At 42.6% G+C, this 226,176-nt stretch carries 211 protein-coding genes, 1 tRNA gene, 3 pseudogenes, 2 riboswitches and 2 other annotated features; of the genes and pseudogenes, 58 read left to right on the top strand and 157 right to left on the bottom strand.

Features of this window, described 5'->3' with window-relative positions; translation table 11 throughout:
* The 16 genes and pseudogenes from AEQ18_RS15950 to AEQ18_RS09870 form a co-directional block, all read right to left on the bottom strand.
* Positions 1-195 (bottom strand): annotated as a pseudogene (locus AEQ18_RS15950) (hypothetical protein); the annotation flags it as partial.
* A 23-nt stretch (positions 196-218) separates the two neighbouring features.
* Positions 219-1,232: an Ldh family oxidoreductase gene (locus AEQ18_RS09940; protein ID WP_054116188.1), complete on the bottom strand. Its 1,014-nt coding sequence runs from the start codon at positions 1,230-1,232 to the stop codon at positions 219-221.
* Positions 1,219-2,028, bottom strand: a complete 810-nt coding sequence (locus tag AEQ18_RS09935; protein WP_054116187.1) for an aldolase/citrate lyase family protein — start codon at positions 2,026-2,028, stop codon at positions 1,219-1,221. The genes AEQ18_RS09940 and AEQ18_RS09935 overlap by 14 nt, the downstream gene beginning before the upstream one ends.
* A gap of 12 nt (positions 2,029-2,040) precedes the next feature.
* Positions 2,041-2,637, bottom strand: a complete 597-nt coding sequence (locus AEQ18_RS09930) for a sugar transferase (protein ID WP_235505525.1) — start codon at positions 2,635-2,637, stop codon at positions 2,041-2,043.
* A gap of 11 nt (positions 2,638-2,648) precedes the next feature.
* Positions 2,649-4,466 carry a polysaccharide biosynthesis protein gene (locus AEQ18_RS09925; RefSeq protein WP_054116185.1) on the bottom strand — a complete coding sequence of 606 codons (1,818 nt, stop codon included), beginning with the start codon at positions 4,464-4,466 and terminating at the stop codon, positions 2,649-2,651.
* A 12-nt stretch (positions 4,467-4,478) separates the two neighbouring features.
* The gene (locus AEQ18_RS09920; RefSeq protein ID WP_054116184.1) at positions 4,479-5,243 is read right to left on the bottom strand and encodes a tyrosine-protein phosphatase; all 765 of its coding nucleotides are present in this window, start codon (positions 5,241-5,243) and stop codon (positions 4,479-4,481) included.
* Positions 5,244-5,262: 19 nt separating this feature from the next.
* Positions 5,263-5,967 carry a CpsD/CapB family tyrosine-protein kinase gene (locus AEQ18_RS09915; RefSeq protein WP_054116183.1) on the bottom strand — a complete coding sequence of 235 codons (705 nt, stop codon included), beginning with the start codon at positions 5,965-5,967 and terminating at the stop codon, positions 5,263-5,265.
* A 13-nt stretch (positions 5,968-5,980) separates the two neighbouring features.
* Complete coding sequence (locus tag AEQ18_RS09910; RefSeq protein ID WP_054116182.1) at positions 5,981-6,760, bottom strand: YveK family protein; 780 nt, start codon at positions 6,758-6,760, stop codon at positions 5,981-5,983.
* Between the two features lie 15 nt (positions 6,761-6,775).
* Entirely contained in the window at positions 6,776-7,708 is a 933-nt protein-coding gene (locus AEQ18_RS09905) for an LCP family glycopolymer transferase (RefSeq protein WP_442855699.1), read from the bottom strand.
* A 27-nt stretch (positions 7,709-7,735) separates the two neighbouring features.
* Entirely contained in the window at positions 7,736-8,590 is an 855-nt protein-coding gene (locus AEQ18_RS09900) for a hypothetical protein (RefSeq protein WP_054116180.1), read from the bottom strand.
* Between the two features lie 798 nt (positions 8,591-9,388).
* Positions 9,389-9,601 carry a hypothetical protein gene (locus AEQ18_RS15945; RefSeq protein ID WP_235505524.1) on the bottom strand — a complete coding sequence of 71 codons (213 nt, stop codon included), beginning with the start codon at positions 9,599-9,601 and terminating at the stop codon, positions 9,389-9,391.
* A 142-nt stretch (positions 9,602-9,743) separates the two neighbouring features.
* The gene (locus AEQ18_RS09890) at positions 9,744-10,928 is read right to left on the bottom strand and encodes a 3D domain-containing protein (protein ID WP_054116178.1); all 1,185 of its coding nucleotides are present in this window, start codon (positions 10,926-10,928) and stop codon (positions 9,744-9,746) included.
* A gap of 206 nt (positions 10,929-11,134) precedes the next feature.
* Complete coding sequence (locus AEQ18_RS09885) at positions 11,135-11,908, bottom strand: putative ABC transporter permease (RefSeq protein ID WP_054116177.1); 774 nt, start codon at positions 11,906-11,908, stop codon at positions 11,135-11,137.
* A gap of 152 nt (positions 11,909-12,060) precedes the next feature.
* Positions 12,061-13,872: a glucosaminidase domain-containing protein gene (locus tag AEQ18_RS09880; RefSeq protein WP_054116176.1), complete on the bottom strand. Its 1,812-nt coding sequence runs from the start codon at positions 13,870-13,872 to the stop codon at positions 12,061-12,063.
* Positions 13,873-13,947: 75 nt separating this feature from the next.
* A complete protein-coding gene (locus AEQ18_RS09875; protein ID WP_054116175.1) occupies positions 13,948-15,300 on the bottom strand; it encodes a C40 family peptidase in 1,353 nt (450 codons plus the stop codon).
* A gap of 321 nt (positions 15,301-15,621) precedes the next feature.
* On the bottom strand, positions 15,622-16,233 hold the full coding sequence (locus AEQ18_RS09870; RefSeq protein ID WP_054116174.1) for a TetR/AcrR family transcriptional regulator: 612 nt from the start codon (positions 16,231-16,233) through the stop codon (positions 15,622-15,624).
* Positions 16,234-16,345: 112 nt separating this feature from the next.
* Between AEQ18_RS09870 and AEQ18_RS09865 the strand changes: the two genes are divergently transcribed.
* The 4 genes from AEQ18_RS09865 to AEQ18_RS15760 all read left to right on the top strand — a co-directional run bounded on the left by AEQ18_RS09865 (position 16,346) and on the right by AEQ18_RS15760 (position 17,945).
* Positions 16,346-16,948: an ECF transporter S component gene (locus tag AEQ18_RS09865; protein WP_054116194.1), complete on the top strand. Its 603-nt coding sequence runs from the start codon at positions 16,346-16,348 to the stop codon at positions 16,946-16,948.
* Positions 16,949-17,171: 223 nt separating this feature from the next.
* On the top strand, positions 17,172-17,459 hold the full coding sequence (locus tag AEQ18_RS09860) for a hypothetical protein (protein ID WP_054116173.1): 288 nt from the start codon (positions 17,172-17,174) through the stop codon (positions 17,457-17,459).
* Between the two features lie 63 nt (positions 17,460-17,522).
* Positions 17,523-17,732: a hypothetical protein gene (locus tag AEQ18_RS09855; RefSeq protein WP_054116172.1), complete on the top strand. Its 210-nt coding sequence runs from the start codon at positions 17,523-17,525 to the stop codon at positions 17,730-17,732.
* Between the two features lie 36 nt (positions 17,733-17,768).
* Positions 17,769-17,945: a hypothetical protein gene (locus AEQ18_RS15760; protein WP_162838226.1), complete on the top strand. Its 177-nt coding sequence runs from the start codon at positions 17,769-17,771 to the stop codon at positions 17,943-17,945.
* A 22-nt stretch (positions 17,946-17,967) separates the two neighbouring features.
* Here the strand turns inward: AEQ18_RS15760 and AEQ18_RS09850 are convergent, their stop codons facing one another.
* From AEQ18_RS09850 to AEQ18_RS09790, 13 genes are all read right to left on the bottom strand, one after another.
* Entirely contained in the window at positions 17,968-18,501 is a 534-nt protein-coding gene (locus tag AEQ18_RS09850; RefSeq protein WP_054116171.1) for a GNAT family N-acetyltransferase, read from the bottom strand.
* 209 nt (positions 18,502-18,710) lie between these two features.
* Complete coding sequence (locus tag AEQ18_RS09845; protein WP_235505523.1) at positions 18,711-18,929, bottom strand: MazG-like protein; 219 nt, start codon at positions 18,927-18,929, stop codon at positions 18,711-18,713.
* 44 nt (positions 18,930-18,973) lie between these two features.
* Entirely contained in the window at positions 18,974-19,333 is a 360-nt protein-coding gene (locus AEQ18_RS09840) for a DUF1304 domain-containing protein (RefSeq protein ID WP_054116170.1), read from the bottom strand.
* Positions 19,334-19,335: 2 nt separating this feature from the next.
* Complete coding sequence (locus AEQ18_RS09835; protein ID WP_054116169.1) at positions 19,336-19,623, bottom strand: putative quinol monooxygenase; 288 nt, start codon at positions 19,621-19,623, stop codon at positions 19,336-19,338.
* A gap of 23 nt (positions 19,624-19,646) precedes the next feature.
* On the bottom strand, positions 19,647-20,282 hold the full coding sequence (locus AEQ18_RS09830) for a nitroreductase family protein (RefSeq protein ID WP_054116168.1): 636 nt from the start codon (positions 20,280-20,282) through the stop codon (positions 19,647-19,649).
* 16 nt (positions 20,283-20,298) lie between these two features.
* Positions 20,299-20,706: a MarR family winged helix-turn-helix transcriptional regulator gene (locus AEQ18_RS09825; RefSeq protein ID WP_054116167.1), complete on the bottom strand. Its 408-nt coding sequence runs from the start codon at positions 20,704-20,706 to the stop codon at positions 20,299-20,301.
* A 155-nt stretch (positions 20,707-20,861) separates the two neighbouring features.
* On the bottom strand, positions 20,862-23,519 hold the full coding sequence (locus AEQ18_RS09820; protein ID WP_054116166.1) for a cation-translocating P-type ATPase: 2,658 nt from the start codon (positions 23,517-23,519) through the stop codon (positions 20,862-20,864).
* Between the two features lie 586 nt (positions 23,520-24,105).
* The gene (locus tag AEQ18_RS09815; RefSeq protein ID WP_054116165.1) at positions 24,106-24,681 is read right to left on the bottom strand and encodes a hypothetical protein; all 576 of its coding nucleotides are present in this window, start codon (positions 24,679-24,681) and stop codon (positions 24,106-24,108) included.
* Between the two features lie 6 nt (positions 24,682-24,687).
* The gene (locus tag AEQ18_RS09810; RefSeq protein ID WP_054116164.1) at positions 24,688-25,662 is read right to left on the bottom strand and encodes a nucleoside hydrolase; all 975 of its coding nucleotides are present in this window, start codon (positions 25,660-25,662) and stop codon (positions 24,688-24,690) included.
* A gap of 25 nt (positions 25,663-25,687) precedes the next feature.
* A riboswitch (PreQ1 riboswitch) is annotated at positions 25,688-25,732 on the bottom strand.
* Between the two features lie 141 nt (positions 25,733-25,873).
* Entirely contained in the window at positions 25,874-26,773 is a 900-nt protein-coding gene (locus AEQ18_RS09805; RefSeq protein ID WP_235505522.1) for a cation diffusion facilitator family transporter, read from the bottom strand.
* A gap of 152 nt (positions 26,774-26,925) precedes the next feature.
* Positions 26,926-28,752 (bottom strand): ABC transporter ATP-binding protein, encoded by a 1,827-nt coding sequence (locus AEQ18_RS09800; protein WP_054116162.1) that lies wholly within the window; start codon positions 28,750-28,752, stop codon positions 26,926-26,928.
* Positions 28,742-30,505: an ABC transporter ATP-binding protein gene (locus AEQ18_RS09795; RefSeq protein ID WP_054116161.1), complete on the bottom strand. Its 1,764-nt coding sequence runs from the start codon at positions 30,503-30,505 to the stop codon at positions 28,742-28,744. Before AEQ18_RS09795 ends, AEQ18_RS09800 begins: the two co-directional genes overlap by 11 nt.
* Positions 30,506-30,579: 74 nt before the next feature.
* Positions 30,580-31,014 (bottom strand): MarR family winged helix-turn-helix transcriptional regulator, encoded by a 435-nt coding sequence (locus tag AEQ18_RS09790; protein WP_054116160.1) that lies wholly within the window; start codon positions 31,012-31,014, stop codon positions 30,580-30,582.
* A gap of 268 nt (positions 31,015-31,282) precedes the next feature.
* Here AEQ18_RS09790 and AEQ18_RS09785 point away from each other — a divergent pair, with 268 nt between their 5' ends.
* Positions 31,283-32,719, top strand: a complete 1,437-nt coding sequence (locus AEQ18_RS09785) for a helix-turn-helix domain-containing protein (protein WP_054116159.1) — start codon at positions 31,283-31,285, stop codon at positions 32,717-32,719.
* Between the two features lie 108 nt (positions 32,720-32,827).
* Here AEQ18_RS09785 and AEQ18_RS09780 read toward each other — a convergent pair whose 3' ends face one another.
* Positions 32,828-33,925, bottom strand: a complete 1,098-nt coding sequence (locus AEQ18_RS09780) for an LCP family protein (RefSeq protein ID WP_054116158.1) — start codon at positions 33,923-33,925, stop codon at positions 32,828-32,830.
* Between the two features lie 342 nt (positions 33,926-34,267).
* Between AEQ18_RS09780 and AEQ18_RS09775 the strand changes: the two genes are divergently transcribed.
* From AEQ18_RS09775 to AEQ18_RS09760, 4 genes are all read left to right on the top strand, one after another.
* Positions 34,268-34,630, top strand: coding sequence for a hypothetical protein (locus AEQ18_RS09775; RefSeq protein WP_054116157.1), 363 nt, complete (start codon positions 34,268-34,270; stop codon positions 34,628-34,630).
* A 141-nt stretch (positions 34,631-34,771) separates the two neighbouring features.
* On the top strand, positions 34,772-35,305 hold the full coding sequence (locus tag AEQ18_RS09770; RefSeq protein ID WP_054116156.1) for a GNAT family N-acetyltransferase: 534 nt from the start codon (positions 34,772-34,774) through the stop codon (positions 35,303-35,305).
* Positions 35,306-35,363: 58 nt separating this feature from the next.
* Positions 35,364-37,094, top strand: a complete 1,731-nt coding sequence (locus AEQ18_RS09765) for an ABC transporter ATP-binding protein (RefSeq protein WP_054116155.1) — start codon at positions 35,364-35,366, stop codon at positions 37,092-37,094.
* Positions 37,091-38,845 carry an ABC transporter ATP-binding protein gene (locus tag AEQ18_RS09760; RefSeq protein ID WP_054116154.1) on the top strand — a complete coding sequence of 585 codons (1,755 nt, stop codon included), beginning with the start codon at positions 37,091-37,093 and terminating at the stop codon, positions 38,843-38,845. Before AEQ18_RS09765 ends, AEQ18_RS09760 begins: the two co-directional genes overlap by 4 nt.
* A 62-nt stretch (positions 38,846-38,907) precedes the next feature.
* On the opposite strand, the gene AEQ18_RS09755 is transcribed toward AEQ18_RS09760, so the two are convergent.
* Entirely contained in the window at positions 38,908-39,276 is a 369-nt protein-coding gene (locus AEQ18_RS09755; RefSeq protein ID WP_054116153.1) for a winged helix-turn-helix transcriptional regulator, read from the bottom strand.
* Between the two features lie 157 nt (positions 39,277-39,433).
* Between AEQ18_RS09755 and AEQ18_RS09750 the strand changes: the two genes are divergently transcribed.
* Together AEQ18_RS09750 and fghA are read left to right on the top strand one after the other, a co-directional pair.
* The gene (locus AEQ18_RS09750) at positions 39,434-40,564 is read left to right on the top strand and encodes an S-(hydroxymethyl)glutathione dehydrogenase/class III alcohol dehydrogenase (protein ID WP_054116152.1); all 1,131 of its coding nucleotides are present in this window, start codon (positions 39,434-39,436) and stop codon (positions 40,562-40,564) included.
* Entirely contained in the window at positions 40,555-41,397 is an 843-nt protein-coding gene (gene fghA / locus AEQ18_RS09745; protein ID WP_054116151.1) for an S-formylglutathione hydrolase, read from the top strand. The genes AEQ18_RS09750 and fghA overlap by 10 nt, the downstream gene beginning before the upstream one ends.
* Positions 41,398-41,455: 58 nt before the next feature.
* Here the strand turns inward: fghA and AEQ18_RS09740 are convergent, their stop codons facing one another.
* Together AEQ18_RS09740 and AEQ18_RS09735 are read right to left on the bottom strand one after the other, a co-directional pair.
* On the bottom strand, positions 41,456-41,728 hold the full coding sequence (locus tag AEQ18_RS09740) for a GNAT family N-acetyltransferase (protein ID WP_054116150.1): 273 nt from the start codon (positions 41,726-41,728) through the stop codon (positions 41,456-41,458).
* Positions 41,728-42,000, bottom strand: a complete 273-nt coding sequence (locus tag AEQ18_RS09735; RefSeq protein WP_054116149.1) for a (4Fe-4S)-binding protein — start codon at positions 41,998-42,000, stop codon at positions 41,728-41,730. Before AEQ18_RS09735 ends, AEQ18_RS09740 begins: the two co-directional genes overlap by 1 nt.
* Before the next feature lie 210 nt (positions 42,001-42,210).
* Between AEQ18_RS09735 and AEQ18_RS09730 the strand changes: the two genes are divergently transcribed.
* Positions 42,211-42,900 carry a type 1 glutamine amidotransferase gene (locus AEQ18_RS09730; protein WP_054116148.1) on the top strand — a complete coding sequence of 230 codons (690 nt, stop codon included), beginning with the start codon at positions 42,211-42,213 and terminating at the stop codon, positions 42,898-42,900.
* A gap of 78 nt (positions 42,901-42,978) precedes the next feature.
* Here the strand turns inward: AEQ18_RS09730 and AEQ18_RS09725 are convergent, their stop codons facing one another.
* The 4 genes and pseudogenes from AEQ18_RS09725 to AEQ18_RS09710 form a co-directional block, all read right to left on the bottom strand.
* Positions 42,979-45,174: an alpha-galactosidase gene (locus AEQ18_RS09725; RefSeq protein WP_054116147.1), complete on the bottom strand. Its 2,196-nt coding sequence runs from the start codon at positions 45,172-45,174 to the stop codon at positions 42,979-42,981.
* Between the two features lie 30 nt (positions 45,175-45,204).
* Positions 45,205-46,011 (bottom strand): annotated as a pseudogene (locus AEQ18_RS09720) (carbohydrate ABC transporter permease); the annotation flags it as partial.
* An 11-nt stretch (positions 46,012-46,022) separates the two neighbouring features.
* Positions 46,023-46,898, bottom strand: coding sequence for a carbohydrate ABC transporter permease (locus AEQ18_RS09715; RefSeq protein ID WP_054116145.1), 876 nt, complete (start codon positions 46,896-46,898; stop codon positions 46,023-46,025).
* 61 nt (positions 46,899-46,959) lie between these two features.
* A complete protein-coding gene (locus AEQ18_RS09710) occupies positions 46,960-48,249 on the bottom strand; it encodes an ABC transporter substrate-binding protein (RefSeq protein ID WP_054116144.1) in 1,290 nt (429 codons plus the stop codon).
* A 172-nt stretch (positions 48,250-48,421) separates the two neighbouring features.
* Here AEQ18_RS09710 and AEQ18_RS09705 point away from each other — a divergent pair, with 172 nt between their 5' ends.
* Both AEQ18_RS09705 and AEQ18_RS09700 read left to right on the top strand, forming a co-directional pair.
* On the top strand, positions 48,422-49,945 hold the full coding sequence (locus AEQ18_RS09705) for a response regulator transcription factor (protein ID WP_054116143.1): 1,524 nt from the start codon (positions 48,422-48,424) through the stop codon (positions 49,943-49,945).
* Positions 49,942-51,672: a sensor histidine kinase gene (locus tag AEQ18_RS09700; protein WP_054116142.1), complete on the top strand. Its 1,731-nt coding sequence runs from the start codon at positions 49,942-49,944 to the stop codon at positions 51,670-51,672. Before AEQ18_RS09705 ends, AEQ18_RS09700 begins: the two co-directional genes overlap by 4 nt.
* Before the next feature lie 59 nt (positions 51,673-51,731).
* Here AEQ18_RS09700 and AEQ18_RS09695 read toward each other — a convergent pair whose 3' ends face one another.
* From AEQ18_RS09695 to AEQ18_RS15590, 5 genes are all read right to left on the bottom strand, one after another.
* Positions 51,732-53,168: a 6-phospho-beta-glucosidase gene (locus AEQ18_RS09695; RefSeq protein WP_054116141.1), complete on the bottom strand. Its 1,437-nt coding sequence runs from the start codon at positions 53,166-53,168 to the stop codon at positions 51,732-51,734.
* Positions 53,169-53,190: 22 nt separating this feature from the next.
* On the bottom strand, positions 53,191-55,056 hold the full coding sequence (locus tag AEQ18_RS09690; RefSeq protein WP_054116140.1) for a beta-glucoside-specific PTS transporter subunit IIABC: 1,866 nt from the start codon (positions 55,054-55,056) through the stop codon (positions 53,191-53,193).
* Positions 55,057-55,167: 111 nt separating this feature from the next.
* Positions 55,168-56,004: a BglG family transcription antiterminator LicT gene (gene licT, locus AEQ18_RS09685; RefSeq protein WP_054116139.1), complete on the bottom strand. Its 837-nt coding sequence runs from the start codon at positions 56,002-56,004 to the stop codon at positions 55,168-55,170.
* Between the two features lie 226 nt (positions 56,005-56,230).
* Positions 56,231-57,277 (bottom strand): hypothetical protein, encoded by a 1,047-nt coding sequence (locus AEQ18_RS09680; RefSeq protein WP_054116138.1) that lies wholly within the window; start codon positions 57,275-57,277, stop codon positions 56,231-56,233.
* 396 nt (positions 57,278-57,673) lie between these two features.
* Positions 57,674-57,853: a hypothetical protein gene (locus tag AEQ18_RS15590; RefSeq protein ID WP_152911906.1), complete on the bottom strand. Its 180-nt coding sequence runs from the start codon at positions 57,851-57,853 to the stop codon at positions 57,674-57,676.
* Between the two features lie 197 nt (positions 57,854-58,050).
* Between AEQ18_RS15590 and AEQ18_RS09675 the strand changes: the two genes are divergently transcribed.
* Positions 58,051-58,944 carry an Rgg/GadR/MutR family transcriptional regulator gene (locus tag AEQ18_RS09675; protein ID WP_054116137.1) on the top strand — a complete coding sequence of 298 codons (894 nt, stop codon included), beginning with the start codon at positions 58,051-58,053 and terminating at the stop codon, positions 58,942-58,944.
* 64 nt (positions 58,945-59,008) lie between these two features.
* Here AEQ18_RS09675 and AEQ18_RS09670 read toward each other — a convergent pair whose 3' ends face one another.
* The 3 genes from AEQ18_RS09670 to AEQ18_RS09660 all read right to left on the bottom strand — a co-directional run bounded on the left by AEQ18_RS09670 (position 59,009) and on the right by AEQ18_RS09660 (position 61,290).
* Positions 59,009-59,539 carry a folate family ECF transporter S component gene (locus AEQ18_RS09670; protein WP_082348642.1) on the bottom strand — a complete coding sequence of 177 codons (531 nt, stop codon included), beginning with the start codon at positions 59,537-59,539 and terminating at the stop codon, positions 59,009-59,011.
* A 26-nt stretch (positions 59,540-59,565) separates the two neighbouring features.
* Positions 59,566-59,663, bottom strand: a riboswitch (THF riboswitch).
* A 192-nt stretch (positions 59,664-59,855) separates the two neighbouring features.
* Positions 59,856-60,038: a hypothetical protein gene (locus tag AEQ18_RS09665; protein WP_054116135.1), complete on the bottom strand. Its 183-nt coding sequence runs from the start codon at positions 60,036-60,038 to the stop codon at positions 59,856-59,858.
* 28 nt (positions 60,039-60,066) lie between these two features.
* The gene (locus AEQ18_RS09660; RefSeq protein ID WP_054116134.1) at positions 60,067-61,290 is read right to left on the bottom strand and encodes an MFS transporter; all 1,224 of its coding nucleotides are present in this window, start codon (positions 61,288-61,290) and stop codon (positions 60,067-60,069) included.
* 257 nt (positions 61,291-61,547) lie between these two features.
* On the opposite strand from AEQ18_RS09660, the gene AEQ18_RS09655 reads away from it, so the two are divergent.
* Complete coding sequence (locus AEQ18_RS09655) at positions 61,548-62,204, top strand: Crp/Fnr family transcriptional regulator (protein ID WP_054116133.1); 657 nt, start codon at positions 61,548-61,550, stop codon at positions 62,202-62,204.
* Here AEQ18_RS09655 and AEQ18_RS09650 read toward each other — a convergent pair.
* From AEQ18_RS09650 to AEQ18_RS09565, 18 genes are all read right to left on the bottom strand, one after another.
* On the bottom strand, positions 62,194-62,970 hold the full coding sequence (locus tag AEQ18_RS09650) for a DUF2325 domain-containing protein (protein ID WP_235505521.1): 777 nt from the start codon (positions 62,968-62,970) through the stop codon (positions 62,194-62,196). The genes AEQ18_RS09655 and AEQ18_RS09650 overlap by 11 nt on opposite strands.
* A gap of 176 nt (positions 62,971-63,146) precedes the next feature.
* A complete protein-coding gene (locus AEQ18_RS09645; protein ID WP_054116131.1) occupies positions 63,147-63,386 on the bottom strand; it encodes a hypothetical protein in 240 nt (79 codons plus the stop codon).
* Between the two features lie 387 nt (positions 63,387-63,773).
* The gene (locus tag AEQ18_RS09640; RefSeq protein ID WP_054116130.1) at positions 63,774-64,175 is read right to left on the bottom strand and encodes an OsmC family protein; all 402 of its coding nucleotides are present in this window, start codon (positions 64,173-64,175) and stop codon (positions 63,774-63,776) included.
* Positions 64,172-65,062: an ATP-binding cassette domain-containing protein gene (locus tag AEQ18_RS09635; RefSeq protein WP_054116129.1), complete on the bottom strand. Its 891-nt coding sequence runs from the start codon at positions 65,060-65,062 to the stop codon at positions 64,172-64,174. Before AEQ18_RS09635 ends, AEQ18_RS09640 begins: the two co-directional genes overlap by 4 nt.
* The gene (locus AEQ18_RS09630; protein ID WP_054116128.1) at positions 65,050-65,937 is read right to left on the bottom strand and encodes an ABC transporter ATP-binding protein; all 888 of its coding nucleotides are present in this window, start codon (positions 65,935-65,937) and stop codon (positions 65,050-65,052) included. Before AEQ18_RS09630 ends, AEQ18_RS09635 begins: the two co-directional genes overlap by 13 nt.
* A gap of 2 nt (positions 65,938-65,939) precedes the next feature.
* On the bottom strand, positions 65,940-66,770 hold the full coding sequence (locus AEQ18_RS09625) for an ABC transporter permease (RefSeq protein WP_054116127.1): 831 nt from the start codon (positions 66,768-66,770) through the stop codon (positions 65,940-65,942).
* Positions 66,770-67,729 (bottom strand): ABC transporter permease, encoded by a 960-nt coding sequence (locus AEQ18_RS09620; RefSeq protein WP_054116126.1) that lies wholly within the window; start codon positions 67,727-67,729, stop codon positions 66,770-66,772. Before AEQ18_RS09620 ends, AEQ18_RS09625 begins: the two co-directional genes overlap by 1 nt.
* Positions 67,730-67,795: 66 nt before the next feature.
* Complete coding sequence (locus tag AEQ18_RS09615) at positions 67,796-69,379, bottom strand: ABC transporter substrate-binding protein (protein ID WP_054116193.1); 1,584 nt, start codon at positions 69,377-69,379, stop codon at positions 67,796-67,798.
* A gap of 14 nt (positions 69,380-69,393) precedes the next feature.
* On the bottom strand, positions 69,394-70,221 hold the full coding sequence (locus AEQ18_RS09610; protein ID WP_054116125.1) for a MetQ/NlpA family ABC transporter substrate-binding protein: 828 nt from the start codon (positions 70,219-70,221) through the stop codon (positions 69,394-69,396).
* Between the two features lie 272 nt (positions 70,222-70,493).
* Positions 70,494-71,588, bottom strand: coding sequence for an aminotransferase class I/II-fold pyridoxal phosphate-dependent enzyme (locus AEQ18_RS09605; RefSeq protein ID WP_054116124.1), 1,095 nt, complete (start codon positions 71,586-71,588; stop codon positions 70,494-70,496).
* Positions 71,578-72,795: a MalY/PatB family protein gene (locus AEQ18_RS09600; RefSeq protein WP_054116123.1), complete on the bottom strand. Its 1,218-nt coding sequence runs from the start codon at positions 72,793-72,795 to the stop codon at positions 71,578-71,580. The genes AEQ18_RS09605 and AEQ18_RS09600 overlap by 11 nt, the downstream gene beginning before the upstream one ends.
* The gene (locus tag AEQ18_RS09595; protein WP_054116122.1) at positions 72,785-73,753 is read right to left on the bottom strand and encodes a homoserine O-succinyltransferase; all 969 of its coding nucleotides are present in this window, start codon (positions 73,751-73,753) and stop codon (positions 72,785-72,787) included. Before AEQ18_RS09595 ends, AEQ18_RS09600 begins: the two co-directional genes overlap by 11 nt.
* 405 nt (positions 73,754-74,158) lie before the next feature.
* Positions 74,159-74,926 (bottom strand): C39 family peptidase, encoded by a 768-nt coding sequence (locus AEQ18_RS09590; RefSeq protein ID WP_054116121.1) that lies wholly within the window; start codon positions 74,924-74,926, stop codon positions 74,159-74,161.
* 80 nt (positions 74,927-75,006) lie between these two features.
* A complete protein-coding gene (locus AEQ18_RS09585; protein WP_054116120.1) occupies positions 75,007-75,537 on the bottom strand; it encodes a GNAT family N-acetyltransferase in 531 nt (176 codons plus the stop codon).
* Positions 75,538-75,734: 197 nt separating this feature from the next.
* Positions 75,735-76,349: a hypothetical protein gene (locus AEQ18_RS09580; RefSeq protein WP_054116119.1), complete on the bottom strand. Its 615-nt coding sequence runs from the start codon at positions 76,347-76,349 to the stop codon at positions 75,735-75,737.
* Positions 76,350-76,528: 179 nt separating this feature from the next.
* Complete coding sequence (gene rsmA / locus AEQ18_RS09575; protein ID WP_054116118.1) at positions 76,529-77,410, bottom strand: 16S rRNA (adenine(1518)-N(6)/adenine(1519)-N(6))-dimethyltransferase RsmA; 882 nt, start codon at positions 77,408-77,410, stop codon at positions 76,529-76,531.
* On the bottom strand, positions 77,407-77,982 hold the full coding sequence (gene rnmV / locus AEQ18_RS09570) for a ribonuclease M5 (RefSeq protein WP_054116117.1): 576 nt from the start codon (positions 77,980-77,982) through the stop codon (positions 77,407-77,409). The genes rsmA and rnmV overlap by 4 nt, the downstream gene beginning before the upstream one ends.
* Positions 77,972-78,745: a TatD family hydrolase gene (locus tag AEQ18_RS09565; protein WP_054116116.1), complete on the bottom strand. Its 774-nt coding sequence runs from the start codon at positions 78,743-78,745 to the stop codon at positions 77,972-77,974. Before AEQ18_RS09565 ends, rnmV begins: the two co-directional genes overlap by 11 nt.
* A gap of 185 nt (positions 78,746-78,930) precedes the next feature.
* On the opposite strand from AEQ18_RS09565, the gene AEQ18_RS09560 reads away from it, so the two are divergent.
* Together AEQ18_RS09560 and AEQ18_RS09555 are read left to right on the top strand one after the other, a co-directional pair.
* Positions 78,931-79,650, top strand: coding sequence for a hypothetical protein (locus tag AEQ18_RS09560; RefSeq protein ID WP_054116115.1), 720 nt, complete (start codon positions 78,931-78,933; stop codon positions 79,648-79,650).
* Between the two features lie 171 nt (positions 79,651-79,821).
* Entirely contained in the window at positions 79,822-80,676 is an 855-nt protein-coding gene (locus AEQ18_RS09555) for a metallophosphoesterase (protein WP_054116114.1), read from the top strand.
* Between the two features lie 88 nt (positions 80,677-80,764).
* Here the strand turns inward: AEQ18_RS09555 and AEQ18_RS16080 are convergent, their stop codons facing one another.
* The 3 genes and pseudogenes from AEQ18_RS16080 to AEQ18_RS09540 form a co-directional block, all read right to left on the bottom strand.
* Entirely contained in the window at positions 80,765-81,664 is a 900-nt protein-coding gene (locus tag AEQ18_RS16080) for a metal ABC transporter substrate-binding protein (RefSeq protein ID WP_054116192.1), read from the bottom strand.
* Between the two features lie 60 nt (positions 81,665-81,724).
* Positions 81,725-82,525: pseudogene (locus AEQ18_RS16075) on the bottom strand (iron chelate uptake ABC transporter family permease subunit); the annotation flags it as partial.
* Between the two features lies 1 nt (position 82,526).
* Complete coding sequence (locus AEQ18_RS09540) at positions 82,527-83,249, bottom strand: metal ABC transporter ATP-binding protein (RefSeq protein ID WP_054116113.1); 723 nt, start codon at positions 83,247-83,249, stop codon at positions 82,527-82,529.
* 228 nt (positions 83,250-83,477) lie between these two features.
* On the opposite strand from AEQ18_RS09540, the gene AEQ18_RS09535 reads away from it, so the two are divergent.
* Positions 83,478-84,983: a flavocytochrome c gene (locus AEQ18_RS09535; RefSeq protein WP_054116112.1), complete on the top strand. Its 1,506-nt coding sequence runs from the start codon at positions 83,478-83,480 to the stop codon at positions 84,981-84,983.
* 126 nt (positions 84,984-85,109) lie between these two features.
* On the opposite strand, the gene AEQ18_RS09530 is transcribed toward AEQ18_RS09535, so the two are convergent.
* The 12 genes from AEQ18_RS09530 to AEQ18_RS09475 form a co-directional block, all read right to left on the bottom strand.
* Positions 85,110-86,072: a D-2-hydroxyacid dehydrogenase gene (locus tag AEQ18_RS09530; RefSeq protein WP_054116111.1), complete on the bottom strand. Its 963-nt coding sequence runs from the start codon at positions 86,070-86,072 to the stop codon at positions 85,110-85,112.
* Entirely contained in the window at positions 86,069-87,388 is a 1,320-nt protein-coding gene (locus AEQ18_RS09525; protein WP_054116110.1) for an APC family permease, read from the bottom strand. Before AEQ18_RS09525 ends, AEQ18_RS09530 begins: the two co-directional genes overlap by 4 nt.
* 121 nt (positions 87,389-87,509) lie before the next feature.
* Entirely contained in the window at positions 87,510-88,724 is a 1,215-nt protein-coding gene (locus tag AEQ18_RS09520; protein ID WP_054116109.1) for an MFS transporter, read from the bottom strand.
* 212 nt (positions 88,725-88,936) lie between these two features.
* Entirely contained in the window at positions 88,937-90,442 is a 1,506-nt protein-coding gene (locus tag AEQ18_RS09515; protein WP_054116108.1) for an aldehyde dehydrogenase family protein, read from the bottom strand.
* Between the two features lie 159 nt (positions 90,443-90,601).
* Positions 90,602-91,204: a YczE/YyaS/YitT family protein gene (locus AEQ18_RS09510; protein WP_054116107.1), complete on the bottom strand. Its 603-nt coding sequence runs from the start codon at positions 91,202-91,204 to the stop codon at positions 90,602-90,604.
* Between the two features lie 1,107 nt (positions 91,205-92,311).
* The gene (locus AEQ18_RS09505; protein ID WP_054116106.1) at positions 92,312-94,459 is read right to left on the bottom strand and encodes a peptidase domain-containing ABC transporter; all 2,148 of its coding nucleotides are present in this window, start codon (positions 94,457-94,459) and stop codon (positions 92,312-92,314) included.
* A 41-nt stretch (positions 94,460-94,500) separates the two neighbouring features.
* Positions 94,501-95,016, bottom strand: a complete 516-nt coding sequence (locus AEQ18_RS09500; protein WP_054116105.1) for a hypothetical protein — start codon at positions 95,014-95,016, stop codon at positions 94,501-94,503.
* A gap of 93 nt (positions 95,017-95,109) precedes the next feature.
* Positions 95,110-95,322: a hypothetical protein gene (locus AEQ18_RS09495; RefSeq protein WP_054116104.1), complete on the bottom strand. Its 213-nt coding sequence runs from the start codon at positions 95,320-95,322 to the stop codon at positions 95,110-95,112.
* A gap of 890 nt (positions 95,323-96,212) precedes the next feature.
* Positions 96,213-97,595, bottom strand: a complete 1,383-nt coding sequence (locus tag AEQ18_RS09490) for a glycoside hydrolase family 1 protein (protein ID WP_054116103.1) — start codon at positions 97,593-97,595, stop codon at positions 96,213-96,215.
* Positions 97,592-98,461 (bottom strand): ROK family protein, encoded by an 870-nt coding sequence (locus tag AEQ18_RS09485; RefSeq protein ID WP_054116102.1) that lies wholly within the window; start codon positions 98,459-98,461, stop codon positions 97,592-97,594. The genes AEQ18_RS09490 and AEQ18_RS09485 overlap by 4 nt, the downstream gene beginning before the upstream one ends.
* A 3-nt stretch (positions 98,462-98,464) precedes the next feature.
* On the bottom strand, positions 98,465-101,146 hold the full coding sequence (locus tag AEQ18_RS09480; protein WP_054116101.1) for an alpha-mannosidase: 2,682 nt from the start codon (positions 101,144-101,146) through the stop codon (positions 98,465-98,467).
* Between the two features lie 30 nt (positions 101,147-101,176).
* Positions 101,177-102,466, bottom strand: coding sequence for a glycoside hydrolase family 125 protein (locus tag AEQ18_RS09475; protein ID WP_054116100.1), 1,290 nt, complete (start codon positions 102,464-102,466; stop codon positions 101,177-101,179).
* Positions 102,467-102,624: 158 nt separating this feature from the next.
* Between AEQ18_RS09475 and AEQ18_RS09470 the strand changes: the two genes are divergently transcribed.
* The 6 genes from AEQ18_RS09470 to AEQ18_RS09445 all read left to right on the top strand — a co-directional run bounded on the left by AEQ18_RS09470 (position 102,625) and on the right by AEQ18_RS09445 (position 112,124).
* The gene (locus AEQ18_RS09470; protein WP_054116099.1) at positions 102,625-103,683 is read left to right on the top strand and encodes a GntR family transcriptional regulator; all 1,059 of its coding nucleotides are present in this window, start codon (positions 102,625-102,627) and stop codon (positions 103,681-103,683) included.
* A 5-nt stretch (positions 103,684-103,688) separates the two neighbouring features.
* Positions 103,689-105,836, top strand: coding sequence for a GH92 family glycosyl hydrolase (locus tag AEQ18_RS09465; RefSeq protein WP_054116098.1), 2,148 nt, complete (start codon positions 103,689-103,691; stop codon positions 105,834-105,836).
* 256 nt (positions 105,837-106,092) lie between these two features.
* Positions 106,093-107,919, top strand: coding sequence for an FAD/NAD(P)-binding protein (locus AEQ18_RS09460; RefSeq protein WP_235505526.1), 1,827 nt, complete (start codon positions 106,093-106,095; stop codon positions 107,917-107,919).
* A gap of 82 nt (positions 107,920-108,001) precedes the next feature.
* Positions 108,002-108,940, top strand: a complete 939-nt coding sequence (locus tag AEQ18_RS09455; protein ID WP_054116096.1) for an AAA family ATPase — start codon at positions 108,002-108,004, stop codon at positions 108,938-108,940.
* A 2-nt stretch (positions 108,941-108,942) separates the two neighbouring features.
* A complete protein-coding gene (locus AEQ18_RS09450; protein ID WP_054116095.1) occupies positions 108,943-109,977 on the top strand; it encodes a DUF58 domain-containing protein in 1,035 nt (344 codons plus the stop codon).
* Complete coding sequence (locus AEQ18_RS09445) at positions 109,974-112,124, top strand: DUF4129 domain-containing transglutaminase family protein (RefSeq protein ID WP_054116094.1); 2,151 nt, start codon at positions 109,974-109,976, stop codon at positions 112,122-112,124. Before AEQ18_RS09450 ends, AEQ18_RS09445 begins: the two co-directional genes overlap by 4 nt.
* A gap of 86 nt (positions 112,125-112,210) precedes the next feature.
* On the opposite strand, the gene AEQ18_RS09440 is transcribed toward AEQ18_RS09445, so the two are convergent.
* Positions 112,211-114,859, bottom strand: coding sequence for a cation-translocating P-type ATPase (locus AEQ18_RS09440; RefSeq protein ID WP_054116191.1), 2,649 nt, complete (start codon positions 114,857-114,859; stop codon positions 112,211-112,213).
* A 368-nt stretch (positions 114,860-115,227) separates the two neighbouring features.
* Between AEQ18_RS09440 and nfsA the strand changes: the two genes are divergently transcribed.
* Positions 115,228-115,971 carry an oxygen-insensitive NADPH nitroreductase gene (nfsA, locus tag AEQ18_RS09435; protein ID WP_054116093.1) on the top strand — a complete coding sequence of 248 codons (744 nt, stop codon included), beginning with the start codon at positions 115,228-115,230 and terminating at the stop codon, positions 115,969-115,971.
* 58 nt (positions 115,972-116,029) lie between these two features.
* Here the strand turns inward: nfsA and AEQ18_RS09430 are convergent, their stop codons facing one another.
* Positions 116,030-116,386 (bottom strand): hypothetical protein, encoded by a 357-nt coding sequence (locus tag AEQ18_RS09430; RefSeq protein ID WP_054116092.1) that lies wholly within the window; start codon positions 116,384-116,386, stop codon positions 116,030-116,032.
* Between the two features lie 198 nt (positions 116,387-116,584).
* Between AEQ18_RS09430 and AEQ18_RS09425 the strand changes: the two genes are divergently transcribed.
* The gene (locus tag AEQ18_RS09425) at positions 116,585-116,893 is read left to right on the top strand and encodes a DUF5960 family protein (protein ID WP_054116091.1); all 309 of its coding nucleotides are present in this window, start codon (positions 116,585-116,587) and stop codon (positions 116,891-116,893) included.
* 16 nt (positions 116,894-116,909) lie between these two features.
* Here AEQ18_RS09425 and AEQ18_RS09420 read toward each other — a convergent pair whose 3' ends face one another.
* From AEQ18_RS09420 to pepV, 3 genes are all read right to left on the bottom strand, one after another.
* Entirely contained in the window at positions 116,910-117,587 is a 678-nt protein-coding gene (locus AEQ18_RS09420; RefSeq protein ID WP_054116090.1) for a hypothetical protein, read from the bottom strand.
* 279 nt (positions 117,588-117,866) lie between these two features.
* The gene (locus AEQ18_RS09415) at positions 117,867-118,307 is read right to left on the bottom strand and encodes a GNAT family N-acetyltransferase (RefSeq protein WP_054116089.1); all 441 of its coding nucleotides are present in this window, start codon (positions 118,305-118,307) and stop codon (positions 117,867-117,869) included.
* A gap of 156 nt (positions 118,308-118,463) precedes the next feature.
* A complete protein-coding gene (gene pepV / locus AEQ18_RS09410; protein WP_054116088.1) occupies positions 118,464-119,888 on the bottom strand; it encodes a dipeptidase PepV in 1,425 nt (474 codons plus the stop codon).
* 157 nt (positions 119,889-120,045) lie between these two features.
* Here pepV and AEQ18_RS09405 point away from each other — a divergent pair, with 157 nt between their 5' ends.
* The gene (locus tag AEQ18_RS09405; protein ID WP_054116087.1) at positions 120,046-120,882 is read left to right on the top strand and encodes an NAD(P)H-hydrate dehydratase; all 837 of its coding nucleotides are present in this window, start codon (positions 120,046-120,048) and stop codon (positions 120,880-120,882) included.
* Positions 120,883-120,910: 28 nt separating this feature from the next.
* Here AEQ18_RS09405 and AEQ18_RS09400 read toward each other — a convergent pair whose 3' ends face one another.
* The 4 genes from AEQ18_RS09400 to AEQ18_RS09385 form a co-directional block, all read right to left on the bottom strand.
* Positions 120,911-121,501: a hypothetical protein gene (locus AEQ18_RS09400; protein ID WP_054116086.1), complete on the bottom strand. Its 591-nt coding sequence runs from the start codon at positions 121,499-121,501 to the stop codon at positions 120,911-120,913.
* Positions 121,498-122,346, bottom strand: a complete 849-nt coding sequence (locus AEQ18_RS09395; protein WP_442855700.1) for a carbohydrate ABC transporter permease — start codon at positions 122,344-122,346, stop codon at positions 121,498-121,500. The genes AEQ18_RS09400 and AEQ18_RS09395 overlap by 4 nt, the downstream gene beginning before the upstream one ends.
* 5 nt (positions 122,347-122,351) lie before the next feature.
* Positions 122,352-123,263, bottom strand: coding sequence for a carbohydrate ABC transporter permease (locus AEQ18_RS09390; RefSeq protein WP_054116084.1), 912 nt, complete (start codon positions 123,261-123,263; stop codon positions 122,352-122,354).
* Between the two features lie 126 nt (positions 123,264-123,389).
* Positions 123,390-124,700: an ABC transporter substrate-binding protein gene (locus tag AEQ18_RS09385; RefSeq protein WP_054116083.1), complete on the bottom strand. Its 1,311-nt coding sequence runs from the start codon at positions 124,698-124,700 to the stop codon at positions 123,390-123,392.
* 214 nt (positions 124,701-124,914) lie between these two features.
* On the opposite strand from AEQ18_RS09385, the gene AEQ18_RS09380 reads away from it, so the two are divergent.
* On the top strand, positions 124,915-125,433 hold the full coding sequence (locus tag AEQ18_RS09380; RefSeq protein WP_054116082.1) for an isochorismatase family cysteine hydrolase: 519 nt from the start codon (positions 124,915-124,917) through the stop codon (positions 125,431-125,433).
* A 30-nt stretch (positions 125,434-125,463) separates the two neighbouring features.
* On the opposite strand, the gene AEQ18_RS09375 is transcribed toward AEQ18_RS09380, so the two are convergent.
* A complete protein-coding gene (locus tag AEQ18_RS09375; protein WP_200908913.1) occupies positions 125,464-125,739 on the bottom strand; it encodes a hypothetical protein in 276 nt (91 codons plus the stop codon).
* 297 nt (positions 125,740-126,036) lie between these two features.
* Here AEQ18_RS09375 and AEQ18_RS09370 point away from each other — a divergent pair, with 297 nt between their 5' ends.
* From AEQ18_RS09370 to AEQ18_RS09355, 4 genes are all read left to right on the top strand, one after another.
* Complete coding sequence (locus AEQ18_RS09370; protein WP_054116080.1) at positions 126,037-127,173, top strand: alcohol dehydrogenase catalytic domain-containing protein; 1,137 nt, start codon at positions 126,037-126,039, stop codon at positions 127,171-127,173.
* A 21-nt stretch (positions 127,174-127,194) separates the two neighbouring features.
* Positions 127,195-127,530, top strand: coding sequence for a YrhK family protein (locus AEQ18_RS09365; RefSeq protein ID WP_054116079.1), 336 nt, complete (start codon positions 127,195-127,197; stop codon positions 127,528-127,530).
* Between the two features lie 39 nt (positions 127,531-127,569).
* On the top strand, positions 127,570-127,785 hold the full coding sequence (locus tag AEQ18_RS09360) for a DUF378 domain-containing protein (RefSeq protein WP_054116078.1): 216 nt from the start codon (positions 127,570-127,572) through the stop codon (positions 127,783-127,785).
* A gap of 142 nt (positions 127,786-127,927) precedes the next feature.
* Entirely contained in the window at positions 127,928-128,773 is an 846-nt protein-coding gene (locus AEQ18_RS09355; protein WP_054116077.1) for a hypothetical protein, read from the top strand.
* A 74-nt stretch (positions 128,774-128,847) separates the two neighbouring features.
* Here the strand turns inward: AEQ18_RS09355 and AEQ18_RS09350 are convergent, their stop codons facing one another.
* From AEQ18_RS09350 to AEQ18_RS09330, 5 genes are all read right to left on the bottom strand, one after another.
* The gene (locus tag AEQ18_RS09350) at positions 128,848-129,624 is read right to left on the bottom strand and encodes a sulfite exporter TauE/SafE family protein (RefSeq protein ID WP_054116076.1); all 777 of its coding nucleotides are present in this window, start codon (positions 129,622-129,624) and stop codon (positions 128,848-128,850) included.
* Positions 129,625-129,738: 114 nt separating this feature from the next.
* A complete protein-coding gene (locus tag AEQ18_RS09345) occupies positions 129,739-131,043 on the bottom strand; it encodes a DUF438 domain-containing protein (protein WP_054116075.1) in 1,305 nt (434 codons plus the stop codon).
* On the bottom strand, positions 131,040-131,273 hold the full coding sequence (locus AEQ18_RS09340; protein ID WP_054116074.1) for a DUF1858 domain-containing protein: 234 nt from the start codon (positions 131,271-131,273) through the stop codon (positions 131,040-131,042). The genes AEQ18_RS09345 and AEQ18_RS09340 overlap by 4 nt, the downstream gene beginning before the upstream one ends.
* A 96-nt stretch (positions 131,274-131,369) precedes the next feature.
* Entirely contained in the window at positions 131,370-132,101 is a 732-nt protein-coding gene (locus AEQ18_RS09335; protein WP_054116073.1) for an ABC transporter permease, read from the bottom strand.
* A complete protein-coding gene (locus AEQ18_RS09330; protein ID WP_054116072.1) occupies positions 132,098-132,811 on the bottom strand; it encodes an ABC transporter ATP-binding protein in 714 nt (237 codons plus the stop codon). Before AEQ18_RS09330 ends, AEQ18_RS09335 begins: the two co-directional genes overlap by 4 nt.
* Before the next feature lie 97 nt (positions 132,812-132,908).
* Here AEQ18_RS09330 and AEQ18_RS09325 point away from each other — a divergent pair, with 97 nt between their 5' ends.
* Both AEQ18_RS09325 and AEQ18_RS09320 read left to right on the top strand, forming a co-directional pair.
* The gene (locus AEQ18_RS09325) at positions 132,909-133,646 is read left to right on the top strand and encodes a polysaccharide deacetylase family protein (RefSeq protein WP_054116071.1); all 738 of its coding nucleotides are present in this window, start codon (positions 132,909-132,911) and stop codon (positions 133,644-133,646) included.
* Positions 133,647-133,659: 13 nt separating this feature from the next.
* On the top strand, positions 133,660-134,637 hold the full coding sequence (locus AEQ18_RS09320; RefSeq protein ID WP_054116070.1) for an ABC transporter substrate-binding protein: 978 nt from the start codon (positions 133,660-133,662) through the stop codon (positions 134,635-134,637).
* A gap of 174 nt (positions 134,638-134,811) precedes the next feature.
* Here AEQ18_RS09320 and AEQ18_RS09315 read toward each other — a convergent pair whose 3' ends face one another.
* Together AEQ18_RS09315 and AEQ18_RS09310 are read right to left on the bottom strand one after the other, a co-directional pair.
* Complete coding sequence (locus AEQ18_RS09315; RefSeq protein ID WP_054116069.1) at positions 134,812-136,062, bottom strand: PTS sugar transporter subunit IIC; 1,251 nt, start codon at positions 136,060-136,062, stop codon at positions 134,812-134,814.
* A gap of 90 nt (positions 136,063-136,152) precedes the next feature.
* Positions 136,153-136,839, bottom strand: a complete 687-nt coding sequence (locus tag AEQ18_RS09310) for a YczE/YyaS/YitT family protein (protein WP_054116068.1) — start codon at positions 136,837-136,839, stop codon at positions 136,153-136,155.
* A gap of 88 nt (positions 136,840-136,927) precedes the next feature.
* Between AEQ18_RS09310 and AEQ18_RS09305 the strand changes: the two genes are divergently transcribed.
* Positions 136,928-137,599 carry a cyclic nucleotide-binding domain-containing protein gene (locus AEQ18_RS09305; RefSeq protein WP_054116067.1) on the top strand — a complete coding sequence of 224 codons (672 nt, stop codon included), beginning with the start codon at positions 136,928-136,930 and terminating at the stop codon, positions 137,597-137,599.
* 35 nt (positions 137,600-137,634) lie between these two features.
* Here the strand turns inward: AEQ18_RS09305 and AEQ18_RS09300 are convergent, their stop codons facing one another.
* From AEQ18_RS09300 to AEQ18_RS09240, 13 genes are all read right to left on the bottom strand, one after another.
* Entirely contained in the window at positions 137,635-139,080 is a 1,446-nt protein-coding gene (locus AEQ18_RS09300; protein WP_054116066.1) for a glycoside hydrolase family 32 protein, read from the bottom strand.
* Positions 139,081-139,107: 27 nt separating this feature from the next.
* Positions 139,108-140,484, bottom strand: coding sequence for a PTS transporter subunit EIIC (locus AEQ18_RS09295; protein WP_054116065.1), 1,377 nt, complete (start codon positions 140,482-140,484; stop codon positions 139,108-139,110).
* Positions 140,485-140,666: 182 nt separating this feature from the next.
* Positions 140,667-141,701 carry a LacI family DNA-binding transcriptional regulator gene (locus AEQ18_RS09290; RefSeq protein WP_268760937.1) on the bottom strand — a complete coding sequence of 345 codons (1,035 nt, stop codon included), beginning with the start codon at positions 141,699-141,701 and terminating at the stop codon, positions 140,667-140,669.
* A 61-nt stretch (positions 141,702-141,762) separates the two neighbouring features.
* On the bottom strand, positions 141,763-143,073 hold the full coding sequence (locus AEQ18_RS09285; RefSeq protein ID WP_054116063.1) for an NCS2 family permease: 1,311 nt from the start codon (positions 143,071-143,073) through the stop codon (positions 141,763-141,765).
* A 156-nt stretch (positions 143,074-143,229) separates the two neighbouring features.
* Entirely contained in the window at positions 143,230-143,829 is a 600-nt protein-coding gene (locus AEQ18_RS09280; protein WP_054116062.1) for an NUDIX hydrolase N-terminal domain-containing protein, read from the bottom strand.
* Between the two features lie 142 nt (positions 143,830-143,971).
* Positions 143,972-144,598, bottom strand: a complete 627-nt coding sequence (locus tag AEQ18_RS09275) for an AAA family ATPase (RefSeq protein ID WP_054116061.1) — start codon at positions 144,596-144,598, stop codon at positions 143,972-143,974.
* A 1-nt stretch (position 144,599) separates the two neighbouring features.
* Complete coding sequence (locus tag AEQ18_RS09270; protein WP_054116060.1) at positions 144,600-145,466, bottom strand: class II fructose-bisphosphate aldolase; 867 nt, start codon at positions 145,464-145,466, stop codon at positions 144,600-144,602.
* Positions 145,467-145,488: 22 nt separating this feature from the next.
* Positions 145,489-145,878, bottom strand: a complete 390-nt coding sequence (locus tag AEQ18_RS09265; RefSeq protein WP_054116059.1) for a hypothetical protein — start codon at positions 145,876-145,878, stop codon at positions 145,489-145,491.
* A 19-nt stretch (positions 145,879-145,897) separates the two neighbouring features.
* Complete coding sequence (locus AEQ18_RS09260) at positions 145,898-147,187, bottom strand: PTS sugar transporter subunit IIC (RefSeq protein ID WP_054116058.1); 1,290 nt, start codon at positions 147,185-147,187, stop codon at positions 145,898-145,900.
* A gap of 30 nt (positions 147,188-147,217) precedes the next feature.
* On the bottom strand, positions 147,218-147,520 hold the full coding sequence (locus AEQ18_RS09255; protein WP_054116057.1) for a PTS sugar transporter subunit IIB: 303 nt from the start codon (positions 147,518-147,520) through the stop codon (positions 147,218-147,220).
* Between the two features lie 20 nt (positions 147,521-147,540).
* Positions 147,541-149,613: a BglG family transcription antiterminator gene (locus tag AEQ18_RS09250; RefSeq protein ID WP_054116056.1), complete on the bottom strand. Its 2,073-nt coding sequence runs from the start codon at positions 149,611-149,613 to the stop codon at positions 147,541-147,543.
* A gap of 305 nt (positions 149,614-149,918) precedes the next feature.
* Positions 149,919-151,307, bottom strand: coding sequence for an MFS transporter (locus AEQ18_RS09245; RefSeq protein WP_054116055.1), 1,389 nt, complete (start codon positions 151,305-151,307; stop codon positions 149,919-149,921).
* A gap of 115 nt (positions 151,308-151,422) precedes the next feature.
* Positions 151,423-152,616, bottom strand: a complete 1,194-nt coding sequence (locus AEQ18_RS09240) for an amidohydrolase (protein ID WP_054116054.1) — start codon at positions 152,614-152,616, stop codon at positions 151,423-151,425.
* A 183-nt stretch (positions 152,617-152,799) separates the two neighbouring features.
* Here AEQ18_RS09240 and AEQ18_RS09235 point away from each other — a divergent pair, with 183 nt between their 5' ends.
* Complete coding sequence (locus AEQ18_RS09235; RefSeq protein WP_054116053.1) at positions 152,800-155,127, top strand: AraC family transcriptional regulator; 2,328 nt, start codon at positions 152,800-152,802, stop codon at positions 155,125-155,127.
* A 32-nt stretch (positions 155,128-155,159) separates the two neighbouring features.
* Here the strand turns inward: AEQ18_RS09235 and AEQ18_RS09230 are convergent, their stop codons facing one another.
* The gene (locus tag AEQ18_RS09230) at positions 155,160-156,200 is read right to left on the bottom strand and encodes an FUSC family protein (RefSeq protein ID WP_054116052.1); all 1,041 of its coding nucleotides are present in this window, start codon (positions 156,198-156,200) and stop codon (positions 155,160-155,162) included.
* A 226-nt stretch (positions 156,201-156,426) separates the two neighbouring features.
* Here AEQ18_RS09230 and AEQ18_RS09225 point away from each other — a divergent pair, with 226 nt between their 5' ends.
* Together AEQ18_RS09225 and AEQ18_RS09220 are read left to right on the top strand one after the other, a co-directional pair.
* A complete protein-coding gene (locus AEQ18_RS09225; RefSeq protein ID WP_054116051.1) occupies positions 156,427-156,873 on the top strand; it encodes a DUF3290 domain-containing protein in 447 nt (148 codons plus the stop codon).
* A gap of 4 nt (positions 156,874-156,877) precedes the next feature.
* Positions 156,878-157,516 (top strand): DUF421 domain-containing protein, encoded by a 639-nt coding sequence (locus AEQ18_RS09220; RefSeq protein ID WP_054116050.1) that lies wholly within the window; start codon positions 156,878-156,880, stop codon positions 157,514-157,516.
* Positions 157,517-157,603: 87 nt separating this feature from the next.
* On the opposite strand, the gene AEQ18_RS09215 is transcribed toward AEQ18_RS09220, so the two are convergent.
* The 6 genes from AEQ18_RS09215 to truA all read right to left on the bottom strand — a co-directional run bounded on the left by AEQ18_RS09215 (position 157,604) and on the right by truA (position 162,033).
* Positions 157,604-158,326 carry a deoxynucleoside kinase gene (locus tag AEQ18_RS09215; RefSeq protein ID WP_054116190.1) on the bottom strand — a complete coding sequence of 241 codons (723 nt, stop codon included), beginning with the start codon at positions 158,324-158,326 and terminating at the stop codon, positions 157,604-157,606.
* Positions 158,327-158,485: 159 nt separating this feature from the next.
* A complete protein-coding gene (locus tag AEQ18_RS09210) occupies positions 158,486-158,950 on the bottom strand; it encodes a GNAT family N-acetyltransferase (RefSeq protein ID WP_054116049.1) in 465 nt (154 codons plus the stop codon).
* Positions 158,951-159,002: 52 nt separating this feature from the next.
* Positions 159,003-159,407 carry a helix-turn-helix domain-containing protein gene (locus tag AEQ18_RS09205; RefSeq protein ID WP_054116048.1) on the bottom strand — a complete coding sequence of 135 codons (405 nt, stop codon included), beginning with the start codon at positions 159,405-159,407 and terminating at the stop codon, positions 159,003-159,005.
* A gap of 110 nt (positions 159,408-159,517) precedes the next feature.
* On the bottom strand, positions 159,518-160,342 hold the full coding sequence (gene msrA, locus AEQ18_RS09200) for a peptide-methionine (S)-S-oxide reductase MsrA (RefSeq protein ID WP_054116047.1): 825 nt from the start codon (positions 160,340-160,342) through the stop codon (positions 159,518-159,520).
* Between the two features lie 142 nt (positions 160,343-160,484).
* Entirely contained in the window at positions 160,485-161,246 is a 762-nt protein-coding gene (gene map, locus AEQ18_RS09195) for a type I methionyl aminopeptidase (RefSeq protein WP_054116046.1), read from the bottom strand.
* 49 nt (positions 161,247-161,295) lie between these two features.
* Positions 161,296-162,033 (bottom strand): tRNA pseudouridine(38-40) synthase TruA, encoded by a 738-nt coding sequence (truA, locus tag AEQ18_RS09190; RefSeq protein WP_054116045.1) that lies wholly within the window; start codon positions 162,031-162,033, stop codon positions 161,296-161,298.
* 192 nt (positions 162,034-162,225) lie between these two features.
* Here truA and AEQ18_RS09185 point away from each other — a divergent pair, with 192 nt between their 5' ends.
* Positions 162,226-162,507 carry a metal-sensitive transcriptional regulator gene (locus AEQ18_RS09185; protein WP_054116044.1) on the top strand — a complete coding sequence of 94 codons (282 nt, stop codon included), beginning with the start codon at positions 162,226-162,228 and terminating at the stop codon, positions 162,505-162,507.
* Positions 162,508-162,519: 12 nt separating this feature from the next.
* Positions 162,520-163,866, top strand: coding sequence for an MATE family efflux transporter (locus AEQ18_RS09180; RefSeq protein WP_054116043.1), 1,347 nt, complete (start codon positions 162,520-162,522; stop codon positions 163,864-163,866).
* A gap of 74 nt (positions 163,867-163,940) precedes the next feature.
* Here AEQ18_RS09180 and AEQ18_RS09175 read toward each other — a convergent pair whose 3' ends face one another.
* Positions 163,941-164,456, bottom strand: a complete 516-nt coding sequence (locus tag AEQ18_RS09175; RefSeq protein ID WP_054116042.1) for a DUF1456 family protein — start codon at positions 164,454-164,456, stop codon at positions 163,941-163,943.
* A 65-nt stretch (positions 164,457-164,521) separates the two neighbouring features.
* Positions 164,522-165,001, bottom strand: coding sequence for a 23S rRNA (pseudouridine(1915)-N(3))-methyltransferase RlmH (rlmH, locus tag AEQ18_RS09170; RefSeq protein ID WP_054116041.1), 480 nt, complete (start codon positions 164,999-165,001; stop codon positions 164,522-164,524).
* A 200-nt stretch (positions 165,002-165,201) separates the two neighbouring features.
* On the opposite strand from rlmH, the gene AEQ18_RS09165 reads away from it, so the two are divergent.
* Positions 165,202-166,506 carry a S1C family serine protease gene (locus AEQ18_RS09165; RefSeq protein ID WP_054116040.1) on the top strand — a complete coding sequence of 435 codons (1,305 nt, stop codon included), beginning with the start codon at positions 165,202-165,204 and terminating at the stop codon, positions 166,504-166,506.
* A 50-nt stretch (positions 166,507-166,556) separates the two neighbouring features.
* Here the strand turns inward: AEQ18_RS09165 and ytpR are convergent, their stop codons facing one another.
* The 4 genes from ytpR to pepA all read right to left on the bottom strand — a co-directional run bounded on the left by ytpR (position 166,557) and on the right by pepA (position 169,316).
* Positions 166,557-167,171 (bottom strand): YtpR family tRNA-binding protein, encoded by a 615-nt coding sequence (gene ytpR / locus AEQ18_RS09160; RefSeq protein WP_054116039.1) that lies wholly within the window; start codon positions 167,169-167,171, stop codon positions 166,557-166,559.
* Positions 167,172-167,324: 153 nt separating this feature from the next.
* Positions 167,325-167,786 carry a universal stress protein gene (locus AEQ18_RS09155; RefSeq protein WP_054116038.1) on the bottom strand — a complete coding sequence of 154 codons (462 nt, stop codon included), beginning with the start codon at positions 167,784-167,786 and terminating at the stop codon, positions 167,325-167,327.
* Between the two features lie 18 nt (positions 167,787-167,804).
* Positions 167,805-168,119 (bottom strand): thioredoxin family protein, encoded by a 315-nt coding sequence (locus AEQ18_RS09150; RefSeq protein WP_054116037.1) that lies wholly within the window; start codon positions 168,117-168,119, stop codon positions 167,805-167,807.
* Between the two features lie 120 nt (positions 168,120-168,239).
* On the bottom strand, positions 168,240-169,316 hold the full coding sequence (pepA, locus tag AEQ18_RS09145; RefSeq protein ID WP_054116036.1) for a glutamyl aminopeptidase: 1,077 nt from the start codon (positions 169,314-169,316) through the stop codon (positions 168,240-168,242).
* Positions 169,317-169,510: 194 nt separating this feature from the next.
* On the opposite strand from pepA, the gene AEQ18_RS09140 reads away from it, so the two are divergent.
* A complete protein-coding gene (locus AEQ18_RS09140; protein ID WP_054116035.1) occupies positions 169,511-169,855 on the top strand; it encodes a hypothetical protein in 345 nt (114 codons plus the stop codon).
* 4 nt (positions 169,856-169,859) lie between these two features.
* Here the strand turns inward: AEQ18_RS09140 and AEQ18_RS09135 are convergent, their stop codons facing one another.
* The 3 genes from AEQ18_RS09135 to AEQ18_RS09125 form a co-directional block, all read right to left on the bottom strand.
* Positions 169,860-170,912, bottom strand: a complete 1,053-nt coding sequence (locus AEQ18_RS09135; protein ID WP_054116034.1) for a hypothetical protein — start codon at positions 170,910-170,912, stop codon at positions 169,860-169,862.
* 69 nt (positions 170,913-170,981) lie between these two features.
* A complete protein-coding gene (locus tag AEQ18_RS09130; RefSeq protein WP_054116033.1) occupies positions 170,982-171,386 on the bottom strand; it encodes an organic hydroperoxide resistance protein in 405 nt (134 codons plus the stop codon).
* 170 nt (positions 171,387-171,556) lie between these two features.
* On the bottom strand, positions 171,557-171,805 hold the full coding sequence (locus tag AEQ18_RS09125) for a GlsB/YeaQ/YmgE family stress response membrane protein (protein ID WP_054116032.1): 249 nt from the start codon (positions 171,803-171,805) through the stop codon (positions 171,557-171,559).
* Between the two features lie 431 nt (positions 171,806-172,236).
* Between AEQ18_RS09125 and AEQ18_RS09120 the strand changes: the two genes are divergently transcribed.
* From AEQ18_RS09120 to AEQ18_RS09110, 3 genes are all read left to right on the top strand, one after another.
* A complete protein-coding gene (locus tag AEQ18_RS09120; RefSeq protein ID WP_082348640.1) occupies positions 172,237-173,496 on the top strand; it encodes an ABC transporter substrate-binding protein in 1,260 nt (419 codons plus the stop codon).
* Between the two features lie 103 nt (positions 173,497-173,599).
* Positions 173,600-174,484 (top strand): carbohydrate ABC transporter permease, encoded by an 885-nt coding sequence (locus AEQ18_RS09115; RefSeq protein WP_235505520.1) that lies wholly within the window; start codon positions 173,600-173,602, stop codon positions 174,482-174,484.
* Positions 174,477-175,328, top strand: a complete 852-nt coding sequence (locus AEQ18_RS09110) for a carbohydrate ABC transporter permease (RefSeq protein WP_054116029.1) — start codon at positions 174,477-174,479, stop codon at positions 175,326-175,328. Before AEQ18_RS09115 ends, AEQ18_RS09110 begins: the two co-directional genes overlap by 8 nt.
* Positions 175,329-175,365: 37 nt before the next feature.
* Here the strand turns inward: AEQ18_RS09110 and AEQ18_RS09105 are convergent, their stop codons facing one another.
* On the bottom strand, positions 175,366-176,307 hold the full coding sequence (locus tag AEQ18_RS09105; RefSeq protein WP_054116028.1) for a magnesium transporter CorA family protein: 942 nt from the start codon (positions 176,305-176,307) through the stop codon (positions 175,366-175,368).
* Positions 176,308-176,510: 203 nt separating this feature from the next.
* Between AEQ18_RS09105 and AEQ18_RS09100 the strand changes: the two genes are divergently transcribed.
* Both AEQ18_RS09100 and ypfJ read left to right on the top strand, forming a co-directional pair.
* Positions 176,511-177,350 (top strand): aldo/keto reductase, encoded by an 840-nt coding sequence (locus tag AEQ18_RS09100; protein WP_054116027.1) that lies wholly within the window; start codon positions 176,511-176,513, stop codon positions 177,348-177,350.
* Between the two features lie 189 nt (positions 177,351-177,539).
* Positions 177,540-178,433 (top strand): KPN_02809 family neutral zinc metallopeptidase, encoded by an 894-nt coding sequence (gene ypfJ, locus AEQ18_RS09095; protein ID WP_054116026.1) that lies wholly within the window; start codon positions 177,540-177,542, stop codon positions 178,431-178,433.
* Between the two features lie 685 nt (positions 178,434-179,118).
* Here the strand turns inward: ypfJ and AEQ18_RS09090 are convergent.
* Genes AEQ18_RS09090 through AEQ18_RS09075 form a run of 4 tightly spaced genes read right to left on the bottom strand, consistent with a single transcriptional unit; the run spans position 179,119 to position 183,068 of the window.
* The gene (locus tag AEQ18_RS09090; RefSeq protein WP_054116025.1) at positions 179,119-179,949 is read right to left on the bottom strand and encodes an energy-coupling factor transporter transmembrane component T family protein; all 831 of its coding nucleotides are present in this window, start codon (positions 179,947-179,949) and stop codon (positions 179,119-179,121) included.
* On the bottom strand, positions 179,942-181,645 hold the full coding sequence (locus tag AEQ18_RS09085) for an ABC transporter ATP-binding protein (protein WP_054116024.1): 1,704 nt from the start codon (positions 181,643-181,645) through the stop codon (positions 179,942-179,944). The genes AEQ18_RS09090 and AEQ18_RS09085 overlap by 8 nt, the downstream gene beginning before the upstream one ends.
* Positions 181,646-181,670: 25 nt before the next feature.
* Complete coding sequence (locus tag AEQ18_RS09080) at positions 181,671-182,225, bottom strand: ECF-type riboflavin transporter substrate-binding protein (protein ID WP_054116023.1); 555 nt, start codon at positions 182,223-182,225, stop codon at positions 181,671-181,673.
* 3 nt (positions 182,226-182,228) lie between these two features.
* A complete protein-coding gene (locus tag AEQ18_RS09075) occupies positions 182,229-183,068 on the bottom strand; it encodes an SAM hydrolase/SAM-dependent halogenase family protein (protein WP_054116022.1) in 840 nt (279 codons plus the stop codon).
* A gap of 93 nt (positions 183,069-183,161) precedes the next feature.
* Positions 183,162-183,404 (bottom strand) — a binding site (T-box leader).
* A 116-nt stretch (positions 183,405-183,520) separates the two neighbouring features.
* On the opposite strand from AEQ18_RS09075, the gene AEQ18_RS09070 reads away from it, so the two are divergent.
* A tRNA-Leu gene (locus tag AEQ18_RS09070) sits at positions 183,521-183,602 on the top strand.
* 78 nt (positions 183,603-183,680) lie between these two features.
* Here AEQ18_RS09070 and AEQ18_RS09065 read toward each other — a convergent pair.
* Complete coding sequence (locus AEQ18_RS09065) at positions 183,681-185,330, bottom strand: peptide ABC transporter substrate-binding protein (RefSeq protein ID WP_054116021.1); 1,650 nt, start codon at positions 185,328-185,330, stop codon at positions 183,681-183,683.
* A gap of 524 nt (positions 185,331-185,854) precedes the next feature.
* Here AEQ18_RS09065 and AEQ18_RS09060 point away from each other — a divergent pair.
* The gene (locus tag AEQ18_RS09060; protein WP_054116020.1) at positions 185,855-186,313 is read left to right on the top strand and encodes a DIP1984 family protein; all 459 of its coding nucleotides are present in this window, start codon (positions 185,855-185,857) and stop codon (positions 186,311-186,313) included.
* Positions 186,314-186,582: 269 nt separating this feature from the next.
* Here AEQ18_RS09060 and AEQ18_RS09055 read toward each other — a convergent pair whose 3' ends face one another.
* From AEQ18_RS09055 to AEQ18_RS09040, 4 genes are all read right to left on the bottom strand, one after another.
* Positions 186,583-187,260 (bottom strand): NADPH-dependent F420 reductase, encoded by a 678-nt coding sequence (locus AEQ18_RS09055; protein WP_054116019.1) that lies wholly within the window; start codon positions 187,258-187,260, stop codon positions 186,583-186,585.
* On the bottom strand, positions 187,253-188,314 hold the full coding sequence (locus AEQ18_RS09050; protein WP_054116018.1) for an LLM class flavin-dependent oxidoreductase: 1,062 nt from the start codon (positions 188,312-188,314) through the stop codon (positions 187,253-187,255). Before AEQ18_RS09050 ends, AEQ18_RS09055 begins: the two co-directional genes overlap by 8 nt.
* A gap of 133 nt (positions 188,315-188,447) precedes the next feature.
* Positions 188,448-188,816 (bottom strand): TIGR02328 family protein, encoded by a 369-nt coding sequence (locus AEQ18_RS09045; protein WP_054116017.1) that lies wholly within the window; start codon positions 188,814-188,816, stop codon positions 188,448-188,450.
* 38 nt (positions 188,817-188,854) lie between these two features.
* Entirely contained in the window at positions 188,855-189,796 is a 942-nt protein-coding gene (locus tag AEQ18_RS09040; RefSeq protein WP_054116016.1) for an NADP-dependent oxidoreductase, read from the bottom strand.
* Between the two features lie 261 nt (positions 189,797-190,057).
* Between AEQ18_RS09040 and AEQ18_RS09035 the strand changes: the two genes are divergently transcribed.
* Positions 190,058-191,137: an ABC transporter substrate-binding protein gene (locus AEQ18_RS09035; protein ID WP_054116015.1), complete on the top strand. Its 1,080-nt coding sequence runs from the start codon at positions 190,058-190,060 to the stop codon at positions 191,135-191,137.
* Positions 191,138-192,739, top strand: coding sequence for an amidohydrolase (locus AEQ18_RS09030; protein ID WP_054116014.1), 1,602 nt, complete (start codon positions 191,138-191,140; stop codon positions 192,737-192,739).
* A 74-nt stretch (positions 192,740-192,813) separates the two neighbouring features.
* Here the strand turns inward: AEQ18_RS09030 and AEQ18_RS09025 are convergent, their stop codons facing one another.
* The 5 genes from AEQ18_RS09025 to AEQ18_RS09010 all read right to left on the bottom strand — a co-directional run bounded on the left by AEQ18_RS09025 (position 192,814) and on the right by AEQ18_RS09010 (position 198,505).
* Complete coding sequence (locus AEQ18_RS09025; RefSeq protein ID WP_054116189.1) at positions 192,814-194,253, bottom strand: glycoside hydrolase family 1 protein; 1,440 nt, start codon at positions 194,251-194,253, stop codon at positions 192,814-192,816.
* Positions 194,254-194,280: 27 nt separating this feature from the next.
* Positions 194,281-196,137 (bottom strand): beta-glucoside-specific PTS transporter subunit IIABC, encoded by a 1,857-nt coding sequence (locus AEQ18_RS09020; protein WP_054116013.1) that lies wholly within the window; start codon positions 196,135-196,137, stop codon positions 194,281-194,283.
* Entirely contained in the window at positions 196,127-196,984 is an 858-nt protein-coding gene (locus AEQ18_RS09015) for a PRD domain-containing protein (protein ID WP_200908912.1), read from the bottom strand. The genes AEQ18_RS09020 and AEQ18_RS09015 overlap by 11 nt, the downstream gene beginning before the upstream one ends.
* Positions 196,985-197,171: 187 nt before the next feature.
* Positions 197,172-197,333 carry a hypothetical protein gene (locus tag AEQ18_RS15820; RefSeq protein ID WP_200908911.1) on the bottom strand — a complete coding sequence of 54 codons (162 nt, stop codon included), beginning with the start codon at positions 197,331-197,333 and terminating at the stop codon, positions 197,172-197,174.
* Entirely contained in the window at positions 197,297-198,505 is a 1,209-nt protein-coding gene (locus AEQ18_RS09010; protein WP_200908910.1) for an amidohydrolase family protein, read from the bottom strand. Before AEQ18_RS09010 ends, AEQ18_RS15820 begins: the two co-directional genes overlap by 37 nt.
* A 450-nt stretch (positions 198,506-198,955) precedes the next feature.
* Between AEQ18_RS09010 and AEQ18_RS15755 the strand changes: the two genes are divergently transcribed.
* On the top strand, positions 198,956-199,102 hold the full coding sequence (locus tag AEQ18_RS15755; RefSeq protein WP_086273707.1) for a hypothetical protein: 147 nt from the start codon (positions 198,956-198,958) through the stop codon (positions 199,100-199,102).
* Between the two features lie 195 nt (positions 199,103-199,297).
* Entirely contained in the window at positions 199,298-199,876 is a 579-nt protein-coding gene (locus AEQ18_RS09005) for an SOS response-associated peptidase (RefSeq protein ID WP_054116011.1), read from the top strand.
* A 95-nt stretch (positions 199,877-199,971) separates the two neighbouring features.
* On the opposite strand, the gene AEQ18_RS09000 is transcribed toward AEQ18_RS09005, so the two are convergent.
* Both AEQ18_RS09000 and AEQ18_RS15930 read right to left on the bottom strand, forming a co-directional pair.
* Positions 199,972-200,577, bottom strand: coding sequence for a short chain dehydrogenase (locus tag AEQ18_RS09000; protein ID WP_054116010.1), 606 nt, complete (start codon positions 200,575-200,577; stop codon positions 199,972-199,974).
* Positions 200,578-200,603: 26 nt separating this feature from the next.
* Complete coding sequence (locus AEQ18_RS15930) at positions 200,604-200,747, bottom strand: hypothetical protein (protein WP_235505519.1); 144 nt, start codon at positions 200,745-200,747, stop codon at positions 200,604-200,606.
* A gap of 58 nt (positions 200,748-200,805) precedes the next feature.
* Positions 200,806-201,036: a binding site (T-box leader), on the top strand.
* A 125-nt stretch (positions 201,037-201,161) separates the two neighbouring features.
* On the opposite strand from AEQ18_RS15930, the gene cysK reads away from it, so the two are divergent.
* Together cysK and AEQ18_RS08990 are read left to right on the top strand one after the other, a co-directional pair.
* The gene (gene cysK / locus AEQ18_RS08995; protein ID WP_054116009.1) at positions 201,162-202,094 is read left to right on the top strand and encodes a cysteine synthase A; all 933 of its coding nucleotides are present in this window, start codon (positions 201,162-201,164) and stop codon (positions 202,092-202,094) included.
* Positions 202,095-202,117: 23 nt separating this feature from the next.
* Positions 202,118-203,023 (top strand): LysR family transcriptional regulator, encoded by a 906-nt coding sequence (locus tag AEQ18_RS08990; protein WP_054116008.1) that lies wholly within the window; start codon positions 202,118-202,120, stop codon positions 203,021-203,023.
* Between the two features lie 120 nt (positions 203,024-203,143).
* On the opposite strand, the gene AEQ18_RS08985 is transcribed toward AEQ18_RS08990, so the two are convergent.
* The 4 genes from AEQ18_RS08985 to AEQ18_RS08970 form a co-directional block, all read right to left on the bottom strand.
* A complete protein-coding gene (locus AEQ18_RS08985; RefSeq protein WP_054116007.1) occupies positions 203,144-204,892 on the bottom strand; it encodes an ABC transporter ATP-binding protein in 1,749 nt (582 codons plus the stop codon).
* On the bottom strand, positions 204,876-206,630 hold the full coding sequence (locus AEQ18_RS08980) for an ABC transporter ATP-binding protein (protein WP_054116006.1): 1,755 nt from the start codon (positions 206,628-206,630) through the stop codon (positions 204,876-204,878). Before AEQ18_RS08980 ends, AEQ18_RS08985 begins: the two co-directional genes overlap by 17 nt.
* 425 nt (positions 206,631-207,055) lie before the next feature.
* Positions 207,056-208,696, bottom strand: a complete 1,641-nt coding sequence (locus AEQ18_RS08975; protein ID WP_054116005.1) for a peptide ABC transporter substrate-binding protein — start codon at positions 208,694-208,696, stop codon at positions 207,056-207,058.
* Positions 208,697-208,713: 17 nt separating this feature from the next.
* A complete protein-coding gene (locus tag AEQ18_RS08970) occupies positions 208,714-209,421 on the bottom strand; it encodes a gamma-glutamyl-gamma-aminobutyrate hydrolase family protein (protein ID WP_054116004.1) in 708 nt (235 codons plus the stop codon).
* A gap of 250 nt (positions 209,422-209,671) precedes the next feature.
* On the opposite strand from AEQ18_RS08970, the gene AEQ18_RS08965 reads away from it, so the two are divergent.
* Positions 209,672-210,091, top strand: coding sequence for a LysM peptidoglycan-binding domain-containing protein (locus AEQ18_RS08965; RefSeq protein WP_054116003.1), 420 nt, complete (start codon positions 209,672-209,674; stop codon positions 210,089-210,091).
* 61 nt (positions 210,092-210,152) lie between these two features.
* On the opposite strand, the gene AEQ18_RS08960 is transcribed toward AEQ18_RS08965, so the two are convergent.
* From AEQ18_RS08960 to AEQ18_RS08940, 5 genes are all read right to left on the bottom strand, one after another.
* The gene (locus tag AEQ18_RS08960) at positions 210,153-210,593 is read right to left on the bottom strand and encodes a single-stranded DNA-binding protein (RefSeq protein ID WP_054116002.1); all 441 of its coding nucleotides are present in this window, start codon (positions 210,591-210,593) and stop codon (positions 210,153-210,155) included.
* Between the two features lie 127 nt (positions 210,594-210,720).
* Entirely contained in the window at positions 210,721-212,082 is a 1,362-nt protein-coding gene (locus AEQ18_RS08955; RefSeq protein ID WP_054116001.1) for a WD40/YVTN/BNR-like repeat-containing protein, read from the bottom strand.
* A 150-nt stretch (positions 212,083-212,232) separates the two neighbouring features.
* Positions 212,233-213,480, bottom strand: coding sequence for a dicarboxylate/amino acid:cation symporter (locus tag AEQ18_RS08950; RefSeq protein ID WP_054116000.1), 1,248 nt, complete (start codon positions 213,478-213,480; stop codon positions 212,233-212,235).
* An 18-nt stretch (positions 213,481-213,498) separates the two neighbouring features.
* Positions 213,499-214,746, bottom strand: coding sequence for an MFS transporter (locus tag AEQ18_RS08945; RefSeq protein ID WP_082348639.1), 1,248 nt, complete (start codon positions 214,744-214,746; stop codon positions 213,499-213,501).
* A 149-nt stretch (positions 214,747-214,895) separates the two neighbouring features.
* A complete protein-coding gene (locus tag AEQ18_RS08940) occupies positions 214,896-216,110 on the bottom strand; it encodes a pyridoxal-phosphate-dependent aminotransferase family protein (protein WP_054115998.1) in 1,215 nt (404 codons plus the stop codon).
* Positions 216,111-216,241: 131 nt separating this feature from the next.
* On the opposite strand from AEQ18_RS08940, the gene AEQ18_RS08935 reads away from it, so the two are divergent.
* Entirely contained in the window at positions 216,242-217,876 is a 1,635-nt protein-coding gene (locus AEQ18_RS08935) for a PucR family transcriptional regulator (protein WP_054115997.1), read from the top strand.
* A 14-nt stretch (positions 217,877-217,890) separates the two neighbouring features.
* Here the strand turns inward: AEQ18_RS08935 and arcC are convergent, their stop codons facing one another.
* Genes arcC through allC form a run of 7 tightly spaced genes read right to left on the bottom strand, consistent with a single transcriptional unit; the run spans position 217,891 to position 225,879 of the window.
* Positions 217,891-218,826: a carbamate kinase gene (gene arcC / locus AEQ18_RS08930; protein WP_054115996.1), complete on the bottom strand. Its 936-nt coding sequence runs from the start codon at positions 218,824-218,826 to the stop codon at positions 217,891-217,893.
* A gap of 16 nt (positions 218,827-218,842) precedes the next feature.
* On the bottom strand, positions 218,843-219,661 hold the full coding sequence (locus AEQ18_RS08925) for a DUF2877 domain-containing protein (RefSeq protein WP_054115995.1): 819 nt from the start codon (positions 219,659-219,661) through the stop codon (positions 218,843-218,845).
* Between the two features lie 43 nt (positions 219,662-219,704).
* Positions 219,705-220,970 carry a DUF1116 domain-containing protein gene (locus AEQ18_RS08920; RefSeq protein ID WP_054115994.1) on the bottom strand — a complete coding sequence of 422 codons (1,266 nt, stop codon included), beginning with the start codon at positions 220,968-220,970 and terminating at the stop codon, positions 219,705-219,707.
* 11 nt (positions 220,971-220,981) lie between these two features.
* Positions 220,982-222,739 (bottom strand): acyl-CoA synthetase FdrA, encoded by a 1,758-nt coding sequence (gene fdrA, locus AEQ18_RS08915; RefSeq protein ID WP_054115993.1) that lies wholly within the window; start codon positions 222,737-222,739, stop codon positions 220,982-220,984.
* 8 nt (positions 222,740-222,747) lie between these two features.
* Positions 222,748-223,824 carry an ureidoglycolate dehydrogenase gene (gene allD / locus AEQ18_RS08910; RefSeq protein WP_054115992.1) on the bottom strand — a complete coding sequence of 359 codons (1,077 nt, stop codon included), beginning with the start codon at positions 223,822-223,824 and terminating at the stop codon, positions 222,748-222,750.
* 16 nt (positions 223,825-223,840) lie between these two features.
* On the bottom strand, positions 223,841-224,626 hold the full coding sequence (gene allE, locus AEQ18_RS08905) for a (S)-ureidoglycine aminohydrolase (protein WP_054115991.1): 786 nt from the start codon (positions 224,624-224,626) through the stop codon (positions 223,841-223,843).
* Between the two features lie 23 nt (positions 224,627-224,649).
* Positions 224,650-225,879: an allantoate deiminase gene (gene allC, locus AEQ18_RS08900; protein WP_054115990.1), complete on the bottom strand. Its 1,230-nt coding sequence runs from the start codon at positions 225,877-225,879 to the stop codon at positions 224,650-224,652.
* Positions 225,880-226,176: the final 297 nt, after the last annotated feature.

Genomic DNA, 226,176 nt, shown 5'->3' with positions numbered 1-226,176 from the left:
TTCAATACTTTTAACAAATAAAAAACCAGAAATAAAAAAGAACATAGACATATGAAAAATATATATCCAATCTTTACTAAAAACATACCATATTGTCTCAAAATAATCGTTTGAAAATCCATTTAATGAATGTCCCAAAATAACAAAAATCGGCCCTATAAATTGTAGAAATACAATTTGATTATTTCGCTTCACAAATAATATTCTCCCTTCTAATATTAGAATAATTCCTCGAATAATTTTTTATTCATTTCAATGCCACTCTCCAAAGAACATTTTAATCTTAAATTCAAATGTTCACCGGGATATCTTATATTAGAATATTTGTTTATTGGTTTTGAAGCTTTAATATTTTCAAGGTATTCGTCCATCTTATTATAAAAATTCTCACCATATATTCTTACTGGATCTATGACTATAAACACCTGTCCTACATTCATTGAACCCTCATCAGATTCTCTATAAAACTTTTTAACTTTACTTTGAAACGCTGCTCCTGAAAGCAGCCCAGCCATAATGTCGATCATCATCGCTATTCCATAACCCTTATGTTCTCCTACTGGAAGCAAAGAACCCTTTATTGCTTCCAGTGGATCTATTGTAGGATTTCCTTGACTATCTATTGCCCAACCTTCTGGAATTTTTTTTCCTTCAATTCTAGCACTATTAATTTTTGACTTGGCAACTATTGAGGATGACATATCAAAGATAAATGGTGCATAATTATTGCTAGGGATACCAATGGAGAAAGGATTTGTTCCTAATAAATTATCTATACCACCCCAAGGAGCCATAGCAGCAGGTGAATTAGAAAATGTAATTCCTATAAGTCCAGATTGAACTGCTAGATTACAATAATAGGAAGCTGCCCCAAAAGTATTGGCATTATTACAATGTACAATATACATTCCATGATTCTTCGCTTCTTGGATGCAAATATTCATTAATTTTGTTGCAGATATCATTCCTATTGAATTATCTGAATCTGCTACTAACACACTGTCCATAACTCTCTTTGTTTGAATAACGGCATTTAAATTATATTGATTATTTTCAATTTTATTAATATGACTTTTTAAAGTTGTATATCCGTGAGTTTTAATTCCCATTGCTTCGACTCTTATAAAATAATCTGCAATAACACTGCTATCAAACTCATTTAATCCTTTTGACTTTAATAGAGAAACTGTCAAATCTCTTAATTCGTTATAAGGTATATTAATGTTTTCCATTTATTATCTCCTTTATAACTAAATCTATTTCACTTAAATTATCATTAGAATTGAAATCAATAGGAATTTCTAAAAAGTTTTCTATTGCACTGAGTTCTTCTTTAAATCCCTCTTCAAAATTAGAACATCCATATTTGTTTATTACTGATTTTTTAAAACTTCTTGAAAGAATTACAGAATTCGATCCAAGCCTAATATGCTCTTTCAATATATTTTCTGCTGGTAACATACCTGTATTTAAAGTTGAAATCCCACCAAATCCAAACGGAATATTATAGGTTTTTAGTTTATTTGATATTTTTTCAACCGTACCATCAGATATAAGTTCAAACATGAAACTCTTTTTTAAACTTAAACTCAAATCATTTAAGCCAATATGAATTCTGTCAATACCTTCAATCTTGCATATCTCATCTAATATTTCTACAGACTGTTTCGTTTCTAGAAGAAGAATAGTTTCTGCTCTCTTTCCTACAATATCTATGAATTTCTTTACTTCTTCAGTTGTTTTAAAATACGGTAACATTATTACATTTGCACCAAAATCTATAGCCTTATTAATTTCACACATTGAGTCAAAATAAATCGGATTAACTCGTACTAAAATCTTGCTTGTAGTAGCAATTTCTTTTATTGCAATTATATCTTCGATTTCGTGAGAAGATTTTACTGTATCCATATTTTTTTGTCTTTCTTCTTTCCCATTAACCTCTAAGTCAATAAAAATATGTGACACACCAGCTTTTTGAGCTATTGAAGCTTCTTGAGAATCATTCGTTATATAAAAAAAATCCATTTTTACTTCATCCTATCTCGTTTTATTTATGTTGAGATTATCTTTCATAAGAATAACATTTTTAATAGTTGTAATTAGAATTATACAATCAAATTTGAAGGATAAGTTTTCTACATAATATACATCAAATTTAAATCTATCCTCCCATAGAACATTTTTTCTACCATTGATTTGTGCCCAACCTGTTACACCAGGTCTCACTAAAAATCTTTTCTTTTCAAAATCTGAATATTCAGTAATTTTCTTTGGATGGTAAGTTAGCGTTGGTCTAGGTCCAATCAATGACATTTCACCTTTAATAATATTAAAGAATTGAGGTAATTCATCAATACTTGTTGCTCTGATTACTTTACCCACCCTTGTAACGCGTGGATCATTTGAATACGAATATTGACCCGATCCTTTAGATTCAGCTCCAACTGTCATAGAACGAAATTTATAAATATTGAATTCTTTTCCATTCTTTCCTAATCTTTTTTGCTTAAAAATTATCGGACCTCTAGAATCAACTAGTATGAATATTGAAACTAAAAGTAACACTGGACAAGTTATTAAAATACCTATTAGGGATATAAAAAAATCTAAACTTCTTTTAACATTATAGTACATAAGCCACCTCATTATTTATTCGAACTATTTGCAAAACCAACTACAAGTTTAGCTAATTCAATATCGTTCTCAGGAAGATTATTTACAAAATTCATAACATCTTCAAAAGTATAACCATTTATATTACCTACAAAAATTTTTTCGAAGATTGCATTATCATTACGCTCCTTATCTAAAAGCAATTCTTCATATAGTTTTTCTCCTGGACGTATACCTGTTTCTACAATCTCAATCTCATCTTCGCTATAACCACTTAACCGAATCATATTTTTTGCCAGATCGACGATCTTGACCGGTTCGCTCATATCCAAAATGAAGATTTCGCCACCCTTAGCCAAGGCCCCAGATTGTATTACCAATCGGCTTGCTTCAGGAATCGTCATGAAGTATCTAGTCATCCGAAAATCTGTCACAGTGATTGGCCCACCTTTGGCAATTTGTTCTCTAAAGACTGGAATCACACTCCCTCTAGAGCCCAATACATTACCGAAACGTACTGCTGAGAACTTGGTAAACCCTTCTTCATTCAAGCCTGTAACAATCATCTCCGCAATTCTCTTGGTTGCCCCCATGACGTTAGGTGGATTATTTGCTTTATCTGTAGACACCATGACAAAATTTTTCACTTGTGCTGATTTGGCTGCTTCAGCCACATTCTTCGACCCATAAATATTATTCTTGACCGCTTCTCTTGGATTATACTCCATCAATGGAACATGTTTGTGTGCAGCCGCATGATATACGATTTCTGGACGATAGCTATGCATGATCTCAAAGATTTTATCCCGATCTTGCACATCTGCAATGATAGGAATAATCTCTGTTTCACTTAATTTATAGTTATTTCTTAATTCTCGATCAATCAAATAGATGGAATTTTCACCATGGCCTACTAAGATTAGTCTCCTTGGATTAAATTCAATCACCTGCCGGCATATTTCCGAACCAATCGATCCGCCAGCTCCAGTAACTAAGATCGTTTTAGCGGTGATTTGGTCTTTAATTGAAGCAATATCTAACTGAACTTCATCTCTCCCCAGTAGATCAACAACATCAATTTTTTTCAACCGCGACATACTGATCTTACCTGAAGCCATTTCTTCCATTGACGGCATGGTATTTACTTTAACATGTAGCGGTTCGATTGCCTCAAAGATTTCTCGCAGTTTTTTCCGTGATAATGAAGGGATTGCAATCGTAATCATTTTGATCTCATATTTGTTGACTAGTTCTGGCAATTGGCTAATATTGCCGAATACTTTCTTGCCTGAAAGATAGGTATTCTTTTTGTTGGGATCATCATCCACAAAACCTATCACATTGATTTCATTCGCTGTTTTTGATCCTAGAAGACTGTTATAAAGGATCCGACCGCCTTCACCGGCACCGACAATCATGGTATTTTTCGTAGCATCAGTTGTTAAATAGCGACTATTCTTCTTTTCAATATATAATCGCCAAAGTAATCGACTGGAAATGATAGAGGACAGTGTGAGAAAGTAGGTGAAAATTGTCATACGTAGACTATAGTTTTCGTCGCCAAAAAAGAAAAAAGCAATACTTAATATTGAACTGAAAGAAAGTGCCAAGAATATAGCAATCATCTCACTCAGATTGGTATAACGATTGATTCTGGAGAACACCCGGAAAACAAATCCAAAAATCAAATAAAATGTGACAGACAGTAATACAGATAGGCGCATAAAATTCATTGGTATCGAGACAAATGGTTTCATAAAATAATATGAAGCTATATTTGCTATAATTAGCAATAAACTATCGATAATGATTAGTATTACCACTTTTTTTCTTCTTGTTAAATCTAACACCCCAAAAACCTCCTAAAATAAACCAAACTTTTTCTTTTTTACTTCTATAAAATCTGGATAATCAATTGCATCTCCATTGATCAAATCTTTTGCCACTTGTTGCATTTTTGTCACTTTGTCTGCCCCAAAATCTTTGCCAATTTGCTGATACGCCTCTTTCATATAAAAAGTACGTTTTTTCACTCCATGGGCATCAGAAGCCATCATTTGTACCAAATTGTGTTCCACCATGATTTTTGCTGTCTTTTGAATATCTTTCCCAAAGGTACCCACATAACTTGGTGCGGTCAATTGTGCCAAACAGCCCATTTCTAAAAATGGGATCAAATGATTGGGATCCTTTCTGAAATACGCATTCCGTTCTGGATGCACAATGACCGGTGTCATCCCTAAACTTTTTAATTCGAAAAAAGTCCTTTCTGCGTAAGTAGGAACCTCCATTGTAGGAAATTCTATCAAAATATACGTATCCTCTAAATCCGTGAAAAGAATCTCGTTTCTTCGTATATCCTCAATCAAACCTCCAGTAATGCGAACTTCCTGTCCTTCCAACAGGGTTAATGGTAGATGGCGTTGATCTAACTCTTCCTGTAAAGAAGACACAAGAGAAATGACACTCGCTTTAGGATTGCTATATTTCCCATTGTTATGATGGGGTGTACATAGAATATGGGTGATTCCTTGACTAATGGCTTTCTCAGCCATGGCAATACTTGCAGTCAAATCTTCGGCACCATCATCGATTCCGGGAAGTATATGGCAATGTAAGTCAATCATTTCTCTTGTCTCCAATCAGTTAGTTTCCATAATAATAGTAATAACTAGAATCTTTGCTATTTTCAGCACCGTTATAGACGACCCCTAATACTCGGGCTTGAACCATATTCAACAATTCTTTCGCCTTACTTAATGATTCTTTGCGTGAAACGTTTTCTCGTACCACAACGATCGTGCCGTCTGCTTTAGATGCCATGATTTGCGCGTCCGTCACCGCTACAACCGGCGGCATATCGAATATCACTACATCATATAAATTTTTGGCCTCTTCCATTACTTGATTCATTCTTGTCGAACCTAGCAATTCAGATGGATTTGGGGGTTTCGGTCCACTCGTTAGCACGGATAAGTTATCGATCACCGTTTTTTGAGCTACTTCTAACACGCTGGTGGAGGTACTTAATACGGTACTCAATCCAGAGGCATTGCTTAGGTTAAAGGTCTTATAGACTGTTGGTTTGCGCATATCCGCATCGACCAATAAGACTCGTTGACCAGACTTTGCGAAGACAACGGCTAAGTTGGCCGATGTCGTTGATTTGCCTTCTCCTGGTCCTGAGGAAGTGATGACGATCGTCTGAATTCGTCGGTCTGCTGAAGATGCAAACTGAATGTTGGTACGGATCGTTCGATATTGTTCTGCGATAGGAGAAGATGGATCAACTAACGTGATCAAACTCACTGCATGTGTTTGGGTTGCTTTTCTTTCTTGCTTTTTAGCCATTCATTCTCTCCTCCTACACTCTCGAACGACTGCGTCGAGATTCTTCTGACTTGTCGTTTGTCGGCTTCTTGATGGTTGGTGTTGCTGATTTTTTTTGAATGGTTGCATTCACTTCTTTTTGTGTCATTTGTGGCACAGTGCCTAAGACTGTGAATCCTAAACTGTCGGTCACGAATTTATCATCTTTCACCGTGCGATCCAACAGTTCCAATAAAAAGGCTAATCCGATTCCTACCATGATTCCTAGTACCAATCCAATGGCCAAATTCAATTGATTATTTGGTGAAACGGGGGAAGAACTTGCTACAGCACTTGATATAATCGAAATTTTGTCGACATTCATCACATCTTTGGCATTTTCTTGAAAGACCAATGAAGTCGTATTGGCGATTTGCTGTGCTCTGATTGCATTTTCATTCGTCGCTTGAATCGAAAACATTTGTGAATTTTGTGATTGATTGATCGTGATGGCATTGCTAATTTGGCTGGCTGTCATTTTGACATTGTTTTCAGTTTCTAATCGATCTTTGACTTCGTTAATGACCAAGTCACTGACGATCATATCTTTATAGGTGTTGATCATTTGGAGATTCGTATTGACATCATTGGCATTTGTAGTTTCCGATTGTGGCAATGTCACGATCAATTGAGCTTGTGAGCTATAGGATGGCGTAATAACAAAGAATGTAAAGATTCCTGCGAATGCCAATCCGGCAAACATGGAAATCAAAATCGTTGTCAGGTGTTTACGTAATATTTCAAATATCTCTTTTAAACTAATCGTCTCTTCCATTTTGTCTCAACTTTCTTATTCATTGTCGATATTTAATTGCGCTTTTAATTCTTTTTGTACTCGAGCTAATTCATCTTCACTGACTCGTTGATAGGAGATGCCGTCTTGCATGAAGCCTTCCCCTTTTAACTGGTCCTGTTTGACAGAATTAAAGGCATCGCGATAATTTAAGGCGATCGTACGCAAATCATCGAAGCTCATATCGGTTTTCATATTGCTCTCAACAGCGGTCAATATATCCTGATATTTACTGACGCCATCTAAGCTTAACACTTTTCTTGCTATTCCTTCAACAATTTTACGTTGACGTTCTTGACGCCCATAGTCGCCATTTGGATCCTCATATCGCATTCTAGAATAAGCCAATGCTTGATCGCCATCGAGGGTGATTTTTCCTATTGTAAAGTCATAGCCATCTTGTGAAAAAGTCAAATCATTATTGACTTCGATTCCACCCACTGCGTCTACTAACTCTTTCAGCCCGGCCATATTGATCGAAATATAATGGTCGATGGGGATATCTAAATAATTCTCCACCGTATTCATAGACATCGCCGGTCCACCAAATGCATAGGCATGGTTGATTTTATCTTGCGTCCCGTGACCGATGATATCCACATAAGTATCTCTGGCAATACTCACGATCGTCGTTTGTTGATCTGAAGGACTGACCGTCGCAACCATCATCGTATCCGAACGTCCCTGGTCGACCCGTCCCAAATCTCCTGTATCGATGCCCATCAGTAAGACTGAAAACGATTCTTCTTGAGACAAATCAACTTTCGTTTCTCGTTTGGTTTCATCTTGATCCCGCTCCACCGACTCATAAGTCTTCTGAATCGATCCCGAAAGATCCATATACAGCTTCGCCCCGACACCCACGATGCCGATGACGATGACTGCGACAATTCCAAAAATAATCAAAAAAATCTTTTTTCCTTTAGACATGCTTTTCCTCCAATTCATCCTAGCCGATCAGTATCCTGAATCCGTGCCGCTTTCTGTGTCGGTATACGTATCTGAATAGGTTTCTGTTGATGATGACGTTGATGCACTGCCATAGTAACCATAGCCCATTTGTGTTGAGATACTGTCTGCGAGTTTTGCATACTTCTCTTTCAACTCTTCATTACGGACTTGACTGATGCTCTCAACCACAGCTAGGTATTTTTCTAAGGTTACTTCACTAGTGACAGCGTCATCCTTCAGCATGCTTTTGAAGCTTTCATCTAGCTTGGCCACACGGTCCAGTTGCGCGTCTGCATAGCCAAGGTACTCTTTGACTAAGTCTTTCCAAGCATCATCCGCGAAGAAGCCTAAGTTCTCTCTGACATTGCCGACATCTGTATCTTTCAAATCGGCTTTGATGATGACATCATTCTCGGCTTTCTGCCAATTGGAGACGCCTTTGGTGAACAAGTCATCTGTGGCAACTTGAAGCTTGATTTTGGCTTCTGCATCTTTCAATTCATCGTCTAATGCACTTTTTTGATCTTGGATCTCTTGAGAATCGCTTGGCAAAGCATCCTCATCGATCCCATAATCATCGGCAGAAACTTTGATCGCTGCTAACTTCGCGACAAGTTTTGACACATCTTCTTGTTCCAAGTCTTTCTTCAAAATCGTTCGGTCATCATTGCTGTATAGTTCACCTATCTCTTCTGCGATCGTTGCCAAACTGGCTTTCTCCGCAGAGATGGCTGTTTTTGCATACGCGACGCGTTGCTCATATTGCTTTTGATTGTTCTGCCTATACCCTAACAAACAGATTGCTAATGCACCGATAGCAACGAACAGAACGGTCAAAGTCTTAAATAACGGCTTTCCCATGAACACACTCCCTAATTCAATTGTGCTGAAACAAAAAATCTGCCTTCACTGTCCTTAAAATAGACAAGGCAATTCTATACTATTATAAGAGAAAACGCCTTATAAGAAAAGGCAATTCGTGATATTTCTATTAAAATCATATGTTATTTGAATGAATGTTCCCTTCATTTGTCAAATATTTTGTTATCATTTCGGTCATAAATGAAGCGCCCTCATCATGTTTTCTAAATATTCACTCAATTGACCAGTGGATCAATGCTTCTAATCACTTTTACTTTTGTGATAAATTATATCCATAAAGACATAAAATATGATGAAAATCAATGTGATTTGGCGGAAATTCAACCTAATCGTTCGGAATTTTATTAATTATTCGATTTGTACAAAAAATATTAGAAGTTATTTTTAAACTATAACATAGTGAATTTTAAAAGTTTCTACCCAAGTTGTCAATGTATTTTATTATTGTGAAATATCACACGAGAAAAAAAGACCTAAATCCCGTTTGCAACAACCAAAAAAACTGCTACATAAAATGAGGTAAGCGATTCTCCCTTCTGATGTAACCGTTCTTCTTTTCGTTTTATTTTTTACAGTCAGTTATAATATGTTTTTTTGCATATCGAAGTTGGTGATCAAACGTTGATTTAACGGCAATTGTCAATGATTCTTTTTTATTTTTGCGTGAAACAAATGTGAACGTGCGTATTATTTTATCTATTTCATGCAACACATGCACAAAGCTTCAACATTTTCTCTGGTTGGTGAAAATGTTGAAGCTTTGTGCATGTTTCTTTGTTATTCGGTGGAAAAGGCCCCGAAGTTAGCAGCATTGGTATCGATCGATCTATGATCTGAATGGCGAGGCACTTTTGCCATACCTACAACCAGCATCCCAAAATCCAGTTGCTGGTTCAGGACTTGATGGATGTTTTTCTGACTGAGACAGAGGAGGCCATCCGTGAACAGATTTTGTTTGAAGCTTTCTTTACAGTCACATATATGAAGCACTTGTGACGTCTTTGATGAATTCTTAATACCCCTGAATTCCATGCTCTCCTACAAGAATCGATCCCTGATGAACGGCGTCGCTGTCAGGCGATTTTTTTGTTTTTGTACAAAAAAAGAAGACCTCGCTAAAGGTCTTCTTTCATTAATCTAAGATCGTTACTTTGACTTGGCGACGTCCCCACTGGAGACAAGCATTTTCGTTGTCAAAATGGACATCAATGATGTTGCCTTTGATTGCCCCACCTGTATCTAAGGCCAATGCAACACCATACCCTTCAACGTTGACCAGCGTGCCTAAAGGAATCACGCTTGGATCAACGGCGACGGCCATTGGATTCTTACGTAAATCAGTCCCTGTGGCTGTGAAATAGCTGGCACCGGCTTCAGCGTATGAATAGGCTGTTGATTCCATCGTCATCGTCTTACCACTGGTTGATCCTGTATTATTGGTGTTGCTCGTGTTACTGGTATTGCTGCTGGATGACTCGTTGGTGCTGCTTGACGTATTGCTTGATGTGCTGCTGCTTGAAGCACTGCTGCTGGATGATCCTGCATTGTCAGAAGAACTGCTGCTGGCAGCTTCTTGGGCTTCGGCAGCAGCTTTAGCAGCTGCCGCTTCATCTTTGGCTTTTTGTTCCGCTTCTTTGGCGGCTTTTTCTTTTGCTGCTTTTTCTGCAGCCAACCGTGATTCTTCAGCTTCTTTGCTAGAAGCGATCTGCGCCAAGGTTGATTCATTGTCTTTCAATTGTGCTTGCAAATTGCTGATTTTGCTATCTAACGCTTTGGCTTGTTCTTCCAAAGATTGTTGATCAGCAGTCAAGCTGGTTTGCGTAGCTTCGGCTTTGTCTTGCAACGATTCTAGTTTTTCTTTCTCGCTGGACAAGGACTCGATTTTTTCTTTTTCTAAGTTTTGGAGCATGGTCATCGCGTAGGCGCGATTGATAAAATCTTGCATATTGGCTGATTCCAGCAAGACTGTCCAGTCACGTGTTGCCCCGCCATTGACTTGGATATCTTTCATTCGTTCCGCAACGACAGCTTCACGCTTCTCAATGGTGTCTTGCGCGGTGGCAATATCTGATTTTGTTTGAGCCAGTGTGTCTTCGTTTTCTGCGATTTGCGCTTTTAGCGATTCTACTTCACTGTACGTTTTATTGACATCAGTTAAAGCGATTTGTACTTCCGCACTGATTGCTTGGCTTTGCTGCATAATGGTACTTTCTTGTTCTTGCAGTGATTCCAATGATTCAGCCTGCGCAAAAATCGGAGCAACGGTCCCTGCTGCCACGATGGCAACGATCATTGTTCTTAGTTTTTTGGCTTTCAAAAAATTCCCTCACTTTTCACTTTGGTTTCCAACGTTTCTATTATACAAATTAAGCAAGGGAGTTTTGTTGCAGAGATTTTACAATTTATTACAAAATCAGCTAGTGATGCGGATAAATGTAAAATTTTTATAAAGACGGTGAATGAAGCTAGGCCTCATAACATCTATTGCTTGAATACCGTTGTAACAAAATTGTAACAAACTGCTTATTTTTTGCGTAATTCTTCGATAAAGCTTTTGAGTTCTTGGAGATTTGTAATATTTTCTACTTTGAGTTGTGGAAAGTTTTTTAGCAGTCTTCTTTGTTGGAAATTGAGTTTTGGCAAGGTTTCCTTCAACTCGCGCCATTCCGCTGGCACTTTTTGCAGCCGTTCTTGCCAATTCTGGCGTTTGTCCGTCACAACTTCGATATAGTGGTCCGCTGACGCTTTTTGACGTTCGAGTTCTTGTTCCATTCGTTTGACAGCCCGTTGGAATCCAGCCATGTTGGCAAGGGTCAGGCCCAAATCAAAGGAAAGCAGCATCAACAAGGCCACCGGCAATAAAAAACCGATCGTCAACGACACATTTGCTGCCAGGTGCAAAAGTACTGGATGCACTACCCGGACGATCAACACGCAGCATGCGCCCCAAAAGATCGATATAGGCAGTGCGACGCGACCATTGATATTGAAAGGTACATCCTTATAATCCCACCAAGAGGCGTGAAAGAACCGTTCCAGCAAGTAACTTGTGACATATTCTAAGACGGTCACCAATAGTGCTGCGGCAAAGAATAAGCCAACGGTTGTACCATGGATGGGTCTCAATAAATAGACCACACCAAGAATGCCAAATCCATAGATTGGCGTGATCGGACCGATCAAAAAGCCGCGATAGACAAAATGTCCGGCTTTCAAGGAACAATAAATCGTTTCCCATAACCAGCCAATAAAGCTGTACATAAAGAACAACAAGACGATCAGATTAAATGTTTGCATGGGTGCCTCCTAAAATACGAAATCATCTGTATTGCAACAGATAGGTATAGGAGTAGTATACCTCTTCTTCGGTGAGATACCTATGTGATTCACTGTTTTCTGTCATAAAAAAGGAATCGCCGCCTTGGTCGATTCCTTTTTTTCTAGTTATGCTATTTTGCCACGACCAAGCGCTGCCCGACCATGATCAATGAACTGCTAAGATTATTCCATGACATCAATTGATTCACAGAAATGCCATTGCTGTTGGCGATTTGCCATAATGTGTCCCCTGATTTGACGGTATATGTTTTGCTGGAATTGTTGTTGCTTGTTACAGACTGCAAGTATGCACCACTGACCCAGCCATTATTGATGCGATACCAGGTAGTATTGCCATTGACACTGGTGCCGGTTTTGCGGGCGGTGGCTTGGATCGTCGCTGCCCGTGCCAGTGACCCGGTGATCCGCGCAGATGTAGAAGCGTCTGCCCGAACATTCAAGACAGCCGTCGTACGGAATTGTTGGCTGATTGCTGTTTCATTGTTGTTGCTGGTATTGTTATTCACTGCTGTTACGTAAGCACCGCTGACCCAGCCGCGTCCATTGATCCGATACCATGTGGTATTACCATTGACACTGGTACCCGTTTTACTCGCTACAGCTTGGAATGTCGCATTGCTGGCCAAAGAACCGGTGATACTGGCACTTGTCGAGGCATCACTACGGATGTTCAAGGTTGCCGTCGTGCGGAATTGTTGATTGATCGTTATTTCTTGATTGTTTTGGTTGTTGTTTTGATTGTTATTGACAGCCGTAACATACGCAGCACTGACCCAGCCGCGTCCATTGATCCGATACCACGTGGTATTGCCATTGACACTGGTACCCGTTTTGCTGGCAACAGCTTGGAACGTTGCATTATTCGCTAATGATCCGGTGATACTGGCACTTGTCGAGGCATCACTGCGGATATTCAAAGCGGCTGTGGTCCGAAATTGCTGGTTGATGGCTGTCTCCTGGTTATTGGTTGATCCATTGCCGCTGCCAGTATTGCCTCCGCCAGAACTGCCGCTGTCATATTGGGTCAAGTTGTAGGTTTCGATCAAGTTGATCAGCTTGCTGGCATAGGTTGTATCTGTAGCATACCGACCTTGGAGCCATTGGGCCGCTTCCCGATAAGAAGAGGTATTCGACCGCCAAGCACCAGAATAGAAAAACACACCTGGTGTAAAGGAGGTTGTCCGCAATACATGGGCGTTGTCTTCAAAAGACTCATGTAAGGAAGGATATTTGCGGAAGCGGGCGACGATTTCATATAAGTTGCCTTTGCCGTCATCTTCCAGTGTCTTCATCTCGACAAATTGGCCATTGTAGCTGCCTTTGATGCCGAACATGTTATTGGCTTGGAGCGTAAGCAGGGATTGGCCCCAACCAGATTCAAGAATCGCTTGCGCAATCATGATAGATGCATAGAGATCATTGGCACTGGCCACTTGCTGTGCCATCGGTCCGACTTGCTGAATAAAGGCTTGCGGATTGGCAGAACGGGCATTGGTCAAATCTTCCGCAGGCAATACTTGCCCCTGATCTGCAGCTGGCTGGTCTTGGACCATCGATTGATCTTCTTCCACTAAAGGAGGGAAATCTTCTGGCATGATCTCTGGATCTGTTGGGGGTGTATCGTCTTCCACCACTGCGGGGGTTTGATCGTCTTCTGACAGATCATCTTCGGTTTCCTCTATCTCAACGTCTTGTTCTGGCTGGCTCGGTGCTGCCTCTTCTGCTTGCAGACTGCTATCATCCGCAGCGTATTCGACCACATTGACACGAGATGCTTGGTCTGTGTCTTCATTGGCAAAAACAGTCAATGGCACCATGGGAATCGTCGTGGTGCAAATGGTTGTCAATGCCACGCTTTTCCTATATAACATGCTGTTTTTCTGTCGTCTGAGTCGTTTTTTGATTGTTTTTCTGCTTTCCATTTTTTACTCCTTTTTGTCTATGTTGATTTTAAAAAAACGACAACAGTGATTGACCGTTATCGTTTCTTATTGGTACTAGTGCACACGTACTGCAAAACTAGGTGCCCAATTGCTGGTTGAACCCACTGATATCGTTTGGCCAGGTCTTGGGGCATGGATATATTGTCCACCGCCAAGCGCAATCGCCACATGATGGGTACTGCCGGCACTGCCCCAAAACAGAAGATCCCCTGCTTGGGCTTCGCCTACCGAGATCACCCTACCAGCTGATTCCTGTGGGACAGTCCAACCGCCAATATCGCGCCCTGTCACTTGCAAGTAAACATAACGGGTAAATCCAGAACAATCGAATGCATCTGGGCCTTTGCCCCCCCAGACATAAGGCTTGCCTATATGCTTATAGGCTTCGGCAACGATTGCGGATCCATTGGCTGCAAGCGCGGGTGCCGGCGTTGGTGCTGCTGGTCTTTGGACGACCGGTTCCGGTGTCGGTGTAGGTGCTGCCGGTGCTGCCGGTGCTCCTTCAGGCGCATCAACTGGCGGTGTGTCGGCTGGTGCCGCAGGCTGCACAGCTTCTGGCGTGTCGGCAGGCCTATCACGATCTGCTCCAGCTGCGTCCCTGTCTTCCTCAACAGTCGGGTCAACTACATCAACCACGGCCAGACTAGTTTCTTGTTCTGCCTGTGCCGCTTCGATTTGGGCTTGCCTTGCGGCCGCTTGAGCGGCTTCTTCCCGGATGCGCGCTTGCTCCGCCTCAAAGACTTCTTTTTCTGCTTTGAGCTGCTGCTTTTCGTCTTCTTTTGACGACTCTTGATAAGCCAGCGTGCTGACTTCAACATTGAGGTCGGCTTGCTTCCCCTCGATTTCCCCTTTTTGCGCTTCTAAACGACTTTGCGTCGCATGGAGCACAGCCACTTTGTCTTTAGACGCGCTTTGTTTACGCGCTAAATCTTCTCGATCCAGCTTTTGCTGGGTGATCAATTGATTGTTCGCCCGAACGATCGTTGTCATGGCATGAAGCCGGCCAACAAAATCACTAATAGAATCCGCATCTAAAACAACATGCAGCAATTGATCACTTTTCCCATTGACTTGCGTTTCCCGTGCTTGTTCTTCAATATTTGCCGCACGCTTATCGATCCTGACCTGTAATTCTGCGATATCTTCTGCTAATTGATCGATCACTGTATACAAAGCTTCTTGTTCTGCCAATAACCCTTGTGCTTCTTGATTGATCGCAGCAATTTCGTTCGTGAGATCCGTGATCCGTTGCTGGACTGTTTGGCGTTGTGTCCGCAATTGATGGATCTCGTTATTTTTTCGTTGGATCATTTGATCAAAATCAGTCGCAGACACGTCTGTTGCCCCTGTAAAAAGTGTCAATGTCAAACCACACAAACAGATAGAAGTGATGATTTTTTTCTTCATTTTTCCTCCTTTAATTCAAAATAAAAGAATTTTTTAAATCATTTTGACATTCACAATTTTAACATATATTCCAAAGAAACCCAATCAGTGCTGATTAACAATTTGATTACATTATAAAATACACGTTATTTAATAAATTAAACGGTTTTTCTTCTAGTCTTTATCCTTTGATCCCTACTTGCAACTTGCTTTGCGTACAAAACGTCCAACAAATAACGTCATCAAACAATAAATAAATCATGTTCTAGATTTCACTAGGATGACAAACCCAACACAAAAAAAGCCCTATCTGTTTCTAACAGATAGCGGCATTTTTTATTTTTATTCGCGATACGGCAAGAGTCGACGCATCATAGCGATTTGGTTATCGATGGTTGTTTGACTCAAATGCCCGGTCAATGCCAGGATCCCTAGCCCTTCGATCACGAACATGTAGTTTTCAGCAATGATTTCTAGGTCTTCGTCTCGTAGAACCTCTTGGGCGACACCGACTTGGAAAATCTCATGGATCGTCCGTTTGGTTTCAGTCAATTGCGCTTCTTGCAGTGAACGCGATGCCATTGTCTTATGGGTATAGTAATATTCATACATCGCCCGCAGCATACTATCGGAGATGCTGTGAAGCAAGCGCTCACGATGATCCGCAAAATATTTGTCCAAAATCGTTTCAAAAGGCACTTGCGCCGTGATCATCTCCCGGACATCATCAAACTTGCGTTGGGAACGCTGCTCGATGACGGCCAAAAAAATTTCATCTACTGAGTTGAAATAAAGATAGATTCCTCCGCGACTAATGCCGCATTCTTCGATGATATCTTTCATAGTGGCATCAATCAGCCCTTTTTTACTGAATACGACTTTCGCGCTTTCAATGATGGCTTCGCGTTTTTGTTGTTTCTTGTCTTTCGCTTTCATCGGTTCAACATGTGTCATGCACATCTTTCTCCTTTCGCAACTTTTTTAATGACACACGTGTCATTCTATTGTATAATCACTTTACCACTAAATGACACGAGTGTCATTTATATCAAAAGGAGTGTTTCCTATAAATACAAAAAGCAAAACGTATCGGTTGGTGATTCGTGCCATTCTGACTGCAATTATTATTTTACAAACAATGGTTCCTTTTCTCGGATATATCCCGATTGGGATCACAAGCTTAACGATCATCCATGTGACGGTCATCGTAGCGGCCGTTGTCCTGGGAACCAAAGACGGCATGTTCATCGGCTTGATCTGGGGCTTATTCACGATTTTCCGTGCGTTTACTTCCCCTACGACGCCTTTGGATATCGCGGTTTTCACCAATCCGATCATTTCGGTGGTGCCACGGGTCTTGGTTGGCTTGGTCGCTGGTCTGCTCTTCACGGTCATTTATAAGAAGACCAAGAAAGTGGTGGCAGCTTCGATCGTGGCAGCGATTTTTGGCACGATCACCAATACGGTATTGGTTCTATCCCTGATGGGTCTTCTATATACCGGTTTGGTGGCCAACACATATGGTGTTGATACGTCCGCGTTGTTTGTGACTTTAGGTGGTATTGCTTTGACCAATGGGGTTTCTGAAGTGATCACTGCTGCGATTTTGACCCCGATTTTGGTCAAGGCCTTGTTCGCAGCCACAAGCTTGCGCCCAGACAACCGTTGATACTGCTATCGTATCATTTTTCTTTGTGAAAAGGTACCTTGATCATCATGATTCTTTTGCGAAACGACCTCTTTATTGGTGGTCGTTTTTTTGTCTTTCCGCTATCATTCTTGTCACATGGAATGATTTTGATTGTTTATTCGGGTTTTTCTGTTATCATTAATTTATAATCTTTAACATAATTTTTTAAACTTAAACACACCAAAGAAACGGAGGCTGTTCCGTGGCTATTACACTAAAACATGTGCGTTATTTGCGTATCACCCATTTGCTGGTTTTGTCCTTTGCGCTGTATTTGATCACTGCTGATGACTTTAGCCAAGGGATTGCGTTGGCAATGATCAGTACTTTGTTCAATTCAATTTATCCACCGGATTATGGTGGGAGCACTTGGTTGAGTGGCAAACCAGTTTATCCGATTTTTCTACAAAACAGCAGTCGTTTGGTTGAATCGTTGTGTGAAATCATAGGGATCATCGTTATGGTTGCGGCACTGTCTTTTCTCCTATGATGCCGCCAATTGTGAACGGTATCATCTATCTTTGAACAGACGTCACACTTTTAGGAGGTCCTCATGAACAATATCCTGCGCAATGTCCTTACTGCCTTGGTTTTCATCATCGTTTACTATGCCATAGACATCCTGTTTGGTACATATACATTAGGTTCATTACCAATCATCCAGATGTTCAATCAATTCTTGATGTTGCTTGCTATTTTCTTTGCGATCGATTTAGTGGTCAAATTTTATCAGCGTCTTCGGCACAAAAACTCAAATAACTAATGTTGCTTGTCTTTGACTGAGAGAGGTGTATGCTTTATGGAAAAAAAACCTTGGTACAAGAAGAAAAAGATCTATCTGCCCATCGCGGTGGTTCTCGGCTTGCTGGGTATCGTGCCTAGCCTGGTTTCCTTGTTCGGTGTATCGGTCGATGATGAATTAAATCCAGATTACTATACAGACCCAGATCAAGATGTATTCCGCAAAAAAAAATAAGCCTAGGGCTTATTTTTTTTGCTTATTTATCATCAAGATAAAACAAAATATCCTTCTTGTCTTCTTGTGCCGTGCCACGATAGACTTCAGTATCCAGGCCGCCAATCCGAAAACCCGCTTTCAGATAGAACAAACAGGCCGACACATTGTTGTCTTGCCCGATCGTATACAATCCCTGTTTGCCATGGGATTTTGCCCATATCGCAGCTTCTTCGATCAGCATCTGGGCAATACCTTGCTTCCGATAGGCTTGATCAACTTTCAGATCATACACGTAATCGTAGTTGAAAAAACCTTTCTGTACCACCGCTAATCCAATACATGCGTCCTGATCATAGGCACCGAAGAAGACGGTGTTAGATTGCATCTGCTGATAGTCATACTGTTCATCGGGAAAGCACATCTCCCTTATTTGGTCAGCTGGTAACCTCTCGATTGAATGGTCCCACGTTTCGTTGATGTACGTCGGGATCATTTTGCCCCAAATCTTGAAAGGCTGGTTTTTGAGACGGATATCTTGCTGGGTTGCTTCTGTGATTTGCTTGATTTGGATCATGGGTCACCTCAGATTCTAATTGGTAGAGAAACGATGATCATCGATAAAATAAACTGTACGTTTAACTTGGTCTCTTCCATTAAACCATCATTTCCTTCATCATTATGTCAAACTGTTTTTCACAATCCCAAATGTGTTTCCCGACTGCTGAGAAACGTCTCCATCGCTGTTGCCAGATCAATGGATTCTGCTTCTGCGATACTCGCCAGCTACCACATGGTCTCGCCGATTTTGTAGGATAAACTTGTGTCGGTTTGGCTGGTTGGCCAACTTGCTTCTTTGTCCATCACAAACCGTCCAACGAGTGCGGCGTCTGTTAGAAAAGCCAAAGCATCTTGTTCTGCAGACCATGACTGGCCATTTTGTTGGATTTCAAGTTGATGATACCGATCACGAATCGCTTTTGAACGGGCAATAACTTCCTTCATGTCCATTTTGGTTCCTCGTTTCTTTAGACTTATATTTTTTTAAACTAGAAAAAAGTCGAGACCAATGCCAAAATCGCTAAGCCGCCCTGCGTCAATATGATTTTCTTGTCACTGGTCAGACTGCCATATCCAGCCACTAGGATAATGCCCACCAAAAGCAATCGAGCGATTTCCAGCGGCGCTTGCGCGAAAGTCAGACTATAAATCAGCCCAATCCCAAGCAGGCCATTATAGACCCCTTGATTTTTGAACAAGGTTTGTACTACAGGCTGTTGGCGATCTGCTGGCTTCAGATGAAAGACTTTGGCGGTCTGCTCTGATGTGGGCATGATAGTTTCTAAATACCAAATATAGAAAAACTCGAATGCAACAAAAAGGATTAAGATGATACTAAGCAAGCTCATGTTCATTCTCCTTGATGGGTGACCGTGATTTCTGTCGGTTTGGCTGCAAATTCAGGCATTTTCTTAAATAAGTGTTGTAATTCTGCTGTTTGGTTATGGGCGTCGATCGCGGCTTGGTCTGCCCATTTTTCCACCATTACAAAGCGATTGGGTTCTTCCGTCGATTCGTAGAGATGATAGCCGTGACAGCCTGCTTCTGCTCTAGCAGAAGCCAATAAAGGTTCAACAGCTGCCATAAATGCTGCCCGTTGGTCTTCTTTGATATAAAATACGGCGTTGATGATTTCCATTGTCTATGCCTCCAATATTGATTTTATAAAAATGTGGTGATTTGTGTTGCGTCTAAACGTACGGACTCATAACCTAGTTCTTTGGCTTTCCCAACTGACAAGATCATCACTGGCACATACCGTTCTTTGTCTAAACCAAATGCTTCTGCCAATTGATCGGCTTCAAAACCACCGATTGGATTGGTTTCATAGCCATGGGCACGAGCCACCAGCATGAATTGCATCGCTGCTAAACTGGCGTCGATTTTTACGACATCATTCATTTGTGCTGTCGTTAGGTTTTGGTAATGCGGGATGATTGCTGCCAATTGCTGGTCTCTGACTTCTGCAGGCATTTTGCCTTCTGCTACAGCTTTGTTGTAGATGTCTTCGCCTAATTCATGACATTGCAGGTCGCCGAATATCAAGACCATGGCCGATGAAGTGTCATTTTGACGTACGTTGAAGCGAATCAATGGTTTTAATTTGGCTTTTTGTTCATCGCTTTCTACCACAACAAAGCGCCATGGCTGCATGTTGACTGAAGATGGGGCGGTCGTTGATTCTTGGATCATGGTCAACATTTCTTCATGGGAGATTTTGTATGTTTCATCGTATACACGAACGGATTTCCGACCGAAGGTGATATCTGCGAAATTATTATTGCTATATTCTGTCATTGCTATTGTCCTTCTTTCATTGGATAAGTTTGGTGAGTAGTCCTTGTAATTGCTGTGCTTCACTTGCTGTCAATCGGATGCCTAAGCTTTCTTGGTCTTGGGCATGCTTGTCGTTGCAAGCAGCGAGATCATCGATGGCTTTCGCCGTCAATGCGACAAAAATTTCACGATTATTGTCTTTGTTGCGGCTTCTGGTGACGAATCCTTTGTCTTCTAATATTTTTAGATGACGGGTGACTGCCGCGCTATCGATCCGCAATGCTGCTTGCAGCTGATTCTGCGTACAACGTGTTTGTGCGTGCAACACATGCAGCAGTTGATAACGGGTCAAACTAAAGCCAGTTTCTTTCTCAAAAGCGGCGGTTAGTTCTTGATTGGCGATTTTCAATTGATAAAGCATGTCGCTGAGCATCGATAAATCCATCTGTCACAGGCTCCTTCCATCATTGACTTGTCAACTGTTGACTCGTCAATGATAAGCTTTTCCAATTGATTTGTAAAGGATATTGTCATTTTTTTGGCAAAAACATCAACAAAGACGCCGCAAATACTCAATCTGCGGCGTCTTTGTTGTGGTGTTTATTTCAGTTGGAAAGCTTTCTTCAAGCCCATGACCACCAAGGTAGAGATGGCGGCGGCAATAAAGATGATTCCCCAAGTTCCTGCTTGGATTGGCATCGTCCCTAAAATTTGATTCATCACTGGCACATAGACAGCCGACAACTGTAAGCCGACAGATAACAGCATTGCACCTACAAGCACTTTGTTCTTCAAGAAAGACTTGTCTAAACCAAAGCCGCTGCTCTTGCGCACATTGAAGATATGCATCAATTGTGCGACTGCCATAAAGGTGAAGGTCGCTGTTTGGGCATACTGCAATTCATGGTTGGTATGCATCAAGTAGCTGAAGAAGCCAAAGGCGACTAGCCCGATCACGACACCACTTAAGATGATCCGTCCTAAGAATCGCTTATTGACCAAACTATCTTCTTTTGAACGTGGCTGCCGTTGCATGATCTCATCTTCTGCTGGCTCAAAAGCTAACGCCATCGCCGGCGCGATATCGATCACCAAGTTCAAGAACAGGATATGCAAAGGCTGGATCGGGATCGGCATCAAGAAAATGACACTCAAGAAAATCGTCACGATCTCGACCATATTACAAGAGAACAGGAAAGACACATATTTCTTGATATTGTCAAAAATGATCCGTCCTTCTTTGATGGCATCAACGATCGTACCAAAACGGTCATCGGTCAAAATCATATCTGACGATTCTTTGGCCACTTCAGTCCCGCGAATCCCCATGGCGATCCCGATATCGGCGCCATTGAGGGCTGGGGCATCATTGACACCGTCACCAGTCATCGATACGATATCGCCTTCTTCTCTTAACGCGTCTACCAATTGCAGTTTGTTCTCAGGTGAAACACGGGCAAAAACTGCCACTTCTTCAATGCGTTCATTGAAGCCTGGTTGACCGACAGCGTCATCGATCTCTTTACCGGTCATGGTTTTGTCATAGTCTTTCAAGCCAATTTCTTTGGCGATCATGGATGCAGTTTGCGGATGGTCCCCAGTGATCATTTTCACACGAATCCCGGCTTCTTGCGCCACTTTGACTGCTTCTTTGACATCTGTCCGGGGCGGATCGACGATGCCTGCAAACCCTTGGATCTCGATATGCTGCAAAGCTTCCCGTAAATCGGCTTCTTCGGTACCGCCTTGGTAATCATCGATTCTTCCGACTGCAATCACCCGCTGACCATGGCTAGCCAACGTACTATTGTAGTCTTCCAATTCCTTCATCTGTTCGTTATCGGCGTGGGCTAACTCGATCAAGACATCTGGCGCGCCTTTGATAATCAAGGTCCGTTGCTCGCCTTCGTAGACCGTCACCATAAATTTGTTGTCTGAATCAAAAGGCATTTCAGCGATTTTTTGCAATCCTTCTGATTCAGCTGTTTGGCGGTCAATGCCTTCTTTTTTGCCTAAGACAACAAAGGCGCCATCGGTTGGATCGCCTAATATTTCGTATTGTCCGTCATTTTCTCGTAATGAAGCTGTGGTACATAATGCACCATTGCGAATCATTTGATGCAGTGCTTGTGTCTCTTTGGCATTGATTTCCTGTTCATCTGCATCATAAAATTTACCTTCTGGCTCATAGCCGTTGCCTGATACGGTATAGGTTGATCCATCGCTTAGAATAATTTCAGCGACAGTCATTTGATTTTCCGTCAACGTGCCTGTTTTGTCACTGGCAATGATACTGGTGGCTCCTAACGTTTCAACAGCAGACAGTGATTTGACTAAGGCTTTGTGTTCTGCCATGATCCGCATGCCTCGAGACAAGGTGATCGTTGAAACAGCAGGCATGGCTTCGGGTATCGCTGCCACTGCGAGAATGATCGAAATATGGATCATTTCCACAAAAGGCTGATCGGTCAATAGCCCAGCGATCAAGACCGCTACTGCAGCAAAGAGTGCGGCAATAATGATGGCTTTGCCCAGTTTGTCCAATTCGATATCTAATGGCGTCCGGCGTTTCTTGTCGCCAGTCAGCATATCACTGATTTTGCCGACTTCTGTTTCCATTGCGGTTTCTGTGACAACGGCATAGGCATTGCCTCGGGTCGCAGCCGTACCGGCATACACCACATTCCGACGATCCCCTAAAGGCATTTCGTCGTCGTAGATTTCTTTTGCATCTTTGTCAACGGCTTCTGACTCACCGGTCAAAGCGGACTCGATCGACGCAAAATTACTGCTTTCAAGAAGACGGGCATCGGCTGCGATCGCGTCACCTTCTTCTAAGACTAAGATATCACCAGGTACGATGTGGGCCGATTCGATCTCGGTCACTTCTCCATCACGAATCACTTTTGCGGTAGTGTAAATCATGTCTTGCAAGGAATCGATTGACTTTTGCGCCCGCAATTCAGTGATGAACCCTGTCATCACAGCAATCACAACGGCGATCAGTACGGCAACTCCTTCAATGGTTTCCCCCATCGCAAAAGAGAGTAACGCGGCTGCGATCAACAAGTAAACAATCAAATTGTTCACATTGTCCCACAGCAATGCCCACACACTATGGGACTCTTGTTGCTGAATCGTGTTTTCTCCATATTTTTCTAATCGTTGGCTGGCAGTCTTCCCGCTTAGCCCTTGTTGTCGGTCACTTTCAAAGTGTTGCAAGGTATCTTCAGTCGTTTGCTGGTAAAATTTTTCCATCAAATTCCTCCTTTTATATTTGGCATGGTTGATCAGAACCGATCGTTGACTGATTTAGGCATAGCAAAAAATGGCTTCAAGTAAAGTGACGGACTTGTGCTTGGAGTCATAAGGGTCCTGCATGGACGCATCAGCTACAAAGAGAACAACAAATACTTTGTTCCTAAAAAAGACACAATCGGTTTGTGAAAAAACCATTTGGCTTACTCTTAACCTATCATGGATCAAGGGAATTGGTAAATAATTTTGCTTCACAAAACAAGTAAAAAAACATGAGTTACCAATCTGATCATTCTCTGACTCGCGAGAAGAAAGCGCACTCATTTCCGTATAGGAACAAAGAAATTGTACGGAACATGGCACCCTATCACTTATTCTCATAGGCATGTTGTGATTCATAAGGTTACATCTTACAGCCAGTGCCATTTTGTAGATAATGCAATCAGGATATCTCAATTATACCAGAAAAAAAACACCAAATAAAAATTGTTTATTTGCTGTTTTTGATGATGATTCACATATATTTGCCTTATTTTCCCAAGAATATGCACAAAAAGACGCATCCATTTACGATGCGTCATTTCTTTTACACGCGCTTGAAGAAGGTACTGCGCTTTGGTAACAACAACACGACAGCCGCAACGACAGCGACCGACAACAAACGATCCAGATAATCCGTACCCGCTTGAACCAAAATCACGCTGAGGGTTTGATTCAACCCAAGTCCGTGCAGCACTTGAACGATCATGCTGGAACCCGAAGAGGTAATTCCCCCGAATAAACGGACCGTGATAAAAGAAGCCGCCACTGTGCCTGGCAGTGACACAAGCAAGGCCAAACCTGGTAATTTCCAAGAGCCTCTTTTGATGATTTTGCCTCTCAATAATAAACCCGCCATCACCCCAGTGACGATTTGAACGGGGGCATAATACAACGAGAAGATATCTGTTGTGACACCACTAAGAACCCCACTGCTTAATCCTGTCAGCAGACCGATGATTGGTCCGCCCAGAGCACCAGCAAAAATCGTGCCGATGCTATCTAGATAGATCGGCAATCTTAACCAAAGGGCAATGGTTCCACCTAAGAAGTTGATTGCGATCGATAGTGCCATCAACGTGAGGATTCTGACGTTGAACAGTGTGTGTTTGTTTTGTTTCATTATTGATCATCCCATCTGTAGTTTTTCTAGATCTGCTTCGATCGTTTCTTTGTGTGCATTTAAGAGAACGGTCAAAAACTTCTTGAAAAACTGACGAGAATCGACGTCAGTCATTATTTTGCTATTGGCAGCTTTTTGCCAAAAATCATAGCGGTCCACCAATGTCTGTCCGCGACTGAGTCCTTTCGTTTCAACAGCTGTATAGCTGTCGAACCCTTGACATAAGGTATCATCGATAAAGTACGCGATCGCCAGCGGATCATTGATCACACAGCCGAGAATGCGTTCTTGCTGCCAATGGAAATCAACATAAAAACGGGTGATATCCCGCATGAAGCCTCCTGTATCAGGATCCATTCGACAGCAATACTCAATCAGCGTAGGCGTAAAAACGATGGCTCTCGTTACGTCAAGTCCGACCATTTCGATACAAGTACCTAACTTGTCAAAAACCAACGCAGCGGCATCGGGATCGCACCAATAATTATACTCAGCGACGGGCGAACAATTGCCATGACTTTTGTACGTGCCCCCCATGGTGACGAAGCGGTCCATATGACGACCCATGTCCGGATTCAATTGCAGGGCGGTCGCAATGTTGGTCAAGGGCCCCAGCGCAATCACTGAAATCGGCACATCTTGGGCAAATGTTTGCGCCAGAAAACTGGCTGCGCCTTGGTCTTCAATGGTTTTTCTGCTATTGATTGGCCTATTCGTTTCCCCTAAGCCGTCCATACCGTGGGTATCTTGAGCGCTGATAAAGGGCTGTTTCAAGGGTTGCTTTGCGCCTTGATAAATTGGGATATCCAAACGATCCAAGCGTTCCAAGCATTTGATCACATTTTTGGTGCCAATGTCTACCGGCGCATTGCCGCAGACAGTCGTGATCGCCACGACCTCGATCTCTGGGGCTTTGATCGCCAACATCAATGCCAGCGTATCATCAATACCAGGATCACAATCGATAATCACTTTTCGCATTTATTTCCAACCTCCAATCTTTGAGAGATACTTAGTTTTTTAACCTGGGAAGTTTTCGAACCAGTCCAAGACGATGTCTTGATTTAAATGCACGGAAATAGTATACCATGGCCACACACGTTTTCTCGACACTATTTCTAGTTTCAATCCATACAAAAACCACAGAACAACGAAAATAGCGTCATGCTGCGGTTTTGTCTGCCTTATTTTTTTATCTTTCCTCTGTTTCGATATAACAATAGATTTTCAGCTCTGGCAAGGCAGCTTTGATCTGCAAGTCGATTTGATCAATCAAATGATGCGGCTCCAACACGGCTTGTTCCCGAATCACGATATCCGCAACAATCAATAATTCATCTGAACTCAAGTGAACGGTCCGTAAATCATTGATCTGTAAAACTTCTGGTCTCTGTAAACAGGTCGTGATCTTTTGCAAGTCTGCTTGCGAGGCACTTTCTCCTATCAGCAAGCTATAAAATTCTTTACCTAAAAACAATGCTGCAGTCAACAGAAGCAACCCGCCCAATATACCGCCAATAGAGTCAAAAATGGCGTTTCCTGTCACTGATGTCAACAGAATGCCTATTAGTGCTACACTCACACTTGCCAATGCAAAAAGATTTTCTGTAAAACCCAAAAGCAAATCGGCATCGCGGCTGTCTTGCAAAAATTCTATCAATGTTTGTGTCTCGCGCTTTTGACCTTTGACTTCTTGCCAGCCGCTTTGAACAGCGACGACCTCAATGTATAAGCTAGCAAATAAAATGGCTGCGACAACCTGAATATGCATGACTTCATGGGTTGGATCAAGCAAATCACGTCCTGCTTCGATCAATGCGAATAACCCACCGCCAAAAAAGACAGTCATCGCTACAACTGTACTAAAAAAATAGACAGCCCGACCTTCTCCGAATTGGTGCAAGTCACTGCGTTCCCGCAGTGCACGTTTCTCCCCTACCACTAGCAATCCTTGATTCACGCAATCAATTAGACTGTGGATGTTTTCATTCATCAAGACTGCACTGCCACTGAAAACAAATCCCAAAAACTTGATCCCAAAGCCGATGAGATGCGTGAAAAGCACAATACTGCGTGCCCGTTGCTGCTCCATCCTATACCCTTCTTTATGGTTTATTTTGCTTAAGAATAGCATGACCAATGAAAAAAAGCCAAAGCAGGGTACTTTGGCTTTTTTTAGGCAAAACAGGCTTAAAGGACGTGTTTAAAATAATACTGCCTTCTAGATAAAGGACATCAGCTTAATCAGGTCAACGCCAATTGATCCTCGTCCATTCCTGTTGCACGTTGTTTTTCAAATTGACTATTATAGAGGTCGGCATAAAATGACTGCTGTGCCATTAAGGCGTCATGCGATCCTTGTTCTATGATTTCGCCTTCCTTCATCACAAGGATCAAGTCAGCATTTTTGATCGTTGACAAACGATGGGCAATGACAAATGAGGTTCGTCCAACCATCAATTTGTCCATGGCTTTCTGGATGACTTCTTCTGTACGCGTATCCACTGAGGAAGTCGCTTCATCTAAGATAAGCATCGGTGCATCTTTCAACAAGGCCCTAGCAATTGTCAGCAATTGTTTTTGGCCTGCAGACAATGTCAAGCTGTCATTCAAGACTGTGTCATACCCTTGCGGCAATGTTGAAATAAAATGATCGATTCCGGCAGCTTTACATGCTGCATGGATTTGGTCGTCCGAAATATCGGTTTGATTGAATCTTAGGTTGTCTTTGATGGTTCCTTCAAACAACCATGTATCTTGTAAAACCATACAAAATTGGTTGTGAACTTGGGCTCTTGAAAGGTCTTGTATAGATACATCATCGATCAATATCTTACCGCTATCTATGTCATAAAATTTCATCAAAAGATTCACGATCGTTGTTTTGCCGGCTCCTGTGGGTCCTACGATAGCGATTTTCTCCCCAGCATGCGCCACTGCACTGAAATCATGGATGATTTCTTTGTCTTTTGTATAACCAAAACTCACGTGGTCAAAAGTCACTTCCCCAACTGTACGGGCTTCAACTTGCAATTTACCTTGCTCATTGCTCATTTCTTCTTCCCTTAAGAAATCAAAGACGCGGGCCATTGCAGCAGCAGCTAGTTGTAAACTGGACATTGATTGCGCCAATTGAGACAACGGTTGAGAAAACAAGCGGACATACACCATGAACGCAACGATCACACCGAATGAAATCTGGTCATTGAGTGCCAAAATCGATCCTACCACACAGACAGTCACATAGCCAAAGTTGCCAATAAATCCCATCAAAGGCTGCATAATACCAGATAGAAATTGAGATTTCCAAATGCTGGTATACAGCTGCTGATTAAAGCCTTGAAATTGACGATGCATCGCTTCTTTCGCGTTGTATGAAATGATCACTTGGTGACCAGAATAGGCTTCTTCTACAAATCCATTGATCTCCGCTAAATGCGCTTGCTGACTTTCAAAGTGTTTTTGAGACTTCATCAAAATCAAAACCATTATCAAAAAGCCCAGAAACACGGACAACACAGCTGTCACGGTCAAAATAATATTTGTCCGGATCATCATGATCAAACAGCCAATAAACAACGTGATGGCGGGCACAAGGGAGCCCAAACTTTGATTCAATGACTGACCTACAGTATCCAAATCATTTGTCACACGACTCAATGTCTCACCTTGGCTATGGGCATCAAAGTAGCGCAAAGGAATCCGATTGATTTTGTCATTGATATTTGAGCGCAATTTCTCAGAAAACCTCTGGGTAATTGTTGCCATGACAAAACCTTGAAAATAAGACATCAACGCACCGATCGCATAAAGCACTGCAAGCGTCAGACTGATTCGGCGGATTTGTGCGACATCTATCGTTGAAAACAATCCGGCTGTGATCAAGTCAGTGATCTCGCTTAGACGATCTGGACCTAAAATGGACGTGATACTGCCTAATGTTGCCAGAATGACGGCGAAGATCAATCCAACATGGTATTCTTTGGTCTGTTCTTTTAATTGCTGATAGAACAAGGGGCCTAGTTTATTCGGTTGGTCTTTGTTCTTTTTTTGCTTCTTGCTATTTTCCATGTGCCAATTCCTCCTTGGAAAGTTGTGAATAGGCAATTTCTTGATAAATATCATTTGTTGCCAATAATGTTTCATGGGTTCCTATGCCCACCATTCGCCCTTCATCCAGCACGATGATCTGATCCGCATGCATAATTGTGCTGATTCTTTGGGCCACGATCAATTTGGTTGTTTGACGCAAATGCGTATCCAATGCATCACGCAACGTTTTGTCTGTGCGATAATCCAGCGCTGAAAAAGAATCATCAAAAATCAAGATCTCTGGTTTTCTTGCGATCACGCGCGCAATCGCCAACCTTTGCTTCTGCCCCCCTGAAAAGTTCGATCCACCTTGCGCGACTGGATCATCCAATTTCTGGGATTTGGCTTCAACAAAATCCCAAGCTTGGGCGATCGTCAACGCTTGTTTCAAATCATCGTCGCTTAATGGTGAACCCTCACTCGTCCCAAAATCTAAATTCGAGCGAATCGTGCCACTGAAGAGAACTGGTTTTTGAGGAATAAAGCCAATTCGATTATTTAACTCATCTTGTGCATAGGCTTGAACATTTTGACCATCGAATTTGACCTCGCCTGAAGTAGCATCATAAAAGCGCGGAATCAAATTGATCAGTGTGCTCTTCCCACTACCAGTTGATCCAATGAAAGCGATAGTTTGGCCTTGTTTCGCTTTAAATGAGATATCTTGGATCACTGGAACCGCGCTTTTGTCATAACCAAAAGATACATGATCAAATTCGATCTCACCTCTTTTTTCAGTCAGTACTGATTGTTCTGGCCAGACCAAAGACAGGTTGGTTTCCAAGACTTCTGTAATCCGTTTTGCCGAGACCAATGCTCTTGGTAAAATCAAAAAAATGATCGTCATTAGCATAAAACCTAGCACGACTTGCATAGCATAAGACGTGAAAACGACCATGTCACTAAAGAGTCCCAATTTTGCATCTAGTTGTGCTGCATCGATCAAATAAGCGCCAATCCAGTAGACTGCTAAAGTCAATCCGCTGGAGATGATCGTCATACCGGGATTCATGATAGCAAGCATACGGTTTGTAAATAGATTGACGGTCGTTAAATTTTCATTCGCCTGTTCAAATTTTTGGCTTTGAATATTTTCAGCATTATACGCCCGTATGACACGAATACCTGATAAATTCTCCCTAGTGATACTGTTTAATTTATCTGTTAAATTTTGTACTTTGGTAAATTTAGGTTGAACAAGCAGCAATAATGTACTTAACATGATCAACAAAAACAAAACTGCAATCGCCGTTGTCAGTGTCCATTGCCAGTTTTTATTGGCAATTTTTGTGATTGCCCAAACAGCGGTAATAGGTCCTTTGATCACGACTTGCAAGCCCATCGCTACAACCAATTGAATTTGTGTTAAATCATTCGTTGTTCTTGTGATCAAACTTGGGATCGAAAATTGTTGAATCTCCGATTGAGAAAAATGCATGATTTTACTATAGATTTGATCTCTTAACCTAGTGGAAAGACTGGCTGCAATTTTGGCTGCAAAAAAGCCTACAACGATGGATGCCAAGAAACTCAATAGTGAAAGACCGATCATCCAGATACCTGGATGGATAATCTCTTGCGTCGTCGTACCTTCTGTTTGCAGCAATGTCGTGATCTCCGACATAAAGTCCGGAATCTTTAGCTCAAGCCACACCTGCACAATGATAAATACCACACTGATTGCAGCTATGCCTCTTTCTTTTTTACTCGTTCTTTTTAGTATATCTATCATTTCTTTGCCTCCAAATAAAGTTAGCCCGCTAACTATATGTTGTTAAAACAGCTCATGATTATGGTTGATGTATCTCATGAGAGGTTTTTTTTGATTTTTTGAATGGTTTGAAAAAATTGCGCCATTTCTTCTGAAGAAAGGCCATTGGTGATTTTGGCCTCAGATGTTTCCATAAAGGAATTGATTTTTTCCATAAACAAAATACCCTTGTCTGTAATACGTAAAGCTTTCAGTCGACCATCTTTTTCTGAAGCAGCGGTGGTGATCACCCCATTCTTTACCATGCGTTTGACTAAATTGCTTGCTGTTGATTTGCGGATCGACATTTCTTTTTCAAGATCTTTTTGATAAATCGTATGGTGTTGATGCTCATATAAATACCCCAATGCCCACGCTTGCGGCCCCCGTAACATTTCCATTTCATCGTCCAAACGGTGGGCTTCCAAGTATCGACCAATCAGCAAGCTTAACTCCCTGATTTCAAAACCCACGGTTCCTTTAGGATTCATTTTATGTCCCTCCTCGCGAATTAGTTCTCCTGCTAACTAAATAGTGTACCATGATTTTATTTTTGGTCAAGAAAAAAATACTGAAGTAGCGATCCAAATAGGAAACAACTATTTTTGTGCATGTTTATGTACAATTTGTTCAAAAAATGATATTGTGAAATACGATTTTTGAACACTGAGAAACCATATATTTTCTCGGCATTTCATGATGCTTTCGATATAATTGGAAATAAAATTGTTGGACTGCTTTTTTATGGAGGTGGTAAATATGTTTGGGCTAAGTATAAATACACGGATAAAAAAAGACTTGCTTCATATTTTAGATAATCAGACAGACTTTGTCCCTACAAAAGATTTGGTTGCGCAGATTGATTATGCCAATCATTATGTGGTTAGAAAATCGCTGAATGAGCTCTTTGAAGAAATCCGTAAACATTATTTACCAGAACAACTCTCTTTAAAAATCAATAAGCATCGTGGTGTACAACTCTTTTCTGAAGACGGAAATCTCCATGATTTGATCCATCATTTTATTTCCGAAGATGTTGTTTATAAAATACTCATGACTGTCCTGGAAGAGCGATGTACACCATCAGAGAAACTGTGTGAGACTTTATTCATCAGTGAATCTTCTCTAAGAAGAAGATTGAAGGAAATCAACGTTGAATTAGCACATTATGATGTCCGTATGACGTTTTCTAAACATATCCGTATTCATGGACCAGAACATATGATTCGGATTATTCACTTTGTTCTACTTTTCTATGTGGCACGTCAATTAGACAATTTGCCTGTGTTAGTCGATAAACCGTTTTACCAAAGAATGGCGAACGAAGTGTGTGACTCACTTTCTTTAACTGCCACTACGCACCAAAAAGAAATACTGGCTTTATTTCTATTGGCCACGAATCATGCTGTACAAAAAAATCAAACATTAAATTATACCCAAGCAGAAACGGCTTTTTTTTCTAAGATCGAGATTCCACCAAAACCTGATTTCTTAACCGGATGGACACTACTAGATTGGCGCTTTTTGGTGATTGCGATTTTTTCTGCTGATTGGGCGGGCTTTGGTTTGACACTTGATTTAACAGAAGTGATGGCTTTTTCTAAGACAGAACCTGCAGATGTATGGTTGGCTTCTTTTGAACATGCATTTGAACCAATCACAATTGAATCTCGTGATTTCATTCGGGAAAAAGTGTACAAACAATTGCTATCTGACAAATTTTTCCGATTGGATAACGCGCTATTAGAAATGTTTCAATTTGTTGATTATTCCAGCATGTTATCCCTGTATCCTTTCTATATGCATCGTTTTGACATTTTTTGGCAAAGATTCATTGCAGAATACCCAGAGTATGATACCTTATTTTCTCGGCAATCTAATTTATTGCTGGCCATTTATCTGGTGCCTGTCATGACTTACTTCCCAGAAATCAAGTTATATAATTATTCCCACTTGACTGTCACCTCCAGCCACTATATCGAACAGCGGGTGACTGCTCATTTTTATAGTCGTTACAAATTGATCTTTACGGAGGATATGGCGGAAGCACAAGTGATCATCGGCACACATACGCCTGACAAAGACCTGTTACGCAGTGACCAAACAGCCATTGTCATTGGCACAAGTCTATCTAATTGCGACCTCAGCAGAATTGAAAAAGCCATTGAAACATCTATCACACAACTGATATCCTAAAAAACCGCAGATGAGAAAATCTATCTCATCTGCGGTTTCTTTATAAACATCATCGCTTGTTCGTCGTATTCAGCTTGAACATTCCCGCGATTGTCTTTTCTGATGTTGTTAATAGTTATAATCTGTTCCAGTGTCTGACGATTCAGTTCCCCACTCTTGATCTGTGCCTTGATCAGTTGTGGTGGTTTCTGTATCCGACAGCTGACCGAGTGCTCTCAACATATCATTGCGCACCTCAGTATAAGAATAATCTTGGATGTAGACAACGGATTGGCCATCATAAGAGGTGCCATCATACCATTCGTAGGTATGTTTTTCAATGTCAAATCCAGATAGCATATTCCCCGCCAATGAAACCAAGTCTTCAAACTTAAAGTTGGTATTGACATCTTCACTCACGGAATCAAGGATTTGTTGGTATTTGGTGACATTGTTGATTTTCAGCGCTTGGCTGATCGCCGCTTCAATCACTTCTTGCTGACGATTGCCGCGGTCTACGTCGGTATCCATTTTACGGATTCTGGCAAAAATCAAGGCTTGTTCCCCATTTAGCAACTGACGGCCTTCAGGAATCAATGTTTCTCCTGTATTGTCAGAGGTGTATTTTTTGTTGATATCATAAGGCACATCAACAGTCACACCGCCAATGGCATCGATGATTTTTTCAAAACTGGTAAAGTTGATATTGACGTAATAATTGATTGGTAATTGTAAATAATTTTGAACGGTTTCAATCGTTGCATCTTCTTCACCGATCGCAAAGGCGCTATTGATCTTGGCAGTACTGACGATCGTGCCATTCCCTGTACCATCATAAATATTGGTCCACACATCTCGAGGGATGCTCACCATATCGATTTTTTTGTTTTCACCATCATAGACCATATAGATCAAGCTATCCGCCCGGGTACTGTCTAAATGTTCCGTCTTCTCACGTTCCGCATCATTATCGACCCCCATCAGTAAGATGCCAAACTTGCCATCGACATCAGAAGCTTGGAGACTATTGTCTTCATTTTCTTTATTGGATGTGATCACTGCAGATTCTTTATACATTTTATCGACAGAGCTTTTGGCCGCATAATACGTATACCCTGCAAATAAAAAGACTCCTGCTAACGCAAAAAGTAGGATACCTATAATGATTCGTCGCTTATCTCGCTTTTTAGTTGCTCGTTTTCGGCTGTATTTCGTCTTTCTATCCATAGTGCCTCCTTCATTTCTCCTGAATTGCTCTCCCCGATTGTACCAGAATTTTTAGTATACGCCTATTTTTTTAAGAAGTTTTATCATTTTAACGGTGTATTTTTGAAGCGATTGTAATAAATAACGCAACCTATTTTTATATTGATCGTCTCACGGCCACAACTATCGCTGCAAATCTCGTTGAGACAGGATTTCTTTGCAGTTTTTTTCATTTGTTGCATTCTGATTTTCTTGCTATTATCAAAGTACGCTTGTTTTTTCAAGTAGATGATTGATTCAGATTCAGTTTTCCCTTTCCGGGTTATCGCTGTTTAACGTATTAAAAGATAAGGAGCGTGTTGCATGTTTTTTCTCACAAAAAAAGGGCTGCATCGCCTTGCGGCACCGTATATCACTGATGGGGAAACAATTGCATATGGCACATGGCAATCTTTCAATGCACCTTCTAGCCGGTGTTTGTGCGTATTGAATGACCAGCAATTACATATATTATCGCTGAATCTTTTTTCGACAAAAGTGCTTTATGCCCAAGTGATTCCTTTGTCAGACATGAAGGAGGTCAAATTACAGCGTCATCTTTCTACTGCCACATGGCACTTTGCCTATGCCAATCAAGGCTATCGCTTCCAATTTCCATTGACGATTTTGACGTTAGGTCAATGGCAGTCGCGGTTTCTCTCACGCTGCGAGCAGCTGTTTGTTTGATTCTTTCCATTATTTTTTAGGCGTACAGACGATACCCCCTAATCATCCAATCAAATCTTTCAATGAAGCGTTTGCTTTTGGCTGTTGTATTTTCCCTAGTCGTCGTCTGTGTTAAGATAGCTATGAAGAATAGGAGGATCCATGGATAAGATTGAAGGAACACGACTATATTTAAGAACGTTTGAGCCTAAAGATGAGGACACGCTTTTTCAACTTTACAGACAGCCTGCTGTGTGCAAGTATCTTTTGCATGAACCATGGACGCCTACCAACAGCGCTGAAGCTTTTCAGAAAAAGTACGCCCAAAAGCGCCTCAGCCATCAGACGGCGCTTTCGTTAGCGGTGGTATACGATCATCGGGTCATTGGCGATCTATCCGTCTGGCGGACAGGACAACCTGATTGTGTAGAGATTGGCTATACCTTTGATCCTGCTTATTCTGGTCAAGGCTTTGCGCAAGAAGCACTCCATCTATTGATCAATTGGCTGTTCCGCACGCAGCAGGTCCATCGTATCCAAGCAACATTAGATGCCCGTAATACCCCTTCTGCCAATTGTTGTCGACGCATTGGCATGCGGGAAGAAGCACATTTTATCCAAGATTGGTGGAGTAAAGGTCAATGGACAGATAGCTTGGTCTTTGGCCTGTTGGCCGCTGAGTGGGCGCAAAAATGAAGAATCAAAAAATAAAAAGCACCTGTGGGTGTAGAAATGAATCGTGTAGGAGGCAATTATGCTAGGTTTATTGCGTTATGCTAAGGATTATCGTAAACAAATCATCCTTGGTCCGTTTTTTAAGTTTTTAGAAGCTGTTTTTGAGCTGGTTTTGCCGTTGCAGATGGCGACATTAGTAGATGAAGGGTTACGTCAGAATAATTGGTCCAAAGTCGTAGAAATGACCTTATGGATGATTGCGATGTCAGTGATTGGGATGATCTGTGCCGTGATTTGTCAATATTATGCATCGGTAGCATCACAAGGATTTGGTACTGAGCTGCGGAATCGCTTGATGGCGAAAATCAATTCGCTGTCACATAATGAACTGAATATTTTTGGCACAGATACGCTGATTACCCGTATGACCAATGATATCAATCAGATGCAAATTGCATTGGCTATGTTGATTCGCTTAGTGGTTCGTGCACCTTTCTTGAGTATTGGCTCGGTGGTGATGGCCTTTGTCATTGACTGGCAAGCAGGTCTGATTTTCTTATTGGTGTTGCCCTTATTTTGTATTGTCTTGTTTTGGATCATTTCAAAAACGGTTCCTTTATATCAAAAAGTCCAAGTGCGACTCGATCAATTGAATGAACTAGTGAGCCAAAACTTAAGCGGTATTCGCGTGATTCGGGCGTTTGCGCGAACAAAAACCGAAACCAAACGTTTTGATGAAGCAACAGATGACCTAGGCAGTATTTATTTACGGGTCACCAATTTATCGGCATTGCTCACGCCGGCCACAACGTTCATTATGAATATTGCCATCATTGGGTTATTTTATATCGGCGGATTCAAAGTCAACGTTGGCCATTTGCAGCAAGGTCAAGTGCTGGCCTTGGTCAATTATATGAACCAAATGCTGTTGGCGTTGATCGTCGTGTCGAATCTAGTCATCATCTTTACCCGTGCCGCAGCTTCTGCTTCTCGGATCAATGAGGTATTGGATGCAGAACCTTCAATTGATGATCAACTCTCTGAAGTCTTTTTAGATCAACCGAAGAACAATGTTGGCGCGATTCGTTTTGAACATGTCGATTTTCGTTTCTCAGCAGATTACGGTCTGGCGCTGCAAAACATCGACTTCCAAGTGACACCTGGATCAACATTGGGTATCACGGGGCCAACAGGGAGCGGTAAGTCTGCTTTGACTCAATTGATTCCCCGCTTTTATGATGTGGCGGCTGGGAAAGTGATCGTGGATGGCCAAGATGTCCGAAAATGGCCATTACAACAATTGCGGCAAAAAATTGCAATGGTGCCGCAAACAGCGGTCCTATTTACTGGCACGATTCGCGAAAACTTGCAATGGGGCAAAACCGATGCCACCGATGAAGAATGTTGGCGGGCGTTAGCTATCGCTCAAAGCCGCGACTTTGTTGAAGCATTGCCTAAGCAATTAGATACCCCAATCTTTGAAGGAGGTAAAAATTTCTCAGGTGGACAAAAACAACGCTTAACGATTGCCCGAGCGTTGATCGCCCAACCAGACATTTTGATCCTTGATGATTCATTGAGTGCCTTAGATTATCAAACAGATCTTGATTTACGGATGGCCTTAAAAGAAAACTTGCGGGGCACCGTGATCATCATCTCCCAGCGGGTCCGTTCGATCCAAGATGCGCAGCAGATACTCGTGCTAGACCAAGGAAAACTTGTTGGCAAAGGAACCCACGATACCTTATTGGCTGAATCGACAGCCTACCAAGAAATCGTCGCATCTCAAGCAGAGGAGGAAGACAAATGAAAAAGAAATCCATTGATTGGTCCGCTTTGGGCCGTTACTTCCCATACTTAGGTGCTTACCATAAAGAAACTTGGACTGCTGTGGTCCTCGGGATCGCTGCCGGTGTCTCTAGTGTCTATATGACCTATTTGATTGGCCAAGGGGTGGATCAGCTGATTGGTGCTGACCAAGTCCATTTCAATGCGCTCTTCCGGATTCTGCTGCTCTTTGGCGGTGTGATGCTGGTGACCGTGATCAGTCAGTGGCTGATCCAACGGTTAGGCAATCGGGTGGCTTATCTTTCTGTCGCCGATTTGCGCAAACAAGGATTCGCCCATTTGAATACATTGCCTTTGCGCTATTACGATCAACAATCACATGGGAATATCGTCAGTCGTTTTACCAATGACATGGACAATATTTCGATTGCTGTCTCAGCTGTCTTCAACCAGCTTTTTTCGGGGATTTCTGTGGTCTTGATTGCCTTGATCGTGATGTGCCAAATGAGTATTCCGTTGACGCTGGTCGTCTTGGTATCCACACCGATCATTTTCTTGGTCAACTGGGTCGTTACAAGAACTTCCCAATCCCATTTCGCCCGGCAGCAAGAGATCGTCGGTGAGATTTCAGGCTTTGTGACTGAAATGATCGGCAACCAAAAAATCGTCAAAGCGTTCGACCGTGAAGCAATCAATCAAGCACAGTTTGAAACGATCAATCAAGACTTGAATGTCCGCGGGCAAAAAGCCCAGTTTTCTTCTTCATTGACCAATCCCCTCTCTCGCTTTGTGGATCATTTGGCTTACTTGTCGGTTGGATTCGTCGGCGGATTGTTGTTCTTTTCTGGTACGGGATCGGTTACGATCGGTGTCATCTCGAGTTTTACGATTTATTCGACACAATTTTCGAAACCCTTCATCGAATTGTCCGGGATCACTACCCAAATCCAAACAGCACTTGCAGGCTTGGCTCGAACCTTTGATTTGTTGGATCAAGAACCAGAATCTGCTGATGACCAAGAATCTCATGCTTTAACATCGATCAAAGGGAAAATCGATTTTGAAGATGTCGCATTTGCCTATGATCCAGACCAAAAATTGATCGAAGGCTTTACCTTTACCGCTCAACCAGGGGAAACCGTCGCCATCGTCGGAAAGACCGGTGCTGGGAAATCCACATTGGTCAATTTGCTGATGCGTTTCTATGATGTGGACAAAGGATCGATCCGAATCGATGGTATCGATATCCGGCAACTGAAACGAGAAGATTTACGCCAAAGTTTCGGGATGGTTTTGCAAGACACGTGGCTCTTTGATGCCTCTTTACGAGAGAATCTGCAATATGGCCGGGCGAATGCCACCGACGAAGAAATCTATGCTGCGCTGAAAAGTGCCTATATGTATGAATATGTCATGCGCTTGCCAGAGAAACTTGATACCCCGATTGGACATCAAGGCATTAAAATCTCTGACGGACAACGACAATTACTGACGATTGCCCGGACAATGATCTCAAATCCGCCGATGCTGATTTTAGATGAAGCCACTAGTTCAGTCGATACCTTGACGGAGAAAAAAATCCAAGATGCTTTCTTACGCATGATGCAAGGCAAAACCAGCTTTGTGATTGCCCATCGCTTGTCCACGATTCGGGCTGCCGATAAGATTCTAGTCATGGATGCTGGCCAAATCGTAGAACAAGGCACCCACGAAGAATTATTGGCGCTGCAAGGGTATTACTATCGCTTGTATCACGCCCAGTTTCAACATTAAAAAAATCACTCTTTGCGCCATGCAAAGAGTGATTTTTTGTACCCGCCGTCCGTATATTTCTCTTATGTTGCTTCATCTGGTAAAGTGGAATCAGAAGCTCCCTCCACCGTTGCCCAGTACTGATCACCCCATTGACAGATTTCTTCGACGATCGGTCTTAAGGACAAGCCAATCTCCGTCAAACGATAGTCGACTTTGGGTGGTACGACTGGATAAACCTGACGGGTGATGATTTGATCTCGTTCAAGTTCTCTTAATTGGCGAATGATCATCCGTTGATTGATTGCTGGCAGCAAACGATGGATCTCACTCAGCCGCAAAACCGGTTGCTGCAGCAACGCCCAAATCAGCGCAATCTTGTATTTGCCACCAATGACATACATGGCGAGGTCTTTGGTATGGACAAATTCTTTGTCATTATAGTGATACATCGTTTTCTCCTATTCTCTACATGTGATGGGTATGTGCCAATGATAGGCACTATACCATCTTTTGTCGATAGTGACAAACTCGTCAGTATTGAATCAACTGACACAACCGTTATACTGAACACAAGCATACTATTATTTGAAAGAAGGTCGATGTGATATGAAAAGCAAAGCAGCCGTAGCATTCGAAGCCGGCAAACCATTAGAAATCGTCGAGATCGACGTGGCCGATCCGAAAGCCACAGAAGTGATGATCAAAATATTATATACCTCTGTCTGCCATACGGATGCCTTTACGCTATCGGGGGATGATCCTGAGGGCGTCTTTCCCGCAGTTCTAGGCCATGAAGGCGCAGGGGTCGTAGTCAAAATAGGTTCTGACGTTACGTCGGTCGCAGTTGGCGATCACGTGATCCCTTTATATACTGCAGAATGCGGCACATGTAAATTCTGTCTATCAGGCAAAACAAATCTTTGTTCCGCGGTGCGAGAAACGCAAGGCAAAGGCTTGATGCCAGATGGAACTACCCGCTTTTCTTACCAAGGTCAACCGATTTATCATTATATGGGCACCAGCACGTTTAGCGAGTATACGGTGGTCAACGAGATCAATGTAGTCAAAATCGATGAACGTGCCCCCTTAGACAAAGTCGCTCTTTTTGGTTGCGGCGTGACCACTGGTTTAGGCGCAGTCAAAAATACTGCCAACGTTGAATCCGGTTCAATCAACGCAGTTTTCGGATTAGGCGCCATCGGTCTAGCTGTGATCCAAGGATTAAAAAAAGCCAATGCTGCACGCATCATCGCTGTTGATACCAATCCAGACAAATGGCCGCTAGCGCAAAAAATGGGTGCCACTGATTTCGTCAATCCTAAAGACGATGATCGTCCCATCCAAGAGGTCTTGGTGGAAATGACTGATGGCGGCGTCGATTACAGCTTTGAATGTATCGGCAATGTCGATGTCATGCGTTCCGCCTTGGAGGCTTGTCACAAAGGCTGGGGCGAGAGCATTATCATTGGTGTCGCTGGTGCCGGCAAAGAGATTGCTACCCGTCCTTTTCAATTGGTGACTGGTCGGGTATGGAAAGGTTCCGCTTTTGGCGGCGTCAAAGGACGTTCACAGTTGCCAGGGATGGTGCAAGATTATATGGCTGGCGACATTGATTTAGACTCTTTCATCACCCATTATCTTGACTTTGATGCGATCAATACCTCTTTTGATTTATTACATGCCGGTGAATCGATCCGTACGATCTTGACCTATGGAGGCGACGATGCATGTGTCTAAAAATGATTGAACAACACAAAAGTCACGGCGGTCTGCAGATCAAGTATCGTCATTATGCTGAAACCTTACAAACTGAAGCTACCTTCAGCTTATATTTACCCGAAGCTACAACAGCAGCTACCCCAACTGCTTTGATCTGGTGGTTGGCAGGATTGACTTGTACCGATGATAACTTCAGCCAAAAAGGCGCGTTCCAGAAATATGCCGCCCAGCAGAACCTCGCTTTTGTGATGCCGGATACCTCTCCTCGGGGCGCAGATGTTGCGGATAGTGAAGATTGGGATCTAGGCCAAGGGGCTGGGTTTTATCTGAATGCCACGGAAACGCCTTGGCAAGAACATTTCCATATGTACGATTATCTGACCAAGGAATTGCCAGCCATCGTCTATGACTTGATTCCTCATTTTTCCGGCCAAGAAAGTATCATGGGTCATTCTATGGGGGGACACGGTGCCTTGATTCTGGGATTAAAAAATCCAGCACGTTTTAAAGCCATCTCCGCTTTTGCCCCAATCAGCCATCCGTCGGTCGTTCCTTGGGGGAAAAAAGCCTTTACTGCCTATCTAGGAGAAGATCAGACCAAGTGGCAAGCATGGGATGCGACGGCATTGGTGGCCAACGTTGATGGAACGCCCCCGCCGATATTGATCACCCAAGGTACAGCGGATGATTTTTATGACACCCAACTAGTTGAGACTGATTTTCTGACAGCTGCCAAAGAAGCTGGCGCATCTGTGCGCTATGAATCAGAAGCAGGGTACGACCATAGTTATTTCACGATTGCCTCTTTTATTGAACGGCATATTGCGTTTCATAAACATTATTTTTCATAAAAAGAAAGAAGTCTTTACCTTGTTGCTGGTAAAGACTTCTTTTGTTTAGCTTCATCGATTATCGATTCCACACATCCCCATACTCGGGTTTTTGTTCAAATTCTTTCTTGGCGAATGGACACAAGGGAATGATTTTCTTGTTTTCTTTACGGGCTTTTTCTACCCCTTTGGCTACAAGTTTTTCCGCTAGTCCTTGTCCGCGATAACTAGGATCAACAAAGGTATGATCAATGATCATGCGCTCGGTTCCGGCATCTGACCAGGTCATTTCACCTATTTCTTTGTCGCCATCTTTTAAAGCAAAACGGTTTTTTTCTTCTACGATTTCCATCATGATTGCTCCTTCGTGATAAATTTTAAGGCGCCGCTTGGACAAGTATGGATCACTTGCGCTACTTGCGGTGCTTCGCCATTATCTGGCATGATCCAGGGTCTGCGTCCAACTTCGAACACAGCGGAATTTCCTCGTACACAGTTGCCACTGTGGATGCAGATTTCCTTATTATAATAGACATCGATCGCTTCGCCATGGTATTTTCGATACCCGCCGGCTAGTAATGTTTCTTCTGTGACTGGTTCACCAGCCAATGTATGACCGTCCACCTGACCGCCTCCTTCATGTTCAACCAACAACAACCATCCTTTGCTTTCATCATACGCCTATTTGGTGAAAAAAGAAAAGATTCTTTCTCCGCTTTTAGCTGTCGCAGCTCTTTTGACTTTGGCTGTATCTCATGCTACACTGCCAACATTAACGGGTACTTGCAGGCGAAACCCGCAGCCAACATTGCCGTAGATGAGAAAGGAACAACTATGCGTATCAACATTTTGCAACATACACCAAACGAAGGGCCTGGCGCGATCATGGATTGGGCAAAAACGTATGGTCATGAGGTCTTCATCTACCATCCTTACCACTTCAACGGTGTCTTGCCCCTTGCCGATGAAACAGATTTCTTAGTGATTTTGGGTGGCCCCATGAGCCCTAACGATCCACTGCCATGGATCAGCGAAGAGCGATCACTGATTTTGGCGTTGATCAAGCAAAATAAACCAATTTTTGGGGCCTGCTATGGCGCACAGCAAATCGTCAAAGCCCTCGGATATGCCGTAACGAAAGCCCCCCATAAAGAAGTAGGCTGGGCGCCAGTCTATCTTGAATCATCGGTGATCCCGCAACTGCCAGATCAAATGACCGTCTTGCATTGGCACGAAGAAATGTTTGAGATACCGAATGATGCACAGCAGCTGTTTCGCAGTGACCTGGTTGCCAATCAGGGCTTTATCCTGAACCAGCGGATCATTGGCTTGCAGTTCCACTTTGAACCATTGGCTGAGAATGTGCGGGAAATGGTCATCAACGATGGGGCTTACGCAGCGGATAGCAAGAATGCTTTGCAGCAAGACCCTGCAGCAATTTTGATGCAAGAAGTGCCTGCAGAAAACAAACGCATCCTCTATCGATTGCTGGACTTCATCACAGACAATCCCTCAGTGATCTGAAAAAAAGAACCAAAAACAAGGGCTGAAAGCTTCCTTTCAGTCCTTGTTTTGGTTATGCATATGTTTGATACTGTCTGCTCACATCTCGGGCTTATCGATCGCTTTGAAATGGTACATCTGAGAAGCATAGTCTCCTGCCAAGTGCGGATCCACGTAGAAGCCGATCTGCATCAACTCATCCCCACCCTGGATCCCCAAGTCGGACGCGTATTGTTTCTCAGCATCTAAGCCTTGCAATTTCAATGTCACCAATGGCGCGGAAGCTTCAGCTAACACACGGAAATAAAAGACCATAGCTTCCGATCGATCCTGACTGATATACATCCAGGCTGTATCGTTGCCTTCAAACGGACTCAGCAAGCGGACAAATCTGCCAAATTGCAGCAAGTGTCGATGTTCCTTATAGACATGGATTTGCTCTTTGATGGCTGTTTTCTCAGCTGTCGTCAATTGGGTCAGATCTAGTTCATACCCCAATAATCCTGACATCGCCACATGTCCTCTAATGGAGAGATCCGTGATGCGATGGGTCTGATGATTCGGCACGGCTGACACATGGGATCCCATGGTTGACGGTGGATAAACCAAGCTGGTGCCATACTGGATCTTCAGCCGAGCAATGGCATCGGTGTTGTCGCTGGTCCAAATCTGCGGCATGTAATATAAGAAACCTGGGTCAAACCGTCCCCCACCACCAGAACAACCTTCAAATAGAATCTGTGGATAGGCCGTTGTCAATTTTTCCAGAAAGTCATACAACCCTAGCATATAGCGATGGGCGACTTCTCCTTGCTGGGCTGGGTCCAGCAGCAAGGAATAGACATCGGACATATTGCGGTTCATATCCCATTTGATGTAGTCGATCGGCACACGATCAAACAGCTTTTGCAACTGTTGATAGATGTGGTCACGGACATCTTGCCGTGAAAAATCTAACACATATTGACTGCGGCTCAATGCTGGTTGGCGCTGCGGAACTTCTAAGCGCCATTCAGGGTGGCTGCGATACAATTCACTATCGCCAGAAACCATTTCTGGTTCTAACCACAACCCAAATTGCAGCCCGCGGTCTTTGACTTTCTTGGCAAATCCTGCAAGCCCTGAGGCCAATTTCCCTTCGTTTTCGAACCAATCACCAAGGGATGTCTGATCATCTTCCCGCTGACCAAACCAGCCATCATCTAACACAAAAAGTTCGATGCCTAGTGCTTTGGCTTCGTCCACTAAGTGGTCCAATTTATCTTCATCAAAATCAAAGTAAGTGGCTTCCCAATTGTTGATCAAGATTGGGCGTTCTTTGTTTTTGAAGTTGCCGCGAATCAAATGCTGGTCATAAAAGTCATGGTATACATGGGATAATTGGTTCAAGCCTTGATCACTGTACGCTAGCACAACTTCAGGCGCTTGGAAGATGTCTCCTTGATTGAGCTGCCAATTGAAATGGTCACGATTGATGCCCATGATCACTCTCGTTTGCTGATAGGGATCTCGTTCAATGACCGTTTCATGACTGCCGCTATAAATCAAGCTAAAACCAAAGCATGTGCCTTGGACTTCGTTGGTTTGCGGATCTGCTAAGATACTGAAGGGATTTTGCTGATGACTGCTGGATCCTCGTTTGCTGTCCAAGCGCTTGGTGCCGATCTGAATCGATTCACGGGTCATTTGACGTTCCCGTGCCCAAGCACCATGAAGATGAATCAAATCTAGCGGACGATTGGGAAAGTCGATCGATTGGCTGGCGAATTGTTCGATCCGCACTTGCTGCTCATGGTGGTTGATCAACTGACTAGAGCGTACGATCGCTGCGGTATCAGAAAAAATCGAGTAAGACAACTTCAGCTCCAGTTTGGCCGTTTCATCTATGAGGGACAGGCACAAAGTCTCGATTGCGTCAGCATCTCCATAGGTTTGAGGCAAGCCTGCCAACACTGGTTTGCCTTGCATGATTTCATGTCCTTGATAGACAAAATGGGTCACATGGCTGCCATTTTGATGCCCAATGTCATAGGCTGCTTCGCGGAAATCGCCAAAGCCATTGCCGGGAAACTCCATCATCAATGTGTCTAATGAAAACAAACGGTCTTTACTTCCTGGCGGATTTGGCGAAAAAGACCGATCGATGCGGGGATAACGATACCCGCCAGAATAATGGGCCAGATACTTGCCATAATAGATATGGGCAAGATTGCCGCCTTCTTCGATCTGCATCACATAACTGATCCGCCCATTGCTTAAGTGAAAAATATGATTCGTTTGATCAAATGTAATCATGGGATATCCTTTCTAGCTGTTTAGTCATGGTTATTTCACAGAACCTAGCATACCTTGTACAAATTGTTTTTGCAGAACAAAGAAAATAATGGCTGTCGGCAAAGTAGCGATCACGATCCCGCACATCATCATGCCGTAATCTGGTGTATACGAGGCACCCATTGCCGATAGAACCAATGGCACTGTCCGTTTGTCCGGTGATTGCAAAGCGACCAATGGCCACAAGTAATTGTTCCAACTATTCATAAATGTAATGATCGCCGCTGCCGCATAGGTATTTTTGGCTGTCGGCATATAGACTCTCAAGAAAATACTCAATTCGTTCAATCCATCGATCCGAGCAGCTTCCACCAATTCTTTCGGAAAAGCTTTGATATTCTGCCGGAAGAAGAAAATCAAGAACGCAGTACATACAGACGGTAAGATCACAACAGCAAAGGTGTTGATCCCGATCGGTGTGCCGCTCAGCTTACTGAACATCCGATACAAGGGAATCATCAATGCCGCAAAAGGCACCATCATCGACAAGAGCAAAATATTGAAAATACGGTCTTTGGTTTTGGTTCGATAAATTTCAAATCCATACCCTGCCATGGATGAAAAGAGCAGCGCAAAGATCGTCGTGATCACAGCGATGAAGGCGGAGTTTCCAAGGGCACGGGTAAAATTAAGATCTGAGGCAAATAAGTTTTGGAAGTTGATGACCAATTGGTCACCAATCATTATTTTCCCTGCAACGATATCAAAGGTTTGATTGGTCATGCCTAAGATCATCCACACAAAAGGGAAAATCGAGATGAAAGCCAGGATACATAAAAAGAGATATTTGAGTGTCAGTGATAAAGTTTTCAATTTTCTTTCCCTCCTATTTTGGTTTGGATGATCGACAAGATCACGATCGCAATCACGATCACAAAGGAAACCGCTGCGGCATAGCCAAAGTTTGGCGTAAACTTGTAACTCAAGTTATAGATATACTGCGACAATGTCGTCGTCGCGTTTGCAGGGCCGCCGCCTGTGATGTTTTGGACTTCGTCAAATAATTGCAAGGTACCGATCGTTGAAGTGATGGTCGTGAAAAGAATAATTGGTCGCAAATTGGGAATCGTAATCTTGAAAAATTGGTCCCATTTTGAGGCACCGTCGATTTCGGCAGCTTCATAGATACTAGGTTCAATATTTTGCATACCAGAAATGAAGAAAATCATGTTGTAACCGGTCCAGCGCCAAGTAATGGCAAAAATGATCAAGACTTTGGCCCAAAATGGATCGGTCAACCATTGGATCGGTGTATCGATCACATTGATCTGCGTCAAGAAATTATTGACCAAGCCATTAGCTGAGAACAAGCTTTTCATGATCAATGAATACGAAACCAACGAGGTGATACAAGGCAAGAACAAGGCTGTTCTGAATAATCCTTTGAACTTTAATTTTTTGTCATTTAGTATGTTCGACACGACCAATGCCAAAAAGAGCATGATAGGTACTTGGATCAATAAGTATAAAAACGTATTGCCAAAGGCTTTTTTAAAGGTAGAATCCGTCAGCATTCGCTGATAATTCCCCAACCCATTGAAGGTCATGGCCGTTGGTGTACCTGATTGAAAAGATGTAAATAACGCTGAGATCATTGGGATAAAGACCAATGCTGAGATCAAAATAACCGGTAATGTGATAAATGCATTGCCATTGGCAAACCAATTTTTTGATTTATTTTTCATGGTGTTTCCTCCTTAACACAGAAACTCGCGATTGCTCACGAGTTTCTGCAAAGTTGTTCGATTAGTTTGCAATCTGTGCTTCTACTTGTGTTTGTGCATCTTCTAATACTTTATCGATATCTTCGCCATTGATGACCCGTTGCAAGCTTTCAGTCAAGACAGACTCGATGGCATAGGTATGGTTGCCGTAGTTTACAGCTGGGATTTCTTGTGACCATTGAGAGAAATCTTGGAAGACTTTTTGACCGCCGTAGAAGTCCAAACCGGATGTATATTCTTCTGTTTCTTCAGCGGCATTCATTGTCGATACTAACCCAATCTCAGTTGCCAACGTACCCATCAATTCTTTGTTCGATGCAAATGTTTTATCTAAGAAGTCTTTGGCATTGTCTTCGCCATCCACACCTTTGATGACATACCAGCCGGCACCGCCGATACTAGATGCATTGACCGAGTTGCTGTTGCCTGCAATAGATGGAATTGGTGCAATCGCCCATTTGCCGCTTTGATCTTCAGCACCTTGGATCGTGCTTGAGTACCACGCGCCTGTTGGTGCAGAAGCGGTATTCCCTGATTGTACCGCGTTGACGCCGCCATCCCAATCAGATACTTGCTCAACCAAACCTTCATTCAATAGTGTCGCCAACACATTCAATCCTGCTTTGAAGGATTCATTGTCTTTGATCGTTACTGTTGTTCCATCTTCACCGGTATACCATTCACCAGCAGACTGCATAATGATCCGTGCCAAGCCTAAGTCACTTGGATCCAGCGACATCATTGGATGGCCAGTTTTTTGTTTGACATCTTTGGCGATTTGGATGAAATCATCCCAGGTAATATCTTCTAAGTCAGCTGCTTCGTACCCAGCATCTGCTAAGTAATCTGTGCGGTAGAATAATCCAGCCACACCACTGTCAAACGGCACGCCATAAATCACATCATCAACTTTATTGACCGCAAATTTATAGCTGGAAAAATCATCTTCATTGACGATGTCCGTCAAGTCACTAAATGCATCTGGATAAGAGGATAGATACCCTTGGATACGGTAATCTTCAATTAAAACGATATTTGGCAAGCCATCCGTATTCCCTGAAGCCAAGCTGGTATTTAGTTTTTGCACGATATCATCTTGTGACATCGTCACGACTTCAACATCGACATCATCATTCTCATATACTTTGATGGCTTCATTTACTGCTTTGATATTAAAGGTTTCATCCCAAGCCCAAACAGTCACTTTATCAGAAGAACCACCCGAATCTCCAGAACTAGATCCACTGCTGCCACAAGCCGCCAAAGTCAAAAGCGCTGCTGCCGTTACAATAGAAGTTATCAATTTTTTCATTTCTATCCCTCTTTCCTTATTTATTACATCCTTACTATACATCGAATCTGTAACCGCATTCAATAACCTTGAAAGAGCTTACTAAAATTGTCCAAAAAAAGAAAAAATTTACCAATAGCTATCTTTTTTGAAAGCGTTTATATTAAAATAGAAGAAATAGGGGGTATTTTTGATGGCTAATTTACATACAGTATTAATCGTCGATGATGAGGCGACGATCCGTGATGGATTGAAACATATGATTCGTTGGGAACAAGAAGGTTTCCGTTTGCTGGGGGATGCGGCAAACGGGGAAGAAGCTTTACATCAGATTCAAACGTTGCAACCTGACATTGTGATCACCGACTTGAAAATGCCGCAAATGGACGGCATTCAGTTGACCACAGTGATACAACAGCAATACCCGGAGGTCCATTTTCTGGTTTTGAGCAGCTATGATGATTTTCAGTATGTGAGTCAAGCATTTAAGAATGGTGCTCTTGATTACTTATTGAAGCCAACCTTGACGCCGGCATCTTTATTGCAGACACTCGGCAAAATTGCCAAAAAAATCAGTCACAGTCAAGGATCGATTTCCGAAGAAACACAATTACAGGAGGCGTTGAACCGTTATTTGGCCGGCTATGAAGAATCACTCCAACCGATAGATGCTTATTTGAACCCAACCCTTACACCGGCAGATTATCAGCTGCTTTATACAAACTTGCGCCATTTCCAATCAAATCAGCAACTGTTTCATGCCCTGAATGAATTCGCGCAATCTGAGCCAAAATTACGGACATTGCCCTTTCGCACAAGCAACAACGATGCTGGGTTATTGATATGTGGGCCACAGCATCTTGACATTGGCACATCTTTAAAACAATGTTTGCTGCAGTTGACCTATACCGAACCAGACGCATTTTTTACTTTAGGCAATGCTTTTCACAAAATTGATCAATTGCGGACATCCTACCTACAATTGAAAGAAAAAAGCCGCGGTCAATATTTTTTTTATAAGCGCCAGCGCTTGGTATTTGAGCATGAATTATTCCCATACCTGACAAGTGAACGATTTGATACAAAGAAATTCTTGCGGGCATTACTAGATAACAATTTCTTGTTGGGTATCGCCCGCATCGAAGAATTTTTTAATGAGATGATCATTTCAAATGTTGAACCCGGTGTCTTAAAACAACAAGCCGGCAGTATTTTTTACACATTGCTTTCTCGCTTGGAAGAAGAATTTCCGAATGAAGCGGCTTTTAGTCAGATCAAGCATCAATTCTTGCGGGAAGTTGCCACAGTTAGGTACTTAGAAGATTTCTCTGATTTATTGCTAAAGACCATCGAAGCGATCCGGGAACAACTGACCCCATTGTCGCCATTAGATGAAGACGATCTATTGGTATCGATCCAAAGATTCATCCATGACAATTATATGAAAAGTTTGTCTTTGTCGGAATTGGCGGACACGTTTCATTTCAGTTACACATATTTGTCTGCGTTCTTGTCTTCGAAATTAACCATGAGTTTTTCAGATTATTTGAAAAACATTCGTCTAGAAAAAGCCAAAGAACTGCTAGTCAAATCTGATTTGAACTTATCAGAAATCAGTCAGGCAATCGGTTATTCTGATATCAGTTATTTCTCTCGTATCTTTAAAAAAGAATTCCAAATGACGCCTTCCAAATACCGTAGGATGAATCAACTATGAAATGGCGCAATTGGATCAAAGAAAATGAGTTGTTTGCCCGAATCTTTCTTTTTGTTGTCGTTGGCGTGATCAGTGTCTGTCTATTAACCGTCGCTGTGATCTACGGTCGTTCCAAAGATGCCTATGTCGCTTCTTACCAAAGTTCCAACGAACTTCTTTTAGAAAAGATCCAAGAAGATTATGAACGTTTGAATGACAATATCAATCGAATCTTTGATATCGTGGACGAAAGCAAAGCCGTAGAAAGCTATTTGAAAGGGGAATTAAATCAAGGACGCACCATTTTGGAATTAAATGATCAACTACAAGACACCCGCTCCCTGTTTCAAGATATTCCCTCCAATTTAGTGCTGATTGGGGTCAATGGCCGAACGTTCTTTCAAAATGATGCGGTACGAAATCAATCAGTCGAAGATTTTTTGTCTAGTAGCTTCGTGGAACAGATCAATACTGATCCCGCGATCAGTCAATACTATTATTTAGAAGCGGGTCTGAGTACCTCGACTGCCGATTATCCTGGGCTCATGTATGTACGGAAGTTGATCAAAAACAACACCATTTTTGGCTATGCCATGATTTTCTTGAAAGAGGTAGATTTCGCGTCGATTTACAGTCAGTTACTCAATATCCAGCTTCATGCCGTCTATATCGTCAACAGTGACAACCAAGTGCTCTCCAGTTCTGAAAAACAATATTTAGGCGAAAGCTTTGATCCTGCTTTGGTGGCTAAAAAAACGGCAACCAGCGTCAATCAATTGCCGCTATATTCTTATCAATTTACGTTTTATGATGTGTTGGATGAAACCCATTTGGTTCGGAATATGAAACTGATCCAACCAGCCGTCATGATTTCTTTTATCAGTATTTTACTTTTTAGCTTATTTGCTTTTTGGATCATCCGCAAAATCACCAAGCCGATTTATCAGCTGATCGATAAGATTCCCGCAGTTACGCAAGGTGATTTTAGCGAAAAAGTGACCTTATCTGGTACTTATGAGACCCGTGCCCTCGGTCGCGCCTATAATCTGATGTTGGAAGACCTCGCTTCTTATGTCGATCACTTAATGGTGACCGAAGCGGATAAACGCAAATTTGAAATTCGTTCGCTGCAAATGCAGATCCAACCGCATTTTGTCTATAATACTTTGACAGCGATCAAATTTTTGATTTGGCAAAATGAACAAGAAAAGGCAACCCAAGCGATCGACAGCTTTGTTCAGTTGCTGCGGCATACGTTTAAACGAGAAGAAATCGTGCCATTGAAAGATGAATTGGCGATTGTGACAGACTATTTTGTACTGATGAATGTGCGTTACGGCGATCGAATCAAGTCTACGGTCTTTACAGATGAAGGCGCGGAGCAAAGTCTGGTACCGAAGATGATCTTACAACCCATCATCGAAAATGCCTATCTCCATGCCTTTCCGGCTGAAGTGATGGGCTATATCCAAATCTTTTCTCGTCTAACCAAAGAAGGATTGCAGATCGAGGTGATCGATAATGGTATTGGTTTTAATGAAGCTGATACACAACAGAAAAATCAAACATTCGACCATTATTCCGGCATCGGATTAGACAATATCGACCAACGAATCAAACTGTTGTATGGCCCGAAATTCGGCTTAACCGTCCACTCTCGTTTAAATGAAGGAACCTCCGTGGTCTTGTTGCTGCCAATCAAGCAGCATATGGCTGATGAACAAGGCAACCATGATCCAGCCCTTTAACAACAAGACTCCCGCTACCTATTCGTAGTGGGAGTCTTGTTGTTCTCTTCATCGAACGATTATTCTTTTTGTGCGAGGTCTTCCCCATTGGTTGCGATAACTTGTTTATACCAATAAAAAGATTTCTTTTTTGAACGCTTAAGTGTACCATGGCCTTCGTTGTCAAGATCGACATAAATATAGCCATATCGTTTTTTCATTTCACCGGTTCCTGCCGACACCAAATCGATACAGCCCCATGAAGTGTACCCTAGTAATGGAACACCATCTTCATCGATGGCATCTTTCATTGCTTTGATGTGGGCACTTAGATAAGCAATTCGGTAATCATCTTCCACAAAACCATTTTCGTCAGGGCTATCCACAGCCCCTAATCCATTCTCAACGATAAACAAGGGTTTTTGGTATCGATCATATAAATCGTTCATTGTGATTCTGAGACCAAGAGGATCAATTTGCCAGCCCCATTCAGATGCTTCTAGATATGGATTTTTGATGGTTGGGAAAAGATTGCCTTCAGTTTTTTGAACATCAGAATCTTCGGAAGCAGCCACTCTCGATGCATAGTAGGAAAATGAAATGAAATCGACTGTATGCGCCTTAAGCAACGCTTTATCTTCTTTCGACTGTTCAATCGTAATGCCTTTTTTGGCAAGCATTTTCAAAGCATACGTAGGGTATGCGCCTCTTGATTGGACATCAATGAAAAAGTAATTGCCGCGATCGCTTTGCTTGCTCTCCCAAACGTCTTTAGGATTGCAGCTATATGAATAATAACTAGCAGCCGCGAGCATGCACCCTACTTGGTTATCGGGATCGATTTCATGTGCAATTTTAGTGGCTAGCGCACTAGCCACCAACTCGTGATGCGCAGCTTGATATTTGATTTGCTCTTCATTTTCACCTGCTTCAAAAGTTAACCCAGCACCTAAAAAAGGTGCATGTAAAATCATATTGATTTCATTAAAAGTCAGCCAATACTTGACTAATCCTTGATAACGTTCAAAAATGACCCGACATAATTTTTCATAAAAATCGATCATTTTTCGGTTGCGCCACCCACCATATTCTTTAATCAAATGGATTGGACAATCAAAATGAGTGATGGTCACAAGTGGTTCAATAGCATATTTTTGACACTCCTGAAACAAATCTTGGTAAAATTGCAGTCCTTCTTCATTCGGTGTCTCTTCATCACCTTTGGGAAAAATTCTCGTCCATGCAATTGAAAGCCGGTAGGTCTTGAAACCCATTTCGGCAAAAAGTGCAATATCTTCCTTAAAATGCGTGTACATATCTATTGCTTCTTTTGCCGGATAAAAATATTCTGTTTCAAAGCTGAGCATATTTCTTTTACCAGTAATCACCGCGCGGCGATCAGGTCCGGTTGGAATGACATCTACATTGGCTAATCCTCGGCCGCCTTTATCATAGCCGCCTTCACATTGATTGGCAGCTGTCGCGCCACCCCATAAAAAATTATCTGGAAATCCCATGGTTCACCCTCCTACTCGACTATCAGCCGATGACCTTAATGATTTGCTGTCCGCTGACGATTGGTCCCTCGTTGGCAGCTAAAACATCTCCGACTTCTGCACTATTGGTAATCACGATTGGTGTAATCACTTGATATCCTTGGGCTTGAATAAACGCGCGATCAAAATTGATCAATGTTTCGCCTACCTGAACTTCTTGTCCTTTCACCACTTGATACTGATACCCTTGGCCATTTAACTTCACAGTGTCGATGCCTACATGGATCAACAATTCTATCCCATCTTTACTCGTCAATCCAATTGCATGCTTTGTATCAAAGATTGCAGTCACAACGCCATCAAATGGTGCCACGACAGTATCTTCTGTTGGTTCGATGGCAACGCCCTGTCCCAAAATCTCTTCGGAAAACATGCCATCATTTACTTCTTTTAAACTTTTTAACGCACCAGTCATAGGTGCTTTGATTTCAGCACTACTAAAGTTGTGTGTTGGTTTTTCATTTGGCACTGTATTCTTTTCTTCGGTTTTTTCTGCTGGATCTTTATATAGCACCAGGGTAACTACGAGGGTAATCACTATACTGATGGCAGCGCCAATCCCCGCATTGATCAAATGTGAAAGTGTGTCATCCCCGATATAACTTGGTAAAGTAAGCAAGCCGGGAGATCCACCTGAAAAGTTTTTTACACGCATGATCCCCATAAACAATCCACCAAAACCGCCACCGATCATTGCTGCATACAAAGGCGTTTTGAATCGAAGATTGACACCATAAAGCGCAGGCTCAGTAATCCCAAATAGTCCTGTTAGACCTGCTGAAAAGGCCAGTTGTTTGATTGTTGAATCTTTAGATTTGATCCCTACACCAATCGCAGCTGCACCTTGACTCACGTTAGAAGCCAGCATGCCCGGATAAATCACCGTATCGTATCCTGTGGTCATACGATTGTTGATGCCGATCGGTACCAAGCCATAATGGGTTCCGGTTGCAACAAATAAAGGTGAAAAGGCGCCAATCAATAAAGGAACGACCCACGGACTTACGTTTTCCAACGCTTGGATCCCGCTAGAAATCGTTTCGCTAATGATATAGCCTAAAGGTCCTAACGCCACAAGTGCCACTGTACCGACTACAAAAATCGTTATCAATGGTTTGCTAAAAAACTTGATTGCTTTTGGAGAAATTCGATCTGCGATTGGTTCAACATAAGACATGAACCACACGCTCAAAATGATCGGAATAACGGAAGAAGAATAGGTTACTGGTGAAATCGGCAAGCCAAATAAGAAGATCCCTTCTCCACTTTCTTTTACAGCAGTGACCATCCCGACGAAATTAGGGTGTAATAAGATTCCCCCGAGCATCATCGCAAGATACATGTTCGTTTTAAATTTCTGCGCAGAAGAAGCCGCTAAAAGGATAGGCAAGAAATAAAATGCAGCATCTGCCATGAAGTTCAAAATTTGATAACTTTGACTTTCAGCAGTTAATACATTGAAAACCACAAGCAATGATAAGACCGCTTTTAACATTCCTGCAGCTGTAATAGCTGGTAGAATCGGTGTAAAGATGCCAGTGATCGTGTCAATGATTTTGGCAACTCTGCCTCGATCATCTTCTTCGTTTGGCTGCTCATTTGTTAGTTGGGTTTGATTGGTGATTTCTTTATAGACGTTTCCAACATCGCTCCCAATGATGATTTGATACTGGCCGCCTTTGTTGACAACCCCCATGATACCAGGTGTACTTTTTAAAATTTCTTCAGAAGGTTTTTGATCATCCTTTAAATTGAACCGTAATCTAGTTGCACAATGGGTCAACCCTTGGATATTGTCTTCTCCACCCACTTGATTGATAATCGTTTGGGCTAAATCTTTGTAATTCATTCTTTTTCCTCCAATTCGTTGTATGTTTCCTGTGTGAAAAACATAAAAAAATACCTAAATAAACTCTTACAAGAGTTTATTTAGGTATAGCCTGGCAAGCCAGTAACAATCCTATTCGCTAGTTATTCGTTTGATATGAATGGTTAAATAAATCAATTCATCTTCTTCTAACGGACGCCCAAATTCTTTTTGGATATACTCGCTGATCTTTAACGCGCATGCATATTCTTTCATGTAGCGATCTTTTAGCATGAAAATGAAACTGCCAGTCCCTGCATCATCTAATTTTGTTCCGCTGAATAATCGTTGGACGAAAAACTTAAGATGTGTGACAAAGCGTTCATAATTCAATGAATACTCATCAAGTTCCATCGAAAAATGATATTTGACGATATTTAAAATATGTTGAATGATTTTTGCCATCTCTGACACTTGACTCACTTGTCCCATATCAAGCTCTGCATTCACGATATGCAAGGCGATGAATCCGGCTTCATCTTCCGGTAAATCAACGAATAAGCGGTTTTTTATGATCGATAACGCTTCTTTTCCAATCAAAAATTCATGGTTATAAAATCGTTTGATTTCCCACAGAAGCGCATTCTTGATCTCCATTCCATTTTGATAGCGCTCAATCGCATAATTGATATGGTCGGTCAGCGTGAGAAACAAATTTTCGCTCAATTTTTTCCCTAAAGAAACTTTGGCAAAGCTAATGATTTCATTCGCAACCTGTATTTGCTCGATCGGTATTGACGAAAGTAACTGCGTTAGTTTTGTGACATTCCATTCTTGTGTACTGAGATACACTTTTTCGATTTTGGCTTCATCGATCAAATCACCCGGTTTTTGCTTAAAACCTAAGCCTTTGCCCATGACAACCAATTCTTGCTGGTCATCGTTCTCAGAGATCACAATGTTGTTATTGATCACTTTTGTTACATTCATACTTACAATCCTATTCTTTTTTAGATTTATTCACACAAAAAATAGGTATAGCCCACATAAAGCGGTAACAATCCTCAGAGCCAGTGTAGCATGAGAGTTCTTACCAGTCAATAAGGCTTTTCTCTCAAGTGAATAAAAAAACATCAATGTAGCGCAAGACCAAACGGTCTGTTACATTGATGTTCCTATCAAGATCTTCCGCTAATAAGACGAACGAAACAAGTGGTTAGATCCGATTCTCATGATCAGCTGTTTTTACCAAGTTGGCACCAATCATTCCACCGAATGAGGTCAAGGCTAACCCTAGAACCATTGCTACAAAGCCCCAGATAGATGCTTGTGCGGTTGTATCACTTGCTTCATCTGCTGCTTGTCTAGCATCTTCGATTGCTTGATCAATCTCTTGTTTGGCTTGTTCAAGATTTTGTTGCGCTGTTTCGATTTGTTGTTGCGCTTCATCTGATGCTGTTTGTAAACCATCGACGATATTTTGTGTCGCTTCATCTGCTTCTTGTTGGCTTAAATCAGTATTTTGCGCGACTGCATTTGAAATGGCGTCTTCATCAACTGCATCGCCAATCGTTGTCGCACGATCTTGTAATTTGGTAGATAGATCATCAATGATTTGGTCTGCATTCTCAGGATTTGTGGCAATTTCTTTGCCTGCTTCCGTGATGTCATCTGTTGCATCTGACAATTGGTTTTGCAAGTAATCAGGTTGCAGCTCCGCCACATCGGTATCTTCTAAAACATCATTGACATTGGCTTGCAATTCATCTGTATTGATGTCTTCCATATTTCCAGTGATCTCATCAAAGGCTTTAGAAGCGACATCTGCAGTTCCACCAGCGACGGTTTCTACTGTACTGCCTACTGCTGAGCCGATATTGCCCAATAATGAGCCAACCAATGAAAACGCACCTACAGTTAAGTAAGACAACATGACCACCATGACGATCATACTCGTTGCCCATGTCAAGAAACCGTGCACCAATCCAATACGTCGTGCAGAAACACCTGACACGAAGCCGGCACCAAATAATGCCAAGACAAACGTCACGATCGTCCAAATGATCAATCCGGTTCCTACCCCATCTAACGGATCATTTGATGTGGGTTCCACCATACCAAAGCCGATTGCTGACCCAATCAGTGACAATGTCATAAATAATGCAATAAACGTCACAACACCTGCAAAAATAGATCCCCAAGACAAATTATAGCCTGCCTCACGCTCATCTGCGCCTAAATAATTTCTAAATCCTCTTTTCATTCTTCCATCCTCCTGTTCTTTATGATAGTTATAGTTTAACAACAGGTTGTTTTTTTATCAATTAATCTGCTTGATACAGTTCGGTTCGAAAAAACAGCAAAACAATATCTACTTAAAATTTTTAGTGCCAAATACCTAATTCATAGGTTTTTATGACCAAACAAACGGCATATATTAGCGCCAATCATCTGCCGTTATTTTTGCTCGTCACTTTGTTCAAGGTATTTGTTGTTTTTTTATAAGTCGTATTGCTTTACATTTATAGATTTTTAGCTTTGACACCAAATGAGTTGATCCGACGATATACATGTCTGCCCCTTCGCTTCCATTCAATGGTCATGCATCATAAAAACATGTTGTGATTGTCCTCTTCTGCCATTCCAGCGACAAGTTTTCTCATATGACCAGATAACCAAAAAAGGCCACATAAGCCATAGACCAATTGGTCGTGTGCTTATGCGCCTGATTTTTGGGCTCAATCATTCCTGTTTGAAAGAAAACCAATGATTGCGCAAGTAAATTATTTGATGAAACCAATGGATCCCCAAACGTTAGATCCATTTCACTATAAGTCAATCAAACCTGATAACGAAAGGCTTCTATCACTGCACCCAATTACGCCTGCTTTTTTCTTGACTTCCCAACCAAGAAAATGAAGGGAATGATCGACAGTTATAGATGATTGACTTACTACTATTTTATAGCGAAAATAAAAGAGAAACATAATTGGACTATTTTTCCGTCCACTTTACTTTTGACGAGGAGGCAATCAGGTGGAAGCAAATCAACTATTGAAACAATTGCGTAAAGAACGCAATCTTTCCCAACGCAAATTGGCCGAAGGCATCTCTGAACGCAGTACGTTAGCAACCTTTGAGCAAAAAGGACATCGTATTGCATTCGATACATTAAAGGCTTACTTAGACCGAATGAATGTCACTTTGGAGGAATTTGATTATCAACTGAACGATCAAGCACTTTCAGATAAAATAAAGTTGTCACGCCGTATGCAGCAAGTCTACTATCAACATGACCATGCAACCTTAACTTCATTGATCGATACTGCCAAACAAGCCTATGCGGCAAGTGATGATTTTATGTATTATATATTATCTAGTCAATATACCTTGATTTTGAACAATGAATTTCAGAAACAAGACACAACTGAAAGATATGAGATTGAACAGAAGGTCAAAGACTATTTGAACCGCATCGATACGTGGGGGAAATTTGAATTATCGACGTTTACAAATCTTTTATTTTTGTTCGATGATACCTTTATTCTCTTTCAAATCGAAAAATTAAGCCAAAAAAAATATTTTCACAATACTTTAAATCAACAATATCAAATTTATACGAAGTTGCTGACAAACGCAGCCTACTTATTTATCGATCGCAAAAATCCCACAGCCTTGTCTACTATTTTGTCTTATCTATCAAGTGACCTCCCGCCGGATAACGATCGTATTCGGGTCATGATCCGTTTCTTTGAGGGGGTGTTGGCCATTTTTCACAACGACAAAGAACATGGGCAGGAAACCATTGATGGGGCATTAGCGGTCTTGCAGTTTATTCGACAAGACCGGTTGGCTGAACAATTAAAGAAAGTAGCGGATACTGTACAGCCTTATCATGCCGAAGCGATCACTAATCCAAAAACAAAATAAGCATAAATAAAGCCAACGAACAGTTCGTTGGCTTTACTGGATGTTGGTTCATTCGTTGTGGCAGTTAGATAAATCGTCGGGTCAATCGTTTATAGGGTACAGCCCGACCGACGAGATAGATCATCGCTGTTTGGATTGGGAACATGATCAGGGCTTTGAGTAAACGCACAGACCAGATTGCCCAGCTTGTTAGTGGAATATTCAGCATCATCGATAGCCAAATGGGTGTCAAGATCAGTGTGATCAACACTGTGTTCAGCAAGACCACCAACGCGGCTCTTTTGAGGGTCACTTCTTTACGGTAGAAAAAGAACCCGTAAATCAACCCACCGACAAAGGCGTTGATCGTAAAACCGAAAAAGTATGCTGATTTTGGAAATAACACCATTCCTGCGATATCCGCCAATGAGGAACCTATGGCTGTCCAAAATGGACCGAATAACATCCCCATGATCATTTGGGGCACGAAGGAAAAAGTGAGTTTGATATAGGCTGTTTCAAAGCCCAAAATTTGCGACAAGACTACCATCAAGGCAATCAAAAGTCCCATGATCGCGATCATGTGTGCATCGACTTTTCTTTTCATAACGAGCATCTCCTTTTAGAGTTGCTACAAGTACATGCAGCGAATGCGAAAATAAAACCGCGGACAACCGTCCTTCGTCCGAAAGGCAACATCCCATCCTTTCAGCACTTAACGCTTTATTTCCTACTCTGATTTTTATTAGGTATTTCTACCCAGACACACTATAGCACACAACGGAAGCTGTCGACAATTTTTCCCACTTATTTTTCTGAATATTTTCATTGATCGTTCGCATTTACAAAAAAACCTTTCTCGCAAAAGAATTGACTGATGAACGCAATCAGATCTTTTACGGGAAAGGTTTATTTTGTCTCAGCTTATCACATCACCCAATCAAATTGTCGTTGATCAAGACTGATTTGATGTCGCGTAATTGGTGATCGATCTCGACTTGCTCGATCGTCATACTCGTGGTGACTTGTTTCATCGCATGCATTTCTTCATTAAGTTCATTGACATTCATCACTAATTTGTTCAAGGCTTCAATAATCAACTGATTGCTATCCATGGTTGGCAACTCCCTTTTCCACTCATTTTTATTTTGATTGTTTGACTTGCTGTTCTAAGATACTTGCATTTTCAACAACATTTTTTGTTTTATAAAACAATTTGTACAAGACGATGACGACGACTGGAATCAATCCGCACACGATATAAATTTGTGCATAGCTCAATAATCCGTGCAAACTACCTAATACATATGGACCGACCCCTAAGCCTAGATCCAAACCAATGAAGTAGGTTGATAAGGCCACCCCAATCCGATGAGGATCCACTTCTTTCAAACACACTGCTTGTCCATTTGACATAAATGTACCGTAGCCTAATCCAACGAAACAACCAGCGATCAATAACATGGCGCTATTGCCTGTGATACTCAACAAAAACAAACCGAGTGTCAAAAAGATGAAACTTGGATACATCACAGCATCTGCCCCGTGACGGTCAAACAATTTCCCAGTTGCTGGCCGTGTGAATGTGACAGACAAAGCATAGACCACAAAGAAGAATGCCCCAGCAGTTTCTAGCCCTAGATCACTGGCGTAGATCGATAAGAAGCTCAGGACACTTGAGTAAGCAAAGCCGATCAAAAAGCCGATCGCCGATATAAAGAGAACTTTGGTTTCCACGAAAGATTTTAATGACCATTTCTTTAATTCTGCGGCGTGTTCCGGCGTCAACGTAATATTCTCAACTGGAAAGGCGAAACAAGCAATCGCTGTGGCAATCGATAAGATCGTTGCCAGCCAGATGATAAATTGAAAGCCTAACGTTGGCAACAATAGCATCCCGATAAATGGACCGACAGCGGCTGCCAAGCTCGTACTCAAGCCATAATAGTTGATCCCTTCTCCATGTTTAGACGCAGGGATATATGCTGTAACGATTGCGTTGGCGGCAGTAGACACTGTACCATAAGCAAATCCATTCAAAAAGCGAACCCCTTCTAAAATAAAGATATTTGATGAGATCAAATACGCAGCTGTCGTGATGACATAAAAAATAATTCCCCAGCGCAAAATCGCTTTGCGTCCTACCAATTCCAAAATTTTCCCAATATACAAACGGGCAATCAATGTCCCAATAATATAAATGCCGGCTGCCAATCCCGCTTGTGCAGTCGTTGCCCCTAATTCCTGCGTGGCGAATTTTGCCGTGATCACGACAAAACAATAATACACAAGAAATACAATAAAATTAATGATGGTAATCGTCACAAATCCCTTGTTAAATAATTTTTCGTTTTGACTTTCTTGCATGTGCTGCTTTCTCCTCCTTCGTTTTTGACCCGTATCCAGTAAAGATTTGATCCCTCCCATTACCCATTTGAATGACTTAAATATACTGAATATGAAATTTTCTGAAAATCGCATTTGTTGCTGTAAAAGCACAATAACAAGAAACATTAACATTTGTTATTGCTTTTTCGTCTGAAATGTCTTTTAATTAAGCGAGAATATTTGAACTTTCAGATTTTTTTCAGAAAAAAGTCAATGATAGATGAGGAGCAGTTTGGGTGGATAAACAAATACTTAGTAGGTATCTTGAGAAAAAATCAATACCAGTTGTCATGCGCAAGAAAAAAAGCTATTTGACTTATGAAGGTATTCCTGACCGTTATGTCTATATCTTGAAAAAAGGCATTATCAAGACGAGTGTCGTGACCCATGAAGGCAGAGAATTCAATTTGCGCTATCTCAATGACTTCGAGATCGTTTCTCTTTTCAAGGATGAGTACTCGCAAGAAGTCGAAGCCCCCTTCAATGTCCGTGTAGAGTCGGAGGAAGCTGCATTATACAAAATCGTTCGCGATCAGTTTTGGACCGATGTCAACCATGATCGGCAGCTGCAAGATTATGTCAAAGAGTATTACCGCAAAAATTTGATGGATACGATGAAGAAAATGCAGCAAATGCTGATGAATGGTAAATATGGGGCTGTTTGTACGCAAATCAATGAACTATACGAAACCTTTGGCGTGAAAACGGCGGATGGGGTTTTGATCGACTTTGAAGTCACCAATGAAGAAATTGCCCGTTTTTGCGGCATTACTTCGGCCAGTAGTGTCAATCGCATGATGCAGCGTTTGCGGGAAGCCGGCGCCTTGCAAAGTGTTGATCGCAAATTACTCGTGAAGAACATTGAGATGATTCGCGAAAACATTATTTACTGATGATAAGCGTCAATTGATTAAACTGTTTCCCTAGAAAAAATGAAGCAGGTCTGGATAATGCGATCATAAAATATGCATTTTTCTGAGGCAGTTTCTTTTTTAAAGAAGAAATTCTTTTCACAAATTGATTCTTCCCGCAATTTTTCGTAAATGTATGAACAATATCATACTTCTTGCATATATCTTTTGTTAGGTACATTGCTTCATGGCTAATAGCCTCTGTATATACAACAACAATATCTGCTGACTTAATTTTAGCCACCATTGTTGGTCGTTTTTCATATCCTCTTAATCTTATAAAATTGCCTGACCGTTTTTCAATTTCTTCTTTGAGATAATCCGTTAAAGATGGATTTCCACCAACGGTCAGAATGTTTAATCCTTCAAAGATTGGCAAGAAAGCTCTCCTTGCCTTCTTCGGAGATATTCGTTTACTCGCTACTTTTTGGCTTTGTTCTTCGATAATAGGAAAGGGATCTACTCTATGTTTCCACAAGACACACCCTAACATCACATCATCAGGATGACACACATAGTCAATTATGTCTCCCTCTTTCAAGTTAAACTGATCAATGTCATTATCTTTTAATAAAATAGTTGTTGGAAAATCTTCTTGTGGTCTCGATAGTTCGATATAAAGTCTTTTAAGATCGTGATGTTTTTTGATGGCAATACCAGTAATTTCTTCTCTTTGTTCGATTGACTGAGTCGGATTTTTTTTTAGCAATCGATAGGTATAATAAGGTTTATTTTTGACAATTTTCAAATACGTTGCTTCTATTAAGTCATCATTATGGAAGTCCATTTGACGACAGATGGATTCCGGTACGTATAATTCTTTTTTTGTGTGAACCGTTCCTCCGCGGAGCATTCTGTGAAAAATACCATGAATAATATTCCCATCATCTAGTATTTTTTCTTGGAATCGCTCTTTGGTCTTTTTTATGACAGATTGTTCTGGTTCAGACTTTTTTGTTTGTTCAATCTTCTTATTAGCGAACGTTTCATCTTTCTCTTCTTTTTTGTAGCGCTTTCAAAAAAGGCACCTTTGCTTACTGCTTTTAAGATATTTATTTGACTTTCAAGAACCTCAGAAACATGTAACAGATTTTTTGAATCCAGATTTTTCAAGACCTCTATCATTTCTTCTTTTATTAATGCTATCATTGTCTCTTTTCTCACGCTTTCTCCTCCAATCAGGCCGTAACTTGTTTATTCAGGTAAACGACTCATTTGTTAAAATCCAAAAAAATGTCATAAAAACAAACATATTTAGACGCAAAGTACTTTATTTTAACTATATTTTACCTAATTTCAATTTTTACGCAAGTAACAAAATACGAAATTATCATAATAGGGCTGATGACATATGTAAAAAAAGACGGCACCAATTTCCATACTTTAGGAATTTGATGTCGCCTTTTACATGTATAAAAACTTCTCATTTAGGACAAAAATGAATCCCATTTAAAATTTAGCAAACAATCAACACTTTTGTTGCTGCTTTTTCGAGTATCGAGCTGCTAAAACGTCTCGTGTCATCAGCCGCTACCCATGCATATTTAAGACTTAAATAAACGCCACAGTTTCCGTCACTGTGATTGTGGGGTCCAACGATTGGATCACCGGGCAATTGGGTGAAATCAATTTCAAGCAGCGAATGGCTTTTTCTTGGTCCGCTTCTGCAACTTTAGCTGTAAACTTGATTTGGATGGCACTGACTGGTTCAGCTTTTTTCTCAGGATCTCGGTCATAGCTGACTTCGATTTTGCTGATTTGCGCCTCAACTTTAGAGTTTTCCAACACAGAGCGGTAGACATAACCGCCACAAGCTGCTACAGCGCTGACCAGCATTTGCACTGGAGAATAGCCTTGTTCTCTGGCTAGGATCCAGTTGCCAGTAGGCGTCTGCATTTCAAATTTGTCGTTTTCATTTCTACCATCATGAATCGTTAATGTTTCGACTGTCATTGTTTTTCTCTCCTAACATAGTGTCCCTCTGCGACTTCGATCCATTCGAAATGCGCAGACAACTGAATACTTTGATTGATTTCTGGTTGAATCATCGCAGCCCGTGCCAACACTGGATCTGCGATTGGTGCTGCCGCTAATAATTTCTTGGTATACGGATGTTGTGGATTTTCAAACAGTTGCGCTGTTGGTGCCAGCTCGACCAATTTTCCTTGATACATGACTGCTGTCCGGTCACTGATATGACGAATCACAGATAAGTCATGGGAAATAAACAGATAGGACAAAGAAAATTCTTTTTGCAGCTGCAGCAATAGCTGAATGATCTGGGCTTGAATCGAAACATCTAACGCAGATGTAGGTTCATCACATAAGACAAATGCCGGTCGATTGACGACTGCTCGTGCAATCCCAATGCGTTGCCGTTGTCCGCCACTAAAACTTCTTGGCAGCTTATGCACATCTTCTCCTGTGATGCCTACGATTGCAAGAATTTCTTTGGCTTTCGCCGTTGCGGCTTCCTTGCTGTCGGTCAACAAAGGCTCCATCACCAACTCCAAAGCTGTCATCCGTGGATTCAAGGATGAATAAGGATCTTGAAAAATGACTTGCATGGCTTGATACGCTGCTTTCTGTTCACTTTTCGACAACGTAGCAAGATCCTTGCCTTCGAAATAGACTTTACCTGATGTGAGCTGTTCCAAATGAAGCATACTGCGCCCCAATGTTGTTTTGCCACTACCAGACTCTCCCACCAAACCTAATGTTTCACCACGATGGATCGTCAATGACACATCCTCTACGGCACGGACTTCTTGAAGGACTCCGCGCCAATTTTTGCTGCGAAAGGTTTTACTGGCATGTTCTACGCGAATCAATTCTTCCATTTTGCTGCCTCCTGACTCAACCACACCCGATGTGTTGCACTCAATTCTTGTTTGATCAAGGTTTCTGGTAAGACCTCATGATAATCAAAGATTTTCAACTCTGCCTGTTTGTCCCCTAAATGCGCAGCCTGCAGCAATTGTTTGGTATAGGGATGGGCAGGTTGATAAAAAATATCTTCAGTCGTGCCTTCTTCCACTACGCGTCCTTGATACATCACTTTGATATAATCACACATCCCAGCAACAACGCCAAAATCATGGGTGACCAAGACTACAGACAATTGATTTTCTTTTTGCAGGTTTTTGATCAGCGCCAAGATTTGGGCTTGGATCGTTACATCTAACGCCGTCGTTGGTTCATCCGCAATCAGCAATTCTGGTTGGGCCAGCAATGCCATCGCGATCATCACCCGCTGCCGCATTCCGCCAGACAATTCATGGGGATATTGTTTCATTCGTTGTGCGGGTGATGGAATCCCCACTTTGGTCAATTCTTGGATTGCTGCAGTTTGGGCCGCTTTCTTACTGATCGATCGATTGCGGCGAATAACTTCTACTAAATGATAGCCAATCGTTCGCAGCGGGTTCAAGGAGGTCATCGGATCTTGAAAAATCATCGCGATCGGCAACTTCCGACGATTGCTGATGGCTTGTCCATCAAATTCATAATGGTCAAACTGATCACTGACATGTTCAGGCAAGAGGTCCATCACACTTTTCATGGTCATACTCTTGCCACTGCCTGATTCTCCCACGATCCCCACCACTTGTCCTTTGGGGATCGACAGGTCAACATCTTTGACCAACTGTTTTTGGCCGTGCTTATTACTGAAGGTGACCGAAAGGCCTTTGATCGATAATAATTCCTTTGTCATGGTCACACCTCTCTTTGAAGGACATGTTTGATCATGTCGCCAATATTATTGAAAGAATAAATGGTAAAAATCACGAATAACCCTGGTAAGATCGCCATATATGGCGCCCGTTGCAAGCTGTTTTGAGCGTTTTGCAACAGACTGCCCCACGAGGCCATAGGCTGCTGAATCCCCAGACCAAGGAAACTTAAGGCAGATTCAGTCATGATGGCACTGGAAATACTGGCAGAAGCCGCCACGATCAGGGTTGGTAAGACTGCCGGGAAAATATGTTTAAATATAATACTGATGGCGGAACGACCGATAAATTTGCCATAGGCAACATACTCTCGCTCTTTGGCCGCCAATGTTTCGCCACGGATCAAGCGGGCGATGCTCATCCATGAAAAACCGCCGATCACAATGATGATCGTGGTCAAACCAGGACGCAAGAAGACACTCAATACGATCACAAGAACCAACCATGGAATTGAGGAAAGAACATCCACGATCCGCATCAATAGACTATCGATCCAGCCACCGAAATACCCTGCTGTGAGTCCTACCAGCGTTCCGATACACGTCGCAGTGATCATCGCCAAAACCCCAACGAATAAGGAGACACGGCCGCCATAGACCACACGGATAAAGTAATCTCTCCCCACTTCATCGGTACCAAATAAGTGAGTCCAACTTGGGGGTTGTGACATATTGCTGACATCCGTAGCATTGGGATCAATGGGAATCAACGGTGCCGCCAAGGATAGGATGATCAGTAATGTCAAAAAGATCACTGAAAAAAGATAGACAGGAGAAGACAGGATCGTTCTTCTCATTGCTTTTAATCGTTGCATTATTTGCTGCCCCCTTTACGGATCCGAGGATCAACCACCGAGTATAATACATCGGCCAGCAAATTCCCCATGATGACCAGGGTAGCAGATAGCAGCATGATGGCCATGATCACAGGATAATCTAAACTTTTGGTCGCACTCATCAAGTATGGCCCAACACCTGGCCAGCCATAAATCGTTTCGGTAATAATCGCACCAGTGACCAGCATCGGCAATGCCAAGCCAATCTGTGTCACGACTGGAATCAAGATATTACGGCTGATATGCCGGCTGAAAATCTGCCATTTACTGGCATGAAAAGCTTGCTGAACCATGACGTAATCTTCTGAAACTTGTTGTGTTGCTGAAGCGCGAATATATCTCGTCAAGTCAGGGAAAAAAGCCACTGTCAATGTGACATAAGGCAAGATAAAGTGCTGAATAAAATCACCAAAATCTCCTTCTTTGCCCACCGTATGCATCCCGATGATCGGAAACATATTTAGCAGATAACCGAACACATAAATCAAAATCATGGCAAACCAAAAAGTTGGTACCGCAATGCCTAGCGAAGCAATGGCATCAATGATCCGATCCCAGATTTTCCCTTTATTGGCTGCTGCCAATAAACCTAAAAGAATGGCTAAGATCAATGCAGTCAAATAAGCCGGCAAGACCAGACGAATCGTGTTCGGGATCCGCGTAGCCAATTCGGAAGAGATACTATTTTGAGAAACCAAGGAAAATCCTAGATTTCCGGTGAAGATATTTTTGATCCATAAAAAATATTGGACCAAGAATGGTTGATCCAACCCATAACGTTGACGCAGCAAGTCGACTTGCTCTTGCGTCATATTGGGCGTCGTGATCGAGTCGATCACGTCATACGGTGCGATATGTATGAGAGAAAACACAATAAACGATATCACGAAAAGCAAGGGGATCGCTTGCAAGATTCGTTTGGCAATATACTGGAACATGACAGACCTACTTTCTTGTTCATCAAAAAAAGGCTGTGATAAACACGCTTTATCACAGCCAATGGATTACTTGATCGTCAATTTAGACATATCTTCGAAAGTGTAGATTGGGATCAAAGATGCATCCTCTACATTTCCGATTCGGTTATTGACCGCTAAAATTTTCTTGTTGTCGACGATTGGATAAATGATGGCTTCATCTGCAATGACTTGTTGTAATTCATCATATAGATCCGCCCGTTTGTCAGCATCTAGCTCTACAGCAGCTTCTGCAAACAACGTATCGATCGATTCAATGTTGGCTTGGAAGTAGTTAGAACCACCACCTGTCGTAAATAGACGCGCATACAAATCAGGATCATTCCCCATGATATAACCGCCAAGGAATAGATTGTATTTGGTTGAGTCCGCTTTTTTCAATTCAGTGAAAATCGCTGTGCCATCGCCACCTTCAAGATTGACGGTGATGCCAGCTTGTTGCAACTGTTGTTGGATCAATGTCGCCTGGATCGTTTGTGCTGGATCTGTCGATGTGAAGGCGATGTTCAGTGTTAAATCTGATACGCCTGCTTCTTGTAACAGTTCTTTGGCTTTATCGACATTGGTGTCATATTTTTCCACATCTTCTGTGACATATGGATTATTTGGCGGTAAGAATGAGTATGGTGTGGCATAATACTCGTCACTCAAATACGCCCCTTGATTCAATTCATCTTTGTTCAAGGCATATAAAACGGCTTGACGGACTTTGACATCTTTCAATTCATCAGTATTGGTGTTCAAGCCTAAGTAACCGATACGGTTTTCGGTGTATGGATAGACAGTGATTTGAGAATCGTCTAAATCTTCAATATCAGAAGGCAAGACAACCGCTGCATCAACTTCGCCTTTTTGCAACGCCACTTTTGCTGTATCGGTACTTTCAATGATTCGCAACGTCACATTTTTGATCGATGGCGCACCTTCAAAGTAGTTTTCATTGGCTTCAAACGTGAAGTACTCGCCGCGTTTGTATTCTTTTAATTTATATGGACCGGTACCTACTGGTGATTCAGGCAATTCTGCCACTGAAAAATCCGTTACATCTTTATAGATATGTTCAGGAATAATGTATGTTTCAGTCGCGATATTGCTGACTGCGGAAGCGCTTGGTGAAGGCAATACAAATTTCACCGTGTAGTCATCGACTTTTTCAATCGAGATCGGCTGATCGTCAACCCATAATGAATCCGCATTGCCGTTCTCTTTTTTGACTTTTTGTTCGTAGGTGAAGACCACATCATCTGCGGTAAAGTCTTCGCCATCAGACCATTTGATGTCTTGTTTCAATTTAACAGTCACAGATAGACCATCATCAGCAGCTTCAACCGAATCTGCCAAAACATTCTTCGTTGTACCATCTGCTTCAACTGCAACTAAAGGTGAATAAATCATGTTCGTTACAGTCAATCCCCAGCGGTCACTGGTATTGATTGGGTTTGTTGATGAAGGATCGCCACTGATTGCATAAGTGAATGTTGAATCATCTGCTGCTGCAGTGGTTGAACTATTTGTCGTTTCATCCGTACTATTTGAAGAACCACAAGCTGCGAGCGCGAATCCCAACCCGATCACAGCGATACTTGCTAAACCTTTTTTCCAATTTTTCATATCCATCCTACTTCCTATTCCCATACAGGTATACTCGATTTTTTTGTTACATCCTCTATAATTGCTTTGACTTCATCCGTCTGATAATACTTGACGACCGTTTGATAGACTTCGTTGTCTTTTTCATCCGCCCGCGCGGCGATCACATTGTAATATGGTTGAGAAGAATCTGCCACTGGTTCCAGATAAATCGCATCTTCTGTCGGGATTAAGCCGGCATCTACTGCCATACCATTGTTGATCAGTGAAATATCGACATCCGTCAATGCCCGAGCGGTTTGATTGGCATCCAACAATTCGAAATTCAGTTGTTTCGGATTATCCGTCACATCGCTGGTTGTAGGCAATAACCCTTTGTCTGCATCTAAAGTGATCAAGCCAGCTGTTTGCAGCAACAAGAGCGCGCGGCTTTCGTTGGATACATCATTGGGCAATGCCACAGTGGCGCCATCCGCTAATGCACTGATATCGCTGATTTTCTCCGAATAAATCCCCAACGGATTCAATGTAGTATAAGCAATAGTCGTATTTGAATAGCCGCTTTCTTCATTGACATTGTCCATGAAAATCTCTGTCAAGGCTGCATGCAAATCGATGGAGCCATCTTCTAGCGCCACGATGGGCTGCCGATAATCGGTAAATTTAACGAGTTGCAAATCAATATGTTCTTTTTCTTTCAATTCTTCTTGAACATGTTCCCACGCTTCATTTTGCTCTCCGACAACACCCAATTTGACCACTGTTGCTTCCTCTGCTGCATTGCTGTTGCCGCAGGCCGCCAGTGCCCCGATCGTCAATAAGCTAACCAAGCCGATCGACAAATGAACCAAATATTTTTTCATTTTCCTTTTATCCCCTTTTGTTCCCTCCTCAGATCAGCCAATTGCCTTGAACGAATGTCGCAATGGCAACTAGACCAATTGCCGACATCCGCATCTATTCGCCTTGCCTTTCTTCAAACAATCGATTGAAGAGCCAAAGTACGTACGCAAAGACATCGGAATGACCATTCATATGTAGTGTAACTTTATCCTATACAACTGAAACTGTCAATAAAATCACTTCATATAAATGGACCTTTTTTTGGCATATACCGAACTGATCTTTGATCGGTTTATTGAAACACGTGCAACGCTTGTTCTAAATCATTGATCAAGTCTTGCGGATTTTCGATCCCGATTGAAATCCGCAACAAATCCGGTGTCAGACCATATGATTCCCGTAATTCTTTCGGGATATCAGCATGGGTCTGGGTCGTTGGATAGGTGATCAGACTTTCTACACCTCCTAAACTTTCAGCAAATGTAAATACCGTTAATGCCCGCAAAAAGGCACTGATTTTCTCCGCATCATGGACACGGATACTGATCATGGCACCAGCTTCTGGATAAAGCACATCTTTGACCAGTGGATGGTCTTTCAAGTAATCGACGATCGCCTTGGCATTGGTTTCTTGTTTTTCAAAACGCAGCGGCAAGGTCTTTAAACTGCGGATGAATAACCACGTATCGAAACTGCTCAATGTAGGTCCTGACGTATTGGCAAGAAAATAGAGTCTTTCCCCTAATGTCTGCGTCTTCGCCACGACGACGCCCGCCAAAATATCATTGTGTCCAGACAAAAACTTGGTGCCGGAATGGATCACGATATCCGCCCCTTCTGTTAAAGGTAGCTGTCGTAAAGGCGTCAAAAAGGTATTATCGACGATCAGAAGTGCCTCATATCGGTGGGCAATCTCCGCCGTTGCTGCAATATCTGTGATCGTCATCAATGGATTGGTCGGTGTTTCCAGAAACACTGCTGTTAAACCAGGCGCGGCTTTTGCAGCCAATTCTTCGATTGAACTGAAGGTATCAAACGTGGCGATTTGGCGTTTCTCCAATTCATCAAAGTAACGAAAGCTCCCTCCGTAAAGATCACGGGAAACCAAGAAGCGACTACCACCAGGAAACAAGTCAAAGATCAAGGCAATCGCGCTCATGCCTGAACTGGTCACCACCGCTTTCGCCCCTTTTTCCAACTTGGCAAGGCCGTCTTCCAAAATATCCCGTGTAGGATTTTTGGTGCGGGTGTAGTCATACCCCGTACTTTGACCAAGTTCTGGATGGGCAAACGTCGTAGATAAATAGATGGGGGCACTGATTGCGCCGGTTTGTTTGTCTGAACGATTGCCTAGCTGTGCAAGAAATGTTGCTGTATCAATTGTCATGGATATCCTCCTCAAATGTCTGCTGTTTGTATGTGTTGATAGATCGAATCAATTGATCTAACGCTGCTGCAATGATCGTCGGTGTTGTCGCAAGATTCAGACGAATAAAACCAGCATATGCTTGTGAGAACCACGCCCCATAATCAACGGCCAATCCTGCCTCGTCTTGCACCAGTTGTTTGAGATTGTCTATGCCTAATCCGCGCATGTCGATCCATAACAAGTATGTTCCTTCAAGTGGCGCTGTCCGCACTTCTGGTACAGCTTGTCGCAAACCATGTGCCACAGTCTCCGCATTTTGTGCCACGACGGCCAAAATATGTTCAAGCCATTCATCTCCATGTTGATAGGCGGCTTTGGCGGCGGTCAACCCAAAGATATTGACTTCTGTCTGTTTGTATTGTTTGGCCCATGCATCGTATCGCTGCTGGAGTGTTTCACTTGGCAACCAGATGTGCGAGAGCAGCAAACCGGCTAAATTAAAAGTTTTTGATGGCGAATTGACCACGATCACGCCTTCAAAATCTAGGGATGCCGCAACGGTCACTGCAGATACAAATCGATGGCCCGGTAGAATCAAATCACCATGGATCTCATCTGCGATCACCAGCACCTGGTATTTTTGGCAGATCGCCAGCAACTGTTTGATCTCATCTGCATACCAGACCCGCCCTGCCGGATTATGGGGCGAACAAAAGATAAATAGTTTCACCGATTCTTCTTTGATTTTGCGTTCAAAGGCGTCAAAATCAATTTGGTATGTATCGCCTTGTGCTAGTAATGGTGCTTCAATGATTCGCCGTTTGGTATCTTTGATACTATCGAAAAACGGATAGTACACAGGCGGCTGGATCAAAATCGCATCTCCCGCTTTTGTGAAACAATGAAGCAAATCATACAATGATTGGACCACTCCTGTGGAAAACCTTAGCCAATCCTCCTGGAACGACGTTTGCCAATGTCGCTCTTGCCAGCCTTGATATGCGGCGACGTAATCCTTGGGCACGATGCTGTATCCAAATACCCCTTGTGCGACACGGCGATGCAATGCCTCGGTCACAGCAGCAGGTACTGCAAAGTCCATATCTGCCACCCACAATGGCAGCAAATCTTTGCCGTCAAATCGTTGGTCCACCAGATCCCATTTCAATGAATCGGTCTGCGTACGTTGACGTGCATAATCTGAAATAAAGCTGTCAGTCGTCATTGATATGTGCTCTCCCCTCCAATTCACTGCCAATCCGATAGCCTTCTTTGGTCGGTTTGATGGTCAGATCGTATGGTGTCCGTTGATAGGTTTCATTGATCCAATTGCTAAAGAACAGTGAGGCGTGTCCACGCCAGCGATTGGTGATCTTACCGCCTAAATGATCGTTCGCAAAATAGTGGCTAGGTAACGCTGTATCTAATCCCCGTTCCATGTCTCGCAAATATTCTTCATTCAACGTGGTGGTATGATATTCAAAATGCCCCAGCAAAAAAACATTTTTATGATTCTCAGAAACAAACATGGTCGGTCCTGTTTCTCGGCCAGCTGCCAATACTTCTAGTGGTAGTTGTGCAAGCTTGGTTTCATCAATTCCCGTATAACGCGAGTGGGGTGTGTAGAAAACATCGTCAAACCCGCGAACCAATGGATGAAAATGGGTGACTTCTTGTTCAAAGACACCAAATAGTTTTTGCGGATACCTGACTTTATCGATGCCATAATGGTAATAAAGTCCAGCTTGTGCACCCCAGCAAATATGCAAGACTGACGTACAGTTGGTTTGGCTCCAGGCCATGATTTCTTGTAATTCTTGCCAATAATCAATGGCTTCAAAAGGCATTTTTTCTACAGGCGCCCCAGTGATGATCAAGCCATCGAAGCGTTGCTGCTGGATCACAGAAAATGCTTCATAGAATTTTTCCATATGGTTCAAGGAGGTATTCTTGCTTTCATGGTCGGCCATTTTTAATAACGTGACCTCTATTTGCAACGGGCTTTGGGAAAGCAGGCGCAACAGTTGGTTTTCAGTAGCGATTTTTTGCGGCATCAAATTGACGATGGCGATTTTTAAAGGACGTATCTCTTGCTGCGCTGCTTTGTGCTGCAACAAAGCGAAGACATTCTCTTTTTGCAGGACCGTCGCGGCTGGCAACTCTTTGGGAATAATGATCGGCATTTCTTTCTCTCCTTTTGCTTTGATGGTGCATTTCTTATGGGGGAGATATATTGATCGATCGCGCGAACAAAACACAAAAAAGCCGCCCCTTTTGCCTTACGGCAAAAGGGACGACTGACGCGCGTTACCACCCTCATTCGTGTTATTCTCACAAATAACACCTCAACAGTACACTATGATACTTGGCGCGGTAACGGGCGCATTCCGTTTGTTTGGCGTGAACCAAATAAAAAACTCGGAGTTCATCTTCACAAATCGCCTCATTCTCCTTTCTCACCAACCGGAGTCTCTGTACCTTCGTCGATCTGCTACTCTTCTCTTCAACGTTCATCAAATTCTATACGTAATTTTCAAAAATTATAATTGTTTTTTCATCTACTGTCAACGAGAACTTTCAGCATTTTTTCATTTTTGCAAATAAAGATACTGTTGCCCCATCTTCTCGTAAATTTCAGCAAGATCCGTTTTACTGACCGCACGGTCTTTGTAGCCATAGGGATCATTGACGTACATTGTCTCTTCATCGATGCCAGTGATGACGACGCTATGGATCAACGCAGTCACATAGATGGGCCCATTTTGGGTTTCCCAACTGAAAAAATCATCGTTTGTCGGCACCTGCAGCTCCAACGTTGCGATCATCCAGATAGGTGTTCCGGATGCTAAGACCGTCAAAAGCTCAGAAAAGCTGCGATCACGACCGCTGACAACTTGAACATCTTCTGGTACGACTTGTTTTGCCACTTCAGCGATTGGTTCAACATCCACCCCCATCGCCGCATCGCCCCCATAAATATTCCCGACAAAGCCTTCTCGGGGATCACCTCGATAGCCGCCCTCTTCATAGACAGGCACATAGTTGAGGATTGAGGCTAAGGTGTTTTTATCAGTATCGATAGCATAATAATTCAACAGCATCGACAATGCGGTGACTTCACATCCATTGCCCAATGCCACTTCATCAAACTGGTTTTCAAGTGGCACATCTAAACGAATTGCTTCTGCTGGTTCCTCGTTCCTTGATGATGAGGCACTCGTTCCTGCTTCATCCACTATCTGATCTCGCTGAAGGATGAAAGGGGACGCACCTTGCTCGCTGTCAAAGAAACACCAAAAGAAGACTGCACCAAGGCTCAAACATGAAACAATAGATATAACTGTTTTTTTCTTCATTGGTCCCCTCCTTGCATGCCTTTTATTCATTATACCGAAAACAAATGGACCCGCCTATTCAGATGGATTGTCATTGTATACTATAGGTCAAACGCGGTCGAATATCTTAATGTGCCTTGAACTGACTGGAGCGCTTGCGCATACAATGGTTTGATCATAAATGCCTCATCAGGCACTTCATCAGAAGAAAAAATCTGATACTTGCTTGCCCGAACATAATGAAATCTAGCATAGTAGGTTGGATCACCTAATATACTGACAAATCGGTCATTCCCTTTTTGTGCTCTTTTTTCAAGTTCATTGACTATTTCTCCACCAATGCCCTTCCTTTGATAGGAAACTGAGACACTCAAGGGCGCCAGCACCAAACCTAAAAAACGTTCTCCTTTTTCATTGATTACTTCACATGGACTCATCAGTCCATGTCCAACTATTTTCCCGCTTTCAGTTACTGCCACAACTTCTAAATCCTGCACGTAACCTGAGCTGTTGCGAATATTCGTTACTAATTTTCCTTCATCATTGTATCCGTGATCTGATTGTTCAAAGGCTTCGCGAATCAACTGTTCAATTTCTTCCTCATCTTGTGTTTGAATGGTTCGAATGTCCATGCCTCTTTTCTCTCCTTCATGTGCGCTACAATCATATTATATCCTAGAACTAGTTATCTAAAACACGCTTTTTTTATTTCCTTTACCTTGCTTTCTCCTAAGCAACACGTACGATAAAAAAGGCAGAAATGAACGATTGCCCGTCCTCTCTGCCTTTTTGATGCAAGAAAATATCTTATAGCCCTAACCCCACGCTTTTATGAAACCAGCTCTTTTTGTTTTTTCAAAAAACGCTGCTTCGCTTGTTTGAATGCGTTGATTTCAAATTGTTTGCTAAGTGCGCCAGCCACAAAATAGGCCAGATTGAAGTCAATCAAACTATGGATCAATCCGCCAATGCCCATCAAGACAAAGAGGAAATAGTAAAAATTGCCATCAAAAGAAGTCCCTGGGACATTCCCTGTAAAGTAAAAGAGTGCAACCACACCCATCTCGATCACGGAATGGATCAGCCCAATCACCAAATTAAACAATTGTAATCTTCCGTTAAACAACGTCGGCTTGCCTTTTTTTAGCAAAATACCTGGATGATTTTGCAAATAAAGGGCACCAATCACGGCAAAAATCACATGGGACAACGCCCGCAACGCAATGATTGGCGGTAATGATAAAAAGAACCCAAATGTCGTCCCTAACGCGACGGCAATTGCCATCGCTGGTGAGAAAAACATCGCAACAAATACTGGTACATGGCTGGCCAATGTAAATGACGCCGGTCCAATCACGATTTTGGGCATGACCATCGGTATCACGATCCCCATCCCGATCAGTAAAGCAGCAATGGTCAAATGACGAATAGAATGATTTTTCATTTTTTACAAACTCCTTCAATGTGTCTTGACACGTTTAATGAGCTTATTCTACCTGTCTTTACACCAGGTGTCAAGACACAAGAGGCACAACACTAGATTCTATGCGTCATTGTCTAAAGTCTATAAAAAAAGGAAACGAATCACTCGTTTCCCTCAAAAAAATATGTGCGTCAAGCAGATTATTTCCGCGCCAACATCTCGTTACTCAAACGAGCAAACTCTGCCAAGGATAGCGTTTCTCCGCGACGTGTCGGATCGATGCCGCTGGCTTCAAGGCTATTTCGCAACAATGCTTTAGTGTCTTCATCTTTGCCATAAGTATTTTGCAGATTGTTCCACAATGTTTTGCGACGCAATTGAAAGGCTGATTTGGTCAACTTGAAAAATTCTTTTTCGTCCGTTACTGCCACTGCAGGGGTTTCACGCCGGGTTAATTTCAAGATTGCGGAATCAACATTAGGCTGTGGCACGAAGACAGTCTTGGGAACGATGAAAGCCAATTTGGCTTCCATGTAGTATTGGACTGCAATCGACAATGAGCCATACGCTTTGGTGCCAGGTTCTGCTGAAATACGATCAGCAACTTCTTTTTGCATCATGACAACCATTTCTTGCACAGGCACATTGGATTCTAGAAAGTGCATCATGATCGGTGTCGTGATGTAATAAGGCAAATTGGCCACTACTTTCAACGGTAGATTTTGATCGAATGCTGTGCTGATGGTCGTTGCCAAGTCTGCTTGCAAGACATCTTGATGAATGACTTTGACGTTTGGATAAGGAAGCATCGTATCAGCCAATACTGGGATCAGCCGATCATCGATCTCAAATGCCACGACTTGTTTGGCATGTTTGGCTAATTGCTCGGTCAGTGCACCAATGCCCGGTCCAACTTCAATGACATTGGTGTCTTGATCGATTCCAGCTGTATCCACGATTTTGCGCAAAATGTTCGGTTCTGTCAAAAAATTTTGCCCTAAGCTTTTCTTAAAGGTAAATCCATGTTTTGCTAAAATTTCTTTGGTTCTCGAGGGGGTAGCAATATCTCGTTCTTCCATTATTGTTCATCCTCCACTATTTTCATCGCAGCGGCAAATTCAGCTTCTGTGATCCGAAACATTGCCAGCCTTTTTTCTAATTGTTTGCCATTCGTATAACCGATGCGCAAAATATCGCCAAGCCGCTCTCGCTTCTCTTTCGCCCCAGGTCCGGCAATCAAGCCAAAAGCCAACAGCAATTGGCGGTCGATCGGCTGGTTCTCTGCAGCGTCTTGGTCATTGATTGGTGTCACGACTTTTTGCAAAGCTTCTTTCAAAGCCTGATGGCTCGCATGTTCTACGCCTAAGCTGCCTTTGCCTTTTGGTGCTGCTTGACTGCGGGGCAAAAAAGCATGTTTGGCATCAGGAACAGCTTCCATGATTATTTTACGGATTTTTTCTCCTGAAAAATCTGGATCGGTAAAAACGATCACTCCCCGTGTTTCTTGTGCCAATTCAATTTGATCTAAAATACCTTGATCGATCGCTGAACCAATGGTTTCAATGGTGTCGACATCGAATACTTCTTGGAGTCTGCGGGTATCGTCTTTGCCTTCGACGACAATGATTTCTTCGATCTTTGGCTTAGTTGCCATTGATGTTGAACAGCCGATGGGCATTTTCTCTGGTATAGTCAGCGACTTGTTGCGGTGTCTGATCCCGCAAAGCAGCAATTTGATTCACGACATAATGGGTGTAGCCAGGTTCGTTGCGTTTGCCACGATAAGGAACAGGTGCAAGATACGGCGCATCCGTTTCAACGAGCAAACGATCTTGCGGCACGATTTTGGCTGCCGCTTGTACATCTAATGCTTTCTTGAACGTGACGACGCCGCTAAAAGAAATGTGCATACCTAGGTCAAGAAACTTCTTGGCCCATTCATCATCGCCGCTGAAACTATGCATAATGCCGCCGATATCTTGAACTTTCTCCTCTTTCAAAATTGCATAGGTGTCTTCGATCGCGTCACGGGTATGGATACTGATCGGTAAGCCCCGTTCTCTTGCGATAGCGATTTGTCGGCGAAAAACCCGCGCTTGCACATCTTTAGGATCTTCCATCCAATGATAATCCAATCCAATTTCACCTAAAGCCACAACTTTTGGCACGTCCAGTCGTTCTTCTAGGAATGCTTCAACAGCTGGCGTATAACCGCCTGCTTCAGTAGGGTGCCAGCCGATAATACTATAAATGAATGGATATTCCTTGCTCAACGCAAGTGACTTTTCCACTGTAGGATGATCAAACCCTACCACAGCCATCTCAGTCACACCAAGTTCTTGGGCGTGGGCAATCGTTTCTGGAATATCTTCATTGAATTGTTCTGCATTTAAATGAGTATGTGTATCAAAAATCATGATTAGCCTCCTTAGTTCTCCTATACTCTAGCATATTTTGCGACTTTAAGAAACGAATCATGGTTGCTTTTTTCACTGACTTTAGGAAACTTTCAGCAAGTGGTAAAAAATCCGCCTCAGGTTGGAGGAAGTTCCCCCTGGATTCTCCTATACTGAGTAGTAGATAAACCTATGGAGGTGTAAACATGGAAAAATCAAAAGTTGTTGGCAGCCGCTTTTTTTCAACGGATTCGGATTTCCGAAGCAAATCAACGATGAAAAAACGCTATCAATATTATCGACAGCAAAATGCCCACCAACAATTTGGGCCAGATTTCAAACGGGAATTCCAGCACGACTTTCCAAATTTTGCCACTTGGTTGAAATTGCAGCAGCAAGTGCCGCAAACCAATCAAACAAATACCTTTTCCCATTGGCTGATACTCGGCACGTTCACCCTTTTCACTGCAGCGACATTTTCTCAACAGCTCTTATTCCTTTTTGTTCTATTGATCGTTGCCGCATTGATCAAAGGTCCTGGCATGATCCTGTGGGGGATCCTCTATTCATTTTTAGTCAGCTTGTTTCCGCCTTTAGGTTTGTTGCTTTCAGCCATATTCTTTTTATTGACGATTCGCCAATTGACCAAGAACATGACTTTTGTCCTATCGGCTCTTTATTTCTACAGCTATCCTATCTTGATCACCGCATTGCATCAGTTTACAACATGGAATGACCAATGGTTGTTTTACGGTAGTATCGCATGTGCTTTGATAAGCGGCCATCTGATTTTGAAACGTAATTATCTGTTTGCTTCAAGCAAAGGTGTGGCTTGGGCGTTGATGACGGTGCCCTATGATTGTATCATGGCGCTCGTACCGAAAAAACATAAGGGACGTTTATTTAAATCTCCTAAAATGAAGTAACAACGATTTGTTCCGAAGCGCTGGCTTGATTGCCGTTCTTCGGTTTTTTTATGCTTATTGACCAGCCCAAGTTGGGCATCTTTTATTTAGATTTATACGCACTGTTAGATTGCTTTTTGTGCGAGAATCTACTATGCTAGATAAGAGAAAAATCAAAAAAGGAGCCTCGCCATGCTGACCCTTATTATCCTTGCATTCCTCGTCATAGGCGTGCTGCTATACTCCTTTATCATAGAACCCCATCGGTTGACTCAGCGCCATTATTTGATCAAAAAAGACAAGCAGACCGTGCTGGATATTTCGAAAGCGTATGATATGTATCAAGAGAATGAAACGATCGTGATCGCCCATATCAGTGACTTGCATGTTTCTCGCTGGTATAAACCGCGACGCCTGAATCGCATCATCCGTTCAACGATCCAGCAACAACCGGACTTGATCGTTATCACGGGTGATTTGATCGACAATTACAAAAAATGGCCCCATCGTTCCACCAATCGATTAGTCGAAAAACTCAAAAAATTACAGGCACCGATGGGCAAATTGGCTGTCTTGGGTAATCATGATCATCTCCATGATGGTCATTACTTTGTAGCAGAAGTTTTTCGAAATGCAGGTTTCACCCTATTGGACAATGAATCGGTCTTCGGCTCCGACGAAAAAACATCGATGTCGATCACTGGCATTGATATCGACAGTCCGAAAGTCAACTTTTCATATGAATCAACCTTAGCAGAATGGCAGATTTTGTTGTTGCACGAGCCTGACTACATCACGCGCCTCACCAATCTCCACAGTTATGATTTGATTTTATCTGGACATAGCCACGGCGGACAGATTCGCTTGCCCTTTTACTATGCGAAAACCAAAGGCGCGCTCACCTATACGGATGGTCTATATATTTTCGGGAAAGAGACACTTCTCAGTGTGTCAAGCGGTATTGGGATGACAAAAATTCCCGCCCGCTTAGGGGTGCCTCCGGAAATGATTTATTATCACTTGGTACCGCAAAAAGACGACCAATAAGTCAAAAAGAAAACCAGCAAGTACAACATTGCCCATGGAGGCGTGCTGTATTTGCTGGTTTTTTTAGGTAATAAGATGGGGCCGGTGTTTATTCTTGCGTCAGACCTGCATAAATAGTCTCTAAGTTCCATTGCATCATTCGATAATAACTATCCCCCTCTTCACCAGGTTCGGCGATCGAATCGGTAAAGACTGTATCATAGATCGGAATACCTGAATCTCGGGACACACTTTGCATTGGTCTTGTATTGACGCTGCTTTCGACAAACAAGGAAGCCACTTCAGATGAATGCAACTGATCGACCAAATCTTTGATCTGTGCAGGTGTTCCTTCTTCTTCCGTATTGATTTCCCAAATATAGGCAGAAGGCACACCATAGGCTTTAGAAAAGTATTTAAAGGCGCCTTCACTGGTAACGATCAATTTTTTCTCATCCGGGATCGAAGCAAAGTTGGCTTTGGCTTTCTCGTCCAGAGCCGTTAAATCTGCTAAATAATTGTTGAGATTTTCTTCATAGTAGGCTTGGTTATCAGGATCTTTTTCAATTAATCGCTGCGCGATATTTCGCGCATAGATCATGCCATTCTCCAAATTCAGCCAGGCATGAGGATCTGCTTTGCTGTGGTCTTCATCGTCAGAAAGGTATAACACATCTACGCCATCGCTGACGGCAAAATAATCTTGATCTGCAACTTTGTTGGCATTTTCCATCAATTTGGTAAACCAGCCATTTCCCCCTGTTTCCAAATTCAATCCATTATACAAAAGCAAGTCTGCATCCGTCGCCAATCGGACGTCTTCTGCTAACGGTTCGTACTCATGAGGATCTCTGCCTACTGGAACAATACTGTGCAGATCGATTTTGTCACCAGCGATGTTCTCAGTGATATCTGCAATGATCGAATTGGTGACCACAACAGACAGTTTGCCTTCCGTTTGACTAGATGGATGATTGCTTTCTGCCAAGAAGAAACCGCCAGCTATCACTGCCACGGCCAAAGCAGCAGTTGCTGACCACCGTTTGACTGGACTGTTTTTTTGTTTTGGTGAAAAAAGAAAGCCGAATACAAAGAAAGCACCTGCTGTCAGGACAATACTTGAACCTGCTGCAATATTAAAGGTGTAGCCGATAAACAGACCAACAAATGATGCCAAACCACCTAACGCACCAGCTATCAACATCATCTTTTTCAATTCCTTCGTAAACAAATACGCGGTGGCAGCTGGTGTCACCAATAAGGCCACGATCAAAATCGTACCGACACTTTGCATCGCTGTCACAGCGACTAATGTCAAAAGAAACATCAGCAAGTAGTGATATCGCTGCACTTTCATCCCAAAAGCTTTGGCCATCATTGGATCAAATGAGGTGATCAACAAAGGACGGAAAAAGACAATAATGACTGCCAACACCACCAAAGCAATGACGATCGTCAACCATTTGTCACTATCCTGCACCGCCAAAACGTTCCCAAAAAGAATATGAAAGAGATCCGTAGAACTATTGGCCACCCCGATCAAAATAACCCCTAATGCCAAGAAAGAACTAAAGGTGATGCCAATGGCGGTATCACTCTTGATCAAACTATTATTAGAAATATACGTAATGATCATCGAAGCCAATAGGCCGAATAAAATCGCGCCGACAAAAAAATGGATCCCAAAAATATATGACAAGGCAACACCTGGCAAAACTGCATGGGAAATCGCATCTCCCATCAATGACATGCCCCGCAAAATAATAAAGCAACCAATCACACCCGCCACGATGCCAATCGCTACTGCTGTGATCAACGCATTCTGCAGAAAATGATAGGTGCCTAAACTAGTAAAAAAAGTTGTGACCATTCTACATCCCGCCTTTCACAATGATCGTATCGCCAAACGTACGTGTTAGATTGGCGTCCGTAAACACATCTGCCACAGACCCGTAGGCAATCAGGCGTTGGTTCAACATCACCAGCGCATCAAAGTATTCTGTGATTTTCCCTAGATCATGATGGACAATAAAAATCGTCTTGCCTGCCTCACGCAATTGTCTGAGTAATGCCACAATAATCGCTTCACTCGCAGCATCGATACCAGCAAAAGGTTCATCTAGAAAAATGAAATCGGCCTCTTGCACCAAAGTCCGTGCAATTAAGACCCGTTGAAATTGCCCACCGGACAACTCGCCAATTTGGCGATCCGCAAAATCGGTCATCTCCACTGCAGCTAAAGCTGTGTTGACTTGCGCCCATTGAGTGGGACGAATCCGCTGCAACAAGCGCATATTCGGATACAACCCAAGGGATACCACTTCTTTGACAGTAATTGGAAACGTATAATCAATCGCTGATTTTTGTTCTACATACGCAATACGCCTTTGAAATGCTGCTAAAGGCTGATCATCCGCTGTGACAGACCCGGTGGACGGGATCAATTGCAAGGCCGCTTTGATAAATGTCGATTTCCCTGCCCCATTCGGTCCAATAATCCCCACGATCGATGGCTTTTCTGTCACAAAAGAAACCGACTCGACTGCTTGATGTATGCCATCATATGTAGCAGATATCGATGAAAAAGTAATCATATTCTCACTCCATTTCTATAGTTAAGGTTTATTTATTTTATTTTTTAGGCTAACCTAACTTATCTCTATTATACAAAACTGATTTGGTTTTGCAAGAGGGATTTTATTTTCAGATTGATAGAAAATAAAAATATTCTCATTTACATGTGATATATTGAACAAAATCTAAAAATATCCACCGTTTTATGGTACCCTATTAGTTGGAAAAAAGTTTTTAGGAGGAATAAAATGAAGAAATTGGGCAAAACATTCGCAATTGTCGGGGCACTTACGCTGTTAAGCGCTTGTGGTGCTGATTCACAAACAAGCAGTACAGCTGTCAGCAGTGAAGAAACGGATGCAAATTCAGCTGCATCTGGTCAGGAGTACACGGATCCTAGCGAGTTGGCAGACAGCTATGATGTCGTGATCGTTGGGGCTGGCGGTGCAGGAATGGCGGCAGCCATCCAAGCCAAAGACGCCGGTGCCAATCCAGTCATTTTAGAGAAAATGCCGATTGCTGGCGGCAATACCTTAAAGTCTTCTGCAGGTATGAATGCTTCAGAAACCAAGTTCCAAGAAGCTGAGGGAATTGAAGATTCAAACGACTTATTTTATGAAGAAACATTAGCTGGTGGTAAAGGAACAAATGACAAAGAATTATTGCGCTACTTTGTTGATCACTCAGCAGAAGCCATCGATTGGCTTGATTCAATGGGAATCACACTGGATAACTTGACTGTCACAGGCGGGATGAGCGAAAAAAGAACCCACCGCCCAACAGACGGTTCAGCGGTAGGCGAGTATTTAGTCGACGGCTTGATGCGCAATATCCATGAGAACGAAATTCCGATTTTCGTGAATGCAGATGTCAAAGAAATCAATGAAGTTGATGGCCAAGTCAATGGCGTAACCGTTAATGTCGAAGGCAGTGAAAAAACAATCGATGCCAAAGCAGTCGTTGTCACTACCGGCGGATTTGGTGCCAATATGGATATGATCGAAGAATATGATCCAGAGCTAAAAGACTATGTGACGACAAACCAAGAAGGCTCTACTGGTGACGGCATCAAAATGATCGAGGCACTAGGTGGTCAAACCGTTGATTTGGACAAGATCCAAATTCACCCAACCGTCGATCAATCGAAATCATTGTTGATCACTGAAGCTGTTCGCGGTGAAGGTGCGATTCTGGTCAACGCTGACGGCCAACGCTTCTATAATGAAATGGACACTCGTGATAAAGTCTCGGCAGCCATTATTGCATTGCCAGAAAAATCGGCCACATTGGTGTTTGATGCAGGCGTCAAAGAACGGGTGACAGCGATTGACTTTTATGCCTCTCAAGGCCTGGTCAAATCTGCGGATACCATTGAAGCTTTGGCTGAAGAATTATCAATGCCCGAAGAGACATTAGCAGAAACAGTTGCCACTTGGAATGACAGCGTGGCTGCTGGCAAAGATGAGGCTTTTGGCAGAGAAACAGGAATGGACCATGACCTGTCTACTGGCCCTTACTACGCCATCGCGATTGCCCCTGGTATCCACCATACAATGGGTGGCGTCAAGATCAATACCAATACGGAAGTCATCTCAACAGATGATCAAACGATCCCTGGTTTATTCGCAGCAGGAGAAGTCACAGGCGGTCTTCACGGTGATAATCGGATTGGCGGAAATGCCGTTGCAGATATCATTATTTTCGGCCGTCAAGCAGGAACAAAATCTGCGGCATATGCAGCAGAACAAGAGTAAGCAATAAGAAAAACAGCAATGTAAAAGCGCCCCTCGCCTTTTACATTGCTGTTTCTTTTTGAAGAAAATATCCTACCATCTCTAACGCTAAATAGACTACCGCCTCAGCCATAGATCATTTGCTTTTTAGGAAACCACATTTTGCGGCGTTTCATTGACAAATGCTGCCAAGTTGCCAACAGCGATCGCCATCAAACGCTGTCTTGTTTCTGTTGGGGCCCAAGCGATATGAGGTGTGAGGTAACAATTCGGTGCTTGCAGCAATGGATTATCCGCTGCTATCGGTTCTTTCGACACCACATCTGCTGCCAACGCTGCGAGTTTCCCCTCTGACAAGGCTTGTGCCACAGCGGCTTCATCCAGCAAGCCACCACGGGCAGTGTTGACCAAGATCGCTGTATCTTTCATTTGGACTAACGCCGTCTGATCAATCATTCCCTCTGTTTCAGGAAATTGCGGGACATGCAGACTGATGATATCTGCTTCTTGATATAGGGTTTCTAATGTGACTTGTTTGGCCCACTCAGCTTGTGGAGCTTTTGGCCGATGGTTATAGTAAATGACCTGCATCTGAAAGGCATGGGCGATCGTTGCAACTGCCTGAGCAATTGCGCCATAACCAATCAAGCCTAACGTTTTGCCTGCCAATTCCGTCAATGGTGTCTGCCAATAAGAAAAGTCCTTGCTTTGCTGCCAATCCCCCTGATGGACGGATCGATTGTGGTGGCCGACTTGATTGGTCACTTCTAACAATAGTGCAAAGGTCGCTTGCGCCACAGCATTCGTACTGTAACTCGGAATATTGGTCACAATGATTCCTTGTGCTTTGGCTGCTTTTAGATCAACCACATTATAACCAGTGGCCAGTACGCCGATATACCGTAGTTCCGGACACGCCTGTATGACGTCTTCGGTCAATGGCGTTTTGTTGGTGAAGACCGCTGTTGCCTCCCCGATCCGTGTGATGATTTCTGAAGGATCCGTATAGGAGGTTCGATCGTATACCGTCAAATCGCCAAGTGCTTCCATTTCTCGCCAATCCAAATCTCCTGGATTCAGCGCATAGCCATCTAGTACAACAATCTTCATTTGATTGCTCCTTTCGCTTTTGCATAATAGATTGGGATCCCCAATGCTGTCACACCTATCCCAATGATCGCGAGTCCTGGGGTCGTGATCATAGTCATCACCAAAATAAAGCAACCGCCAAGTAACGCGATCAATGGCGTGATTGGATACAACGGGACACGGTAAGGTCGGTTCATGTGGGGATCGCGTTTGCGCAATAATAGCACACCTATAAACAATAATACACTAAAGAACCACATCACGAAAACCAACATATCTGTCAATAAATCGAAGGTACCTAAGAAAATCATGATGCAGGCAATACTGACTTGCAAGATAGCCGCCGCATATGGGGCATTGGTGCGCTTGCTTAAAGTCGCAAATGTCCGGCTAAAGGGAATCTCGTCGGCCAAAGCCATCGCATAAGGCACCCGCAGACCAGTCATGGTGTAGCCGTTCAAAGCCCCATAGACAGAAATCAATATCCCAATCGTCACCAATTTGCCGCCAAAGCCGCCAAATAAAGCCATCGCTGTTTCTGAAGCACTATTCAAGTTCCCTGCGATTTGATCGATCGGCAAAGTTTTGAGAAAAGCCACATTGATCAACACATAGACCAGTGTCACAAAGCTCAAACCAAAAATAATTGCTTTCGGCAAGTCTTTTTCCGGCTGTTTCATCTCTCCTGCCACATTTCCGACACCTAACCAACCGTCATAGGCAAAGAGCGTGGCCAATAAAGCACTGCTAATCCCTGCCAATACCGAATCTTGATTGTTTGAAGAAAAATCAACAAGGGAAACTTCTACCTGACCCGGCAAAATCAATCCAGCCACAATGATCAACGCAATCGGGATCAATTTGATGGCCAAGGTAAAAGATTGGACCCTTGCAGCTGCTTTCGTACCCAGCAAATTGATACATGTCACACTGATTGCAGTCACGATCGACAATGGCATCAAATAAGGGCTTGATAAATGAAATAAGTTGATGCATTGCGTCGCGAAAATAATACTTAAAGCCGCGACATTGGCAGGAAAGTAGATGATACTTTGCGCCCAACCAAGCAAAAATGAGGGCAGCTTGCCATAAATTTTTTCAATATAGCGAATAGCCCCACCCGTCTCAGGAATCGCTGTCGCCAACTCAGCCACGGTCAATCCACCGCAAATCGTTAGAAAACCAGCAAGCAGCCAAACCAATAACGTCAAACCGGTTGACTGGGTCTGTTGCACAACTGCGGCGGATTTAAAGAAAACACCCGCACCAATCACAGTCCCCATCACGGTCGATAATGCCCCAAAAAAACTGATTTCTTTTTTTAATTGACTTTTCACACCTTCACTTCCTTCACCTTGAATTAGTCAAAGTATAGCGGATAGCTGTAAGCTTGACTAGCACTTTTTGACAAATAAAAAAAGCAAATGCTTTCATCTGATCAGCACTTGCTTCACTCAATTAATCTTGATTTGACAGTATTTCTAGGGGAACTTGTTCTGTTCTGCTGGTTCGGTGCAAGAAGGTCAAAGCGACCAATAACAAGAGCGGAAATACAACTGCCGCTAAAATCCCCAGTTGCAGGCTGGCACCGGACCACTCTACGACATTGCCGACAACAGCTGGGCCTAATGAACAGCCTAGATCACCAGCTAAAGCCAAGTAAGCAAACAAAGCTGTGCCGCCATTGCGAATATACTGTGCCGAAAAGCTGAAAATACCTGGCCACAAAATCCCAACTGCAAAACCGCTGATCCCGCAGCCTAAGAAACCAATCAACGGCATCTTCGCTAAACCGATCATGCCATAGGCAATCACGCACAGGCTTAAACTAAAGACCATAAAGCGCTTGAGGTCGATCCGTTCGCCAAAACGGCCATAAAGCAATCGAGAAGCGCCCATCATGAGGGCGAAAACCATCGGGCCAGATAAATCACCCACCGTTTTTGACACCCCTAAGCCTTGTTCGGCAAACGTTGAGGCCCACTGGCTGACTGCTTGTTCAGACGCACCCGCACAGACCATCATCACAAGCAGCAGCCAAAACGTTTTTAATTTAAATAATCCGCGCGTAGATAAGCCCTGCTCTCCTTCTGCTACTATTGGCGCCAAGGGTACTTTCAAAAAAACAAATAAATTGGCTATCGGCAACAATGACCAAATCATCGCCAACAGCTGCCAGCGAGCGATCCCGAAAACCGCAAAGAAAAGCGTTGACAACAAGACAACCCCCACATAGCCCCAGCAATAGAAAGAATGCAGCAGACTCATCGCCTTTTCCTTATGGTCAGTTGGACTGGCTTCAACGATTGGACTCACCAACACTTCTAAAAGCCCCCCGCCAATTGCATACAGAACCACTGCTGCTAACAATCCACTGAAAGGGGAGGGAAATATGGCTGGAAAAACGGCCAAACCAATCAAACCAGCAGCAGCAAAGCCATGCGCCGCCACGATCGATGGACGATACCCGATGCGGTCGACAAAGAAAATCGCCGCAAAATCAACCAACAATTGGGTCAAAAAATTGATACTCACCAAAAGGGTGATTTGAGTGATTGGTAATTGATACTGAGATTGAAAGGTCAAAAAAAGCAATGGTGCAAAATTGTTGATGATTGCTTGAACAATATACCCCACAAAGCAAGCGGTCAACGTTGCTTGGAAATTTTTCATTTTGTTCCTCCTTTATACCCTCAGTATACGCAATGTTTAGCCGATTCAACCATGGAAAAAACACGCTTTTATGCTAGATTATCTTCTTTTCATGCACAGGCAACCCTTTTAACAAAAAAAAAACGTTCCTTTACAGGAACATTCTTTTCTGATGGATAGAGAATCACACATCATTAATAGTGAATATCAAATCGCTTCTTGTTCTTTTTAAGTTACTGTACAAAAAAGCCAGAAGGTGCATCACTGGTGTCGATCATAATGTTTTTTGTTTGTGAATAGGCGTCAAGCATCGATTTGTACGTTTCCCGACCAATGCCGGATTGCTTATACCCGCCAAATGGTGCACCTGCGGGAATTTGATTGTAGGTGTTGACCCAGACACGCCCAGTTTCTAAACGTTTGGCTACATCGAGGGCCGTATTCAGATTCTGGGTCCACACGCCGCCACCTAGTCCATAAATGGAATCATTGGCCATCTCTACAACTTCATCGATTGTGTCAAACTTGATCACCACTGCCACAGGGCCAAAGATTTCTTCTTGGGCAATGCGCATATCGTTGGTCACATTGATCAGCAATGTTGGTTCCATGAAACAGCCACTGGCCAATTGATCACGAGAGATGATCGCTCCTCCAGCTTTGACGATCGCCCCTTCACGCTTACCGATGTCAACATATTCAAGGATCGACTGGACTTGTTTTTCGTTGACCTGTGCCCCCATTTGGGTGTCTTCCTCCCAAGGCAAGCCAACGCGCACACGCTTGAAACGATCCGCCAGCATTTCAACAAATTTGTCATAAATACCAGATTGGACGAATATTCTCGAACCCGCACAGCAGACCTGTCCTTGGTTAAAGAGGATGCCCAACTGCGCCCCGTCCAATGCTTTTTCTAACGGCATATCGTTAAAGAAAATATTCGCCGACTTGCCGCCTAATTCCAATGTGGCAGGAATCAATCGTGCTGCAGCTGATTTTGCCACATTGTTGCCAACCTCGGTCGAGCCAGTAAAGGCCAACTTCGCGATGCCTTCATGGTGCAGCATGTATTCACCAGACTTGCTGCCTTTTCCTGTAATGACATTCAGGACTCCTTTTGGCAGTACATCTTGAATCAAACGGGTAAATTCTAAAATACTTAATGAGGTCGAGGATGACGGATGGATGACGATGGTATTACCGGCAGCCAAAGCTGGCGCAATTTTCCACGCAGCCATCAAAAAAGGAAAGTTCCATGGAATGATCTGACCGACCACACCGATTGGTTCCTTTAAATTGATACTTAGTGTATGTTCGCCAAGAAGCTGCGCCGTTCCTTCTTCCGCTCGAATCACACCGGCAAAATAGCGGAAATGATCCGCACTAAATGGCACATCGATGGCTTTGGTTTCCCGGATCGGTTTGCCATTATCCAATGTTTCGATCAATGCCAAGCGCGCTGTGTTTTCTTCAATGATATCGGCAATTTTCAACAATAAGCGCGAACGTTCTTCGAGGGAAGTTTTTCGCCAAGACGTTAATGCTTGATTGGCTGCCGCAACGGCTCGGTCAACGTCCGTATCTGTTGCATCCACAAATTCCGCCAAGACTTCGCCAGTTGCTGGATTGATGGCGTCGAGGGTACTTCCTTCCGATCCCGATGTCCATTCGCCATCGATAAATAAGTCAAAATGCTTTTTCTCTTTGGACCAATCTTTCACTAATGCTAAACTGTTCATATCATTCCGCCTTTCTCTTTTGTGAAAATAGTTTCAATATAATTATAGCGCTTACATTCAGAATTATCAAAAAAATTTCTAATATAAAACAAAAGCATGATGGCCGCGCAATACAGCCATCATGCTTTTGTTTTTGTTTCCAATGCTGGTGCGCATTTTTTATCCCTCAGCTGGTGCATGGGCAGCCAGAAATTTCAATGTTGCTTCAAAAATCGGACCAATGAAGACGATGCAAAGCAATGTTCCTAGCCCCACACTTGCCCCCAAAGCAAAACCGATCAAGACCATAGCAGCATCTAAGCCGATACGAATCGTTTTTTGGGTCAATTTTGTCCGTTTATAAATCAAGGCAGTCAGCGCCTCTAAGGCCGCAGAGCCTTTGTTGGAAGATACATAGATGCCTGCGCCGATCCCAAATAAAATCGGTGCGGCAATAATTGCCAACCAAGAATAAAACGGCAGGTGGACTGAGATTTTATCCAATATAGGTTCAAAAATCCCAATCAGCAATCCTAGACCGATTCCGTTGATGATACTGCCGATCCCCAATTCTTCACGGCCCAGCAAGGCAACGATCAATAAAACAATACAGTTGAAACAAAGACTAGCGATCCAAAATGGGCTCTCTACAAAGTTTAAGATACCTAACAAAAAGGTACTGATCGTATCATAGCCTTGATGCGCAGTGATCAACAAAGATACCGCCAATGCAATCATCCCTGTGCCTAAAAAAACTTGTCCTATTTTTTTTGATTCTTTCACGACATCACACTCTTTTCATCTCATAATCATTCAAATCACTTATTTCAGTTTACCTTGAAAGCGGTCAAATTACTATCTTTTCTGAAGTATTCAGTCATTTTTTTCTATAAAAATCTAATTCTCACACTTACTAATTTCCACGATTCACTTTTTGATTATTTTGATGATTGATCTATTTGCGTATGAATTCGAGAAGAGCCTCCTTTAAGGAAGAACTTATCTATTCAGAACTTCGATTTAGCTGGATATATGCCATATGATTTAATCAAGGGCTTCACAGTAGGACATCAATTTTAGGTATTAGTTATTCTTCATCTTCGACCTCTCCTAAAATAAAATTATTTTAAATCATCACAAGTATATTCTCGAAATTAATACTGCTCTTTATGACGCAAAACATCTTTAATAAATATATCTTGCTTTTTTCTATACTCAAGAGGGCTTTTACCAAAGACAACTTGATCCGTTGATAAACTATTTCATGCCTTAATTTTCCAATACTGCTTTCGCAGACAGATTTACATGGGATGTACACTTTTTAAAATGAAACAAGTTTATTTTGATCATTCTTTCTATCCGATTCAGTCGTCTATAGTAAATACACAATCAGATTAAAAAGATTGATCCAATAGTCCATCTAATATTAGCCACATCGATTCATTTTTTCGTTTCATGATTATTTTCGCACCCTATTTTTCAAATGTTATCACGAAAAATTTATTATTACACAGTAACTAGATGGTTAACAGACAGTGGGATAATTATGACTGAATCACTCCGCTGCGTATTTCGAAGACATTAACTTTTGAAAAATCACTTAAAATTAAAATGAAATTAATACTTATTTTTATTCCTCACCCCATCCTCTTAAATCTATCTGAAAAAAATTTCAAATGAAATATTCAGTAGTGACAGATTTTTAAAAGCTATAGATTAAAAAAAGTCTCTATGTGATTTATTTTATCTATAGCTTACAAACAAAAACAATTTCAAAAGATTTTCAAAAAATGCCAAAACCCGATGAATGTAATTGTTGAGTAATTTAACAAAAGAGAATTTACCTTCCTTAGTTTGACTAATTGGAACTCATAAAAAATAAAAAAAGAATTAAATTCTACAGTTTTGATTCCATATCTTATAATAATAGTTCTTCCCCTTTAATAAATCCTGATGTTTGCCTTGTTCAACTAATTTCATTTCTTTCAAAACTAAAATTTTGTCAAATATTTTTGCCATTTGCAAACGATGAGTAATTAGGATAACAGTCATTTCGCATTCATTTAATAAATACTCAATTATCCTCCTTTCTGACAAATAATCCAAATTACTAGTAGATTCATCTAAAATTAAAATATCAGGATTACGTAAAAGAGCTCTTGCAACGGCAATTCTTTGTTTTTCACCTGTAGAGAAATTACTCGCATCAATATCTATACGAGTATTAAATTTTAATGGTAACTTTTCAATTACTTCCATTAATCCAATTTTCCCACAAATTTCTTCTACTTTAGAAATATCACAACTGTTAAAACCAAACTTAATATTGTCCAATACAGTCCCAGAAAAAAAATACGACTCTTGAGGTAAATAAATGACATGATCACGTATACTATCATTCTTTATATTTGCAAAATTTTCGTTTCCGTTGTAAATATTTCCTTTGGTCGGTTCAAAAAACTTCACTAGCATTTTTGCTAATGTTGATTTTCCAGATCCGCTTGCACCTACTATTAAAACCTTTTCATTAAATTTAATTTCAAAATCCATATGATCCAATATTGTAAGATCATCATCATAAGAAAAACATAAATCTGAAACTTTTAGTGATTCTCTACAAAGATAATCCTCTTTTTTTTCATAATTATCAGATTTTTCATTATGTATTGAGGTAATTTCCTGAATTCTTTCATTAGCTACTAAGGCAGACTGAATTTTTATTTGTAAATTAAAAATATTTTGAATAGGAGTTATTAAAAAAGCTATTAGTGCATTGTATGTAACTAACTCTCCTAAAGAAAGTGTTTCAATCATAATAAAATAAGATCCAATCCACATTACTAACACACTATTAATAAGTTGAATACAATTTTTCAAAAAACTCTGTACGTCATCCAGTAGTAAAACTTTCAAAGAGTTTTTTTGTAATAAATAGAATTTTCTTTTTATCTTATTATATATATTTGTTTCATTATTAAAAGATTTAATCGTTTCTATCCCATTAAATACTTCTAGAATGTCAGAAGTTACTTCAGCCTTATTAACAACCTCAATACTACTAGCTTTTCTATATCGACCTGAAAAGAAAAAAATAATAAAAGCATATAAAGGAACCGTTGATAACGTGATAAAAAACAAGACTTTATTCTGGAACATTAAAGTTATACCAATTATTAAAACCATTCCAAAATCTAAAAAAATAGATAAAATAGCATTTGATAGAGCATCTACAATAAAGTTTGCATCTGAAAATCTTGAAAATATATCACCCGTATTTCGTGTTGAAAAAAATTTGACAGGTAACGATAGCACGTGCTTTATATACCTCAACATAATTTCTGCACTTAAATGTTGTCCTAAAATAATTACCATATAATTTCTTATCAACTCTAATAAGCTGCTAAAAACATATGCTACTATTAAAAAAAGTGATAAATAACTTAGATACTCAAAATCTTTATATGGTAAAAAATAATCTATAATTGTTTGAAAAAAAAACGAACTTGCAACACTAAAGAATATGATAAAAATTGATGAAAATATAATTAAAGAAACTAAACTTGAATCCTTCAAAAATATATTAAATATGCGATTTATTTCAAACTTTCTTGATTTTATGATTTCATAATGATTAGAAGGTTCTACTATAAAGAGTATCCCTGTCCATATATTTTCAAATTGCTCGTAGCTTAGTTTCCGTTTACCTTGAGCTGGATCCATTACATATATATATTTTGATGTTACTTTTTTTATTACCACATAATGATGGAATTTATGTTCATCAACTGTATGGGCAATACTTGGTAGTTTTATTAAGTTAATTTTCGAAAATGTATTTTCATATTTTAAAACATCACATTCAAAACCCAAAGTTTGAAAGGCTTGTTTAATTCCATAAGCTGTAGTTCCACTTTTTTGTGTTCCGCAAAGCTCTCTTAATTGGAAAATATGAACAGAGCTTTTATAGTAATCTAGAATTGAAGCAACGCAAGCTGGACCACAGTCCTCTGAATCGTGTTGTAAAAATGTTTTTACCATGGTGGTATCTTCCCTTCATTAATTTTTAGATAAGAACAGTTTCATTCTTCATTTCCAAAAAAATCCTTTAAGTCATCCTTTTCATCATTGTATTTAATTTTCGAATTGCCATTTATTTTGATTAAAGTGGGAACAAATTCAAGTTGAAACATATTGATTATCTCTTCTTTGATTTCAAGATTTTTATTTGTATCATAATAAAAAACTTGTTTTTCATTAAAATTCAACAAATAATCGGAAAGAATCGGTAGAAACTCTTGACAATATTGACAATTATTTCTACCAAAATAGATGAAATATTCCTCTTCATGATAGGACTCAAAATATTCTATATTATCCTTCAAGTTGCCATTAATCAATTTACCTTCTATAAAAAGATTTGTAATATTTTGATTATAAATTTCTGAACTTTTAAAAAACGCATCTTCTTCGTTTTGTTTTTCAATCCCCTCACTTGTATTGTTGATAATACTAAAAATTACATAACAAAAAAGAGAAATTATAATGATTGACAAAATAATTAATATGTATACTACTTTCTTTTTATAATTTTTCACAATTGCTAACCTCAATTCATATAATCATTTTTACTTTTTTATATAAATACAACTTGCTAATAATTCTATCAGCAAGTTGTATTTGTACTTTATTTAAATAGTTTCACATTTGTACCTTCCACCACCAATATATGCTATTATCCTAGCTGGTAACCCTAATCTGTTCGAACAATTATTATCGCTTATATAAACTTGACGTCCTTTCCCTATAGAACCTCCAGGATTTGAAAAGGCTCCAGAACCGTAGCTTGCCCCTCCTTTAACATTCTTTAATTCTTCTAAAGATAACGCTCTCATTTTTTCCATAGAAATTTCTCCTTCATAATTTATTTTTACAGTATAATTGTATCTCTTTGAAAGCGCTTGTCAATACGTTTTATCATATTTTTTTACTAAATTATATTTTTTTAATCCCCCTCTTTCTTTTATCACTATGTGTAATGATTTGTACACAGTTATTCAATTAACAGTCCTTTTTATTAATCGATCGTACACACGCTTTGTGTTTCTCACTTACTTAATCGAGCAGATTCTTGCAATTGTTTCGTGATATCTTCTATTGTTTCCGAATGTATGGTCGAATAGTTCTTTTCGACCATACATTTAGTCTTATGATTTTTTTCTCTCATTGATTTCAAAATAGTTTATTCAATTATCCATCAGTAGTTTATCTATTTGAACAAAACTTATACAATTCTACCACGATTATATTTTATAATTATTTCTACTTTCTTCTTCATAATATGTTGACATATTTAAATATTTTTCTTTTGGGGTACAATTGAATACCAAAGAAATTTACATTACAAAGAGCTTTCAACTGAACATACCTCTTATTTGACAAGTAGCTGGATCGTAATTTAAATCAAATTAATTGCGATGCTCGTTACTATATTTATTCGCTCTTACTTTTGATATCAGTATTACAGTCATTTGCATAGCGAACAAACTGGAGCCATTTTACTCGATCCATCTGTCAAATCCGTTGATATATATTATTCGTAGGCTTAGCTGATCTACATCAAACTTATATTCATTTTCTGTTCAGAACGTTTTGCTTGCCATCTTGACTTTCCTAAAAATCTATATACTTAAACATGTGATATCCTTCACCACCAAGTTGTTTATTCATAATAAGTACAAAAAAGCTACCCGCAGTGAGGCTTGCGGATAGTTGCACTGTTGATGAAGGGCAATTAAAACCCATTTTCTTGAATCACTTCTTTAAACCAGTAACCAGACTGCTTGATCGTGCGTTCTTGGGTCTCTAAATCGATGGAAATAAAGCCATAACGATTCTTGAAGGCGTTCAACCAAGACCAATTGTCCGTAGCCGCCCACATATGATACCCCAGGCAATGCGCACCTTCTTCGATTGCTTGATGGACATAACGTAAGTGGTCTTTGACAAATTGAATACGATAATCGTCTTCGATCATGCCTGATGCATTTTTGAAACGCCCTTCATCTTCTACGCCCATCCCATTCTCTGAAATAAAGCAAGGGATATTGCCATAGTTGTCTCGCAGATTGATCAAGGTATCATAAATGCCTTTTTCGTAGATTTCCCAACCACGATACGGATTGATCTTTTTGTCTGGCCAGTCATAATAATCGAAGTAATCTTCTGGCATTGGCTGCTGTTCCTGTTTCGGCGATCGTTTCTGTTGGACGCGCCGAGGTTGATAGTAGTTGACACCTAACAAATCCACTGTATTGTCGCGGATCACTGTCAAATCTGCGGCTTCAGTGACTGGACGGATACCTAAATCATCGAGGATCGCCACCAATTCCTTAGGAAAAGTCCCTTTGACGGCTGGATCTAAAAATGACCGGTTAAAAAAGGCATCCGCAAGCACTGCGGCTTGTTGGTCAGCAGGATCCTGCGGGTCTTTGGGATAGGTGGGGGTAAGATTTAAAATAATGCCGATTTGCCCATCACATGCAGATTGGCGGAACTTTTGGATCGCCAAAGCACTAGCCAGCGCTTCATGATAGCCCACTTGTACAGCCATTGATAAATCCACCACTGCTGGATAATGTTGCTGGTACAAATACCCCATTTCGACGGGAACGATGGGTTCATTTTGTGTGAACCAGTGTTTGACTTTATCACCAAACAAATCAAAACATATTTTGGCATAGTCGCCAAAAGCCGTGACTGTTTCTCGATTGAGCCAACCCCCTTCATTTTGCAGCGTCATCGGCATATCAAAATGATAAAGATTAACAAAAGGTTCGATTCCTCGTGCCAGCATCTCATCAAAATACTGGTGATAAAAAGCCACCGCTTCTGGATCAACTTTGCCTCGACCTTTTGGAATCAATCGGCTCCACTGGATCGATGTCCGAAACGAATTGAAGCCGATTTCTTCCATGCAACGCAAATCTTCTTGAAAATGCGTCAGTACTTGGGTGGTTTGTCCTGGGCCTTGACCTTGGAAAAATTTTTCAGGATTGGTTGTATACCAATGGTCCCAGATGGACGTTCCTTTGTTGTCATTTGTCAAACGGCCTTCTGTTTGCGGACCGCTGGCAGCGGCTCCCCACCAGAATCCTTCTGGAAAGTGGATCGTCATTTCTGCCCCACCTTTTCTTGCGCCAACAGCAGACAACCTGTGATGCCGCTTTGATTCGGTAAAGCCCATGCGGCAATATAATCATCCACAGGTGGTGTTTCCATGTAACCCGCCATTTGCTGCACAAATGCGTCTTTGATTTTTGTCAATAAATGCGGTTGGTTCATCACGCCCCCGCCAATGATAATTTTCTCTGGTGCCAAGGTTAATGTGATATTGACCAACGCTTGGCCGATATAGAAGGCTTGCAGGTCCCATACAGCGTGATCTGCTGGCAGATCTTGTCCTTTGATCCCCGTTCGACCTTCCAATGACGGACCTGCAGCCAGACCCTCCAAGCAGTCATGGTGATAAGGACATGTCCCTTGATAGTGATCTTCTGGATGCCGTTTGACAAAGGTATGCCCAATTTCTGGATGGCCGATTCCTTGGAATAACGCCCCTTCTCTGACAACTCCTGCGCCGATCCCTGTACCCACCGTCATATAGACACAGCTGTTTTTGCCTTGGGCTGCCCCTAAGCGTAATTCTCCGTAAGCAGCGGCGTTGACATCGGTCGTCCAAATGATTGCCGTATCCGGCCATTGGCTGGACAATGCACCGACCAAATCTATTTGCTGCCAGCCAGCTTTGGGTGTTGCCAAAATATGTCCATAATTGGCCTGTTGCGGATCAATACCGATTGGCCCAAATGACCCAACCCCCACCGCTTTCATAGGATAGGGCGCAAAAAAGTCAAAAATGGCTGTCAACGTTTCTGTTGGTGTGGTCGTAGGAATGGATATTTGGTCAACGACCATCATCGCTTCATCTGCGACGGCACAAATCATTTTTGTGCCGCCAGCTTCAATCCCGCCAATATACATCTGCTATCTCTCCTTTAACCCAATCGTTCGAATCTCATAAGGTTTGATTGTCTGTGTTGGCATGCTGTCAGTGCCATCTTCTAAGAGATTCAACACTTCTAAGTTCATTTGGTCTTTTTGTACGTGAAACGCTGTTTCTTGGTCGGCCAGATTATACCCGCGCAAGACGATTTGGTCTTGGTTGCGGCTGCGTTTGAATGCGGTGATTGCTGTCGTATCACCTTGTGCGTTGATATAGTGCACAGCAGGTGCCAATGTACCTGTTTGATGGGCAATTTGTGCCGCGGTCCATGGAATTTGTGCTGCCTGGGCTTGTTTATATGTGGCATATCTTTCTTCTGGCGTGCCATGGAAAGCAATGCCATAGTCAAAAGTATGTTGACCTAAACATTGCGCTTCTGGTGTTGGGAAATAGCCCCAATCGCCAAGTTCACCAGTACAACGCAATAGCGTTAAACAAATGGTATCATCCACGATCTCATATTCGTTCAAACCAAAGTTGGACACAGTCACCCCTTTATGGTCATCATGCAAATTGGCAAAAGCATGCTGATGTTGAGGATTCGTTAGATTCTCCCAATGACTAGAGACTTTATTGGGCCGTTTGACCACTTCATAAATACTGTCTGCCTCATGGAAATCAACATGGATTCCAGTTGGGAACAATGCCCGCAAACGATGGTCTTTGCTCTGGTTATTGACTGTCGTCTGAAATGCTACTCGCTGACTATCCCGCTCTAAACGTACTTGCGTTGTCAGTGTGAATGGCACCAACTCTTGATTTCGCTGCGCTTTGCGGAATCGAAAATCAACGACCGCTTTTTGTTCTTCTGCTAAACGTTCATCTGCCGCAGATGGAATCATCAACTTTTGACGAATCTCGACCACACCTACTAGGTCAGTATTTTCGATCACGTTGATTTGATGAGGGAAAGCAGTGGAGAGAATCGCTTGATCTCCTTCTGGTTGTTTAAAGATATATTCATTGGCAATATCACCGACATTTTCAAAGACCAATAGATTTTCAAATGTATCGCCAGTCTGATGATTGGTGACTGCCAAACTGCCATTGTCAGCAATATCGATTGTCAAATGCCCATTCGCCAGTTGCCGCCCCTCTTCTTTCACGATCAAGTCTGCCATTGAGCCGGCTACTTCGGATTCCACTAAGGCATAGGTTTGCCAAGAAAATTCAGCCATCTCTTGAACGGCCACTTGAAGCGTCACAAAGCGTTTCATATAAGGGATCCGGAAAGCATCTTTTGGCAAGTCATAATCAAATAGTACTTCTTCCTCATGAATGATTGCTTCAACCTGGTTTCCAGCGGCATCAATCACCTTGTAATTGCTTTTCGGCTTATCTTTCAGTTCATGATATAGTTTGCTGGGCATGCCTTCTCTAAAGGTCTTTCGCTCCAGTTCAACAGTGACTGGCACAAGACCAGAACGCGCTGTTCCAGCTGTATTGAAGACCACAAAAGGACGGCTGTTTTCTGGAAACACAGATGTATCGATTGCTTCTGTCAACTGACGCAATGCCTCTTCAGCCACGTATTTGCCAATTTCATTGGCTTTTTCGAATCGCGGCATCATTTCTCGGTGGACTTCATCCACTGAGCAGCCGCAAATACTGTCATGGGGATGATTCTGCATCAGGGTCTTCCAACCAAAATCCAAGACATCATGCGGATAGTCTTGTGTTAGGTCATAGGCCATCGTTGCTAATGGTTCAGCGACATTTTCTAGTTGCCGCGAGACGCGGGTGTTCCATTGTTTCAAGTAGACCCGCGCAGAAGCCGTATTGGCTAAAGTATACCAGCCGTCCGTTTCTTGACTGGTTAATTCGCCAGTAATGGTACCAAGATCGTCGGGTAGATCTTCTTGGACAGCTGCCAAATATTCGGTAAAGCTGGCATGTTTGAATTCATATTCTGGATATAATTCATTGGCCAATCGAATCGCCGCTGAGATATCTTTTTGCACTGGCTGATGATCCACGCCGTTCATCATCAAGTAATGATTGGTCGCGCCAAATTTCTCTACATCCGCCAATTTTTGATCCCAAAAGGCTTTGGCCGCTTGTTTTTCTGCAGGGATCTCATTGCCGTTCGAGTACCAATTGGCAAACAGCAAGCCGAAAATTTTACTGCCGTCTGGTCCTTCCCAATGCATTTCCGAATACTGCGAGGTAAATTGATCGTCTGGCAAGACTTCATTGTCAAAACCAATCGGTTTGACACCGCGGCCAAATGCCGCACTTTCAAGATTTGCTTGCAACATCATTTGCGGCGTTTGGCCCATGTTGCCAAAGGTATCCGGGAAGTAGCCCAACATCACTGGCGTGCCCCATTTTTTGCTTTCTGCCATGCCAATCAACATATTGCGGGTATTGGATTCTGCACTGATCAAGAAATCATCTTGCAAAATATAGAATGGACCGATCTGCAGTTTGCCTTGTTGGATCGCCGCTTGAACGGCCGCTCTTTTTTCTGGCCGCACTTCTAAATAATCATCTAAGATAATGGTTTGTCCATCTAAGTGGAAACTATGGAAATCAGGATCGGTGTCGATCAAGTTCAATAGATCGTCCATCAGTTCGACCAAACGCATATGGTGCTGTTCATAAGGCATGTACCATTCTCGATCCCAATGACTGTGGGAAATGATATAGACTTGTTTTTTCATCACTCAAACTCCTTGTACTTTTTCTGCTATTTATTTTTCTACCCGAATATCGAAATAGTCCATGACCAATTCGCAAAACATCATATTGGCCCACGAGAACCATTCTCTTGTATATTGGTTTGGATCATCGACATCAAATCCTTCGTGCATCAAATTGGTTCCGGCATCCGTGGCCACCAATTGATCGAGGATCCGTTTTTTCTCTGCTTTATCCTCTGTCGTCATCCCTTCCATCGCCATTGCGATCGGCCAGACATAATTTTCTGGTGTATGAGAACTACCAATTCCTTTGGCAAATTTCCCTTCATAGAAGTATGGATTTTCTGCACTTAACAGTGTCTTTCGGGTGGCCAGATACGTTGGGTCATCCATGGCGCCATACCCAAGATACGGTGCTGCAATCAAGTTCGGCACATTACTGTCATCCATAAGGGATGCGCCACCAAGACCGTCCACTTCATAGGCATAGACCTGTTCACCTGCTTGATTAGTCGTTAGGCCATAGGTATCGATACCTGCTTGGATCTCTGTTTGCAAAGTTTTGGCTTGGGCAACGATCGTTTCATCTGTCAGAACACTTGAAAATAGTTCTTGGATATAGCCCAGAACGACCACGGCAAACATATTAGATGGTACCAAGTAGCCATATTTGCACGCATCATCACTCGGCCGAAATCCTGACCAAGTCATTCCTGTCGGCTTCACCGGCGTACCTTTGCCTTCATGCGTCAAGGTATCTTCTTTGCGCCAAGTATCACGTTCAAATAGATACGGAGATGCGTCATGGTCTTGCTCCGTTTTGAAAATCGTTAGGACTTTCTTGATACCGCTGACAAAATCCTCGTTGAATTGATCGGTTCTACCGGTATTTTTGTAAAGCAGATAGGCCAGCTGAACGGGATAGCACAATGAGTCGATCTCATACTTGCGTTCCCAGATCCAATCATTCATTTCCGTATGGTCCGTTTGATGACCAGCGCCATTGGCTGTTTCATTGAAGGCATTCGCATAGGGATCGATATTGATATAATAAAACTGTTTCTTCACTAGACCGCTGATCATGGCAGCCAAATCTTCATCTTCTTTTGCGATCACTAAATATGGACGTACTTGCGCAGTTGAATCCCGCAGCCACATAGCAGGAATATCACCAGTTAATAAAAATGTCGTGCCATCTTCGTGACGTTTGACAGTTGTTAGTAAAGTATTGGCAAATGCAGCATTGAAATTTTTTGCCCAGTCAGCGTGTTCTTCTCCGCATTTTTCCGTAATCGTTTCCATAAATGTTGCGACTGATTGTGGTATTTGTTTGTAGACCATGAAGTCACCATCCTTAAATTTGATATATCATTTCACGAGTTCAGTATAACCATCTTTAATCTTGATGTCTAGCTAAATTTTATAAAAATTAAAGGGTTTTCATTTTTGTTTTTTTATGCTATTCTGTTGAATATGATATATCAAAAAGGAGCATGTGTATGAAAGAGCCTCTCTATAAACAAATTTACGATGCGTTGCACGATGCCATTTTGACCGGCACACTGGCTCCTGGCAGTCGTGTCCCGACTGAAAAAGAGCTGTCTGAAACCTATCAAGTCAGTCGGATCACCTCAAAGCGGGCTTTAACAGAACTTGAGCAGAATCAATTGATTTATCGCGTACAAGGTAGCGGCAGTTTCGTTCGGCAAAAAACAAGTCGTGTCGCTACAGGCAAGATCCTCTTTGTTTTGCCATTTGCCAATGACCTTTCTCTAGGGAACTTTACTGAAGGCATCTATCCAATTATGCAAGCGTATGGCTATGAATTACTGATGACGCCGGCAGATTATTTAGAGAAGACCTCTCCGCAGGAATTGATGCAGGAATTTGACGGGATGATTTATTATGCCAGCAACACAAGTTCTTACTATGATCTGCTGTTTACTTGTCAGCAGCATGGCTTTCCTGTCGTGACCTTAGACAAACAACTCCATGATTTTGACTTTCCAGCAATCTTGCCTGATAACTTTGAGGGCGGTCAATTAGCCGCTGCGCACCTGCTTTCATTAGGGCATCAGCGGATTGCCTATATTTTTGGCAGTCGCCATCATCCGCAATCTGTGCGCAAACGTTATTTGGGTTATGTTGAAACAATGCAACGATCTGTCGATTTTTTGACAAAATTGGATGACGGTCGTGCAGTTTTAACGGAAGCAGTGACGTATATCCAAGACCAGCAAATCACAGCCGCTATCTGTGAAAATGATTTAGTCGCCATCGAGCTCATGCGGCATATCCGCCAACATCCACAGATACCCGCTGATTTTTCGATCATTGGCTTCGACAATATCCAAGCAGCTGCATTGGTCGATCCAGCTTTGACCACTATCGGACAGAATTTTGCCGAAATGGGTCGTTTGGCTGGTTTGAAGGTCATTGAGCAAATCAATCAATCCGCAGATACTGCTCAGGAAAAAAATCACGTATCAACAGAACCGGCTGCCCAATTAGTAGCGGTATCTTTGATCATAAGAGAATCTACCCAACCAAAGGAGTGACTGAAGTGAACGTTTCAATGATCGATACAAGACATGGCACTGACAATCAATATAGTTTTTCTCATGGCAATTGTTTGCCTTATACAGGGGTCCCATTTGGGATGAATTTTTTCGCCCCGCAAACCAGCAATCAGCGGGGAAGCTGGTGGTTCCATCCTGAGGACCGGACGTTTCAAGGTTTCCGGATCACCCATCAACCAAGCCCATGGATGGGTGATTTCAGCCACATGACACTGCTGCCGTTGAACGGTGCAGTCAGTGAGATGAGTCTCTTCCACGCACAAAGTTCATACCGACCAGAAGAAAGCTGCTTCAATCCAGCCTACCTGAACATCAAGACCCAACGCTATCAATCTACAGGCACCCTCGTTCCAAGTATGTACGGCGGCCTGCTGGCTATCGAAAACTGCGGGGTGAATCCTGGCTTAGGCATATCCTTCCCTGGTACCTTTACAGTCAAGCAAATCGATGCGCAGACGATCGCTGCGACGCTGATCGTTTTCTCAGGTTGTGAAGATGATCAATTTACCTTCCATTTTGTCTGTAAATTTGCCAGTTCGATCGTTGCGCTAGAAGGACCTTTAAGCGGTGAGGAAGGCTTCGTCATCGTTCGCTTTAAAGATGAAATACAAGAAGACGTGCATTTTGCCACATCCTTTATTAGCGAAGAACAAGCTTTTGTCAACTTGCAGCGAGAAGCGAATTGGACTTTGGCGGATTACAAAGCTTCCGCAACTGACCAATGGAATGATTACTTGTCACGGATCGAATTGACCCATCATGATCAAAAACAAGTCAGCACCTTTTATCATAATTTTTACCGTTTATTTTTATTTCCGCAGACTTTCTATGAAATTGATGCAGATGGCCGCAAAGTCCACTGGGATACATTGGCAAAAACGGTTAAATCAGGCCCGCTTTATACGAACAACGGATTTTGGGATACCTATAAAACCGTTTATCCACTGTTCTCACTGATTGCGGTTGAAAAACTGGAAGAAATGTTGGAAGGTTTCTTGAACAGCTATCGAGAAAGTGGCTTTCTGCCTAAATGGTTATCACCAGATGAACGAGGCCTCATGCCAGGGACGTTGATCGATGCAGTGATTGCTGATGCGGCTGTCAAAGGCATTCGTCCTGACTTGATGCCTGAATTGCTGACAGCCATGAAAAAGGCAGCGACACAGCAAAGCGAGAACAGCAACTATGGTCGACAAGGAACCCTTGACTATTTGACTTATGGCTATGTCCCTCTTGATTACCATGAATCTGTCAATCACACGTTGGACTATTGCTATAGTGATTTTTGTATCAGCCAGGTAGGCAAACAAGTGGCTGACAACGAGATTGCCCATTATCAAAAACAAAGTCTGAACTATCAGCATATATTCGATCCAGAAACTGGCTTTATGCGGGCCAAAGACAAAGAAGGCCGCTTCCGTCCAGATTTCAACCAGCATCGCTGGGGCAAAGACTATGCAGAAGGCAGTGCATGGCAAAGCAGTTTTGCTGTCTATCATGACTTTGCAGGATTGATCAATGCCCATGGCGGCAAAGAACGATTTGAAGCAAAATTGATCGACCTGTGCAACCAAGACCCGCAATATACGACTGAAGGTTATGGCTTTGAGATCCATGAAATGAGTGAAATGGCTGCGATCGACTTTGGACAGTTGGCGATCTCAAATCAGCCAAGTTTCCACTATCCTTATTTATTCAGCTATATCGGCAAACCTGAAATGGCACAGCCATTGATCAAACAATTGTTGACCCGGTGCTTTGACGACAGCCCCAAAGGTTTCCCAGGAGACGAAGACAACGGCAGCATGGCAGGCTGGTATCTCTTCAATGCACTAGGCTTTTATCCTGTCACACCAGGCAGCGGGGAATATGTCATTGGTATGCCTTTATTTGATCAAGCAACCATCAAATTGTCTTCAGGCAAGACCTTAACGATCCAAAGTACACCAAACAAACCGCAACAATTATTTGTCGATGCGGTCACGCTCAATCATGCACCCGTAGACAAAATGTTCTTTACCCACCAAGAGTTGATTGCTGGAGGTAGCATTGATTTTAAATTAGGTGTTGTGCCTCGCAGCCGCACCTGGTCAAAAGATGCGTATCCATTCAGCCTAAGCAACAGGTCATAAAAAACAGCATAATGAAGCTGAAGCGCCTCTCAAAGTGAGTTGATCCTTCTCACTTTGAGAGGTGCTTCATTTTCTTACACGCATTGGCTGATTCATTCCCTACTGCAGATGCAAGACACATTGAACCTTTCTTCTTTCTTCTTTCTTCTTTCTTCTTTCCTCTCCCCTCTTCTCATCTTGCTTTACTTTGATGCCTTCCCTCGCTATACTTAACGCTATCAAATACGCTTGAAGGGTGGTGTTTTACTTGCAAATCGTGATCATCGGTGCCGGCCCCCGGGGATTATCTTTATGCGAGCGGTTGATTGCCCATGGAAAACAACAGCAGAAATCTGCTTCCATCATTTTGATCGATCCTGATCTCCCCGGTGCTGTGTGGCGAACCACACAAAACCAAGACTTGCTGATCAACTCTGTCACAAATCAAGTGACCCTTTTTACAGATGATTCCCTGACTAGCGGTGGACCAGTCGTCAATGGACCAACTCTTTACGAATGGGCTGACAGCATCGGAAAATCATTTGCCCAACAACATGCGCCATGGTTACTGGCTTTCTTTGACAACATCGATCCAAATGGCCACTGCCCCCGGGCTGTCTATGGCTTATACCAACAATGGTTTTATCAACAATTGGTCGGCAGCTGCCCTACGATTCAATTGACCTATGTCGCCGCCAAAGTACACGCTGTGACAAAAGAAACAGACGGCTATCTTGTCCAAACAAAGGACCAAATGTGGACAGCGGACAAAGTCATTCTGGCAACTGGACATGGCGCTGTCCGCTTATCACTGGAAGAAGCAGAACTGGCAGCTTTCGCCCAGCAAAACCATCTATTCTATTCTCCCCCTGCTAATGCAGCAGATGTCGATTTCTCCAAAGCAGCCCCTGGGACGCCTTTGATTTTACGCGGACTGGGGTTGGCTTTCTTTGATTATGTGACCTTACTGACCCAAGGACGAGGCGGGATATTTAGTGAAACAGAAGGCCGCTGCCATTATCAGCCTTCTGGGGAAGAACCACTGATCATCGCCGGTTCTCACCGCGGCGTGCCTTATCATCCACGAGGGAGAAACCAAAAAGGGCCCACCCAACAACGGCTGCCGCACTTTTTGACTGATCAGCGATTGACCGCATGGATCAATGAAAAACAAGTGTCTGCTGACATCGTCTTGTATTATTTGGCTAAAGAAGTTGAACTGGTCTACTATCAGCAGTACCTTAAGGAAAAACAACATCGATCACCTGCAGATATCGATTCCTTCACGACAGCCTTTATCCACCAAGATGGGCAGACTTCTGTCCTCCACGATTTTGGCATTCCGTCTGCTGCTATATGGGATTGGACCTTTTTCGAACAGCCATTCAGCAGAAAAACGGCCGCAGAATCTGTCCAATCTTTCTTGCTGGATTATTTAAAATGGGATCTTCAAGAAGCTGAACTGGGTAATTTGACCGGTCCTGTCAGCAGTGCGCTAGAAGTATTAAAAGATCTTCGCGAACCATTGCGGGTGGTCTTGCGCCATCAATTGCTGTCGCCGCAAGACCTAAAAGCATCATTTTGGCAATCATTTTTGCCGTTGAACAGCTTTTTGTCTATCGGGCCGCCCTTGCAGCGGACGCGAGAGCTGATTGCCTTGATGGAAGCTGGGATCGTGACCTTATTAGGCCCAGAAATGATCGTGGAAACAACCGATGTTTTCTTGACCTATGCCAAAGGGTTTCCACAGCATACGTATCAAGCGTCCCAAATGATGGAAGCTCGGATTCCAACAACAGCGATCGAAGCCACGGCCAATCCGCTGCTCACTTCTTTGTTGGCACAAAAACTGATCCATCCAGCGATCCTTCGTTTGCCAAATGACGCTGATTTCCATACTGGCGCCGTCGCCATTGACCCTTTGACCAACCTATGTTTGGATCTACAAGAACACCCCCAAGAGGGGCTCTATTGCTTTGGTATTCCGACTGAAGGCATCCACTGGCTGACAGCCGCAACTGCCCAGCCCGGTACCGATGCTTGGAACTTGCGGCAAGCCGATCAAATGGCTGCCCATATTTATGGCCATGGCAAACGGAAATAAGGCACTGATTCTTTTGCAAGAAAATTGCGTAAGCTTTTGAAAACCGATACAATAAAAGAAAAGCTTACTAGGAGGTTGTTGCATGACCGCTGAATTACAAAAAATCAATGCCTTGATCGCTGAAGTCGAAAAGGTGATTCTGGGCAAGCATGACGTGATCCAGTTGACCGTTGCCGCTTTATTGGCTGGCGGACACGTTTTATTTGAAGATATTCCCGGTGTAGGCAAGACGATGCTGGTCAAATCATTGGCCAAAGCCATCCAAAGCGACTACAAACGGGTTCAGTTCACGCCTGATCTATTGCCAAATGATATTTTGGGGGTGTCGATTTTTAATGCCCAAAGCCAGCAATTTGAATTTCGACCGGGACCGATCTTCACATCGGTTTTACTCGCTGATGAAATCAACCGAACCACGCCCAGAACCCAAGCCTCCCTGTTAGAAGCCATGTCAGAAAATCATGTGACGATCGACAACCAAACCTACCCACTCAGCCCGCATTTCTTTGTTTTGGCAACTCAAAATCCTAATGAATATGAAGGCACCTACCCATTGCCAGAAGCCCAATTGGACCGTTTTCTATTCCGATTGCATATCGGTTACCCTGATTTCCAAGATGAACTGGATCTTTTGACCGGCCAGCGTCAACAAAGTTTAGAACAGATCCAAACGATTTTGCATGCAGAAGAACTCACCGCCCTCAAATCGCTGGTAGATGATGTCTATGTCGATGATCAAGTCGCGCGTTATGCCTTGCAATTGGTCCAAGCCAGTCGCCAGCATCATGGCATTGAATTGGGCATCAGCCCTCGTGGCGGGATTGCCTTCTTGAAAGGCGCCAAAGCCTTAGCGCTGACTGAGGGGCGTACGTATGTCACACCGCAAGATCTGCAGCGGATACTGCCGGCTGTTTTTGGGCATCGTCTGTTAGTCAAGGGTGGCATCCATGCCAATGCCGATACACTGGCAGAATTGATGAAACAAATGATCCAGCGGGTACCTGTCCCCACGAGGAAATGACTATGGGCAGACAACTAGTAAAACGAATCCTGCGTTTGTCCGTTTTTGTCGCTGCCTACGTGATTTTATTGGCTTATTGTTTCATCTTCAACAACGATGCTGGTTGGAGCTTATGGTTTTTGCTTACCCTGATTTTGCTTTTCGATCTTATGACCCTCATGCCTTCTCTGAAAAAAGTACACGTCACGATTGAGGAATCTTTACAAGTTGCGCAAGGCACATCGCTCTCGCTGCCAATCGAGATTTATTGCTATCGGCCGTTGTTTTTCCCGTTTGTCGCGCTATCCTTGTCCTTCGACGAAGGTTTTCACCAGCAAACCTTGCCTTTTTACAGAGGTACAACCATTCGGACCCAAGCCCAATGGCTTCCACCAAGCAGAGGCGTCTATGATAAATGTTCAGTAACTTTGCGCACTCGGGATCTATTCGGCTTCTTTGAAAAAAAACGTTCCCTCACGATTGATCAATCCTTACTGGTATTGCCTGCGTATCAGGCAGAGGCCACCGCATTGCTGCCTTTGATCACTGAACAATCCCAACGTTACACCTATGGTGAACCAAGCTTCACGATCAAGCAATTTCGTTCCTATCGACCAGGTGATTCTTTGAAGCATATCGATTGGAAGTTATCCAGCAAGCAGCAAGCATTGATCTTCCGCGAACCTGAAAACCACAAGACCCAAACACTTGTCTTGATTTTCTGGGGTGAAGCAGATGCGCATTTTGAAGCGACCTTGTCCCTTTTTTTCTCTCTGCATCAACTGGTTCAGCAGCAACATGATGTACAAACGCTGTTGTTTGGCGCAGACATCCCTTCTCCCTACCATCCAGATGCGTTGGCTTATGCGCAGATCGCGCCTTTTGACCACTTGCCAGCCGGGATCCCCGCCCTTGCCAGTAAGCAGATCCTTGTGATCGCCCCTGCTGCAACGGAGCAAGTCCAGCGCTATATTGACCAGTCGCAGCGCCACAACAACTGCCAACTCTTGACCTATGCAGACTTGATGGGGTATATCGCAGAGGAGGAACGTATATGAAAGCGTCCTTGATCAAAAAAAGCTTACTCGGTCTACTGACGTTTATCAGCTTGACCTTGATGATCCTGCCTTTTGTCGCGGTCTATGATTTGGGGAATGAAGCGACATTGCTGGCCTATGCCGCTTCTGTCTGTCTCTTCTTAGTGTTCATCCCGAAAGTGCGCTATAGTTTGCCTTTGCTGCTGCTTGGCTGGTTTGTTGTCTTGTACCGTATTTTCCCCTATGGTACCAGCTTTTCACTCGATTGGCTGACACGCTTTGGCTACGACTTTTTGCGGGCTGTTAGGGAAATCATTGTGGGGGATGTTGGGTATATCACTGAACTGGCCGCCGTGACGTTGATCGTTACCTGGGTACTGTTTTTAGCGATTCTGCCAATAATCTTTCGCTGGTTCTTTTTCACCTATGCCATGATGCTGTCTTATTTGCTGACAGTCGTCATTTTCAATCGCTTTGATTTGACTTGGCATATCACAGGTATTCTAATCTGCGGCCTTGCCTCATCCCTCATTGCCCACATGCAGATACAGCACACACGCAAGCTAGGGGAATGGACGCTAATATTGTCAACGTTGCTCCTTCTGATGGTTGCTGCTGTCTATTTGCCAAAAACAGTGATCAGAGCGCAATTGGTCAGCCAATCGACCATGATCCGTACCAGTTTGAATCAAATCGGCTTCTATCGATTTATCGAAGAACATGGGACCCCGTCAGGTTCCCGAACTGGTTTTAGCGAAAACGACCGCCAGTTAGGTGGACCTTTGCTGGATGACACCACTGTTTTATTCGAAGCGCAGCAAAACACACGCCATTATTGGCGCGTGGAAAGTAAAGACTTTTATTCTGGCAAAGGCTGGATCAGCACGATCCGAGAGGAAGACTTCCGAACAGATCCCGTGTCGCTGACAGTCGCAGATGATCAATACCGGCAACCTTATACCGATACCGAAGACATCGCCATCGACTTCATGAACCACGGTGACTATGTCCCATTGCCTTACGGTCGCAGCCAACTAACTGTGATGGCTGGCGCCCAAGGCCTGCAAGTGGACGACTCGATCCGCAGAGTGGACTTGCTATCTCCTGAATCTGTGCCACAAGTAACGATTAAGTGGGATCAGCCAGATTATACAGCTGAGAATCTGCAAAACCTCTCCTTGCAGCAGCCAGACACCACTGTCAACTATACGCAATTACCGGACACACTGCCAGAAAGGATCCCAGCATTGGCACAGGAGATCACTGCCGGATCAGACTCACTTTTTGATCAAGTGACAGCGATCGAAAGTTATTTGAAAAATACCATCAATTTTCGCTATTCGAAAACAGATGCGGTTTATCCGGAAGATGATCAAGACTATGTCGATCAATTTCTCTTTGAGAGCCAAGTCGGCTACTGCGACAATTTTTCCAGTTCCATGGTAGTCTTGTTGCGCACACTGGATATTCCTGCACGCTGGGCCAAGGGCTTTTCTCCGGGTGATCCGGTCACTTCTGACGGAACGACCACCTATACAGTCCGCAACCAGAATGCCCATTCCTGGGTAGAAGTCTATTTTGCAGGCTATGGCTGGATTCCATTTGAACCAACGCCAAGTTTCCAAAATCCCGATCGGCCGGTATTGCAAACAGATACCACCACCGATGAAACGACACCAAGCGAAACCACTGCCGAAACAAGCGAAAGCAGTGTCAGCAGTTCATCAAGCGAAACCACCGCCAGCACCAGCAGTGCTGTAACGGAAGCGTCAAATGATCCATGGCTGACGACTGAATTGAAACAGCTTTTACGCAATGGCCTGATGTGGATGAGCGGTTTGCTTGTGGTGGGCTTGTTCTACATCTATCGGCATCGCCTATTTCGGATTCAGATTTGGGTGATTTGCCGCTGGTCAAAAACACCGCTGACACAAGCCTATCCACGCTTATTAAAACAAACCACCCGGGTCTTGTATCGACATGATGCCGAAACATTGCCGGATTATGCACAGCGGTTAGAATCAATGTATCCTTTGTTCCACGGTAGTTTTATCCAACTGACTGCTGCCTACGAGGCGTATCTATATGGCGGAAGTCAAGATCAAGGCTATCATCAATTGATCCTGCACACTGCTGAACAGATCAGTCAGTTGAAGGCACTGAAATGAAATGCGTACTGCTGACTCGCTTTAGACATATAGCAAGAAAAAAATCCACGCGATCCCATATTTAATGGCATCGCGTGGATTTGATTTTATTTTGCTTGACGATTTTGCACAGCAATAATGATCAGTTTGGTCATTTCCATTAACAAAACGGCACCGGCTGCCATGGCCATTGAAAGACCCACATGACTAAGGGTAAAGGTCGTTGGGATCGCAAAGACTTCACGAACACCTGGTACCAACGTGATACTGTACAACCCACCACAAACCACAATGGCCAACCAGACCATTTTGTTGGCGAATAAACCCGCTTGCCATGCTGTTTCCGTATTTGAACGGGCAGGCAATGTTTGCAGTGTCCGGCTCCAGATCAATGTTGAGAATGCCATGGCTACACCCAATTCAGGCGATTGATTCATACCTAGCCATTGCGCCAAGATCACAACTGCAGCAATCAAGATTCCTCGATACGTCACAGAAATCAATGTTTTTCCAGTAAAGATACCAGCATTTGGATCCCGTGGTGCCCGTTCCATAATGGTCGGCTCCGCTTTTTCCATACCTAGCGCGATCGCTGGCAATGAATCATTGACCAAGTTGATGAACAACAACTGCAACGCGGTGAAAGGATTGTCCCATCCCATCACTAAGGCAAAGACAATCGCAATGATTGCGCCTAAATTTCCAGCAAACAAATAAGAAATAGCCTTTTTGATGTTGTCAAACACATTTCTCCCCACTTCAACAGCGCGGATGATCGAGGCAAAGTTGTCATCGGTCAAGACCATCGCTGCTGCATCTTTGGCGACATCGGTCCCTGTTCCCATAGCAATCCCGATATCTGCTTGCTTCAGAGCCGGAGCGTCATTGACACCATCCCCAGTCATGGCAGAAATTTTGCCTTTGTCTTGCCATGCGCGGACGATCCGAATTTTGTTCTCTGGAGAAACACGGGCATACACCGTGATTTTTTCTAATTGATCTGCCAATTCGCTTTCTGACAAACGATCCAATTCTGTTCCTGTCAAAGCCAGATCGCCTTCAGCAGCAATCCCGATTTCCTGCGCAATCGCTACGGCCGTTGTTTTGTGGTCACCAGTGATCATCACTGTCTTGATCCCTGCTGATTTGGCATCAGCCACTGCTTGTTTGACTTCTTTACGCGGTGGATCGATCATTGCCATCAAACCAACTAAAATCAATTCTTCTTCATCTGCCAGTGTCAATTCCCGTTCTTTGCCATCAGTCATCGGGCGATACGCGAAGGCTAAAACACGTAGCGCACGTTTCGAAAATTCTTCATTTTGATGTTGTAATTTTTCTTTGATGTCATCTGTCAATGGCACCACTTGATCATCGATCAAGACTTTGGTACTGCGTCCAAAGACGATGTCTGGCCCACCTTTGGTCAACAGCAGCTGCTCACCGTCGATCTCATGGAGCGTCGACATCAATTTTCGATCAGAATCGAAAGGCAGTTCTTGCAAACGCGGGTATTGTTGACGAATACTGCGGTAAGGCTGCTGCAATGTTTCGCTGTAATCAAGGAAGGCGATCTCTGTCGGATCTCCTAATTTGGTGCCATCTTCACTGATCGCCGCATCATTGGCTAAGACACTGATAGCGATCAGCCGCTTTTCAGGCATAGTCCAGTGCGCTGGGTCATTCGAAAAGTCCCCTGTTTGACCATTTGGCAAATAGTAATCCACTACTGTCATTTTGTTTTGCGTCAACGTACCTGTTTTGTCTGTACAAACAATACTTGTTGAGCCCAATGTTTCCACTGCAGGTAATTTGCGAATGATCGCATGACGTTTGGCCATCTGTTTGGTCCCAATCGACAACACGATCGTCACGATCGATTGCAATGCTTCTGGAATTGCTGCAACAGCGACTGCCACGGCAAACATGAAGGCATTGACCAAGTCTTCTGTCATGTCGCCAGTACCGTCGCCTAAGAATAGACGCGCCACTTGCACACCAAGAATGATCAACGAGAGGACCAAAATGGCTACACTCAATTTCTTGCTAAATGAATCTAAACCCCGTTGCAACGGCGTTTTGTGTTCCACCGTATTTTCTAACAACCCAGCAACTTGACCGATTTCTGTGACATTCCCTGTGGCCGTAACGATAAAACGTCCACGACCATAAGTCACGATCGTACCACTAAAAACCATGTTGTCCCGGTCGCCGATCGGCGCTGTCCGGTCAATGATGCCTAGCTCTTTTTCAGCAGGTGTCGATTCCCCTGTCAGCATTCCCTCATCGACTTTCAGCGATCCTTCTTCGATCAAACGGCCATCCGCAGGCACATAATCACCCGCTTCTAAAATCACAATGTCCCCCACGACCAATTCTTTGGCCAAGACACTTTGTTCTTTGCCGTCACGAATGACTGTTGCATCAGGTGCCGACAAGCTTTTTAATGCATCCAAAGATCCTTCGGCTTTTTTTGTTTGGATCACGCTGACCACAGAATTCAGCAGCAATACCGCAAAAATAACGATTGATTCAACGTGGGCACCCATGATCATCTGAATGATGGCCACGATCAACAGCACGATCACCATCGCATCTTTGAAGGTGTCAAGAAACAACGCCCAACTGGATTTCTTCGGTGCTTCTTTCAACTGATTCAAGCCATTTTCTAAACGCTTCGCTGCTTCTTGCTGCGTCAAACCTTCCGGCTGACTCTGAACCTCTGCCATGATTTCTGTGATGTCCTTTTGATACATTTCTTTTGCCAATGTGTTTGCCCCTTTATCTGTATTTTTACCCGCTTAGGCATTTTTTTTTTTTGAAAAAAAAGAGACCTAAGACAAGTTTATGCTTGTCTTAGGTCTCACCGTTTAAAATAATACCAGAAAGCTGCTGCCAGCTTACTTACTGTTGATATTACCGCGGCTTGCGCCACCAGTTACTCCCCTAAGGAATATTGATAATGTACAATCATCATAACGGAAAAACAGCCCATTGGCAACTGTAAAATCTCAAAGATGAAATTTTTTTGAAAACATTCTTTTTGGAATCGTCCCTTTTTTTCTGCTACACTATGGATAGACCAGAAAACTGAATCATCTATTTTCCCACTGGAGGTACGCATATGGACGTATTCAATCAATTTATCAACCACACATCCGTCAGAAATTTCACAGGAGAACCATTGTCTGACAACCTGAAAGCACAATTGATCCAGGTCGCCCAGAGTGGCGCTAGTTCAAACTTCGTCCAAGCTTATTCGATCATTGAAATCAAAGATCCGCAAAAATTGGCCACCATCGAAGAGATTGCTGGCGCACCAAACTACATCACCAAAACCGGTGTCTTCTACTTGTTTGTGGCAGACCTGTATAAACACCAGCAACTATTGGAACAAGCTGAATTGTCCAATCACGCATTGACGACCATGGAGCCTTTTATCGTTTCTGTCGTTGATACGACCATCGCAGCCCAGAATATGGTCGCGTATGCAGAATCACAAGGATTGGGCATTTGTTATATTGGCGGCATTCGGAATGACCTTTCCGCGATTGCCAAATTGGTCAGCCTGCCGAAACTGACCTTCCCCCTCTTTGGGTTGACCATCGGTTATCCTGAAAGCCGCAACGACGTCAAAGTCCGGTTACCTCAATCAGCGATCCTAAGTACCGATCACTACCAGCCATTGACCAAACAACTCGTCGATCAATATAACCAAACAACAGCCGCCTATTACGCCCAACGCGGCAGCAATCAGCAGGAAACCAATTGGCAAACCAAAATGACGGCGTTCTTCCGTGAACCGCGACGTCCAGATGTCGCTGACTTCATGAAACGTCAAGGTTTTACCGGCGATTTCAACTTATAGCAAACAGACAAAAGATCCATCTTTTTGGCAGCAAACGATGGATCTTTTATTTGTGAGCCTATTGTTGACTCTCTGGCTTTGCTGTGGCCGGACTTACTGGCAGCTCACAGTAAAATGTATCGATCAACTTTGCGAAGGCCTGATCCAACGCTTGTGCATCGCTGGCACTACTGCGTTGCAGATAGTTCATTGGTTGTGCAGCAACATCAAATAAATAATAGGGAATCGCCCTATTTTCTTCACGACGCAGCTTGATCAGCGGTTGATACAGTGATTCTCCACAAGGCCCCGTCTTTGAGAATGACAATTGAAAAACCGTTTCGTCCTCTTTGCTTATACGATAATACCCACCGTTTTTGGCTATCTTTTCTGCACCGAGTGTCTCATTCAGCGCTTCTACCTCACACCATCTCATCCCTTTTCACCTGCTCACTGGTTTGATTCAATATTATCTGAGCTCAGTTTATCATAAGAGAGGAACGATTTGTGCCTTTCTCTGGCGGTTTAAAAAAATATACCCATAAAAGAAAACAGCGAACCTGAATATTTAAATATAAATATCGCTTTACAAATAGAACAAACGTTCGTATACTTTCAATGAGGAGTGATTGTTATGACCGCTGCACAAATCGCTTATGCAACGCAAGAAACCTATGCTTTAGAGAAGCACTATTATGAGTTGGTCACCTTGCCAACCCCTGTTCATTTTCTATTCGACAGTTTTGCCCGTACCATGGAAAAAACCGGCAAAAATTATATCCTGATTCCTGCTGCTTATTCTACACTCCACGTACCGTTGTTTTTTGTCTTCCGCATCGAAGAAAATGAGGTACCCATCTATCATTATCAGCATATTGTAGCGAATCGCAAAATCGTTCGCCGTTACGATCCACAGCGGGAATACTGGCCGGATGGTCGGTAAGGTAAACAAATATGTTTCATAAATACCCATCCTCTGTAAATGTATAGGTCAATACATCCTGACCGATACAGATCTGATACTGGATGACGGGGTTAGATGCATCCACGTTATCAGCAGGAATAAAGAAACCGGCGGTCCATTCATTGAAACCTTCTTGGGTACTTCGCTGTTTGACTGTGCCTTCTGCAACATGGATGTCTTTGTTATTGACACGCACCGTCAAGTCAGAGGGATCGATCGCTATCTCCTCAGGAACAAATAAGGTGATCATATAGAAATAGGTGCCTGTTTCTGCTACGTCAAATACCAAGTCTGGCTTGGTGACGATGGTTTGAACGATCCCGTCGTCTAGCGTTTCACTGGTACTATTTTCTTCCGTAACGTCTTTGGTGAATGATGTACCCCCAATTAGAGTCACTGTATCTGTGACATAGATCATTTGATCAGCAATAGTGCCCATGAATACAATCGGCGCTTTTTCCATAGATTGAATGCCACGGTCATAAAGCAAGTCAGGTAATTGCGTGTAGATTTTATCGTACGTGACGATCGGTGTGACGGATAACGAATGTCCATCAAGTGCTGAAACTGTGTTTCTTTGCCAATGATGATCATTTTGGGAAAGATGATAAAAAACGCCAATACATAAACCAAAAAGCAGAATGACAAAGAATAATTTATTTTTTCGCATCATGTCCTCACTCTTTCATCTAATTTTATGCAATAAGCTTGTCTCTATAGGTCATCCATTCGCTCGAAATGGGCAATCCACCAGTGTTGTATATCTTTTATTCTATCAGTGCAAATCGCAAAATCCAATAAAATAGTCAAAAAAAATAAAATAAATCATTTTTACGCGTTTTTAATGAGCTTAAATCAACAAAAAAAGTCTACATTTCTCCCATTAGACAAATGTAGACTCATTATATTTAGTATTTTTTCAATCAATGAATGCAGATAGATCCCTGATCAACTACATTGATTTTTCCAAAATTCTCATTTCTCGTCCAAACCGGTCAGGTGCCTGATCTATCTGCTGGTAGCCGGATTTTTCATACAGTCCTTGGTGCTGGGTCGCGATGTAGACTTTTTCGAATCCGTTTTTTGCCAATTGTTCTTCAGCGATGCGCACCAATTGTTGACTGATGTGTTTTCCTCGATACGTTGGATCAACGTAAACGATGGCAATATACGGTGTATAAGGGACATTGTCGACGATATCCTTTTCGACGAAAGAGCAAAAACCGACAATTTTGCCATTATCTATTGCTGATACAACACCTTCCCATGCCAAAAATTCATTGTTTTTCATTTTATTTGCTAAGTACTTTGCCGCTTTCCAATCTGCTTCCTCAATTTGATCTGCAGCTGACAACCAATCAGTGTCGCCTTTTTTCAAGATTTGATAGTCCATTTGTCACCGCCATTTTATTTTTTACTTTATCCACAACTTCCATTTATTTATGATAAATATATGTTAAAAAAACTGTATGATTCCAGATTGGATGTCGATCAAACATCCAATCTGAATCACACAGCTTCATTTATAGTTTCAACGCAACAATCAAACTTATTTCGCTAAACGATAAATCGCATCTGCATAAATGACAGCTGCATTGAATAGATCGTCTAAGCTCATGAATTCGTTGGCTTGGTGCATGGTGTCCACATAACCTGGGAACATTGCGCCATATGCCACACCGCGTTTTAATAAGCGGCCATAGGTTCCGCCACCGATGATTTGTTCGAAGCCTTTTTCGCCAGTATGTTCTTCATAGACAGCCAATAGTGTTTCCACCAATGGATCATCAACGGGTACATAATGGGGTTCCATGTTGCGTTCGTTGCGGGTCACTGTCGCACCATCCATGCCAACAGTTTTTTCGATCCCGATTTCTAAGCTTTCTGCTGTCACACCTTTAGGGTAACGGAAGTTTAACGCGATGAAGTTATCTGCTTGGGTACCTGCTTGGTTGGCTTTGAAAGCAAACAAGCCAGCATTCATGGTCAACTTGCCCATTTTTTCGTCTTCATACGCTACACCTAGTTTTTCGCCATAGAAATCTTCATGGACGTAAGCTGCTGCAGCATGGATAAATTGTTTTGCACCGCCGCCGAAAGCAAAGTTATCAAGAAAGACTGCTAAGAAAGTCCCTGCATTGATCCCTGATTGTGGGCTTGCACCATGGGCGCCTTTGCCGACCAATTCAATCTTCACTTGTTCGTTTTCTGTTTCGATCGTGCCGGTCACAGGTTGTGCTTCGACATAATCGAAGAAGGCTTTTTCTAAGGCCAATGCGGCATCTGTTGATGGCGCAATGAAACTTGCTGTTGCTGTGCCGGGTACCATATTTTCTCTTAAACCAGCAGTAAATTGTTGTAATTGGTAGTCCCCTTCGTTGTTGCCTTGGAAATGCAAACCTAAAGTGACATTTCCTTTTTCACCGTTGATGATTGGGAAATTGGCATCTGGTGAGAAACCAAAATCAGGTTTTTCTTCATGTTCGAAATAGTAATCCATGTCTGCCCAGCCGCTTTCTTCGTCTGAACCGACAACGAAACGGATTTTTTTCGATAATGGCAAGCCTAATTCTTTGATGATCTTCATGCCGTAATACGCAGCCATTGAAGGACCTTTGTCATCTGAGGAGCCGCGGGCATAGATTTTGTTGTCATTGATCACTGGATCGTACGGATCGGTTGACCAGCCATCTCCAGCAGGCACAACGTCCATATGACCGAAGATCCCTAAAGTTTCATCGCCTTCTCCAAATTCAATATGACCTGCATAATTGTCCACGTTTTTGACAGTAAAACCGTCACGTTCGCCATAAGCTAACATATGCAGCAATGCATCGCGAGGTCCGGGTCCGAAAGGTGCATCTGCAGTGACTTTATCGTCTTCCCGTTCGCTTTTTACTTTTAATAGATCGATCAAGTCGTTCAGCAAATCATCTTTGCGGTCTTCGACTTCTTTTTTCCAATCGATTGTCATTTGATTCCCTCCATTTCTTTTCTCGCCTTTTATGATAACACTCTTAGCACCAAAATGGAAAAAAATTTGGTCTTCCTAGTCGGTCTTTTTGAGATTAATAGGTATAATAGAATCAACAAATCCCCGATTCCGATCAAGGAAGGAAAGGAGTTCAACAATGGAACCATTAAAAGAATCTATTTTGACACAGATCATCCGAAAAAGGCCTGAGGAAAGCCACAAAGGGACTTTCGGACGCGCCGTCCTCGTTGGGGGCAATCAGCAATTTGGCGGGGCGATCTTGATGGCTGCCCAAGCCTGTGTCTATGGCGGAACAGGTTTGACCACTGTCATCTCAGATCCGGTCAACCGTTCAGCACTTCATGCCCGCGTGCCAGAAGCCATGTTTGTTGATTGGCACCGATCAGATTGGATCGATTCGGTCACTGAATCAGCCGACGTCATCTTGGTTGGTCCCGGCCTTGGCGAAAGCAAGGACAATTTCGATTTGCTGCAGCGGATCGTCACCAATCAAAAAGAACATCAGTGGTTGGTGATCGACGGATCAGCGATCACCTTGACCGCCAAATACCCAATGACATTTCCATATCCTGATCAAGTTGTGTTTACCCCGCATCAAATGGAGTGGCAGCGCCTGAGCGGCTTGCCGATCGCTGAACAAAGCGAAGCACATAATCAGCAAGCGCGGGAAAAGTTAGGTAGTATCGTTGTTCTAAAAAGCCATCGTACGCAAGTTTACGGCGCGCAAAGCGTTGAAAACCCATTAGGTACGCCAGCCATGGCAACTGGCGGCATGGGCGATACCTTGGCCGGGATCATCACCAGCTTTTTGGCTCAATTCGAGCGTTCTGAAGAAACGGTGCATGCCGCAGTCTATCTCCATAGTCTAATAGGCGAGTCACTGGCTAAAGACCAATACGTGGTCTTGCCGACCCAGATCAGTGAAGCGTTGCCCCGATTTATGAAACAATATAGCCAAAATAATAGACAGTAAAGGAAGTTTGACTGACTTCCTTTGCTGTCTATTTTTGATAAATGAATAAATTGCCTAGGACCCAGCCGCTCATACCCAACACCAACAAATATACCGGACCAAAAAGGGCCAGTACAAAAGCGAAACAGAACGTCCATAAGACATGTGCCAATACCTTTTTAGGCTGCTTGCCAAACAGATAAAAACTGACCCAAAGTTGTGGCAATGGCCCTCCTGTTTGCCAACCGGCCATTGTCTGATAAAACAACACCAAAACACACAAGACAAAAATCACCAATAAGCCTGCTGAAAGCATTTGAGAAATAGGCAGTTGGATACGACCTAGAATCAAAGAATCGATCACAAGCAAGTCCATCAGACCACTGAAAAACCAGTCTGATTTACGCTTACGCAGGTGTCTGATTCGTTGGCGAAACAGTTGTCCACACCTTACTTCTTGCTGATCATTGCCGCGCAGTAAGATCAAGACCTCGATCAAGGCCCTTGTGGCAGCAACGCTCGTCACAAGAGGGATTGTATACAAAAGCCACCACCCTTGCAAAGCCACCAATAGCGGTATCCATTGGATTCCACGAATCACGCCTTGGTTGAAGCGTTGCGGTGCTGTCCGTAATCTCATCCTTTTGATCCTCCTGTTAGATCCATTCCCTCAATAAAGTAGCGTTGGGCAACAAAGAACAATAGAATCGTTGGCAACAAGACCAATGTGGCGCCTGCCATCAAGTAATTCCATTGGGTCGTCGATTGATTTTGAAACACTTGCAATCCAATCTGCAATGTATACTGCTCTTGATTTTGGATATAGAGTAATGGGCCAAGAAAATCGTTCCAAGCGCCATTGAAAGCATTGATCGCAATCGTGATCAGTGCTGGTTTGGTCAAAGGAATCATTAGCCGGCTCCAAATGTATAAATGGTTGGCACCATCCATCTTGGCGGCTTCAATCAATTCATTATTGACAGACAAATAAAATTGCCGCATCAAAAAGATATTAAAGGCACTGCCAAAGAACGCTGGTACGATCAACGGCAAATAAGTACCCACCCATCCAATTTTTGAAAATAATACATATTGTGGAATCATCGTCACAAAACCAGGGATCATCATCGTAGACAAAACCAATGCAAACATCAGATTTTTAGCTGGAAAAGCCAATTTGGCAAATCCGTATGCAATAAATGAATTAGACAGTACATTGCCCATCACCACCAAAATGGTAATAAACAATGTATTTTTCGCGTATTGCCAGAAAGGAAACGCATTGATGGTTTCCCAATAATTGGCAATATTGATTTCCTCTGGAAAAAAAGTTGGTGGATAACGAACGATCTCCTCCATTGGCTTCAGGGAAGTAAAAACCATCCAGAGTAAGGGCATCAATAAGACAAGACCAATCAGACTCATCACCAGATAACTGATCATTTTTTTGAACCGTATTTGGCTTGATTGACTTCTTTGTTGCATTTGCATTAGTTTCCCCCCCCTGTATAATGAACCCACCTAGGGGCCAACTTCAAATTAATAAAGGTCAATATCAAGACGATCAAGAATAGAATCATCGACATAGCCATTGCATACCCCATATCAAAGGCAACAAAAGCTTTATTCCACATATGCAAATTATAAAACAGTAAGGAATTAGCTGGTCCCCCTGTCCCGTTCTTCGTCATGACATAGGCTTCTTGGAAAATTTGAAACGAGCCGATGGTTGACGTAATCACGTCATAGAAAATAATTGGTGTGATCAAGGGCACGGTAACATGTCTAAATTTCGACCAAATCCCGGCCCCATCAATCTCTGCGGATTCATATAATGCAGGAGAAATATTTTGTAATGTTGCTAAATAAAGCAGCATTGCCCCGCCAGAACTCCAGATTTTCATCAAAATCAATGCAGGTTTAGTCCACTCCGGATCAAAGAGCCAAGCCGGACCTTCAATATTGAACCAACTCAAAAAGGTATTGACCAACCCTGCCGATGGCGACAATAGCTGCATCCACAAGACATAGACTGCCACACCAGATAAAATAGCTGGCAAATAAAAGGTGGTACGGAAGAAACTGATACCACGTATTTTTTGGTTCAATAAAGTAGCCAAAAAGACACTGAACACAGTCGTCAATGGTACATTGAACAAGACAAAGTACGTCGTATTGTATAATGATTTCCAAAATAACGAATCTTGGGTAAACATTCTAGCAAAGTTGCGCAATCCAATAAAATTCATTCTTGAGGTTAAATTATAATCCGTGAAACTACCAATGAATGAAAACAACATTGGCCCTAACATAAACACGACAAAGCCAATCAAAAACGGGGCAATGAAGAAGTATCCCCATAGCGCTTCTTGTCGTTTGCTTTTCGACATTGTTTTTGCCATTGCTCATACTCCATTCGCATAAAATTATGCCATTCATCTGGCCTCGTTTAGTAAAAGGAACGCCCTATCTATGGCTAGCCTAAGACGTTTCCCCTTGCTCCTTTTGATTTACAGCAAAATTGGTATTTATTTGTTTTGTTCTACGAGATCTTCAACAGCTTGTTGGGCATCGGCCAAACCATCGGCTGGCGATTTATTGCCAAGAAGGATTTGATCAATTTGCTCATTGACCAAACTATTGTAGTCAGGCGCCGTCAATGGTACAGGGGTAATGACTGTGTTGGAAAAATTTTCATCTGCCATTTGATAGATCATTTGTCCTTTTTCATCCAAATTGCTATTGTTGACTAAGTTTTCATTGGCAGTTTTATTTGCCATGATATCAAAACTTTTCTCACCAAATTTTTCTTGCACTTCTGGTGTCGACAGATATTTGATAAATTCGTAGGAGGCTTCAGGATCTTTGGCGCCTTGAGGTACTTCTAAGACAAAGCCGCCGCCCCATGACCAGTGGCCGGATCCGGTTTCTTTTTCAGGAATTTGAATCACCCCAAAGTCGAAGTCCTCCGGTGCATTTTCCATCAAACTGGAATAATAATTGATATTCTGGGCTCGCATCGCAACCAAACCAGAGATGAATGGATCTGCTACGCCGGAGCCAAATTCAGCTTCTAAACGATTGATTGTATCTTGACCATAATAGTCTTGCCATTCTAAGATCCAGTCTAATGCGTCCACTTTATTATCTGTGTCGATCGTGACATTTTCTTGATCATCAAACCAACTCATCCCCTCATCGGCATTCAGTGCCCACACGTCCGCACCAAGATTCCATAATGGGTAAAACCCGATCCGTTCGAAATCATCGCCATCTTTGATGTCCAATTGATGGGCAACCGTTTCCAACTCTTCCCACGTTTGCGGCAAATCCTCTTCCCCGATACCCGCTTCTTCAAAAATTTGCTTATTGTAAAAAATCACTTGCGTATCTGTATTGAAAGGCACGGCATAAGGTTTGTCCTCATACTCGACTGTTTCCCATAATTGCGGATAAAATTCATCTGAAAAACCGGCTTCCACATATTCACTCAAATCAGTAGCTTGTTGCGCTTCGGCTCGTTGTGCTACTGAATTGATATCTTGCACGATCACATCTGGCGGATTCCCTGCGGTGATTGCAGACAATGATTTCGTCCAAATATCCCCCCATGGTTGGTAACTGTATTTGACCTCAATCTCATCTTGCGAAGCATTGAAGTCAGCAATGATCTCTTCAATCACTTCTTGTCGCGCCCCCGAACCCCAAAATGACCAAAAATCTAACGTTGTTTTGCCAGCGGCTGATTCGTTATCCGATGAATCGGTGTTGTTGCCACAGCCTGCTGCCAATAAACCAACAGAGAAAAGCAGTGTCCCCATATAAAAAACTTTTTTCATTTTATTCCAACCTACTCTCCTATATTTTACTGTTACAACTAGAACCTACCATGTGAAAAATGAATCAGCAAATATAATGACTTCAATTTTGTAATAAAAAACTATCGTTGTTCAAAAACGTAAATAAAAGAGCGTTATCTTTGATTCAAGTCGCTTTTTCCTTCATCATAGAGCATGAAGAACATCGATTCGAATTAGAAAGGGATGATGACAAATGTTAGTCATTATTGATATGCAAAATCAGATTTTAGATCCAACTTCTGATGCCTATGTGCCCGACAGTCACAGTCTGATTGCGCGCATTACCCAGCGACTAAAAATTGCCCGCGAAAACCAAGAATATATCCTGCATACACGGGATATCCCTATTGATTTAAAAGATACACCTGAAGAAGAAAGCAATCTGCTACAGATTGTCCCTGAACTTGCGCCAATAAATAATGAAAAAGTTGTCAAAAAATATTACTACAGTATACCGCCTGAAGTACTAATCGAAATCAAAGACACTATTTTTCAAGACAAGGAAGAAAAATATATCGAGATTACAGGCGTTGAAACCAATATCTGTGTCCTCTCTAATACTATTGAGATTCAGAGTGCCTTCCCGGATGCCAATTTTTTTATTCAAAAAAATTTGGTGGCAGGAAAAAAACATGAATCGGAAGGTCTTGATATTCTAAAAGACTTTAACGTGAAAATCATTGAAGAAGACAATAAAACAGGAACTGCTTGATTGCAGTTCCTGTTGGACAACTTGTGCCTATTACAGCGGTGCATCGAGAATTTCTGCTGGTATTTCAATACGCACATCATTTTCTGCTTGACAGTTTGGACAAGTAAATGTGCCATCAATGCCATCAATCACTGGTCCATATTGGTAATGGATCGCAATTTCCTCTTCTTGCAGCTCGTTTGTTTCTAGCGGTGGCACTGTTTTAAACGTTCCATCCAGATCTTCCTGTAAATGAATGATCAGCTTTCCTTCGAAATGTTGATGACACTGTTTACAAGAAGCTTCTCCGCGAATCGTTAAATCCATGATCACTCCTCCTTCTTGGCTCTCGCCTTTTACTGTGCAAGTGATTCACTAGCAAGCTTTACTTCTACTCTATACTGTCATGAAACTTTTGATAGCGCAAATCTTTTGTTCTTATTATAAATCTTATACGTGATTGCCCCTCTTCTTAGACTAAATGAGCATTATCGTTGTCAAATCTGCAAAAGCACTGCACTATTAAAGTATAGATAATCAATTTTTTCACAAAAAACAACGCAATGACTTGTTTCAGCAGCCAAGTGTTTGTCCATTCGCCAGAAATCAAAAGGAGGAACCAATATGCAAGCAGTAACATGGCAAGGAAATCAAAAAATGGAAGTCCGTCGTGTGGATGACCCTATCATTCAAGAACCGACAGACGCAATTATCCGCATCACGGCAACCGCCATTTGCGGGTCTGATTTACATCTTTACCACCATGGTGGGCCTGTACTTGAAGATGGTTATGTCGTTGGCCATGAGCCAATGGGCATCGTTGAAGAAGTCGGCAGTCAAGTACGCAACTTGAAAAAAGGCGACCGTGTCGTTATCCCGTTTAATATCGGTTGTGGCCACTGTCATTTTTGTCAACATGAGATGGAAAGCCAATGTGACAATTCTTCAACAGAATCCCTGTATGGCGGCTTGTTTGGCTTCGGAAAACTAAATGGGAATCATTGGGGCGGCCAAGCTGAATTCTTACGGGTACCGTTTGCGGATTTCACGTCGTTTATCGTACCTGAGTCTTCTATCCCAGATGAAAAAGTTTTGTTCCTATCAGACATTTTACCTACCGCTTATTGGAGCGTCCAAAATGCCGGTGTCAAAAACGGCGACACAGTGATTATTTTAGGCTCAGGACCAGTGGGACTTTTCGCCCAAAAATTTGCTGTGATGGCAGGTGCAAAACGTGTGATTGCTGTCGATCCTGTCCCTCACCGATTAAATAAAGCGCAAAGTTACAATCAAGTCGAAACATTCCAACTAGAGGATGTAGCAACCAGCGGAGATGCGCTCTATGAACTGACCAAAGGCGGCGCCGATGTGATCATCGACTGTGTGGGCATGGATGGCTTAGAACCTGTGAAAGAAAAAGCCAAAAACCTAGTCAGCTTGCAAAGCGGCACCATCTCACCTATTCAAATGGCGGCAAAAGCGGTCAAAAAATTCGGCACGGTCCAAATCACGGGTGTTTATATGACACCAGTATCTTCTTATCCTTTACAAGAATTTTTCATGCGCAATGTGGCTGTCAAACACGGACAAGCCCCTGTGATACACCTCATGCCGAAAATTTATGAGATGATTGCGAACAATGAAATTGATCCTACGCAAATCATTACCCACACCATGCCCTTATCGGAAGCTGCCAAAGCTTATGAGATTTTTGATCAAAAAGCAGACAACAATATCAAGGTCGTTTTGAAACCTGAATAGGTAAAGGATGGGTGAAAGAATGTGCCTAAAATCGATCGAAGCGAACATCAATTTGATCCAGGAAAGGAAGAAGATGTGGTCATCAAGGGCGGACGCTTTCGCATCTACTTTGAGAACCGGTACATGTTGATTTCTTTAACAAACGATATTTTAACAGGTCTATTCTATATTTTTGGCAGTATCGTTTCATTCACAAAATTGCCAGCAGTTTATGGTACGGTTGCTTACTTGATTGGCGGCATTTTCTTGACGATTCGTCCGCTGATCAAAATCGTTCGCCATGTATTTATCTACGATGATCGCAACCCCTCCGGCGATAAGCAAAAAGAAGTGGCGATCAGTGACGATGAAAGATAAACCAATTCCGCTGCCTATTGATTTAGAAAGGAGAACAAGATGTTAAAAACATTTGATGGTATTGCCCTAGCAATCTTGATTATCGGTGGCATCAATTGGCTGCTTGTCGGACTGTTTGAATTTGACTTGATCGCTATGATCACTGGCAGCAGTACGTCGATCGCAGCCAAAGTGATTTATGTGATCGTTGGTATCAGTGCCCTTTATTGTCTCAAATTTTTCCCAGCTATCGCGCAGCAACAAACCCTTGATTAAGTTCTAACCCCGACTTGTATCTTTTGATACAGGTCTTTTTTTACATATTACATAATCATTGAAAAATCACATCAATTGTACTACCCTTAATGAAAGAATATGTGAACCCTCAGGAAAAAATGAATGCCATTGGAGGTGCGAAATGGAAAAAAAGAAGCCTTTAGGAAAACGTCGTTCTGCAGTGATAAGACGCATCATATCGATTTCACTAGTTCTCCTGCTCCTTGTGATCATCGGCGCTTTGATTGTTTTGAATGATTTAACGATTGCAGAAAACTGGTTTGGGCTGTCTGAGTATGATGTAGTCAAAACCAGACATCAGTGGTTGCGAACCATCCCTTACTTCCTCATTGCTGGTATCGTGATCTGGATGATCGGCAATTTGATTCTCGGCATCAAAAAAAGAAGAAAATCAGTCTTCTATTGGGTGGGAACAATGGTTTTGGTTCCATTGATCGTTGTTTTTGTCGGTATAATAAGTACTTGGCTGCCAGCAGATCGTCAACTGTTTCGCGCGGCTGACAGTACCGAATCCATCATGGCCGCACTCCCAGCCCAGTCGGCATTCAAAGACCAAGAAATCCAGCTTATCAGTTTTAGTTTTCATATTCGCAATGTCCCGCTGAAAAGCGGTGTCTATGCTGTGACGCGGGTCATCAATCCTGTTACCAATCTCCAGGATGAATATTGGTACTACCCTACCAACATCCTGACCAAGTGGAAAAAAGCCAGCAACACCATTGAACTGTCACAAGATGAGACCATCGACTATACGGCCATTGATTGGGCCGTCATACCACAGATCATTAAAGATGCGGAAAAACGTGCGGCACTATTGGATCATTATGTGCCTGGCGTTAGTATCGTGATTCTCAATGGCAGTCAAGGAGAATGGCATTGGACAGTTGGCTTGAATGGGATTAGAAATCGGACTGAAATCAATTACGTCTATTCTTTGGCAGGAGATTATTTGTCTGAATGGGAATAAACAAAGAGGCACACTTTCTATAACCATTGTTCAAGTGGTTACAAAAAGTGTGCCTGTTCACTATGCGTATTTCTCTATAGCCATTGAAAGCCATTGTAAATGTTAACCAGCAAAACAAGAAGAATAACAAACTGAAAAATGACTGTGACGCGCTCGGTCGATAGCATGCGACTTGCTTTTGCACCTAGAAAACCGCCAATAACGGCTGCTGGAATGATAAACCAAAGCATCGATAAATCGTATCGCAGAAAACCTGTGCCTAAAGCCATTGAAGTAATTTTCGCCATCTGAGAAAAGAATATCGTACAGATTGAATAAACAGTCGCTTCTTTGATAGGCAAGCCGAAAAGCAGCATCAATAAAGAGACATTGATAGGACCACCACCGATACCCAATAAACTGGCTAAAAAACCAAGGATCAATCCACACAGAAGATACCACAGGACATGTTTCAAATGAAAGCCCTGCCAGTGATTCATTGTATAGAAGAAAGCGAAGAGCAATGTAAATATCGTGAGCACGATTTGAATCAACTGAACAACATCGTCATTCTTTAAATCGTTCAATAAAAACTCAAATGCAGCATTCCCGAAAACACCACCGATCACCGCACCAATCGATACCCAGGAAACGATCTGCCAATCAAATTTTTGACCGCTTCTCAATTGCTTAGTCGTAGAAACGATTGACATGGTCAATACTGCGGTTGCTGAGTAAAAAGAAATAGCGGCAACCGAATGCGCACCGATAAAGTCAAATATTGGTTTGATCAGTACACCGCCACCCATTCCCGAAACTGCCCCTAAAGTATTGGCCAGTACAATGACTATAAAATATAAGAAGCCTATCATGTGTCATCCTCCAATCCATCATAAAAAAGTCACCGACTTTTCATTCCTCATTAGATTATAACAAGGTTTGGTAAAAGGAGAAATAGGTTCGCACCGCAATCAAAATCCAGACATTCAGTCCAACAACCGACTCTGGCCCTCAATCTTCTGGATTTCTGTAATATCTTGCGTGACCTCTAAACAGCCGAGATAAGCGCCGGTCTCATCTTTCAAGGCGAAATAACGAATATAGATTTTCCTAGGCCCCATATTGATCCAAAAATCAGCGGTTTCTCTGGTTCCTTCTCGAAAGTCATCCAAGATTTGCTGCACGATATGCATGCTTTTCGGTGGATGACAGTTGACAACTTCACGCCCTAATACCGAATTGGTTCGCGGAAAAACACGATGCTTGCCTTCAGAATAAAAACGCACGCGCTCTTCATGATCAACAAACGTCAAATCAACAGGCAACGTTTGAAAAATTGCCAACAACTGATTGAATTGTAAATGACCTGTTGGCAGATTGATCATTTGCTGGCTATCTGGCGTATGGACGCTTTCTTCTTCAATAAATTCCTCAAAACCTAAGCCAGCTGCAATACCCGTAGTGGTTTCCTGCGCTTGCTTGATCGCTGCCAATCGTGCAGGTTCAGCTTCTTTTTCTTTTGCGAAAGATGCGTCACTTGGCTTCCATGTCATTGGTTCCGGAATAAATGCAAACCCGATATCAAAGCTATCCGCTGCGATTTGCTGCCAATCCGCTAGACAAAAAACATCAAGTGTCATTGGCACCATGATTTCTTCTTCTTTGAAAATCATTTCTTCAATTTCAGTCTTTAACGCCTGCCATTTTTCACTCAATGGGTTATATGCTGCCTTTTCTAAGGAAAGATAATGATTGATATCTTGAATTGCCTCGCGAATGTCGTCATCCACCCCCCACATGACTTTTGGCGGTGCCGTGAGGCCATATTTTTCCATGTAAGAAAAAATCAGTGTTTCCTTACGGGCATAATGCTTATCGATTTGCCCTAAATCTTTGAAAGCCGCTTGCAGACGCGCTTTCTGTTGCCAATCGCCTTTTTCAATCTGTAACAATAGGTGATCGATTTCATCTGTCAATAAAGATTGCAGCACTTGATTTTCGAGCTTTAATGTATGGACGGGGTGGCCAGGTTGTCCATATTCTTCATTGGAATGATGGATTGCATTGATGGATCCCTTAAATACGGCTGCATGTATATTGCACAATCGCTGAATTTCTGAAGGCGCCAAGCCACTTTGGATCAGCGCCTTTTCTGCAGCAGTGATTTCTGTCACATCGACACCTTCGAATTCTTCATTGAACAAACGCTTGGCTTCTTCGAAAGAACCTCCTTGATGCAGCAAGCCCAAAATCTCAACGATCCGTGTTTGTCTTTCTAATTTCGTCGTCATTTAACCATCCCTTTCACAAGAAAACCTGCTTCTTCAAGTACGTTTATGATGGTCGCCAGTTGGATTTTTTTCATTTGTGCACCTTTAGGAATCGTCATATACCGACCAGCAGTTTGCAGCATCCCCGGCTGATTGATTGCTGCAAATCCATTGTCAGCCATGATCTCTCTCAACTCAGGATATTGTTGCACCAAATCATAGAGGCATCGAGATAAATCTAATTCTTTCATCTAATCTCTCCTTCCAATGAGAATGATTCTCATTGATATGCGTCTAGTATAGATCATTTTGTGCCAAAAATCACGAAGAAAAACACTTTGTTTATGTTATCCTCGTCCTCGAACCACTTTCTTCTCCAGCCAATCGATCATAGCAAATAAGCCATACCCCATCAGCGCAATGATCAGCACCCCAACCATCATTTGCCGATAATCCATTTTGGCCCAGGCACTTAAAATAAGATACCCAACACCATAAGAAGTATTATAATTTTCGGCGAAAAACAATGAAGCCAATGCAATGCCAATACTGACTCTAAGACTGCCAAATAAGGCAGGCAGCAAAGCTGGCCAAATCACATAATACAGGCGATGACGAAATGTCGTTGTATAGTTCCTCAGTACTTCCTCATACATTGCCGGAATCTCTTTCATCGCATCACGAATCGACACGATCACTTGAATCACGATCACCGAAAATATCAGTAACACTTTTGATTGGTTGCCTAAGCCGAAAAAGAGCATAAAAATCGGTAGAAAAGCGACTTTAGGAATCGGATATAGAAAATAGATCAATGGACTGAAAAATTGCCCGCCATGCCGCGACTTTCCTAAGAAAATCCCCAGCGGAACCCCGACGATCAGTGCCAGCAGCAATGCAGCAAAGACACGCATGAAACTGGCGCCGGCATGCAGCAATACCACATGCCTCAATGTCCACAAACGTTCGAGTGTTTCTAAAGGATCCGGCAGTGAGCGATTGTTCGTTAGAAGACTCAAGCACCACCAGCACACAACAAAATGAATCAATCCCCCAATAAAACGTCGCCAAGATTTCATTGGGCACCTCCTCTTAGCTTGCGCTTCAATGTAAGAACGAACTGATCAAATGCTACAGTATCACGTCGATTTTCTGAAAACGCAATTGGATTGTCAATAAAGGATATGCCCTCACTGGTCATCAATAAAATCGTTTTGCCTAAATAGGCTGCTTCTTCTGCATCATGGGTCACCACGATCAGCCCATTTTGATTGTGTTGATGTGCTTCGTAGATCAATGCTTGTGCCTGCTCTTTGGTTTCTTGGTCCAGAGAAGAAGTTGGTTCATCCAACAACAGAAAATCTGGCTGGGTGATCAACCCTCGAGCCATCGCAACCCGTTGCTTTTGCCCGCCGCTCAATTGTGCAGGATAGTGATTTTTAAGATTCGTCAACGAAAGGTCTGCTAAACAGTCCTTCACTTGTTGGCGGCGCAGGGTTTTCGTGATTCTTTGGATTTTTAAGGGCATCTCGACTGCTTGATAGACCGTTTGCCAGGGGAACAGCCGATCGTCCTGATAGACCAACTCAATGACGGCATCCTTACTAAGTATGACCGAGCCTTCTTGCGGCTGCTGATTGCCTTTGATCAGTGTGAGCAATGTGCTTTTGCCAATACCGGACTTCCCCAATATCACATAAGAGCGCCCTTGCTCAAATACGAGCGATACCTGGTCAAAAATACGTGTATTCTGATAACCAAAGCTGACAGAATCAAATATTACTGCCATCATGAAGCCTTCTTTCTATTAAAAATATTTGTGTTATTTTTCACATTTCATGCTATACTATTTGTTGTTTGATTTACCTAAGAAAGGAAGGATTTATATGTTTCGGACCCTTGTATTTCACGAAATACGTCCTGAAGAAGAACTGCTTGATCAGCCACGACCGATTGCGGTTGCTGATGGCTATCAGGATGCTATGCCTTTGCCATTATTCAACAGTACATCTCATTTTAAACAACAATTGGCCTTTTTGAAAGCAGAAAATTATCATACATTGACATTGTCTGAGGTGAAAGCCTATCTGTTTGCGCAACAGCCAATCCCTGAAAAGTCAGTATTGCTGACCTTCGATGATTGTTACCAGTCAATGAAGGAATATGCATATCCTTTATTAAAAGAAGCTGGCTTTAACGCCAGTGTTTTTGTGGTCACAGGCTGGCTTTACGACCAGCCACATGCCTATACACCTGCTGTCTCTCGTGTCTTGAGTCAATCTGAACTATTGGCGATGACCGATGTCTTCGAATATGCCAATCATACCGATCATTTTCATGCCCGTAATGGCCTGAAAAGCCGTTCGATGTGGGAAACTACAGCTGATTTCGCAGCTGACCTTGCCGCATGCAATCAATGGGTACCGATAAAAGATGTCTTTGCTTATCCATTTGGTTTTTATGACCAAAGAACGATCGACACGTTGACTGAAGAAGGGTTCACGTTAGCCTTCACGACTAAATCTGGCATCAACACGAGAAATACCCCCCCGCTAGAACTGCAGCGCGATGTGATCCCTTTTAATATGCCGCTTCAGGCATTTAAAGAACTATTTCATAGCTGAGGATGTGTAAAAAATGAAAAAAATACTTCAAGCTAGTTTATTGGTATGCATCACGATAGGTTTGGCTGCTTGCGGGAATGACACTGCAACCACCACAACATCAGAAACAGCGTCAGCGCATAGCGACGCACAGGTGACCGACGAAACATTGACGATCGGTGTCTTGCCTGCTGAATCTGCGATTCCCATCATTTTGGCGCAAGAAGAAGGCTACTTTGCTGACAGAGGATTAACTGTTGCCATCAAATCTTTCACTTCACCGAATGATCGTAATGTAGCGATTCAAGCAGGAGAATTACAAGGGACGATCAGTGACGTCATGACCGAAGCAACCTTCAAGCAAAACGGCATCGATATGATGATCACCTCTGATATCCTGGAAGATTTCAAAATTTTGGCATCGCCACATTCAGGCATCACTGATATCAGCGGATTAGCCGACAAAAAAGTCACATTGGTCCCGAATTTCATTCTGGAATATATCATGGATCAGTTTGCTGATACACATGATTTCAGCTACGATATCGTGGATATTTCCTCATTTTCTGCCCGTTCGGAAGCCTTGCTGAGTGACCAAGTAGACGGGGCTGTCTATACAGAACCGCAAGCCAGTATGCTGGCTGCGCAAGGGGCGGTCATTCTCGGCAGCTCGAAAGAAGCAGGGATCAAAGGTGGCACACTCCAATTCATGACGGACGTCATTGACAACCGGCCACAAGATATCACTGCATTCTATGAAGCCTATAACCAAGGGATCGATTATATGAATACCCATAGTGCCAAAGACTATGCCGATATTCTTGCTGATTACCAGTTTCCAGACGCGATGAGTGCGTATCTAGATAGCCAAACAGAAGACTATCCTTATGCACAAGCCGTGCCTAAAGACCAATTTGAAGCTATTATTGATTGGACCAAAGACAACGGACAAATCGATCAAATATATACTTATGACGAATTGGTCAACAATGATTTTCTGACAAATAAATAAAAAAGCCGTTGCTGCCAACGACTTTAAAATGTAAGACAAAGGACGATCCTACGTGCTTTGTCTTTTTTTTAGATGCGCAATGATTGGTCACAGCAAGACTTCTTGCTTGCCCTTATGACAACCAAATCATCATTGATGCCCTAGAAATCGAACGCTTCAATCACTCTCTATTTTCTATTCAGTTGCAGATTGTGTATTTTCGGTGCTTTCTTCTTGCAGCAGACGTTCACTGATTTTGAAGAAAGGATAATAGATCGCCACACTGATTCCTAAAGAGACTACACTCCAGATCACGGCTGGCAAATTACCGCCAGTAGCTAAATACGTATTGATGATCGGCGGAGTCGTCCAAGGTGGATTGAACATGATTCGCCCAATGATATTGGTGACAGACAGCAGATACGTGCCTGTACATAATACCAGCGGAGTCAAAATGAATGGGATCATCATGATTGGATTCATCACAATTGGAAATCCAAAGATTATAGGTTCATTGATACAGAAAATCGCTGAGGGTAATGCCATTTTTCCTAGAGAGCGGTACGCTTTTTTCTTAGAAAATAGCATATTGATGATCAAGCCCATAGTAGAACCCGTTCCACCATAACACAAAAACATAATATAAAAACCGCCGGCGAAGATATTTGGCAAAGGTTCTCCTGCAGTATAGGCTTCCGTATTTGCGGCTAATAATGCCAAGAAAATGGGATCACCGATACTGCCCATCACATTGCTGCCATGAATCCCTAGACACCATAACAATAAAATCAAAAATGTATACAGCAGCATACCAGGCAAAGTATTCAAGCCCACAGCCAATGGCGAAAACAGCAATTGTACAAAATGATTGACATTGAAAGCCAATAAAATACGAATCACCCATGCCCCAGTAATGATCACAGCCCCTGGAATCAATGTCGCAAAACTTTTCGCCACCGCTGGCGGCACCCCTGCTGGCATCCGAATCACCAAGCGATGTTTGAGGAAAAAGCGATGAATCAAGACCGTCAAAATAGCGGTCACGATACCAGTGAATAATCCAGTAGCGCCCAATGAAGCCACATCGATCCCCCAGTCATCTCCCGCCTGCAATAGCAAGAAAGCACATACGGACAAGACGATCGAACCAATCGTATCAATTTCGTAAGATAACGCTAAATAATACGCAATCCCAATACAGGCGACCAAGCCCAAAATACCAAAAGTAAAATTGCTGACGGCGCCTAATTGAAGACCAAAATCACCGATAAAGTCATTCCAACCACTGAATGGCAAATTGGCTAAGATCAAAAACAAACTGCCAATGATTGTCAATGGCATGGTCACAGCAACCCCATTTCGTACCGCCACCAAAAAACGATTTTCACTGATTGCCAATAACTTAGGTGCAAACTTCTCTTGAAATACGTGCAGTATTTGATTCATCCTGTAAAACCTCCCAACAAATTTTTTATGAAAAACCCCTTTCTTATAGCGTAGCGTAAAATCGGCATTCTGGCATTTCTAAAGCCTTCCTTACGAACGATTTTTCTTCTCAGCGCTTTGTGTGTCAATGTTCTGATTCCCCACACCAACAAGAATCAAGCTGTGTTCCTTCGACCATGCAATTGCAGCCGATAACAAAAAGAAACTAATGATCGTGCCTTCGCGAATCACAAGCGGTAGTTGAAAGACTATCGCCAAACTAAAAGCAGCAACAATACAGACAAAATCAATGCTATACCGAATCTGCTTAAACGACCAACGGCATTGCCCTGCCATCAGCTGACAAAAATGTTCAATGGGAAATTTCAATAAATGCAGCCGCAGAACCTGTCCAGTCCCTATCCCCGATAACGTCGTTCCCAAGACGAAAAACAATAAACGCAAACTGTAATTGGTCAATTGAATGGATCCAAATACCGTATAAACGAAACCATTGATCAAATAGCCAAAAAGCAGCAACGAACTCCCCATCACAAGATATTCTTGCCTTTTCTCTCTGGCAGCTCTTTGATTGCCTTCCATCGTCCAACATAGATACAAAAACAATAAATTCATGATCGTGGTGACCGTACCTGCTTTGATCATGAATGCAGAACCAAGTGTGACATTGAATGCATTGAAACTGCTGACGCCAATATTGGCCTTGATCGTCATACTAATACCTAATGCGCTTAGGCTATAAAACAAGAGTGAAGCGAGGACCTTATTCGGTTTCATTTGTCATTCCTACTTTCTTTTTCTGGCCTCATTATGTGCTATACTGAATGCACATCGATAGGAGAAATAGCCTATACAGGAGAAAAAAATGAATAAAACAGCGTATCATAATCAACTAAACAGCCAACTCTTTGATTATTTGCCCCTCACGTCAGACGTGTTAGCTAAAAGTGTCTACATCACCTTCAATAACAATGAAATGATCCAGCAAGAAGCCGTACCGATGACCTATTTTTATCTTTTGCTTGCAGGTAAAGCAAAAATCATTAAAGATCAGGCCAACGGCAAACGCGCACTGCTTCACTTTTTACACCCTGGTGATTCCATTGGAGACCTCACCCTCGTTGGTGCAGAAACAGAACCAAAGACCGTGATCGCTTTAGGAAAAACCAGCTGCATTGGCATCCCTATACAATTGGCCAAACAAGAATTGATGCAAAATCCATTGTTTGTCCAAGCATTGGCCAAAGAGATTGGTGAAAAACTGTTGCTGCGCATGGACTACTATATGTTGCAACAAACCTATCCATTGGATCTGCGCCTCGCTTTGCTCCTATTAGAAACAGCGGTTGACGATCACTATCAAGAAAAAATGACCGAGACAGCCGAGTTCTTAGGTGTCAGCTACCGCCACCTGACCTTCACCCTCAAACGTTTTAAAGAACAAGGATTGATCGAAAAACAAGCCTACGGTTACCATATCCATGCAAAAGCGCTACAAGACTACGTAAACCAAAAACACAAAGGATCATCAGCATAAATACCTGATGATCCTCTGTTTATATCGTCTATTTTCTATTCATTGATGAGGGGCCAATAGTCGATCAACGCCTGATTGACACCAGTCATTGCAACAGTTGGTTTTCGATTGGTTGGATAGACCCTCGAGGTGATACAGGCTGCACCATGGTTCAAAAAAACTTCAATGGCTGATGTGTCCACATACATATGCAGATGTTTCAAATGATCAATCTTTAGCCTGCGGTGTTTGCGTCCATATCCCGAAGGTCCATGGGTCATGGTCAACGTAGTGCCATCATACTGCAACAAGGTATCTTCCAACAACGCGATCTGCCACTTCGATTCACTCTTATCAAGAGTGATCGCCATTTCATAGGCAGTCGTTGCAGTCTGATAAGTGATTTCACCAACCGATGACTGTATGTGCCTTTGTTGATGAACACCCCGCAATCGTTGCAGCTCGGTGATGGGTTGCTGCACAAGTTTCTGATCACGGACCTTTAATTCTCTCGGTAATGTTGCGGCATGTTGCCAACCACGGGCAACCGTTGGATTGCTATATTCTGGCATGGTATCGCCAAGCCCCATCCAGCCCCATAAAATACGACGTTCTTGTTCATCCGAGAAGGTCTGAGGTGCATAAAAGTCAAACCCATGATCCAACTCGCGAAAAGGCGTGGCATGCTTAAATCTCAATGTTTCCCAATCCACTGTCCCCAATATATAGCCTGAATGGTATCTATTTTGAAAAGCGTCTCTTTGATTGAGGATCCCTTGCGGCGAAAACAACAATACATCTTGTCCATCGATCTGAAAATAATCGGGACACTCCCACATATACCCAAAGTCATCATCTACGCCAAAAAATATACCGCGATAACGCCATTCAGACAGATTATCCGATTCATAGATCAAAATCTTGCCTTGATTGTCTACTGTTCTTGCACCCAAGATCATATAATACACATCCCCTCGCTTAAACACTTTGGGATCGCGGATATGATCAGTAAAACCTGCCGGATAGGCATCATGGGGAATCACAACTTCTTGTTTGATCACAGTAAATCCATCATCACTCACCACATGGACTGTATTTTGTTCTCTTCCACTGTAGGTATAGTCGTGATCGCCGGGATGCTTGACATTTCCAGTATAGAAAAAATGAATCTGATTTCCCTCAACAAATGCTGAACCAGAATATACGCCGTCGCGATCATATGCGTGATTTGGCGAAAGAAACAACGGTTCCTCTTGAAACGAAACAAAATTTGTTGATGTCTTATGCCCCCAATGCGGTGCTAGTCCACCAGCAGCTTCTTGCGGCACATATTGATGATAAAAATGGATGGTGCCGTTAAATTGACACAAGCCATTGGGATCATTCATCCAGCCAGTTTCAGGCATGAGATGGTACACTAATCGCCAAGGATCTTGCGCAATTTTTTGTTTTAAATAGGCTTGTTTCTGGTGCAGCACTTCCCAGTACTCTTTTTCCAACATAGTGAACCTCCTTGTGACATGATCTGTTTATTGATTGATTTCTTTGATAATTCGTCCCCGTTGGACTTGCACACAGACAAAACCAACCACAAAGGCCACAATAATTACTGCGACATATTTCAGCATTGCTGTTAGGTCACCTGTATATAAAAGCAAACCTGGAATAAATGTGATCCCCATCCCAGTTGCTGCTAGTTGAAAGACATAGGTCATAAAACCGCCAACTGCACCACCAATCACGCCAGAAACAAAAATACGCATTGATCGTAAATTGACACCAAAAAGCAAAGGTTCAGTAATCCCAAACAGCGTAGGAATTGCTGCACTGATCGCATTCGACCGTTTGACTTGATCTCGATACAAAAAAGCGCCTGCAATCGCTGCACCAAATTGACCAGCCATACTTGCCGTGCCCAACACCTGCAAAACATTCTCACCCGTCGTATTTAACAAGCCCAATTCAACAATACTCAATGAATGATGCAAGCCAGTTATCACAATTAGCTGCTGCAACCCGCCATATAGCATATAGCCTATGCCAAAAGGCGCTTGCACCACATAAACAATGCTATTGATAACTGCTTTTTCGGCAACTTGCAAGATAGGACCTAAAGCAAAAAGCACCAGTGTCAACGTCACCACAATCGTTAAAAAAGGTGTGACGATCAAGTCCATCATTTGCGGTACAAACTTTCGGAACCAATGCTCTAACTTAGATACCAGCCACCCAACGATAATAGCAGGAAAAATTGATCCTTGATAACCAGAAATAGACAAACCGAACAGATGTAATGGACTGGCATCACCACTGGCTACTGCCCACGCATTGGGCAATTGCGGCGACACCATCATCAGTCCAACGACAATTCCGATAATCGGATTTCCGCCAAATTTTTTCGTCGCACTATATGCAATCAAGACTGGCAAGAAGGCAAACGCCGTATCCGTCAACATTTCAAACATCACATACCAATCTGCGCTGATAGGCACACCCAGTTCAACCAATAAACCGCGAATCCCCATCAGCAATCCTGTTGTGACCAATGCAGGAATCAAAGGAACTAAGACATCCGATAATGTACGAACGACTTTTTGCACAGGGGACAAATTGGTGTACGCATCTTCTTTAAATGCTTGCTGACTGCCCGTTTCAGTTTGATCCATTTCTTTTGCAAATGCTTCATAGACTTGATTGACCTTGCCCGTACCAAAAATAAACTGATGCTGTCCTGTATGAAAGAAATACCCTTTGCTTCCTGTGACACGCTCTGCTTTTGCTTTATCTACCAATTGATCATCTTTCAAAATCAAACGTAAACGTGTCGCACAATGCTCATAGTTTTTAACATTTGACATTCCTCCCACTGCGTCGATGACGTCATTGATCGTCTGCTGTTCATTCATTTTTACCACTCCTCGTTTTTCATCTTCGTTTTGTGGAACCGGTTCTATATTTGTAGATTATCAGAAATCGTTTACAAAAGCAAGGGTAAATAAAAATAACGTTGAATCCTTGACTATGCCCTAAATCCACAGTCAATGGTTCAACGTTATTCTCATCTTGTATGGTAAATCTGAAACATTGATCATTCACCCAGTCTAGCCGTTGACTGTTTGATCACTAAATGATTGGGCAATTCAATAATCTCCGGTACTGTCTCCCCTTGAATGATTTGTTGGAGTGCATGGACTGCATCGACGCCTAACTGCGTATAAGGAAAGGCTGCAGTGGTGATTGTTGGATAAACATAATCTGTTGAATCATACCCGCCAAACCCATTCAAAGAAAAATTCTCCGGCACCTTTTGTCCTAGCTCATGGGCTGCTTTTAAGACAGCGATAGCGATATTGTCTGTGGCGCAGGCCACATAGGTAGCTTGCCGACTGGGAAGAAATACCAGCGCTTTTTGATAGGTTTCTCGACGTGAAAAAGAAGTCTCAACATAAGTTACAGTCGTTCCAGCGACTTTTTCAACCGTATCAACAAACCCTTGCTTTCTCAAACTACCCACAGCTTCATCTTTTTCGCTGACGCCTACAAACAAAAAGTCCCGATGACCATTTGTTAGCGCATAGTTGGCCATTTCCTCTCCGGCTTGATAATCTTGATGAACGATCGCATGAACGCCTGCTAATCGTTGACCGATCAAAATCACTGGCATCGGAATCGTCGGCAATACCTCTTTCAACTGTGGCGTCATTTCTCGCGCAAAGATGATCATTCCGGCTACTTTTTGTTTGACCAATGTCTGGATATTCTCTAACTCCCTTGCCTCACTTTGGTCAGAATTGGTAATCAATAGTTGATAGCCATTTTGCCGGGCAGTTCGATCGATGCCTTTCAACACATCATTGGCAGAAGGCGAATTAAGACGAGGAATGATGACCCCTAATAGTTTTGAGTCTTGTGCTTTGAGGGAACGTGCTAAAGTATTCGGCCGATAGCCAGTTTCAGCGATGATTTGATCAATTTTTTTGCGCTTTTCTTCACTGATATAGCCATTATTCAAATAGCGGGAAACGGTACTTTTTGCGACGCCTGCTTTTTCTGCAATATCTTTAATGGTCGTCATAAGCTGCCACCTTTTTTTCTTTTTATTATACCAATTTTGAGGAGAAATAGCGCTTATAAAAAAAGACTGACCAAAAACATGTCGTTTTGGTCAGTCGCTTATTTAACGATCACACATTCAAAATCCACATAAAACCAATAAAGACAAAGAATAAGATATACATGATCGGTGACACTTCTTTGCCTCTTTTGGCAGCGATCATCGTGATTGGGTAGAAGATAAAGCCTAAAGCAATCCCGTCTGAAATACTATACGTCAACGGCATACCCAGCAAAATCAAGAAAGAAGGAATCGCGATCTCCATTTCGTGCCATTTGATTTCCTTCAAGGATTGTGCCATCAAGACACCTACTACGATCAAAGCCGGTGCTGTCACTTGTGATGTCACCACGGATAACAGCGGCGAAAAGAACAAGCCAAACAAGAAAAAGATGCCTGTCGTTACCGCGGTTAGTCCAGAGCGTCCGCCTACAGCGATCCCAGCGGATGATTCAACATAGGCCCCTACAGGTGATGTCCCTAAAAGTGATCCAGCCAACATAGCCGTTGAGTCTGAAGCCAAAGCTTTGCCCACTCGCGGCATTTTGTTGTCCTTCATAAACCCTGCTTGATTGGCTAGACCAACCAATGTCCCGGCTGTATCAAAGAAAGTCACCAACAAGAATGTCAGGACAACGACCCACATTTGCAGAGAATTGATGTCTCCCACATGGTGTAAGGCCACTAAAAAGGTAGAAGACATACTCGGTGCGGCAGAAACAATACTCGTTGGTGCTTGGATCAAACCGGTCAATAAACCGAGAATCGTTGTCGCAGCCATCCCAATGAAAATACCGCCAGGTACGCGTCGCACCATCAAAATAGCTGTCACAACGAGACCAAAGATCGTGAGCCAAGTTGTGCCAACACTTAAAGACCCTAAAGCGACCAATGTCGAGTCATCTGATACAATGATCCCACCTTCACTCAATCCCAAAAAGGCAATAAACAGACCAATCCCACCGGAGATCGCATATTTTAAATCAGATGGAATCGCATCGATGATCAACTCCCGCAGTTTAAAAATAGTGATCACAATAAAAATCAGTGAAGCCACAAAAACACCCGCCAAAGCCGTTTGCCAAGGAACGCCCATCCCAATACAAACCGAGTAAGAAAAGAATGCGTTGATCCCAAGGGCGGGTGCAGTGGCGATTGGATATTTAGCCAAGACCCCCATCAAGATACAGCCTAGTGCACTGGCTAAGGCCGTAGCAGTAAAGACCGCACCTTCATCCATTCCAGAAGCGCCTAACACCGTTGGATTTACGAACAAAATATAGGCCATAGAGATAAATGTGGTAAAGCCAGCCAAAATCTCCCGTTTGACTGTCGTTTGCAAAGCATCCAGCCCAAAAAAGGCATTGATTTGATTTTTCATTTTAGTACTCCTCCGTCAATCAAGCAGCTGTGAAATACTACACTTGATCTAAATAATGAAAACAACGAAATCAATGATAAACCAAGTTTCACAGCAAGTAAATAACATTCGAATGAAAATACGAATTAAAACGTTTTTTTTGACAAACATGCAGACTTATTCTACATATAGCTGATTGTCTTGTACCAACTGAACCAGTTGTTCTTTTGTGGTTCGCTTCATGGACAATGTTGGTAAATCCTCCAGTTCAAAATAATGACTCTGAACCGTTTCACTATTTGCGGCAAATGCACCCGAAATCACCTCACACGCAAACACCAATTTGTAATATTGGAACAATTGAGGAATATCTTCTCGCAAATTGGTATCGAAAATAGCCCGTAGTGGTCCAACCGCCACGTGCAATCCTGTTTCTTCCAATACTTCTTTTTGGATATTTTCTTTTGGTGTCAAACCAACCTCTGCATATCCTCCAGGCAATGACCATTCCTTGGTAGCACGGTCTTGGACCAGCAAAACCTTATCCTCTTGCCGGATCAAGGCCCGTACATCGACTTTGGGTGTTGGGTAACCATCTTGCTTATCAAGATATAGTTTTAAGACTGAAGTTTCTTGGTCTACTGCCTCGCTCAACAAGGTCAGCGCAATGTCTTTTACCTCTTGGAATCGTTCAATGTCATAAACATCTTTCCCATAAAATAAACCGGCTTCTGCGATCGACAGCATCCTTTGATACTGCCTTAATTGGTCAATCATTTGTATTCCCCTCTCCCTTCTCTTAGTTCATGATACCTAAATCAAACGAGTTTGAACACGATAAGCCATTCATTCAATCTATCTTTTCTTCAACAAAAAACTATTGAAGCCACCCTCACATAGATGGCTTCAATAGTTCTAATTAAGAATCAACTTCAATTTTTTGCGCGATTTCCTCGATTATTGGCTCATAATCGATCAGGCTGAAATCTTCCACATCCACTTCAAACAGTTCACCCATTGCAAATGCTTGGTACTGTCGCTCTTGAATGATCTGACGAAAGGCTTCTTTCGTAATATGATTGGTTGCCGATTCTCGGTCGATCAACACGTCGCCATAATGATAAGATGACATAATAAAACTTAAATGACGGTCCTGGGCACGATCACGTTGATGCCGACGTGCCCAAAGGGTATCAAATGAGGCATCTAATCTGATCGTAATAAATTGGTAGCCATAACTTTCACCCAAAAAAGTCAAAAACGGTTTTTGTTTATCGCTGAATGGATACTCAGAAACGATCAGGCGTTTCCCTAATGACATATACATCCCCAATGCCTGGTAGTAAAATGGCCACACGTACCGCTTTTCGATCTGATCTTTTTCTGCTAATGAGTCAAACCCCAATGTCTCCGCAAAGTTTTCCTTGATTTCATCTGGGGTGACCGCATAAAGATCTGGAAAACGGTCTTGCAGCATACGCATCAAAAAAGTTTTTCCCGTTCCTGGGCTACCCGCTAGCAAGATCACATACTTTTGGCGTTTCATACTATTTCCCTATATGAGTTGGTTCTTTGGTATTCATGAATAGGCCAATTTTGTGTTTGACGATCTCCTTGATTGCATCGTTGGCAGGAATCACGTTGTGCCGCAATGATTTATTGACTTCCGTCTCGCCAAAACTATCTTTTGCAATGCGCGTCCAATTGACCAATAATTCCGTCCCAACATTGAACTTGCGAATGCCATGATTGATCAATTCCGGATAATCTTCTTCCTTCACACCCGTTCCACCATGAATGACTAAGGGCACGTCAACAACCGCATCGATTTCTTTTAGCAATGGGAGATTGACTTCTGTTTTAGAACGAAATTGGCCATGATTGGTACCAATGGCAATAGCCAAAGCATCCACGCCGGTTTCTTTGACAAACTCAATGGCATCTTCAGGACGTGTATAGACTTTATCCTCCTCATCAACATGGATGCCTTCCTCTGTCCCACCAATCGTTCCTAATTCCCCTTCGACTGAGACACCACGTAGATGCGCATATTCCACCACGGCTTTCGTTTTCAAAATATTTTCTTTAAAGGGCAAATGAGACCCATCATACATCACAGAGGTATAACCGCTATCGATCGCTGCCTTGATTTCATCAAAGTCACGTGCATGATCTAGATGAAGCACGGCATCAACCATTTCTTGGTCCGCAATTGCTTTAACAACATGGACCAATACATCATAGCCAATATATTTGGCCGTATCGATACTGGTTTGGATGATGATAGGTGCCCCCATCTCTTTTGCCGCCCGCAACATACCTGGCAGCATTTCTAAATTGTGTGTATTAAAAGCGCCCACTGTAAAATTCAATTCTTCTGCTGTTTTCGTAACTTCTTTTAATGTTGTATACATATCTGATCCCACCTATTTTTATTTAATTCCCACTGATCGTGATTTGTTTGGCGATTTGACGCATGTCATCCATTTTATTCATATAATACTCAATGCCCGCATCATCGCCGCTTTTTGCAGCGGCAGCACGCTTCGCATTGTATAAAGAAATCAGCGTTTTATATCCGTCCCCAATGGATTTCTTGATGCCTAAACTCTTTTCTAAAGAGGCGATCGCATGGTCTGTATCTGACAATTTTGCCTGTGCAAGGCCCAACTTTTCATATAAAGCAGCCAATGCATCTGATGTTTGATCCGTATCTTCTAATGCAGCTTGCGTTTCAGCTATTACAGCTTCAGCAGCTGTTTTTTCGGCTGGCGACAAGACTGCTTCTTCTTTCACTGGCTTATCTTTTTTAAAAAATGAAAACATCTTGACCCCTCATTTCTAATTAAAAGTTTTTTAATAATGGTCCAATGATCCATGCATAAAGCAAGGCTGCCGTCACTGTATCGACATCAGTTGCTGTCGCATTAATAAAGCCCATTTGGTTGAAAATCGTCACCAATAATGCAGGTAGTAAAGTGATAAAGAAGCCGTGGAAGATCCCACCAATGATTGCGCCACGTCGTCCACCAACCGCATTGCCAAAGATCCCTGCAGTCCCACCAGCAAAAAAGTTCGTCAGCATGCCTGGCAGAATCATGGCCAAACCAAAGACCGGTAACACAAACATCGCAATCACAGTCCCAATCGTTGTCGTAATAAAGCCTAAAATCACGGCATTTGGACTATATGGAAAGAAGACTGGACAGTCCAATGCGGGCTTGGCATCTGGTACCAATTTCATCGCAATCCCTCGGAAAGCTGGAACGATCTCTCCCAACAACAATCGAACACCGGCTAGTAAAACATAGACACCAACAACAAATTGAATCGCTTGTAGGAACGCAAACATGATGTAGTTTTGACCACCAGATAATGTAGCCGCAAATGTTTCTCCTGCAAATAGTACAGTGATAATGTATAAAGGCACCATCACAACCATCACTGAAAGATAGGTGTCTTGTAAGAATTCGAATGCGCGCGGCAATTTAATGTCTTCAATCGACTTTTTGTTTTCGCCCCGTTCTCCAAAGATATACGCGACTCCAGCTTCAAACAAATAACCGATCGTACAAAAATGACCCAATGCAATGTCATCTGAACCCGTCACTTTCCGAATGATTGGTTGTGCCAACGCAGGCATCGCAATAGCAAAGACCGCCCCGATAAATCCACCAACCAAAATCAACACGATCCCTCTTAACCCTGCAAAGTAGCCGAACACAGTTGTCATAGTTGCCATCCATAAAATGGCTTGGCCCGTTAGAAAAATATATTTCCATTTGGTAAAGCGTGCCAAAATGATATTGAATACAAATATCGCTAAGAAGGTTAAGGCAATATCACGTCCTAAGCCTAATTCATTCATCGCCTGACCATTTATGGCTTCGATAGACGGAATGATTCCTTGCATGTTGAATCCTTCAGTAAAAATTTGTCCAAAGTAGGTTAAACTGCCTACGATAATGCTCGATCCAGCACTAAGCACTTGGAATCCGAGTAATGTTTTCAAACTCCCTGAGATCACTTGTCCTGCTGATTTTTTTTGCAATAGTAAGCCGAGCATCGCAATCAATGCAATCGTGATTGACGCTTGTGTAAGAATATTATCAATAATAAAGTTAATGACACCCATTTTTCTTGCTCCCCTCGTGTTATCCTATGGTTACATTACGCCCTTAGCTGTTAATACTGGTGTGATTTTTTCTTCAATTTCCGGTTTCGAGACGATGTTGCGCAAATAAATAATATCAGTAGAAGAATCAAGCGAAAATTTTTCGAATTGACTACGGAAATTCTCTGCGGTGATAATAATATCTGGTTTCATTGAAACAGCTGAAGAAATGTCTACGTGATCAAGTTTGGCCTCCACTCCTAATTTATTTAAAACATCTTCTGTAGACATTTGGGCCGCAAAACTACTGCCTAATCCAGCCCCACATACGAATAAAATATTGAGTTTGTTCATTATCATTTCCTCTTTTCTTTTTATGAGAATAATAAAGCTTTAAACGAAGCAACATCTGGACAAGCGATCAATTTTGTCAGTTTTGCCTCATCATTGATGAGTTCAATCAGTTCTTTCATAATCGCCAAATGTGAATAGGAATCAACTGCTGCCAAACAAAAAATAATTTTTACCGGATCCATTTCCTGGTTCCCGAAGTTGATTGGCGGGGCTAACGTGATCACGCTGACACCCAACCGCTGCGCACCATCTTCTGGACGTGCATGGGCAAGGGCCAAGTGTTTGCCAATCACAATATAAGGTCCGTATTCGTTGACTGTATCGATCATGGCATCGATATAACGTTTTTCGATTGTTTTTTCTTTCAGTAATGGAACTGCTGAAATTTCAATTGCTTCTTCCCAGTTTTGAACAGGTACATTTAATTGAATATGGTTGTCTGATAGAATATCTTTTAACATAGGCTGAATCTCCCTTGCATTGATCGTTAATTTATTATGTTCAAACAGCTGGGTCATTTGATGATAGATTGCGGCGTCCACCGTACCACCACTTTCTTCAATCAATTGTATGAATTGATTAAAAAGATGCGTGGCGTTTGTAGGATCGATGACGATCCGTTTGACTGACTCATTTCTTGTCAGGAACTGATGGATGACCTGATTGTTTTCTTCATTGATGATTGGCGGAATGATCAAGGTAGGTTTATCTTTAAACTGAATATCATACGTAGCAAATACAAGGTCGATATCAAATTTATTGATGGAATTGACTTCTTGCGAGTTTAATACCGCTGCTACTTCTACCTCAGGAAATTTTTCTTTCAAACTTGCAGCCAATAAATTGCCTGTCGCCATGCCATGATTGCATACGACAACTGCTTTATAAATATAGTTGATTTCATGATTCAACGAACTGAGTGCAGTGGAGAAATGGATAACCAAAAACGCCAATTCATCTTCGCTTAAACATTGGCCAATGACCTCCTCGATGGTAGGAGCGAAAGCTTTCACTGCATCGTAGATCTGTCCGTAGGTCTTACGAATCGTTTCCTTTATAGGATTTGGTACCTGAATACCACTTTTGCTTCGAACAACCAACGAAGCCATATGTTTATAAAGTCCTTCTAACAAGTCTTCTTCTTTTTTGCTAAAAGGAATTTTTGTTTCTAACTCAACAAATTGAATCAATTGCAAAGAGAGGAGTTGGGCATTGACCCATTCGATTGAATTAGTTAAATCTTTGAAATTCAATGACTCAATCACAAAGCGTAAATAATTGACTTCAACCTCTGGTGGATCTAAATCATAGCTTGATAACAAAGCCCCTATAATAGAAGAACTATCTTGATCACGAAAATCTGCTGGCAACCAATTGACCCTAGTAATAAACGCATTCATCTTTAGCCTTTTTATCCAAATAGCGGCAAAAAGCAAGATTTGGCTGCTATATAAATCATTTTGTTTCTGCCCCATTGTTTGTTTCATCAATTGGTTGATTGTATCGAATACACTCTCATCTAAGTAACTGAACAGTAGTTGATACAAAATGGCATCTTGATGGTCATTGATCAAATCGATGATACCGATTCGTTGATTGATAATATCAAAAATCATCGTACGTATTGCTCTTTCGGATCCGTTCAACTGCAAACCTTTCTTGCCCAAACTAATGATCTCAAGTCCATATTTATTGATCTCTAAACGTAAGCGCCGCATATCTTCGTCCATACTGCTTTTTGAGATTTGATATTCGACTTCCTTTTTGTTCAAAAAAAGCGGCGCTGTAGAAAAGGTTAAATGTAACAAAAGATCAAAACTGCGTTCTTCCCGTGTGTAATAATGCGAGCGGCTCTCTTTAAGTTGCGTGATCACCTGTTGTTTAGCCTCTGGCGGCAATTTTAAGAGAATGCCTTTGCCCCGAATAGTTTGAACCGTTTCAATGCCCAAGTTTGTTAAAAAACTATTGATTTCATTTAAGTCATTACGTACCGTCCTGACACTCGTTGACATATCTAGTGCCAATTGGTCTATTGATATAGGATAATCGATCGTTAACAGACGATGAATCAAATCCGTAATTCTTGTTCTCACATGTCTCTCTCCTTCACTGACTTGAGTATATGATTTCGCTTACAATAAAAAAAGTAGATGTTTTTACCAAAAGAAATGGCAAGAATGTAAACGCTTCTTTTTACAGCCGTATTTCCAGATTATTCCATAAGAGGTCTGCTTTTGCTTCTGTTATGCTCATTTTCTTCATTGTTACTTCAAAAAATCGCAACGATTTGTCACAGAAAGTCTATGGTTTAAGCGCAAAAAAAAGCGCATTGTCAAAGTGGATATGATCCATCTTTGACAATGCACGATACGATTTATTATTTACACCAATTTGACTGTCATTTGTGTGTAGGTATCACAAAAACAATAGAAAAAATAGCCAATACGCAAAACAATACATTGGTCAATAGCCCCGCTGTTGCGCCAGCAGTGATCGAAATCGATTGACTGAATCCATTATAGATACTTGCTGAGATCGCGATGCCCATTGCTCCCCCTAGTGAACTAGCCATTTTGTATATCCCTGAAGCTACACCGGCTTTTTCCAATGGGACACTGGACACAGCTGTATCGGTGGAAGGTGTCGCATACATGCCTAAGCCAATCCCAAATAATGTATACCCGATGAATACAAGCACCAAATAGGCAACCCCTTGAACCATCGTCAAGGCCATCATTGCCACACCAATTCCAGATATCAATGCACCAAGCAGCATTGGTTTTCTTGCACCCATACGTTGCAGCATTTTTTCTCCGATTCGAATGGTGATCAAGACAAGCGCCAAATAGCCCAATGATAAAATACCTGTGCTTCCAGCAGAAAGCCCCCGACCTTGCTGCACATAAGAATTGATGACGATCATCGTGCCAGCGACAGCATTCAATAAAAAATTCGAGATCGTTGCGCCTAGATAGCCTTTGTTTTCAAATAAGCCAAAATCAACAAACCCAGAATCAGTATGGGTTTCCAGCCAATAGAACAACGCCAAACCTACAACGACAACAAGCAGCAACCCGAGTGATTTCAAACTAACCCAGCCAAAACTGCCTCCATTTGACACAAGTAGATTTAATGCCAACATCGATACGACGAATAAAATCAGACCTACTGTATCAAAGCGGCCCTCTTTTTTTGTCCCAGCAACGGATTCAGGTGTGCCTAATAATAAAATGGCACTAACCAATGAGGCTGCGATTGAAAAAACAAAGACATAACGCCAACCGAAGTTACTATCGATCGCCCCACCGAAGAAAGAACAAAATCCTGAGCCGCCCCATGACCCAATCGACCAATAACTTAGTGCCCGTTGGCGGTCTTTTCCTTGAAAATACGTTTTGACCAAAGCCATGGTCGCCGGCATGATACATGCTGCCGAAACACCTTGAAGAATACGGCCAACAATAAACAAGCCAGCCCCGCTGGCAAAAACCAACGCTGCCGAACCGATAATATTAAATAAAATACCAATATAGGTTAATTTGACCCGACCGAATGTATCTGCGAATCCGCCAGCGATCACGATCAAAATCCCTGAGAATAAACCTGTGATCGACACACCTGTACTCAGCACACCTGAGGAGATGCCCAAATCTGTTTGGACATCTGGTGCCATATTCAACAATGATTGCGCAAACAACCAATAACTCAAAACACTTAAAACGATCCCAATCAACAATCGATTGTTTCCTTGATAGGAACCTTCATTGATAGCGGTAGAACTTTTCATTTCCTTAAACCTCACTTTTCATATATCCAGCGTACAAAAAAGAAGATACTGATCCACTGCTTTGTCCGCTTTTTTGCAGGGAAATCTTTTATCCATCCAAAGATGCTTCATGTAATCAATCTTGATGCAAATAAGCTAAAACAACACTGGCCATTGATTTTGCAGCAATCATTAGACAATCTTCATCAATCGTAAATTTGGGATTGTGATGCGGATAAATTGGTGTACCAGGTGTATGTGCACCGACAAAGAAGAAACAACTAGGCCGTTCCAATGCATAGTAAGAAAAATCTTCTGAAGCTGTTTGCGGACCGCAAGCTTCCACGCCTGCCACTTCGGGAATTGCAGCATGTTCTACTGCTTGCGCCACCAATTGCGTCATTTCAGGGTCGTTCATGCAGACAGGATAATCATTTTGATAATCCAATACGTAGGTTATTCCAAATGCTTCACAAATCCCTGCCAATAAACGGCGAAATTCCTGTTCAATGATTGGCCGCAATGCTTCATCCATCATTCGGACGTCTCCAGCCAACTCGACGGTTTCATTGATCACATTCGCTGAACCTTTTCCATCAAAAGACCCAATCGTCACAGTAGCAGAATCAAATGGACTAATGCGACGGCTAATAATGGTTTGGACACTTGAAACAAATTGTGCAGCTGCAACGATCGCGTCATTGGCATCTTGCGGTGCTGATCCATGTCCTCCCTTACCAGTCATTTTGACCTTGAAAGTTGCGCGACCTGTATGGACCGCTCCTGGATGAACATAGACTTTCCCAACTTCCATCGTGCTCATCACATGAATACCGAATACATTGTCGATGTCAGCCAAACAGCCTGCTTCAATCATTGCTTTAGAACCGCCAGGCGCTACTTCTTCAGCAGGTTGATGAAGCACTCTGATTGAACCAGCAATTTGGTCTTTAAACTGGATCAAGGTATCTGCCAAGATCATCATATAAGCCGTATGCCCATCATGTCCGCAAGCATGCATGACCCCTGGTACCTCAGAAGCAAATGGCACCTCTGCTTCTTCTTGGATCGGCAGTGCATCAAAATCTGCTCTAATGGCGATATGCTTGCCAGGTTTGCCTCCTTGAATATCAACTACAATGCCATTTCCTCCCCCAACATGCGTGGTGACAGTACAATCCTTTCCCTCATAGAATGCAGCGATCTTTTTGGCTGTTTCTGTTTCTTGAAAAGACAATTCAGGATGTTGATGAAAGTCTCTCCTTAACGCAATCATCTCAGCTTTGCGTTCGTTCAATACATGATAAACATCTTCTAATACAGATTCCATCTCAATTCCTCCCTTATATCTCTATTGTAAGATTTTTTTTATGCCCAACAATCCCATTCATTTCTCATTCAGATACATAAAACAAAGCCAATACAATTCAGGAAAAATTCACACCTATAAAAGAACGATATTTTCACACATCCTGCTTCGGTGTATAATAGAAGAGAGAAAAGAGGGAAAAAAATGGAGCAACAGGCATGTCAAATCAATTATTATCCTATTGACCGTCCATTCCGATTGTTTGCGGAAGACTTAACGATTCTGTTGGTCTTAAAAGGACAGGTAACGGTCCAGCATGACACACATGCACGCACATTACGCAGCAACGACTTGTATTGTCTGAATGGACATCAATTAGCCACTTTATCACCAGTCAATAGCGGCGATTGTGTGGTGTTGTCATTGCAGATCGATTCACTCTTTTTTGCAGCGCAATTTCCAGCTTTTTATACTGTACACTTTCATATACCAGCAGAAAATGCTGCTGCCAACGGTGAACTCCTGCACACGATCACTGAACTCTGTCTGAATGAATTCAATCAAACGGCGGAGCAAAAAACGTATCGCCTCATGAAACTTGAAGCAATCATTTACTTATTGATTCAGCGCTACCAAACCAAACGGCATCATCCCATTCAAATCAGCGGGTATCAGCAATTACCGGAGATCTTGGACTATATTGATAGCCATATCCAGCAAGGCCTGAAAGTCAAAGATATTGCCGAAACATTTTATTTGTCGGAATCTGCTTTATCCAAACTATTCAAAAAAGAAACTGGTGAACAAATTTCCCACTATATCAAAAAAATACAGATTCATAAAAGTCTTCCCGCTTTGACATATTCCAAAAAAAGCATTGAGCAAATTGCATTAGAAGCTGGTTTTGCTAGTGTCAAAGTCTATCGTGAACAGTTCAAAAAGCTGATCAAAATGACCCCCACAGCCTATCGTCAATCACAGTTGACCAGCGAAGAACAAGCAACACAAACAAACAATGCCGGCCATCAATCAGCCACGGCAAAAGACATGTTGCATTTGCTTTATCAAACGGTGCAAAATCAACCAGATGTACGCCCACCTTTGATTGATCGGCGCAATCGACATGTGGTGATCGATGAAATGATGGATAAAGGACCATTTCACACGGGGGAAACGATCATTCAAGTACGCGCTTTGACTGATTTAGCCAACGTGAAAGTCCAAAATGAGCTGGTTGAACTGATTGACCAAGGCTTGATTGATCGGCTTTATTGCCAGCATTTACTCAGCACGACAGATATCAGTACAACATTGGCCAATTTGCTGCAGTTGAATTCATTTCCTGCATTTGAAAAATTAGCTCCTGCACTGGCTTTTTTGAATAAGCATCAGTTACCATTGATGCTTGCCTATACGTTGCCTGAACCTACGAAAACACAGAACCCTGCTGACACATCGTTTTCTGTGATCCAACAATTTTTGACCCATTTGACACGGGTAACAGAACCAACATGGGCGCAAACGTTACGTCTCTCGATCCGAATACCCGATGCACCTTCCCGGCATCTTCAACAACACTATCAACAAGTGAAGGCGCAAATCCGTCATCTCTTGCCGACCGTTTCAATCGGCGTCCATTTGACGATCCCAGATCCTGCTACCAATTATGGAAGCGAACAGTATCTGCTGGCGTTCGCGCCATTACTTGATGATGATTGTGACTTTATCAGTTTCGACGGCGATCCAAACTTTGTTTTTCAAAAAACAGCGGCTGCATATAGTCCCATCACTTCTTCGCATCATTATTTGCAAGAAAAAATCACAGGGATCAAACAACGCTTGCATGAACGGGGAATCAATCGCCCACTTTATTTGTTGAACTGGAATACCTTAACGGGTGCAACCGTCGACTACAACGGATTATTTTTTCGCGGTGCGATTATTTTACAAGAAATGCTGGGTCTATCTGCCCAACTCGAAGGGTATGGTTTTTGGTTGAACAACGAACTGCATGAGCAGCATGCAGTTGATCAAGCAGATCCCCATGTATATAGCACTGGCTTAGATCTCTATCATTTCCAGAGCAAGAAACGGCCCTCATATTTTTGTTTAACATTGATGCGTCGAATGCGGGGACACGTGATCGTCAAAGGTGAAGACTATCTGCTGACCAAAGAGGGACCCATTTATCAACTATTGCTTTGGAATACCAACTACTTTGATCCTCACTTGTCTTCTGAAGACGCATTTCTTGAGAGTCAAGCGTTAGACATCTCTCTTGAGGTTTCATTATTCCCAGTCGGCACCTATCAAATCAAACAACTAGATTTGGATCGACACCATGGCGCGGTCTTTTATATCTATAGACGCTTTCAAACAGCTGCCCATTTGGATCGTGAAACAGAAGCCTATATCGATCAGATGAACAGAATGAAATTGCACGTCTTTGACCAGAAGATCACAGATACCTTTCGCCATTTTTCGACAATCGATACGAATGGTGTCCAGTTGTTGGAATTCACCGCTATCTAAAGAAAAAGTCTGCCGTCAATGGCAGACTTTTTTTATTCTTCTTGACTTTGCTTCGCATGGATCATACTTTGTTCCATTTGTTTCAACGACCAATCCATCACAAAAATCAATACCATCGCCAATAGGCTGCCAATCAAAGCGCCTGAAAAGCGTAACGGAATCAATTGCAGTGGCGTGAAACTGCTGCCTATCGTCATCAGCAATAAAACTTGAGGATTGGTAAAAAAATTCGCAACAGTATAATTGAGGGGCATATACCATTCAGTGAGTATATTTAAAAGAATCAAGACCAATGCCAATAATGGCAATGAGAGATGTAAGGACATCAACAAAAAACCTAATAGTAAGCCAACGATCCCGCCCAGCACACGACCAATTGTCCGACTTTTGATTTTATCCATATGTTCACCTGCTAAAACTGCGGCGGCTGAAATAAGAATCCAATACCCGTTGCTCTCACGAAGCAAAAAAGCCACATACGTAGCAACAAATAAAATAATCGAAAAATGCAGTGCTTTTAAGACCATTTCTGGTTGGCGATATAGTGCTAAATCATATTTTTCCTTAAATGACAGTTTTTGAAACGCTGTTGGTTTACTATGTAACGGCAAATGCTCGATCAATGATATCAGCAGTCCAGAAAGAACTGAGCCAGCCAATCCATAAAGCAAATACAAACTGTGTTGGAAAATATCACCCACGGCAGCTGCATGGAAATTGAATCCTGTCGCATAAAGCATCAAGATAAAGAAATAATCTGGCTTTGGAATCCGATAGATTTTTGACAACAAGAATGCGGAATAAGACATGCAGCCAATCATAAAAGGCGCACTCCACGGAACCAACGCCGTCAATGCCCCCAAAATAAACGCGCCGATCAGCGCCGCTCCATGGATCAAAATCGCTTTGACATTGTAGGTAATCGAAATATGTTGAAAGGCCAAATAAGAAAAAGCCCCCATCGCGCCTACAGAACTAATACTGCTATCATTCATCACGATGCCCAAAATCAACGGTACCCCCATCGCAAAGCCTGAACCTAAGGGCCGTAATATCGTCCGTTTGTCTTTCATCTCCCCACTCCTTTCGCAATAAACACATGTTAATTCTATGTACAAACGACAGACGATCCTTATCCAGTATACGGAGCAGAAAATTATTTTGCAAATTTATTTTCTGAAAATAAAGATTTCATCCAAAAAAAATCTATGCCAATAGCCTTCATCATCGCATTCTCAACAAATTTGCTGCACAATCAGCTTGACACACCCAATTGATTATTGTATCGGAGGAACCCCAATGACTTTCTATGGTTTGCATTACTTGCAAGAACAATCTGCGCTGAACGATTACGTCAAATACTTCTTTATTTTTGCTTCTTTATTCGTTTTGCTCATTGTCTTCAGCTTGTACATGCGACATCGAATGAAAACCAAATACCGTGATCTCAGTATTATCGCACTCCTCTTTTTGCTGTTCGTATCCGGTGTCCAGTATGCCGATTACACGCAAAGCGAAAACCGGCTGTCACAGTCTTCACAATTGGTCAACTTTGTTCAGCGTTTAGCCGCCGATCAACAAGTCGAGGAAGACGCAGTCTACGTCAACGCACTGCAACTGGCAGACGGGGTATTGGTCGCATTCAATGACCACTATTATCGGGTCTCACTCAATGCCGACTTCAGTGCCTATACATTGGAAGAAGCGTACTTGACAACTACAGATATCACAAAGATAGAGGAGTGATATGATGCAATTATATACACCGATCATCATCAAATTTGCGTTAGGGATCATCTGTTTGATTCTTCAAATCAACCTAATGGGCAAAGGCAATCTGGCCCCGTCTTCCTCCAGCGATCAAGTTCAAAATTATGTACTAGGCGGTATTATTGGTGGTGTCATCTACAATGATTCGATCACCGTTTTGCAATTCATCCTTGTACTGATCATTTGGACCTTACTGATTTTCATATTGAAATTTGCCAAAGAACACAATCACTTCGTCAAACGCTTAGTAGATGGACGCCCCATTTCATTAGTTGAAAATGGCAAGGTCAACGTCAAAGAATGTTTAAAAAATGGTTTGTCAGCCAATGAACTCATGTTCAAACTGCGGTCTGCCGGCATTTACGAGGTCGAAAAAGTCAAACGGGCTGTTCTCGAGCAAAATGGACAGTTGACGATCATAGAGTTTGGTGATGAGAATATCCGCTATCCTATTATTGTAGACGGCTTGCCTAATTTTGACGTGCTTGAATTGATTGATCAAGATATCGATTGGTTAGAAAAGCAAGTCCAAGCGCAAGGTTTTGAACGGATCTCTGCAATCTATTTAGGGGAGTATTTATCCGGTTCACTGAAACTGTATAGTTATGAAAATACCTGATCGCTTTTGATCGACAAAAGACACGCAGACCTCAAACTGGTCTGCGTGTCTCTTCTCATACGATTCATACGATTTAAGCTTTATTCTTCAATTGTTTACGATTGTTTCCTCAGAAAAATCGCCTTTTGCCAATGCATGATCTGTGCAATAGCGGCCAGCTTGCTTTTCGGTTCGGAGTGCAGCCAATTTTTCTTGGATCATCTCTAAAATGACGGATAGATTCTCTTCATTGTCCACAAAATCCAATTGATCCCCATCAATTTGCATTTTAGGACAAACATCAAATGCTTCATACCAAGCATCATAACGTTGATTGAGTTCTTTATAATACGCATAGAGTGTTGGGTCATTCGCCACTTGTTCATACGCGCGGCCTCGTTTGTTGATCCGCGCAATCATAGTATCTAAAGAAACCTTGATATGCACCATCAAATCTGGATGTTTTTTAGGAGAAGATTCTTCTAATTCTTTCAGCATGGTATTCAATAAGTTATCATACTGCTCCACTTCCAGCGGGGCGATGCGTCCTAGATCGGCATTTAAATGGAACATCAAACTATCCTCATAAATTGAACGATCGATCACGTTGTCATCATTGGATAACGCTTCTCGCATCCCCAAAAAACTTTTGTTCAAGAAGAAAATCTGCAACAAAAAGGCATACCGTTCCGGATTCGAGTAAAATAACGGCAATACATCATTGTCTTCCACATTTTCATAAAAGGGTTTTGACGCCATTTTCTTTGATAAGAAATCGGTCAAACTACTTTTCCCTGCACCTATCGTACCTGCAATCAATAACACACGCATCCATCCTTCGTCCATATTCGCTTCTATCTGATGATTTGGTTCTATTCTGCTAAACCTCACATGCTATTTTACACGTTATATGAAAAAAGTAAACACTACATATAGTAAGTAAAAAGAAGATTATGAGTAATCATTCACTATATCTTGTATAAAAATGACCTACAAATGTTTTTCAAAGACAAAAGCGGTTGCTTCAAGTTCATAACTTTTTTCGCCAATTTGTTTAAATCCTAACTTTATATAAAAATGATGGTTTCTTAGTGAAAAAGCTGGCGTTTCCAGTTGCCAAACACCAGTTTTATTTCTCTCAAATGTTTCCCAAATGCGGGTACCTAGTCCTTTTCCTATAAAAACTGGATCTAAACAAAAGTAATGGATGATAGATGGATCACCATCTTCATAAACCAATATACCGCAGCGTTCTTTCCCATAGGATATTACCAACTTTTTCAATGCATGATTGCTCATAATTTTTTTGCATAATGTACCGTCATCATATCCCGGCGGCCCTAGCCTTGTTCCTTTTCCAAAAGCCATTTCACTGTCTGAATCAAAAGATTTTTTTAATACATTCGCCAAAAATAGCGCATCAGATTGTGTACAGGCGCTGAAAGTCATACTCATGATTTCCCCACTCCTATATCTACGATTGACTTATAAAGTAACAGATATTTGATTATTCATCCAGCGATTGTTTGATTTTATCCAAATCATTTTGCTCGACAAAGAAAACAACCTCTCCCGTTTCCATATCCACATTTGCCTTTACCTCGACTCCTCGCGGGAAAAACTTCGTGGCATCTGTTTCGATTTTCAAGCGCATCGTACCATCTTTGATACCGGCACCATAGGTCATTGTTCGAAAAGTTTTTTTCATTTTTTTCCTATCTCCTTTCACTAAATCATCGATCGTGCATCCGTAGATCGTACTCAACTTCATAATATTGACAATATCTGGAAATGTTTTACCCGTTTCCCAATTAGAGATAGAGGTTCTGGTCACCATCATCTTTTGGGCAATCATTTCTTGCGGCCAATGATTGGCTTGCCGATACTCCTTCAATGTCTCTCCAAGCGTCATACGTACTTATTCCTCCTTTGTCTTCACCATAGCGCAAAGGTTTGCGCCTGTCTGTTCAATCTCGTTGATATTGCCCCATTGTCAAAGGGTTTTGACAAGTCAAATCAGTTTTACTTATACGAAAAAAACGATTTGAGCCTTGCTGTCCATCGCTTAAACTGTTGCAGCTGTTGACGGGTACGTTTGATTTGTCGATAGCGCTTTGGTTGTTTCAAATAAAATTGTTGATACCGATTTTCCGCAGGCCAAAATGTTGTCGCCGGAAGAATTTCGGTCACGATCGGTTGCGCATACTTGATTTTATGTTGCAGTGCATCCTTCGATGCGATCGCTTCATCCATTTGTTTTTTTGTCGAGGCAAAAATAATCGGACGATAATGATTGCCGCGATCTTGAAACTGTCCGAAAGCATCCGTTGGATCAGTCACGCCCCAATAAATTGCCAACAATTCCCGATAAGAGATGATCGCAGGATCAAAAATAATCTCCACAGCCTCCACGTGCCCCGTACTGCCAGTCAATACTTGATCATACGTCGGATGCGTCACACTTCCGCCGGTATAACCAGATAACACGGAAATGATCCCTGGATGATTTTCAAAAGGTTCCACCATACACCAAAAACAGCCACCAGCAAAAATAGCCGTTTCTCCATCAATTAAGCGGCTATTGCGTTGCGCCTCTTGTGTTGCATGTTGCCTAGTTGCTGATTTGCGATCCGTGAGTGCTTGATAAAAATCCATCACATCAGGTGTAAGATTGTCCCGCAAGGCCAATGGCCGCAAGGCAGCCTCAAGCTGAGCCAACCCCTGTTGTACCTGATCGGCTTCCAGGGCATTTTTGGCTTGGATCAACTGCTTGCGTTCCCATTCACGTGTCCCTGTAGCCAAAATCAAATTATATAAAGCGGCCAAAACAGCTTGATTCGTTTCCACATTTGACACCTCCGCCTTTTGTCCAACACGTTTCTTTCTAGAAAAACTTTATCATATAATCGTTTATTCGCCTATTGAAGCGCCTAAAAAAAAGACAGCAGGCTGCTGTCTTTTCTTGATCGTTATAACGAAATATTTCAGATCATTCCGTTTCTGGCTTTTGTTGTGTCATGATCACTGGCCCCGCTTCTGTAATGGCAATTGAATGCTCATATTGGGCACAGAAACCACCATCGATGGTTCTTGCAGTCCAACCATTCTCGTCCATTTGCATCCGCCAAGCGCCGGTCGTGATCATGGGTTCGATCGTGATCGTCATCCCTGGTTTCAAGCGCAGTCCTTTGCCTGGCAATCCAAAGTGTGGAAAGAAGGGTTCTTCATGAATCGTTGGTCCAATGCCATGGGCAATAAAATCCCGGACGACCCCAAACCCTTGTGCTTCTGCATAGCTTTGGATCGCATGACCGATATCACCCACCCGGTTCCCCACTTGGGCTTGTTCGATCCCTAGACGCAAAGCTTCTTTAGTGACAGCCATCAATTTTTGATGTTCTGGTGAAACCTCGCCGACAGCATAGGTCCAGCAACTATCCGAAATGGCCCCATGGTAATCGACACAAAAATCAACTTTCACGATATCCCCCGATGTCACCACATAGTCTGAAGGAAAGCCATGGCAGATCTCTTCGTTGACGCTAATACATGTCGCATATTCGTATCCTTCAAAACCAATTTGCGCTGCCGTTGCACCCGCAGCTTCAATTTCTTTGTGCACAAAATCATTGATTTGATTGGTGGTGATACCGGCTGTGATAAATGTCCGTAATTTCTCATGGATACTTGCCAAAATACGGCCAGATGTGTTCATTTGTTCGATTTCTCTTTGTGATTTTAAGGTAATCATACGCTACCCCGCTTTCTGCATATTTTGCGTATCATGCGTATCGTGTGAATCAATAGTACACTTCATCCAAAAACAGACCATGAGACGGTACTGTTTCACCAGCTGCTTGCCTGATTTTTTCATTCAACACTTGATCAATGATCGTTTCATCCAATTCCCCTGCCCCAATTGCCAACAGCGTACCGGTCAGGATACGTACCATTTTATGCAAAAAACCGTTCCCATTAAATGCAAAATGGATCATACTGCCTTCTTGCGTGATGGTGATTGATTCAATGGTTCTAGTCGTTGATTTCTTTGACTTTTTTAATGCCGAGAAGCCGATAAAATCATGGGTACCGATCAATTTTTCTGCGGCTTGCTGCATTTTTTCTAGATCCACCGCTTGAGGAAAGTGGAAGCTGCGGTTTCGTTCGAAGACCGTTGGTACTGGATTCGACCAGACATAATAACTATATTGCTTGCCTACTGCGTGGTATCTTGCATGGAATCTTTCTGGCACTTCTTCAATGTGATTGACCACAATGTCTTGCGGCAAATAGCGATTGAAAAATTGCTGCATTTCGGCTAACGGCATGGTGACAGTTGTCTTGAAATTTGCGACTTGTCCGCGGGCATGGGTGCCTGCATCCGTCCGTCCAGAACCAATGATCTCAATGTCTTCATTGGTAAGCAGCTTGATGACTCCTTCGATTTTTTCTTGGATCGTTTTGTCATTGTCGCCTAAACGTTGCCAACCTAAATAGCGTTTGCCATCGTATTCAATCGTTAATTTGATATTGCGCATAGATGCTGTTCTCCTTTTAGTCAAAACTATTCTCTTGATTGTCATGTTCCATCATAAGTCATTCCCTTGAGGTTGTAAACGCCCTTGACTCATTTACGATAGATACAACTTTCAATGATCGCATGACTTGACATCGGGATCAAAAAAGTGGATTATGTACCCCATAGGGGTATGAAGAAAGGAAGATGTATGATGTCACACACGATCGATCATCAACAAGATGCACTGATTAACCGATTGAATCGGATCGAAGGTCAAATCAAAGGAATCAAAAAAATGGTGCTTGAGGAAAAGGAGACTGCTGCAATCATGATCCAATTGAATGCAGCAAGAGCCGCCCTGCAAAAAATCAGTCAGATATTGTTGGAGGCACAAGCTGACCACTCGTTGATGCATGTCAACGAAGGGGCCGACTTAACAGCGGAGATGGAGAACTTGCGGCGTGTCATTACCCAATACAACAAACTCAATTAAGGAGTCCCTTTGATGACCCAGAATCAAGCAACAAGATCAACGAAAGAAATTGATCATACACTATTGAAAATGGCATTCCCGGCGATGATCGAAAATGTCTTAGAAACAGCTGTCGGCTTTATTGATGCTTTGATGATCGCCCAAATCGGCATTATAGCGGTAGCCGGCGTAGGCGTCGCCAACGCGCTGATCAATGTTTATTTAGCCGTATTTATCGCCCTTGGCGTAGGCACATCCTCATTGATCGCGCGACATATTGGTGCTGGAACAAATGATAAAGCTAGTCAAGTTGCACAGCAATCTTTGCTGTTGACACTCGCCGTTGGTGTATTATTTGGCTTGTGCAGTGTTTTTTTTGCTACACCGTTGCTGCGTATGATGGGGGCAGACACGGCTACCCTTGCTGCAGCAAAACCATTTTTTCAACTGGTGGGGGGTGCAGCCCTGCTGATAGGGACAATGACTTCCTTTGGCAGTATGTTACGCGCAACTGGAGATACTAAAACGCCCATGTACGTTGGCTTGATCACAAATGTCCTGAATATTGTCGTAGACTTTCTCTTGATTTTCGGCTGGGGTCCTTTTCCCGCTTTGGGGGTGGTTGGGACAGCAATTGGAACAATCGTGGCGCGCTTGATAGGCTCCCTTCTGTTGTATCGCAAAGTACAACAATCAACCATTGCTTTTTCTTTTAAAGAGATTTTGCGTATTTCTGACTACGCACCATTGATTCATTTGACTATCCCCGCCGCTTTGGAACGATTAGCTATGCGGTTGGGTCAAGTCTTGTACTTTGGTTTGATCGTAGCGATTGGTACCAAAACATATGCTGCCCATTCGATTGCTGGGAGTATCGAAAGCTTTGTTTATATGCCAGCCTATGGAATCGCTACAGCGACCGCCACAATGATTGGGATGAGTGTCGGGCAGAAAAACGATGCCGAAACCAAAAAAATCATTGTTGCTGCTTGTAAGTATGCGGTGCTTATTCTCAGCCTATTGGGCATCTGTTTATTTGTCGGTGCTCCTTTATTTGCAGGTTGGTTTACAAGTGATCCATCTGCGATTATACAAGTCGTCACCGCTTTGCGTATAGACGCCTTTAACCAACCTGGACTTGCCATCAGTTTGATTCTCACCGCAGTATTACAAGGAATGGGGGATACGAAGACACCGCTTTATAGTACATTGTTTGGGATGTGGGGCATTCGTGTGATTGGGGTCTTGGTTTTAGGCCTCTCGCTTCAGCTGGGGATTGCAGGTGTTTGGCTGGCAATTGGTCTCGATCTATATGCGCGAAGCTGCTTCTTGGGTTGGCGCTTGAAAAAGACCCTGCAAAACCAAATAGTCATCCACTAAACGCAAAAGACATATTGGCTCACCTCAACGGGTGAGCCAATATGTCTTTTATCTAAAACGCAGGAATGAAGCACTCATGAATGATTTCCGTCTTTTCGGTAAACCAATCCTAGACCTTTTAAAAAGTTCCGCGCGTATTTATCCCCGCAAGGTTTGAAGTTTCGGTGTCCTTCTTTACGTAAAATCGCCCCTAATTCTCCTTTGGTCGGATAGATCCCCGCTTCAGCAAAGATCGCCAGCATGTCTTCACTGGTTAAAAACAAGGCGATTTTGATTTTTTTCAACAACACATTGTTGATATGCTTGATTTCTTTGCTTTTTTGTTGCGGGATGTCTTTTTGTTCTTTTTGCGGCCCGCGTTTCAAAGTGATATAGCCATTCAAAAAAACATCAAGTACTTGGTTGTTGACGGCTTTCAAGTAAACATTCTCTTTGTCCTCTGTGGATTGGGCTTCGTGGTTTCGCGTCAACATCTCCCGTACTTCTTCTCGGCTGACGGGATGTCCACCTAATTCAAAAGCTTTGACCATATCGCTATCTTTGATATCTACAGCATAGCGCAAGCGAAGTAATCGGTCGTTATTGTTCATGTTGTATCCTCCTAATAGGGTATCTTCTTTCTATTGTAATGCACAACGGCTAATCAATCAAAGGTCTATTTATGATACGGTGCATTGGTATTGATTCGATACGCCCGATAAATCTGTTCAACCAAGATCAGTTTCATTAACTGATGCGGGAAAGTCATTTTCCCAAACGAGATCTGGGCATCACTACGTTGCATCACAGCATCACTTAGGCCCAATGAACCACCAATCACAAAGACCAATTGGCTTTTTCCTTGAATGCCTAACTGATCGATCTGTTTGGCAAAAGCTTCACTGGTAGGATTTTGTCCTTCAATGGCTAATGCATAGACATATTCAGTGTCTTTGATTTTCGCTAGAATCCGTTGCCCTTCTTTTTCTTTGATTTGCAGCATTTGGGCGTCGCTCAAATGTTCAGGCGCTTTTTCATCTGGCACTTCGACAAAGGTCAACTTGGCATAGGCCCCGATTCTCTTGGCATATTCACTGATTCCTTGCACGAGATATTTTTCCTTCAATTTACCGACAGTCACGATTTTGATATTCATGGACATTTCCTTTCTGAAATCTGCAAAAATCAATACAGATATTTTTTCATTATTTGATGAATAAAAAAGCGAAAGTTCATCATTTAAAACAAATTCTTCCCCAACTTCTTCATATATTTTTCAAAGTCTCTTAGTAGACTAATGTCAGATAGAAAGAATATACTAATTATAGCGAAATAATTAGTAAGGGGGAAATCAAAATGGCACGAAAAGATGTCACACCAGAGAAAAAACCTTCTTCTGGATTACTCAAAAAATTAGGGATTGGTATTTTAGGCGGCGTTGTCGGCGGTCTATTGACTTTTGGTGGCCTATATTTAGCAATGGGCACGTCACTCACGAATTCTAACTCAAGTACAACAACGACCGGCGTCCAAAACTCCAGCGGAGAAACGACCGTGTCAAATGTCAAATTAGATGTCACCAGTGATGTTACAGAAGCAGTTGAAAAAGTTCAAGGTGCGGTTGTGTCGATCATCAACTTGCAACAAAGTCAAACCAGTGATTTTGGCAGCATCTTTGGCCAACAAAGCGGACAAGATGGACAAACCGAAGACAATACCAGTGATGACAGTACATTAGAAGCCGCTTCAGAAGGGAGTGGCGTCATTTACAAAGTCGATGGAGATACAGCCTATGTCGTGACCAACAACCACGTTGTTGAAGGTCAATCAGGCTTAGAAGTCGTCCTTTCAGATGGCACGAAAGTCACTGGCGAATTGGTCGGAACCGATGCTTATACCGACTTAGCTGTCATCAAAATCGCCTCAGATAAAGTTGAGACAGTTGCAACCTTTGGTGATTCCAGCGCGTTGAAAGTCGGCGAACCTGCCATTGCCATTGGTTCTCCATTAGGATCAGATTATGCAAACTCAGTGACACAAGGGATCATCTCTTCTTTGAATCGCCAAGTCACTAGTCAAAACGATTCAGGTGAAACAGTCAGCATCAATGCCATTCAAACAGATGCAGCCATCAACCCTGGGAATTCTGGTGGTCCACTGATCAACGTCGATGGACAAGTCGTTGGGATCAACTCGAGCAAAATCGCCAGCACTTCAGAATCAACATCCAGCGTCAGCGTTGAAGGTATGGGCTTTGCCATTCCTAGTAACGATGTTGTTGAAATCATCAATCAATTAGAATCCGATGGCAAAGTGGTTCGTCCAGCATTGGGGATTCGTACGATTGATCTAAGTTCGATCACTTCTCAACAACAAGAACAGATCTTGAAAGTACCATCCTCTGTGACAGCCGGCGTTGTCGTCTACTCAGTCAATAATGCGACACCTGCTGAACAAGCTGGTTTGCAACAATATGATGTCATCACCAAAGTTGATGATACAGAGATTAGTTCAACCACTGATTTACAATCTGCACTCTACAAACATAAAGTTGGCGATACCATTACGTTGACCTTCTATCGTGGAGATGAAGAAAAAACAGCAACAGTCGAATTGTCCGTTGATACGTCGATCAACGATACAACAGAAAGCAGCAATTAACCGATCAAAGAGGCACCGCCACAACAACAGGAAGTGGCGGTGCCTCTTTTTTAGGCTTTTCCAGTGGGAAAGGCACTGCCGACAACTGCATCTTGCGGCAATTCCAGAATTCCTTTTTTCAATGGTGCATCAGGCAAAGCTAATTCTTTGGCTGAACAAACCATACCGAAGCTTTCAACGCCTCGCAATGTACCCGGCCAGATCAACAAGCCATCGGGCATCATGGCCCCAGGTTTGGCAACAACCACTTTCAATCCTTTGCGGATATTGGCTGCACCACAGACAATCTGCAATACTTCTTCGTTACCCACATCAATTTGAGTAAGCGACAAGTGATCACTATCTGGATGTTCTTCGCAGGTCTGTACATAGCCAACGACGATTTTCGGGGTATGATCAACGGCTAGCTTTTCAGCAAAACCAGCAGCTGCAATGCGGTCATTCAACTGTGCCACTTGTGCATCAGTCAATTCGACCTGACCTCTACCATCAATGGTCATGATCTCTGAAATAGCAAAAAAGTTCCAACCAACGATTGTGTCCTCTTCATTTTTGATTTGCGCAACATTATCGACACGAGAAACAGTTTGCGCTAACCCTTTGTCATTCTCAGTGATCACCATCAACGTATCACTGACATATTCTTTATTATAAGCAAAAATCACGTTATTTTCCTCCTTCAATCATTCCGCCCATAATCTTAACAAATTTTTGCGGATTCGTCATCGTATTTCGGCTATTCTCTTTGATTTCTATCCAAAGCACGACAAAATAGCCGCAAGACCAACCGGATTGATCTTGCGGCTATCCTTTACACTTTAAGCCTCTTTGTCTTGCGGCGAAACGATCAGGACATCGCAACGGGCTTCGCGGATAACGAAACTAGCAACACTGCCCATCATGAATCGTTCAACAGCATTCAGACCAGATTGACCCACCATGATCAAGTCGATGGCATATTCTTCAGGTAACTGCGTAGCCAAAGCATCTTTGATCGAGCCATAAGCAATGATGCCCTCCACTAAATGAAAATCTACAGAGTCTGCATAGGCCTTGCATTCGTCGATCATTTTTTGTGCAGTATCCTTTTCTTGTTCTAAAATAGAACTATCCAATGGCGCATAGCCCATCATCGTTGGCATTTGCTGATCAATGATCGTCGCTGCATACACTTTCCCTTGATTGCGTCGTGCCACTTCAACTGCTTTTTTGAAGGCGTCTTTGGCTTGTTCTGACCCATCGATGCCCACTAAAATATTTTGATATCTTTGTGCATCCATCTTAAATCCCTCCACTCTTTATTGCACACTTGTTAAGAAAGCTTCGATTTCTTCTTTGGTTTTACGGTCTTTATTCACCAGACGACCTCGCTCTTTGCCATCCTCGATCACCACTAAGCTGGGAATCCCGAAAATCGACCATTCGACTGCGACATCCATAAACTTGTCGCGATCCACTTCGATAAATTGATAATTTGGAAAATCCGCTTCGATCTCTGGCAATTGCGGTTTGATATATCGACAATCCCCACACCAATCGGCGGTAAAAAAGAACACATTTTTTCCTTGTTCTACATAAGTCGCTAATTCTTCTAAATCTTTTGGAATAATCACACACTCACCACTTTCTTTTGATATCTAAAGTATACACCTTTCTGCATAGGAAAACCAAATGCAACGCGCATACGTCCGCGACCTAAAAAAACACGCCGAATCGACGTGTTTTCCTCCTGATTATTTACCAGCAATGATCGTATCGACAGTTGATTTGTCTAAAGCTTTCAATACTTGGATCACCATTTCACGGGCTGCTTCATAATCCGCAATGCTGAATAGTGTTTGATGCGTATGGATATAACGGCCCGGAACACCGATCACTGAGCTAGGGATCCCTTCATTCGACATATGTGCTGCTCCCGCATCGGTACCGCCTTTTGATACAAAGTACTGATAAGGGATATGATGGGTTTCTGCAGTATCCAGCAAGAATTCTTTCATTGCTGGCAGCATGATCAACCCTGGATCAAAAATACGTAACAATGTCCCTTCACCTAAGTGACCGAAGGTGCCGTTTTTGGTTACCGTATCATCGGCAGGTGAACAATCCACTGCAAAAAATAAATCCGGTTTGAATTTTGTTACTGATGGACGCGAGCCGCGCAAGCCAACTTCTTCTTGTACATTGGCACCGGCAATGAGCGTGTGCCCCAATGTTTCATCTTGCAATGCTTCCAGCGCATCCAACACTACCGTACAACCATAGCGGTTGTCCCAGGCTTTGGAAATAATGTGTTTTCCATTGGCTGTTTTGATAGTTTCTACTTGAGGAACGATCGTATCCCCAGGACGAACACCAAAACTTTCCGCTTCTTCTTTCGACTCAAAACCGGCATCAAAAAGAATATCGGTGACTTCCACCGCTTTTTGACCATCAGTTCCACGCAATAAATGCGGTGGAACGGAAGAAGAAACACATGGATAATCACCTTTTGCTGTTTTCAATGTAAAGCGTTGGGCAGAAACCACATATGGATTCCATCCGCCTAATGGTGTTACTTTGAATAAGCCGCGGTCTGTTACAGTCGTCACTAAGAAGCCGACCTCATCCATATGGGCTGCCAACATGATACGGGGCGCATGTGCATCTGAATGATGACGGATCCCAAAAATACCGCCTAGACCATCTTGCTGTACCTCGTCCACCAAAGGTGTCATCGCTTTACGCATATACGCACGCACGTCTTGCTCAAAGCCGCTGGTCCCTTGAATTTCTGTTAATTCTTTGATGCGTTGAAATGTTTTATCTTCCATTATTTGTTTGCTTGTTTAGGAACAAGCCTATCCCCCTTTAAGAACTATTATTGATTTATTATAACGCAAATTGGTCGATCTGGTTATTTTTCTTATAGAAAAATTCTAAACTATGTTACACTTATGATAATTATAATTGTGTTTTCATGCTATCGCAGCAAGATAGGGAACATTGATTGAAGGAGGACAAACATATGCATGATCATCGCCCACTACACTATTTTAAAAATGGCTTGACGGTCGGTTTAGGACTAGGTTTTGCTGGAGGGATCTTTTCCACTATTTGGTTGAAAAACAAACAAAATCTCCATGCAGATGATGTGCTGGAATTAGTCAAATCAGCTTTTGTCAAAGAAGGACCGATCGAAGGATCGTGGATCAACTTTGAAAAACAACCTTTGCGTAAATTTGCCATTACCTCCCAAGGCTATACAGGCGGGATCACTCGGACTGAGGATGGCCAATTGGTCACCTATGAATTTTTGGCAGATGCCCGAACAGGCACCGTGTTGGATATCCAACGCAGCATTGTAGAATAATTGCTCATGATTTGATGCGCCGGTTTCTTTTGAAGCCGGTTTTTTTGTGGAGCAGCGTGAACAGATCCAAAACCAAAACCGTATCGATTGGCCAATTGGTTTTATGCCGATAAGCAGCTGCACCACTTTCAAAAAGGCAATATAGCCGTTGATCCTCTACCACGATTTGCTCTAAATAAGGCGGAAATCTAAAACGAAATGCGGCGCTGTTGCGCTTCAGATTCGCGGTTGTTTTCGGATAGACCAAAAGTTCACTTGCGCCTGGACCGAAGGAACGGGCAATCAGCAGCCAATCTTTTGCATATGCAACACTTTGGACTTTGGTCAACGTGCTATTGGTCTCATTTGGCAACATTTGACTTTTTTGTGTGGAATCATCTGCCATCGCATCCTGCAGAAACTGTCGAGAATAGGCAGCATATTCTCCTGCCCCTCTTAAAGAAAACGATCCTGCCACGACTTTTTCTTGATCCATCGTTAAGTATGACGCACGGGCTATCCCCAATAGTTCAAGCCTGCGATCAAATCGGATCGGTTGACCGGTCTGAGCAGATGTATCCGCCAAAAGTGTCGCCAAAGGAATGCCGCCAATCCGACCACTGTCTGAGCCAGTGATCGTTACCCATAGGACTTCTTGCTGTTCATCATACACCAAGCCTCCGACATGGGGCTTTTTAGGTAAAATGACGGATTTGCTATAGGCACCTGTATGACGATCAAAAAGCAAAATCTGTGAATGATGCTGGTGATCGTTGCAATACATCGAGATAAATACCCAATCCTTAGAAAGCGCCAACCCTTGCGGCGTCATTTGTCCGCACATATCTACAGTATGCGCGTCTGCCAAGCTTGCCTTGATCCCTGTTGCTAGCCCCGGGATCTCAATCACTGGATCGCCGTCTTCAAGCGCGGCGGCCCATGCATGTTGGACAGCAGGGTATCTTTTTAATTGTGCTAAGATCATTCGCTGTTCTTGCTTTGTCTTATGATAATGACGCCATAACAAAAAGAGACAAATCCCGAACACAACGATTGTAAACCCCAATGTTCTGTTCATCTCTGCCTCTCCTTTACTATAATCCCTACTGAGCATTGATTGCGGGACATGTCGATCATCCATTGAAAATTATGCCACAACTTCCACTTCAACGTCGATATTGCCGCGTGTTGCACGAGAATATGGACAAAAATCATGTGCTTCTTCCGCGATTTTTTCTGCCTGTGCTTTCTCAACACCAGGCAATGATACTTCTAAAATCACGCCGATTTGGTAGCTGCCGTCCTCATGCTGATAGAGTGAAACCCTTGCTTTGACTTCAGATTCGGATTCGATCTGATGTTCTTTCAACATGTGCTGTACCGCTCCATTGAAACAAGAGGCATAACCAGCTGCGAATAATTGCTCCGGATTCGTGCCCTCGCTATGGATTCCCGGTTTATCGATTTTCAAGTGCATCGTGCCATTAGGCGCTTCTACTTCGCCGACCCGACCGCCGCGATTGATCATAGCTGTTTCGTATTGTTTTTTCATAGATTGCTCTTCCTCTCTCTTTTTAGGTTACTTTAAGTGTAACGAGTAAAGGCAGATCTGACAAAAGGATTGCTCAAAGCAAAGAAAGACAGATCTGATATCTATCAGATCTGCCTTCTTAACGTATACACGGTATACGTGATCAATAAATGTAAACAATAGCGGAATAATTAGGCTTTAGAGCGTCCTAAGAAAAATGACACAACAGCAACCACGATCACTGCACCAATGATTGAAGGAATCAATGCCATTCCAGCTAATGATGGTCCCCAAGAACCTAATAATCCTTGACCAATTGCAGCGCCGACTAAACCAGCAACAATGTTCGCGATCCAGCCCATTGATCCACCTTTATTTGTAATTGCACCGGCGATCAAACCGATAATAGCACCTACGATTAATGTCCATAACCAACCCATGTTTTTCTCCTTCTTTCTTTTTGATATTTATTACACTGTTTATGTTACGCTTCTTTGCGCGATTAGACAAAAGATTTGCTCTCAATTCAAATAAAACATTAAAAAAGCTTGTTATATTAAGGTTTTTCAACGTGACATATTTCTGGATAAACGTCTTTTCTCCCGTTGTTTTAAGTTAGTAGGTAAAAATGAAATCGTTTTATTTTGTATTTTTCTCTTTTTCAGCTAAACTATGGTAGAACAACAGCTGTTTCGTATCAATCAAATAACACTGCTTCTCAGTCTCTCTCACTGTCTTTCTTTCCGTCCGCACTGTGTCTCATTTAGTTTTCACTTGTATCTTTTACACGCCCACGTTTTCGGTTGCGATTGATTATGAGGGTTTTTTTGAACTTTCTAAACAGAATACTCAATAAGGGGAGCGAATGAACATGAATAAAAAGTTGGGGTTATCCATAGCAGGTCTGTCTGCATTACTATTTGTTGCGGCTGGTTGCGGCAACAATGATAGCAGCAGTGATGCCAAAGAAATTCGTATGTTTGTATCAGGAGATACCAGCGAAGGCGGCGCCTATACAAAAATGGCCGAAAAATATCAAGAAGAAACTGGCGTAACCGTTGAAGTCACAGACGTACCTTATGATGATTTGCTCACGAAAATCACAAAAGCCGTACAAGCTGATGATGCGCCCGAAGTGGTACGTGTCTCTACCGTTTTACCAGACTGGAATGACTATTTGCTTGATCTGACCGCTGTTGCTGAAGACGCCAACACGCTGGAATCAATGACAATCAGAAACGAAGATGACGTGGTCAAAGCCTTGCCTTCAGATGTAACCGCTACCGGTTTGTTTCTAAATACTGATTTGTTCGATGAAGCTGGTGTCTCTTATCCACAATCTGAAGATGATATCTGGACTTGGGATGAATTTCTTGATGCGATCAATCAAGTCGTAGATAAAACCGATGCCAAATATGGCATGGTCATGGATGCTTCCGATCACCGCTTACGGGCATTCACCTATCAATATGGCGGGCAGGATTTCTTCCTAAATGACAGCGGAGACGCTTATACGACGGACGATGCTACAAAAGAAGCCTTGCAAAAATTTATTGACCTCAATAATGATGGGGTCATGCCTAAATCTGTCTGGACTTCAGGAGAAGATGCCTCTGCGATGTTCAAAAGCGGACGTGTCCCTGCCTATTTTTCCGGCAGTTGGCAAATTGTCGATTTTTCAAATAATATCAGCAATTTTAAATGGCAATCCGTCTATTCTCCTGCACAAGAAACCCGGGCAGTGAATATGGGTGGGAATTTCATCGCTGGCTTCAACAACAGCAAGAATAGCGAAGAAGGGCAAAAATTCATCGAATGGCTTTATGAAGAAGATAATTATAAACAGTTATGCACGTATGCAGGTTACTTACCCGCAGTAGAAGGGATGACAGTAGACTATGAACAAGGTCAAGATGCCTACGAAGTCTATAATCAAGAGATTGCTGCGGCAGCACAGCCAATCAGTGGTAAGCAAACCAATGATCAAGTGACCATGAGTATGAAAGGCTATACTGGACTGACTGGCGCTTACAAAGATGCCATCGTCCAAGTGTTAAATGATGAGATTTCATTAGATGACGCCATTGAAAAAACGATTCAAGATTATAACGATGGCTTTCTAAAAAAATAATCTATACAGGCACAGAAAGAACCTAAACAAGTGCTGCTGCGGTTTAGATTGCAGCAGCTACTTGGAAGGTTCTTTTCCATAAGTGATTTGATTGGAAGGGTTGGTGAGAAAAATTATGCGCACGTTAAATAAACATAAATGGCCCCTGCTTTTTACGGGCACAAGTATCATTCTATTCATCTTATTCTTTTTGATACCAGCCGTTTTAGGCTTATATTATTCATTGACAGATTATAAAGGATTTGCGGAAGCACAATTTATTGGTCTAGCCAATTACCAAGAATTGTTTCGGGATGATAGTTTTTATAAAGCCTTGTTTCGTACATTTCGCTATGTCATTGTTCTAGTTCCCAGTATCTACGTCATTTCCTTGGCTATAGCCCTTATGTTGAATAGTACATTCGCAAAAGGTCGTTTTCTAGCAAAAATCATTTTCTTTTTGCCATGGACGATCTCAGGCATTATCGCCGGGGTGATTTGGAAATGGTTGTTCGGTGAAAATTTTGGCTTTATCAACTTTTTACTCGAACAAGGCGGTCAGCAAACTGTGCCATGGTTTACTGACTCTAACGCGGCTTTTGCCGTGATCGTGTTAGCCGCTATTTGGGGAGGGACTGCATTTAACATGCTGCAGTTTACCGCTGCCTTAAAAAACATCCCCCACTCTTATTATGAGGCAGCAGAAATCGATGGCGCAAGCTTTTGGCACAAATTGCGTTTCATCACGATACCGATGCTAAAACCGACCTCCTTTATGGTCATCTTATTGGCTTCAATAGGTTCAATGAAAGAATTTGCATTGGTTCAATCATTGACCAATGGTGGGCCCGGAACAGACAATATGTTCATCGTACAATACATCTATACGACTGGTTTCGATAAAATGCGTGTCGGCTATGCCAGTGCCGCCTCCATGGTTCTTTTCTTTATTTTACTATTACTAGGTTTGGCACAAATGAAGTTAGGTGGTGGGAAAAACGATGTCTAAAAGAGAACAGAAACTGCGAAAAGCGCCAACCAAGAAATCTGCGATGTTTTTCTTAACCTTGGCATTGATCATCACTTCCCTGTTATATTTGTTCCCGCTCCTTTGGTTTTTACTGAGTGCATTCAAACCTGGAACAGAATTGTTTGCGTATCCGTTAAACATATTTCCCGAAAATCCTACAGTTCAAAACTTTATTGACGCATGGACAACACTGGATTTTTTTCGCTATTTTAGCAATACCCTGATTTCAGCGGTCACGACGACAGTTTTAACCATTATAGCCAGTGCCGCCTGTGGTTATGCCTTCGCAAAGTATGACGCCAAATGGCTCAGTTTTTTCTTTATTTGTATTATCGCCACCACGATGCTGCCAACAGAAGTGATCATGAATCCAACCTTTTCTGTTATTCGCGCCCTTGGACTATACGATAATTTATTAGGGATCATTATCCCCTCAATCAATACAGCTACTGGGATTTTTATGTTCCGCACTTTTTTTGTCTCTGTACCGAATGATTTGATCGAATCTGCACGCATAGACGGTGCTTCAGATGGGATGATTTTCTTGAAGATTATGTTGCCGATCGCTAGCCCCATTATTATGACACTGGGGATATTTTCTTTCCAATGGCGGTGGAATGACTATATTTGGCCTTTGATCGTCTTGAATGACCCGAAGAAATATACCCTGCAAGTAGCCATTCGCAGTTTGGTTGGTGCCGAAAATATCAATTGGACCATACTGATCGCGGCGTCTGTCATTTCGATCCTGCCCTTACTTTTGGTGTTTCTCGCTTTCCAACGCTGGATCTTAGATAGTAATTTAGATAGTGGAATCAAATAAAAAAGCCCAACGCCACAGATCTTCTGTGGCGTTGTTGCTATTTAGAAAAGTCTTTTCGTGATAAGTAAAGTGCCGTTAACGCACCAACCAGGATCGCCAGTCCAAAAACTAAAATCGTTCCGATGGTATTGTCTTTACCCGGCAACCCTCCGGTATTGATTCCCCACAGTCCTGCAATCAGCGAAGGAATTGCTACCACAAGAGCAGCAGAGTCCAAATACTTCATCAAATGATTGAGATTATTGTCCATCATATCAGAGAACAATCCACCAATCGTCTCCAATAAATCTCGATAGATCGTCACCATCTTGTTGGCAAATTTCTGTCGCAGTTTGATATCATAGACCAACGGTTCGTTGTCCAAACGTTCAAGAAATTCTTTCCGTTCCATCAAGTGATTGACGATCTGATCCTGATCTCTCAAGGTATGATCTAAGTACACCATATCTCTTTCTGTATCTGCTAAATTGAACAATTCATTGTTTTCTGTGGTTTTGCGCGCCGCAGCATCCAACGCATCGATTGTTTTCTTGATATCTTTCAATCCTTTGATGAAATGTGTATAGATCATCAATGTGGCATAGGCCATGATATCTTCAAAACGGTTGATGTCTTGTTCATGTTTTTCGATTAATCGATCGATCAAGGTAGAACGAGCAGAAGCATAGGTGATCAAGAGATCCTTTGCGCAGATAAAAGTGATTGGTTCTAATCGATCTTCGATCCGCTCATTCGTGGCCTCGGATAAATCGATCAATGTATACAAAATTGGATGATTTAACTTCGTATTGCGCAAATGTTCCAAGCGCGACACTTCTTCCGGTTCATTTGATCCTATGAATATATCTTCGGGTAATTGATAACGGTCAAGCAATTCTCGTTGTTCACTGGTATCGTTACCTGTAAAGACAAGCCAATTGTAATCCTCTTCGCTTGTTTTTGTGACTTTTTTTTCTTCAATTTTATAATATCGAAACATTTTACTCGCTCCTTTTATAAAATACTCTACTAATTCAACTATCTTATGTGCTGGCGATTTTGTCAAAATAAATGGCTTTTCCTGATGTTTTTGACGAACTATTTTTTATATGATCCGAATAAAAAGCGAAGCAAGCAAGTTGATTTACAGAAAGGGTCCAAAAATTGTACAGTAAATATACAATAAAAAGGAGGAGTTATTTTATGAAAGCACCATTGATCACCTTGAATGACGGCAATTTACGTCCTGCTATTGGGATGGGTACATTTCAGATCCGCGGCGGTGAAGGATTAAACCAGCTCCAAGCAGCAATTGCGGATGGGTACCGCTTGATTGATTCTTCAACCAATTATGACAATGAAGGCATCGTCGGTGAAGCCATTCGCCGGTCTGGCGTGCCACGATCCGAATTTTATATATCCTCAAAACTTCCTGGAAAATATCATGCCTATGACGAAGCGTTGACGAGTATCCAAGAATCGCTTGCTCGGATGGGTCTTGATTATTTTGATGCATTTTTGATCCATTGGCCTTTGCCAAAACGTGGAAAATACGTGGAAGCATGGAAAGCCCTGATCACTGCACAAAAATTAGGTTTGATCCGAACGATTGGTGTCTCCAACTTCGAACCTGAGCATTTAGATACGATCATCGAAGAAACTGGTGTGACACCTGCACTGAACCAAATTGAAATCCATCCTTATTGGGTCCAAGAAGACAAGGTTGCAGAAAATGAAAAACGGGGGATCCAAACTGAAGCTTGGAGTCCATTAGGTCGCGGAAGTGATGCGATCAAAGAAGACATCATTCAAACACTAGCAGACAAATATCAAAAATCTGCTGGCCAAATCATTCTGAGATGGCACGTTGAGCGTGGCATCTTGCCTTTGCCAAAATCACGCAACTTAGCACATCAACGTGAAAATCTAGCTATTTTTGATTTTGCCTTAACAGAAGATGAAGTCAAACAAATCAACGGCTTGAACAAAGCCGATGGCCGAATCGACGGACAAGATCCGAATGAGTATGAAGAGTTTGAATAGACGATGAAATCATGATTCGAAGCGTAGGCGACTGCCTATGCTTCTTTGCTTTCCAAAACAAGAAGAATTCCCCCCTGAGATTCTACCAAAGCAAATCAAATGAATGTGCCTATTCAAAGCCGCTTCTTTTCCCTTCATCCGCTATATCTTTTATAATAGAATCAACAGAACCTGTAGGAGGAGATCGAGATGAAATGGCGCGGGGGAAAACAAAGTACCAACATCGATGACCGAACGGGACGGTCATCAGGGGCTGGTGGAAAGCTGGTTGCTGGCGGTGGGATCGGTACAGTAATCATTGCAGTACTGTTCTTTTTATTTAGCGGTGGGGACATCAGTTCTTTGCCCGATGTATTAGGCGGCAGCGAACAAGCTGCCAATTATCAAACAGAAAATGTTGCCGCCAATGACTACACCGAAGAAAAAGAATTTTCTGCGGTCGTCTTTGGTCATCTAGAAGATTATTGGCAAGCTGTTTTCCAAGAAAGGCAAGAGTCGTATCAAGACCCAACACTGGTACTATTTACAGATAGCGTGCAATCGGCATGCGGCTATGCTACTTCGCAAGTTGGCCCTTTTTATTGTCCAGCAGATGAGCATGTATATCTCGATTTGAGCTTTGCCAATGAATTGGCAAATACCTATGGTGCCAGTGGTGACTTTGCAATGGCCTATGTCATTGCCCATGAAGTAGGCCATCATGTCCAAAATGAATTGGGCATCACCCAGCAATTAGAGAAGATTCGGCAACAAGTTTCAGATACTGAATATAACGCCTACAGTGTCCGACTAGAATTGCAAGCAGACTATCTGGCAGGTACCTTTGCCAAGTATTTGGCTGGAGAGACCTATCAAGGGCAACCTATCTTAGAAGCTGGAGATATTGAAGAGGCCATCACTGCTGCCAATGCAATTGGCGATGACACTTTACAAAAAGAATATCAAGGCTACGTGGTCCCTGACAGTTTTACCCATGGTACTTCAGCGCAACGGGTCGCTTGGTTCAACCGAGGCTATCAATATGGCGACCTCAGTCATGGGGACACCTTCAACGAGTCGACACTCGATTTGACCGATCAATAAATCAAAGACAGCCATATCCCATGTACCCAATCAACAATGGATAAAGGGATAGAGCTGTCTTTATTTTTTCTTAATCTTTGTTCCACAAATCGTGGCGGGTTCGTCATACTTTATTCACATTTACGGGCTATTATATACACATACCAACAAACAACCCTAACACTTTTTCATTTTTACTCCTTGCCTGTCAGTCCCCGCTGACAGGCCCTTTTTTATTACAAAAAAGACTTCTTAAGCTGCATAAAAAAAATTTACATTCATTCTTCAACTATTTATAACACCTTTGACCATTTTTTTTCACATGTTCAAGCTATGATATATACATACCAACAAACAAACCCTAACACTTTTTCATTTTTACTCCTACCCCGCCAGTCCCCGCTGACGGGGCTCCTTTTTGTCTTTTGCGCGAAGACATGCACATATTCAGTTGCTTGTCTATTTGCATGATACATCGTGGTCATGATGTGGATAGGGGCAGTTGTAGAAAAGTCGTCTATGATTCTTCATTTTTTTGTACGATCTTTGACCATTTTTTTTCACATTTACAGGCTATTATATACATATACCAACAAACAACCCCTAACACTTTTTCATTTTTCCCCCTACCCCGCCAGTCCCCGCTGGCGGGGCTCCTTTTTTGCCCAAAAAAAGATGTATCCTTTACAGAATACAACTTTCATTTTCATTGAAATGGATTATAGAACCGCCCACCATTGACAAAAAACAAACTGACACCGATCAACACAATACAGATCGTACAGGATATGGCTGCACTGTCAGCCTTTTTCATGGGTCTTGCTTTCAACCATGTCCGCGTCTTGTGTTTGCCAAAGCGCCTTAATTCCATAGCTGCGGAAATATGATCGATCCGTTCTAAGCTTGAAAAAATCAGTGGGATCGCAATTGCTAGGTTGCCCGCCACTCTCTTTTTCAGAGGGGCTTTTTTGGATAATTCGATGCCTCTTGCTTGTTGTGCTTTAGCGATCGTGCGAAAATCATCCTGGATATCCGGGATATAGCGCAATGCCAAGGCCACTGCATAGGCAATTTTATACGAAATACCAATTCGGTTGATACTTGCTGCCAATTCGCTGGGATTCGTTGTGAAGAGAAAAATCAGTCCAGGCGGAATGGTAACGATGTATTTGATCAGCAAGTTGAACTCATAAAAAAGTTGTTCTTGTGTCAGGGTATATCTACCGATGCCTTCGATCAGTACATGTCGCGTACCATATATCGTTACCCCATATTCTGGGGCAAAGAGATAGACCGCCAATAAGTTCAGCACAGAAAAGAAGACAATAAATTTAATAACCAATGAAATGTCACGATAATGGATACCTGCTGCAGAAAAAAGGTAAAGTGAAAATCCCCCTAAAGCGACTAAGAATCGCGTATCATAGGTCATCATACCAATCACTGACAACAACAAAAAACAGATCAATTTGGTCGTACCCGTCAGTCGATGGATCCAAGTATCTCGTTCTAAATAGCCAATTAGATGATTATCCATGGGCCACCTCTTTCTCGCTAGCGATAAAGGCCGCAGTGAAGCCAGTGGGGTTAGGTAATTGATTGACTCTGGCTAAGGTATACAAGCTTGTTTCTTCAAGATTGGCTGCTTTCGTCACCACGGGATCACCTAAGATGATTGCGGGTGAAGCATCAGCTAAAATGCTGCCATCAGCCAAAACGATTGTCCGTTGGGTATATTCCAACATCAAATGCATGTCATGGGTGATCATGATGATCGTTAATCCCAATTGATTCAGAGAGTGGATGAAGGTCATCATCTCATGATAGTGTTGGTAGTCTTGACCCGCTGTTGGTTCATCTAGCAGGATCAATTCTGGTTCCAAAACCAGGATCGCTGCAATAGCCGCCCTACGCTTTTGACCATAACTTAAGGCAGACAATGGCCAGGAACGATAAGGGTACAAACCACAAATTTTCAACGTTTCATGGACTTTTTCTTTGATTTCATCTTCTGGTACGAAGCGATTGCGCAAACCTGAAGCGACTTCATCAAAGAGAAAATTTTTAGATAACATCTGATTGCTATTTTGCAATACATACCCGATTTTCTCTGCGCGTTCTTTGATCGAATCGGTTGCCATATCTTTCCCATCCCAGAATAATTGACCAGACGTCGGCTTTAAAAAACCTGTGATCAAGTGAGATAAAGTTGATTTTCCGGCACCATTATGACCTACCAGACTGATCATTTCACCACGATGCACTGTAAAGTTGAGACCGGACAAAATTGGTTTGCCGACTTCATACGCAAAAGAGAGATTGGCCGCTTCAAGGATCGGTTCAGTAGCTGGTGCAGGTGCTGACGCAGCGTATGTAGCTTGGTATTTACTGAGGGCCGCCTTGATTTCTGGCGAGCGAAAATGCTGAATATTTGTCAGGTCAGCTTCTGGCAGCTGCAGACCAATTTTTTTGACTGCTTTCACATACAGGGGTTCACGAATGCCGACTTCTTGCAACAAATCGCTGCGCAATAAAGTATCAGGTGTTGTATCCGCGACGATCACCCCTTCATCCATGACAATGACCCGATCGACAGGCGCCGCCAGCACTTCCTCCAACCGATGTTCAATCATAATCGAAGTAAAAGCTCTGTCTTGATGCAATTGATCGATCATCTTGATCGCTGCCAAACTTGTTTTCGGGTCTAAATTCGCCAAAGGTTCATCAAAGAGCAAAATAGGTGTTTCATCGATCAACACCCCGGCCATTGATACCCGTTGCTTTTGCCCGCCGGATAAATCTTGCGGTTTTTTGTTCAAGTGTTTGGTCAAAGCTGTCTTTTCAGCCCAATTCTGCAAGGCACTGGCCATCACGGATTGACTTTGCTGCTCATTTTCCAATGAAAATACGATATCTTCTGCGACCGTCAAGCCAACAAATTGACTATCGGTATCTTGCAGCACCGTGCCAACTTGCAGAGATAAGTCATAAATCGAGGCATGGGGAAATGTCTCTGTGCCGATCATCAGGGTTCCCGTCGCTTTTCCAGGATCATTTTGAGGAATCAGTCCGTTCAAACATTTTCCCAACGTGCTTTTCCCTGAGCCACTAGGACCAATGATCAAAACTTTTTCTCCAGCATAAATGGTTAGATCAATATGCTTCAATGTTGGTTCTGATTGGGCATCATATTGAAATGAAAAATCGTTGAATTGAATGATTTTTTGTTTCATTTTTTTGTTCACACATTTCTATAGATTAAGATTCCTTGCTTAAGCTGCCTTTTTTGGTTTTTGTTTGGGCATAAGCTTTCAGTAGGATCACTCCGATTATCCCAGTTACGATGGCATTGGTCAATCCCGCAATAATTCCTTGTGTAAATACTTTATTGGCGGCTTCCGCATAGATCAGAATATCACCTACGGGAGCGATGATCACCCAGACGATCAGATTCGCAATCGTTTCTCCTATCAAAAATGTTTTGATTTCTTTTGCGCCAAAAACGCCATTTTCAATTGGGATCCAACGTGTCAATAAACCGAAGAATACCCCCAATATGCCAGATGCAATGATCCATGACCACCAAGCGCCATAGGTCGTTAAATCACCTAATGCGTGACCAATAAAACCTGCCAGTCCGGCGACGATTGGGCCATATACGACCCCTAGCAATGCTAAAAATGGATAGGCGGTAGCTATATCTGTATTGGGGAAACCTGTTGGAATGGTGACGAAGCGTTTAAGTATAAAGAATACAGCAGCACCAATCCCGATCGCAACGATATGTTTGACTGTAAATGTTGATTTTTTCATCTCTCATTTCTCCTTTTTGATTGTGATTTTCCATTCTGTACCAGTACCTATGTTAAATGTTTCCGCAAATGAAGCTAAGTTCAAGCCAAGTCCGACATGTAATAATGAATTGATATAAAGGACAGGTGCCAAAGGGTCGACTTGTGCAAACGAACGTCCAAATACGACAGTTTCTTGATAACGGACTGCTTGTTCATATTCGATGGTCACTAACAGCGTTTGACCGTATGCGATTTGCCATTCTTTGAAAAATGACGAGGGAATGTTGGTCCATAAAGAACCAAAGCGAATATCCAGAATATCGATCGTTCCACTAATTGTTGTTGCATCTTGCGTGGGTCTTTCAAGAAAAAAGCGGGTCACAGTTTTAGGATCAGCTGGCTGACCGATTGTTTCGAAGGTCTGTTGACCGCTTGCAAGACGTGCGCCGTTATACACATAGACATCGCGACCGTGAAATGTATGACTTTCAGATGAGCCTGCTAACCGCTCTGTGTCTTCATCTATCACCCGTAGAGCCTCGATCCCGATATAATCTGCGGCATAAGTCAAGGTGCCATTATCCGGTGTAATAATCAATTGCCCCGTCTTCAATTTGGCCACCACACTTCGGCGATTTGAGCCCACGCCCGGATCGACCACCGAAACGAAAACAGTCCCTGCAGGCCAATAGGCTGCACTTTGTAACAAGCGGTAACTCGCGTCGTGAATATGATAAGGGGCAATTTCATGGGTCAAATCATTGATACTCAATTCCGGTTCAACTTTATAGGCCACGCCATACATCGCATTGACTGCACCATCTTGTAAACCAAAGTCTGTTTGTAACACTAATTTATGCATAGGGTTCCTCCTTTCGCCGTCAACATAAAACAAATCTATACCCGCGATGCCACTTTCTGAAATTTCGAGTAAAAAAAAATACCCTTAGCTTTCACTAAGGGCATTGGACTGCGGTACCACCTTACATTGTAGAATGACGTCATTCTACCTCTATCAGTACCCGACACAGCGTTCGGAGACTGGTGCTTGTTAACGGGGCTGCCGTATTTTCCTCATTTAAGTCAGAAAATCCGCTCCAAAGTCATGTTCAAATCATTCATTGTCGTTCCTTCTCAGCTGCCGGAACTCTCTGCAAGACAATTACCTTGATTTTACTTTCTTTTTCATCGCGTTTACATTTTGTTTCATTAAAATTACCAAAGACACTCTCATTTGTCAATCATTATTTTATCCCAATTTCATCTGCGATTTTTGCTTGCATTTCCCCAGCAAAAGAGGTATCGTTTTGTTAGGCGGAAGTGGCGGAATGGCAGACGCGCACGCTTCAGGCGCGTGTGAGATTATCTCGTGTGGGTTCAACTCCCATCTTCCGCATTTTACCCACCAAATGATTTGGTGGGCTTTTTTTGTGCCCTTTTCTATTATTCGGACAAAAGGGGCTGTATGTTGTACTTACTCACTAACAGACGCTGTTCGGAAAAAGAAGTATGCGCCATAGGCGGGATATTGGATGTCTTTGATTTTTGATTTGATCAAGTAATTCGACGCGCTTTGATACAAAGGTACTTGAGCGGCATCTTGATCCAATAGGATTTCTTCAGCTGCTTGATAATCTTCAAAGACTTTATCCGGGTCATTGGCGTCAACGGTGCGGGCATTTTCAGTCAATGTTGTATATTCTTCACTATCGTATCCGCCATAATTGTATGAAGAGCCATTCTTATACAGATTAAAGTAGGAATCTAAATCACTGCTGCCGGCGATCCAACCAGAAACAGACAATTCATAATCCCCATCAGAACGGGATTGATTCAAATTGGTTCTAGGTTGTTTATTGATGGTGATCGTCAGACCAGGCAGATTTTCTTGCAATTGACTTTGTAAGTATTCACCAATTTTTTGCCCATTGTCATCATCTGTAACCAATAGTTTCAGTTCTAGCTGATCCCCAATCTCTGCTTGGGCTTTCTCCCATTCTTCTTGGGCAGCTGTTTGATCAAATTGGTTGTACTCGCCGCTATAGGCGCGGAAATCTTCGTTGGTATTCGGATTGGCATACAAACCGCTTGGGATCAATCCATTCAATGGTTTTGCGCCGTCATTCAGCACATCATTTGCTAAACTATCTTTATCGATAGCTAAGGAAATAGCCTTGCGCACATGCACGTTGGCCAATGCATCATTGGCTTTTTTGTTGAAATCAAGGAAATAATTGGCGATATCATTGTGGGTCACCAATTGATCGTTGCCTTGATATTGCTGCACATATAAGCCGCTGACCTTTTGGATATCTAATTCATCACTTTCAAACAATTGGATACCTGTATTTTCTTCTTTGATCGTTGATCCGTTGATTTCATCTAATTTGACGACATCTTGATCATAGTATTGGTCATTTTTGACCATCGTCCATTCAGCCCCGGTCTGTTGCCAATCGGTTAGTGCAAAAGGACCAGAGTAAAGCAAGTCTTCACTGGTTTTCGCATAATCATCGCCTTCTTCTTCCACGAAGGCCTCATTTTGTGGTGCTAGCCAACCAATCGATACGACAGACAAGAATGACGCTTGTGGTTGGTCGAGTTGGACGACAAAGGTTTGGTCATCCGGTGTGTCTAAACCAATCGTATCGATGGAAGCATTGCCTTCGCGGATGTCTTTGCTGTTCACTACGTTGTCTAATAAGTACGCATTAGGTCCCATTGTGGCTGGGTCAACTAACTTTTTCCATGCATAGGCAAAATCTGCGGAAGTGATTGCTTCGCCATTGCTCCATTTGGCATCATCGCGAATCGTAAATGTATAGGTTTTGCCATCTTCGCTGATGTCTACCCCTTCAGCCAAGCCGGGTACTGGCTGACTGTCTTCATCAAAGCGATACAAGCCTTCGAACAAATGCTGAATCACTGTAAACGTCACTTTATCCGTTGTTTGGGTCGTGTCTAATGTAGTCAGCTCTGCTGGCAAACTGACAGAAATCGTTTGTGCCACCTCTGACTGATCACCCGCTGCGGTGGTATTCTCTGTCGACCCCGTCGTTGAACACCCTGCTAATGTGATTGCCAGTATACCTGTTGAAACCAATAGTCCTTTTTTCCACTTCATCTTTCTTTTTCCTCCTCTGATCGTACCCTTTTTCGGGCAAGTGCTTCTCATGAATGACCAACGCTTGATTCTCTTATAAAACAAAAAAAATCCCCATCCCTTTGCTCATCAAAACTGACAAACAAAGGGACGAGAATTTCGTGTTACCACCCTTCTTCGTGTTATATTCTATAACACCTCAACGGTACGTATGCATACCCGGCAAGATAACGGCTGCTTTCCGTTTGATCGGCGTGAACCAGTCAAATCACTCAGAGTTCATCTTCACTTCTTTGCCCGCTCCCCTTTCTCACCATCCGGGGTCTCTTAAAGCAAGCGCCAAAGTTACTCTTCTCTTCAACGTGTAAGATCTTCAATTTCTTGTTCATTTCATGATTGATTAAAAGTATACTATTGCCGTTTCGTGAAGTCAATGCGATTTAAGAAAATTCTGATAGTTTCTCTTCTCGATCATCTTTCTTGCCTATTTGTTGTCGATTGCATAGGATAAAGGAAAGAGCTTATGACAACGGGAGGTTTCTTTGATGAAATTAGCTGAAGCATTATTATTGCGTCGGGATTTAGAAAATCGGTTACAGTTGTTGCGTTCGGAAATCACAGGCAGCGTCTTGGTTCAAGAAGGAGATGCATTAGATCGCAGTGTGACTGATTTATTGTCAGACTATCAACAAACAAGTGAACAGTTAGATGAAGTCGCGCGCCAAATCAATCATACCAATGCCCACAACACAATGATCGATAGCAATATGGTCATTGTTGATGCCCTCTCTCAACGAGAACGTTTGCGGCAAAGCCATGCATTGTATACACAAATTCTTGAAGCAGCCAAAGCTGGACCGCGAATGGGACGCAATGAGATTCGCTATATCAGAACCATTGACACCCAGGACATCACGAAACGATTGAACCAGACTGCACAACAATTACGTGAGATCGATGGCCGCATCCAGCAAACCAATTGGCTGACTGAATGCACACCATAAAGCGCTTGGGTGGGATGTCAAAGGCGAGCACACAGCAGGTACAGGCTTATATGTACACCATGGACGTCTGGCAGGGACGAGGAATCAGCAATCACTGCTTAACCATCACAAACGTATCCATTATCTATTCTTCTTTCATGACCACGTGCTGATTTGACGGTTGGGAATCCTCTTTGTTTTTCTTCGGAAAAGCGAAGGGGTGTTTTTTTATAAAAAAAACCGCTAGATGTCACCTGAAAGTAGGCATCTTAGCGGTTTGAATATCATTTTCAGGCTCTTTGACCGTAAAAGGCTTGACCTTTTTCACTATGCGCAAAGATGTCGACCAATCCTTGTAATTTCTCCGCAGTTTCGTTGGCACCAAACAGCGGACTACCTGGCTCAAGCATGATCCCTTTCGCTAAAAAACCTATCAACAGCGGTTCAAAGCCAAAATCCTCCACGATTTGTGCCACTTTGCCAACAGCAGACGGCTGATCCCCTGCGATGGCAATCGCCTTGACGCTGCCAGCTGCACCAGCAGAAGATACAGCTTGAATGTCATGGTAGCCCATATGGTTGAAGGCTTTGACCACTTGACTGTCAGAGAAGTATTGTTGCACTCTTTCTGAAGAAGTTGCCTCAATCGTTGAAAAGAGCGTATCTTTGCCATCGACTTCCCACCAGTAGTTCATCGCATCGATCACGATCTTTCCTTTAAATGCAGCCGGATCCAATTGCCGATACTTGCTCAACGGTATCGCTAAAATAATCGTGTCTGACTGTGCGATCACTTCTGCAGCAGATAGCGGGTGTGCCCCAGGTGCCAGAATCGATACTGGCAAAGAAAGTGCCTCAGCTGACTTGCGGCTGGCAATCAAGACCTCGTATCCGGCCCGCGCGCCAATATTGGCTAATGCCAATCCTAATTTGCCAGCGCCCAAAATACCAATCGATTGTTTAGCCATGTTGTCCACCGGCTTGCAGCAACTCTTTGACGCGGGGAATCACTTTCGTACCATACAATTCGATCGTGCGGAAACGGTCTTTTTGCAATTGGCCCCCAGTTCCGTAGACCAGATCAAACCGTTCAACCCCCACTTGCGGCATCATCCGCGCAATCTTTTGGGCAACCGTTTCCGGACTGCCAACATAATAAGACCCATGTTCCACTTCAAAATCAAATCGTTCTTTGCTCATAGCTGGCCAACCACGGTCTAAGCCGATTTTATCCATACTCTTCTTGATATAATGCCAACCAATTTCATAGGCTTCCTCATCCGTGTCTGCAATCACGCCATGGGAATGCATCCCTACTGGTAAAATCGGTTGTCCCAATTGTTGTGCTGCTTTTTTGTACAACTCTACATACGGTGCAAAACGAGCGGGTTCACCGCCAATGATCGCCAGCATCACTGGAAAGCCATAACGGACAGCACGAATGATCGATTCAGGTGTCCCACCGACACCGACATAGGTATCCAATTGATGGCCGTCAATTTTTGGATACACTTCAGCCTTCTCTAAAGATTGCGTGAACTTTCCTTCCCACGTCAATGGTTGCCCTTTTCTCAATTCACTGAACATCGCAGTTTTTTCTTCAAATAACGCTTCATAATCCTGCAAGTCATAACCGAATAAAGGAAAAGACTCTGTGAAGGAACCGCGTCCCAGCATGATTTGTGCCCGTCCATTAGACAAAGCATCGACAGTTGCAAAACGTTCATAGACTCTGACTGGATCATCAGAACTTAAGACCGTTACCCCCGTACCCAATTTGATTCGTTTCGTGACCATGGCTAAAGCCGCCAAAACTGTGTCTGGGCTTGATATAGAGTACTCTTCTCGGTGGTGTTCGCCCAAGGCAATGATATCTACTCCTGATGCATCTGCCAATTGACCCTCTGCCACGATATTGCGTAACGATTCACTATAACTCAATCTTTCCCCTGATTGATCATCAAAAGCCAAATCACCAAAGGTATCCAAGCCAAATTCTACTGCATTGCTATTGATCGTCATTCCTATTTCCTCATTTCTCGTATCTTTTCTATTCTTACTATAACAACATATGATTTTAGGTGCGAACAATATGCTTACTTTTTGTAAGAGTTAAACAAGAAGACTTTCCCTATAACAGCGGAAAGTCTTCTTCTCATCCTTCAATCAGGATTCCTTTATTCGCAAGATTCAACAGACACGCTTGCAAGTACGCATCATCATGCTCTGGATAAATTGGCAAAGTGCGGGGGACAGGTTGCACATCGATCTCGGGAGACAGATTTTTGCCTCGATAACTGGGATCATGCCACTCAGGTGCAGGTCGGTATCCTCGTTTTTCCATTTCTGCCATAATCAATTCATGATATTGATACAGCTTATAGGGCGAATGGGTAAATACATAATCTACCGTCGCATGTTTTTTGCCCCAGCCGCCACCGCGCAAAGCAGCGGCTTCACGATGCTGGCCTAATAATTGTTGCCGAGGCAAAGAGCCAATCAATGCTTCATGCCATAAACGCATAGGTCAATCTCCTTTTTTCTCTTTATTATCAGGCGATCTTATTGATTATCGATGACGATTTTTCCAACTGCATGATGGGTTTCACTGAGGGCATGGGCATCATAAATACCTTGTACAGTGAGAGGGAATGTTGCGCCAATCACACTTTTGACCTTCCCGTTCTCAATCAAAGCTGCTAATTCTTTCAATTGTTCCCCGTTGGTTCTCAGCCAAATGGCTTTTGCCGTTATATTCTTTTCTTTGCCAGCGGCTTCATCTTCCACACTCAATATGGTCACCAAACGCCCATTGGGTTTCAACACGGTATAGCTTTTGCGCTGTACATCGCCACCCATGGTATCGAAGACCAAATCAATGTCAGACAACGTTGTTTCGAAATCAGTTGTATGATAATCGATGACTTCATCTGCACCTAACGTACGCAGCAATTCATGGTTGCGGGGGCTTGCAGTAGTGATCACATATGCACCGGCAGCTTTTGCTAATTGGATCGCATAAGTGCCTACGCCGCCTGCCCCTGCATGGATCAAGACCTTTTGCCCAGCTTTCAAGTCCCCATGGTCAAACAATGCTTGATACGCAGTCAATCCAGCCAATGGTACTGCAGCAGCTTCTGCAAAGGTTTGATTTGATGGCTTTAAAGCAGCCAATGTCGCATCAACGATTGCGTAGTCCGCATAGGTGCCAAAAGGGGTTGTTTCAGGTCGCGCATAAATGGCATCTCCAATGTTGAAATCGGAAACCTCTGCCCCTACTTCCACGACTTCACCAGCGATATCCCAGCCCAAAATAATCGGAAATTGCCAAGGAAACATTTGTTTCAAATAGCCTTCACGTAATTTCCAGTCGATAGGATTAATGGAGGTTGCTGCAGTTTTGACTAGGATTTGATCTGGTTCTAATGCTGGCAACTCCACCTTTGCTTCTGCTAATTCTTCTTTTCCGCCATAGGCATTGATGACGATTGCACGTGTATTCATTTATTGATCCACTCCTTATTCATTTGCATATCATAAAACAAAAGATTGTTTGAGATGTTGCTTTGTCCTTTTAGCTTAGGCATAAAGAGAGATTTTGACAAATCATTTGATCTCCAATGAGAAAAAACTCGTCTGCTTTTAACAGAGTATGCGCTATTTTATTCGTTCGATTTTCACATTGAATTTTTTGTTGCCTTTTCAAGCTAAATCAGCTAATCTACTCAAGAATAAAAAAACAAATGGAAAGAAGGAATTAATGCATTGAAAAGGTTGTTGGTATTTTTTGGCGGAATCGTTGGGGTCTTGTCCTTATTGTTTATCGGGACAACGGTCTTGTCGAAGGAATCAGGCGCGACATCGTCTAGTGATCCCAATACGCTGATCATCTATAATTGGGGTGAATATGTTGATCCCGATTTGATCAAAAAATTTGAAACTGAGAGTGGTTACTCGGTTATCTATAATACATTTGATTCAAATGAAGCAATGGAAACAAAAGTCAAACAAGGGGGCACCCGATATGACTTGATCTTCCCTAGTGAATCGATCATTCCGAAAATGATCGAAGAAGGATTGCTATTGCCTCTTGATCATACGCAATTGACTGGGACAGAAGATTTGTCCTCATTTTTGATGAACCAATCCTTTGATTCGGAAAATACCTATTCGATTCCTTATTTCTGGGGCACGATCGGGATCATGGTCAACACGGATGAGATCGATTCGTCTTTGATCACCGGATGGTCTGATCTTTGGCAGCCGGCTTTCAAAAACGATATTTTGATGGTAGATGGCGCGAGAGAAACACTAGGTATTGCCTTGCAGGTGTTGGGGGATTCCCAAAATGAAAAAGATCCTGACAAAATTGCGGCGGCTGTTGAAAAACTGAACGCACTTCGACCAAATGTGAAGGCCGTCTTGACAGATGAAATCAAGACCTTGATGATCAACAATGACGCACCTATTGGGATTGGTTACTCTGGGGACGCAGCCTATGTCATGGCAGAGAACCCAGCGATTCGTTATATCGTTCCGGATGATGGGGGCGCGATTTGGACGGATAACTTTGCGATCCCTAAAACAGTTGGCAACAAAGCCGGTGCTTATGCCTTCATCAATTTCATGCTGCGTCCGGAAAATGCGGCCCAAAATGCGGCTTATGTCGGCTATGCGACACCTAGTGAAGCAGCGAAAGACAGTCTGCCAAGTGAATTGACGCAAGACAAAGCCTTTTATCCAGAGCCAAGTGCGATGGAACTGATGGAACACTACGAATATTTGGGAAAAGACACGGTTGAAGCATACAATGACTTTTTCTTAGAATGGAAGTTGGGATTATAAATGGCCATATTGTTGCAGTCAAATCATATCTTTGATACCGAATCGAAAACAACGTTTGCCGGCTTTTTACTGATTGAAGGCAATCGAATCGTTGATCGGGGCACCATCGATCAAATCCCACAGAATCTGCCTGTTGATACCCAGCACATCCATGTCCAAAATCAAATGATCATTCCAGGACTGATCGATGCCCATGTGCATTTCTATCTATCCGCACTCCTTCATCAAGGTGCCTTGACCCATGTCACAGGGCTGACGGAGGAAGCCATTGCCGCGCAAGTCCCAGCGATTCCGATCAAACATGGGTGGAAAATCGGGATTGGCTGGTTCAGCAGTGACTTTGGTCAGCAAGTCTATCCCACCAAAGCCAGTATCGATCGTTACTGCAAGGATGTACCGGTGATGCTGATTGCTGGCGATGCCCATAGCATCTGGCTCAACAGCAGTGCAATCAAAGCGCTAGGCATCACACCTGAAACATTGCCCGTAGGTATTAGCGGTGAAGCATTAATGGAAAACAATCGATTGACTGGCTGTTTCCTAGAAGCGATCGCCATTCATTATCTGGCAGAAGTCTTACATGTCTTCCAGCCTGAAAGCCCGGCAGCATTTCTTGACTATATGAAACAACTCAATCAATATGGGATCACGACGATTGGGGATGTCGCACTAACGGGAGAAAGCTGGGATGATCTCGTTTATCCAGCTTTGTACAATAAAACAGCTGCTTCAGCAACAGTGCGGGCGGTCTTTTACCCTGCCATGCGTGAAGATACGGCACTATTGCAAGAATACTACCAGAATTATCGCTCTGAAAAGGTGCAAATGGGTGGTGTCAAACAATTTTTTGACGGCGTGACCAGTACCCATACGGCTTTTTTGAAAGAGAGTTATGAAACACCCTATTTCCCAGGAGATGTTGGTATGCCTCTCATCGATGTTGCACAGATGCGTCGACTCATTTTGTCCGCCAATCAACGCGATTGGCCGATGCGCATCCACACGATTGGGGACAAAGCGATCCAGCAAGCCCTGCTATTTTACCAAGAGAGTGCATCCTGCCAGCCGCTTTCTAGCGGCAAATACAATACTTTGGAACATTTAGAAGTGATGGATGCAACGGATCTGCCCCTCGTTGCGCAACAGCAATTGGTCCTTTCTGTGCAACCTAGTCATCTTTTGGTAGGCTGGGAAACGTTGGAAGAAGAAGTTGGTGAAATACGGGCCCAGCAAATGTTCCCATTCCGCTCTTTCTTACAGCAAGGTGCAACATTGGCTTTTGGTACGGATACGCCAGTAGTCATCGACGTGACCCCGCTGGATTCGATTTATTTTGCCGTTTCTCGCAGCGAGAAGAGCGGTCAACCAGCTGGCGGTCTGATGCCGACAGAAAAAATGGCTGTAGCAGAAGCCCTTTACGCCCATACTGCTGGCGCGGCCAAAGCCCTGAGCCGTCAAGATATTGGTGGTCTTGAGGTGGGTCAATTGGCAGATATTTGTATTTTGTCTGAGAATATATTGCCATTGTCACCGGAGGAATTGCTGAAGGTGAAAGTGGCAGCAACCATTTTTGATGGTCAGTTTGTGTATCAAGCTGAGTGATATGATTCCCATAAATAAGACACACAAAAAGGAGCCCGAAAGCGCTCCTTTTTGTGTGTCTATTACTACCTGATTTATACTTGTGATAGCCCATTTTCTCTAATCACTTGCTGATACCAAGCGAAACTATCTTTTTTCTTACGAGCCAAAGTACCGGTCCCGTCGTCATATTTATCCACAAAGATAATGCCGTAGCGTTTTTTCATTTCGCCTGTTGAAGCACTTACGATATCAACTGCACTCCAAATCGTATAACCAATCAATGCCACACCATCTGCAATGGCTTTATCCATTTCAGCAATATGCTTTTGCAAATAATCGATGCGGTATTGATCATGAATCTGACCGTCTGCCGCAACTTCTTCTGAGACACCGATCCCATTTTCCACGATCATCAGTGGTAATTGATAGCGATCGTAGATATCGTTCAAGGCAATCCGCAGACCTACAGGATCGATCATGGCATTCCATTCGGTTTGTTCTAAATACGGATTGTTGACACCAGAACCACCGATCATGCTATGGCCATTTTTGGTGACTTGGTCATCAGCAGAGACACATAGCGTCAAATAGTAGCTAAAGGTATAGTAATCAACAGTGCCTTTGGCAAGAATCTCTTGGTCTTCTGGACCAAATTCGATTTCAAACCCGTTATCCGCAAAATACTTGTTGGCATAGTAAGGATATTTGCCGGTGACTTGTACATCGCCGCAAAATTTAGAATGCATATTTTCTTCTTGTTTTGCCAATAAAACATCATTTGGATGGCAGGTATAAGGATAGCGAGGCATATATGAAATCATACAGCCAATTTCTAAATCTGGGTAGTGGCTATGCGCATAGGCAACTACTTGCGCACTGGCTACAAACTGATGGTGCAAGGCTTGATAACGCACCTGCATATTGTCTGGTTGATCAATGAATGATGCTTCCCCTACTTGTAACCCTAGTGAAAGAAAATTACCGATCGACAAGGTCGCCGTATTGATTTCATTGAACGTGATCCAATACTTCACTTTGCTATGATAACGTTCAAATAAGACGGTTGCATAGCGGGTATAATCATCGATCACTTGGCGGCTGGCCCAGCCATTATAGGTTTCACTTAGGTGGGCTGGCACGTCGAAATGAGCAATCGTAACAATAGGATCGATCTCATACTTGCGACAAGCATCAAAGACACGGTCATAAAAAGCCAAACCTGCTTCATTTGGGGTTTCATCATTGCCATTTGGAAAAATACGGGTCCAGTTGATCGACATCCGAAAGGCTTTGAACCCTGCTTCAGCAAACAACGCGATATCTTCTTCATAATGATGATAAAAATCTGTCGCTTCGTGACTCGGGTATAAACGGTCTTCTTCAATCGTTGGGGTGATCTGACGAGAAGTCGTATGACTCCCGCCGCTGATCAAATCTGCACAGGCAAGACCTTTGCCTCCTTCATTATAGCCGCCTTCATATTGATTGGCAGCTGAAGCGCCGCCCCATAAAAATCCTTTAGGAAAACTCATCTTGATTTTGTCCATCCTTTCTTCTACTTAGAATACTGCCAGTAATTGTTCGCCAGCTTGCACCTCTTGGTGTGCAGCCAAAGCCACGACATCTAAAAAGTTCATGGTATTTGTGACTGTGATCATGACAGTATCTTCATAACCGGCAGCCGCAATTTTAGCTGAATCGAAATGCAGCAATGCTTGACCAGCGGAGAACGTGTCTCCGTCATTGACTTGACGTGTAAAGCCGTCTCCTTGCATGTTGACTGTATCGATACCAATATGGATCAACAATTCGATCCCAGAATCACTAGTGATCCCGATCGCATGGTTTCCTGGGAAGACTGCTGACACTTTACCAGAAAACGGGGCAGCAATGGTATCATCTTGTGGCTTCACTGCAGCGCCTTTGCCTAAAGCAAGCGAAGCAAATGCTTGATCGTTGGTTTCAGCTAAAGTAATCACCATTCCTTGCAAAGGAGCCAAAACGATTTTTTCAACTACAGTTTGTTCCTCTGTTGTTTCTGTTGCTGCGGGTGCTTCAACATCTGCTGTTTCTGTCACTGTCGCCACATTATTGTTGGGAAAGTCGCTGTCTTTGACAACAAACCATGTATAAGCAAAGGCAATGGCAAACGTAATGAGTGAACCAATCGTTGCATGCAGCACATTGCTATAAGAAGGCAGTGCCACGAAAGAAGCGATCACTACTGGGGTATTGATTTTCATCAGACCAAAATAAAGTCCGCCCACTGCACCACCTAAGATCATTCCTACAATAGGTTTCTTCAAACGCAAAGTCACACCATACAAAGCAGGTTCGGAAACCCCCATCAAGGCCGTGATCGCGGACGAAAAGCTGACTTGTTTAAATTCTGCGTCGTTGGCTTTGATCCCAGCAGCTAAACAAATCGCTGCTTCAGCAGCCAATCCCAGCAACATCCCAGGAACGATCAAATCATCGTAGCCGTAAGTTGCCAATGAGGTCAAAAGAATCGGTGTCAAGGTCGTATGCATGCCTGTCATCACCAATAGTTGCGCAAAAGCACCCATGAACAATACAGCCAAAGGACCAAAGTTGTTGGTTAAGTAGTTTAGAAATTGCGATACATAGTTCCCAATCGTTACCCCCAAAGGTCCAATCAGCAACAACGCAAATGGCGTGATCACAATGATCGCGATCAAAGGACGCAAGATAAATTTGACACTATTTGGTAAAATCCGATCCGCAAAGCGATAGACGTAAGACATCAACCAAACTGTCAACAAAACAGGTAAAACAGACGCATTATAGCTGACATTCGGTACTGTGAGACCGAACAAAGTGATACCGCCTTCTTGACTCAACAAGGTCGTCAAACCTGGCATCACAAAGATCCCACCAACATAACTTCCTAAGAAAGGATCGATTTTCAACCGTTTGGCAACAGAATTTCCTAAATAAATCGGAATAAAAAAGAACGCTGCTTGCGAGACTTGATACAAAACAAGATATGTATCATCTGTGGCTGCCAAAATACCGGAAAGTTCTAATAATGATAAAACGACTTGGAGCATTCCGCCAGCCGCGATAATTGCGATCATCGGTGTGAAACAGCCGGCAATAAAGTCCAATAGACGTGAAATCACTGAATTGTCATTTGATGATTCTTCTGCCCCATTTTCTGTCACTGGCAGTTGGGCATAAACACTTGAAACATCCGGTCCAATGATCACTTGGTATTGTCCATTGCCTTGAACAAGTCCTGTTACGCCTTTCAATTGTTTGATGCCTTCACTGTCGGCTTTTTTATCATCCGCTAAAGTGAAGCGCAAACGGGTCGCGCAGTGTGTGACATGCTGAATATTTTTGTCACCGCCGACTTTTTCATATATATCATTGGCTAATTGTTTATAATCCATGATTTTTCTCCTTCTCTCCTTGCTCCGTCAATTTCTGGATATGGAGGGATAAATAAATTTCCTCATTTTCTGAAATGGTAATATCATACGTATTTTTGATATAGATTTTGATTTTCGATACACAATGAAACGCTTGGGGATACATCTTTTCGATTTGCTGGTATAAAGAAGACTCTTCATATCCAGGCATCGTATGATTGATCACGTTTTGGGCAAAATAATGCAGGTGCGTGACAAAACGCGAATAGTGAAAACTGTTCTCGTCAAAATTTTGCTTGTACTCATATTTGACGATCGTTAAGACATCTTCGATAAACTTAGCGATTTTATTGGTGACTGTCATGTCTTTCTTTTTTGATTGCACATTGACGAAATGCAAGGCAATCGATATCGCTTCTTCTGTGGGCACTTCGATCGCCAATTCTTGTTCCAATAATTGCACGGCATAAACACCGATGGCATACTCGTCAGGATAAAATCGCCGCACATCCCATTGCAATGGACTATGAAACGTCATTTGCTGCTTGATACGATGGACGGTAAAATCGATATGATCCAACAAAGTCAAATAAATATAATCACTAATGGCCAATTGATAATTTTGTTTGGCATACGCCACGATCTTAGCCACGATGGCCACATATCGGGGATCGCACTTTCCTAATTGATAGCTGAAATGTTCCAGCATCGCATGGGTATCCAGCACGAATATTTTTTCAAAATCTTGTTCTTCTACATCATCTCCTACCTTTTTATTGAAGCTGATGCCTGTCGAAAAGCCGATGATCTCATTGCTGCCTTTTTTGAGCAAGACAACATTGTTGTTTAAAAATTTTTTTATTTTCATGGTTTCCTCCAAATTGTACGCACTAAAAAACCCCATACTCCACCCTTGGTGAAATATGAGGTTTGCCTGCTTATCCAGTAACACGCCTCTTGGTCACAGCACTTCTGTAACCGTTATCTAATTTACCTCGCTATCATAGCACTTCAAAAAAAACTTGTCAATCGGAATTTCAACAGATATACAGACTTTATTGAACAGCAGTCTCTTTGATCCGTTGCAGCACTTGATCCATCAGCTGATCTAGTTCGGTGAAGCGTTTGATTGGCTTGCCTTTGACAAGTTGTCCTTCTTTCACCACAGCTTGCAGATTGGTCAATGCCCGCAAATCCTCATGCGGATTTTTTTCCAACAAAATGAAGTTGGCTTTTTATCCGCTGCGATCGTTCCCACTTCATGATCTATCCCTAAAATGGCAGCATTCCCTGTCGTGGCACGCTGAATCATTTCTTTAGGCGCAAGTCCGGCAGCTGCAGCCGTGATCGCTAATTCCCGCCAAAAATCATAATGAGGGACAAAGGTCATCGATGCATCATTACCAACACCCCATGTGATGTGATGGGCAATTGCTTGCTGCAGGCCCTCCAGCATTCCCTCATAAACTAGGCGCCCATTTTCTACGGTCACAGGATTCAAACCGAGTGTTTCCTTATCTAATACGGCAAAAGGTGCTGCTGCCTGAAAGGTGGGCATCAAAGCAGAATATCCCCGCAAAGCCTGTGGATTATTCTTGAAGAGGGCAATGATTTCATCATCCATTGGGGCACCATGTTCTATCGTATCCACGCCAGCCTTCAGCGCAATCCGGACCCCTTCCGTGCTTTGCACATGCGCTGCCACCATCATTTTATTCTTATGGGCTTCGTCGCAAATAGCAGCAATTTCTGGTTCCGTCAGCTGCAGTGCCCCTGCTTCTCCTATACGTCTAGCATCAGTGACACCGCCAGTCACACAGATTTTGATCCAATCGACCCCTTGCCGGACATTCTTGCGGACATTCTTGCGCCCTTCCCACGGGGAATCTGTTTCTAAGGCCAGATAAGGCGCCCCATGTCCACCAGTCGTGCTTAAAAAGAATCCCGACGTCAATAAATCTGGCCAACTATTTGCTTCTTCTGTAAACCTATCTCGTAACCGAACATCCTGATAGAAAAATTCTCCCACACTCCGAATAGTCGTCACACCCGATTGCAATTCGATCAACGCATGTTTTTTCATGATTTTTCGCAGAATTGCCAATCCCAAACTTGTGTTGAGCAAGCGATAAGCGCTATTGATTAAGGGAATTGGATATTTTTTTGTACTTGGTGCGCCACTAGCAAATAAATGGGCATGGGCATTGATCAATCCCGGTATAACATATGCTTGTCTAGCATCCTTGATGGTATAGCCAGACAAATCACCGCTGTTTTCCGACAATACATCGATGATTCGCCCTTTCTCGTTCACTAGAATCGTACTTATGAGCCATTCATCTAGTTTTTCGTGAAATAATCGACAGTTGATCCATGCTGTTTTGGCCAAAAAATCGCTCCTTTTGATAAAAATTGTCATTGTGTTGATAGTAGCAAAAAAAAGCAAAGCAACCAAGGGAACATTCTTGATTTAGCTAGTCGAGGATTGATTTCTTTCAATATCGATGCCAATCATTGGTATTCGGAACTGTTTAAAACAATACGTACTATCGGTCTTTCAGCAGTTCATTTCTTATGCGTCATAAATCTCAGCTGAACATCTTTCATTTTGGCACGCCGCCTATTTGTTTGATCAATCCACTTCATCTTGATAAGCACACTTTATTTTACGCGTTATCAGTCAACATCGTGCTATGAAAGCCTTGGATTCCTTCTCACAGCAAATGATTTTTGATCATATACGAAAAAAATAACGCTTTATTTAATATAATAACAAAAAAAACTTGAATGTAAGCGTTAAATTTGTTATTATCACATCAGATAAGGAGGTGCTTACTAAATGTATGCAATCAAAATCTTCCATGGTTATCTCACCCCCCAAGGCAAACGAACCCGCGATAAATCAATTGCTTTAACCTACAAACGCAAAGAAGAAGCCGAACGTTTTGCTGATAAAATTGGCGGGAGAGTGAAAAAAATTGGATAACCAATCAGACTAAAAAAAGGGAGCCAACCGAAAAAGTTGACTGCCTTTTTTGTTTTTTATTTATACATGTCCACCAATGTAAATAACGTTCAAATAATATAAAGTGCAAGCAAATCATTGGTAAGAATACATACATAGTCGCTATACTTAAATGAACACTTCCCCGTATCTATGAGAGATAAGGAGTGATTGTTGATGTGCGGAAGATATTTATTTGATCCCACAACTGGTGCATTATCCAAGTATTATCAAGAAGCGGCTGCTAAGGCCAGAAAAAAACAGCAAACGATTGCAGTGAATGACGTTTTCCCGTCCAATCATGTGGTAACATTAGGTGCCAACCGCCAACAAGAAATCGTTGCTGGCGTGACAAAATGGGGCCTTACGGGCTTCAAGAAAGGACATTTGATGATCAACGCTCGCGCTGAAACCGTCGAAGCAAAAAAAACCTTTCAGGCAGCCTTTCAGCAGTACCGCTGTGTATTTCCAATGTCCGGTTTCTACGAATGGAACCACGAGAAAGAAAAATTTTATTTTTCAACTGAGGATCCCTTATATGCTGCCGGCTTTTACCGTATTTTTGAGAGCGAAGGAAAAGTGGAAACGGAATCGATCATTTTAACGACAGAACCAAATCATACAGTGGCACCGATCCATGATCGCATGCCATTATTGATTGCTGGACAGGACATTCCTAGTTGGATCACTGATCTTTCATTTGCGCGCCATATCTTGCAAGCAAAGATGCCGTCACTGCATGCAATAAAAGTCTAACCTGTCTGCTAAGAACACCATAAAAAGAACGGTTTGCCGATGGTTTTCTACCGGCAAACCGTTCTTTTTATTCGTTCATCTACTGTGACATCGGATCACCAAACTTTAAATGTCTGACCCGTCATAATCCCAAAAACTGATTTTTCGTATGCAGCAAAAACCGGGGCATCGCCTACCGGAATAAATCCTCTAAAGGAAGGGGCGTAGGCATCCCATGAACCTACCAATGCATTTGGACTGACTGCATTGATCCGTATGCCCCTGCCAATCTCAACTGCCGCTGAAGCAACGAAAGACTCAATCGCACCATTGACCAAGGCCGATGACGTACCTTCTGGAATAAAAGCCTCTTTGATGATACCTGATGTCAACGTAATACTCCCACCATCCGTTACATATGGATGACCAATCAAGGCAAGATTCACTTGACCTTGTAATTTTGATGCAATCGACTGTTGGATATCTGCCGGTGCTAGGTCAGTAAACGGTTTAAACACCGTGCTACCGGCTGCCGATACGATTGCATCGACTTGGCCAACCGCAGCAAAAAGTGCTTTCACACTCGACACTTCGTCGATCGCTACTTGAAAATCGCCCGAATGTCTACTGGCAGTAACCAATTCAACTTCTGACATGCGGCTAAATCCTTCAAATAAGATTTTCCCTAACGTTCCTGTATGTCCAATCAACAATACTTTCATCTAAATCCCTCATTTCTCTTGATCACTCATGGTTTTCTTCTTTGACCACAGTCCATGAGCAGGTGTTGCTTTTGATTGTATAAGAAGTCTTGCTCTTTCTCAAAGAATTCGCTTGTTTCATCACTTGACGCAATAAAGCGCAGGGATACGGCACCCGTGATTGAAATCACCTATCACGAAAAGAATTGACATTTCAGATTTTCTGCTCTAAGATACTAGTAATTTCATAAAGATGCGGTGATAAGAAGAGTACGATTGAATGACTTCATAGAGAGTTCGTGGCTGGTGGAAGCGAATAGGAAAAACAATCAGAAGATGGTCTTTGAGCATTTGCGGACGAATAATCTGCAACGGAGAGAGCCCGATAGCGCAATCCAGTTTGTTCTAACGAACTGACCAAGTGTTTTTGCGTGAGCAAAATCAAATGTAAGGTGGTACCACGAGATAATCGTCCTTTCAAAGTTGATACTTTGAAGGGATTTTTTTTGTTTTCGCTTCCCTTTTACTTATGAATTGCCCTTACTACACGCATACACACGCACACTTATCACCCCATCATTTCAAAACAGAAAGCAGGAAAATATATGGTAAAAATCGTAGATTCAGTGACAGAACTTATTGGAGATACCCCGATCGTTAAATTAAAAAAACTAGTACCTGAAGGCGCTGCGGATGTCTATGTCAAATTAGAATTTTTCAATCCAGCTGGTTCTGTGAAAGACCGCATTGCCTTAGCCATGATCGAAGCGGCCGAAAAAAATGGCCAACTGCAACCCGGAGGCACCATCGTTGAACCTACTTCTGGCAATACCGGTGTTGGCCTAGCTTTTGCGGGTGCTGCCAAGGGATACAAGGTAGTCATTGTATTACCTGAATCATTTTCGATCGAACGCCGAAAACTGATTCAAGCGTATGGTGCAACGTTGGTCTTGACGCCTGCAGGCGAAGGGATGAAAGGGGCCATCAAAAAAGCAACCGAATTGGCCGAAGAAAATGGTTGGTTCTTGCCGCTTCAATTCAATAATCAGGCCAATCCTACGGTCCATTATGATACAACAGGACCAGAAATCGTCGAAGCTTTTGGTCAATCAGGGCTGGATGCTTTTGTTTCTGGTGTTGGCACAGGCGGCACCATCACAGGCGCGGGTCACTACTTAAAAGAACAATACCCAGACCTAAAAATCATTGCCGTTGAAGCTGCAGAATCCCCTGTATTATCAGGCGGTCAACACACCCCCCACAAAATCCAAGGCATTTCGGCAGGATTCGTTCCTGACGTTTTGGATACGGAGGCGTATCAACAAATCATACAAGTGACCAGTGAAGAAGCGATTGCGACCGCGCGGGATGCCGGTACCAAAGAAGGTCTTTTGGTGGGTATTTCTGCTGGTGCTGCGATCAAAGCGGCGATCGATACAGCCAAAGCTTTAGGTGCTGGCAAAAAGGTATTGGCCATCATCCCTGATAACGGCGAACGCTATTTATCCACCCCTTTATATAACTTTGACGAAGCCTGAAAAAATGATTGGAGGTTGAGACCGTGAATATTCAGCAAATGCGCGTTGTTCAGTCCATTGCCGATCATGGCAGTTTCAGAGAAGCCGCCAAACGGCTTTATCTTTCTCAACCTAGTCTTTCTCAGAGCATCAAAGAATTGGAGCTAGAATTGGGTGTTCAATTGTTTGAGCGAACCAATCAAGGGGCACGGTTGACAGCTGAAGGATCCGAATTTTTGGACTATGCCCAGCCTATTCTTAGCCAAGTGGAACTGCTTGAAACTAGGTTCTCGCATAAGGAAGCCCACAATCAGGCGTTTTCTGTTGCTAGTCAACATTATGATTTTACAGCTGTTATCGTCAGCGAACTATTGGCTGAATTCCCAGAGTGCCGCCAATTTCGCTTGTTTGAAACCACCACTTTGAAGGTAATCACTGACGTCGAACAACACCGCAGCGAGTTTGGTATTTTGTACCTCAATGATGAAAACCGTGCTGGGATGATTCGCTTGCTGCAAGGGGCCCAACTGACTTTCGAGCACATCGGCACTTTCCGTCCCCATGTATTTGTCCGATTGGGCCATCCGTTAGCCAAAAGGCAGACCGTCACTTTAGCTGATCTGCAAGGATTTTCTCAAGCCCGCTTTTTGCAAGAGGATAGCCGCTTCTCCTTCTTTTCTGAAGACTTAGTTGATTTCGCGCAAAGTGAGCAAGTCGTCCATGTCAGCGACCGCGGTACGATCATCGGACTGTTGCAACAAACGGATCTTTATGGAACTGGATCAGGGATCGTTAAAGATCCCGAAAAACAAGGGCTGCTGTTCTTGCCTCTTGTCGATGAAGCCGAAGGTGAGATCATCCTCATCAAAAAGCGAGACCGTCATATTTCGCCAATTGGCGAAGCGTTTTTGCTGAAATTACGCCAGCATATCGCTACCTTCAGTGCTTAAATGATGTGTATAAGCGAAGGCTTCCTTTCCCTACTCCCCATAGCTGATAAGGCAACCCTTCGCATTATATTGAAAAAACTTGCGTGTCCATTGATAGCGGACACGCAAGTTTTTTGTCGCTTATAATTGTTCAGCCTGCATTTGATACATTTGCTGATAAATGCCTGTCATTTGGACAAGGCTGCTATGGGTACCCCGTTCCACGATTTTCCCTTGATCGAGAACCAAAATCTGATTGGCTTCTTTGATCGTAGACAAGCGGTGGGCAATCATAAAGGTGGTACGCCCCTTTTGCAAGACGGTCATTGCTTTTTGAATGATCGACTCCGTTTCGGTATCCACATGACTCGTTGCTTCATCTAAAATCAAAATTTTCGGATCAAATACCAGTGCCCGCGCAAAACTGATCAGCTGACGCTCCCCGCTGGAAAACGCATTGCCTTTTTCCACAACTGGATGATGAATGCCTTCAGGATAGCGGTCCAATAGATAGTCAGCACCTACTTGTTTCAACGCATCAATGATCATCTCTTCACTGATTGCAGGGTTATTCATCCCAATATTGCTGGCGATCGTTCCAGTAAACAAGTATGGATCTTGCATGACAATGGCCATTGATTGGCGTAAGCTATGACGGTCATGATCTGCGATCACTTGCCCATCGACATAAATACGGCCTTGTTGCGGATCATAAAAACGGAAGAGCAGATTCAAGATACTCGATTTTCCGCTTCCGGTATGGCCAACAAGTGCTACTGTTTCACCCGCTTGGGCATGGAAATTGATATCATGCAAAATCACTTGATTTGGATCGTAGCCAAAGGTGACACCTTCAAAGGCAACGGTGCCTTCCTTGATGGTCATGGGCGCTGTTTGCTGTGCTTCCACAGGTTGATCCGCAAATTCAAAGACCCGCTGTCCAGCTGCTAAAGACTGCTGCACATTGGTGATTGTCTGGACAAGCCCTTCAATTGGATCGTAAAGGCGGTTGATATAATCAATAAAGGCATACAGCAAGCCCGCAGAAATAGCCAAACGATCATCCAGAAAGAAAGAGGCCAAGGTCGTGATCAAAATCAGGATCGTTGAATTCCGTAATAGATTCCCCAACCCCCATGCGATACTTGAATCAAGCAACAGATACTTGCGTCCCGTTTGAAACCACTTATCGACTGTTTCATCAAACTCTTTTTGCAATTGTTTTTCTCGTTGAAAAGCTTGAATGATTGCCATTCCCTGAACAAATTCATTCAGTTGCCCACTGATTTGTGAGATATATTCTCGCATCGCCAAATTATATCGAGAGGCGTATTTTGTATAGAAATGCTGCCAAATCCCTAAAATCGGAATCAAGACCAGCATCGCTGTACCTAATGTGGGGTTAAGGAGTGTCAACGCAATAAATGCCCCCACGATCTGCATGATATTGCTCAGCAAATTGCTGATCACCACAACATAAAAATTTGAACGCAGCACTTCTGTATCGTTGGTGATCCTGGCCACGACTTTTCCTGCCGGGATCTGGTCAAAATAAGACACAGGCAATTGATGCATATGCTGGAAAAGCTGATCCCGCATCTTTTTGACGATGCTATTAGACATTTTTCTTAGTTGCAGCAAACTGACATACCGGAACAATGAACCAATCAAGTTGACCAGCAAGTACCCGGCAAGCAACTGGATCAAAAGCATGGTTTTTAAGGTCGCTGTTTCTGAAGCGGGTGTCATCACCTGATCAATCAATTGCTTGGCGATCATAGGTGAGGTTAATTCTAATGCGGCGGCCAGCAGCAATAAGCTGGCACCAACCATAAATTGTTTTTTATAATAGCGCAAATAGGAAAGCAGGCGCTTAATCGTTGAGAACATCTGTATCGTCCTCCTTTAACTGTTGATGGTAATACTGATTTTGATACCAGCCTGGTGTCTGGATCAATGACTGATGGGTACCTCTTTGACTGATTTCCCCATCATCTAACACGATGATTTGATCTGCTTCTGTAATCGCCGATAACCGATGGGTCACGATGATCGATGTTGGTGCATGCTGCATGCTTTTCAAGTTTGTAATGATCGCTTGCTCTGTCTTGGCATCGACCGCTGATAAAGCATCATCCAACAACAAGACTTCACTCTGCCGTAAAAATGCACGCGCTAAAGACAAGCGTTGTTTTTGACCGCCAGATAAAGAAACCCCTTTTTCTCCGACGATCGTTTCTAATCCTTCCGGCATACGTTTGATATCCTCTGTGAAACAAGCCGCATCTAGTGCCGCCCAGAGTGCATCCTCACTGGCATCCGGTTGACCAAACAGCAGATTCTCTTTAATTGTGCGCGAGAACAATGTATGTTCCTGCGGCACTTCTGCAAACTGACTGCGCAACGTCTCAGTCGTATACTGTGTCAACGCTTTACCATTGATCTGGGGCATTTGAGCGGAGTAAGGATAGCGATGTCCAAACTGGCGCAGTAATGAGGTTTTGCCGCTTCCTGTTTTGCCCACGACCCCCAAGACTTCTCCTTTTTGAATCGTGAGATCCAAGCCTGCCAACACTTCCCGCTCGGTTTCTGGATACTTGAAATGATAATCATTCAATGAGATCGTTTCGATAGCAGCTAAGCCAGTTGACCCATCTGGTTCAAGCTGATCGTCAGTCTGCAAAACCTCATTGATCCGGCGCCAAGATGCTGCGCCTTGCTGCATCACATTAACCAAGTCGCCTGCTGAGATCATTGGCCAAACGACCATCGTCAGATAGACCTGGAATGAAACCATTGCCCCGATCGTGATTTGCTGATTGGCCACCAATTGTGCCCCAATCCCAAAGCTTAAGACAAAACTGATGGATAAAATAATCGTGATCAACGGACCAAACCGTGAATCGATCTCAGAGACGATATCGTTTTTGGCCCGGGTCTCTGTTGTCTTATCTTCAAACTGCTTCGTTGTTTCTTCTTCTAATCCGTAAGCCCGAACCACACGAATGCCATCAATCATTTCCAAGACTTCGCTATTCATTTCGGACACGGAATTCTGTGCTTCCGTAAACGCTTTGTCCACTTGCGATCCCCACTTGAAAATGTAGTACGCCAATAGCGGCATTGGAATCAATGCAATCAATGTCAGCTGCCAAGAAACCGTCACTGCCATCATTGCAACGATGAAACTCAAATACAAACTCGTATTCAAGAAGACCATCAATCCGTAACCCACAGTCATTCCCATCACTTGCACATCATCACTGGAACGAGTCATCAAATCCCCCGTTCGGAATCGTTGATAAAACGGCGCCCCCATCTTTAAGAAATGCCCCATCAATTGTTGGCGCAACTTCCGCTGTAAGTCATAAGAACCAATGAACAAGTTGAAGGTCCAGACAAATTCTGCTAGATACCCTAGCAAAATCGCACCAGCAAACAAACTGCTGTAGCGAATCAACACAGCTTGCGAAAAATCATCTTGCAAAAGCGCATCGATGAATAGCCGCAAGATATAAATCGGCGCCACATACATAGCACTGGCAATGATCATGAACCCAAAGACCACTGCATAACGCACTTTGTGTTCTTTAAAATACGTTGTCAATTGTTTTAATACATACTTCATGTTTTATCCCTCTCAATCTAAAAAAGTACACAAAAAAGCTCTGTCCCTTCGGAAAAAGGACAGAGCTAAAACGTCAAAAAGACATTATCTGTACACTAATGGTTACCGAGTAAGGGATTTACTTTATTCAATTTGTTGGCTTGTGTGTAATGAACATTTTGCATCGTAATCCCTCCTTCGTTTTTATTTGATAATTACACTTTACAGATAAGTTTCTCAGATTGCAACCATTTTCATTAATTTTTTTTTTAAAAGATTGACTTTTTGAATTTTGCATATTCGACATCATTGATTTTTAACGTATGTTTTTGACAAAAATATAAGTGGTGATAAAAGCTTTGATCACAACGTTTAGACAAAAAAATCCCAACCATTTCATCTGTGTGACAGATAGCATGGTCAGGATGATTTTCTTGGTAACATTTTTATTCAGAAACTGAAGCCAATCGATAAGAAACTGTTCTTCCAAAAGGAAAGACTTGCACATTCTGCAACCGATCAGATTTTAGATAGGCCACTGCTCCTTGGTAAAGTGGCAAAACAGCAGTATCTTCAGCAACCAATTGTTTCTCTAATTCTTTCAATTTCGTCCAGCGGGCACTTGGGTCATTGGCTAAGGTCGTCCGCGCATCGGCAAGACCCTGATCATAACTTTCATTGGCATAGCCTGATGTATTGAGTCCGCCAGTAGAATCATAGAATTCCAGGAAATTGATTGGGTCTGCATAATCTGGTGTCCACGTACCAAAGACCAAATCAAATTCGCCTTTTGATTGCAGATCAAGACGATTTTGCAATGGAACTGATTTCGCATCAATTGTTAGGCCAGGCAAATTCGTTTCCAATTGACCTTGGACAAATTCGATCGTTTTCTTTGCAGCTGCAGTATCAGCCGACAGCAATTCTAAAGTGATTTCATCTTGGCCTATTTCCTCTTTGGCTTCTTCCCATAGTGCTTGTGCTGCCTCTAGATTATAAGGGAGCAAGTCGCCATTTTCTTCACGGAAGTCTTCCCCCGTATCGGGGTCTTTCGCAAAATTACTAGGGACAAAACCATTCAATGCTGTTGATCCATCACCTAGTATGTTCTCAGCAAATGCCTCTTTATCGATGGCTTGCAAAATCGCTTGCCGCACTTTGACATTTCCCGTCACTGCTCTTTTTTGATTGGCACTCAAATAACCAACCAATGCTTTGGGTACATAATTGGCATTGTCTGAACCTTGGTATTGCTGTGCATAGGTATCTGTCAGCGTGGTGTAGTCTAATTCACCTGTTTCAAACAAACTGACGCCCGTCGCAGTTTCTTTGACAACTTGCACATCGATCTCTGTCAGCTGAACATTGTCTGCATCCCAATAATCTGGGTTTTTGGTCAACGTCCAAGATTCATTGGTTCCGTCCCAACCGGAAATCAGAAATGGGCCGTTTCCAACAAAATTATCTGCAGACAATCCGTAGTCTTTGCCTTTTTCTTCGGCAAATGCTTGATTTTTTGGCATGAAAGGCGTACCAACTAACACCTGATTCAAGTAGGTGATCGGACTTTCAAGGGTGAGTTCCAAGGTTTGATCATCCAGGGCTTTTGCCCCTAAATCTGTTACATCTGCTTCCCCTTGTCTCACTTTGCTGCCATTTTTCAACACATCCATCTGATTGCTGCTGCTAGATCCATTGGCTGGATCAGCCACATATTGAAAAGCATAAACAAAATCACTGGCTTTTACTGTATCTCCGTTACTCCACTTTGCATCTCTCAATGTAAAGGTATAAATCAAGCCGTCATCGGAAACTTCTGGTTCTGAAGCGGCAATCGCCAACTCAGGATCACCATTTGCATCCAATCGATAAAGTCCTTCAGTTACTTGACCAATCATATCCGAACTATTGACATCCGTGTATTGTCCACTATCTAAGGTGGACAATTCCCCCGCCGTCGACACTTGGATCACTTGATCGGCACTTGCAGCCGAATCACTTGTTGCGGTATTTGTATCAGTATTTCCTCCGCATGCACTCAATACCAATAAAGCAACGAAAGCAATCCCAAACATTCTTTTTTTCATCTTGATCCCCATCCCCTTTATAAATCATTCACTACATAACGAAAGGCAGCCATTTCCTGTGAAAGTGCGTCATAGGCAAAATCCGGATGCCATTGAACAGCCAGTAAACGCTGGTCTGCTGCTTCAAGCCCTTCAATGATGCCATCGGGACTCCACGCCGTTTGATGCAAGCCTTTTGCCAAGCGATCCACCGCTTGATGATGAAACGAATTGACATGGGTCTTTTGTCCATAAATCCCAGACAAACGACTCTCTGATAACGTTTCAATCAGATGCGTAGGTACTTCCTTGGGCACGGGTGCTTGCATATGCACAATATCGCTGTGGTTACTGATATCTTGCAGCAATGTGCCACCTAATGCCACATTGATCAATTGCATGCCCCGACAGACCGCAAAAATCGGTTTTTGCTGCAGAAGTGCTTGATCGATCAATGCCAATTCAAACTCATCCCGTTGGAGGTAACTAGACAAATTGATGGTCTTTTCTTGGCCATAAAATTTAGGCGACACATCTTGACCACCAGCCAATACCAATTTGTCGATTTGCGCGATATACTCTTTTGCGGCAGCTTTGTCCCCAATCGGTAAAATCATCGGCAATCCGCCAGCATGCTGAATGGCGCGCACATATCCCAACGGTGTATAACTGATAGGCAAATGATGCAATGTTTCCCCCGCATCTAACACTTCGTTGGCCGCAATGCCTATAATTGATTGACCCATAGCTGACACCACCTTTACCTAATAATATAGTCCTTACAAATAAGTATTGCATCTAGTTTAGCTTATTTAAGTGATTTTGTGAAATAAATTTTTGACATTCGTGATAATTAATTACAATCACAAAGCAATGACAGTGCTGTGATTTTGCCTGTAAGTCATAGAAACAAACTGTTTACGCAGTACGAAACAACAGATATAATAGTCATAATATATAAATATAATTTCATTTATAGATAAAAAGGAGAACTGTATGAGAAGTTCAAAAAAGCCACTGAAGCTTTATTTATTCATTTGTATTTGTCTCAGTTATGCTTTGGGGTATTCCTTGAATGCTCAAGCGGCAGTCGTTGGGGATTTGAACATAAAAAATTGGCAGCCTCGCACGATACATGCCATTCAAGAACAGTTGCCAAGCGACACTTATACCATTCAGTGGGGAGATACATTAGAGATGATTTGTCGAGCTGCAGAATTGCCATTGGATCATATCATCGCTTGGAACCAAATTGCGCATCCAGACTTGATCTATCCGCAAGATACGCTCTTTTTGAAAGATCCTAATACCTTTGATTCGAGCGCGCATGGCGACCCAGCAGCTCACTTTTCAAAAGAAACAGCGTCCTCTGGGATCAAGTCAAGTGCAGTCAATCGATTTGAACAGCGGCAATGAAGCTTTCTATCATATCAAAAACACGTACCTATGTTTGTAGCAAACAGGCACGTGTTTTTGATTATAAGAATCGATTGTCTTTCAAAAATTCTAACACTTGATTTTTGAAAGGATCTTGTTCTTTATTTTGTTTTTTATCTGTTGCATTCCCTTTTGTGCTGTCTTCTTGGACTTTGGCCAACACAGGCTCAGGTCGTTCCAACAATTGGAAACTATCGACAATGACTTCTGCACCGCAAAACCGTTGGCCATCTTCTGTCTGATGGGGGCAACTATGCAAATGTCCCGTCACTTTGACGGTTGCATGAATTTGTGTGTATTGCTTGAATGTTTCTGCTTGCTTACCGAAAATCACACATTCAAAAGATTCTGCTTCCTCGGCTGATTGCCAATTTGTTTTGACCATTAATATAAAACGAATGCCGGTTGCGTCCTGACTGGTCACTGATGTCATTTCAGCGATTTTCCCCACCAAGATCACTTGATTTGCTGCCACGTTCATTCCCTCACTCTTGTTTGATATATTGCATTTGGATAATTAGCTCTAGTCTATCATATTCCTAAATAGATGCAATCGCCAAAGACAAATCTCAGCCCATTGTTTGTCTTATTAATTGAAACTTAAGATTTCATCCTGCCTCGGTTGTATCCGCAGTTTCTTCATGATCAAATGTCCAGGTCAGCCCTTGATCCTTGGAGGTGAATACGCCTTTTACGTTTCCGCCTTTGTAATCGCCTGTCGCCCCTTGGTTGACTTTCACTTTCAATACACCGTCTTCTTCATAGGGTGCTTCCGCAACGATAAAGACCTTCTTCAGCTCATCTGACATATCAAATGAAGACTGCAGCCAAGTATTTCCCCCATCTGTCGTTACATACAAATTGGGTTCAGATGGTGTGGTGCCCCCCAAACTCATAAATCCTAGTTTTTCATTGATATAACATGCATCGGTCAACAGACTGCTGACACCTTTGACCACTTGGTGAGAGGTCCATGTTTTACCACCATCAGCCGTCGTATAAGACAGATACCCTTCTTGCCCCATGACCCTGCCGCCAGACAAAAAGATATAGCCAAACCCATCATCGCCAAAAGCAACTTTCCGATAACGGATCGCAGCCGTTTCTTTCTCTAAGATAACATCCTTCCAAGTACTGCCTTGATCTTCTGTGTAAGTATAATAAACGGTTTGCTTGGCGTTGGTATCACTGGCATCGGCCGTACGGATGAAACCCGTTTGATCTGGCGTCAACACATAACTTTGGTCGATCAGCGACTGTTTATCTCCACTATATTCACCACCAAAAAAATCCGATAAAGCATAAGGAAGGATGACTTGACTCTTCCAGCCGTCGTACGTCAATTTAAGTTGATCATTCCCTACCTCGGTTTTATAAGCAATTGTCTGGTTACTGTCTGAATCAGTCGTCATTTGGTTGTTGTCTTCTGTAATGACACTGGCATCGCCTGTGGCAACATTCGTAATTGCTGTATCACCTTGGCTCGTTGTGTCGACCGTGACTTGCCAGCAAATGTCACGAACAGACCCATCATCCGAAACTTTGCCCCAATACGCCACCATTTGATCACGATTGATCGTTGTCGGCCATACCGTAAATTTGACAGTCAAGACACCATCTTCATACGCTGCACCACTGACACTATATGACTCGATCCGCACATCGTCGTCTACTTTTTCTGAAGCAAAAAAACGCATCAAATCATAGAACAAATTGAATCCTTGGGTACTCGGATCATAACTATAGTCACTCTCAAAGGGTAAAAATTGATTAAAATAATCTACATTCTGTTCTTTGATCTTTGCTTGCGCCGTTTCTGTCGTTTGCGTAGTTGCTGTTGCTTCTGTCCGTGAGCTGACAAAACGGCCTAGCGAAAACCCAAGTCCAAACCACACTACAAGTCCGATCACGATCAACGTCAAACCAATGCCTAATGCAATGTGAATGAACGCTGTTTTTCTTTCTTTCATGAAATATCCACCTTTTATTTTCAATAAAAATAGTATAAATCAATGCATCCTTTCTCACAATACATCTTAAGATAGATTAAGAAAACGGGCAAAGAAAGACAAAAAAATGGCCCCTTTACGGTAGCCCTTTATGTGGCAAAGATGATTCGTTTATTCGTTGTTCTCAATATAGGTCTTTTTGCCATTGAAAATATCATAGTCTAATTCTTTTTCATCATGGGCGATGATCATCGCGACGGTCACATCTGGATCAACGTTCAGTAATGTCCGAAACATTCCTGAAAACCAATCGATCCCTGCCAATAAAGCAATACTTTCAGTTGGTAGACCTAGCATCGGCATCACAGTTGCCAATGTCACCAAGCCACCACCAGGTACAACTATCGTGCCCATGCAAGCCAAAGTAGATAAGAGAACGATTTGAATCAAATCACCGATCCCTAAATCAATTGAATAATATTGTGTGAACGTTATAACAGATAAGGATAAGAACATCGATAAGCCATTGCTGTTCAGTGTCATGCCTAATGGAAGGACCAATTTAGCGACTCGATCACTGATTCCTAATTTCTCTCGACTGTCTTCAATGAGAATTGGTAAAGAAACGGCTGATGACGTAGTTGTAAAAGAAACCACTGACATACGGCGCATATTTTTGATCAAACGCCAAATATTGACTTTGCAATAGCATGCAGTAACCATAAACCAAGCAGCCATGAATAGTAATGATGCACTTCCCAGTGTCAAGAGGAAGCGGACCAATGTGCTTAGAATATGATAACCAGACGCACCAACAACCGAAGCTATCAAACAAAAAATCCCGATTGGTGCCACTTTCATGATCAATGTCACCATCTTTAAGATGACATTGTTAAAAGCAATGATCCAGTCAAGAACTATTTGATTGTTCTTTTCCTCTTTGATCAAACTTAGCGCGAGACCAAACAATAATGAGAAGACAATAACTTGTATCATATTCCCGTCAGACATAGCCTCGATAATATTCGAAGGAATGAAATTCAGCAGAACATCTTTTACATTTGTACTGCCAAGAGCCAGTGTTTCTTTTGGCGCATCACTATGCATAATGCTCGCACCTGGCTGCAATAGGAGCCCAAAGATGATTCCTGTGACTGCTGCAAAAATAGTAGAACCGACAAACCAGAAGAAGACTTTCACACCAATCTTGCCTAATTCTTTGGCTGCTAACCCACCAACAGCTTCAATCACTGCACCCATGATCAGAATGACCACAGACATCTGAATCAAGCGTAAGAATAATTCACCAATAATGGCCAAATCGCTGACCGCATCTTGGAAAATAATCCCAATGATGATGCCTAACACTGTGGCGATCATGATTTGGCTGGTCAAACTGAATTTGATGGCTCTTTTCATTTACAGCGCCCCACTTTTCTATTGTGCCTTTTGTTTCGAATTAATGATCAGGAATAGGCATGCGCCAGCCGCCAATAGGATAATCGCGATATAAAAACCCATAACTTTCGATCCGGTTGCATCTGAAATTGACCCCGTCAACGCTGGGGCGATCACTGAAGACATCATCCCGAAAAAGTTGAAAACACCCAATGTTGTCCCTACGCCAACTTGGGGAGCATTCTCACCCAACCAGGAGATAATGATTGGTTCCACAGCCAACTTTCCTAAAAATCCATACAAAATCAGTGCAATCATCAAGAACGTTGCGTTTGTAGCTTGAACCGTGACCAACAACATCAAGGCTGCTAAAATTTCTAAGATAACAATGAATGTGACTTTTTTATGCATATATTTGTCAGCTAAGCGACTGAATAATAGCGCACCTGGAATCGAGGCAAAGGCAACCAAAGAGGAAGAAAATCCGATTGCCACCCCTTGGAAACCACGCTCTGTACCCAAAAAATTCGGCAACCAAGTCACAGTCATATAATAGGCATAGCAGGTGGCAAAATATAAAACATACGTAAACAGCATTTTTAACGAAAATAATGTCGACAAGGAAACTTTTTCTTTTGGTTTGTCATGTGTATCTGCAACACTTTCTTCTCTGGGCTGAAAAGCAACATCATCTTTGTTGCTGCGAATCACAAGACCAAAAGCCACTGTCATACAAAGGATCAAGAAGGTAGATAGATACATCATCGTTTGCCATGGCAATTCCATCTGAATGACTAAAAAACTAGATAAAATCATCCCAAATCCTGAACCAACTGCCGACCCGCTATTCACGATCGCAGTTGAAAAACTTTTCTTATCTTTAGGAATATTTTGTGATGTCAACGAGTATGCAGAACCGTAGAAGGAACCACAACCAATCCCTGCTAAAAAACTACCTGTGTAAATCATCGTGATCGATGCAGCTTGTGAAATCAAAAAAGCCGCAAGAGCAAATACAACAAATCCTGGTATCAAGACTTTCTTCTTTCCGATTTTATCTACCAAAAATCCAGCAGGGATTTGCATGATCACATACCCTAAGAAATAAAAACTAGCAATCGATCCTAGTGCTGTGTCTGAAATATTTCCACCTAACGATTCATTGATTTGCGGATAGATTGGTGATAACGCTGAACGGTAAATCCAAATCGTGACCCAACCTGAACATAAAAGAATGATGATTTGTTTCCAGTAAGCAAAACCACTTCGTTCTTTATTGATTTCCATTTTTTTTCCCTCCAACATTTACGCTAATAAGTTTGTGCACTAAACAATTGGTAAGCGCTTCAATATACTGTTATTTTACATTTTTATCTCGAATCATTCATTTGTCATTTTTCACAAAGGACAAATTATTCTTGTGCAGAAGTGCCAATTTATTTCTTTGCTCCTTGATAAAATGCCAATGCCGCCGGTACTGCTCGACCTGCATGAATGGGTGCACGATGATAGAGCATTGCGCCCTCAAGTGCCGACAGTACGTGAAGAATATTTTCTTTGCGGCTACTATACCCCATATTGCCAATACGCCAAATTTTTCCTTTTAGATCACCGAATGAACTCGCGATTTCGACACCAAAAGATACCAGCATTTCTTCTCTTATCAGCTCCCCATCAATCCCCTCAGGAATACATACTGGTGTCACTGTCGACATCTTCGTTTCTGGCGCACCATAAATAGACAATCCCATGGCTTTGAGTCCGGCTAATAATGCTGCTTCGTTGATTGCATGGCGCTGATACACATGTGTTAACCCTTCTTGCAACAACACTCTTAATCCTTCATGCAATGCATAAATCATTGTCGTTGCCTCGGTGTGATGATTGATCCTTTCGGCATTCCAATAACGCTGCAACTGACTCAAATCTAAATAATTACTCGCAATATGCCGGTTGTTGCGGTCTGTTTTGCTTAGCCCCAATTCTTTTTGGTACCGGGCATCAAGAACCTCTTGCACCCGATGATTGTACGTCACCAACGCGAGTCCCGAAGGTACACTCAGACATTTTTGCGTACCGGCAATCGCGATATCGACACACCAGTCATCGACTGCTAGCTGGACACCCCCGTATGTTGCCACCATATCCACCACAAAGAAAAGATCGTTGCTACGACAATAGCTGCCAATATCAGCTAATGGCTGCATTTGTCCATTGGCTGTTTCTCCATGGACCATAGCAACGATCTTTGGTTCAAAATCTTTGATTGCAGCAATCACTGCTTCGGGTTCAAAGGGTGCCGTCCAATCTTTTTCCAGATAACGAACCTCAGCGCGTGCCCGCTCGCAGATTTCGCCAAGGAGATAGGCAAAACGACCATAAGCCGGGATGAGTACTCTATCTCCTGGTTCAATCAAAGCAATCAGCGCAGCTTCTAAACCTGCTCGTGATGTACCATCAATGGCAAATGCTTCTTTGTTTTCAGTACCAAAAGGCTGCTTGATCATTTCTTTGACTTCATCCATGATCGTTAAGAAAGCTGGATCAAACTGTCCCAATATGCGACGAGTCATAGCCTGCAAAACGACTGGATGTGCTTCGACTGGACCTGGGGTCATGATCGTCCTTTGTGGAATCACTAATTCATTCATTCGTATACTTCGCCTCGTTTCGTATTCTATTCATTTAATCATCTTGTCAACGCTTCCAAAGATGTTGTACAATAGTTCTAACAATGCATGTCTTTTTGTGCAATTTGTTCAATACATAAGGGAGCTTTTTTATGAAAACACTCGCTGATTTACTCGATGTCGCCCGTTTTTCCGATCTAAAGCTGTTGACACCAATTTTGACAGCCAATCGCCTGGTTGAAAGTATTGAAATTACTGAAACCCCCGATATTGCACACTATATACCTGAAGAAACGTTTATCTTAACCACTGCGATGGTGTATCAACACAAGCAAGAGGCGCTTTGTCGTTTGATTGATTCTCTCATAGCTAAAAACGCGGCTGGACTCGGAATCAAAATCGGCAGATTTTTAGATGAGATCGATCCTAGGGTCGTTGCCTACGCTTCAGCGCAAGGGTTCCCCCTCGTTGAGGTCCCAGCAACAATGCCGTTAGGTCGGTTGATGCATCAACTACTTAATTTGATTTGGCATACCAAAACTGAACAATTGAGTTACGCTTTAGATATTCAAAAAAGATTTTCTGCTTCTTTAATGAAAGATGTGAGTATTGCTCGTTTTATCGCTGATTTTGGACAAATGGTCAACACACCCATTATTTTATTGAATCCTTTTAAGAAAGTGATCGCGCATTCCAAGCATTTCACGCGGATGTCCAAACCCGCTGAATACTACGTCCAGCAACTCACGCAAACCAATGGTGTCTTTACTGGAGAAAAAAGTGGCGCGATCCCCATTACTGATTTGCATGAAAAAACATCTCAAATTTCATATTATGCAATCGAAACTTCAACGTATTTCCCTTACTATTTGGTCATCTTGAACCCAGAAGCAATTCCATATCCGGTCTCCGAATTCGCTCTAGAACAAGCGGCCTTGGTTTTGTCTTTTATGCTGTATAAAAATCAGAAAATCCAAGAGTCTTTAGAAGATATCAAAAGTGATTTTTGGACAAGAATGATCGAATACCAGCAATCTACCAAACAACAGCCAAAAGAATGGCTGGAATTGGGTAAAGCCCATGGGCTTGTCAAAGCGCGTCATTATCGTGTCATCTATGGTGTGTGCCAAACGAGCCAAGTCACACAAGAGAAAATCAAATATCAGAAAGAAGAAAGTGCATTGGCTTATACTTGGTTTACCGAGCATTTGCCTTATCGCATCAAAGATGTCTGTCTCTTTCAACTAAATGACACCAATCACTTCGTCATTTTAACGCAGCATAAATGTGATGCTTTAGCTGATTACTTGATAGAAACTGCGGATGAATTGGCTGCTTGCTTGCCTTTTAACATCGCTTTTGGTGTGGGCAGTGTGTATGAAAGCATTGATGACATAGCCAGCTCATTTATCGAAGCCAAAACAGCTTATGAAGAGCGCAAAGGACAACGTGATACATCGACAGTCTCCTTTTACCATCAAAAAGGCATGCGGAGTTTGTTTGAAAAAATGACGCCCGAGGACATTCATTATTTTTGCCGGACAACACTCAAAGAATTAGCTTTTCCTGATGAAGATAGCATGGTTGAATTAAGAAAAACCCTCTCTTATTACTTGGATTTCCAATGTGAGATCACCCGAACAGCTAAATCTCTTTTTGTTCATCGCAATACGATCAAATACCGAATTGAGCAGTGTCAAAAGCTGTTGGGAAAAAACGTACATGACCCGGCAGTCAGCCTTGATTTACGTTTGGCTTTAGCCTTATCAGAGGAAGGCTACGCGTAATCTGATTTGACACATTAGCCGGAAATTCGTGTGCCTGCCTTGCCTAGCAATGCTTGGTCTGCCTCTTCCAAGGAGCAAATGATTGCTGTTTTCCCTTGTTCAGCAAATGCAATCGCAGCTTCCATTTTTGGCCCCATACTGCCTTCGGCAAAGTGGCCTGCATCAAAATACGATTGGGCTTCTTCCACAGAAAGCCCAGTCAATTTTTGCTGTTGCGGCGTGCCATAATGAATATACACATTGCTGACATCTGTCAGCATCATAAAGACATCCGCGTCCACTTGTTCTGCCAACTTCTTCCCTGTTCGGTCTTTGTCGATAACGGCTTCGATTCCGCGTAACCCTTCTCCTTGTTTCACAACAGGGATACCGCCACCGCCACCAGCAATTACAATGGTATTTTGATTCAATAAATGAACCATTGCTTCTACACCATGAATAGCCAGTGGTTGGGGAGATGGAACGACCCGACGATAACCCCGTCCAGCATCTTCGACCATGACCCAGGCTTTTTCTTCGGCGATTTGATCTGCTTCTTCCTTGGTATAAAAAAGACCAATCGGCTTTGTTGGTTGTTGAAAAGCCGGATCTTCTTGATTTACTTCAACTTGAGTCAATAATGTGACGACGTTACTGGTCAACGCCTGTTGCTCAATTTTATTTTTGATACTTTGCTCCATTAAATACCCGATAAACCCTTGGGTCTCCGCATTGCAGACATCTAAAGGAAACGGTGGTACGATCGCTTTGGCTTCCTCATTTTGTCGCAAAATATTGCCTACTTGCGGACCATTTCCATGGGTCACCACGATTTGATGATCCAATTGTTCAATTTTGGCAATTTGTTCCGCACTTAACTGAATGTTTGCCAATTGTGTCTCTACCGTTGCCTCTTGATTTGGTTTTAAGATTGCATTGCCCCCTAAGGCGATCACTACACGTTTTGCCATTTTTATCCCTCACATTTCATTGTTTGATTGGAAACAGGCTTCGCATAACCCCTGCCAAAAAATCGGCGCCAGAAGTGTGGCCTGTTAAAAGTATTGATTTCAAGACAATTTCAGTGGTCTGCTGATCCCGACAGCGACCAATTTGTGCATACGTTTGACTAAAATTTCCATCGATTGCTTGCAACAGATAATGCAGACTCACATCTGTAGTTAAATCCTTGACGGTGGTCAGTTTACGTTTCAAATAAGCCGCTAGTCGCAAATTTTGACGCTGGGTCAAGCAGCTTGCCACTAAATAGCCAAGCAGCATATCATCACCCGTTGGTGTCAACCCTATCCCTCTGCCGATTAAAAAATCGATTGCTAGACGTTGCTGATAAAAAGAGCTGCTATGCAAATCATCAACGGCTTGATAAAAAGGATTGCGACTGGTGAAGACTTGGTGCAATGGTTCCTGAAATCCTGTTACGTTTTCTATCTGTTGGATGACGAACGAAAGACATTGCAGGTTCAATACCTGCTTAGGGACCGCCAAAGACGTCACAAATGCGTTGGCATGTTGAAAGGACAGTGCCGTTTTTGGAAAATACAGTATCCGCTGCTGCAAAATAATCTGGGTCCCTACCTTTAATTCGCTTTTGAGGGATACGAAATCCTCGTAGGAAACTACTATGCCATGAGGCACTTCTGCTGGTTGAAAGGTCAGCATCATCAATTGTTTGCTGCGAAAATCTTGCAAATTGATACTTCTTTTGAAGACACTATGCACATGAAGCAAGCCATTCACAAAGGTTTGTGTAAATAATTGCGCATCTGCCCTTTCCACATGCAACATCGATTTTGCCTCCCTATATTTCTTTTGTTATCTACTCCGTTGGCTACTCCTCGGAAAAGCCTAATTTATGCGCATAAGCTAGAATCGCCTTTTCAAAACAATCGATTGGCGGTGTCACTGTTCCAGCACCAATTTGTCCACGACCTGCTTGCTTGTTGGCAATTCCCGTATTGATCACTGGCAAGATCCCTGTTTCAACTACTTTTCGCGCATCGATCCCTAAACAGATGCCTTGGAAATCCCACGTTGGGACAGGAAAATTGGGATTCGTATCGATGCAAATCTCTTGCATCTCATTGCTGGTTTTCAAAGCATCATGAAAGCCGCCTGAACCAACGAAACGGGTAACTGCAGGTGCCGCGATCATAGCCATTCCCCCAACACCAAACGTTTCGGTAATCGCACTATCTCCCATATCTGGCGCTGCATCTGCTTCACTAAATCCGGAGAAATAGAGCCCTTTCGGTGTGTTGACTGGACCAGTAAACCATTCATCGCCCATGCCAGCGATCCGAATGCCAAATTCATGGCCATTGCGGCACATCGCTGTCACTACTGTACCCGCTTGGATTTTGCGTGCACCATCCAGCACTGCTTTTGCAGAAGCCATCATGATATTTAGGAAAAACTGATCCGTGTCCGCAAGGAATTGGATGACTTCTTCTTTTTCTCTTTCAAAACCATTCAACGATACGATTGTCGGTGCAAGCTCTTTCAAAAAAGCCAAGGATGCGGCAATATTTCGTTGATGGAATTCATCGCCCATGGCAATTGCCTTGGCCACCAATACATTGACATTGATCCCGTCTGTTTTGGTTTTTAAAGCTGCACTTAAAACTGGAGCTAAGGTATTTTTCATCCAGTGCAGCCGATCGATGACTTCCTGTGAATACGCACCGAAGCGTAATACAGCGCCAATTCCTTCATTCATCGTACAGTAGGCCCGATTGCCATCTGTGGTATTTTCAACCACTAATACTGGCATATGTGCAGACGTTATGCCGCCCATTGGGCCAACTGCTTGTACATGATGACAAGGAAGCAACGTCACTTCACCAGATTCAAGTAAACGCCGTACCTCTGCTTCTGTCTCTCCCCAACCTTCAAATAAACCAGCCCCCACACAGGCGCCTTGGATTGGATCGATCATTTGGTCATAACGAATAGGGGGGCCTGCATGCAATAATACCTTCCCTTCGACTAATTCGGGAATGACACTTTTTGCTGGAACGACATCAACCAAAAAAGGCGAGCCGGCGATGATTTTTGCGATAACAGCTTGATTTGCTTCTTCAATTGTCTGGTACAAAAGTTTTCCTCCTACTCTTTTAATGACACTTGGTTTAAAAAACGCAACGCTTTTTGCAATGTGATATTTCCACCAGCAATCGGTTGCCAATCATATTGGATCACGTGTCCTTTGTGGGCGCGAATGGCTTCACCAAAACTACGTAGGCCAACATTGATAAAGACATCATTCGCCAATAATGCCAACGTTTTTGCTGAAGGTTGTGGCAGATCTGTCTTGTGGTCAGTCTGTTTTGTTACTATTTTTCTAGTGATTGGCGGCAAAGGATAACCTAATAATTGCAACGCTTTTTTGACTGCTTGCGCATTGCTTTGACATAAAACCACCCCTGCTTCTTCTAAAATCGCTGCCTGAGCAGACGCATCTTGCGGGTCTAGTTCTGTCCCTACGATCGTTGCAATGACTACCAACGCACGATTTGAATCCATTGCTTGTGCTTTCAACTCTTTGATCGTTGGCGCCAATTCACTAGCCATATCTTTATGAGAACCATAGCCAAGAACAATATCTAATAAGATGATTGCTGTTTGTGGATCTGATCCTGCTTTGCGCAATAACTCTTTGCGCTTGGTTGGATCAATCATTGGATGGGGTTTTCCTTGTGTATACATGTCATCCCCTAAATCAATAATTTGATGTCCACCCGCATTTAAAATAAAGCCATCTTCGTGATCATTTGGTACTGAAAGGTTTAATCCAGCTTCAATCAACATCGCTGCTTCATATGCCAATGTCCCACCAGAATAAAAGCCTTTGATCTGCTGTTGTTCCGTTGAAAAAGTGATGGTTGACTCAGGCTCATCTGACTGTGCCAACTGAATATTTTCATGCCGTAGTAATTGAACCGCTATTTGTGCTGCTTCTTCTAATGTATAGGCGCGATAGAGGTTTTCTTCATGGTCGGTAGGCGCTTCACCTAAGAAAATCGTGACCGCGGGCTTCCTACTGTTCCGCAGCAAATGCAAGACTTGATCTCGCACAGCCGGTGCAGGCGGCTTCGAAATCACCACGATTACTTCTGTATCCGGATCGTTTTCTAAGGCCAGAATACTATCTTGCATGGTGATACCGCCTACAGCTTCATTCAAATCTCGACCACCAGTACCAATCGCTTGTGTGACCCCTTCCCCAAATTTGTGGATAAGAGTAGTCACCTCTTGGATCCCTGTCCCAGAAGCACCTACAACACCGATTTTCCCTTTGCGGATCGCATTGGTAAAGGCAACAGGAATACCATTTATAATCCCTGTACCACAGTCTGGCCCCATCAAAAGCAATCCTTTTTTATGTGCCATTTTTTTTAACCTTGCTTCATCTGCCAACGATACATTGTCGCTAAAACAAAAAACATGTTTGTCCGCAGCAAGCGCGGTTTCAATTTCATTGGCTGCCATCGTTCCAGGGACAGAGAGCACAACGACATCGGCATCAGCCCCCATAGACAACGCTTTATCCCAGGTTTTGACACTTTCCGGTCCTTCGTCTGCATCCGTTTTGCTTTGATCATTTAAAAAACGCTCGATTTCGACCATAACAGTCTCAATGACGGATTGATCTTGCATGTCTAAAACCAGCACCATATCATTTGAAGTGGCGGCTGCCATATCATCTGTACACAATCCACTCGTTTTAAAAATATCTTTATTTGCAGGTGTACCCATCATCACTGATGCGTTCTTGATCCCTTGAAGTGTTAACAATTGATTGGTCAACAGCATCAGAACGATTGAATCTTGATAATTGTTTTTTTGAATCACTGTGTGTAGCATGGGGTTCCTCACTTTCCTGATCCTGATTGGGCGAAAGCATCTGCGCCAGAATATTGATTGAAATGAATCGTATCGCTTTGCAGATAGGCATAGATATTTTTTTCGATAGGAATACCTTCCGCCATATACTTGTCATAATGTAATTGATTGATTTCTCCAGGATAATAGACTTTCTGAAAGCCATCCGCTGGCGGTGTTGCATGCAACTCTTCAACCATTGTTTCGACCGACGCTTTAAACCCATCGATATCTGTAAATCGTTGTGGATCAATCAACAAAATAAATTGACCTAAATCACGGCCTTTCGTCAAGTCATGATACATAGACGATACATGTTTGCCGAAAGGAAGGCCCAACAGCATGCCCGACAAAATATCCACCATCATCATCAAACCAAACCCTTTAGGCCCTGAGATTGGCAGCAAGCCATGCACATGATGAGGATTTGTCGTTGGCTGCCCATCCGCATCGACTGCCCATGTATTCGGAATTTCCTGATTTTTGGAACGGGCATCCAGTACTTTCCCCCATGCTTGGACCGTAGTTGCCATATCAAATACCACGGGTTCGCCATTTTTCCGTGGTGCAGCAAAGGCAATCGGATTGGTGCCAAAGTAATTTTCTTTACCGCCAAATGGTACAACCATCGGATCTGATTGACACATGGATAAAGCAATCAAATCTGCTTGGGCAGCTTTCTTCACGTAGTAAGACAAGGCTCCACTATGACTAGTTTGTCGTACACCCACGGCAGCGATTCCTGATTTCTTTGCCAGTTTGATCGCATAATTCGTAGCTTCTAATACAACTACTTGCCCAGGGCCGTTTTGTCCGTGGACGATCCCGCTGCTTGGGCCGGTTTCCTCAAATGTGATGTCCGAATCTGTATTCATGCCGCCTTTAGCGATTCGTTCCGCATAATAATCAACCCGAACTGCACCATGGGAGTGAATGCCGCTGGCATCAGCGAAGACCAAATGTTCTGCAACGATTTGTGCTTGAGCAGCTGTGAGCCCGGCGGCTGATAGTTTTTTTTGAATCAATTGTTCAAGCTCTTGAGACTGAACGATAACCGTTTCTGCCATACTGTTCTACTCCTTCTTAAATTTCCGGATCGCGATTGCAATCTTTCGAATAAATATATGCTAAAGGTTCATCTCGCCCCACACCATAAGCTGCTTGTTGGACATAGGCACTCATAAAAATATAGTCCCCTTTTTCAACTGGGAACCATTGATTGTCCAAGTTATACATCCCTTTACCAGAAAGCAGGTAAGCACCATGTTCTTGATAATGCGTCTCGATATACCCATGACTGGCTCCTGGTTCAAAAGATAAAATATGCATATTCATATCAAAGCCAAGGTCTTTGGGTAGAAAATCCCATAACAAGACATCTTCCATATCTTCGTAATGGATGGGTGTTAATTCAGAGACATGGCCAGTAACTTTATATGCTTCATGTCCAAGAATTGGTTGATAGCGTTTCTTGTATAGAAAAATCTCGGTCGCATCATCTTGCAAATTTTCCATATACATCTTCTCGCCAGCTGGTAAATAGATATAGCCACCGGTTCGCAAATGATGACTTTCTTTGCCATCGCTTACCGATAAATGGCCATCGATCACATATAAAAATGTTTCTACGCCAGGGCCGCCAAAACCCAATGTATTCTTCCCCTCTTTTTTAAAGGAAATCAAATAGTCGACAAAATTAGCCCCTAGTTTCTGCGAGCCTAAAATAGAGCATTCACATTCTTCGAAACCAGGAATCACATTGTTCACTAATCCATCATGAGGTAAAATCGCATAGTTATTTTTCTTAATTATGGCTCTTGATTGAAGAAGTCCTTCTAAGTAGCCAGTATGATTGTTTTTGTATCCCATTAAATCTCCTGCTTTCTAACATTTTATTCTTTATAAGCGAGCGCATATAAAGCGTCTGCCAATACTTCTACACCAGCAGTCAAATCAGCAAGGTCTGTGGATTCTGCTGGATTATGACTGATACCTTCAATACTAGGTACAAATAACATAGCAGTTGGAAAATGTGGTGCGATGATTTGCGAATCATGTCCGGCACCACTATGCATAACCTTGTATCTCTTTCCTGATGCTTTCACGGCTCTTTCCAGTGTACCAACGATCTCTTCGTTCATTGGTACTGGTCGTTCATCCATCCACAGATCCATTTCTACAGTTAGCCCGTGGTCAGCCGCAATTTCCTTGATCCAAGCTTCAGCATCTGCAGTGAAAGCATCCAATACCTCACCATCGGTATGACGGCAATCCATCGTGAACAGCACTTCCCCTGGTACGACATTTACTGTATTAGGTTTGGGTTCAACTTTTCCAAAGGTCACGACCAAAGGATCACCCAAAGCCAAACCACGTTCAATGACTGTTTTGCAGATATCGGCAAAACCATAGACCGCATCATGCCGATACCCCATTGGTGTCGTTCCCGCATGGTTGGCCTGACCTTTCAAGACAAAGGTATAGCGCTTTTGCCCGGCAATATTATTGACAACGCCTATTTGTAATTGCTCTTTTTCTAAGACACTGCCTTGCTCAATATGGATTTCAACAAATGCTTTGATATCCTGACGTACGGCTTCCGCAGGTGCCTTAAAATCGAATCCTTGCCGTTGCATTTCTGCTACAAATGATCGACCTTCAAAGTCAGTAATATCTTGAACATCTTCTACTTTGGCTTCACCGACTAAGTTCTTGCTCCCCCAAAACACTGTAGGAAAGCGACTGCCTTCTTCTTCAGCCATAGAAATCACTTCAATTGTACGCAATGGTTGTCCATATGTTTCTTTCAGATATTTGATAGCCAATACCGCAGCAGCTACACCGTACTGACCGTCTAATGTACCTCCATTGACTACGGTATCAATATGCGATCCTGATAAAATCGTTTCCTCTGGATACTTGCTGCCAATCAAGCGCCCAAATAAATTGCCGACTGCATCAAATCGCGTGTCTAACCCGTTGTCTTTTAATTGTTTCTCTACGAATAACTGTGCCTCTTTCCATGAATCGGTATAAAGTAAGCGTGTCATCCCGCCTGTGGGATCAGCCCCTATGTTTGATAGGTCATCGATGAGTGCTGCTGTTTCTCTTTTCAGATTCATTATATGTCCCTCCTTTGATTGATACGCCTATTGTAAGCGCTCAAACAAAACGTATCATTGTTCAATAGTGATAAAAGTATTGTCTTTTTTGTTCACTTTGATATTTAACTCAACACAGGCAGAAGTCGCCCATCCTCTATAGGTGGGTGATGAATGCCGTTCGGTATGATGGTTACCGTTGGTAGCTCGAAAACCGACAATTAGGGCATATTGCCTTTTATTTTTTTCTTATGTTATAATCAGTCTATATAAGAAATGAGCTGATATAACATGGAATTAGATACAAATAATCATTCA

The sequence above is a fragment of the Enterococcus sp. RIT-PI-f genome, from assembly GCF_001297065.1.
Classification (GTDB): Bacteria; Bacillota; Bacilli; order Lactobacillales; family Enterococcaceae; genus Enterococcus_D.
Note: the sequence above shows the minus strand (reverse complement) of the source record. Positions and strands in the feature narration are given on the sequence as shown.

Bases quoted from the DNA above. Each gene is read 5' to 3' on its own strand.
- AEQ18_RS09940 (WP_054116188.1), bottom strand. From the start codon at position 1,232: ATGGAAAACATTAATATACCTTATAACGAATTAAGAGATTTGACAGTT.
- AEQ18_RS09935 (WP_054116187.1), bottom strand. From the start codon at position 2,028: ATGGATTTTTTTTATATAACGAATGATTCTCAAGAAGCTTCAATAGCT.
- AEQ18_RS09930 (WP_235505525.1), bottom strand. From the start codon at position 2,637: ATGTACTATAATGTTAAAAGAAGTTTAGATTTTTTTATATCCCTAATA.
- AEQ18_RS09920 (WP_054116184.1), bottom strand. From the start codon at position 5,243: ATGATTGACTTACATTGCCATATACTTCCCGGAATCGATGATGGTGCC.
- AEQ18_RS09915 (WP_054116183.1), bottom strand. From the start codon at position 5,967: ATGGCTAAAAAGCAAGAAAGAAAAGCAACCCAAACACATGCAGTGAGT.
- AEQ18_RS09910 (WP_054116182.1), bottom strand. From the start codon at position 6,760: ATGGAAGAGACGATTAGTTTAAAAGAGATATTTGAAATATTACGTAAA.
- AEQ18_RS09905 (WP_442855699.1), bottom strand. From the start codon at position 7,708: ATGTCTAAAGGAAAAAAGATTTTTTTGATTATTTTTGGAATTGTCGCA.
- AEQ18_RS09900 (WP_054116180.1), bottom strand. From the start codon at position 8,590: ATGGGAAAGCCGTTATTTAAGACTTTGACCGTTCTGTTCGTTGCTATC.
- AEQ18_RS09885 (WP_054116177.1), bottom strand. From the start codon at position 11,908: ATGCAAACATTTAATCTGATCGTCTTGTTGTTCTTTATGTACAGCTTT.
- AEQ18_RS09880 (WP_054116176.1), bottom strand. From the start codon at position 13,872: ATGGAAAGCAGAAAAACAATCAAAAAACGACTCAGACGACAGAAAAAC.
- AEQ18_RS09875 (WP_054116175.1), bottom strand. From the start codon at position 15,300: ATGAAGAAAAAAATCATCACTTCTATCTGTTTGTGTGGTTTGACATTG.
- AEQ18_RS09870 (WP_054116174.1), bottom strand. From the start codon at position 16,233: ATGACACATGTTGAACCGATGAAAGCGAAAGACAAGAAACAACAAAAA.
- AEQ18_RS09855 (WP_054116172.1), top strand. From the start codon at position 17,523: ATGAACAATATCCTGCGCAATGTCCTTACTGCCTTGGTTTTCATCATC.
- AEQ18_RS15760 (WP_162838226.1), top strand. From the start codon at position 17,769: ATGGAAAAAAAACCTTGGTACAAGAAGAAAAAGATCTATCTGCCCATC.
- AEQ18_RS09850 (WP_054116171.1), bottom strand. From the start codon at position 18,501: ATGATCCAAATCAAGCAAATCACAGAAGCAACCCAGCAAGATATCCGT.
- AEQ18_RS09845 (WP_235505523.1), bottom strand. From the start codon at position 18,929: ATGAAGGAAGTTATTGCCCGTTCAAAAGCGATTCGTGATCGGTATCAT.
- AEQ18_RS09840 (WP_054116170.1), bottom strand. From the start codon at position 19,333: ATGAGCTTGCTTAGTATCATCTTAATCCTTTTTGTTGCATTCGAGTTT.
- AEQ18_RS09835 (WP_054116169.1), bottom strand. From the start codon at position 19,623: ATGGAAATCATCAACGCCGTATTTTATATCAAAGAAGACCAACGGGCA.
- AEQ18_RS09830 (WP_054116168.1), bottom strand. From the start codon at position 20,282: ATGACAGAATATAGCAATAATAATTTCGCAGATATCACCTTCGGTCGG.
- AEQ18_RS09825 (WP_054116167.1), bottom strand. From the start codon at position 20,706: ATGGATTTATCGATGCTCAGCGACATGCTTTATCAATTGAAAATCGCC.
- AEQ18_RS09820 (WP_054116166.1), bottom strand. From the start codon at position 23,519: ATGGAAAAATTTTACCAGCAAACGACTGAAGATACCTTGCAACACTTT.
- AEQ18_RS09815 (WP_054116165.1), bottom strand. From the start codon at position 24,681: ATGAAACAAAACAAACACACACTGTTCAACGTCAGAATCCTCACGTTG.
- AEQ18_RS09810 (WP_054116164.1), bottom strand. From the start codon at position 25,662: ATGCGAAAAGTGATTATCGATTGTGATCCTGGTATTGATGATACGCTG.
- AEQ18_RS09805 (WP_235505522.1), bottom strand. From the start codon at position 26,773: ATGGAGCAGCAACGGGCACGCAGTATTGTGCTTTTCACGCATCTCATC.
- AEQ18_RS09800 (WP_054116162.1), bottom strand. From the start codon at position 28,752: ATGGAAAATAGCAAGAAGCAAAAAAAGAACAAAGACCAACCGAATAAA.
- AEQ18_RS09795 (WP_054116161.1), bottom strand. From the start codon at position 30,505: ATGATAGATATACTAAAAAGAACGAGTAAAAAAGAAAGAGGCATAGCT.
- AEQ18_RS09790 (WP_054116160.1), bottom strand. From the start codon at position 31,014: ATGAATCCTAAAGGAACCGTGGGTTTTGAAATCAGGGAGTTAAGCTTG.
- AEQ18_RS09785 (WP_054116159.1), top strand. From the start codon at position 31,283: ATGTTTGGGCTAAGTATAAATACACGGATAAAAAAAGACTTGCTTCAT.
- AEQ18_RS09780 (WP_054116158.1), bottom strand. From the start codon at position 33,925: ATGGATAGAAAGACGAAATACAGCCGAAAACGAGCAACTAAAAAGCGA.
- AEQ18_RS09775 (WP_054116157.1), top strand. From the start codon at position 34,268: ATGTTTTTTCTCACAAAAAAAGGGCTGCATCGCCTTGCGGCACCGTAT.
- AEQ18_RS09770 (WP_054116156.1), top strand. From the start codon at position 34,772: ATGGATAAGATTGAAGGAACACGACTATATTTAAGAACGTTTGAGCCT.
- AEQ18_RS09765 (WP_054116155.1), top strand. From the start codon at position 35,364: ATGCTAGGTTTATTGCGTTATGCTAAGGATTATCGTAAACAAATCATC.
- AEQ18_RS09760 (WP_054116154.1), top strand. From the start codon at position 37,091: ATGAAAAAGAAATCCATTGATTGGTCCGCTTTGGGCCGTTACTTCCCA.
- AEQ18_RS09755 (WP_054116153.1), bottom strand. From the start codon at position 39,276: ATGTATCACTATAATGACAAAGAATTTGTCCATACCAAAGACCTCGCC.
- AEQ18_RS09750 (WP_054116152.1), top strand. From the start codon at position 39,434: ATGAAAAGCAAAGCAGCCGTAGCATTCGAAGCCGGCAAACCATTAGAA.
- fghA (WP_054116151.1), top strand. From the start codon at position 40,555: ATGTGTCTAAAAATGATTGAACAACACAAAAGTCACGGCGGTCTGCAG.
- AEQ18_RS09740 (WP_054116150.1), bottom strand. From the start codon at position 41,728: ATGGAAATCGTAGAAGAAAAAAACCGTTTTGCTTTAAAAGATGGCGAC.
- AEQ18_RS09730 (WP_054116148.1), top strand. From the start codon at position 42,211: ATGCGTATCAACATTTTGCAACATACACCAAACGAAGGGCCTGGCGCG.
- AEQ18_RS09725 (WP_054116147.1), bottom strand. From the start codon at position 45,174: ATGATTACATTTGATCAAACGAATCATATTTTTCACTTAAGCAATGGG.
- AEQ18_RS09715 (WP_054116145.1), bottom strand. From the start codon at position 46,898: ATGAAAAATAAATCAAAAAATTGGTTTGCCAATGGCAATGCATTTATC.
- AEQ18_RS09710 (WP_054116144.1), bottom strand. From the start codon at position 48,249: ATGAAAAAATTGATAACTTCTATTGTAACGGCAGCAGCGCTTTTGACT.
- AEQ18_RS09705 (WP_054116143.1), top strand. From the start codon at position 48,422: ATGGCTAATTTACATACAGTATTAATCGTCGATGATGAGGCGACGATC.
- AEQ18_RS09700 (WP_054116142.1), top strand. From the start codon at position 49,942: ATGAAATGGCGCAATTGGATCAAAGAAAATGAGTTGTTTGCCCGAATC.
- AEQ18_RS09695 (WP_054116141.1), bottom strand. From the start codon at position 53,168: ATGGGATTTCCAGATAATTTTTTATGGGGTGGCGCGACAGCTGCCAAT.
- AEQ18_RS09690 (WP_054116140.1), bottom strand. From the start codon at position 55,056: ATGAATTACAAAGATTTAGCCCAAACGATTATCAATCAAGTGGGTGGA.
- licT (WP_054116139.1), bottom strand. From the start codon at position 56,004: ATGAATGTAACAAAAGTGATCAATAACAACATTGTGATCTCTGAGAAC.
- AEQ18_RS09680 (WP_054116138.1), bottom strand. From the start codon at position 57,277: ATGAAAAGAGGATTTAGAAATTATTTAGGCGCAGATGAGCGTGAGGCA.
- AEQ18_RS09670 (WP_082348642.1), bottom strand. From the start codon at position 59,539: ATGCTCGTTATGAAAAGAAAAGTCGATGCACACATGATCGCGATCATG.
- AEQ18_RS09665 (WP_054116135.1), bottom strand. From the start codon at position 60,038: ATGGATAGCAATCAGTTGATTATTGAAGCCTTGAACAAATTAGTGATG.
- AEQ18_RS09660 (WP_054116134.1), bottom strand. From the start codon at position 61,290: ATGCAAGAAAGTCAAAACGAAAAATTATTTAACAAGGGATTTGTGACG.
- AEQ18_RS09640 (WP_054116130.1), bottom strand. From the start codon at position 64,175: ATGACAGTCGAAACATTAACGATTCATGATGGTAGAAATGAAAACGAC.
- AEQ18_RS09635 (WP_054116129.1), bottom strand. From the start codon at position 65,062: ATGGAAGAATTGATTCGCGTAGAACATGCCAGTAAAACCTTTCGCAGC.
- AEQ18_RS09630 (WP_054116128.1), bottom strand. From the start codon at position 65,937: ATGACAAAGGAATTATTATCGATCAAAGGCCTTTCGGTCACCTTCAGT.
- AEQ18_RS09625 (WP_054116127.1), bottom strand. From the start codon at position 66,770: ATGCAACGATTAAAAGCAATGAGAAGAACGATCCTGTCTTCTCCTGTC.
- AEQ18_RS09620 (WP_054116126.1), bottom strand. From the start codon at position 67,729: ATGTTCCAGTATATTGCCAAACGAATCTTGCAAGCGATCCCCTTGCTT.
- AEQ18_RS09615 (WP_054116193.1), bottom strand. From the start codon at position 69,379: ATGAAAAATTGGAAAAAAGGTTTAGCAAGTATCGCTGTGATCGGGTTG.
- AEQ18_RS09610 (WP_054116125.1), bottom strand. From the start codon at position 70,221: ATGAAAAAATATTTGGTTCATTTGTCGATCGGCTTGGTTAGCTTATTG.
- AEQ18_RS09605 (WP_054116124.1), bottom strand. From the start codon at position 71,588: ATGACAATTGATACAGCAACATTTCTTGCACAGCTAGGCAATCGTTCA.
- AEQ18_RS09600 (WP_054116123.1), bottom strand. From the start codon at position 72,795: ATGACGACTGACAGCTTTATTTCAGATTATGCACGTCAACGTACGCAG.
- AEQ18_RS09595 (WP_054116122.1), bottom strand. From the start codon at position 73,753: ATGCCGATCATTATTCCCAAAGAGTTGCCAGCCGCGACGGTCCTGCAA.
- AEQ18_RS09590 (WP_054116121.1), bottom strand. From the start codon at position 74,926: ATGAAGAAAAAAACAGTTATATCTATTGTTTCATGTTTGAGCCTTGGT.
- AEQ18_RS09585 (WP_054116120.1), bottom strand. From the start codon at position 75,537: ATGGACATTCGAACCATTCAAACACAAGATGAGGAAGAAATTGAACAG.
- AEQ18_RS09580 (WP_054116119.1), bottom strand. From the start codon at position 76,349: ATGAAAAATCATTCTATTCGTCATTTGACCATTGCTGCTTTACTGATC.
- rnmV (WP_054116117.1), bottom strand. From the start codon at position 77,982: ATGGCAACTAAGCCAAAGATCGAAGAAATCATTGTCGTCGAAGGCAAA.
- AEQ18_RS09565 (WP_054116116.1), bottom strand. From the start codon at position 78,745: ATGATTTTTGATACACATACTCATTTAAATGCAGAACAATTCAATGAA.
- AEQ18_RS09560 (WP_054116115.1), top strand. From the start codon at position 78,931: ATGGAAAAATCAAAAGTTGTTGGCAGCCGCTTTTTTTCAACGGATTCG.
- AEQ18_RS09555 (WP_054116114.1), top strand. From the start codon at position 79,822: ATGCTGACCCTTATTATCCTTGCATTCCTCGTCATAGGCGTGCTGCTA.
- AEQ18_RS09540 (WP_054116113.1), bottom strand. From the start codon at position 83,249: ATGATTACTTTTTCATCGATATCTGCTACATATGATGGCATACATCAA.
- AEQ18_RS09535 (WP_054116112.1), top strand. From the start codon at position 83,478: ATGAAGAAATTGGGCAAAACATTCGCAATTGTCGGGGCACTTACGCTG.
- AEQ18_RS09530 (WP_054116111.1), bottom strand. From the start codon at position 86,072: ATGAAGATTGTTGTACTAGATGGCTATGCGCTGAATCCAGGAGATTTG.
- AEQ18_RS09520 (WP_054116109.1), bottom strand. From the start codon at position 88,724: ATGAAAAATTTCCAAGCAACGTTGACCGCTTGCTTTGTGGGGTATATT.
- AEQ18_RS09515 (WP_054116108.1), bottom strand. From the start codon at position 90,442: ATGAACAGTTTAGCATTAGTGAAAGATTGGTCCAAAGAGAAAAAGCAT.
- AEQ18_RS09505 (WP_054116106.1), bottom strand. From the start codon at position 94,459: ATGGTAAAAACATTTTTACAACACGATTCAGAGGACTGTGGTCCAGCT.
- AEQ18_RS09495 (WP_054116104.1), bottom strand. From the start codon at position 95,322: ATGGAAAAAATGAGAGCGTTATCTTTAGAAGAATTAAAGAATGTTAAA.
- AEQ18_RS09490 (WP_054116103.1), bottom strand. From the start codon at position 97,595: ATGACGATCCACTTTCCAGAAGGATTCTGGTGGGGAGCCGCTGCCAGC.
- AEQ18_RS09485 (WP_054116102.1), bottom strand. From the start codon at position 98,461: ATGTATATTGGCGGGATTGAAGCTGGCGGCACAAAAATGATTTGTGCC.
- AEQ18_RS09480 (WP_054116101.1), bottom strand. From the start codon at position 101,146: ATGAAAAAACAAGTCTATATCATTTCCCACAGTCATTGGGATCGAGAA.
- AEQ18_RS09475 (WP_054116100.1), bottom strand. From the start codon at position 102,466: ATGGTCTACAAACAAATACCACAATCAGTCGCAACATTTATGGAAACG.
- AEQ18_RS09470 (WP_054116099.1), top strand. From the start codon at position 102,625: ATGAAAGAGCCTCTCTATAAACAAATTTACGATGCGTTGCACGATGCC.
- AEQ18_RS09455 (WP_054116096.1), top strand. From the start codon at position 108,002: ATGACCGCTGAATTACAAAAAATCAATGCCTTGATCGCTGAAGTCGAA.
- AEQ18_RS09450 (WP_054116095.1), top strand. From the start codon at position 108,943: ATGGGCAGACAACTAGTAAAACGAATCCTGCGTTTGTCCGTTTTTGTC.
- AEQ18_RS09445 (WP_054116094.1), top strand. From the start codon at position 109,974: ATGAAAGCGTCCTTGATCAAAAAAAGCTTACTCGGTCTACTGACGTTT.
- AEQ18_RS09440 (WP_054116191.1), bottom strand. From the start codon at position 114,859: ATGTATCAAAAGGACATCACAGAAATCATGGCAGAGGTTCAGAGTCAG.
- nfsA (WP_054116093.1), top strand. From the start codon at position 115,228: ATGGACGTATTCAATCAATTTATCAACCACACATCCGTCAGAAATTTC.
- AEQ18_RS09430 (WP_054116092.1), bottom strand. From the start codon at position 116,386: ATGAGATGGTGTGAGGTAGAAGCGCTGAATGAGACACTCGGTGCAGAA.
- AEQ18_RS09425 (WP_054116091.1), top strand. From the start codon at position 116,585: ATGACCGCTGCACAAATCGCTTATGCAACGCAAGAAACCTATGCTTTA.
- AEQ18_RS09420 (WP_054116090.1), bottom strand. From the start codon at position 117,587: ATGATGCGAAAAAATAAATTATTCTTTGTCATTCTGCTTTTTGGTTTA.
- AEQ18_RS09415 (WP_054116089.1), bottom strand. From the start codon at position 118,307: ATGGACTATCAAATCTTGAAAAAAGGCGACACTGATTGGTTGTCAGCT.
- pepV (WP_054116088.1), bottom strand. From the start codon at position 119,888: ATGACAATCGATTGGAAAAAAGAAGTCGAAGACCGCAAAGATGATTTG.
- AEQ18_RS09405 (WP_054116087.1), top strand. From the start codon at position 120,046: ATGGAACCATTAAAAGAATCTATTTTGACACAGATCATCCGAAAAAGG.
- AEQ18_RS09400 (WP_054116086.1), bottom strand. From the start codon at position 121,501: ATGAGATTACGGACAGCACCGCAACGCTTCAACCAAGGCGTGATTCGT.
- AEQ18_RS09395 (WP_442855700.1), bottom strand. From the start codon at position 122,346: ATGCAACAAAGAAGTCAATCAAGCCAAATACGGTTCAAAAAAATGATC.
- AEQ18_RS09390 (WP_054116084.1), bottom strand. From the start codon at position 123,263: ATGGCAAAAACAATGTCGAAAAGCAAACGACAAGAAGCGCTATGGGGA.
- AEQ18_RS09385 (WP_054116083.1), bottom strand. From the start codon at position 124,700: ATGAAAAAAGTTTTTTATATGGGGACACTGCTTTTCTCTGTTGGTTTA.
- AEQ18_RS09380 (WP_054116082.1), top strand. From the start codon at position 124,915: ATGTTAGTCATTATTGATATGCAAAATCAGATTTTAGATCCAACTTCT.
- AEQ18_RS09375 (WP_200908913.1), bottom strand. From the start codon at position 125,739: ATGGATTTAACGATTCGCGGAGAAGCTTCTTGTAAACAGTGTCATCAA.
- AEQ18_RS09370 (WP_054116080.1), top strand. From the start codon at position 126,037: ATGCAAGCAGTAACATGGCAAGGAAATCAAAAAATGGAAGTCCGTCGT.
- AEQ18_RS09360 (WP_054116078.1), top strand. From the start codon at position 127,570: ATGTTAAAAACATTTGATGGTATTGCCCTAGCAATCTTGATTATCGGT.
- AEQ18_RS09355 (WP_054116077.1), top strand. From the start codon at position 127,928: ATGGAAAAAAAGAAGCCTTTAGGAAAACGTCGTTCTGCAGTGATAAGA.
- AEQ18_RS09350 (WP_054116076.1), bottom strand. From the start codon at position 129,624: ATGATAGGCTTCTTATATTTTATAGTCATTGTACTGGCCAATACTTTA.
- AEQ18_RS09345 (WP_054116075.1), bottom strand. From the start codon at position 131,043: ATGACGACGAAATTAGAAAGACAAACACGGATCGTTGAGATTTTGGGC.
- AEQ18_RS09340 (WP_054116074.1), bottom strand. From the start codon at position 131,273: ATGAAAGAATTAGATTTATCTCGATGCCTCTATGATTTGGTGCAACAA.
- AEQ18_RS09335 (WP_054116073.1), bottom strand. From the start codon at position 132,101: ATGAAATCTTGGCGACGTTTTATTGGGGGATTGATTCATTTTGTTGTG.
- AEQ18_RS09330 (WP_054116072.1), bottom strand. From the start codon at position 132,811: ATGGCAGTAATATTTGATTCTGTCAGCTTTGGTTATCAGAATACACGT.
- AEQ18_RS09325 (WP_054116071.1), top strand. From the start codon at position 132,909: ATGTTTCGGACCCTTGTATTTCACGAAATACGTCCTGAAGAAGAACTG.
- AEQ18_RS09320 (WP_054116070.1), top strand. From the start codon at position 133,660: ATGAAAAAAATACTTCAAGCTAGTTTATTGGTATGCATCACGATAGGT.
- AEQ18_RS09315 (WP_054116069.1), bottom strand. From the start codon at position 136,062: ATGAATCAAATACTGCACGTATTTCAAGAGAAGTTTGCACCTAAGTTA.
- AEQ18_RS09310 (WP_054116068.1), bottom strand. From the start codon at position 136,839: ATGAAACCGAATAAGGTCCTCGCTTCACTCTTGTTTTATAGCCTAAGC.
- AEQ18_RS09305 (WP_054116067.1), top strand. From the start codon at position 136,928: ATGAATAAAACAGCGTATCATAATCAACTAAACAGCCAACTCTTTGAT.
- AEQ18_RS09300 (WP_054116066.1), bottom strand. From the start codon at position 139,080: ATGTTGGAAAAAGAGTACTGGGAAGTGCTGCACCAGAAACAAGCCTAT.
- AEQ18_RS09295 (WP_054116065.1), bottom strand. From the start codon at position 140,484: ATGAATGAACAGCAGACGATCAATGACGTCATCGACGCAGTGGGAGGA.
- AEQ18_RS09285 (WP_054116063.1), bottom strand. From the start codon at position 143,073: ATGAAAAATCAAATCAATGCCTTTTTTGGGCTGGATGCTTTGCAAACG.
- AEQ18_RS09280 (WP_054116062.1), bottom strand. From the start codon at position 143,829: ATGATTGACCAATTAAGGCAGTATCAAAGGATGCTGTCGATCGCAGAA.
- AEQ18_RS09275 (WP_054116061.1), bottom strand. From the start codon at position 144,598: ATGAAACGCCAAAAGTATGTGATCTTGCTAGCGGGTAGCCCAGGAACG.
- AEQ18_RS09270 (WP_054116060.1), bottom strand. From the start codon at position 145,466: ATGTATACAACATTAAAAGAAGTTACGAAAACAGCAGAAGAATTGAAT.
- AEQ18_RS09265 (WP_054116059.1), bottom strand. From the start codon at position 145,878: ATGTTTTCATTTTTTAAAAAAGATAAGCCAGTGAAAGAAGAAGCAGTC.
- AEQ18_RS09260 (WP_054116058.1), bottom strand. From the start codon at position 147,187: ATGGGTGTCATTAACTTTATTATTGATAATATTCTTACACAAGCGTCA.
- AEQ18_RS09255 (WP_054116057.1), bottom strand. From the start codon at position 147,520: ATGAACAAACTCAATATTTTATTCGTATGTGGGGCTGGATTAGGCAGT.
- AEQ18_RS09245 (WP_054116055.1), bottom strand. From the start codon at position 151,307: ATGAAAAGTTCTACCGCTATCAATGAAGGTTCCTATCAAGGAAACAAT.
- AEQ18_RS09240 (WP_054116054.1), bottom strand. From the start codon at position 152,616: ATGGAATCTGTATTAGAAGATGTTTATCATGTATTGAACGAACGCAAA.
- AEQ18_RS09235 (WP_054116053.1), top strand. From the start codon at position 152,800: ATGGAGCAACAGGCATGTCAAATCAATTATTATCCTATTGACCGTCCA.
- AEQ18_RS09230 (WP_054116052.1), bottom strand. From the start codon at position 156,200: ATGAAAGACAAACGGACGATATTACGGCCCTTAGGTTCAGGCTTTGCG.
- AEQ18_RS09225 (WP_054116051.1), top strand. From the start codon at position 156,427: ATGACTTTCTATGGTTTGCATTACTTGCAAGAACAATCTGCGCTGAAC.
- AEQ18_RS09220 (WP_054116050.1), top strand. From the start codon at position 156,878: ATGCAATTATATACACCGATCATCATCAAATTTGCGTTAGGGATCATC.
- AEQ18_RS09215 (WP_054116190.1), bottom strand. From the start codon at position 158,326: ATGCGTGTGTTATTGATTGCAGGTACGATAGGTGCAGGGAAAAGTAGT.
- AEQ18_RS09210 (WP_054116049.1), bottom strand. From the start codon at position 158,950: ATGAGTATGACTTTCAGCGCCTGTACACAATCTGATGCGCTATTTTTG.
- AEQ18_RS09205 (WP_054116048.1), bottom strand. From the start codon at position 159,407: ATGACGCTTGGAGAGACATTGAAGGAGTATCGGCAAGCCAATCATTGG.
- map (WP_054116046.1), bottom strand. From the start codon at position 161,246: ATGATTACCTTAAAATCACAAAGAGAAATCGAACAAATGAACACATCT.
- truA (WP_054116045.1), bottom strand. From the start codon at position 162,033: ATGCGCAATATCAAATTAACGATTGAATACGATGGCAAACGCTATTTA.
- AEQ18_RS09185 (WP_054116044.1), top strand. From the start codon at position 162,226: ATGTCACACACGATCGATCATCAACAAGATGCACTGATTAACCGATTG.
- AEQ18_RS09180 (WP_054116043.1), top strand. From the start codon at position 162,520: ATGACCCAGAATCAAGCAACAAGATCAACGAAAGAAATTGATCATACA.
- AEQ18_RS09175 (WP_054116042.1), bottom strand. From the start codon at position 164,456: ATGAACAATAACGACCGATTACTTCGCTTGCGCTATGCTGTAGATATC.
- rlmH (WP_054116041.1), bottom strand. From the start codon at position 165,001: ATGAATATCAAAATCGTGACTGTCGGTAAATTGAAGGAAAAATATCTC.
- AEQ18_RS09165 (WP_054116040.1), top strand. From the start codon at position 165,202: ATGGCACGAAAAGATGTCACACCAGAGAAAAAACCTTCTTCTGGATTA.
- AEQ18_RS09155 (WP_054116038.1), bottom strand. From the start codon at position 167,786: ATGGATGCACAAAGATATCAAAATATTTTAGTGGGCATCGATGGGTCA.
- pepA (WP_054116036.1), bottom strand. From the start codon at position 169,316: ATGGAAGATAAAACATTTCAACGCATCAAAGAATTAACAGAAATTCAA.
- AEQ18_RS09140 (WP_054116035.1), top strand. From the start codon at position 169,511: ATGCATGATCATCGCCCACTACACTATTTTAAAAATGGCTTGACGGTC.
- AEQ18_RS09135 (WP_054116034.1), bottom strand. From the start codon at position 170,912: ATGAACAGAACATTGGGGTTTACAATCGTTGTGTTCGGGATTTGTCTC.
- AEQ18_RS09130 (WP_054116033.1), bottom strand. From the start codon at position 171,386: ATGAAAAAACAATACGAAACAGCTATGATCAATCGCGGCGGTCGGGTC.
- AEQ18_RS09125 (WP_054116032.1), bottom strand. From the start codon at position 171,805: ATGGGTTGGTTATGGACATTAATCGTAGGTGCTATTATCGGTTTGATC.
- AEQ18_RS09120 (WP_082348640.1), top strand. From the start codon at position 172,237: ATGAATAAAAAGTTGGGGTTATCCATAGCAGGTCTGTCTGCATTACTA.
- AEQ18_RS09110 (WP_054116029.1), top strand. From the start codon at position 174,477: ATGTCTAAAAGAGAACAGAAACTGCGAAAAGCGCCAACCAAGAAATCT.
- AEQ18_RS09105 (WP_054116028.1), bottom strand. From the start codon at position 176,307: ATGTTTCGATATTATAAAATTGAAGAAAAAAAAGTCACAAAAACAAGC.
- AEQ18_RS09100 (WP_054116027.1), top strand. From the start codon at position 176,511: ATGAAAGCACCATTGATCACCTTGAATGACGGCAATTTACGTCCTGCT.
- ypfJ (WP_054116026.1), top strand. From the start codon at position 177,540: ATGAAATGGCGCGGGGGAAAACAAAGTACCAACATCGATGACCGAACG.
- AEQ18_RS09090 (WP_054116025.1), bottom strand. From the start codon at position 179,949: ATGGATAATCATCTAATTGGCTATTTAGAACGAGATACTTGGATCCAT.
- AEQ18_RS09085 (WP_054116024.1), bottom strand. From the start codon at position 181,645: ATGAAACAAAAAATCATTCAATTCAACGATTTTTCATTTCAATATGAT.
- AEQ18_RS09080 (WP_054116023.1), bottom strand. From the start codon at position 182,225: ATGAAAAAATCAACATTTACAGTCAAACATATCGTTGCGATCGGGATT.
- AEQ18_RS09075 (WP_054116022.1), bottom strand. From the start codon at position 183,068: ATGCATAAATTAGTGTTACAAACAGACTTTGGTTTACAAGATGGTGCA.
- AEQ18_RS09065 (WP_054116021.1), bottom strand. From the start codon at position 185,330: ATGAAGTGGAAAAAAGGACTATTGGTTTCAACAGGTATACTGGCAATC.
- AEQ18_RS09060 (WP_054116020.1), top strand. From the start codon at position 185,855: ATGAAATTAGCTGAAGCATTATTATTGCGTCGGGATTTAGAAAATCGG.
- AEQ18_RS09055 (WP_054116019.1), bottom strand. From the start codon at position 187,260: ATGGCTAAACAATCGATTGGTATTTTGGGCGCTGGCAAATTAGGATTG.
- AEQ18_RS09050 (WP_054116018.1), bottom strand. From the start codon at position 188,314: ATGACGATCAATAGCAATGCAGTAGAATTTGGCTTGGATACCTTTGGT.
- AEQ18_RS09045 (WP_054116017.1), bottom strand. From the start codon at position 188,816: ATGCGTTTATGGCATGAAGCATTGATTGGCTCTTTGCCTCGGCAACAA.
- AEQ18_RS09040 (WP_054116016.1), bottom strand. From the start codon at position 189,796: ATGAATACACGTGCAATCGTCATCAATGCCTATGGCGGAAAAGAAGAA.
- AEQ18_RS09030 (WP_054116014.1), top strand. From the start codon at position 191,138: ATGGCCATATTGTTGCAGTCAAATCATATCTTTGATACCGAATCGAAA.
- AEQ18_RS09025 (WP_054116189.1), bottom strand. From the start codon at position 194,253: ATGAGTTTTCCTAAAGGATTTTTATGGGGCGGCGCTTCAGCTGCCAAT.
- AEQ18_RS09020 (WP_054116013.1), bottom strand. From the start codon at position 196,137: ATGGATTATAAACAATTAGCCAATGATATATATGAAAAAGTCGGCGGT.
- AEQ18_RS09015 (WP_200908912.1), bottom strand. From the start codon at position 196,984: ATGAAAATAAAAAAATTTTTAAACAACAATGTTGTCTTGCTCAAAAAA.
- AEQ18_RS15755 (WP_086273707.1), top strand. From the start codon at position 198,956: ATGTATGCAATCAAAATCTTCCATGGTTATCTCACCCCCCAAGGCAAA.
- AEQ18_RS09005 (WP_054116011.1), top strand. From the start codon at position 199,298: ATGTGCGGAAGATATTTATTTGATCCCACAACTGGTGCATTATCCAAG.
- AEQ18_RS09000 (WP_054116010.1), bottom strand. From the start codon at position 200,577: ATGAAAGTATTGTTGATTGGACATACAGGAACGTTAGGGAAAATCTTA.
- cysK (WP_054116009.1), top strand. From the start codon at position 201,162: ATGGTAAAAATCGTAGATTCAGTGACAGAACTTATTGGAGATACCCCG.
- AEQ18_RS08985 (WP_054116007.1), bottom strand. From the start codon at position 204,892: ATGTTCTCAACGATTAAGCGCCTGCTTTCCTATTTGCGCTATTATAAA.
- AEQ18_RS08980 (WP_054116006.1), bottom strand. From the start codon at position 206,630: ATGAAGTATGTATTAAAACAATTGACAACGTATTTTAAAGAACACAAA.
- AEQ18_RS08975 (WP_054116005.1), bottom strand. From the start codon at position 208,696: ATGAAAAAAAGAATGTTTGGGATTGCTTTCGTTGCTTTATTGGTATTG.
- AEQ18_RS08970 (WP_054116004.1), bottom strand. From the start codon at position 209,421: ATGGGTCAATCAATTATAGGCATTGCGGCCAACGAAGTGTTAGATGCG.
- AEQ18_RS08965 (WP_054116003.1), top strand. From the start codon at position 209,672: ATGAGAAGTTCAAAAAAGCCACTGAAGCTTTATTTATTCATTTGTATT.
- AEQ18_RS08960 (WP_054116002.1), bottom strand. From the start codon at position 210,593: ATGAACGTGGCAGCAAATCAAGTGATCTTGGTGGGGAAAATCGCTGAA.
- AEQ18_RS08955 (WP_054116001.1), bottom strand. From the start codon at position 212,082: ATGAAAGAAAGAAAAACAGCGTTCATTCACATTGCATTAGGCATTGGT.
- AEQ18_RS08950 (WP_054116000.1), bottom strand. From the start codon at position 213,480: ATGAAAAGAGCCATCAAATTCAGTTTGACCAGCCAAATCATGATCGCC.
- AEQ18_RS08945 (WP_082348639.1), bottom strand. From the start codon at position 214,746: ATGGAAATCAATAAAGAACGAAGTGGTTTTGCTTACTGGAAACAAATC.
- AEQ18_RS08940 (WP_054115998.1), bottom strand. From the start codon at position 216,110: ATGAATGAATTAGTGATTCCACAAAGGACGATCATGACCCCAGGTCCA.
- AEQ18_RS08935 (WP_054115997.1), top strand. From the start codon at position 216,242: ATGAAAACACTCGCTGATTTACTCGATGTCGCCCGTTTTTCCGATCTA.
- arcC (WP_054115996.1), bottom strand. From the start codon at position 218,826: ATGGCAAAACGTGTAGTGATCGCCTTAGGGGGCAATGCAATCTTAAAA.
- AEQ18_RS08925 (WP_054115995.1), bottom strand. From the start codon at position 219,661: ATGTTGCATGTGGAAAGGGCAGATGCGCAATTATTTACACAAACCTTT.
- fdrA (WP_054115993.1), bottom strand. From the start codon at position 222,739: ATGCTACACACAGTGATTCAAAAAAACAATTATCAAGATTCAATCGTT.
- allD (WP_054115992.1), bottom strand. From the start codon at position 223,824: ATGGCAGAAACGGTTATCGTTCAGTCTCAAGAGCTTGAACAATTGATT.
- allE (WP_054115991.1), bottom strand. From the start codon at position 224,626: ATGGGATACAAAAACAATCATACTGGCTACTTAGAAGGACTTCTTCAA.
- allC (WP_054115990.1), bottom strand. From the start codon at position 225,879: ATGAATCTGAAAAGAGAAACAGCAGCACTCATCGATGACCTATCAAAC.